The 230,686-nt window shown below is 55.4% G+C and carries 206 protein-coding genes, 1 pseudogene and 3 riboswitches (2 of these 210 running past the window's edge); of the genes and pseudogenes, 76 read left to right on the top strand and 131 right to left on the bottom strand.

Annotation, left to right across the window (positions count from 1 at the left end; genetic code table 11):
- The 8 genes from CJD38_RS10445 to bioB all read right to left on the bottom strand — a co-directional run.
- Window positions 1–258, bottom strand: partial view of a cytochrome c oxidase assembly protein gene (locus CJD38_RS10445; RefSeq protein ID WP_107940262.1) — the start only. The gene continues 312 nt to the left of window position 1, outside the view; the window shows 258 of its 570 coding nt (coding positions 1–258); it begins with the start codon at window positions 256–258; the stop codon falls past the left edge of the window.
- Entirely contained in the window at window positions 258–398 is a 141-nt protein-coding gene (locus CJD38_RS18440; RefSeq protein WP_161554212.1) for a hypothetical protein, read from the bottom strand. Before CJD38_RS18440 ends, CJD38_RS10445 begins: the two co-directional genes overlap by 1 nt.
- Before the next feature lie 64 nt (window positions 399–462).
- Window positions 463–2,103 (bottom strand): cytochrome c oxidase subunit I, encoded by a 1,641-nt coding sequence (locus CJD38_RS10440; RefSeq protein ID WP_107940261.1) that lies wholly within the window; start codon window positions 2,101–2,103, stop codon window positions 463–465.
- A gap of 27 nt (window positions 2,104–2,130) precedes the next feature.
- Complete coding sequence (coxB, locus tag CJD38_RS10435) at window positions 2,131–3,342, bottom strand: cytochrome c oxidase subunit II (protein ID WP_240783590.1); 1,212 nt, start codon at window positions 3,340–3,342, stop codon at window positions 2,131–2,133.
- A 351-nt stretch (window positions 3,343–3,693) separates the two neighbouring features.
- Complete coding sequence (gene bioD / locus CJD38_RS10430; RefSeq protein WP_107940260.1) at window positions 3,694–4,359, bottom strand: dethiobiotin synthase; 666 nt, start codon at window positions 4,357–4,359, stop codon at window positions 3,694–3,696.
- On the bottom strand, window positions 4,359–4,601 hold the full coding sequence (locus CJD38_RS10425) for a CBU_0592 family membrane protein (protein WP_107940259.1): 243 nt from the start codon (window positions 4,599–4,601) through the stop codon (window positions 4,359–4,361). Before CJD38_RS10425 ends, bioD begins: the two co-directional genes overlap by 1 nt.
- Entirely contained in the window at window positions 4,592–5,740 is a 1,149-nt protein-coding gene (locus CJD38_RS10420) for an aminotransferase class I/II-fold pyridoxal phosphate-dependent enzyme (RefSeq protein WP_240783589.1), read from the bottom strand. The genes CJD38_RS10425 and CJD38_RS10420 overlap by 10 nt, the downstream gene beginning before the upstream one ends.
- Window positions 5,741–5,760: 20 nt before the next feature.
- On the bottom strand, window positions 5,761–6,837 hold the full coding sequence (bioB, locus tag CJD38_RS10415) for a biotin synthase BioB (protein WP_107940372.1): 1,077 nt from the start codon (window positions 6,835–6,837) through the stop codon (window positions 5,761–5,763).
- Window positions 6,838–7,026: 189 nt separating this feature from the next.
- On the opposite strand from bioB, the gene CJD38_RS10410 reads away from it, so the two are divergent.
- Complete coding sequence (locus CJD38_RS10410; protein ID WP_107940257.1) at window positions 7,027–7,698, top strand: ComFC family protein; 672 nt, start codon at window positions 7,027–7,029, stop codon at window positions 7,696–7,698.
- On the opposite strand, the gene CJD38_RS10405 is transcribed toward CJD38_RS10410, so the two are convergent.
- Window positions 7,695–8,555: an alpha/beta hydrolase gene (locus CJD38_RS10405; protein ID WP_240783595.1), complete on the bottom strand. Its 861-nt coding sequence runs from the start codon at window positions 8,553–8,555 to the stop codon at window positions 7,695–7,697. The genes CJD38_RS10410 and CJD38_RS10405 overlap by 4 nt on opposite strands.
- Window positions 8,556–8,628: 73 nt before the next feature.
- Window positions 8,629–9,495 (bottom strand): 4-hydroxybenzoate octaprenyltransferase, encoded by an 867-nt coding sequence (ubiA, locus tag CJD38_RS10400; RefSeq protein ID WP_107940255.1) that lies wholly within the window; start codon window positions 9,493–9,495, stop codon window positions 8,629–8,631.
- Window positions 9,496–9,583: 88 nt separating this feature from the next.
- Here ubiA and CJD38_RS10395 point away from each other — a divergent pair, with 88 nt between their 5' ends.
- Together CJD38_RS10395 and CJD38_RS10390 are read left to right on the top strand one after the other, a co-directional pair.
- On the top strand, window positions 9,584–10,414 hold the full coding sequence (locus CJD38_RS10395; RefSeq protein WP_107940254.1) for a MerR family transcriptional regulator: 831 nt from the start codon (window positions 9,584–9,586) through the stop codon (window positions 10,412–10,414).
- A 125-nt stretch (window positions 10,415–10,539) separates the two neighbouring features.
- Window positions 10,540–11,319 (top strand): hypothetical protein, encoded by a 780-nt coding sequence (locus CJD38_RS10390; RefSeq protein ID WP_107940253.1) that lies wholly within the window; start codon window positions 10,540–10,542, stop codon window positions 11,317–11,319.
- A gap of 37 nt (window positions 11,320–11,356) precedes the next feature.
- On the opposite strand, the gene recG is transcribed toward CJD38_RS10390, so the two are convergent.
- From recG to prpR, 6 genes are all read right to left on the bottom strand, one after another.
- Complete coding sequence (recG, locus tag CJD38_RS10385; protein ID WP_107940371.1) at window positions 11,357–13,438, bottom strand: ATP-dependent DNA helicase RecG; 2,082 nt, start codon at window positions 13,436–13,438, stop codon at window positions 11,357–11,359.
- A 13-nt stretch (window positions 13,439–13,451) separates the two neighbouring features.
- Window positions 13,452–13,835 carry a RidA family protein gene (locus CJD38_RS10380; protein ID WP_107940252.1) on the bottom strand — a complete coding sequence of 128 codons (384 nt, stop codon included), beginning with the start codon at window positions 13,833–13,835 and terminating at the stop codon, window positions 13,452–13,454.
- A 74-nt stretch (window positions 13,836–13,909) separates the two neighbouring features.
- A complete protein-coding gene (locus tag CJD38_RS10375) occupies window positions 13,910–16,069 on the bottom strand; it encodes a RelA/SpoT family protein (protein ID WP_107940251.1) in 2,160 nt (719 codons plus the stop codon).
- A 230-nt stretch (window positions 16,070–16,299) separates the two neighbouring features.
- Window positions 16,300–16,563: a DNA-directed RNA polymerase subunit omega gene (gene rpoZ, locus CJD38_RS10370; protein WP_107940250.1), complete on the bottom strand. Its 264-nt coding sequence runs from the start codon at window positions 16,561–16,563 to the stop codon at window positions 16,300–16,302.
- A 38-nt stretch (window positions 16,564–16,601) separates the two neighbouring features.
- Window positions 16,602–17,249: a guanylate kinase gene (gene gmk / locus CJD38_RS10365; RefSeq protein WP_107940249.1), complete on the bottom strand. Its 648-nt coding sequence runs from the start codon at window positions 17,247–17,249 to the stop codon at window positions 16,602–16,604.
- Between the two features lie 55 nt (window positions 17,250–17,304).
- On the bottom strand, window positions 17,305–18,927 hold the full coding sequence (prpR, locus tag CJD38_RS10360) for a propionate catabolism operon regulatory protein PrpR (RefSeq protein WP_107940248.1): 1,623 nt from the start codon (window positions 18,925–18,927) through the stop codon (window positions 17,305–17,307).
- 233 nt (window positions 18,928–19,160) lie between these two features.
- Here prpR and prpB point away from each other — a divergent pair, with 233 nt between their 5' ends.
- From prpB to CJD38_RS18980, 7 genes and pseudogenes are all read left to right on the top strand, one after another.
- The gene (gene prpB / locus CJD38_RS10355) at window positions 19,161–20,051 is read left to right on the top strand and encodes a methylisocitrate lyase (protein WP_107940247.1); all 891 of its coding nucleotides are present in this window, start codon (window positions 19,161–19,163) and stop codon (window positions 20,049–20,051) included.
- A gap of 33 nt (window positions 20,052–20,084) precedes the next feature.
- Window positions 20,085–21,242, top strand: a complete 1,158-nt coding sequence (gene prpC, locus CJD38_RS10350) for a bifunctional 2-methylcitrate synthase/citrate synthase (RefSeq protein ID WP_107940246.1) — start codon at window positions 20,085–20,087, stop codon at window positions 21,240–21,242.
- 147 nt (window positions 21,243–21,389) lie between these two features.
- Window positions 21,390–23,999: a Fe/S-dependent 2-methylisocitrate dehydratase AcnD gene (acnD, locus tag CJD38_RS10345; RefSeq protein WP_107940370.1), complete on the top strand. Its 2,610-nt coding sequence runs from the start codon at window positions 21,390–21,392 to the stop codon at window positions 23,997–23,999.
- Between the two features lie 131 nt (window positions 24,000–24,130).
- Window positions 24,131–24,580 (top strand): SRPBCC family protein, encoded by a 450-nt coding sequence (locus CJD38_RS10340; RefSeq protein ID WP_107940245.1) that lies wholly within the window; start codon window positions 24,131–24,133, stop codon window positions 24,578–24,580.
- A gap of 20 nt (window positions 24,581–24,600) precedes the next feature.
- Window positions 24,601–25,794 (top strand): 2-methylaconitate cis-trans isomerase PrpF, encoded by a 1,194-nt coding sequence (gene prpF / locus CJD38_RS10335; protein WP_107940244.1) that lies wholly within the window; start codon window positions 24,601–24,603, stop codon window positions 25,792–25,794.
- 76 nt (window positions 25,795–25,870) lie between these two features.
- On the top strand, window positions 25,871–29,323 hold the full coding sequence (locus CJD38_RS10330; RefSeq protein ID WP_107940243.1) for a pyruvate carboxylase: 3,453 nt from the start codon (window positions 25,871–25,873) through the stop codon (window positions 29,321–29,323).
- Window positions 29,324–29,447: 124 nt separating this feature from the next.
- Window positions 29,448–29,534: pseudogene (locus tag CJD38_RS18980) on the top strand (histone H1); the annotation flags it as partial.
- Window positions 29,535–29,727: 193 nt separating this feature from the next.
- On the opposite strand, the gene CJD38_RS10325 reads toward CJD38_RS18980, so the two are convergent.
- Both CJD38_RS10325 and CJD38_RS10320 read right to left on the bottom strand, forming a co-directional pair.
- Window positions 29,728–30,594: a YicC/YloC family endoribonuclease gene (locus CJD38_RS10325; RefSeq protein WP_107940242.1), complete on the bottom strand. Its 867-nt coding sequence runs from the start codon at window positions 30,592–30,594 to the stop codon at window positions 29,728–29,730.
- Between the two features lie 225 nt (window positions 30,595–30,819).
- Window positions 30,820–31,002, bottom strand: a complete 183-nt coding sequence (locus CJD38_RS10320; protein WP_170107365.1) for a hypothetical protein — start codon at window positions 31,000–31,002, stop codon at window positions 30,820–30,822.
- A gap of 146 nt (window positions 31,003–31,148) precedes the next feature.
- On the opposite strand from CJD38_RS10320, the gene CJD38_RS10315 reads away from it, so the two are divergent.
- From CJD38_RS10315 to CJD38_RS10305, 3 genes are all read left to right on the top strand, one after another.
- Window positions 31,149–31,973, top strand: coding sequence for a glutaminyl-peptide cyclotransferase (locus CJD38_RS10315; protein ID WP_146165971.1), 825 nt, complete (start codon window positions 31,149–31,151; stop codon window positions 31,971–31,973).
- Between the two features lie 136 nt (window positions 31,974–32,109).
- A complete protein-coding gene (locus CJD38_RS10310; protein ID WP_107940240.1) occupies window positions 32,110–33,288 on the top strand; it encodes an acyl-CoA dehydrogenase family protein in 1,179 nt (392 codons plus the stop codon).
- A gap of 149 nt (window positions 33,289–33,437) precedes the next feature.
- Window positions 33,438–34,007, top strand: coding sequence for a hypothetical protein (locus CJD38_RS10305; protein WP_146165970.1), 570 nt, complete (start codon window positions 33,438–33,440; stop codon window positions 34,005–34,007).
- A gap of 15 nt (window positions 34,008–34,022) precedes the next feature.
- Here CJD38_RS10305 and CJD38_RS10300 read toward each other — a convergent pair whose 3' ends face one another.
- The 7 genes from CJD38_RS10300 to rpmB all read right to left on the bottom strand — a co-directional run bounded on the left by CJD38_RS10300 (window position 34,023) and on the right by rpmB (window position 39,357).
- The gene (locus CJD38_RS10300; RefSeq protein WP_107940238.1) at window positions 34,023–35,285 is read right to left on the bottom strand and encodes a serine hydrolase domain-containing protein; all 1,263 of its coding nucleotides are present in this window, start codon (window positions 35,283–35,285) and stop codon (window positions 34,023–34,025) included.
- Between the two features lie 82 nt (window positions 35,286–35,367).
- Window positions 35,368–36,048 carry an acireductone synthase gene (gene mtnC, locus CJD38_RS10295; RefSeq protein WP_107940237.1) on the bottom strand — a complete coding sequence of 227 codons (681 nt, stop codon included), beginning with the start codon at window positions 36,046–36,048 and terminating at the stop codon, window positions 35,368–35,370.
- The gene (locus tag CJD38_RS10290; protein ID WP_107940236.1) at window positions 36,045–36,596 is read right to left on the bottom strand and encodes a 1,2-dihydroxy-3-keto-5-methylthiopentene dioxygenase; all 552 of its coding nucleotides are present in this window, start codon (window positions 36,594–36,596) and stop codon (window positions 36,045–36,047) included. The genes mtnC and CJD38_RS10290 overlap by 4 nt, the downstream gene beginning before the upstream one ends.
- A complete protein-coding gene (locus CJD38_RS10285; RefSeq protein ID WP_107940235.1) occupies window positions 36,593–37,207 on the bottom strand; it encodes a methylthioribulose 1-phosphate dehydratase in 615 nt (204 codons plus the stop codon). Before CJD38_RS10285 ends, CJD38_RS10290 begins: the two co-directional genes overlap by 4 nt.
- A gap of 47 nt (window positions 37,208–37,254) precedes the next feature.
- Complete coding sequence (mgtE, locus tag CJD38_RS10280; RefSeq protein WP_107940234.1) at window positions 37,255–38,718, bottom strand: magnesium transporter; 1,464 nt, start codon at window positions 38,716–38,718, stop codon at window positions 37,255–37,257.
- Window positions 38,719–38,943: 225 nt separating this feature from the next.
- On the bottom strand, window positions 38,944–39,117 hold the full coding sequence (gene rpmG, locus CJD38_RS10275; protein WP_107940233.1) for a 50S ribosomal protein L33: 174 nt from the start codon (window positions 39,115–39,117) through the stop codon (window positions 38,944–38,946).
- Window positions 39,118–39,120: 3 nt separating this feature from the next.
- Window positions 39,121–39,357, bottom strand: a complete 237-nt coding sequence (rpmB, locus tag CJD38_RS10270; RefSeq protein ID WP_107940232.1) for a 50S ribosomal protein L28 — start codon at window positions 39,355–39,357, stop codon at window positions 39,121–39,123.
- 170 nt (window positions 39,358–39,527) lie between these two features.
- Here rpmB and CJD38_RS10265 point away from each other — a divergent pair, with 170 nt between their 5' ends.
- Both CJD38_RS10265 and CJD38_RS10260 read left to right on the top strand, forming a co-directional pair.
- Window positions 39,528–40,109: a hypothetical protein gene (locus CJD38_RS10265; RefSeq protein WP_107940231.1), complete on the top strand. Its 582-nt coding sequence runs from the start codon at window positions 39,528–39,530 to the stop codon at window positions 40,107–40,109.
- 8 nt (window positions 40,110–40,117) lie between these two features.
- Window positions 40,118–40,711 carry a TetR/AcrR family transcriptional regulator gene (locus CJD38_RS10260; RefSeq protein ID WP_107940230.1) on the top strand — a complete coding sequence of 198 codons (594 nt, stop codon included), beginning with the start codon at window positions 40,118–40,120 and terminating at the stop codon, window positions 40,709–40,711.
- Here CJD38_RS10260 and radC read toward each other — a convergent pair.
- Entirely contained in the window at window positions 40,708–41,382 is a 675-nt protein-coding gene (gene radC / locus CJD38_RS10255) for a RadC family protein (RefSeq protein ID WP_107940229.1), read from the bottom strand. The two genes, CJD38_RS10260 and radC, sit on opposite strands and share 4 nt — an antisense overlap.
- 57 nt (window positions 41,383–41,439) lie before the next feature.
- On the opposite strand from radC, the gene coaBC reads away from it, so the two are divergent.
- The 6 genes from coaBC to purD all read left to right on the top strand — a co-directional run bounded on the left by coaBC (window position 41,440) and on the right by purD (window position 46,940).
- Window positions 41,440–42,657 carry a bifunctional phosphopantothenoylcysteine decarboxylase/phosphopantothenate--cysteine ligase CoaBC gene (coaBC, locus tag CJD38_RS10250; protein ID WP_107940228.1) on the top strand — a complete coding sequence of 406 codons (1,218 nt, stop codon included), beginning with the start codon at window positions 41,440–41,442 and terminating at the stop codon, window positions 42,655–42,657.
- Between the two features lie 117 nt (window positions 42,658–42,774).
- Window positions 42,775–43,218, top strand: a complete 444-nt coding sequence (dut, locus tag CJD38_RS10245; protein WP_107940227.1) for a dUTP diphosphatase — start codon at window positions 42,775–42,777, stop codon at window positions 43,216–43,218.
- Between the two features lie 10 nt (window positions 43,219–43,228).
- The gene (gene argB, locus CJD38_RS10240; RefSeq protein ID WP_107940226.1) at window positions 43,229–44,092 is read left to right on the top strand and encodes an acetylglutamate kinase; all 864 of its coding nucleotides are present in this window, start codon (window positions 43,229–43,231) and stop codon (window positions 44,090–44,092) included.
- A gap of 3 nt (window positions 44,093–44,095) precedes the next feature.
- On the top strand, window positions 44,096–44,749 hold the full coding sequence (locus CJD38_RS10235; protein WP_107940225.1) for a DUF6989 domain-containing protein: 654 nt from the start codon (window positions 44,096–44,098) through the stop codon (window positions 44,747–44,749).
- A gap of 68 nt (window positions 44,750–44,817) precedes the next feature.
- Entirely contained in the window at window positions 44,818–45,444 is a 627-nt protein-coding gene (locus tag CJD38_RS10230; RefSeq protein WP_161554209.1) for an outer membrane lipoprotein, read from the top strand.
- 200 nt (window positions 45,445–45,644) lie between these two features.
- Window positions 45,645–46,940, top strand: a complete 1,296-nt coding sequence (gene purD / locus CJD38_RS10225; protein WP_107940369.1) for a phosphoribosylamine--glycine ligase — start codon at window positions 45,645–45,647, stop codon at window positions 46,938–46,940.
- Window positions 46,941–47,007: 67 nt separating this feature from the next.
- Here the strand turns inward: purD and CJD38_RS10220 are convergent, their stop codons facing one another.
- The 9 genes from CJD38_RS10220 to CJD38_RS10180 all read right to left on the bottom strand — a co-directional run bounded on the left by CJD38_RS10220 (window position 47,008) and on the right by CJD38_RS10180 (window position 55,643).
- Complete coding sequence (locus tag CJD38_RS10220) at window positions 47,008–47,421, bottom strand: hypothetical protein (protein WP_107940223.1); 414 nt, start codon at window positions 47,419–47,421, stop codon at window positions 47,008–47,010.
- A gap of 51 nt (window positions 47,422–47,472) precedes the next feature.
- Complete coding sequence (locus CJD38_RS10215) at window positions 47,473–48,312, bottom strand: AAA family ATPase (protein WP_206362943.1); 840 nt, start codon at window positions 48,310–48,312, stop codon at window positions 47,473–47,475.
- Window positions 48,313–48,507: 195 nt separating this feature from the next.
- Window positions 48,508–49,008 (bottom strand): TPM domain-containing protein, encoded by a 501-nt coding sequence (locus CJD38_RS10210; RefSeq protein ID WP_107940222.1) that lies wholly within the window; start codon window positions 49,006–49,008, stop codon window positions 48,508–48,510.
- A gap of 1 nt (window position 49,009) precedes the next feature.
- Window positions 49,010–49,870: a TPM domain-containing protein gene (locus CJD38_RS10205; protein WP_107940221.1), complete on the bottom strand. Its 861-nt coding sequence runs from the start codon at window positions 49,868–49,870 to the stop codon at window positions 49,010–49,012.
- Window positions 49,871–49,882: 12 nt separating this feature from the next.
- Complete coding sequence (locus CJD38_RS10200) at window positions 49,883–50,485, bottom strand: LemA family protein (protein WP_107940220.1); 603 nt, start codon at window positions 50,483–50,485, stop codon at window positions 49,883–49,885.
- A 93-nt stretch (window positions 50,486–50,578) separates the two neighbouring features.
- Window positions 50,579–51,757, bottom strand: coding sequence for a phosphoglycerate kinase (locus CJD38_RS10195; RefSeq protein WP_107940219.1), 1,179 nt, complete (start codon window positions 51,755–51,757; stop codon window positions 50,579–50,581).
- A gap of 73 nt (window positions 51,758–51,830) precedes the next feature.
- Entirely contained in the window at window positions 51,831–52,835 is a 1,005-nt protein-coding gene (gap, locus tag CJD38_RS10190; RefSeq protein ID WP_107940218.1) for a type I glyceraldehyde-3-phosphate dehydrogenase, read from the bottom strand.
- A 46-nt stretch (window positions 52,836–52,881) separates the two neighbouring features.
- A complete protein-coding gene (gene tkt, locus CJD38_RS10185) occupies window positions 52,882–54,876 on the bottom strand; it encodes a transketolase (RefSeq protein ID WP_107940217.1) in 1,995 nt (664 codons plus the stop codon).
- Between the two features lie 215 nt (window positions 54,877–55,091).
- Entirely contained in the window at window positions 55,092–55,643 is a 552-nt protein-coding gene (locus CJD38_RS10180; protein WP_107940216.1) for a thioredoxin family protein, read from the bottom strand.
- A 189-nt stretch (window positions 55,644–55,832) separates the two neighbouring features.
- On the opposite strand from CJD38_RS10180, the gene metK reads away from it, so the two are divergent.
- From metK to ftsX, 10 genes are all read left to right on the top strand, one after another.
- Window positions 55,833–57,050, top strand: a complete 1,218-nt coding sequence (gene metK, locus CJD38_RS10175) for a methionine adenosyltransferase (protein ID WP_107940215.1) — start codon at window positions 55,833–55,835, stop codon at window positions 57,048–57,050.
- 13 nt (window positions 57,051–57,063) lie between these two features.
- Window positions 57,064–57,148: riboswitch (S-adenosyl-L-homocysteine riboswitch) on the top strand.
- Window positions 57,149–57,167: 19 nt separating this feature from the next.
- Window positions 57,168–58,607 carry an adenosylhomocysteinase gene (ahcY, locus tag CJD38_RS10170; RefSeq protein WP_107940214.1) on the top strand — a complete coding sequence of 480 codons (1,440 nt, stop codon included), beginning with the start codon at window positions 57,168–57,170 and terminating at the stop codon, window positions 58,605–58,607.
- Window positions 58,608–58,752: 145 nt separating this feature from the next.
- Window positions 58,753–59,625 (top strand): methylenetetrahydrofolate reductase [NAD(P)H], encoded by an 873-nt coding sequence (gene metF / locus CJD38_RS10165; protein WP_107940213.1) that lies wholly within the window; start codon window positions 58,753–58,755, stop codon window positions 59,623–59,625.
- Window positions 59,622–60,830, top strand: coding sequence for an NAD(P)/FAD-dependent oxidoreductase (locus CJD38_RS10160; RefSeq protein WP_161554208.1), 1,209 nt, complete (start codon window positions 59,622–59,624; stop codon window positions 60,828–60,830). Before metF ends, CJD38_RS10160 begins: the two co-directional genes overlap by 4 nt.
- Before the next feature lie 372 nt (window positions 60,831–61,202).
- Complete coding sequence (thiD, locus tag CJD38_RS10155; protein WP_107940211.1) at window positions 61,203–61,982, top strand: bifunctional hydroxymethylpyrimidine kinase/phosphomethylpyrimidine kinase; 780 nt, start codon at window positions 61,203–61,205, stop codon at window positions 61,980–61,982.
- Window positions 61,979–62,632 carry a thiamine phosphate synthase gene (thiE, locus tag CJD38_RS10150; protein ID WP_107940210.1) on the top strand — a complete coding sequence of 218 codons (654 nt, stop codon included), beginning with the start codon at window positions 61,979–61,981 and terminating at the stop codon, window positions 62,630–62,632. Before thiD ends, thiE begins: the two co-directional genes overlap by 4 nt.
- Window positions 62,633–62,698: 66 nt before the next feature.
- A complete protein-coding gene (hemL, locus tag CJD38_RS10145) occupies window positions 62,699–63,991 on the top strand; it encodes a glutamate-1-semialdehyde 2,1-aminomutase (protein ID WP_107940209.1) in 1,293 nt (430 codons plus the stop codon).
- A gap of 3 nt (window positions 63,992–63,994) precedes the next feature.
- A complete protein-coding gene (ftsY, locus tag CJD38_RS10140) occupies window positions 63,995–64,921 on the top strand; it encodes a signal recognition particle-docking protein FtsY (protein WP_107940208.1) in 927 nt (308 codons plus the stop codon).
- Window positions 64,922–64,947: 26 nt separating this feature from the next.
- Window positions 64,948–65,646, top strand: coding sequence for a cell division ATP-binding protein FtsE (gene ftsE, locus CJD38_RS10135; RefSeq protein ID WP_107940367.1), 699 nt, complete (start codon window positions 64,948–64,950; stop codon window positions 65,644–65,646).
- On the top strand, window positions 65,639–66,592 hold the full coding sequence (ftsX, locus tag CJD38_RS10130; RefSeq protein WP_107940207.1) for a permease-like cell division protein FtsX: 954 nt from the start codon (window positions 65,639–65,641) through the stop codon (window positions 66,590–66,592). Before ftsE ends, ftsX begins: the two co-directional genes overlap by 8 nt.
- Before the next feature lie 44 nt (window positions 66,593–66,636).
- Here the strand turns inward: ftsX and CJD38_RS10125 are convergent, their stop codons facing one another.
- A complete protein-coding gene (locus CJD38_RS10125) occupies window positions 66,637–68,262 on the bottom strand; it encodes a sensor histidine kinase (RefSeq protein WP_107940206.1) in 1,626 nt (541 codons plus the stop codon).
- The gene (locus CJD38_RS10120) at window positions 68,259–68,945 is read right to left on the bottom strand and encodes a response regulator transcription factor (RefSeq protein ID WP_107940205.1); all 687 of its coding nucleotides are present in this window, start codon (window positions 68,943–68,945) and stop codon (window positions 68,259–68,261) included. The genes CJD38_RS10125 and CJD38_RS10120 overlap by 4 nt, the downstream gene beginning before the upstream one ends.
- A 144-nt stretch (window positions 68,946–69,089) precedes the next feature.
- Between CJD38_RS10120 and creD the strand changes: the two genes are divergently transcribed.
- From creD to CJD38_RS10105, 3 genes are read left to right on the top strand one after another with little or no spacing between them, the layout of a single operon-like run.
- The gene (gene creD, locus CJD38_RS10115) at window positions 69,090–70,496 is read left to right on the top strand and encodes a cell envelope integrity protein CreD (protein WP_107940204.1); all 1,407 of its coding nucleotides are present in this window, start codon (window positions 69,090–69,092) and stop codon (window positions 70,494–70,496) included.
- 28 nt (window positions 70,497–70,524) lie between these two features.
- Complete coding sequence (locus CJD38_RS10110) at window positions 70,525–71,058, top strand: M23 family metallopeptidase (protein ID WP_107940203.1); 534 nt, start codon at window positions 70,525–70,527, stop codon at window positions 71,056–71,058.
- Window positions 71,059–71,080: 22 nt separating this feature from the next.
- Entirely contained in the window at window positions 71,081–71,692 is a 612-nt protein-coding gene (locus CJD38_RS10105; protein ID WP_107940202.1) for a metal-dependent hydrolase, read from the top strand.
- 11 nt (window positions 71,693–71,703) lie between these two features.
- Here CJD38_RS10105 and CJD38_RS10100 read toward each other — a convergent pair whose 3' ends face one another.
- The gene (locus tag CJD38_RS10100; RefSeq protein WP_107940201.1) at window positions 71,704–72,126 is read right to left on the bottom strand and encodes a hypothetical protein; all 423 of its coding nucleotides are present in this window, start codon (window positions 72,124–72,126) and stop codon (window positions 71,704–71,706) included.
- A 137-nt stretch (window positions 72,127–72,263) separates the two neighbouring features.
- Here CJD38_RS10100 and rpoH point away from each other — a divergent pair, with 137 nt between their 5' ends.
- A complete protein-coding gene (rpoH, locus tag CJD38_RS10095; RefSeq protein WP_107940200.1) occupies window positions 72,264–73,121 on the top strand; it encodes an RNA polymerase sigma factor RpoH in 858 nt (285 codons plus the stop codon).
- 40 nt (window positions 73,122–73,161) lie between these two features.
- Here the strand turns inward: rpoH and CJD38_RS10090 are convergent, their stop codons facing one another.
- The 6 genes from CJD38_RS10090 to CJD38_RS10065 form a co-directional block, all read right to left on the bottom strand.
- The gene (locus CJD38_RS10090; RefSeq protein ID WP_107940199.1) at window positions 73,162–73,617 is read right to left on the bottom strand and encodes a hypothetical protein; all 456 of its coding nucleotides are present in this window, start codon (window positions 73,615–73,617) and stop codon (window positions 73,162–73,164) included.
- On the bottom strand, window positions 73,618–73,971 hold the full coding sequence (locus CJD38_RS10085; RefSeq protein WP_107940198.1) for a hypothetical protein: 354 nt from the start codon (window positions 73,969–73,971) through the stop codon (window positions 73,618–73,620).
- Between the two features lie 25 nt (window positions 73,972–73,996).
- Window positions 73,997–74,683, bottom strand: a complete 687-nt coding sequence (yrfG, locus tag CJD38_RS10080) for a GMP/IMP nucleotidase (RefSeq protein WP_107940197.1) — start codon at window positions 74,681–74,683, stop codon at window positions 73,997–73,999.
- Between the two features lie 39 nt (window positions 74,684–74,722).
- Entirely contained in the window at window positions 74,723–77,566 is a 2,844-nt protein-coding gene (locus tag CJD38_RS10075; RefSeq protein ID WP_161554207.1) for a diguanylate cyclase, read from the bottom strand.
- A 105-nt stretch (window positions 77,567–77,671) separates the two neighbouring features.
- On the bottom strand, window positions 77,672–80,221 hold the full coding sequence (locus CJD38_RS10070) for a diguanylate cyclase (protein WP_161554206.1): 2,550 nt from the start codon (window positions 80,219–80,221) through the stop codon (window positions 77,672–77,674).
- Window positions 80,222–80,387: 166 nt separating this feature from the next.
- A complete protein-coding gene (locus tag CJD38_RS10065) occupies window positions 80,388–82,238 on the bottom strand; it encodes a putative bifunctional diguanylate cyclase/phosphodiesterase (RefSeq protein ID WP_107940194.1) in 1,851 nt (616 codons plus the stop codon).
- Window positions 82,239–82,399: 161 nt separating this feature from the next.
- Between CJD38_RS10065 and CJD38_RS10060 the strand changes: the two genes are divergently transcribed.
- Window positions 82,400–83,734 carry a DNA recombination protein RmuC gene (locus CJD38_RS10060; protein ID WP_107940193.1) on the top strand — a complete coding sequence of 445 codons (1,335 nt, stop codon included), beginning with the start codon at window positions 82,400–82,402 and terminating at the stop codon, window positions 83,732–83,734.
- Between the two features lie 24 nt (window positions 83,735–83,758).
- Here the strand turns inward: CJD38_RS10060 and rluF are convergent, their stop codons facing one another.
- The gene (gene rluF, locus CJD38_RS10055) at window positions 83,759–84,466 is read right to left on the bottom strand and encodes a 23S rRNA pseudouridine(2604) synthase RluF (RefSeq protein WP_107940192.1); all 708 of its coding nucleotides are present in this window, start codon (window positions 84,464–84,466) and stop codon (window positions 83,759–83,761) included.
- Window positions 84,467–84,477: 11 nt separating this feature from the next.
- On the bottom strand, window positions 84,478–84,984 hold the full coding sequence (locus CJD38_RS10050; protein WP_107940191.1) for a DUF1993 domain-containing protein: 507 nt from the start codon (window positions 84,982–84,984) through the stop codon (window positions 84,478–84,480).
- 259 nt (window positions 84,985–85,243) lie between these two features.
- On the opposite strand from CJD38_RS10050, the gene rimO reads away from it, so the two are divergent.
- Window positions 85,244–86,596 carry a 30S ribosomal protein S12 methylthiotransferase RimO gene (gene rimO, locus CJD38_RS10045; RefSeq protein WP_107940190.1) on the top strand — a complete coding sequence of 451 codons (1,353 nt, stop codon included), beginning with the start codon at window positions 85,244–85,246 and terminating at the stop codon, window positions 86,594–86,596.
- Between the two features lie 14 nt (window positions 86,597–86,610).
- Here the strand turns inward: rimO and CJD38_RS10040 are convergent, their stop codons facing one another.
- The 19 genes from CJD38_RS10040 to rsmG all read right to left on the bottom strand — a co-directional run bounded on the left by CJD38_RS10040 (window position 86,611) and on the right by rsmG (window position 105,246).
- Window positions 86,611–87,864 (bottom strand): FAD-dependent oxidoreductase, encoded by a 1,254-nt coding sequence (locus CJD38_RS10040; RefSeq protein WP_206362941.1) that lies wholly within the window; start codon window positions 87,862–87,864, stop codon window positions 86,611–86,613.
- 55 nt (window positions 87,865–87,919) lie between these two features.
- Window positions 87,920–88,816 (bottom strand): AEC family transporter, encoded by an 897-nt coding sequence (locus tag CJD38_RS10035; RefSeq protein ID WP_206362940.1) that lies wholly within the window; start codon window positions 88,814–88,816, stop codon window positions 87,920–87,922.
- A 172-nt stretch (window positions 88,817–88,988) separates the two neighbouring features.
- Window positions 88,989–90,227 carry a hypothetical protein gene (locus tag CJD38_RS10030; protein WP_107940188.1) on the bottom strand — a complete coding sequence of 413 codons (1,239 nt, stop codon included), beginning with the start codon at window positions 90,225–90,227 and terminating at the stop codon, window positions 88,989–88,991.
- A 90-nt stretch (window positions 90,228–90,317) separates the two neighbouring features.
- Complete coding sequence (gene glmS, locus CJD38_RS10025; RefSeq protein WP_107940187.1) at window positions 90,318–92,156, bottom strand: glutamine--fructose-6-phosphate transaminase (isomerizing); 1,839 nt, start codon at window positions 92,154–92,156, stop codon at window positions 90,318–90,320.
- 169 nt (window positions 92,157–92,325) lie between these two features.
- Window positions 92,326–93,753 (bottom strand): bifunctional UDP-N-acetylglucosamine diphosphorylase/glucosamine-1-phosphate N-acetyltransferase GlmU, encoded by a 1,428-nt coding sequence (gene glmU / locus CJD38_RS10020; RefSeq protein ID WP_107940186.1) that lies wholly within the window; start codon window positions 93,751–93,753, stop codon window positions 92,326–92,328.
- A 184-nt stretch (window positions 93,754–93,937) separates the two neighbouring features.
- Window positions 93,938–94,360, bottom strand: coding sequence for a F0F1 ATP synthase subunit epsilon (locus tag CJD38_RS10015; protein ID WP_107940185.1), 423 nt, complete (start codon window positions 94,358–94,360; stop codon window positions 93,938–93,940).
- A 3-nt stretch (window positions 94,361–94,363) separates the two neighbouring features.
- Complete coding sequence (gene atpD, locus CJD38_RS10010; RefSeq protein WP_107940184.1) at window positions 94,364–95,761, bottom strand: F0F1 ATP synthase subunit beta; 1,398 nt, start codon at window positions 95,759–95,761, stop codon at window positions 94,364–94,366.
- Between the two features lie 56 nt (window positions 95,762–95,817).
- On the bottom strand, window positions 95,818–96,678 hold the full coding sequence (atpG, locus tag CJD38_RS10005; protein ID WP_107940183.1) for a F0F1 ATP synthase subunit gamma: 861 nt from the start codon (window positions 96,676–96,678) through the stop codon (window positions 95,818–95,820).
- A gap of 18 nt (window positions 96,679–96,696) precedes the next feature.
- Window positions 96,697–98,235 (bottom strand): F0F1 ATP synthase subunit alpha, encoded by a 1,539-nt coding sequence (gene atpA, locus CJD38_RS10000; protein WP_107940182.1) that lies wholly within the window; start codon window positions 98,233–98,235, stop codon window positions 96,697–96,699.
- Between the two features lie 30 nt (window positions 98,236–98,265).
- On the bottom strand, window positions 98,266–98,802 hold the full coding sequence (locus CJD38_RS09995; protein ID WP_107940181.1) for a F0F1 ATP synthase subunit delta: 537 nt from the start codon (window positions 98,800–98,802) through the stop codon (window positions 98,266–98,268).
- A 5-nt stretch (window positions 98,803–98,807) separates the two neighbouring features.
- A complete protein-coding gene (locus CJD38_RS09990; RefSeq protein WP_107940180.1) occupies window positions 98,808–99,278 on the bottom strand; it encodes a F0F1 ATP synthase subunit B in 471 nt (156 codons plus the stop codon).
- Window positions 99,279–99,317: 39 nt separating this feature from the next.
- Window positions 99,318–99,593 carry a F0F1 ATP synthase subunit C gene (atpE, locus tag CJD38_RS09985; RefSeq protein WP_107940179.1) on the bottom strand — a complete coding sequence of 92 codons (276 nt, stop codon included), beginning with the start codon at window positions 99,591–99,593 and terminating at the stop codon, window positions 99,318–99,320.
- 38 nt (window positions 99,594–99,631) lie between these two features.
- A complete protein-coding gene (atpB, locus tag CJD38_RS09980) occupies window positions 99,632–100,504 on the bottom strand; it encodes a F0F1 ATP synthase subunit A (RefSeq protein WP_107940178.1) in 873 nt (290 codons plus the stop codon).
- A gap of 34 nt (window positions 100,505–100,538) precedes the next feature.
- Window positions 100,539–100,919, bottom strand: a complete 381-nt coding sequence (locus CJD38_RS09975; protein ID WP_107940177.1) for an ATP synthase subunit I — start codon at window positions 100,917–100,919, stop codon at window positions 100,539–100,541.
- 274 nt (window positions 100,920–101,193) lie between these two features.
- A complete protein-coding gene (locus CJD38_RS09970) occupies window positions 101,194–101,982 on the bottom strand; it encodes an SDR family NAD(P)-dependent oxidoreductase (protein WP_107940176.1) in 789 nt (262 codons plus the stop codon).
- A 13-nt stretch (window positions 101,983–101,995) separates the two neighbouring features.
- On the bottom strand, window positions 101,996–102,853 hold the full coding sequence (locus tag CJD38_RS09965; RefSeq protein WP_107940175.1) for a ParB/RepB/Spo0J family partition protein: 858 nt from the start codon (window positions 102,851–102,853) through the stop codon (window positions 101,996–101,998).
- Between the two features lie 20 nt (window positions 102,854–102,873).
- A complete protein-coding gene (locus CJD38_RS09960) occupies window positions 102,874–103,734 on the bottom strand; it encodes a type 1 glutamine amidotransferase domain-containing protein (protein WP_107940174.1) in 861 nt (286 codons plus the stop codon).
- A 22-nt stretch (window positions 103,735–103,756) separates the two neighbouring features.
- On the bottom strand, window positions 103,757–104,545 hold the full coding sequence (locus CJD38_RS09955) for a ParA family protein (RefSeq protein ID WP_107940173.1): 789 nt from the start codon (window positions 104,543–104,545) through the stop codon (window positions 103,757–103,759).
- A complete protein-coding gene (gene rsmG, locus CJD38_RS09950; RefSeq protein WP_107940172.1) occupies window positions 104,542–105,246 on the bottom strand; it encodes a 16S rRNA (guanine(527)-N(7))-methyltransferase RsmG in 705 nt (234 codons plus the stop codon). Before rsmG ends, CJD38_RS09955 begins: the two co-directional genes overlap by 4 nt.
- 347 nt (window positions 105,247–105,593) lie before the next feature.
- Between rsmG and CJD38_RS09945 the strand changes: the two genes are divergently transcribed.
- The 3 genes from CJD38_RS09945 (at window position 105,594) to bfr (ending at window position 108,153) form a co-directional block, all read left to right on the top strand.
- Entirely contained in the window at window positions 105,594–107,042 is a 1,449-nt protein-coding gene (locus tag CJD38_RS09945; RefSeq protein ID WP_107940171.1) for an aldehyde dehydrogenase family protein, read from the top strand.
- Window positions 107,043–107,311: 269 nt separating this feature from the next.
- Window positions 107,312–107,545 (top strand): bacterioferritin-associated ferredoxin, encoded by a 234-nt coding sequence (locus tag CJD38_RS09940; protein ID WP_107940170.1) that lies wholly within the window; start codon window positions 107,312–107,314, stop codon window positions 107,543–107,545.
- Window positions 107,546–107,667: 122 nt separating this feature from the next.
- Window positions 107,668–108,153, top strand: coding sequence for a bacterioferritin (bfr, locus tag CJD38_RS09935; RefSeq protein ID WP_107940169.1), 486 nt, complete (start codon window positions 107,668–107,670; stop codon window positions 108,151–108,153).
- Between the two features lie 105 nt (window positions 108,154–108,258).
- Here bfr and CJD38_RS09930 read toward each other — a convergent pair whose 3' ends face one another.
- The 4 genes from CJD38_RS09930 to CJD38_RS09915 form a co-directional block, all read right to left on the bottom strand.
- Entirely contained in the window at window positions 108,259–109,503 is a 1,245-nt protein-coding gene (locus CJD38_RS09930) for a DUF445 domain-containing protein (RefSeq protein ID WP_107940168.1), read from the bottom strand.
- A gap of 54 nt (window positions 109,504–109,557) precedes the next feature.
- On the bottom strand, window positions 109,558–110,256 hold the full coding sequence (locus tag CJD38_RS09925) for an Abi-alpha family protein (RefSeq protein WP_161554205.1): 699 nt from the start codon (window positions 110,254–110,256) through the stop codon (window positions 109,558–109,560).
- An 87-nt stretch (window positions 110,257–110,343) separates the two neighbouring features.
- Window positions 110,344–111,318 carry a cation diffusion facilitator family transporter gene (locus tag CJD38_RS09920; RefSeq protein WP_107940166.1) on the bottom strand — a complete coding sequence of 325 codons (975 nt, stop codon included), beginning with the start codon at window positions 111,316–111,318 and terminating at the stop codon, window positions 110,344–110,346.
- 83 nt (window positions 111,319–111,401) lie between these two features.
- Window positions 111,402–112,178 (bottom strand): inositol monophosphatase family protein, encoded by a 777-nt coding sequence (locus CJD38_RS09915; protein ID WP_107940165.1) that lies wholly within the window; start codon window positions 112,176–112,178, stop codon window positions 111,402–111,404.
- Between the two features lie 98 nt (window positions 112,179–112,276).
- Window positions 112,277–112,459: riboswitch (cobalamin riboswitch) on the top strand.
- A gap of 35 nt (window positions 112,460–112,494) precedes the next feature.
- Here CJD38_RS09915 and CJD38_RS09910 point away from each other — a divergent pair.
- Together CJD38_RS09910 and CJD38_RS09905 are read left to right on the top strand one after the other, a co-directional pair.
- Window positions 112,495–114,309 carry a TonB-dependent receptor domain-containing protein gene (locus CJD38_RS09910; protein ID WP_107940164.1) on the top strand — a complete coding sequence of 605 codons (1,815 nt, stop codon included), beginning with the start codon at window positions 112,495–112,497 and terminating at the stop codon, window positions 114,307–114,309.
- 134 nt (window positions 114,310–114,443) lie between these two features.
- Window positions 114,444–114,983: a cob(I)yrinic acid a,c-diamide adenosyltransferase gene (locus tag CJD38_RS09905; protein WP_107940163.1), complete on the top strand. Its 540-nt coding sequence runs from the start codon at window positions 114,444–114,446 to the stop codon at window positions 114,981–114,983.
- 137 nt (window positions 114,984–115,120) lie between these two features.
- Here the strand turns inward: CJD38_RS09905 and CJD38_RS09900 are convergent, their stop codons facing one another.
- Entirely contained in the window at window positions 115,121–116,908 is a 1,788-nt protein-coding gene (locus tag CJD38_RS09900; RefSeq protein ID WP_107940162.1) for an acyl-CoA dehydrogenase C-terminal domain-containing protein, read from the bottom strand.
- A gap of 311 nt (window positions 116,909–117,219) precedes the next feature.
- On the opposite strand from CJD38_RS09900, the gene CJD38_RS09895 reads away from it, so the two are divergent.
- Window positions 117,220–119,274, top strand: coding sequence for an EAL domain-containing protein (locus CJD38_RS09895; RefSeq protein WP_107940161.1), 2,055 nt, complete (start codon window positions 117,220–117,222; stop codon window positions 119,272–119,274).
- A gap of 2 nt (window positions 119,275–119,276) precedes the next feature.
- Here CJD38_RS09895 and CJD38_RS09890 read toward each other — a convergent pair whose 3' ends face one another.
- Genes CJD38_RS09890 through ampD form a run of 4 tightly spaced genes read right to left on the bottom strand, consistent with a single transcriptional unit; the run spans window position 119,277 to window position 122,741 of the window.
- Window positions 119,277–120,410: a BaiN/RdsA family NAD(P)/FAD-dependent oxidoreductase gene (locus tag CJD38_RS09890; protein WP_107940365.1), complete on the bottom strand. Its 1,134-nt coding sequence runs from the start codon at window positions 120,408–120,410 to the stop codon at window positions 119,277–119,279.
- Window positions 120,411–120,457: 47 nt separating this feature from the next.
- Entirely contained in the window at window positions 120,458–121,279 is an 822-nt protein-coding gene (locus tag CJD38_RS09885; RefSeq protein ID WP_107940160.1) for a helical backbone metal receptor, read from the bottom strand.
- The gene (gene ampE, locus CJD38_RS09880; RefSeq protein WP_107940159.1) at window positions 121,276–122,148 is read right to left on the bottom strand and encodes a regulatory signaling modulator protein AmpE; all 873 of its coding nucleotides are present in this window, start codon (window positions 122,146–122,148) and stop codon (window positions 121,276–121,278) included. The genes CJD38_RS09885 and ampE overlap by 4 nt, the downstream gene beginning before the upstream one ends.
- A complete protein-coding gene (ampD, locus tag CJD38_RS09875; RefSeq protein ID WP_107940158.1) occupies window positions 122,145–122,741 on the bottom strand; it encodes a 1,6-anhydro-N-acetylmuramyl-L-alanine amidase AmpD in 597 nt (198 codons plus the stop codon). The genes ampE and ampD overlap by 4 nt, the downstream gene beginning before the upstream one ends.
- 38 nt (window positions 122,742–122,779) lie before the next feature.
- On the opposite strand from ampD, the gene CJD38_RS09870 reads away from it, so the two are divergent.
- Complete coding sequence (locus tag CJD38_RS09870) at window positions 122,780–125,536, top strand: M16 family metallopeptidase (RefSeq protein WP_107940157.1); 2,757 nt, start codon at window positions 122,780–122,782, stop codon at window positions 125,534–125,536.
- A gap of 161 nt (window positions 125,537–125,697) precedes the next feature.
- Here CJD38_RS09870 and CJD38_RS09865 read toward each other — a convergent pair whose 3' ends face one another.
- Window positions 125,698–125,988 carry a hypothetical protein gene (locus CJD38_RS09865; protein WP_107940156.1) on the bottom strand — a complete coding sequence of 97 codons (291 nt, stop codon included), beginning with the start codon at window positions 125,986–125,988 and terminating at the stop codon, window positions 125,698–125,700.
- 92 nt (window positions 125,989–126,080) lie between these two features.
- Here CJD38_RS09865 and trmL point away from each other — a divergent pair, with 92 nt between their 5' ends.
- Window positions 126,081–126,542 carry a tRNA (uridine(34)/cytosine(34)/5-carboxymethylaminomethyluridine(34)-2'-O)-methyltransferase TrmL gene (gene trmL, locus CJD38_RS09860; RefSeq protein WP_107940155.1) on the top strand — a complete coding sequence of 154 codons (462 nt, stop codon included), beginning with the start codon at window positions 126,081–126,083 and terminating at the stop codon, window positions 126,540–126,542.
- A 760-nt stretch (window positions 126,543–127,302) separates the two neighbouring features.
- Here trmL and CJD38_RS09855 read toward each other — a convergent pair.
- From CJD38_RS09855 to CJD38_RS09840, 4 genes are read right to left on the bottom strand one after another with little or no spacing between them, the layout of a single operon-like run.
- Window positions 127,303–128,331, bottom strand: a complete 1,029-nt coding sequence (locus CJD38_RS09855) for an NAD(P)H-dependent glycerol-3-phosphate dehydrogenase (RefSeq protein ID WP_206362937.1) — start codon at window positions 128,329–128,331, stop codon at window positions 127,303–127,305.
- Window positions 128,300–128,800, bottom strand: coding sequence for a protein-export chaperone SecB (secB, locus tag CJD38_RS09850; RefSeq protein ID WP_107940154.1), 501 nt, complete (start codon window positions 128,798–128,800; stop codon window positions 128,300–128,302). The genes CJD38_RS09855 and secB overlap by 32 nt, the downstream gene beginning before the upstream one ends.
- Window positions 128,801–128,820: 20 nt before the next feature.
- Window positions 128,821–129,075, bottom strand: coding sequence for a glutaredoxin 3 (gene grxC, locus CJD38_RS09845; RefSeq protein ID WP_107940153.1), 255 nt, complete (start codon window positions 129,073–129,075; stop codon window positions 128,821–128,823).
- Window positions 129,076–129,088: 13 nt separating this feature from the next.
- Window positions 129,089–129,514 (bottom strand): rhodanese-like domain-containing protein, encoded by a 426-nt coding sequence (locus CJD38_RS09840; RefSeq protein ID WP_107940152.1) that lies wholly within the window; start codon window positions 129,512–129,514, stop codon window positions 129,089–129,091.
- Window positions 129,515–129,552: 38 nt separating this feature from the next.
- On the opposite strand from CJD38_RS09840, the gene CJD38_RS09835 reads away from it, so the two are divergent.
- Window positions 129,553–130,725: a murein hydrolase activator EnvC family protein gene (locus CJD38_RS09835; RefSeq protein WP_107940151.1), complete on the top strand. Its 1,173-nt coding sequence runs from the start codon at window positions 129,553–129,555 to the stop codon at window positions 130,723–130,725.
- A gap of 178 nt (window positions 130,726–130,903) precedes the next feature.
- Entirely contained in the window at window positions 130,904–132,283 is a 1,380-nt protein-coding gene (locus CJD38_RS09830; RefSeq protein ID WP_107940150.1) for a S41 family peptidase, read from the top strand.
- Window positions 132,284–132,347: 64 nt separating this feature from the next.
- Here CJD38_RS09830 and CJD38_RS09825 read toward each other — a convergent pair whose 3' ends face one another.
- From CJD38_RS09825 to CJD38_RS09775, 12 genes are all read right to left on the bottom strand, one after another.
- The gene (locus CJD38_RS09825; protein WP_107940149.1) at window positions 132,348–133,745 is read right to left on the bottom strand and encodes an amidohydrolase family protein; all 1,398 of its coding nucleotides are present in this window, start codon (window positions 133,743–133,745) and stop codon (window positions 132,348–132,350) included.
- Window positions 133,739–135,085, bottom strand: coding sequence for a CoA transferase (locus CJD38_RS09820; RefSeq protein ID WP_107940148.1), 1,347 nt, complete (start codon window positions 135,083–135,085; stop codon window positions 133,739–133,741). Before CJD38_RS09820 ends, CJD38_RS09825 begins: the two co-directional genes overlap by 7 nt.
- 101 nt (window positions 135,086–135,186) lie before the next feature.
- Entirely contained in the window at window positions 135,187–135,639 is a 453-nt protein-coding gene (locus tag CJD38_RS09815; protein WP_240783586.1) for an SRPBCC domain-containing protein, read from the bottom strand.
- Between the two features lie 23 nt (window positions 135,640–135,662).
- Window positions 135,663–137,090, bottom strand: a complete 1,428-nt coding sequence (locus CJD38_RS09810) for an alpha/beta hydrolase domain-containing protein (RefSeq protein ID WP_107940147.1) — start codon at window positions 137,088–137,090, stop codon at window positions 135,663–135,665.
- Between the two features lie 73 nt (window positions 137,091–137,163).
- Complete coding sequence (locus CJD38_RS09805; protein ID WP_107940146.1) at window positions 137,164–138,654, bottom strand: class I adenylate-forming enzyme family protein; 1,491 nt, start codon at window positions 138,652–138,654, stop codon at window positions 137,164–137,166.
- Between the two features lie 13 nt (window positions 138,655–138,667).
- The gene (locus tag CJD38_RS09800) at window positions 138,668–138,985 is read right to left on the bottom strand and encodes a hypothetical protein (RefSeq protein WP_206362936.1); all 318 of its coding nucleotides are present in this window, start codon (window positions 138,983–138,985) and stop codon (window positions 138,668–138,670) included.
- Between the two features lie 39 nt (window positions 138,986–139,024).
- A complete protein-coding gene (locus CJD38_RS09795; RefSeq protein WP_107940145.1) occupies window positions 139,025–140,002 on the bottom strand; it encodes an alpha/beta hydrolase in 978 nt (325 codons plus the stop codon).
- A 19-nt stretch (window positions 140,003–140,021) separates the two neighbouring features.
- Complete coding sequence (locus CJD38_RS09790) at window positions 140,022–141,194, bottom strand: thiolase C-terminal domain-containing protein (RefSeq protein ID WP_107940144.1); 1,173 nt, start codon at window positions 141,192–141,194, stop codon at window positions 140,022–140,024.
- Between the two features lie 9 nt (window positions 141,195–141,203).
- Complete coding sequence (locus tag CJD38_RS09785) at window positions 141,204–141,650, bottom strand: Zn-ribbon domain-containing OB-fold protein (protein WP_107940143.1); 447 nt, start codon at window positions 141,648–141,650, stop codon at window positions 141,204–141,206.
- Window positions 141,651–141,830: 180 nt separating this feature from the next.
- Complete coding sequence (locus CJD38_RS09780) at window positions 141,831–143,792, bottom strand: alkyl/aryl-sulfatase (RefSeq protein WP_206362935.1); 1,962 nt, start codon at window positions 143,790–143,792, stop codon at window positions 141,831–141,833.
- 261 nt (window positions 143,793–144,053) lie between these two features.
- On the bottom strand, window positions 144,054–144,194 hold the full coding sequence (locus CJD38_RS18430) for a hypothetical protein (protein WP_161554204.1): 141 nt from the start codon (window positions 144,192–144,194) through the stop codon (window positions 144,054–144,056).
- 352 nt (window positions 144,195–144,546) lie between these two features.
- The gene (locus CJD38_RS09775) at window positions 144,547–145,734 is read right to left on the bottom strand and encodes an acyl-CoA desaturase (RefSeq protein WP_107940142.1); all 1,188 of its coding nucleotides are present in this window, start codon (window positions 145,732–145,734) and stop codon (window positions 144,547–144,549) included.
- 64 nt (window positions 145,735–145,798) lie between these two features.
- Here CJD38_RS09775 and fabR point away from each other — a divergent pair, with 64 nt between their 5' ends.
- A complete protein-coding gene (fabR, locus tag CJD38_RS09770) occupies window positions 145,799–146,455 on the top strand; it encodes an HTH-type transcriptional repressor FabR (protein WP_107940141.1) in 657 nt (218 codons plus the stop codon).
- Between the two features lie 246 nt (window positions 146,456–146,701).
- On the opposite strand, the gene CJD38_RS09765 is transcribed toward fabR, so the two are convergent.
- The gene (locus CJD38_RS09765) at window positions 146,702–149,251 is read right to left on the bottom strand and encodes a CaiB/BaiF CoA transferase family protein (protein ID WP_240783585.1); all 2,550 of its coding nucleotides are present in this window, start codon (window positions 149,249–149,251) and stop codon (window positions 146,702–146,704) included.
- Window positions 149,252–149,308: 57 nt separating this feature from the next.
- Window positions 149,309–150,412 carry an amidohydrolase family protein gene (locus CJD38_RS09760; protein WP_107940360.1) on the bottom strand — a complete coding sequence of 368 codons (1,104 nt, stop codon included), beginning with the start codon at window positions 150,410–150,412 and terminating at the stop codon, window positions 149,309–149,311.
- 443 nt (window positions 150,413–150,855) lie between these two features.
- Between CJD38_RS09760 and CJD38_RS09755 the strand changes: the two genes are divergently transcribed.
- Entirely contained in the window at window positions 150,856–151,128 is a 273-nt protein-coding gene (locus CJD38_RS09755; protein WP_206362934.1) for a CBU_0592 family membrane protein, read from the top strand.
- 257 nt (window positions 151,129–151,385) lie between these two features.
- Entirely contained in the window at window positions 151,386–151,817 is a 432-nt protein-coding gene (locus CJD38_RS09750; protein ID WP_107940139.1) for an Sbal_3080 family lipoprotein, read from the top strand.
- Window positions 151,818–152,080: 263 nt separating this feature from the next.
- Here CJD38_RS09750 and CJD38_RS09745 read toward each other — a convergent pair whose 3' ends face one another.
- The 7 genes from CJD38_RS09745 to CJD38_RS09715 form a co-directional block, all read right to left on the bottom strand.
- Entirely contained in the window at window positions 152,081–154,642 is a 2,562-nt protein-coding gene (locus tag CJD38_RS09745) for an efflux RND transporter permease subunit (protein WP_240783584.1), read from the bottom strand.
- Window positions 154,639–155,649, bottom strand: coding sequence for a WD40/YVTN/BNR-like repeat-containing protein (locus CJD38_RS09740; RefSeq protein ID WP_107940138.1), 1,011 nt, complete (start codon window positions 155,647–155,649; stop codon window positions 154,639–154,641). Before CJD38_RS09740 ends, CJD38_RS09745 begins: the two co-directional genes overlap by 4 nt.
- 156 nt (window positions 155,650–155,805) lie before the next feature.
- Window positions 155,806–157,011, bottom strand: coding sequence for an acetyl-CoA C-acyltransferase (locus tag CJD38_RS09735; protein ID WP_107940137.1), 1,206 nt, complete (start codon window positions 157,009–157,011; stop codon window positions 155,806–155,808).
- A 96-nt stretch (window positions 157,012–157,107) separates the two neighbouring features.
- Entirely contained in the window at window positions 157,108–157,569 is a 462-nt protein-coding gene (locus CJD38_RS09730) for a MaoC family dehydratase (protein WP_107940136.1), read from the bottom strand.
- A gap of 10 nt (window positions 157,570–157,579) precedes the next feature.
- A complete protein-coding gene (locus CJD38_RS09725) occupies window positions 157,580–158,368 on the bottom strand; it encodes an SDR family oxidoreductase (RefSeq protein WP_107940135.1) in 789 nt (262 codons plus the stop codon).
- A gap of 9 nt (window positions 158,369–158,377) precedes the next feature.
- Entirely contained in the window at window positions 158,378–159,562 is a 1,185-nt protein-coding gene (locus tag CJD38_RS09720; RefSeq protein ID WP_107940134.1) for an acyl-CoA dehydrogenase family protein, read from the bottom strand.
- Window positions 159,559–160,668: an acyl-CoA dehydrogenase family protein gene (locus CJD38_RS09715; protein WP_206362933.1), complete on the bottom strand. Its 1,110-nt coding sequence runs from the start codon at window positions 160,666–160,668 to the stop codon at window positions 159,559–159,561. The genes CJD38_RS09720 and CJD38_RS09715 overlap by 4 nt, the downstream gene beginning before the upstream one ends.
- A gap of 286 nt (window positions 160,669–160,954) precedes the next feature.
- Between CJD38_RS09715 and CJD38_RS18365 the strand changes: the two genes are divergently transcribed.
- Window positions 160,955–161,383 carry a hypothetical protein gene (locus tag CJD38_RS18365; RefSeq protein WP_146165969.1) on the top strand — a complete coding sequence of 143 codons (429 nt, stop codon included), beginning with the start codon at window positions 160,955–160,957 and terminating at the stop codon, window positions 161,381–161,383.
- A gap of 111 nt (window positions 161,384–161,494) precedes the next feature.
- Here the strand turns inward: CJD38_RS18365 and CJD38_RS09705 are convergent, their stop codons facing one another.
- From CJD38_RS09705 to CJD38_RS09635, 15 genes are all read right to left on the bottom strand, one after another.
- Window positions 161,495–163,039 (bottom strand): flavin-containing monooxygenase, encoded by a 1,545-nt coding sequence (locus CJD38_RS09705; RefSeq protein WP_107940132.1) that lies wholly within the window; start codon window positions 163,037–163,039, stop codon window positions 161,495–161,497.
- A 139-nt stretch (window positions 163,040–163,178) separates the two neighbouring features.
- Window positions 163,179–164,087 (bottom strand): metal-dependent hydrolase, encoded by a 909-nt coding sequence (locus CJD38_RS09700; protein WP_107940131.1) that lies wholly within the window; start codon window positions 164,085–164,087, stop codon window positions 163,179–163,181.
- A 35-nt stretch (window positions 164,088–164,122) separates the two neighbouring features.
- Window positions 164,123–165,166 carry an alpha/beta fold hydrolase gene (locus tag CJD38_RS09695; RefSeq protein WP_107940130.1) on the bottom strand — a complete coding sequence of 348 codons (1,044 nt, stop codon included), beginning with the start codon at window positions 165,164–165,166 and terminating at the stop codon, window positions 164,123–164,125.
- Window positions 165,167–165,531: 365 nt separating this feature from the next.
- Complete coding sequence (locus CJD38_RS09690; RefSeq protein ID WP_107940129.1) at window positions 165,532–165,972, bottom strand: acyl-CoA thioesterase; 441 nt, start codon at window positions 165,970–165,972, stop codon at window positions 165,532–165,534.
- A complete protein-coding gene (locus tag CJD38_RS09685) occupies window positions 165,969–166,847 on the bottom strand; it encodes an SDR family oxidoreductase (protein WP_107940128.1) in 879 nt (292 codons plus the stop codon). The genes CJD38_RS09690 and CJD38_RS09685 overlap by 4 nt, the downstream gene beginning before the upstream one ends.
- 59 nt (window positions 166,848–166,906) lie before the next feature.
- The gene (locus tag CJD38_RS09680) at window positions 166,907–168,055 is read right to left on the bottom strand and encodes an acetyl-CoA C-acetyltransferase (protein WP_107940127.1); all 1,149 of its coding nucleotides are present in this window, start codon (window positions 168,053–168,055) and stop codon (window positions 166,907–166,909) included.
- A gap of 24 nt (window positions 168,056–168,079) precedes the next feature.
- Window positions 168,080–169,135: an acyl-CoA dehydrogenase family protein gene (locus CJD38_RS09675; RefSeq protein WP_107940126.1), complete on the bottom strand. Its 1,056-nt coding sequence runs from the start codon at window positions 169,133–169,135 to the stop codon at window positions 168,080–168,082.
- 12 nt (window positions 169,136–169,147) lie between these two features.
- Complete coding sequence (locus CJD38_RS09670; protein WP_107940125.1) at window positions 169,148–170,308, bottom strand: acyl-CoA dehydrogenase family protein; 1,161 nt, start codon at window positions 170,306–170,308, stop codon at window positions 169,148–169,150.
- Between the two features lie 3 nt (window positions 170,309–170,311).
- Window positions 170,312–171,073: an enoyl-CoA hydratase family protein gene (locus CJD38_RS09665; RefSeq protein ID WP_107940124.1), complete on the bottom strand. Its 762-nt coding sequence runs from the start codon at window positions 171,071–171,073 to the stop codon at window positions 170,312–170,314.
- An 8-nt stretch (window positions 171,074–171,081) separates the two neighbouring features.
- The gene (locus CJD38_RS09660; RefSeq protein WP_107940123.1) at window positions 171,082–172,131 is read right to left on the bottom strand and encodes an NAD(P)H-dependent flavin oxidoreductase; all 1,050 of its coding nucleotides are present in this window, start codon (window positions 172,129–172,131) and stop codon (window positions 171,082–171,084) included.
- Window positions 172,131–173,318, bottom strand: coding sequence for a lipid-transfer protein (locus tag CJD38_RS09655; RefSeq protein WP_107940122.1), 1,188 nt, complete (start codon window positions 173,316–173,318; stop codon window positions 172,131–172,133). The genes CJD38_RS09660 and CJD38_RS09655 overlap by 1 nt, the downstream gene beginning before the upstream one ends.
- Window positions 173,315–173,740, bottom strand: a complete 426-nt coding sequence (locus CJD38_RS09650) for a Zn-ribbon domain-containing OB-fold protein (RefSeq protein WP_107940121.1) — start codon at window positions 173,738–173,740, stop codon at window positions 173,315–173,317. The genes CJD38_RS09655 and CJD38_RS09650 overlap by 4 nt, the downstream gene beginning before the upstream one ends.
- Window positions 173,741–173,742: 2 nt before the next feature.
- Entirely contained in the window at window positions 173,743–174,540 is a 798-nt protein-coding gene (locus tag CJD38_RS09645) for a CoA-transferase subunit beta (RefSeq protein ID WP_107940120.1), read from the bottom strand.
- Between the two features lies 1 nt (window position 174,541).
- Window positions 174,542–175,423, bottom strand: a complete 882-nt coding sequence (locus CJD38_RS09640) for a CoA transferase subunit A (RefSeq protein ID WP_107940119.1) — start codon at window positions 175,421–175,423, stop codon at window positions 174,542–174,544.
- 32 nt (window positions 175,424–175,455) lie between these two features.
- Window positions 175,456–176,346, bottom strand: coding sequence for a VOC family protein (locus tag CJD38_RS09635; protein WP_107940118.1), 891 nt, complete (start codon window positions 176,344–176,346; stop codon window positions 175,456–175,458).
- Window positions 176,347–176,546: 200 nt separating this feature from the next.
- On the opposite strand from CJD38_RS09635, the gene CJD38_RS09630 reads away from it, so the two are divergent.
- The 6 genes from CJD38_RS09630 (at window position 176,547) to CJD38_RS09605 (ending at window position 182,839) form a co-directional block, all read left to right on the top strand.
- Window positions 176,547–178,199 (top strand): FAD-binding protein, encoded by a 1,653-nt coding sequence (locus tag CJD38_RS09630; protein WP_107940117.1) that lies wholly within the window; start codon window positions 176,547–176,549, stop codon window positions 178,197–178,199.
- Window positions 178,200–178,226: 27 nt separating this feature from the next.
- Window positions 178,227–179,009, top strand: coding sequence for an SDR family oxidoreductase (locus tag CJD38_RS09625; protein ID WP_107940116.1), 783 nt, complete (start codon window positions 178,227–178,229; stop codon window positions 179,007–179,009).
- A 93-nt stretch (window positions 179,010–179,102) separates the two neighbouring features.
- Window positions 179,103–179,396 (top strand): 2Fe-2S iron-sulfur cluster-binding protein, encoded by a 294-nt coding sequence (locus tag CJD38_RS09620; RefSeq protein WP_107940115.1) that lies wholly within the window; start codon window positions 179,103–179,105, stop codon window positions 179,394–179,396.
- An 18-nt stretch (window positions 179,397–179,414) separates the two neighbouring features.
- A complete protein-coding gene (locus CJD38_RS09615) occupies window positions 179,415–180,983 on the top strand; it encodes a FadD3 family acyl-CoA ligase (RefSeq protein WP_107940114.1) in 1,569 nt (522 codons plus the stop codon).
- A gap of 113 nt (window positions 180,984–181,096) precedes the next feature.
- Window positions 181,097–181,963, top strand: a complete 867-nt coding sequence (locus CJD38_RS09610) for an SDR family NAD(P)-dependent oxidoreductase (RefSeq protein ID WP_107940113.1) — start codon at window positions 181,097–181,099, stop codon at window positions 181,961–181,963.
- Window positions 181,964–181,993: 30 nt separating this feature from the next.
- A complete protein-coding gene (locus CJD38_RS09605) occupies window positions 181,994–182,839 on the top strand; it encodes an SDR family NAD(P)-dependent oxidoreductase (RefSeq protein WP_107940112.1) in 846 nt (281 codons plus the stop codon).
- Here CJD38_RS09605 and CJD38_RS09600 read toward each other — a convergent pair.
- Both CJD38_RS09600 and CJD38_RS09595 read right to left on the bottom strand, forming a co-directional pair.
- The gene (locus CJD38_RS09600; RefSeq protein WP_107940111.1) at window positions 182,836–184,305 is read right to left on the bottom strand and encodes a pyridoxal-phosphate dependent enzyme; all 1,470 of its coding nucleotides are present in this window, start codon (window positions 184,303–184,305) and stop codon (window positions 182,836–182,838) included. The genes CJD38_RS09605 and CJD38_RS09600 overlap by 4 nt on opposite strands.
- Before the next feature lie 43 nt (window positions 184,306–184,348).
- Window positions 184,349–187,276 (bottom strand): sensor domain-containing protein, encoded by a 2,928-nt coding sequence (locus CJD38_RS09595; protein ID WP_161554203.1) that lies wholly within the window; start codon window positions 187,274–187,276, stop codon window positions 184,349–184,351.
- 297 nt (window positions 187,277–187,573) lie between these two features.
- Here CJD38_RS09595 and CJD38_RS09590 point away from each other — a divergent pair, with 297 nt between their 5' ends.
- Together CJD38_RS09590 and CJD38_RS09585 are read left to right on the top strand one after the other, a co-directional pair.
- On the top strand, window positions 187,574–188,416 hold the full coding sequence (locus tag CJD38_RS09590; RefSeq protein ID WP_107940109.1) for a hypothetical protein: 843 nt from the start codon (window positions 187,574–187,576) through the stop codon (window positions 188,414–188,416).
- 118 nt (window positions 188,417–188,534) lie between these two features.
- The gene (locus CJD38_RS09585; protein WP_107940108.1) at window positions 188,535–188,792 is read left to right on the top strand and encodes an SWIB/MDM2 domain-containing protein; all 258 of its coding nucleotides are present in this window, start codon (window positions 188,535–188,537) and stop codon (window positions 188,790–188,792) included.
- A 56-nt stretch (window positions 188,793–188,848) separates the two neighbouring features.
- Here the strand turns inward: CJD38_RS09585 and CJD38_RS09580 are convergent, their stop codons facing one another.
- On the bottom strand, window positions 188,849–190,192 hold the full coding sequence (locus CJD38_RS09580; protein ID WP_107940107.1) for a GDSL-type esterase/lipase family protein: 1,344 nt from the start codon (window positions 190,190–190,192) through the stop codon (window positions 188,849–188,851).
- Between the two features lie 231 nt (window positions 190,193–190,423).
- Here CJD38_RS09580 and CJD38_RS09575 point away from each other — a divergent pair, with 231 nt between their 5' ends.
- Genes CJD38_RS09575 through CJD38_RS09555 form a run of 5 tightly spaced genes read left to right on the top strand, consistent with a single transcriptional unit; the run spans window position 190,424 to window position 193,251 of the window.
- Window positions 190,424–191,203, top strand: a complete 780-nt coding sequence (locus CJD38_RS09575) for a glucose 1-dehydrogenase (protein ID WP_107940106.1) — start codon at window positions 190,424–190,426, stop codon at window positions 191,201–191,203.
- A 20-nt stretch (window positions 191,204–191,223) separates the two neighbouring features.
- Entirely contained in the window at window positions 191,224–192,066 is an 843-nt protein-coding gene (locus CJD38_RS09570; RefSeq protein ID WP_107940105.1) for a class I SAM-dependent methyltransferase, read from the top strand.
- A 32-nt stretch (window positions 192,067–192,098) separates the two neighbouring features.
- Window positions 192,099–192,596, top strand: coding sequence for a DUF421 domain-containing protein (locus CJD38_RS09565; RefSeq protein WP_107940104.1), 498 nt, complete (start codon window positions 192,099–192,101; stop codon window positions 192,594–192,596).
- 12 nt (window positions 192,597–192,608) lie between these two features.
- Window positions 192,609–192,743, top strand: coding sequence for a DUF3096 domain-containing protein (locus tag CJD38_RS09560; protein WP_107940103.1), 135 nt, complete (start codon window positions 192,609–192,611; stop codon window positions 192,741–192,743).
- 13 nt (window positions 192,744–192,756) lie between these two features.
- On the top strand, window positions 192,757–193,251 hold the full coding sequence (locus tag CJD38_RS09555) for a carboxymuconolactone decarboxylase family protein (RefSeq protein ID WP_107940102.1): 495 nt from the start codon (window positions 192,757–192,759) through the stop codon (window positions 193,249–193,251).
- Between the two features lie 2 nt (window positions 193,252–193,253).
- Here the strand turns inward: CJD38_RS09555 and CJD38_RS09550 are convergent, their stop codons facing one another.
- Window positions 193,254–194,201, bottom strand: coding sequence for an oxidoreductase (locus CJD38_RS09550; RefSeq protein WP_107940101.1), 948 nt, complete (start codon window positions 194,199–194,201; stop codon window positions 193,254–193,256).
- Window positions 194,202–194,216: 15 nt separating this feature from the next.
- On the bottom strand, window positions 194,217–195,452 hold the full coding sequence (locus CJD38_RS09545; protein ID WP_107940100.1) for an NADH:flavin oxidoreductase: 1,236 nt from the start codon (window positions 195,450–195,452) through the stop codon (window positions 194,217–194,219).
- Between the two features lie 37 nt (window positions 195,453–195,489).
- Between CJD38_RS09545 and CJD38_RS09540 the strand changes: the two genes are divergently transcribed.
- Window positions 195,490–196,845, top strand: a complete 1,356-nt coding sequence (locus CJD38_RS09540; protein ID WP_240783583.1) for a patatin-like phospholipase family protein — start codon at window positions 195,490–195,492, stop codon at window positions 196,843–196,845.
- 174 nt (window positions 196,846–197,019) lie between these two features.
- On the opposite strand, the gene CJD38_RS09535 is transcribed toward CJD38_RS09540, so the two are convergent.
- Entirely contained in the window at window positions 197,020–197,775 is a 756-nt protein-coding gene (locus CJD38_RS09535; protein WP_107940355.1) for an SDR family NAD(P)-dependent oxidoreductase, read from the bottom strand.
- A 334-nt stretch (window positions 197,776–198,109) separates the two neighbouring features.
- Here CJD38_RS09535 and CJD38_RS09530 point away from each other — a divergent pair, with 334 nt between their 5' ends.
- On the top strand, window positions 198,110–199,198 hold the full coding sequence (locus CJD38_RS09530) for a GGDEF domain-containing protein (protein WP_161554202.1): 1,089 nt from the start codon (window positions 198,110–198,112) through the stop codon (window positions 199,196–199,198).
- Between the two features lie 16 nt (window positions 199,199–199,214).
- On the opposite strand, the gene CJD38_RS09525 is transcribed toward CJD38_RS09530, so the two are convergent.
- The 4 genes from CJD38_RS09525 to CJD38_RS09505 all read right to left on the bottom strand — a co-directional run bounded on the left by CJD38_RS09525 (window position 199,215) and on the right by CJD38_RS09505 (window position 206,976).
- Window positions 199,215–200,123, bottom strand: coding sequence for a DUF1295 domain-containing protein (locus CJD38_RS09525; protein WP_161554201.1), 909 nt, complete (start codon window positions 200,121–200,123; stop codon window positions 199,215–199,217).
- Between the two features lie 58 nt (window positions 200,124–200,181).
- Window positions 200,182–201,918 carry an FAD-dependent oxidoreductase gene (locus CJD38_RS09520; protein WP_107940097.1) on the bottom strand — a complete coding sequence of 579 codons (1,737 nt, stop codon included), beginning with the start codon at window positions 201,916–201,918 and terminating at the stop codon, window positions 200,182–200,184.
- A 117-nt stretch (window positions 201,919–202,035) separates the two neighbouring features.
- Window positions 202,036–203,220 carry a flavin-dependent monooxygenase gene (locus CJD38_RS09515; RefSeq protein ID WP_107940096.1) on the bottom strand — a complete coding sequence of 395 codons (1,185 nt, stop codon included), beginning with the start codon at window positions 203,218–203,220 and terminating at the stop codon, window positions 202,036–202,038.
- Window positions 203,221–204,300: 1,080 nt separating this feature from the next.
- Window positions 204,301–206,976, bottom strand: coding sequence for an efflux RND transporter permease subunit (locus CJD38_RS09505; RefSeq protein WP_240783582.1), 2,676 nt, complete (start codon window positions 206,974–206,976; stop codon window positions 204,301–204,303).
- 224 nt (window positions 206,977–207,200) lie between these two features.
- Here CJD38_RS09505 and CJD38_RS09500 point away from each other — a divergent pair, with 224 nt between their 5' ends.
- From CJD38_RS09500 to CJD38_RS09475, 6 genes are all read left to right on the top strand, one after another.
- Window positions 207,201–207,851 (top strand): TetR/AcrR family transcriptional regulator, encoded by a 651-nt coding sequence (locus CJD38_RS09500; protein ID WP_107940093.1) that lies wholly within the window; start codon window positions 207,201–207,203, stop codon window positions 207,849–207,851.
- Complete coding sequence (locus CJD38_RS09495) at window positions 207,848–209,359, top strand: efflux transporter outer membrane subunit (RefSeq protein WP_107940092.1); 1,512 nt, start codon at window positions 207,848–207,850, stop codon at window positions 209,357–209,359. Before CJD38_RS09500 ends, CJD38_RS09495 begins: the two co-directional genes overlap by 4 nt.
- A gap of 8 nt (window positions 209,360–209,367) precedes the next feature.
- On the top strand, window positions 209,368–210,597 hold the full coding sequence (locus CJD38_RS09490; RefSeq protein WP_107940354.1) for an efflux RND transporter periplasmic adaptor subunit: 1,230 nt from the start codon (window positions 209,368–209,370) through the stop codon (window positions 210,595–210,597).
- Between the two features lie 8 nt (window positions 210,598–210,605).
- Window positions 210,606–213,680: an efflux RND transporter permease subunit gene (locus CJD38_RS09485; protein WP_107940091.1), complete on the top strand. Its 3,075-nt coding sequence runs from the start codon at window positions 210,606–210,608 to the stop codon at window positions 213,678–213,680.
- Between the two features lie 275 nt (window positions 213,681–213,955).
- Window positions 213,956–215,980, top strand: a complete 2,025-nt coding sequence (locus tag CJD38_RS09480) for an APC family permease (RefSeq protein WP_107940090.1) — start codon at window positions 213,956–213,958, stop codon at window positions 215,978–215,980.
- Window positions 215,981–216,015: 35 nt separating this feature from the next.
- Complete coding sequence (locus CJD38_RS09475; protein WP_107940089.1) at window positions 216,016–216,540, top strand: acyl-CoA thioesterase; 525 nt, start codon at window positions 216,016–216,018, stop codon at window positions 216,538–216,540.
- A gap of 9 nt (window positions 216,541–216,549) precedes the next feature.
- Here CJD38_RS09475 and CJD38_RS09470 read toward each other — a convergent pair whose 3' ends face one another.
- Window positions 216,550–217,557, bottom strand: coding sequence for a sodium:calcium antiporter (locus tag CJD38_RS09470; protein ID WP_107940088.1), 1,008 nt, complete (start codon window positions 217,555–217,557; stop codon window positions 216,550–216,552).
- A gap of 70 nt (window positions 217,558–217,627) precedes the next feature.
- Window positions 217,628–217,801, bottom strand: a riboswitch (yybP-ykoY riboswitch).
- Window positions 217,802–217,844: 43 nt separating this feature from the next.
- Window positions 217,845–218,789, bottom strand: a complete 945-nt coding sequence (pip, locus tag CJD38_RS09465; protein ID WP_107940087.1) for a prolyl aminopeptidase — start codon at window positions 218,787–218,789, stop codon at window positions 217,845–217,847.
- 168 nt (window positions 218,790–218,957) lie between these two features.
- Between pip and CJD38_RS09460 the strand changes: the two genes are divergently transcribed.
- Together CJD38_RS09460 and CJD38_RS09455 are read left to right on the top strand one after the other, a co-directional pair.
- A complete protein-coding gene (locus CJD38_RS09460) occupies window positions 218,958–221,015 on the top strand; it encodes a LysM peptidoglycan-binding domain-containing protein (protein WP_240783581.1) in 2,058 nt (685 codons plus the stop codon).
- 207 nt (window positions 221,016–221,222) lie between these two features.
- Entirely contained in the window at window positions 221,223–222,944 is a 1,722-nt protein-coding gene (locus CJD38_RS09455) for a phosphoethanolamine transferase (RefSeq protein ID WP_107940086.1), read from the top strand.
- Here the strand turns inward: CJD38_RS09455 and CJD38_RS09450 are convergent.
- Genes CJD38_RS09450 through mprF form a run of 3 tightly spaced genes read right to left on the bottom strand, consistent with a single transcriptional unit; the run spans window position 222,861 to window position 227,319 of the window.
- Entirely contained in the window at window positions 222,861–223,358 is a 498-nt protein-coding gene (locus tag CJD38_RS09450) for a DUF456 domain-containing protein (RefSeq protein ID WP_107940352.1), read from the bottom strand. The genes CJD38_RS09455 and CJD38_RS09450 overlap by 84 nt on opposite strands.
- 8 nt (window positions 223,359–223,366) lie before the next feature.
- Window positions 223,367–224,764, bottom strand: coding sequence for an AcvB/VirJ family lysyl-phosphatidylglycerol hydrolase (locus CJD38_RS09445; protein WP_107940085.1), 1,398 nt, complete (start codon window positions 224,762–224,764; stop codon window positions 223,367–223,369).
- Complete coding sequence (gene mprF / locus CJD38_RS09440) at window positions 224,761–227,319, bottom strand: bifunctional lysylphosphatidylglycerol flippase/synthetase MprF (protein ID WP_107940084.1); 2,559 nt, start codon at window positions 227,317–227,319, stop codon at window positions 224,761–224,763. The genes CJD38_RS09445 and mprF overlap by 4 nt, the downstream gene beginning before the upstream one ends.
- Window positions 227,320–227,555: 236 nt before the next feature.
- Here mprF and CJD38_RS09435 point away from each other — a divergent pair, with 236 nt between their 5' ends.
- Window positions 227,556–229,022 carry a DUF3336 domain-containing protein gene (locus CJD38_RS09435; protein ID WP_107940083.1) on the top strand — a complete coding sequence of 489 codons (1,467 nt, stop codon included), beginning with the start codon at window positions 227,556–227,558 and terminating at the stop codon, window positions 229,020–229,022.
- A 20-nt stretch (window positions 229,023–229,042) separates the two neighbouring features.
- Window positions 229,043–229,378, top strand: coding sequence for an MGMT family protein (locus CJD38_RS09430; protein WP_107940082.1), 336 nt, complete (start codon window positions 229,043–229,045; stop codon window positions 229,376–229,378).
- Between the two features lie 70 nt (window positions 229,379–229,448).
- Here CJD38_RS09430 and CJD38_RS09425 read toward each other — a convergent pair whose 3' ends face one another.
- Window positions 229,449–230,686, bottom strand: the end of a protein-coding gene (locus CJD38_RS09425) for an efflux RND transporter permease subunit (RefSeq protein WP_107940081.1). 1,894 nt of this gene lie beyond the right edge of the window; only the last 1,238 of its 3,132 coding nucleotides appear in the window; the start codon falls outside the window, past its right edge; the stop codon is at window positions 229,449–229,451.

The following is a 230,686-nucleotide window of genomic DNA, read 5'->3' as shown; positions in this document are numbered from 1 at the left end:
CTCAGCTGAAAACTTCCACAGCGGACTTCCATTCACCGTTGTTACAAATTCCACTGTCACCGTGCGGCTGGTATCAACAACACCGGCTTGCACCTGACTTGCTTCAACCTTCATACGACCGTTAACACCGGTCGCTTCACAAATTGCTGTGTACAACGGTCCGAGCAAAAAGCCGAACCCAAACATGCCAGCGACCAACAGAAGCAGTCGCGATAAATGCTGACGCTTCTCTTGCTGCTGGTTGCCCTCGTCAGTCATTAGCGGTGGCTAACGGACCAAAAAAAGGCACCGAGAATTCCCAGAACAATCGCGAGATGAACCAGCGCGACAATGACATTGCGCTTAGCCAATTCCGGAGTCATTACCGTCTTGGCGCCCTGCTTTACTGATGTCGTCATGTGTCTGTCTCTACTCAAATGCCCTGCGCCACGTTAGCAGCGCAGGGACATGATTGAAGTCGGATTAATGCTTGGCGTCGTGATGCACGCTGAGTTCAGCATCCGGCAGCGGATACTGATCTTCAAACGTGTGGTACGGCGCTGGTGAAGGCACGATCCACTCGAAGCCCTTGGCACCTTCCCAAACACGATCAGGCAGATTGCGCTGACGGCCAAACCAGCCGTAGCAGCTACCGAGCATGTTGAAGATGAAGATGAACTGAGCAAGGAAGAAACCGAATGCACCGACGGTCGACAGCACGTTCATGTCGGTGAACTGCACGGCGTAATCCGGAACGCGACGCTGCATGCCTGCCAGACCCGCGAAGTGCTGCGGGAAGAAGGTCAGGTTGATGAAGATTGCAGACAGCCAGAAGTGCCACTTGCCAGCGCTTTCGCTGTACATGCGGCCAGTCCATTTCGGGATCCAGTAGTACACAGCGGCGATGATCGAGAACACAGCGCCCGGCACCAGCACGTAGTGGAAGTGAGCGACAACAAAGTAGGTGTCCTGATACTGGAAGTCGACAGGTGTGAGCGCGAGCATCACGCCTGAGAAACCGCCGATGGTGAAGAGGAACACGAACGCGATGGCGAACAGCATCGGCGTTTCGAAAGTCATCGAACCGCGCCACATCGTGGCCATCCAGTTGCAGACCTTCACGCCCGTAGGCACGGCGATCAGCATGGTGGCGAACATGAAGAACAGTTCAGCAGCCAGCGGCATGCCGACGGTGAACATGTGGTGCGCCCAAACGATGAACGAGAGGAATGCGATCGACGCGGTGGCGTACACCATCGAGTCGTAACCGAACAAGGTCTTGCGAGCGAAGGTCGGGATGATCGTGCTGACAATACCGAACGCCGGCAGAATCATGATGTAAACCTCGGGGTGGCCGAAGAACCAGAAGATGTGCTGGAACATCACCGGGTCACCACCACCTGCAGCCGAGAAGAAGCTGGTGTGGAAGTACTTGTCGGTCAGCAACATCGTCACGGCGCCGGCGAGCACTGGCATCACTGCGATCAGCAGGTACGCGGTGATCAGCCAGGTCCAGACGAACAGCGGCATCTTCAGCAGCGACATGCCGGGCGCGCGCATGTTCAGAATCGTCACAACGACGTTAATCGCGCCGGTGATCGAGGAGATACCCATCAAGTGAACTGCGAAGATCAACAGCGGGAATGCATCGCCCGTTTGCAGAACCAAGGGCGGATACATCGTCCAGCCACCCGCAGGCGCGCCGCCTGGGAGAAACAGGGTCGAGATCAGCATGGTGAAGGCGAACGGCAGCAGCCAGAAGCCCCAGTTGTTAACGCGAGGCAGCGCCAGATCTGAACAGCCGATCATCATGGGCACCATCCAGTTCGCAAGGCCAACGAAGCCCGGCATAACGCCGCCGAAGATCATCACCAGCGCGTGCATGGTGGTCATCTGGTTGAACAGTTCTGGATCAACGAACTGCAGGCCCGGGTGGAACAGTTCAGCGCGGATCACCAGCGACATCAAGCCGCCGATGAAGAACATGGTGAACGAGAAGAACAGGTACAAGGTACCCAGATCTTTATGGTTGGTGGTCTTGATCCAACGCATGATGCCCTTATCGGGGCCGTGCGCGTGATCGTCGTGTCCGTGATCTGCGTGATCGTGGTGAGCGTGAGCCATGGCTACTCCTAAACCTTACTGTTCTTTTTACTTACGTGCGGCAGCGACGGCTTCAGCCGTAACAACGCTACCCTTATTGCCCCACGACGTGCGCACATAGCTGGCTACGGCGGCGATATCTTGATCGCTGAGCTGCTTGAACGGAGGCATCAAGTTTTTACCATTTAGCACCTGCTTGATGACGCCTTCAGCCGGGCCATTGGCAACCTTGTCGCCCTTGAGTGCTGGGAAGTTAGGTGGCAGACCTGCGCCAGTAGCCTGATGGCAGGCCGCGCAATTTGCGGTGTAAACCTTTTCGCCAGCTGCAACCAGTTCATCCTTGCTCAGCTCTTTAGCAGCAGCTGGAGCAGCGACTGGAAGAGCGGCTTCGGCTGCTGGAGCAGCGACCGGTGCAGCAGCGGCTGGAGCGACTTCAACGCCAGCGCCTTTCTTCTTACCTTCGAGCCAAGTTTTGTACTCGGCTTCTGAAACTGCGCGAACAACAATCGGCATGAAGCCGTGATCGCGACCGCAAAGTTCAGCGCAAACGCCACGGTAGGTACCGGGGACGTCAATCTTGGTCCAGACTTCGTTCACGTAGCCAGGGATGGCGTCTTTCTTAATCGCCAGTGCAGGTACCCACCACGCGTGAATCACGTCGTTGGCGGTGATGACGAAACGAATTTTCTTGCCAACCGGCAGAACCAGTTCGTTGTCGACGTCGACCAGATAGTTAGGAACGGTGTTGACGTCGATGCCGGAACCCAGCTGACGTGCAACGTTGGATTCCTGTGAGAGCGTGGAATAGAAGCTCACGCCTTCGCCGAGATATTCGTACTGCCATTTCCACTGGAAGCCAGTGACCTTGACGGTGAGCTCGGAGTTACGCGTGTCTTCCATCTTGATCAGCGTACCGGCGGCAGGAATCGCCAGACCGATCAGGATGACGAAAGGAATCGCCGTCCAGATGATTTCGACGAGCGTCGATTCATGGAAATCAGCCGGCTTCGGATGCTTCGAGCGACGGTGATTGATGATCGAGTAGATGATCGCGCCAAACACGATGAAGCCGATGACACAGCAGACGTAGAACGCTGCCATGTGCAATTTGTAGACCTCATGGCTGATCGCAGTTACGCCCTGCGTCATGTTCCACTTTTCGCCAGTAAAGGCTACTGCCTCACTCGCGAGGGACCACAACGTCATCAATGCGGCGCTACGCGCCAACCATCCCCGAAGTCCACTTTTGCTCAACATCATGCATCTCCCAATGGCACTCTGCGGCGGGCTTAACACCCGCAAAAACCCGCGCGCCACGCGGGCCTCGACAATAATTCTTTAATACGCGACAGCTGCGCCGCGTCTCTCCCCAGCCCATATTTGGTGCTGGCCAGATCCGTCGTTGATTACTTCACAACGCCAAACCCGCAGCAACACCCCACCCGTATAGTTCTAGCCGCGCCTCAAGAGTTGGGCACTGTTATTCATCAGAACGGGTAAGGGGGATGCCCTTGGCGGGCTTTCCAGCGGCGGAATTGTAGTGCAGCCCACCCTACAGGCGCAAAGCAATTCATTTGCATTAACGCCCAAATGAGAACTGTTTTCATTAAGTTACGGCTGTAGTCGCACCTTCAGCGCATCAATATTCAGCTGCACCGCACCACCATAAGCCACCACTCCTAACAAAGGCGCAGCGATTCTGGCTCGCAAGTCATCAATGTTCTGCTCAAGGTTAGGCATATCGGCTGACAAAACATTGGCCACCCACCCCACCAAATGCCCGCGCCGCGCAATCGCCTCTGCAGACAGCAAGGCGTGATTGATACAACCCAAGCGCATCCCGACAACCAGTACGACCGGCCATTGGCGCTGCCCCGCCCAATCACCAAATGTCAGCTCGTCATTGAGTGGCACCAAAAATCCACCCGCGCCCTCCACCACAATCCAGTCGTACTGCGCTGCAAGTTCATCGTGCGCTTGATTGAGCAGCGTGAGATTGAGATTAACGCCAACTTCCTTCGCGGCAAGATGCGGCGCAATCGCCGGCACAAACGCGTAAGGATTGATGCAGCCGTAAGCTTCGTTGGTTTGCGCTGCTGCTTGTAGCGCCAACGCATCTTCATTGCGCAAACCCTCAGGCGTTTTTTCGCAGCCTGAAGCCACCGGCTTGTAACCGCAGACGCTTGAGCCCTGCTCGCGCAATTGCTGCAACAGCCCGCAACTAATTCTGGTTTTACCGACGCCGGTATCCGTGCCAGTGACAAAAATCGTTGGCATCAGTGCGTCACCGCTTTGCGTTTAATCAAACCGTAGATGCTCACGAGCGTCCACACACTTTCCATCAACAGGAAGCCCCACTGTTGTTCGATATACGCCACGGCTGTCAGCGTCAAAGCGCCGATGACGTTACAGACGAGATAGCGCAAATCCTGCGCGCTCCACTTGCCCTGAAGCTGCAAAGTAAAAGCCACCAGAATCAACGCTGCGCCTGCAAGCGAAATAATTTGGATCAAGTGCATATAGCTTTCCATCCATCTGCCAAGTGAGACAACAAGGTGTCCACCTGTGCTTCTGTGTGTGCCGCACTAAACGTGATGCGCAAACGCGCGGTGCCCTGCGGGACTGTCGGCGGACGAATCGCTGCCACCCACAAACCGCGCTGCATTAAAAATTGCGACAGTTGCAGCGCACGCGCTTCACTGCCAACAACCAGCGGCTGAATCGCACTCTGCGAATTCGACAAGGGCAAACCCAACTGCTGCGCACCTGCGCGATAACGCTGCACCAGTCGCTGCAAATGTTGTTGCCGTTGCGGCTCAGCCACCACGATGCGCAAAGCCTCACGCGCAGCAGCGGCAATTGCAGGTGGCGTTGCGGTGGAGAAAACCCAACTACGCGCACGCTGAATCAGAAACTCGATCAACGTTTCACTGCCCGCGACAAATGCGCCAGAGCAGCCCAACGATTTACCCAAAGTCGCGACATACACCGGCACGTCATTAACCGATGGTTTCCAATCGGTGACGCCAAAGCCATGCGCGTCATCGACCATCAGTGTCGCGCCATGCTGCTGCGTCGTTGCGATGAGATCGGAGAGCGGCGCCAAATCACCATCCATGCTGAAGATACTGTCCGTCGCGACTAAAGATTGACCGGCATGTGGCTTTGCGAGTTCTTGCGCAAACGCTGGTGCATCCGCATGTGCAATACGCACATAGCGCGCGCCACTCAAACGTCCGCCATCAATCAACGAAGCGTGATTCAACTCATCTGCGAGCAAGCGATCTTCCTTGCCCAACAGCGCACGCAGCGCGCCGAGATTGGCGGCCCAGCCGGTTGAGAACAACAAAACACGTGGGCGATTCAAGTACGCCGCCAACGCTTCTTCCAATAACTTGTGTTCGCGGTTGTAGCCCGACACCAAGGAAGCGGCACCGCTACCAGTGCCTGTGAGCGCTAATGATTTGCGCGCAGCTTCTGCAACGCGCGAATCCGAGGCTAGCCCCAAATAATCATTACTACAAAAATTAATGCAGGGTTTGCCATCGACCGTGATCGCAACACCATGGGCGCCATCAACCGCGCGACGCACACGATAAAGCTGCGCCTCGCGGATACGCTCAAGCTCCGCGCCGAGTCGCTGATCGAGCGTCGACACGTGTGACGCGGGCGCAGACATTAATCGTTACAGCAGGCAGCCTGCTGATGAGGCGCTTCAGCCATCACAGGTGGCGGGCAGCAAGCATCAGCCTGTGAATGGTCATGCGTGTGCGTTGCGGGTCCGTGAACATTGCCGGGCTTACCGCCTTCAGTCTGAATACCGAGACGTGCGAGCAGCGCGCGATCTTTTTCGTTCTGCGGATTGTGCGTGGTGAGTAGTTTGTCGCCGTAGAAAATTGAGTTGGCGCCTGCAAAGAAACACAGCGCCTGCATCTCGTCCGTCATTTCTGTGCGGCCTGCGGACAAACGTACCTGCGTCTTCGGCATGATGATGCGAGCAACCGCAATCGTGCGAACGAATTCAATCGGGTTCAATTCTTCTGCGCCTTGCAGCGGCGTGCCCGAAACCTGCACGAGGTTGTTGATAGGCACGCTATCCGGATGCGCAGGCAACGTTGCGAGCTGACGCAGCAATTCAGCGCGATCAGTTTCCTGTTCGCCCATGCCGACAATGCCGCCGCAGCAGGTTTTCATGCCGGCCTTGCGCACGTTCTCAAGCGTGTTGAGACGATCTTCATACGTGCGCGTGGTGATGATCTTGCCGTAGAACTCTGGCGAGGTATCGAGGTTGTGGTTGTAGTAATCGAGGCCGGCATCAGCGAGACGCTGCGCCTGATTTTCTTTGAGCATGCCCAGTGTCATACAGCTTTCCATGCCGAGCGATTTCACTTCACGCACCATCGCTTCGATTTTGTCGAGATCGCGATCTTTCGGCGCGCGCCATGCAGCGCCCATGCAGAAGCGCGTCGCGCCATTAGCCTTGGCTTCGCGCGCCGCTTCAACGACGGCTTCGAGTTCCATCAGCGGCTCTTTCTTCAAGCCGGTTTCAAAGCGGACGGACTGCGGGCAGTACGAGCAATCTTCCGGACAAGCGCCAGTCTTGATCGACAGCAAGGTCGAGAGCTGCACCGTGTTTGGCTTGTGGTGTTCGCGGTGCAGGGTGTGCGCCTGGAACAGCAAGTCATTAAAAGGCAGATCAAACAGGGCCTGCACTTCATCGCGGGTCCAATCGTTACGGATGGAGCTGGTGGTCATCGAAATCATCTCTATATATAAGGTGCCGCTTCGTGAATATTTTGTGATTAATTGTTTATCTTTAATTAAATAGACAAATAATAAACACTGAAATAGCTCACAAAAAGACGGCAGCGGCTACGGCACTATCGGTTCATTAGCTCACAGTTTTGCCAGTCCACCGCTCTATGTCAACTCAAAAACAAATTCATGGTTGACAACTTTTGGCCCGCGCGCCGCTGCGTCTACTGTGGCGGCCTATCCTCAAAGATCGCGCTATGCGAGGGCTGTGCGGCCAGCCTTCCGTGGATTGACGAGGCTTGCCCCGGCTGCGCTCGGCCGCAAAACTTCAAAGCGCTGTGCTCAAGCTGCCTGAAAAAGCCGCGCCCGTTTGATGCGGCTTGGGCGGCATTCCGGCTTGATGCGCCAGTGCAGCAAGCGATCCATGATGTGAAATATCACGCCGGATTTCTGCAGGCACGCCTGCTTGGGGAATTGATGGCGCAAAAACTCGGGCGGCGCGCACTGCCGCTGCCGGAACTTGTGATTCCGGTACCACTGCATCGAAATCGCCTGATGCTGCGCGGCTACAACCAGTCACTGGAAATCGCACAGAGCTTCACGCGTACACTGGCACTCAAGATTGATGCAAACGCAGCCAAGCGCATACGCGCGACACCCGATCAAATTGGTTTGAGCGCCGCGCAACGCCGACGCAATCTGCATAACGCTTTTACAGTGGATGCGCGCGTCGCTGGAAAACACATTGCTCTGCTTGATGATGTGATGACGACGGGGACAACGCTGGCCGAATTGGCGCGCGCTGCACGCAAGGCTGGCGCAGTGCGGATTGAAGCGTGGGCGCTCGCGCGAGTGCCTTAGCGCAATCGCCGGATCAGAAAGTCCACGCCGGCATCAGTCGCGCCGCGATTGAAATACGCACCGATGTGTCCAACACCGTGGACGATATACAGCTCCACCGGCACGCCCACACGCTCCAATTCATCACGCATGCGCGTAGCGTTAATCTCAGCCACTATCCAATCAATACTGCCGTGATAGAGAAACGTCGGCGGGTCATCCGCTGATACGAAAGCGATGGGCGACGCCTTACGATAAGGCTCCGGCAATTCCGCGATGGGTTTGCCGATGTATTGGCGAATGAGTTTGCTGTCCGCACCTTTGCGCAGATCCACCGGCGTGCCGCCTGCCACCACCGCCTGCACGCGCGTGCCTTCTACAAAATTCGGATCGCCGGGGCTCAATGCGCCCAATAGCGCGGCCAACTGAGCGCCAGCAGAGTAGCCCCAAACCGCGAGACGCTGCGTATCAATCTTTTGATTTTTGGCCTGCGCATGCATCCACAACATGGCCTGCTGAACATCCTGCAATTGCGCAGGGAAAATGTGGGCTGGCGCGAGTCGGTAGTCGATATTCACCGCGACAAAACCCTGCTCGGCGAGTCGTTTGCAGATGTGCTCCATCTCATAACGCGAACCACGCGCCCAACCACCACCGTGTACCACCAGCACCGCAGGAAAAGGACCGGCACCGCGCGGCGTATATACATCGGCTTGCTGCGCGACGGCCCAATCCTTCGGCGTGTAGATAATATTTTTCTGCACATCGAAAGCTTTGGCTGGCGACAAGGGCTGAATATTTTCAGGCCCGCCGCTATGCGTCACTGCGCAGCCGCTGGAAGCCGCTGCCCACAATGCTGCCCAAGACCAGAAAAACATTTTGCGCACGCGCTTCTCGCTTCTGAATGCCTGGCCAGAATTACGTTTGGCAATGGGCATTGGATGCGTAGGCTTAGAAACTCAAATCAAGCAGCAGGCCGATAAAGATCGCCGCGCCAAAATAATTGTTGTTGAGGAAAGCGCGGAAGCAGGCCTGCGGGTCACGATCACGCGTGATCCATTGCTGATAGGCCGCCAACCAAGCTGCAACAGCTATGCCAGCAAAATAGATCGTGCCCAGCTCAGCATTCAGGCCAAGCTGAATCAGCAGCAACAACGAAGTCGCATGCAGCAACGCAACAATCAATCGGTCATGGCGACCAAACAAAATCGCCGAAGATTTCACGCCAATTTTCAGATCATCTTCACGATCGACCATTGCATAGAGCGTGTCGTAAGCGACCACCCAGCAAACATTGGCAATCACCAAGGGCAGCACGATGGCCCATGGCACTTGATGTTGGATCGCTGAAAACGCCATCGGGATGCCGGCAGAAAACGCCAGCCCCAGATACGCCTGCGGAATGCTGATCCAGCGTTTCATGAAGGGATAACTGCCGGCCAATATCGCAGCCGGAATGCCGAGCAAAATCGTTGGCACGTCTTTGAGCGAAGTCAGCAGCCCGAAAGCAATCAAAGACAGCACCACAAACAGGCGCACCGCCTCTTCTGGCGTTACGCGTCCAGACGCCACCGGGCGATCTTTGGTACGCGCCACATGCGGATCGAAATCACGATCTGCAAAATCGTTGATCGCACAGCCGGCCGAGCGCATCAGCACGGTGCCGAGCACAAACACCAGCAACACATGCGGCGACGGAAACCCACCTGCCGCAATCCATAGCGCCCAAAGCGTCGGCCACAGCAGCAGAAAAATGCCGATGGGACGATGCATGCGGGTCAGCTGCCAGTAGTCGTTCAGTTTTTCTCGGTACGTCATGTGCGTATTAGACGCGATTCTGATGACCGCCGGAATACCGCAACATTCGGGGGAAGAAGTCGGCACCTGACCGCGCTATTATCGAGACATGAAAAAGACCAGCCGCCCCTCGGCCGCCAAGCCGGCCAAGAAAACTGCACGCAGTAGCAAGGCCAATACAGACCGCAAGGAATACTCGATTGACGAGTTCGCGCGCGTTGGCGACAGCACGGTGCGCAATGTGCGCGCGTATCAGGATCGCGGACTTTTACCGCCGCCAGAACGCCGTGGTCGCTCGGGCATTTACACCGAAGCGCATCTGGCGCGTCTGCGCCTGATTGGTCAGTTGCTCAACCGCGGCTACACGCTTGGCAATATTGGCGAGCTGATTAATGCTTGGGAGAAGGGTCAGGATCTGCGTGATCTGCTCGGCCTTGAACGCGCGCTCACCACGCCATGGGCCGAAGAATTACCCGCCTACTTCTCGATGGCCGAACTGCTGAAGATGTTCGGAAAATCCGCCACGCCAGAAGCGATTCGCAAAGCACTAGAACTCGAAGTGTTGCAAATGGAAGGCCTGCGTTTACGCGCGCCGCGTCCGCAATTCATACATGCCGGCGTGCAGCTGGTGCAGATGGGCATTCCACTCACCGAGCTACTCGACATCGTTCGTATGCTGCGCGGCAATGTGGAACGTGTGGCGAATGAACTGGTGCAGCTGATCGTCAAACATGTTTTTGCGCCGTACAGCAAAGGCGACCTGCCGCCCGCAAAAGAAGTGCCCAAACTCGCTGACAGCGTTTGGAAACTGCGCCCGCTAGCTGACATGGCTGTAGAAACCGAAGTGGCGCGTGCGATGGATAAAGCCATCAACCAATACCTCGGTGATTTGCTCGGCCATATGTTTGAGCACCTGCATGAGAAGCCAAGCAAGAAGTAAGGCTCAGAATCACTGGGCCAGTCCGACCTGACTCCTTATTGGTATTTCCAGTTTCTAATACGCAGAAATTGTGTGTCGTTGATTATTAAATCCAAACTCGCGGTAAATCCTTGAGGAAGAGTGTGATGCTGAATTTTCGATTGCTTATTGCATCCGTTGTAATGGCCATCGCCTCGCCAGCCGTTGCCGATATCCCACTCAAGGACTACAAACTCATAAAGAGTGATCCAGCCAGCGCGCAGATAATCAGCAACTACTTCACCGGATTCGCTAGGGGCCTACAGTGGTCTAACGGATATCTGCAGTCTCAAGGCGGCAAGCTAATGTTCTGTATGCCGCCAACGATCAAACTGGATGCCGACATCATTCACGGCATTCTTGATCGTGAAATTGCGGCCCGGCAGTACGCGGAAACGATGCCCGTCGAAGCCATCGTGCTGAAGGGATTCGTGAATCAGTATCCCTGCACTTCGGCGAACTCTGGCAACGTGAATGCGGCGCCGGAAAAAGTCACTCGCCCTGCGAAGAAATCTCTTTGCAATATGGATGACTTCAATGCCCGAGTGAAGGCAGTCCAAGATCGGTCGACGACAGAGGAAGCCGCCAACCAGAAGGCCTACCAGGCGCATGTGGATTACCTTGCGGGGTCAAAACGCTGGACAGCAAAGCAGAAGGCCGACTACGAGGCGCAGATGCTAAGTCGATTTGATCTGAAGTGGGAGAGCGATGCCAAAGTTAAAGGTCTAAATGGCCTGATGGAATCGGCGATTCGCCTAGAGTCAGCTACAGCTGAACAATGCGGAACGATCATAAGCGAGACTATCGCCAAACTAGAATCACTCCAGGCCATTAATAACGAAGCGTGGAAACGTGCGATCGCCAAGGTTGATTCAGACCAGCCTTGATCGAAAACACGAAAAGACAGCCGCAAAAAAGCAGTGCTCAAACCTGCGCGTATTTCTCAACATCGCCAACCCAGCGCGTAATCAGCTGCTTCGCTTCACGCGGATATTGCGTGAGCCAGTCGTCAGCGAGCTGTTGTAACGCCGGGATCAGTGCAGCGTCTCTTACCGGATCTGCAACCTTGAGGCCGATCAATCCAGTTTGACGACGGCCCAGGATTTCGCCGGGGCCGCGCAACTCTAAATCTTGCTGTGCAATCTGGAAGCCATCGTTGGTTGCGCGCATTACCGCCAAACGCTGACGCGCGTTATTCGAAATTGGCGACTGATACATCAGCACGCACTGCGACTCGACAGCACCGCGGCCAACACGACCGCGCAACTGATGCAACTGCGAGAGGCCGAGACGCTCAGCGTTTTCAATAATCATAATGCTGGCATTGGGCACGTCGACACCAACTTCGATCACAGTCGTTGCCACCAGTAGCTGCGTCTCGCCAAGTTTAAAGGCGCGCATCGCCGTTTCTTTCTCGTCTGGCTTCATACGGCCATGCACAAGGCCAACTTTGAGTTGTGGCAATTCCTTGCGAAGCGTCTCGGCAGTTTCTTCAGCGGCCTGTGCTTCGAGATGTTCAGACTCTTCAACGAGTGTACAAACCCAATATGCCTGACGGCCCTGCGCACAAACTTCACCAATACGCGCGAGCACATCGGGGCGACGCTCATTGCTCATCGCGACCGTCACGACGGGCGTGCGGCCCGGCGGCAGCTCATCAATCACGGACACATCAAGATCAGCGTAAAGCGTCTGCGCCAAGGTGCGTGGGATCGGCGTGGCGGACATGATCAGCTGATGCGGCGTCAGCATCTTTGGCCCTTTATCGCGTAGCGCAAGACGCTGCTGAACGCCAAAGCGATGCTGCTCATCCACAACCACTAATGCGAGCTTTTGAAAACGCACCGTGTCCTGAAACACAGCGTGCGTACCAATCAGTAACGGCACTTCGCCAGCAGCAACACGTGCGAGCAATTTTTCTTTCTGCGATTTCTTTAACTTGCCAGCGAGAAACACCACTTCGAATCCGAGTGGTCCAAACCATTTCGTGAAGTTGATGTAATGCTGTTCAGCCAATAATTCCGTTGGTGCCATTAATGCGGCCTGCCAACCTGCGCGTGCGGCGGCCAGCATGGCCACAGCGGCTACAACGGTTTTGCCTGAACCAACATCACCTTGAATCAAACGCAGCATCGGACGCTTAGCGGCAATGTCCTTGGCGATATCGCCCATCACGCGCTCCTGCGCGCCCGTAAATTTAAACGGCAGTACATCCTGCAAATGTTTTTGCGCTACTGCCGCAGCACTCAGTGGCTGCGCGGGTCGCGACTTCACGGCGTTACGCAGCATGCGCATGCACAGCTGATGCGCGAGCAGTTCTTCATGGATTAAACGCTTTTGCGCGGGATGCTGCATTTGCAACAACAAAGCAGCATCGGCATCACTAGCGGGACGATGAATCGCGCGCAGTGCGGCGAGCGTATCGGGGCCGGTGAGACCCGGCAGTGCGAGATTGAATGCAAGATCACGCGTCGCCACATCCAAAGCTTGCGCGACCAGCGTGCCCAACTTGGCTTGCGTGATACCAGTCGTGAGCGGATAGATCGGCGTCAGTTTATCTTCTGACTTCAACGCTTCCGCACTCTCCGCAACGCGATACTGCGGATGCACGATCTCCCAGCCCTGCGAGCCAAAGCGCACAGTGCCGTAGGCCATCACCCATCGACCCGCTTCAAATGATTTTTTTTGCTGCTCGTTGAAATGAAAGAAACGCAGTAACAGCGTGCCCTTATCGTCATCCAACAGCACTCGCAGACTGCGGCGACCGGCATAACGTACGTCAGCCTGACTGACGCGACCGCGCACCAACATCTCTTCGCCATCTTTCAGTGCGTTGAGCGCGACTGCGTTGCGGCGATCTTCGTAGCGCGTCGGCAGATGAAATAACAAATCCTGCACACGCTCAATGTTGAGCGCACGCAAACGCATCGCCAGCGCAGGGCCAGCGCCTTTCAAATACGTAGCGGCGGATTGCAGCGTCAGCGCAACAGCCTGACGCGGCCGCATGGGCGGCGCTTTATCAGCCAAGCACGAGGACGGCGTCTGCTTCCACGCGCGCACCGCGCGGCAGAGAAGCAACACCTACGGCGGCGCGCGCCGGATAAGGCTGCTGGAAATACTGCGACATGATCTCGTTAACCTTGGCGAAGTGGCCAAGATCAGTGAGAAAAATATTGAGCTTGGCGATATCCGCCAGACTGCCGCCACTGGCTTTGGCCACGGCTGAAAGATTTTTGAAGACCTGATGAATTTCATCTTCGATGGTGGCGTTGAGCATCGTCATCGTCACCGGATCGAGCGGAATCTGACCTGAGAGATAAACAGTATTGCCGCACTTCACCGCCTGCGAATAAGTGCCGATGGCAGCGGGAGCGTCTGGAGTAGAGATGATCTGGCGCGACATGAAAAATCCTGATGATGCTGAAAGTGATGAACGCGGATTTCTTTATTTCAGAAACCCGCAACGACTTTTAATTTTTATCCGCCACGCGTGACGCGTTCGACACTACCAATGCGGCGAATGCGGCGCAGCACGCGTGCAAGATGAATACGGCTCTTTACCGAAAGCACAAAGCGCATTTCAATTGCTTCGCCACCTGCGCGGTCTGGCATCTGAACGTTCTCGATACTGGACTCAGCGCCAGCAATCTCGGCGGTGACTTCTGCGAGCAAGCCGCGACGGTTCTCGGCCTTGACGCGAATTTCGGTGAAGTAATCGCCGAGTACATTCTCAGACCAAGCCAAGGGCACCCAATCCTGCGGACGCGCTTTGGCCTGCCGGCAATCAACGCGATGCACGACGATGCCGCGACCCACGCTGACATTGCCGCGAATCTCATCACCCGGCAGCGGATAGCAGCAGCGTGCGTAATCCAGCACCAAACCTTCGGTGCCTTCAATCGCTAGTGGTCGACCATCTGCCGATGCCACTGAATTATCGCCTTCACCCAAGAAGTAACGTGCCACCAATGGGGCAAGGCGTTCGCCCGTACCAATTGCGACGTAGACCTCTTCCATATCCTTAAGCTGCAATGCATGAAGCACCGGCGCAGTGGATTCATCTTTAAGAACGTGCGGCGGAATTTTCAGATCACGCAATGCGATTTCGAGCATGCGACGACCCAAACGAATTGCTTCGTCTTCTTTCTGATCTTTGAGGAAGCTGCGAATCGATGTACGCGCCTTCGCCGTCTTCACAAAATTGAGCCACGCCGCATTCGGGCGTGCGTGACGCGAGGTAATGATTTCCACCGTCTGGCCATTGCGCAGCGGCGTGCTCAGCGATTCCAACACACCATCAACGCGTGCGGCGACGCAGCGTTCACCCAACTCCGAGTGCACGGCGTAGGCAAAATCAACTGGTGATGCGTTCTTTGGCAAGCGACGAATCTGGCCCTTGGGCGTGAACACATAAACTTCGTCCGGGAACAAATCAACTTTGACGTGCTCGATGAAATCCATCGAGGAACTGCCGCCAATCGAATCAAACAAATTATTCAGCCATTCACGCGCACGCGCCTGCGGTGCGGTGTTGGCGTTGCGATCACCGAGTTTGTATTGCCAGTGCGCGGCAATACCGTTCTCGGCGATGTGATGCATCTCGCGCGTGCGGATCTGCACTTCAATCTTGTGGCCGCCCGGTCCGATACACGCCGTGTGCAAGGACTGGTAACCGTTGGATTTTGAGTTAGCGATGTAATCGTCGAACTCACCCGGCACCGGCTTGTAGACGTGATGCACGATGCCGAGCGCGCGATAACAATCATCGAGCTTGCCGACGATGACGCGAAAGCCGAGCAAGTCCATCACTTTCAGCAATCGCAATTTCTTGCGGCGCATTTTTTGATAGACGCTGTAAATATTCTTTTCGCGACCCACAACTGATGCGCCAATGCCTTCAGCCTTGAGCGCAGCAGAAGCTTTCTGTTCGACTTCACGAATCAGCTTTTGCGTATCGCCCATCTGCTCTTTAACTGTGCGCTCCAACACCGAATAGCGCTTCGGGTAGAGATTTTCAAAAGCGAGATCTTCAAGCTCAATACGAATGGTGTGAATGCCGAGGCGCTGCGCAATCGGCGCGTAAATCTCCAGCGTCTCGCGCGAAATACGGCGACGCTTGGCGGATTCCATCGAGCCCAGCGTGCGCATGTTGTGCAAGCGATCGGCCAACTTGACCAAGATCACTCGTAAATCCTGCGCCATCGCCAACAATAATTTGCGGAAGCTTTCGGCTTGGCGCTCAGCGCGCGTCATGCCTTCGATCTTGCCGATCTTGCTGACGCCATCAACGATCTCGGCAACGTCTTTGCCGAATTCCAACGCAAGTGAATCGCGCGAGATGCCGGTGTCTTCAATGACGTCGTGCAGAATCGCCGCGATCAGCGTGACGTGATCGAGTCGCAGTCCCGCGAGAATTCGCGCAACAGCGAGCGGGTGATAAATGTAAGGCTCACCACTGGAGCGCGCTTGGCCAGCGTGCAGACGCGCGCCGAATTCATGCGCGCGACGCACTTCGGCGATCTGCTCCTCCGGCATGTACTCCTCGAGCACACGACTCAGCGCCTCAATGCCAAATTCGCGCGCGACCCGCTGCGTGCGCAGGGCAGTACTGATGCGGTGGATGACTGGGAGTTCCATGGTTTGAGTATATAAGCGCGAAGCGCTGTAGGGAGAGCCATGCGCAATTGTTATTTGAAGTTATCGAAACAATCGGTGCGCATGGCACCTACTCACCTGCCGTAACACTAATCACAATTGGCGAGAGTCCCGCTCCTGCGCATCCATGCGCCCGCGGGATACCGTACATCCTGTACATAAAAAAAGCCCGCACTAGGCGGGCTTTTTGTTTCACTGCCGAAGCAGTGGAATTACATATCGAAGCTAGGATCCAACGCTTCAAGTTCAACCTTCGGCTGCTGCACGGCCGGCAGGTCTTGCTCTTCGAGAACCGAACGGGTGGTGTGGCCTTCAGCGATTTCGCGGAGCGAGAGCACGGTCGACTTGTGGTTGCCCCAAGGCAACTTGGCTTCGGAACCGCGAGCCAGCTGGCGTGCACGCTTAGCGGCGACCAGGGTCAGTTCGAACTGGTTAGGAATCTTCAGGAGACAATCTTCAGCGGTTACACGAGCCATGGAAACACCCTGCGACAAACCCAAAAAGGGCGGCAAGTTTAGCCAATCGGACCTTTTTTAGCCAGAAGTTCCGTGGTCAGACCCGCTGGGACGGCGTTGCGAGGCGTCCGGTCACCCTGTCGGACCCGGCTAAAAATCGCCGCCAGTTCGGCCAGCGCCCGGTCAAAAACCTCATTAACAACAAGGTGCCCGTACTCGTCAAAGTGCGAAATCTCGTCCTGTGCCTCGCGCATACGACCGGCGATGACCTCGTCGCTATCCTGTCCGCGTCCGCGCAAACGGCGCTCCAACTCGGCCAGCGACGGCGGCAGAATGAAGATGCCCTGCGCATCCGGGGCCAGCGCGCGGACCTGTCGGCCACCCTGCCAGTCGATGTCCAGAATCACGTCGGCACCCTCGGCCAACAACTCTTCGGTCTTGGCCCGACCGGTGCCATAGCGGCGGCCGAATACATGGGCATGCTCGAAGAAATCGCCGTGCTCAATCATTTCGACAAAGCGCTGCTCAGTCACAAAATGATAATGAACGCCATCTTGTTCACCCGGACGCGGCGCGCGCGTCGTGTACGAAACCGAGATCACGGCGCGAATGCCCTGCTCCGCCAGCAAAGGCACAAGCGCACGCGTGAGGCTGGTTTTGCCGCCGCCGCTGGGTGCCGAGACTACATAGAGATTGCCGCGCGTCATGCTGGATTGCCGTTTCGATGAAGGTGCTGCGAAGCGCGAATTCTAACCCGCGCGCTCATGTGACACCTTGGGCTTGCAACCAACGCCACAGCGTCGTGCGCGAAACGCCGAGTAGCGCAGCAGCGCGGCCGCGATGTCCGCCAGCGCGCGCCATCACTTCGGCCAGTTGCTGGCGCGTTGGCGTTGCGACTGGAATTTCCATGCTCGTGTTTGGCGGCGCAGCAACCAGCACCGAACGCGTGAGCTCAGGTGCAGATGACTTCAGCAACTCAGCGCCGATGTTGCGGACACTCTTGGAGAGAATCGGCAAACGCTCAATCACATTACGCAGTTCGCGAACATTGCCCGGCCATGCGTAGGCGCGCAGCAATGTGAGCGCGTCAGCATCCAGCACAGCAGTTTTATCGCCGGAAGCGCGCCGCAGGAAGAATTGCGCCAACTCAGCAATGTCTTCGGCATGTTCATACAGCGCAGGAATTTCCAGACGCAGAACATTCAGGCGGTAATAGAGATCGCGACGGAAGCGCGACTCACGCGTCATCGAATCGAGATCCGTATGCGTGGCGGCAATCACGCGAACATCGACAGGAATTGGGGTGGATGAACCCACACGCGTGACTTCTCGCTCTTCCAGAACACGCAGCAACCGCGTCTGCAGTGGCAATGGCATTTCGCCAATTTCGTCTAGAAAAAGCGTGCCACCTTTGGCTGCTTCAATTAAACCAATACGGCCGCCACGTCGCGCGCCGGTGAATGCGCCTTCGTCGTGGCCGAACAGTTCCGACTCCAGTAATGACTCCGCAATCGCGCCACAGTTGATCGCCACAAACGGCCCTTTGCTACGCGCACTCAATCCATGCAGCGATTGCGCCGCGAGCTCTTTGCCGGTGCCGGTCGCGCCACTGATCAGCACGGTCGCGTCACTCGCTCCATACAGACCAATGCGCTCACGCAACTGGCGCATCTGCGCACTGTGTCCGATCAAATCAGTGACTGAATAACGATGTGCCGTTGGCGCGCGACGTTGCGTGGCACGTGCGGCAAAACCACTACCCAGACGATCCGTTTGATCTGCGTTATCGATGTGCCCTGCAAGATCAATTGCGTTCTCGAATGCGAGACGAATCGAATCCGCCGAGTACATCAACACGCCTTTCACGCCGGCTTCTTCCGCGAGGTCCGCAACCATGCCGGTGCCGACGATGACTTTCACGTCTTGTGTCACCAACTCTGCAATGCGATTGCGTGCGTCTTCCTCGGTGACAAAAGCGCGTTGTTCAATCTTGAGCTTGAACGAATTCTGAAATTCCGCGAACGCGGGCAACTCGGTCTGATGAGTGATCACGCCAATGCTCGGCGACACGCGTCGCGCGCTGCTCAGCGCCTGCATCAAATCGAATCCGCTCGGGCGAATCAGCACCAGCGGCTTATTAATGCGGCCCTTCAGATACGCGCCGTTGGAACCGGCGGCGACGAGCACATCGCAGTGCTCAGTCTGCAAGCGGCGCCGCAATTCTCGCGCCGCATCTTCAAAGCCCAGATGGATGGTTTCAATCCGCGCTCGCGCATCGAATTCCGGTGTCACGTCATGCACGAGTCGCGACAAGCGCGACACCGTCACCACCCAAATCACAGGCAGTCGGCCATCGCCACCAGAACCGGGACGGTTCAGCGGCATGTTTCACCTGATGTTTCACGTTGGAACATTGAAACATTATGAAACAAATTTGCAGCCTTCACCACCCACACTGTGGGAACACCCAAAGAAGCTGGCAAAAAGCTAAATCCTTATCGCTTCATTGGATTAGACTTCCCACCCCTGCGGGTATGTTGCTTATTCGGCGCGAGCCGTAGGGTTGGCACGCAACTTGGTCTTATCACTGCGAACGTTCCAACCAGAGCACTATATAAATGACTACTTCGACTTCTGCTGGCGCCCGTTTCCGCGCTGCCCTTGCCGCCGAAAAACCGCTCCAGATCATCGGCGCGATCAATGCCAACCATGCGCTGCTGGCCAAGCGCGCTGGTTATAAGGCGATTTATCTCTCCGGTGGCGGCGTTGCCGCTGGCTCATTGGGCCTGCCGGACCTCGGCATCAACACGATGGATGACGTGCTGATCGACACCCGTCGCATCACCGACGTTTGCGACCTGCCATTGCTCGTCGATATCGACACCGGTTTCGGTGCCAGCGCTTTCAACATCGAGCGCACGGTTAAAGCACTGATCAAGGCTGGCGCTGCTGCCTGCCATATCGAAGACCAAGTCGGCGCCAAGCGCTGCGGTCATCGTCCGGGCAAGGAAATTGTTACGCAGGGCGAAATGGTTGATCGCGTGAAGGCTGCTGCCGATGCCAAAACCGATCCTAACTTCTTCCTGATCGCCCGCACCGACGCCATTCAGGCTGAAGGCGTCGAAGCTGCCATCGAACGCTCCATCGCCTGCGTTGAAGCGGGCGCTGACGGCATCTTTGCTGAAGCCGCTTACGATCTGCCGACCTACAAGAAGTTTGTCGACGCCGTGAAAGTTCCAGTACTCGCCAACATCACCGAATTCGGCGCAACGCCTTTGTTCACGCGTGACGAACTCGCTTCAGTCGGCGTTGGCATCCAGCTATATCCGCTGTCGGCTTTCCGCGCAGCGAACAAAGCTGCAGAAGCCATCTACACGTCGATCCGCGAAAACGGCCATCAAAAAGAAGTACTCGAACTGATGCAGACCCGCGCTGAATTGTATGACCGCATTGGCTATCACGCGTTCGAGAACAAGCTTGACGCGCTCTTTGCCAAAGCTAAAAAGTAATCTTTAGAAAATACGCCACCTCGAGAGGAATATATGAGCGAAACAGCACCAGCCGCTACCGGCCCAAAGCCTAAAAAATCCGTCGCACTGTCAGGCGTCACCGCGGGCAATACCGCGCTGTGCACCGTCGGCCGTAGCGGTAACGACCTGCACTATCGTGGCTACGACATTCTCGATGTCGCCGACCAGTGCGAGTTCGAAGAAATTGCGCACTTGCTGATTCACGGCAAGCTGCCAACCAAGTCGGAACTCACCGCGTACAAAACCAAGCTCAAATCGCTGCGCGGCCTGCCCGCTTCAGTCAAGAGCGCGCTGGAATCACTGCCAGCTGCATCGCACCCGATGGACGTGATGCGCACCGGCGTTTCCGCACTCGGCTGCGCACTGCCAGAAAAGGATGACCACAATCACCCGGGCGCACGCGACATCGCTGACAAGCTCATCGCCAGCCTCGGCTCGATGCTGCTGTATTGGTATCACTACGCCGTCAACGGCAACATCATTGACGTGGAAACGGACGACGATTCAATCGGCGGCCACTTCCTGCATCTGCTGCACGGCAAAGCGCCGCGCAACTCGTGGGTCAAGGCGATGCACACCAGCCTGGTGCTGTACGCAGAACACGAGTTCAATGCTTCGACCTTCACCTGCCGCGTGATCGCAGGCACGGGCTCGGACATGCACTCGGCCATCACTGGCGGCATCGGCGCACTGCGCGGTCCTAAGCACGGCGGCGCTAACGAAGTCGCGTTTGAAATCCAGAAACGCTACGACTCACCTGACGAAGCAGAAGCAGACATCGTGCGTCGCGTTGCCAACAAGGAAGTCGTCATCGGCTTCGGCCACCCGGTTTACACGATCGCCGATCCACGCAATAAAGTGATCAAGGAAGTTGCTCGTCAGCTCTCGGAAGAGCAGAACAGCAGCAAGATGTTCGACATCGCCGAGCGTTTGGAAACGGTGATGTGGCGCGAAAAGAAAATGTTCCCCAACCTCGATTGGTTCAGCGCCGTCAGCTACAACATGCTGGGCGTGCCGACCGCAATGTTCACGCCGCTGTTCGTGATTGCACGTACCACCGGCTGGGCCGCACACGTGATTGAACAGCGCATCGACGGCAAGATCATCCGCCCGACCGCGAACTACACCGGTCCGGAAGATCTCAAGTTCGTGCCGATCGACCAGCGTTAAAGCCGCGCATTCTTCTGTCATCCCGAACGTAGTGAGGGATCTTGCTTCGAGTCCACCTAAAAGCGTGACTGCAAGATTCCTCTCTCCGCTCGGAATGACAGGAAAAGTTTTGATTCTTTGCTTCACTATTTCTAACGAGCCATGTTCATGAACACAGCCAACCGCAAACCACTGCCCGGCACCAAACTCGACTACTACGACACACGCGCTGCAGTTGATGCGATTGCACCCGGCGCTTACGACAAGCTGCCGTACACCTCACGCGTACATTGCGAAAACCTCGTGCGCCGTTGCGATCCAGCAACGCTGACCGAATCGCTCAAACAATTCATCGAGCGCAAACGCGAACTCGATTTCCCCTGGTTCCCGGCTCGTGTGGTTTGCCACGACATCCTCGGCCAGACCGCTCTCGTCGACCTTGCTGGTCTGCGTGATGCGATTGCCGATATGGGCGGCGATCCAGCAAAAGTAAATCCAGTCGTTCCAGTTCAGCTGATCGTTGACCACTCGCTCGCTGTTGAACATGGCGGCTTTGAGAAAGATGCGTTCGCGAAGAACCGTGCGATTGAAGATCGCCGTAACGACGACCGCTTCCACTTCATCAACTGGACGAAGAAAGCGTTCGAGAACATGGAAGTGATTCCGCCCGGCAATGGCATCATGCATCAGATCAATCTGGAGAGAATGTCTCCGGTGATCTACGTGCAAGACGGCGTTGCATTTCCTGACACTTGCGTCGGCACCGACAGCCACACGCCACATGTTGACGCACTAGGCGTTATCGCGATTGGCGTTGGCGGCCTGGAAGCTGAAAACGTCATGCTCGGCCGCGCTTCGTGGATGCGTCTGCCGGACATCACCGGCGTTGAACTCAGCGGCAAGCCGCGCGAAGGCATTACCGCCACCGACGTTGTACTCGCACTCACCGAATTCCTGCGCAAGGAAAAGGTCGTCGGCCATTACCTTGAATTCCGCGGCGAAGGCGCAGCAGCGCTCACCCTCGGCGACCGCGCCACCATCAGCAACATGGCACCGGAATACGGCGCCACCGCAGCGATGTTCTTCATCGACAAGAACACCATCGACTATCTCAAACTCACCGGCCGCGATGACGAGCAGGTGAAACTGGTTGAGCTGTACGCCAAGCACACCGGCCTGTGGGCTGACTCGCTGAAGAATGCTGAATACGAGCGCGTGCTGAAGTTCGATCTCGACACCGTCGTGCGCAACATGGCTGGCCCGAGCAACCCGCACAAGCGTTTGCCCACTTCGGCACTTGCAGAGCGCGGCATCTCCGGCAACCTCGACAGCGCCAAAGCTGAAGAAGCAAAAGGCTTGATGCCTGATGGCGCAGTGATCATCGCTGCCATCACGTCTTGCACCAACACGTCCAACCCTCGCAACGTGATCGCAGCTGGTCTGCTCGCGCGCAACGCCAACGCTCGCGGCCTCACGCGCAAGCCTTGGGTGAAGAGCTCGCTCGCACCTGGCTCGAAGACGGTTGAGTTGTATCTGAAAGAAGCTGGCTTGTTGTCAGAACTGGAATCACTCGGCTTCGGCATCGTCGCTTTCGCCTGCACAACCTGCAACGGCATGAGCGGCGCACTGGATCCAGTGATTCAGAAAGAAGTGATTGATCGCGATCTGTATGCTACCGCAGTGTTGTCGGGCAACCGTAACTTCGATGGCCGTATCCATCCGTACGCGAAGCAGGCTTTCCTCGCCTCGCCGCCGCTGGTTGTGGCTTACGCGATTGCCGGCACCGTGCGCTTCGATATCGAGAAAGATGTGCTCGGCACCGACAAGAACGGCAATGCAGTCACGTTGAAAGATATCTGGCCGACGGACGCTGAAATCGACGCCGTTGTCTCCAAGAGCGTCAACCCGACGCAGTTCCGCGCTGTGTACGAGCCGATGTTCCGCAAAATCGCCGACAACGGCGAGAAAATCAGCCCGCTGTATGACTGGCGCGAGATGAGCACCTACATTCGTCGTCCGCCGTACTGGGAAGGCGCGCTGGCTGGTGAGCGCACCATGAAAGGCATGCGCGCACTCGCCGTTCTGCCAGACAACATCACCACCGATCACCTGTCGCCATCCAACGCGATCATGATGGACAGCGCTGCCGGTGAATATCTGCACAAGATGGGTTTGCCGGAAGAAGACTTCAACTCTTACGCAACTCATCGCGGCGATCACCTCACCGCACAGCGCGCAACGTTCGCAAACCCACAGCTGATCAACGAAATGGTTGTCGTTGATGGCAAGGTCAAGAAAGGTTCACTCGCACGCGTCGAGCCAGAAGGCAAAGTCGTTCGCATGTGGGAAGCCATCGAAACCTATATGGATCGCAAGCAGCCGCTGATCATCGTTGCTGGCGCTGACTACGGTCAGGGCTCGTCGCGTGACTGGGCAGCCAAGGGCGTTCGCCTCGCAGGCGTGGAAGTGATTGCAGCTGAAGGCTTCGAGCGCATTCACCGCACCAACCTGATCGGCATGGGCGTGCTGCCACTTGAGTTCAAGGCAGGTGTTACACGCCTGACGCTGGGCCTCGACGGCACCGAAACCTATGACGTCGTCGGCGTGCGCAAGCCACGCAAAGATTTGACGCTGGTGATCACGCGCAAGAACGGCGAGAAGGTCGAAGTCCCAATGACTTGCCGTTTGGATTCCGACGAAGAAGTGTCGGTGTACGAAGCAGGCGGCGTGTTGCAGCGTTTTGCGATGGACTTCTTGGCTTCAACAAAGGCGGCATAAGTAAAAACGTAGGGCGGGTTAGCGGCTTCATCGCGTAACCCGCCTTTCGCAAACGGCGGGTTACGACGCATAAAGCGCGTCTAACCCACCCTACGGTTTTAGGTTTTAACGTAACTAGACGGAGATTGAATATGACCGGCACCGTTAAACTCCACCGCGTTTTAAACGCACCGCCCGCACGCGTTTACAAAGCCTTCCTTGATCCTGATGCGATGGTGAAGTGGCTGCCACCGCATGGCTTCACCGGCAAAGTGCATCACATGGATGCGCGCGTTGGTGGTGGCCACAAGATGTCGTTCACCAATTTCAGCACCGGCAACAGTCATTCCTTTGGCGGCACTTACCTTGAACTGATTCCGGGCGAACTGCTTCGTTACAACGATCAGTTCGACGACCCGAATCTGCCGGGTCAAATGCAAGTCACCGTCACGCTGAAGGCAGTCGCCTGCGGCACCGAACTGAACATCGTGCAAGAAGGAATTCCGGATGCGATTCCCGTCGAGTTTTGTTATCTCGGCTGGCAAGAATCGCTGACGCTATTGGCGCAACTGGTTAATCCAGAAATTCCTGACGGCGCTTAAAAAATATTACGAGAAATGCGATGAGTAACGTTCCACAAATCAAAGTCCCCGCTACCTACATCCGTGGCGGCACCAGCAAAGGCGTGTTCTTCAAGCTCAGCGATCTGCCTGAGCGTTGCCAGGTAGCTGGCGAAGCACGCGACAAGTTGCTGCTGCGCGTCATCGGATCGCCGGATCCTTACGGCGCGCAGATTGATGGCATGGGCGGCGCGACGTCGTCGACTTCCAAGACCGTCATCCTCACCAAGAGCAGCAAAGCTGACCACGACGTCGACTACATGTTTGGTCAGGTCTCGATCGACAAAGCCTTCGTGGATTGGTCCGGCAACTGCGGCAACCTCACTGCCGCTGTTGGTTCGTTCGCGATCAGCAATGGCTTGGTTGATGCTTCGCGCATTCCCCAGAACGGCATTTGCACCGTGCGTATCTGGCAGACGCAGATTTCCAAAACCATCATCGCGCATGTGCCGATCACCAATGGCGCCGTGCAGGAAACCGGCGACTTCGAACTCGATGGCGTGACCTTCCCTGCTGCTGAAGTGCAGATCGAATTCCTTGATCCAGCAGATGAAGGCGATGGTGACGGCGGTGGTTCGATGTTCCCTACTGGCAATCTCATAGACGATTTAGAAGTGCCGGGCATCGGCACCTTCAAGGCAACGATGATCAACGCGGGCATCCCGACCATCTTCGTTAACGCTGCCGAAATTGGTTACACCGGCACCGAACTGCGCGAAGCGATCAACACCAAACCTGAAGCACTGGCTCGCTTTGAAACGATCCGTGCGTATGGCGCGTTGAAGATGGGCTTGATCAAAGACGTGTCGGAGGCCGCCAAGCGCCAGCACACGCCGAAGGTTGCGTTTGTTGCGCCACCAACGGACTACACCTCGTCTAGCGGCAAGCAGATCAAAGCCAAGGAGATTGATCTCCACGTCCGCGCGTTGTCGATGGGCAAGCTGCATCACGCGATGATGGGCACCGCCGCGGTCGCCATCGGCACCGCTGCAGCGATTCCCGGCACGCTGGTGAACATCGCTGCTGGCGGTGGCGCTCGCGAAGCCGTTCGCTTCGGCCATCCGTCTGGCACGCTGCGCGTCGGCGCACAGGCGACGCAGGAGAACGGCCAGTGGGTCGTGAAGAAAGCCATCATGTCGCGTTCTGCACGCGTGTTGATGGAAGGCTTCGTCCGCGTTCCCGGCGATTCGTTTTAATTCAATAGGTGCCGACTCGCCTGAGTCGGCACCCTTCTTGCTGCAGCGGTAAAGCGTTCAACGGGTGGAGCTCGGCATGTCGTCAAAAAAAATAGAAAAAATTCTCGTAGCCAATCGTGGCGAAATCTCGATCCGCATCATGCGTGCCGCTGCCGAGATGGATATCCGCACGGTTTCGATCTACGCCTACGAAGATCGTTTTGCGCTGCACCGCTTTAAGGCTGACGAAAGCTACAAGGTCGGCAACGGTCAGAAGCCAATTGCGGCTTATTTGGATATCGCCGACATCATTCGCGTTGCCAAAGCAGCGAATGTCGATGCAATTCACCCGGGTTACGGTTTCCTCTCAGAAAACCCCAATCTCGCCGATGCCTGCGCTGAAGCTGGCATTCGCTTTATCGGCCCGAACTCCACAGTTTTGCGCACGCTCGGTGACAAGGTCGCAGCGCGGACCGCGGCCATCGCCGCGAAAGTGCCGGTGCTGCCGGCATCTGGCGCACTTCCTCAGGATGTAGAAGCCTGCAAACCCATCGTCGCCAAGGTCGGTTACCCGGTGATGATGAAAGCCAGCTGGGGCGGCGGCGGTCGTGGCATGCGCGTGATTGAGAATGAAGCTGAACTCGGTCCACAGATGGCATCGGCACGCAGCGAAGCCAAATCCGCTTTCGGCAACGACGAGGTCTATGTTGAAAAACTGGTTCGCCGCGCGCGCCATGTTGAAGTGCAGGTATTGGCTGATACGCACGGCAACTTGATGCACCTGTTCGAGCGCGATTGCTCGGTGCAGCGCCGCAACCAGAAAGTCGTTGAGCGCGCACCTGCGCCTTATCTCGACGAAGCACGTCGCCAGATGCTCTGCGATTCAGCGCTGCGTCTGTGCAAGCAGGTCGGCTACTCCCATGCAGGCACCGTCGAATTCCTGATGGACGCCGACACTGGCGAGTTCTACTTCATCGAAGTAAACCCACGCATTCAGGTGGAACACACGGTGACTGAAGAAGTCACCGGTGTGGATATCGTTAAAGCACAGATCCGCGTCACCGAAGGCTTGAAGCTCGGTGAAGGTGGCCTGCCAACCCAAGATCAAGTGCGACTCGACGGCCACGCGCTGCAATGTCGCGTGACGACGGAAGATCCAGAGAATGGATTTACGCCGGATCACGGTCGCCTCACCGCCTATCGCAGCCCAGCTGGCTTTGGCATTCGTCTTGATGGTGGCACCGCTTACGGCGGCGCTATCGTTACGCCGTTCTACGACTCGATGCTGGTCAAGCTCACCGCTTGGGCACCAACCGCAGACGAAGCCGTGAATCGCATGGATCGCGCACTGCGCGAATTCCGTATCCGTGGCGTTTCGACCAATCTGCAGTTCCTCGAAAACGTTATCGGTCACGAAGAATTCCGCGCTGGCACCTGCATCACCAAATTCATCGACAACACGCCGGAGCTGTTCCGCTTCACACCGCGTCGCGATCGCGCCACCAAGCTACTGCGCTTTATTGGCGAGGTCATCGTCAACGGCAATCCGGAGATGAAGGGCCGCAAGATTCCCGACACCGCCTTTGTTGCACCGCCTTTGCCACCGATCAGCCTTGCCCTGCCACCACCGCGCGGCATGCGTGATGAGCTGATTGAACGTGGCCCAGCAGGCTTTGCGCAATGGATGAAGGCTGAGAAGAAAGTACTGCTGACAGATACGACGATGCGCGACGCGCATCAGTCGCTGTTCGCCACCCGCATGCGCAGCGCCGATATGGCAGCGATTGCGCCTTATTACGCGCGTCTGGCCCCGCAGTTGTTCTCCGTTGAATGTTGGGGCGGCGCGACGTTTGACGTCGCCATGCGCTTCCTCAAGGAAGATCCATGGGAGCGTCTGAGCACGCTGCGTGCGGCCATTCCGAACATTCCGTTCCAGATGCTGCTGCGCTCGGCCAATGCTGTTGGTTACACCAACTATGCCGACAACGTCGTCCGCTACTTCGTGCAACAGGCGGCCAAGAACGGCATCGATATCTTCCGCGTGTTCGACTCGCTGAACAGCGTCGACAATATGCGCGTGGCGATGGATGCAGTGATTGAATCCGGCGCAGTCTGCGAAGCCGCGATCTGCTACACCGGCGATCTGTTCGACGGCGCACGCCCCAAATACAACCTGCAGTACTACGTGAAGATGGCCAAGGCACTGGAGAAATCCGGCGCGCACATCTTGGGCATCAAAGACATGGCCGGCATCTGCCGTCCACGCGCTGCGCGTGAGCTGGTACGTGTACTTAAAGAAGAAACCGGCCTGCCGATTCACTTCCACACGCATGACACCAGCGGCATCAGCGCCGCGAGCGTGTTGGCAGCGATTGAAGCGGGTTGCGATGCCGTAGATGGCGCACTCGACAGCATGTCGGGTCTCACTTCACAGCCGAATCTCGGCGCTATCGCAGCCAGCTTGTCGGGCAGCGATCGTGATCCACGCATCGACTTTGATGCACTGCAACAGTTGTCGAACTATTGGGAAGGCGTGCGTCGCTATTACGCACCGTTCGAAGCGGATATCCGCTCCGGCACCGCCGATGTCTATCGCCATGAAATGCCAGGCGGTCAGTACACCAACCTGCGTGAGCAGGCACGTTCACTCGGCTTAGAGCAGCGTTGGCCAGAAGTGTCTAAGGCCTATGCCGATGTCAATAAACTCTTCGGTGACATCGTCAAAGTAACGCCAACTTCGAAAGTGGTCGGCGACATGGCGCTGTTCATGGTTGGCAACAACCTCACACCTGAACAAGTGTTGAGCCCAGAGACTTCGGTCGATTTTCCAGAGTCCGTGGTCTCACTCATGCGCGGCGAACTCGGCTTTCCACCGGAAGGTTTTCCTGCTCAGTTGCAGCAGAAAATTCTGAAAGGAAAGCCACCACTGGTCGGCCGACCCGGCGCCAGCTTGCCGCCGGTTGATCTCGAAAAGACGCGCAATGATGCGCAAAAAGCGCTTGGCGAGAAACTTTCAGATACCGACCTCGCATCGCATTTGATGTATCCAAAAGTGTTCCGCGACTTCGTTGAACATCGCAAAACTTATGGCGAACTGAGCGCGCTGCCGACACCTGCATTCTTCTATGGCTTACGCGAGCGCGAAGAAATCAGTGTTGATATTGAGCGCGGAAAAACGCTCGTGATTCGACTGCAAGGCAGCAGCGATGTTGAAGAAGAAGGCATCGCAAAACTGTTCTATGAACTCAATGGACAGCCGCGCATGGTGCGCATTCCATTAGCAGGAGCAGCAGGCGCAAAAGCCGCTCGTGCGAAGGCAGATGAGGGAAATCCTGCACATATCGGCGCGCCGATGCCGGGCATGGTGGTTCGCATCGCCGCGCAAAAAGGAAGTCGCGTTGCAAAGGGTGAACCGCTCGTTGCAATCGAAGCAATGAAGATGGAAACAATTGTTGCGGCACCGCGCGAAGGCATCATCAAAGATATTCTTGTCGTCGCCGGCGTCACCATTGCTGCTAAAGATTTGCTCGTCATCATTGAACCGGTATGAACACTGAACAACACATCTGAACGGAATAATTTTTAGAAAATTTTGAAGCGCCAAATCTTGACGATTTGAATTCTTTGTTAAACATGGAGTAGATTCAAATCTCCATCACAATGGGAGTTCGAAAATGGTTGCTAAGAAGAAAGCTGCGAAGAAGGCCCCTGCAAAGAAGGCCGCTGCTAAGAAAAAAGCCGTGAAGAAAGTTGCGAAGAAGGCTCCAGCTAAGAAAGCTGCTGCTAAGAAAGTTGTAAAGAAGAAAGCTGCTAAGAAAGCTGCCAAGAAGAAATAAGTAGCGCTTCAAAATTAAAAGGCCTGAGGATTTCCTCAGGCCTTTTTTATGTACAGGATGTACGGTACCTCGCGGGCGCAGGATGCGCAGGAGCGAGGAATTTCCCTAGGGAAATAGCTTATTCGATGTTCTGAACCTGCTCTCTCATTTGCTCGATGATGACCTTCATTTCCACGCCACAACGGGTCATCTCAGCATCCTGAGATTTGGACGACATGGTGTTGGCTTCGCGATTGAGTTCCTGCATCAGGAAGTCCAAACGACGACCAACCGACTCGCCGCGAGCCAAAGTTTGGCGCACTTCAGCGATATGGCTGATCAAGCGCGACATCTCTTCTTCAATATCGAGACGCTGAGACGCCATGGCAACTTCTTGCGCCAAACGCTGCGGTTCAACATCAACACCGAGATCGGCACAGCGGGCTTTGAGCTTTTCGACCCACTGATCGCGGACCAGCGGATAACGCTCGCGCACTTTCTTGACCAAGCCTTCCAACGCAACGCAGCGTTCGATTAAGAATTGGCCCAAACGCTCGCCTTCGCGGCCGCGGGTTTGAGAGAAATCTTCCAGAGCAGCTTCAAATAGTTTTTTGGCCTCGGCCAACAGCGGCGTGAAGTCAGCCAGCTCTTGGCGCACGATTCCGGGAAACCCGAGAACACGCAAAGCATCCGGCGTGGTGGTCGCGCCCAATTCAAAAGTGACCTGATCCATGGCTTCTTTGAGGCCACGCAGACGATCAAGATTGAGTTCCAAGGCATCCGCATTGACGCCTTCGCGGGTGTAACGTAGTCCGGCTTCGACCTTGCCGCGCGACATTTTTGCGCCAGCCTGCACACGCAACTCGCTTTCGAGCGCGCGAAACTCTTCGGGCATCTTGAGCTGCAGATCAAGATAGCGATGATTGACTGAACGCAGCTCCCAGCTGATCCGGCCCCAGGGTGCTTGTGTCTCGGCGCGGGCATAGCCCGTCATGCTGCGAATCATGAATACTTCCCGTGTTGATAGGCGCGCATTGTAAGCCGCCAGCGAAAACCGCAGGAGTGCCATGCTCTCTATATGAGTGTTGAAACAGCCAAGGGCCGCTTAATGCAGAACGGCTACGCGGTCGTTAAACCGGTAGCCGTCTGGTATGCCGACGCTAAACTGCGTACGGCGAGATTCTTTGGAGTCAGGCGGCAGTGGCCGCCCGTTCCAGAATCAGTAATCCGCTTACTTCTTTTTGGCTGCGGATTTAGCTTTGCTGACCAGCTTTTTAACTGCTTTCTTAGCTTTGGCGACAACCTTCTTCACCGTGGCCTTCGCAGTAGGCTTCTTCTTGGCAACTGCCTTTTTGGCAACAGCCTTCTTAGCAGCGGGTTTCTTCTTTGCAGCGGCTTTCTTCTTAGCAACCATGTTGACAGCCCTCCAATGTTCAATCGAAGTGCGGAAAATATTTCCGCTCCGATGGAAACACGACGTCGCTGTATTTCCATGGGTGTGAATATTTGCTTATAAAAGTGAGAAAATCAACATCTTTGGCATTATTGGATATAAACACCGTGTTCAATCTAAAAAAACAAATGCTGCGAAATGCGCTTTTTGTAGCGCTGATTTCATTCGGAATTTCCGCTCAAGCGAAAACCGACGATGCACCTAAGCCCGCGCCGTTATTGGGTTTCAAGGTCATCCAGACCTTGCCACACGATTCTGCGCACTACACCGAAGGCTTGGTTTTTTACAAAGGGAAATTGCTGGAAAGTGCAGGCGAATACGGCGAATCGGCCCTTTATGAAAAAGATCTCAAAACTGGAAAAACACTCCGTTCGCGCACGATTGAACCGCAGTTTTTTGCCGAAGGCCTAGCGGTTGCCCACGACCGAATCGTGCAACTGACGTGGCGCGAAAACACTGCATTTGTTTATGACCTCGCCTTTAATCCACTCGGCACTTTGAACTACAACACCGAGGGCTGGGGCCTTGCGAGCTTCAATAACGATCAGGAATTAGTGATGAGCGATGGCTCGCCGATCCTGCGATTTATTGACGGAAGCGACTATCACTTCCTGAGACAAATCACGGTGCGTGATGGCGACAAAGAGATCATGCGACTCAATGAGCTCGAGGAAGCCAATGGATTTATTTACGCCAACGTCTGGCTCACCGACAAGATCGCGGTGATTGATCCCGCAGATGGTCGCGTTGTGAACTGGCTGGATCTATCGCGCCTGCAAACGCTATTCAAGAAACCAGCAAAGTGGAACGAGCTCGACAACGTTCTCAATGGCATCGCCTATGACACTCGGACAGGCCATTTTTATGTCACCGGCAAACGCTGGCCGGCACTTTTTGAAATCAAAATTGACCCGCCCCAGCGCCGTCATTAAGTGGCGCTACAGTCATAAATTATGGCCTCAAAGTAACAGTCATTACCTTTACGTCTGCGTGGTGTAGCCATCATTTGACCTAGATCATTACGCCCCGTATAAACAGTCCAAGCATTTTATTTCTTGGAGTTTAGTAATGATTCTTACCCATGAGCATAAGGAGCTGTACCGCACGGTTAAAAAGTTCGTTGAAGATGAGCTCAACCCTCACGTCGCCGAATGGGAAAAAGAAGGCATCTGGCCCGCACATGAAGTGCTGAAGAAAATGGGCAACCTCGGTTTGCTCGGCATCAGCAAACCAGAAGCTTATGGCGGCATGGGTCTCGACTACTCCTATGAAGTGGTCTTCGCACAAGCACTCGGCAACTGCACCTGCGGCGGCATTCCGATGGGCATCGGCGTGCAAACCGACATGGCAACGCCAGCACTTGCACGCTTTGGTTCTGACGAACTTAAAAAAGAATATCTCGCACCTGCCATCGCTGGTGACATGGTGGTGTCGATTGCTGTTTCAGAAGCCGGCGCAGGCTCCGATGTTGCGAGCCTCAAAACCACCGCACGCAAAGAAGGCGGCGACTACGTCATCAATGGCTCGAAGATGTGGATCACCAACGGCACGCAGTCTGATTGGGCTTGCATGCTGGTCAACACCAGCGAAGGCAAAGTCCACGCAAACAAATCACTGATCGTGGTGCCGATGGATGCCAAGGGCATTGATCGCAAAACCAAGCTCGACAAACTCGGCATGCGCGGCTCAGACACCGCAATGATTTTCCTCGATGAAGTGCGTGTGCCGCAGCGCAATTTGATTGGCACCGAAGGCATGGGCTTCATGTATCAGATGATGCAGTTCCAAGAAGAGCGCTTGTTCGGCGCCGCCAGCGGCATCGATGGCCTGACCAATCTGATCAATGAAACGATTGAGTACACGCGTCAGCGCCAGGCCTTTGGTCAGTCATTGCTCGACAATCAATACGTGCACTTCCGCCTTGCAGAACTCAAAACTGAAGTCGAAGCATTGAAGGCACTGGTCTATCAGACGACTGAAGAATATGTGGCCGGTCGCGATGCCAGCATGTTGGCTTCAATGTGCAAACTCAAAGCGGGCCGCGTGGGTCGTGAAGTCACCGATTCACTCCTGCAGTTCTGGGGCGGTCAGGGCTATATGTGGGATAACAACATCTCCCGCGCTTACCGCGACACGCGCTTGATCTCGATTGGCGGTGGCGCTGACGAAATCATGCTCGGCATCATCAGCAAGCTGATGGGCATCCTGCCTAGCAAGCGCAAGCACGAAGCCAAAAAAGCTTCTTAAAAGAACACTCTAGACCGCAGCGCCCCTGTGAAATCGGAAAAATTCCGGGCTCACAGGGGCGCTTTTATTTTGCGGCTCACGGCTCAGCACTGTTCTTCTGCCGCTTACATCATGTAAGCTAATTCCTACATGGAGGTCGCTGGTGCTAAGTGCAGGCCAGCAACATCGGGGGAATGATAATGATAAAAACTGACGATTCAGGGATGCAGTCAGACATCAGCGAAATCATGCTGATCACTCATGACGATGTACTCGATTCAGACGTGCTGACCGCCGCTAACATTCTTGCGGTCAATCTCCGCAACAGCATTCCGCATATTGATTCGGTCAAGCATGCAGGCAAGGTTCTGGATGCGCTGCTCCAAGAACAGCCGCGAATCATCAGCTGCATCTACCACTTCGATGATCTGCATTGCAGTGAAATGCGCTCCAGCGTATTGCGCGCTGGCATCGTGACGCTCGCGCTGCAAAATGGGCATCACGCGATCATTGCCCCGGTGAGCACGCGACTGCCGACAGCTCACTGGCGCTCAGAATTTATTTTCCGCGCCGCGCGCGGCATCCGCTTAATCAGACCGGATCTCTCAGAGCAGCAGGTCGTCTTTCTGCTGACACAAGGGATCCACTTCTACGCGCAGCACAGCGCTGAAGATCAGTTAGCTACCGGTGAGACTTGGCAGAAGGTCTCGCACCATCAAGCGCGCGAGCAAGCAGCGTAGCGATCAGGCCACGCTTTAACGGCAGCGCAAACCTAGCGTCGTCATCAATTTGACGAAGGGAATCAGGTGCGAGCCGAGCACCGCTTTGCCAGTGACCAGCAAGCCCACCGAAATATCACGCGTGGGATCGGCCCAGCCCAAGATATTCATAAAGCCGAGATGCCCATACGCACCGGCCGTCATCGGGCCATAAATGCCGACGGGCGTTGCGCCGAGCATCATGCCTTCGCTGTAAATCATTGGAATGTTCAGCGTGCGATCAAACGAAAGGCCGCTAGCAGGACGCACTGCGCGCTGCACAGTCTCTGGCTTCATCACCTGCTGCCCATTCCATGTGCCGCCATCCAGCAGCATTTGATAGAAGCGTGAGAGCTCTTCTGCTGTTGCATAGATATTGCCCGCAGGAATCACCGCGTCCATAAACACGTCAGAGTTAGAAACTTCGATCACCTTGTCGATCGGCGCCATCAGCGCGCGCTCAAGAATTTTCGAGATCGGATAACGCACCGGCGTTCCCGCCGCGTAGTTCAGCGCCGCGTGATCGCGATACTGCGGCTCAAGGCCGTATTGGAAATACTTCATGCCCAATGGCTTGCGCAGGCGCTCATCGAGGAATTTCTTCACCGACTCACCGGTTACGCGCTGAATAATCTCGGCCAAAATAAACCCGCCGGTGATCGCGTGATACGACATGCGATTGGCGCGACCAGGTGTGGGCGGCGCATCACAAATCATTTTGATCATGCGATCCCAATCGAGCAACAACGCGGGATCAAGATCGCCGACAGGCAGATCAAGCGTGGGGAATCCGCCGCGATGTGACAGCACTTGCGAAACCGTCGTGCTGCCTTTTCCTGCAACGCCAAACTCCGGCAGATAACGCGCCACCGGCGCATCCAAATCAATCTTGCCGTCTTCAGCCAGCATGTGCGTGAGAATCGCAGTGACCGCTTTCGATGCGGAGAACAAACAAATTGGCGTGTCGGTTTTCAGCAGATGCTTTTCTGCGCGGACCGATTCAAGCGGACCATTGCCGCTGGCATGTCCAAGGGAGCGATCCAGCAATACAACGCCGCGACGGCGCAGACAGAAACTTACGCCGGGATAAGCACCGCTACGATAAAGATCTTCGACTGCTTTCCAAATCTCATTGACGTCTTTCTGCGAAAGATCGCCATCTTCGGCCGGCCGCTCGGTGGCTTCATTGACGTCTATCACACCGCCCAGACGCGCAGGAACTTTTACCTTGAGAAACTGAAACCACTTGAGATTGATCATGGGAATACTGCGATAAATTTAGTGCACGCAGTCTGTGCGGCGGCACTACGCAGGTCAACCCGTGCATTTGCACGGATTGCAATTAAGCAGGCACTACGATCTTCGAGAAATCACTCGCCTGTGCGTGGGCTGGGAACGATACAGCCTTGGCGTCGCGAATCAGCTGCACAGTCGCCATGCCCGCTGCGCGTGCAGCGTCGAGCTCTTCACCAACGTCCGACAGAAACAGAACCTCTGACGCCGGAACGCCGATCTGTTTCACGATCGCCTGATACGACGCCACGTCACGCTTACCGCCAACGCGCGTATCAAAATAACCAGAGAACAATTTCGTCAGATCGCCGTAAGCGGTGTACCCAAAAATTAGCTTCTGCGCTTCGACTGAGCCAGACGAATAGACATAGAGCTTGAGTCCCTGCGCATGCCACTGGCGCAGATATTCCGGCGTGTCTGCGTAGACGTGGCCTTTGAGCTCGCCTGCTTCATAACCCTGACGCCAGATCATGCCCTGCAAAGCTTTGAGCGGCGTGACCTTGCGATCTTCTGCGATCCAGCGTTCCAGCACATCAGCGGCCGCGTCTAACGACAGCGCGTCTTGTTCGATGCGCTCAATCTCAAACAACTGCTGCTGCAATTCTTCGCTGTCAGCGTTCTCACGCAAAAAACTGCGCATATGCGCTTTTGCGTAAGGGAACAGCGTTTGATGCACGAAATCGATGGAGGAAGTCGTGCCCTCAATATCGGTGAGAATTACTTTGATCACGCTGCCGCCTCGAAGCGCGGAAAACTATCTGCAATGTCATTGCCGGTGAAATTTCCGACCCAGCCTTCTGGCGTGGTGAACAAACGAATCGCTTTGAAATTAGGCTGCGGCCCCATATCAAACCAATGCGTGAGATTGGCTGGCAGATTGATCAGATCGCCCTTGGTGCAGAGCGTGGCGTAAACCTTGCCGCCGCTGTGGATGTAGAACATGCCCGCACCATCAACGAAGAAGCGAATCTCGAAATCTGCGTGCGTGTGTTCCGCCAGAAACTTGCCGCGCGCGACTTCTCGCTGCGGATGATCCGGATACATGCTGACGACGTCGATCGACTGGAAGCCATACTTTTTATTGAGGCGATCAATCGGTTCGCGATACGCAGCGATGACTTCTTCCTGCTCTGCTTTTTCGCTCAAAGGTTGATTGGCTTCCCAACGCTCGAACTCAACGCCAATGCCAGCCAGCGCATCGCGGATATCGTCGAACGCAGTCAAAGTCTGAAGGGGCTGTTTGCCATTGTTGTTGGCATAAATCGTCAACGTCGTCATTTCTTTTCGCTCCATAACTCGCACTCGAACATGAATTCGAGCGCTTCTACTCGGTGTCGTGCCTGTGCCACATTTGCGCCCCATGCATAGAGGCCGTGTCCAGCAATCAGATACGCGGGCGTTTCGGGGTGCTGCTTCATGTGTTCATCAACATGTGCGGCGAGGCGTGCGATGTCTTGATCGTTTGCAAAAACTGGCACGCTGACTTCTGCATCATGCGTGTTAATGCCCGGCAACAGCTTCAACAATTCATAACCGGCCAAACGTATTTTTGAATGTCGACGTGACAACACAGTATTGGCAATTGAATGCGTATGTAGCGCAGCACCAATCTTTGAATCGTGTTGATAAAGCTGCATGTGCAACAAGGTTTCGTAAGACGCTTTGCGTGTAGCGTCCAACGGTTTGCCGTCGAGCCCTGCCACTAAAAAACCATCTGCCGCTAACTCGCCTTTGTGCCAGCCCGATGCCGTGATCAACACTTGATCCGACGAAAGCTTGACGGAAAAGTTTCCGCCCGTGGCAGGCACCCAGCCACGGCTGTGGAACATACGTCCGGCCTCAATCATGGCCTGCGTGTGGAGCGCAATTTGTTTAGCGTTATCGTTCATATCGGACGGCAATCTACGGCAAGCAACTGCGCTGAGCAACGCACTGCTTACAATAGGAATATGGCTGCAAGGCCCAGGAATATAAAGAAGCCCATTGCGTCGGTCGTCGCGGTCAGCAAAACGCTAGAGCCCATGACGGGATCTCTGCCGATGCGTCTGAGCACAACAGGGATGGCTACACCCACCATCGCTGCCAGCAACAACTGCAGAATCATCGCGCCGTAGATCACCAACGCGATCTCCCATTTGCCATACATCGCGTATGTCATCAGAGCGAGCGCAGCGCCCCACAAGCTGCCGTTGAGCAAGGCGACCAAAAATTCTTTGATAAACGTTTGTCGCAACTGCGAAGAGCGCAGCTGATCCAAAGCCATCGCGCGCGTCACCAGACTCATTGTCTGCGTGCCGGTGTTGCCGCCCAGCGAAGCAATGATTGGAATCAGCGTTGCCAGAACAGTGAACTGCACGATGACGTTATCGAATACACCGATTACACGCGATGCGCCAAACGAGGTCAGCAAGTTGAGCCCCAACCACGGCCAACGGTTGCGGCTGCTCTGCAAAACAGGGCCGTAGAGATCTTCTTCTTTCGACAAACCGGCCTGACGCAAACTCTCGCTTTGCGCACGCTCGTTGATTTCATCGAGCACCGCGTCAACAGTGATACGTCCGACCACCTGCTGGTGCAAATTCACTACGGGCGCAGACAACAGATCGTATTTCTCAAACGCAGCCACTGCGTCTTTGATCGGGTCATCGGTAAAGAAGAACGTCGGCGCGCGCGTCATTACTTCGTTAACGGATTGCTCCGGTTCGTTGAGCACCAACTGCTCCAACGACAACTTGCCGCGCAGCTCATTGCTACGATCGACAACAAAAATATCGGTATTTTCTTCAGGCAGATCGTGCTTGAGTCGACGCAGCAAACGCTGCACCGCTTCCAGCGTCGCGTCTTCGCGCACGCTGACGTAGTGCAGATCCATCATCGCGCCGACGCTGCCTTCGGGAAATGACAGTGCCGAGCGCACTTCAAATTGTTCGGCGCGATCAAGACCGGCGAGCACCGTTGGCGCAACGTCATCCGGCAGTTCGGCGACAAGATCGGCGATTTCGTCTGGGCCGAGATCACGAATCGCGGCGACGATTTCATCAGGGCGCATATCGCCGACCAGCGTCGGCAATACAGCATCAGAAATTTCCAACAACACCGCGCCGCGTTGTTCGGCCGAAACCAAATGCCAAGCCATTTCGCGCGCTTCAGGCGCGAGACTTTCTAGAACAAAGGCAATGTCAGCAGGATGGAAGCTGGCGAGACGTTGCGCCAACTGCGCATGGTGCTGACGATCCAGCAACTGCGAAGCGACATCCTGATTCTGGATATCGGTACGAGAAACCAACTCGCGCTCAAGCGCCTGCCGCGACAGCAGTTCAATGATCTGCTCACGCGACTGCTCGAGATGCCGGTGATGCACCCGGCCTTCGCTGTTCTGGTTAGCGCTGGTTTCCGTCATCTTCTCGGCCCTAAGATTGCGGTCATTCTAGGCTGCGGATGTGACATTGCATCGTTCCCGCGCTTCCATGCGCCCACGATGTACCACGCATCCTGCATATAAAAACAAAAAGCCCGCTGTGTGCGGGCTCTTTAGTGAAAGTCTCTAGGACCTTCCCTCTCAAAACAAAACCGCCGCGGCGAGCGGCGGGTTTGTCATAGCATTGAGTTGGCTTGCGCCAAAGCCTTACTTGATCTTGGCTTCCTTGAACGCAACATGCTTGCGTACAACCGGATCGAATTTGTTGAATTCGAATTTGTCCGGGGTGTTCTTACGATTTTTGGTCGTGGTGTAGAAGTAGCCCGTGCCTGCAGTCGACACCAGCTTGATCTTCTCGCGGTCTTTCTTTTTAGATGCCATGGCTTACACCTTCTCGCCGCGGGCGCGGATTTCAGCCACTACGGCTTCAACGCCCTTCTTGTCGATGATGCGCATGCCGTTGGCAGAAACGCGCAGGGATACAAAGCGCTTCTCTGGCTCGAGCCAGAAACGGTGCTTATGAAGATTCGGTTCAAAACGGCGACGGCGACGGTTATTCGCGTGCGAAACCGTATTGCCGACGATTGGACGTTTGCCGGTGACCTGACAGACTTTAGACATGATTGAAACCTCAAAAACAGGCAAACCAGCCCGATGGCTGGCGCTTAAGGGCGCGCTTTATACCAGTTTTGAAGCAACTGAAGCAAGCGCCGCGTAACTGGGCGGGAGGGGGAATACCGTGCAAAATGTAACTTAACCGCTCACCTATTATACGTGTCGTTCAAGGAAGAATGCCCGTTAAAAAAGCCCCCACGCGTAAAAGTCCTGCGAAAATCGCTACGTTAGAGCCTCGTGAGGCCTTAGTTGCAGCTGGTTTGCGCTTGTTGGCCGATGGCCTGCCCTCTATCCAGCTGAGCGCTCGCGTTGTCGCGGCAGAAGCGGGCCTCAAAACGCCGCAATTCAATAAGGTTTTTCCAGAGCTTCCGCTCTTTTTGGCCAGCATTTTGCGCAGACTCAGCGATCAGGTCCGCGCAGAGACTTTGCAGGCCATTGGCCGCAAGGCTCCAAGCCGCGATTTGGTCCGCAAAGCGATTACGGCCTATCTGGACGCCATCCTGCGCCGCCCGGCCCTGCCGGAAATCTCGCTGGCCATGCGCGCAGACCCCGCTTGCCAAGAAGTCACGCGCGAGCGCATTAACAGCATGGTGATGCTCGGCACCCTGCAACTCAAAATGGCGGGCGTTCCGAATTACGAAGGTCTGGGCCGTTTGGGCATGGCGATGTTGTTCGAGATTGCCAACGCAGAATTTGAGGCACGCCGCGCGCTGCCTGAATACCGATTAACCCTAGACGCTTATTTTGTAGGCCCGTGAGAACAGCCATGCCTACGAAACAGAAACAAATGACTGCCGTCACCAAGCAGAAGATCTTCAAAACCGTTATTCAGATCGCGGATGCCGTGCCCTATAACGACGCCACACTTGCGCGCGTCGCCAAGGCCGCCAAGGTGCCCGTCTCGCAACTACAAACGCAATTTGTCGATTTCACCCATCTGCTGATCGCCGTTCAGCAATTCATCCTTGATGAACTGCGCGACCACGTGATCGACGCCACCGCGCATTTGCCGCCGGGACTCGAGCGCGTGCGCACCGCGACCAAGGTTTATCTCGATCACTCCTTGCAGCGCCGCGGCCTGCGCGTCTGGCTGTTACAGGCGCGCCGCGAACAACCGCAATTGGCTGAAGGCCTGCGGCGCCAGAATCACTCTTTTGCCTTGGTGATCTCGACGGAATTCCATGCACTCGGCTGGCCTTATCCACTCGCTGCAGCACGGCTCTATCTGGCCTCCATCCAAGAAGCTGCGCGCCTTGAGCAACCCAAGGGCGAAGCGCTGGCTTATGTCCGCGAGGCAATCTGGGACATCGCACGCTTCTACACGCACCAAGTGAAAGCCGGCGTCGCTAAAAAGAGCTAAATCCAACCGCGCTCGGCAAATGAAGCCGACGCGCCTTCGCCGATCACCAGATGGTCGAGTACGCGGATGTCTACTGCCGACAGTGCGGCCTGCAACTTGGCCGTCAGTACACGATCTGCCGCGCTTGGCTCAACCACACCAGACGGATGGTTATGAGCAAGGATCACCGCCGCCGCGTTGTGCTTTAACGCGGCTTTCAATACTTCGCGTGGATAAACCGCCGCGCCATCAAGACTTCCACGCGCGAGCTCTTCGAAGGCAATCACACGATGTCGCGTATCCAGAAACAGAATCGCAAAGACCTCATGCGGAAGATCCCGCAAGCGTGATTTGAGATAGTCGCGCGCCGCACGCGGATCGCTCAAAGCATCGCGCTCGGGCAATTCTTCAGCCAAATGGCGACGCGCCATTTCCAGCACCGCTTGTAGCTGCGCGTATTTCGCCGGACCCAAACCCTTCTCCGCACAAAAGTCCGCTTTCGACGCCTTCAGTAGCGCGCGCAGGCTGCCAAAGTTACTCAACAAATCCCGCGCCATATCCACCGCGCTTTTGCCGGGCACGCCGGTTCGCAGAAAGATGGCGAGCAGTTCGGCATCAGACAAAGCGGCCGCACCACGCGCCAGTAATTTTTCTCGTGGACGTTCGTCTTCAGGCCAATCTGTAATCGCCATCTCTGCGTTCTCAATACTTTGCGTCTTGGCGGAGCTTAATCAGGCTAAAATGCCCAAATGCAGACTTCGCTCACAACTCTGGCCGGACGCCGCATTTTGCTCGGCGTCACCGGCGGCATCGCGGCCTATAAGGCTGCCGATCTCACGCGCCGCTTCAAAGAAGTCGGCGCCGACGTGCAGGTCGTCATGACTGCGGGCGCGACTGAATTCGTCGCGCCGCTCACCTTTCAGGCGCTCTCAGGCCGCGAAGTGCGCAGCGCATTGTTTGATGCTGCACACGAAGCCGCGATGGGCCACATCGAGCTCGCTCGCTGGGCCGACGTGATCGTGATTGCACCTGCCAGCGCCAACTTCATTGCGCAGATTGCGCAAGGCAGCGCGAGTGATTTACTGACCACGCTGTGCCTCGCGACGGATCGCCCGCTCGCGATTGCACCAGCGATGAATCGCCTGATGTGGAGCAACGCCGCCACGCAAGCCAATGTCGCAACGCTGCGTCAGCGCGGCGTGCATATCTTTGGTCCCGGTGCAGGCTCGCAAGCCTGCGGCGAAGTGGGCGATGGCCGCATGTTGGAACCCACCGAAATTCGCACCGCGGTTGCGCATATGTTTGAGCAAGGCCCGCTCGCAGGCGTGCGCGCCGTCGTCACCGCAGGCCCTACGCGCGAGCCGATTGATCCGGTGCGCGTGATCACCAATCGTTCGTCCGGCAAGCAAGGCTATGCGGTTGCGCAGGCGCTGAGCGCGCTGGGCGCGAGTGTCACGCTGGTCTCCGGCCCCACTGCGTTGGCAACGCCACCCGGCGTGCAGCGCGTGGACATCGAAACTGCGCAAGACATGTTGCAGGCCTCGCTCACCGCAGCCGCTCAATCAGATATTTTTGTCGGCACGGCTGCGGTTGCTGACTATCGCCCGGCGCAAGCCGAGATGCAGAAGATCAAGAAGAAAGACGCCGAGATGTCGCTGCCTTTGGAGCGCACTACCGACGTACTCAAAGCCGTTCGCGAAAAATATCCGGTGCTGTTTATGGTGGGTTTTGCGGCTGAAACCGAAAAGCTCGCCGAACATGCGCAAGGCAAATTGCAGAACAAGAAGCTAGATTTGATTGCAGCCAATCTGGTCGGCAACGGCCGCGCGTTTGATCGCGAAGACAATGCACTACATCTGTTCTGGCCCGGCGGCGATCAGGAACTCGCGCCTGCCAGCAAGACCGCACTGGCGCGTGAACTGGCGCAGGTGATTGCCTCGCGATATCGCAGCAAAGTCGGCATCTAACGCTCAGATGGCTGAAACACAGCCAACCTAGAATGTTAATAATTGATTAACAATTTTTTATTAGTTTAGCTTTAATAACAATTATCAGGGGATGCTCGCCAACGCGGGCCTATCAAAATGCACAAGATTCAACTCAAAGTTCTCGACCCCCGCGCGCAAGCGCCGGCCTACGCCACTGACGGCTCCGCAGGCCTTGATCTGCGTGTGATTGCCGATGCGCCGCAAGTGCTCGAACCCGGCCAGACCACGCTGCTCAAAACCGGCCTGTCGATTTACATCGGCAATCCACACATCGCTGCGGTGATCCTGCCGCGCTCAGGCCTCGGCCACAAAAACGGCATCGTGCTTGGCAATCTGGTTGGCTTGATCGACGCCGATTACCAAGGCGAGCTGATGGTGAGCTGCTGGAACCGCGGCCAAACCGCGTTCACCATTAACCCCGGCGAACGCATCGCGCAGTTGATGTTTATTCCAGTGATTCGCGCCGAGTTTGAAACCGTTAACGAATTTCATGCCACCGCTCGCGGCACGGGCGGCTTTGGCAGCACTGGTAAGAGCTGAAGGTATCGTCATGCCGATTGATCATTCCAACGCACAGAACATCGCCCAAGTTCTCACCGAGGCGCTGCCGTATATCCGCCGCTTCGCGGGCAAAACCATTGTCGTGAAGTACGGCGGCAACGCGATGAAAGACGACAGCATGATTGCGTCGTTTGCGCGCGATATCGCGCTGATGAAACTGGTCGGCATGAATCCAGTCGTCGTCCACGGCGGCGGCCCGCAGATTGGTGCGCATCTCGAAAAACTCGGCAAGAAAAGCGAGTTCATTGAAGGTATGCGCGTCACTGATGAAGAGACGATGGACGTCGTCGAGATGATGCTCGGCGGTCTCGTCAATAAAGCCGTGGTTGCTGCGCTGAATCAGCAAGGCGGTCGCGCTGTGGGTCTCACCGGCAAAGACGGCGGCTTGATTCGCGCCAAGAAAATGCTGGTCGGTGGCAAAGATATTGGTCAGGTCGGCGAGATCGAAAAAATTGATCCTCGCGTGATCACGCATCTAGAAGCTGGCGGATTTATTCCCGTCATCGCACCGGTTGGCGCTGGTGAAAACGGCGAAGCGTTCAACATCAATGCCGACGTTGCTGCAGGCAAAATCGCAGCCGTGCTACAAGCCGAGAAAGTGATTTTTCTCACCAACGCGCCAGGCGTGCTCGATAAGGACAACAAAATTCTGACCGGCCTTACCGTGCCACAAGTAGAAGGCTTGATCAGCGACGGCACCATTTACGGCGGCATGGTTCCCAAAGTGCGTTACGCGCTGGATGCCGTGAACAGCGGCGTGAAATCTGCGCACATCATTGATGGTCGCGTTGATCACTCCGTGTTGTTGGAGCTGTTCACCGATGCAGGTATCGGCACACTGATTCGGGGTTAAAGCATGAAAGTATCGATACGCGAAGCACTGTGGTTTCACGTTCTGTTCTTCGTCGTATCGACGCCGGTGCTGTACTTTGCACATGGCGAGATGCTGGGCAAAGGTCTGCTGGCGCTCACCATCGGCTACAACGTCGTGCTGCCGCTTTATGCGCTTGCCCGTGGCCATAACGAATGGCTCAAGCTCTGGATGTTTCTACTGCCGCTGTCTTGCGGACAAGTGCTGCCCGATTGGGCACTGGTGCAAATTGCTGGCGTGCTGCATTTCCCTGATCACGGCATTTGGCGCATTGGCGGCGCTGTGCCGGCCTATTTCATGGGCCTCTGGATCATGCTGTTATTCCCCGTCACCCTCATCAGCGACAGCACACGCTCGCGCTATATAACGATGGGGGTGTTGTCGCTCGTATTGTTCGCATTCTGGGAATGGGCTGCGCAACCCTTGCAGCTTTGGCAGCCACAGAACGTTCGCACGATCGCTGGCGTGGCCATCTATGTGTTGATTCCAGAAGTAATTCTGGGCTTGGCCACTCTGCATGCCTATCGCAACACTCGCGGCAGCGGCATCATTCAGCAGGTGTTCAGCGCCCTCAGTGTTAACTTGCTCTACACCGGTGCGTTATTCATTGGTCTTTTGCTTACCCGCTCGCTGCTATAACAATGGCAGCCCGGAGAGCAAGCGACATCCGGGGAAAACAGTTTCTTATACCTATTAGGAGTTTTGACATGAAGATTCGCAACCTCGCACTGGTTTTAATGCTTGGCGTCGCCCTCACCGCTTGCCAGAAGGGACAAGACACCGCCGCCGCTGACGCTGCTGCACAAGCCGCTGCTGTTGAAGCCGCTGCTGCCCAGCAGGCTGCCGACACCCAGCAGAAGCTGGCTGATGCACAGAAAGCTGCTGAAGATGCTCAGCAGGCCGCTGAACAAGCTCGCAAGGATGCTGCCGCCGCTGAAAAGCGCGCTGCACGTGCAGAACGCAACACCGTTGCTTCGTCTAAGCCTCAGGCAACCATTTGCGCAGCTTGCGGCACCGTGACCGCGATCACCGCTTCGAAAGTGAAGCCTGATGGCAGCGGCGCTGGCGCAGTGCTCGGCGCAGCTGCTGGTGGCGTTGCAGGTCACCAGGTTGGTGGCGGCCGCGGTAAGGACGTTGCCACCGTGCTCGGCGCGCTGGCTGGTGCTTATGCTGGTAACCAGGCTGAAAAAGCTGTCCGCGCTGAAACCGTCTACACGGTCGACATCAAGCTGGACAACGGCAGCAGCCGCAGCATCACCGTTAAGGATGTAGGCACTCTGACGGTCGGCAGCAAGGTTCGCGTTGACGGTGACACCATCTCGCCACGCGGCTAAGTTAGCCTCGCAGTATCTAAACCCCGCGACCGCAAGGCCGCGGGGTTTTTTATGTACAGGATGTACGGTACCTTCGCGGGCGCATGGATGCGCAGGAGCGGAGGTGTTTGTGCAGAGATGCCCCAATCAAGCAATCGATAGCCATTTTCCGCTACGCTAGCGCCCCCAAAAAGCGGCGCGCTTGAGTGATGGCTAAGAAAATCAAAGTATTGGTAGTCGGTAGCGGTGGGCGTGAACACGCTCTGGCTTGGAAATTAGCGCAATCGCCACGGGTTTCAGAGGTATTGGTGGCTCCCGGCAACGCCGGCACCGCTCGCGAAAAAGGCGTTCGCAACGTCAACGTCGCCGCAGAAAATATCCCCGGACTGATCTCCTTGGTCCAAAACGAGCAAGTCGGCTTCACCGTTGTCGGTCCAGAAGGCCCATTGGCCGCCGGCCTCGTCGATGCTTTTACCGCCGCCGGTCTGCGCGTGTTTGGCCCGACTCGCGCTGCTGCGCAGCTTGAAGCCAGCAAAGCCTTCACCAAAGATTTTCTCGCTCGTCACAACATTCCGACGGCGCAATATCGCGTGTTCACCGATATCGACCCAGCACTGGCCTATGTCCGCGAGCGCGGCGCGCCGATCGTCATCAAAGCTGATGGCCTCGCCGCAGGCAAAGGCGTTGTCGTCGCAATGCAGTTGGATGAAGCTGAAAACGCCATCCGCGACATGCTCTCGGGCGAGATGCTCGGCAAAGCGGGCGCGCGCGTGGTCATCGAAGATTTTCTCGATGGCGAAGAAGCCAGCTTTATCGTTGTCGCTGGCAGCAAAGCCGGCAAGCAACCGCAATATCAGCCGCTCGCTAGCGCGCAAGATCACAAACGCATCTTCGACGCCGACCAGGGCCCGAACACCGGCGGCATGGGCGCGTACTCACCTGCGCCTGTGGTCACAGCAGCAGTGCATGCACGCGCTTGCCGCGAAGTGATTGAACCAACGCTTGCAGGCATGGCCGCAGAAGGCACGCCGTTCACGGGTTTTCTCTACGCTGGCTTGATGATTCGCAAAGACGGCGCGCCGCTCGTCATCGAATTCAATGCGCGTATGGGCGATCCTGAAACGCAGCCGATCATGTTCCGCCTCGATTCCGATTTGCTGGATCTATTGGAAGCTGCGATTGATGGCACGCTCCCCTCGAACCCACCACGCTGGAACCCACAGCCTGCGCTCGGCGTCGTGATGGCAGCTGAAGGTTATCCCGGCACGATTCGCAAAGGCGACGCAATCAGCGGCCTCGATGGCGAATTCGGCAAGGCAAAAGTTTTTCACGCAGGCACCACAGATCAGGATGGCAACGTGGTCACCAGCGGCGGCCGCGTGCTCTGCGTTGTTGCCAGCGGCGACACGGTGCGCGCTGCGCAAGCGGGCGCTTATGCAGCGATGCAAGGCATTAGCTGGAAAGGCGAACAACATCGGACGGACATTGGTTATCGCGCCGTACAACGCGAGTCTTAATCGACACGCGTTCATAAAAAAACCGGCCTTGGCCGGTTTTTTTATTTCTGAAGATTCTTGAATCTACTCAAGCCAACTTCGGCGCAATCGCGCGAACCAATGTCGCCAGCGCATCAGAAGGCTCACGGAAGTTGCGGTCGTCCTCACCAAATTCACTGAGCCACACCACATCCAAGCCCGGGAATTTCTTCTCGGGATGATTGCGACTCAAAATAAAGTAGCTGTAGTTTCGACGCGCGTGGCTGTCGATGATCTTGATCGTGATTTCAGTGTCATCTTTACTGATGACGAAGTGCTGCACCTTCGGGTGCCGCTGCAATCGATTCTGCAAATTACGCACAGAATCGACGACCTTCTTCCATTCAACGTCCAGATAAACCGAACGATGACTGACTTCCTTTTCTAGTTCTGCGCGGGTCGAACGAATGCCTTGGAGTTGACGCTCCAGCAAGGCTTCAAATGGATCTTTTTCTGTGCTCATCTTGATTGGTTATTTACTCGATTCTGAGTGATCGATTCGTCTTTGTAGAAATTAGTTACGACGCGCCATAAAGGCAATGCGCTCGAACAAATGCACATCTTGCTCGTTCTTCAGCAAGGCACCATAAAGCGGTGGCAAGCTCTTCTTGGTGCTGGCTTCACGCAAGACCGCTGGATCAATATCTTCAGCCAGCAATAGCTTGAGCCAATCGAGCAGTTCCGACGTCGATGGTTTTTTCTTCAGGCCTGGCAATTCGCGCAGGCCAAAGAACACTTCCATCGCTTCCTTCAGCAGATTTTGCTTCAGCTTAGGGAAATGCACGTCGACGATTTTCTGCATCGTCGGCGCATCGGGGAAACGGATGTAGTGGAAGAAGCAACGGCGCAAAAATGCATCCGGCAATTCTTTTTCGTTGTTCGAGGTGATGATGATCACCGGACGATTCAAGGCCTTCACCGTCTGGCGCGTCTCGTAAACGTAGAACTCCATCTGATCGAGTTCGCGCAGCAAATCGTTGGGGAATTCGATGTCGGCCTTATCGATTTCGTCAATCAGCAGCAGCGGACGCTTGCCCGCTTCAAAGGCTTCCCACAATTTGCCTTTGACGATGTAGTTGCTGATGTCCTTGACCTTGCTTTCGCCCAGCTGCGAGTCACGCAGACGCGATACCGCGTCGTATTCGTAGAGACCCTGCTGCGCTTTGGTGGTCGATTTCACATGCCATTCGAAATACGGCATGTCGAGCGCACGCGCGACTTCTTGTGCGAGGCGCGTCTTACCGGTGCCCGGCTCGCCCTTCACCAGCAGCGGACGCTGCAAAGTCACAGCGGCATTAACCGCCATCGTTAAATCATCTGTTGCGACGTAATCTTCGGTGCCAGTAAAACGCACGGTGTCATCCTCGATAGCAATTCAATTTCGAAAAATCGATCACGCGCATGGTTGCTGCGGCGTAGACGACTTTGTTTTTAAATATTATTTAGTAAAACTTAATTAAATATTTAAAAACAACCCGTGCTTTTCGAAAACGAGTGCGGGAGACGCAATTTAACGGTTTCTACGCTTCTATGCGACGCGTAAGAGCGATTACAGCAACAGCGGCGCATCCGGCATCTCATTGCCGACATCGCGCGGGCCCGGCGGATGCTTGGCGAGAATCGCCGACACCGCCTGCACACAGGCAATCGCGCCCGCTTCATAGTTGCTCAGCTTGAAATGCTTTTGCAGTTCGCGACAGGCTGCATCCCACTCGGCCTGCGGCACGCGTCCGCGCGCCACATAACGATCGGCAACGATCTCAATCGCGTGATCGGCCAGCAGCAGATAAATCAGCACGCCGTTGTTGTGCTCGGTATCCCAAACACGTTGCTGCGCAAAAACCTCGACCGCGCGCTGACGTGGCGTGACGCCTGCGCCCGCTTCAGTAGGCGATAGCGCCGCTTCAATCACAAAGCGAATTTCGCCCGGATGCAGCTGCTCGCAGTCTTTCACCGCTTTCGCAATCGCTTGCAGCGAAGCTTGCGAGAAATATCGGCGAACCAGCCATTGGCCCGTGCTCGCGTGCTTGAAGAATCGACGGATATTCATCTCACCAATCTCCCGACGCGCCGCCACCACCAAAGCCGCCGCCACCGCCGCCAAAACCTCCACCACCGAAACCACCGCCTCCGCCACCACCGCCATAACCCATCGGCAGGCCGCCAATAGCGCCGCTATACATCACCAACGAAGCGAACATGGCGAGTACCGCAGCCAGTGCGGCAAAGCCTAGCGAACCAATCACCAGCATCGCGACGAGGCCTGTACCAACCCCCACCAAACCTGACGCGGGGAATGTGCCGAATGCGCGCTTGAGCATGTGGCCCAAGCCCCACAGGATGAAGAACGGCACCAGCAGCGCGCCGAGTTTGTTGTCGCCATTGCCGCCCTGACGGTTCGCACGCTGCGCGGGTGGCGGCAATGCTTCGCCACTCACCACGGCAATCATTTGATCAACACCCGCATTAATGCCGCCGGCAAAATCACCTTGGCGAAAATGTGGTGCGATGCTTTCAGCAATGATGCGTTTGGCGATGGCGTCAGGCATTGCGCCTTCCAGTCCACGCCCAACTTCGATGCGCATGCGACGATCATTCTTGGCCAGAATCAACAGCGCACCATCATCAATTTTTGCGCGGCCCAGCTTCCACGCATCAACGACGCGAATGCTGTACTGCTCAAGTTCTTCCGGCTGCGTCGTCGGCACAATCAGCACAGCAATCTGACTACCCTTCTGCGCTTCAAACGCTGCGAGTTTTTGTTCCAGTGCACTGGCTTGCGCGGCGCTCAGCGTTTGCGTGAGATCGGTGACACGTGCCTTCAACGCAGGCACGGGTACCAAGCCGCCGTCTGCGCCCCATGCGCTTGCGCACAGGGGCAACAGTACGATCGCCAGTAGGCGACGGAACATCAAAGCGTCCGATTACTTCGCTGGCGCGTTGCCGAAATCAACTTTCGGCGGAGCGGAAATCGCTTTCTCGTTTTCAACCGTAAAGTTCGGTTTCACCGCCATGCCAAACATCTTGGCAGTGAGATTGGTTGGGAACGAACGCACCGTTGTGTTGTAGACCTTGATCTCTTCGATATAACGATTGCGCGCAACGGTGATGCGATTTTCCGTGCCTTCCAACTGCGCCTGCAGATCACGGAACAGCGTGTCGGATTTGAGCTGCGGATAATTTTCGGTGACGACCAACAAGCGCGACAGCGCGCCGCTGAGTTCGCCTTGAGCCTGACTAAACTGCTTGAGCTTGGCTTCGTCATTCACCATATCTGGCGTGACGTTGATGCTGCCAACTTTGGCGCGCGCTTCGGTTACACCGAGCAGCACATCTTTTTCCTGCTGCGCGTAACCCTTCACGGTATTCACGAGGTTCGGCACCAGATCAGCGCGGCGCTGATATTGGTTGAGCACTTCGGCCCACGAAGCTTTAATACCTTCGTCTTGCTGTTGCAGGCTGTTGTAGCCGCAACCGCTGAGGAACAGAACGCTGGACATCACCATCAGGGTCAGTAAACGTTTCATCACATACTCCGTGCGCAATTAAAGTCAGCAAAAAATAAGGCCGTGCACACTATGTATGCACGGCCTCAGCGTTTTCAATGGCTAAAAGGCTAATTAACCTTTAGCGCGCTGCTCCAGAATCTCGACTGCAGGCAGCTTCTTACCTTCCAGGAACTCAAGGAAAGCGCCGCCGCCAGTGGAGATGTAATCGATACGATCGGCAACTTTGAACTTGTCGATCGCAGCGAGCGTGTCGCCACCGCCAGCCAGCGTGTAACCGTCAGCAGACGCAATCGCTTCGGCAATCGCCTTGGTGCCACCGGCAAAGCTGTCGTACTCAAACACACCGACCGGGCCGTTCCAGACGATGGTGCCGCAAGACTTCAGCAACGCTGCAAGTTTCTTGCGCGTCTTCGGGCCGATGTCGAGGATCATTTCATCGGATTCGACTTCATCAGCTGAACGCACTTCTGCATGCGCTTCTGCCGAGAACTCGGAAGCAACGACGACATCTTCCGGCAATGGAATATCACCGCCACGCGCCTGAATCTTGGCGAGAATGCTACGCGCCTTATCAAGCATGTCGGCTTCGTGCAGCGACTTGCCAACTGGCTTGCCCATTGCAGCAAGGAAGGTGTTGGCGATACCGCCGCCGATGATTAACTGATCGGCGATGTCGGCAAGATTTTCCAACAGATCGAGCTTGGTCGAAACCTTGCTGCCACCAACGATCACAGCCAATGGCTTCTTCGGATTAGCCAGCGCAGTGCTGAGCGCATCGAGTTCTGCAGCGAGCAGCGGGCCTGCGCACGCAACTGGTGCAAACTTGGCAACGCCATGCGTAGAAGCTTCTGCACGATGCGCAGTGCCGAAAGCATCCATCACATAGATATCGCAGAGCGAAGCCATTTTCTTCGACAGCGCTTCGTCGTTGTCTTTCTCGCCTTTGAGAAAGCGCGTGTTTTCACCAAGTGCAATCTGGCCCGGTTCCATCGCAATGCCGTCGATCCAGTTGGTGACGAGCGGAACCGTGCGCTCCAACTTTTCTGACAACCATGCAGCAACCAAAGTCAGCGATGCTTCCGGGTCGAACTTGCCAGCCTTAGGGCGGCCAAGGTGCGAGATCACCAACACCGAAGCGCCGCGCTCCAGCGCGAGCTGCAGCGTTGCCAACGATGCACGCAGACGCGCATCCGAAGTGATTTTGCCGTTGTTGATTGGCACGTTGAGGTCTTGGCGGATCAGCAGGCGTTTGCCAGTGAGATCCAAATCAGTCATGCGTAAAACAGTCATTGCATTTATCCGTTACGAATTACAGAAAGTGAAAAGCCCCGAATCAACGGGGCTTTCCAGATTTTTGCTGCGATTACTTCGCGGCAACCACGCGTACCATTTCGAGGCACTTGTTGGAGTAGCCCCACTCGTTGTCGTACCAGCTGATCAGCTTGACGAAGGTGCCGTCGAGCGCGATGCCTGCGTCTGCATCGAAGATCGAGGTGCGTGCATCGCCACGGAAATCGGTAGCGACCACTTTGTCTTCGGTGTAGCCGAGAATGCCCTTGAGTGCGCCTTCCGACTGCGCCTTCATTTCGGCCTTGATCTCTTCGTACGTTGCTGGCTTTTCGAGTTCAGCGGTGAGGTCCACAACCGAGACGTCGGAAGTCGGCACGCGGAAGGACATACCGGTGAGCTTCTTGTTGAGTGAAGGAATCACCACGCCCACAGCCTTGGCAGCGCCGGTGCTGGAAGGAATGATGTTTTCCAGAATGCCGCGGCCGCCGCGCCAGTCTTTTGCCGAAGGACCGTCAACCGTTTTCTGCGTTGCGGTGGTGGCGTGCACGGTGGTCATCAGGCCACGCTTGATGCCCCACTTGTCATGCAGAACTTTAGCGAGAGGCGCCAAGCAGTTGGTGGTGCAAGAAGCGTTCGAGATGATCGCTTCGCCGTTGTAGGTCTTGTCGTTAACGCCGTAGACGAACATCGGGGTGTCATCTTTCGAAGGAGCCGAGAGAATGACTTTCTTCGCGCCTGCATCGAGATGCTTCTGCGCGGTTGGCTTGTCGAGGAACAGGCCGGTCGATTCGATAACGATATCGGCGCCGACTTCGTTCCACTTCAGGTTTGCAGGATCGCGTTCCTGCGTCAGGCGGATCTTCTTTCCGTTGATGAACAGCGCGCCGTCTTTCACAGCGATGTCGCCTTTGAAGCGGCCATGTACGGAATCGTACTGCAGCATATAAGCGAGGTAGTCAGGGTCGAGCAGATCGTTGATCGCGACGATTTCGATGTCGTTAGCAAAGTTCTGAACTGCTGCGCGCAACACGTTGCGGCCGATGCGGCCGAAGCCGTTGATACCTACTTTCACTGCCATTGTCGTTTCCTCAAAAGAGCTAGATGCCTGGGTGTGATAAATCGAATTAGCCGATCAGCGCGTTTACTTTCGCGATCACGTTGTCGACGGTAAAACCAAAATGCTTGAACACTGCGCTGGCGGGTGCGGATTCGCCGTAGGTGTCTACGCCGAGCACGTCACCATTGTCGCCCACAAAGCCGCGCCAGTAGATGCTCACGCCTGCTTCAACAGCGAGACGCTTGCTGCCCTTCGGCAGAACGGAATCGCGATACGCCGCGTCTTGCTGCAAGAACAATTCAGCGCAAGGCATCGACACCACGCGAACTGCGGTGCCGGCTTCAATCAATTTCTTGGCGGCATCAACAGCGAGCTGAACTTCTGAGCCCGTTGCGATGATGATGGCCTTCGGCGCGGTTGCTGGTTCCAGCAACACGTAACCACCGCGACGTGCATTTTCAAAATGCGCCTGCGGATGGGGCTGCGGGTTGAGGTTCTGACGTGACAGCGCGAATGCGGTTGGTCCGTTGCGACGTTCAATTGCGCAAGCCCAGGCAATCGCCGATTCAAACTGATCGGCTGGACGCCAGGTTTGCAGATTCGGAATCAAGCGCAGGCTGGAAATGTGCTCAACCGATTGGTGCGTCGGGCCGTCTTCGCCCAAGCCAATCGAGTCATGCGTGTAAACGAAGATGCTGCCGATCTTCATCAACGCCGCCATGCGAAGTGCATTGCGGGCGTAGTCGGAGAAGGTCAGGAAGGTGCCGCCGAATGGCAGCAAGCCACCGTGCAACACGATGCCGTTGATCGCGGCCGACATGCCGAACTCGCGCACGCCGTAGCTGATGTAGTTGCCCGAGAAATCGCCCGGCTTGATGACTTTGTAACCTTTGAAATCCGTGCAGTTGGATTCGGTGAGATCTGCCGAACCGCCAAACAGTTCTGGCAACTTCGCGGCAATTGCATCGAGTGCGAACTTGGATGATTTACGCGTTGCGACTGGCTTATCAGCAGCAGCCGCTTCAGCGATCATCGCTTTGGCAGTGTCAGCCCAATCAGCCGGCAGCTCGCCCTTCATGCGGCGCGTGAATTCTGTGGCGTCTTCTGGATATTTGGCGGCGTAGGACTTGAACACATTGTTCCAAGCCTGTTGCGCAGCTTTGCCTTTCTCGCGTGCATCCCAACCCTTGCGAATATCAGCAGGAATTTCGAACGGCGCGTGCGGCCAGTTGAGCTGTGCGCGTGCGAGTGCAATTTCAGCGTCGCCCAGCGGAGCGCCGTGTGAGCTTTCTTTGCCCTGCTTGTTAGGCGAACCAAAACCGATCACGGTTTTGCAGCAGATCAGCGTTGGCTTGTCTTTCGAAACGCGTGCGGTTTCGATAGCGGCCTTAATGTCTTTGGCTTTGTGGCCATCAACATTACGCACAACCTGCCAGCCGTAGGATTCAAAACGATCTGGCGTGTTGTCACGGAACCAGCCGTGCACTTCGCCATCGATCGAGATGTTGTTGTCGTCATACAGCACGACGAGTTTGTTGAGGCCAAGCGTGCCTGCGAGCGAGCAAGCTTCGTGGCTGATGCCTTCCATCAAGCAACCATCGCCGGTGAAGACGTAGGTGTAATGGTCAACGATGTTCAAACCATCGCGATTAAATTTTGCTGCCAGCACGCGTTCAGCAATCGCCATGCCGACACCGTTCGCAATGCCTTGACCGAGTGGACCGGTGGTGGTCTCAACGCCCGGCGTGATGCCGTATTCCGGATGGCCTGCGGTTTTGCTGTGCAGCTGACGGAAGTTCTTCAGCTCTTCCATCGGCAAGTCATAACCAGACAGATTCAACAGCGAGTACACCAGCATCGAACCGTGACCATTGCTGACCACGAAGCGGTCGCGGTTAGCCCAGGTTGGGTCCGTTGGATTGTGCGAAAGGAAGTCGTTCCACAAAACCTCCGCGATATCAGCCATGCCCAGCGGCATACCGGGGTGGCCAGAATTGGCCTTTTGGACTGCGTCCATTGAAAGGGCGCGGATCGCGTTGGCGAGGTCAGTACGGGTATGCATCGGGCTATGGCTCGGTGCTGAGGCGGCAAATAAGGGCGCGTATTTTCCTTTTTAAGGCGCTCGGGAGCAAGGAACACGTGAATTAGTCCGCATTTTTACTAATCCAGAATAGTGATTAATTATTTAATTTATTTTTCTTAAGAATTATAAATAAAACATTGCGCATGCCCTGCGTGCCTTTGTGCACCTAGGTTCCGGGCCAACCGATCCGATTCTCAGCGGAATTTAATACTGCAGCCATAACTCGGAAATTGATCACCAGAGACAACACCGTCACCCAGTACCGCATCGAGCGCCGCGCGCAAATCTGCGCCACTTAAGGGCTTTTTATTGCCCGGCGTGGAATCATCAAGCCGACCGCGATAGACACAGCGCAGTTGCTCATCGAAAACATAAAAATCTGGGGTGCAGGCTGCGGAATACGCGCGCGCCACATCCTGCGACTCATCGTAGAGATACGGAAACGTATAGCCCTGCTGGCGAGCAACTTCGGCCATCTCTGCTGGGCCGTCTTCGGGATAACGGGTGACGTCATTGCTACTGATCGCGGCGAATCCCACTCCGCGCGGCTGATAGTCCGCAGCCAGCCGAACCATCTCGCTCTCAACATGTTTCACATAAGGGCAATGATTGCAGGTGAACATGACGACGGTGGCCTGCCTGCCGCGCACGTCCGCAAGGCTTAAGTTTTGGCCCGAAACCGTGTCTGGCAGCTGGAAATCAGGGGCCAAAGTGCCCAAAGGCAGCATCGCTGAAGGGGTTGGCATAGGGGGCCCTAAAGATTTGAGGCTCCAGCTTAAAGGCTGGAGATGGGCTAGGTTAAGCACCGTTAAAAAGTCTGGCCCCGGCCCGGGGATTCATCTAGAATATCCGTTCATCCGTATAGACAGATCATCAGCGCAAGGGAACATCCGTCCGGCGCGCTTTCTTCAATCCTTATTTTTGAGGTTCATGCCGTGAGCGAATATCTCTTTACCTCCGAGTCCGTTTCCGAAGGCCATCCGGACAAAATGGCGGATCAGATTTCTGACGCGATTCTTGACGCGATTCTTGCGCAGGACCCTCGTGCACGCGTTGCTTGCGAAACGTTGGTGAAGACCGGCGTTGCCGTGCTCGCTGGCGAAGTCACCACCACCGCCAACTTTGACGTTGACGCGATTGCGCGCGGCGTCATCAATGGCATCGGCTACAGCAACACCGAAGTCGGCTTCGACGGCCACACCTGCGGCGTGATCAACATCATCGGCAAGCAGTCGCCTGACATCGCCATGGGCGTTGACGGCACCAGCAAGAAAGCAAAAGCAGCTGAAGACATCGGCGCTGGCGACCAGGGCCTGATGTTCGGCTACGCCTGCAACGAAACCGCCACCTTGATGCCTGCGCCGATTTTCTACGCGCATCGCCTCGTTGAGCAGCAGGCCAAGATTCGCAAAGCGAAGAAGGGCGGCCTTTCATGGCTGCGCCCAGACGCAAAGAGCCAGATCACGCTGCGCTACAAAGATGACGCAGTCGTCGGCATCGACGCCGTTGTGTTGTCGACGCAGCACGATCCAGACATCAAGCTGAAAGATCTGCGCGAAGCCGTGTTGGAAGAAATCATCAAGCCTGTGTTGCCCGCAAAGTGGCTGACCAAGGCGACCAAGTTCCACATCAACCCGACCGGCAACTTCGTGATCGGCGGCCCAGTGGGCGATTGCGGTCTCACCGGCCGTAAGATCATCGTTGACTCGTACGGCGGTTGGGCACGTCACGGTGGCGGCGCATTCTCGGGCAAGGATCCTTCCAAGGTTGACCGTTCGGCTGCATACGCTGCGCGCTACGTTGCCAAGAACATCGTTGCTTCCGGCATCGCAGATCGTTGCGAAGTTCAGATCAGCTACGCCATCGGCGTTGCAGAACCCACTTCGATCATGGTCACCACCTTCGGCACCGGCAAGATCAGCGACACCGCGATTGAAAAACTCGTGCGTCGCAATTTCGACCTGCGTCCGGGCGGCATCATCAAGATGCTCGACCTGATCCACCCGATGTATCAGATGACGGCTTCCTACGGTCACTTCGGCCGCAAGCCGTTTGAGATCAAAGGCGCTGACGGCAAGACCTACACCGCATTCTCGTGGGAGAAGACGGACAAGGCCGAAGCGCTCGCAGCCGACGCAAAAAAGTTTAAGTAAGCAATGAAGTGACCCCGTCGAGGGGCGCTGCGACCCACGCAAGGTGGGCCAGGCTCGACGGGGTTTTCCCAAATCCGTTGTAACGGCGCCCGTTCCTGAAAACTCTGGAGCGATCGCATGAACGCAGTTCTTAAATCTAACTTCACCGACTACAAGGTCCGTGACATTTCTCTGGCCGAATTCGGCCGCAAGCGCATCGTCATGGCAGAAGAAGAAATGCCAGGCCTGATGTCGATCCGCGCCAAGTACGCACCGCTGAAGCCGCTGAAAGGCGTGCGTCTGACCGGCTCGCTGCACATGACCAAGGAAACCGCCGTGCTGCTGGAAACGCTCGGCCATCTCGGCGCATCCGTGCGTTGGGCTTCCTGCAACATTTTCTCGACCTCTGATGACGCTGCTGCTGCGGTTGCTGCCGCTGGCACGCCAGTGTTCGCATGGAAAGGCGAGTCACTGGAAGAGTATTGGGATCTGGCACTCGACAGCATCACGCACACGCTGCCTGATGGCACGCTCACCGGCCCTGAACTCGTTGTTGATGACGGCGGCGACGTGACCTTGCTGATTCACAAAGGCTACGAGTTGGAGCACGGCGACAAGTGGGTTGATACGCCTAGCGACAACCACGAAATCAAAGTCATCAAAGACCTGCTGAAGAAAGTCGCCAAGGAACGTCCTGGCTTCTGGACGCGCGTGGTTAAAGACTGGCGCGGTGTTTCGGAAGAAACCACCACGGGCGTGCATCGTCTGTATCAGATGATGGAAGCGGGCAAGCTGCTCGTTCCTGCCATCAACGTGAACGACTCGGTTACCAAGTCGAAGTTCGACAACCTTTACGGCTGCCGTGAATCACTGGCTGACGGCATCAAGCGCGCGACCGATCTGATGATCGCTGGCAAGGTTGCTGTCGTTTGCGGTTACGGCGACGTCGGTAAAGGTTCTGCGCACTCGCTGCGCGGCCTCGGCGCTCGCGTGATCGTCACGGAAATCGATCCTATCAATGCGCTGCAGGCTGCGATGGAAGGCTTCCAGGTCACCACCGTTGAAGACTCGCTCGGCTTGGCTGACATTTACGTCACCACCACCGGCAACAAAGACATCATCACCCTCGATCACATGAAGGCGATGAAGCACAACGCGCTGGTCTGCAACATTGGTCACTTCGACAACGAAATTCAGATGGATCGTCTGAACGCCGAAGCCGGCGTGGTCAAGATGAACATCAAGCCACAGGTCGACCACTACACCTTCCCCGGCGGCAAGAGCATCTACATTCTTGCTGAAGGTCGCTTGGTGAATCTCGGTTGCGCCAACGGTCACCCGGCGTTCGTGATGAGCAACTCCTTCTCCAACCAGACACTTGCACAGATCGACCTCTGGAAGAACAAGGACACGTACGAAAAGACCGTGTATCGCTTGCCGAAGAAGCTCGACGAAGAAGTCGCCGCGCTGCACCTTGAGCAGATCGGCGTGAAGCTGACCAAGCTCACTGCAGATCAGGCCGCTTACCTCGGCGTGCCAGTTGAAGGCCCGTACAAGCCTGAGCATTATCGTTACTAAGCAATAACGTCATCCCCGCGAAGGCGGGGATGACGAATAGGAAATGTAGGGCGGGTTAGCGGCTTCGTCGCGTAGCCCGCCTTTCGTGAAGATGGTGGGTTACGCCGCGATGCGGCTAACCCACCCTACGATTGAGTTTGTCGCGATGACACAAGAAGTTTCATTTTCATTCGAGTTGTTTCCACCGCGCACTCCAGAGGGCGCGGCGAAACTTCCTGCGGTTATCGAAAAACTCGCTGCACTCAAGCCGCAATATTTTTCGGTCACTTACGGCGCTGGCGGCTCTGAACAAGACGGCACCTACGAAACCGTAATGCGCGTCATCAAGCAGACCGGCATTGAAGGCGCACCGCATCTCACCTGCGTTGGATCCACACGCGAAAACATCAAATCACTGCTCGACAAGTATCGCGCTGCGGGCATTCGCCGCATCGTTGCGCTACGTGGTGATTTGCCTGCGACCGCGATGGACACCAGCGCACCGGGCGAATTGCGTTATGCCAATGAACTGGTCAGCTTCATTCGTGAATTGCATGGCGATTATTTTCATCTGGAAGTTGCTGCGTATCCGGAAACGCATCCGCAAGCACCGAGCCCAGAAGCCGACTTCGAAAACTTCCGCCGCAAGGTGGAAGCAGGCGCAAGCGTTGCTGTATCGCAGTACTTTTACAACGCCGACAGCTATTTCGATTTCGTCGAGCGCTGCCAGAAAGCCAACATCAAGATTCCAATCGTGGCCGGCATCATGCCGATCACCAACCATGCGCAGCTCACGCGTTTCTCTGCCGCTTGCGGCGCTGAGATTCCGCGCTGGGTACGTTTGCGTCTTGAGCAGTATCAGGACGACAAGCAGGCGCTGCAGGATTTTGGTTTGGATGTCGTCACCCGCTTGTCGCGCACGCTACTCGACAACGGCTGCCCCGGTATTCACTTCTATACGCTCAATCAATCTGAAGCCACGCTGCGTTTGTGGAAGAATCTGGGACTTCCCGTTCCAGTCACTTCCGCAAACACTTGAGCAACGCTGCAGTCACTTACGATCTAGCCGTCATCGGCGCCGGCCCAGCCGGCGCTGCTGCGGCATTTCACGCTGCGCGCGCAGGCTTGCGCGTTGTACTCCTCGATAAATCCGAATTTCCTCGCGACAAAATTTGTGGCGACGGCCTGACCGCGCGCGCAGTGCTTGAGTTGCAAAAGCTTGGGCTTGAAGAAGAAGTGCAAAAGCGCGGCGCGCGCATTCATCAATTCCAAATGACCGCGCCACTCGGTCGCGTTGTCGCACAACTCAAAGGCGCGCCCGGATTTCCGGATTACGCTTATGTGCTGCCACGTTTGCAGTTGGACATGCTGCTGGTTGAACGCGCGGTCGCGGCTGGTGCTGAGTTGCGCACACAGCAGGAAGTCACGCACTGGGATGCCGATGACAGTGGCATCACGCTGAAAATCAAAACATCGAGCGGTGAGCAATCACTGCGCGCGCGTCTCGCGATTCTCGCCACCGGCGCGCATCTCGCACTCGCACAACGCATGCGTCTGCTCGCACGCAAGCCGGAAATGATGGTGGCCTCGCGCCAGTATCTGGAAGGCCTTGATCAGCAAGACACCTGGCATCTGCATTTTGGCCGCAGCACGCTGCCGGGCTATGGCTGGATTTTCCCTGCGGGCAATGGTCTGGCCAATGTCGGCATCGGGCTAGAGCATCGCCGTCGTGATCAGTCGCTCAGTGAAGACCTAGCGCGCTATTTATCGAGCAAGCCCGCGCAAGTGATCCTCAAGGGTGCAAAACCCATCGCGCCACCCAAGAATTTTCCGCTCCGTTGGGATTTCTTGCAGTCGCCACTCAGCGCCCCGCGCATGCTGATTGCGGGAGAAGCCGCAGGCTTGGTGAACCCACTGACCGGCGAAGGCATCGATTACGCGCTGGAATCCGGCCATGTCGCCGCCACCCACGCGATCCGCGCCCTGCAAACGGGCGTGGAAGATTCGGCCGCCTATGCCGCCGCACTGCATGCCGAATACGACAAACTCTTTCTGTTCAGCCAACGCCTGCGCGATTGGTGTCGCACGCCTTGGGGCGTTTCGACCTTGGCGCTGGGCGCGATGGCGCGGCCTGATTTGAAAATGCGCCTGGTTGGGAGCTTGCTGGGTGGGCACACCGCGCCATCACTGCCGACCGCAAAACGTCTATTGAAAGTATTGCTGCGCCCACAACCCACAAACTAACTGCGCAAAATTACCCGATGCGGCTCCTCCAAAAAGCGTGCGTCAAAAGCTCTCGTTTACCTTAAGAATTAACGCTAAGTGCATGCCAGGTATAAGAAAGGTGCCAATATTCACAAAATCTGTGGATAACTGTGTGGACAATGATGAGCAGAATTCGCTAAGTAGCGGCTGCGTCGAACTTTTTTCCGCCGAGGCCAGTTTATAATCAGGCCGATTTCGTTAATGGAATCATTAACTTACTGAAATATTGCAGCATTCTTGCAGAAAAATGTCGGTTTTACTTGGTTTCTGAAGGCATCGCCCCACTACTGTGCATAAGCATAGAACCCCGCATATAAATTTTTGACGCTGTCAAGACCTTAAACTCACGCCATGTCATCAACTCACTCACAACGCCCCATCGTCCTTTGCTTCTCCGGTCACGACCCCGGTGGTGGCGCAGGAATCCACGCAGACATCGAAGCCATTGGTGCGCTCGGCGGCCACGCGCTGACCATCATCACGGCCCACACCGTGCAGGACACCCGCAATGTCGAGCGCGTGGTGCCCACGGATCTGACGCTGCTAGCCGAGCAGATCGTGGCCCTGTCGAGCGATAGCGTGATCAGCGCGATTAAAGTAGGCCTGTTGGGCGAAGCGGCGCAGATTTCAGTGATTGCCCGCACTGCGCAGGCGCTTGGCGTGCCGCTGGTGCTAGACCCGATCCTGCGCGCTGGCGGCGGCAGCAATCTGGCAAGCACAGCCACGATCATGGCGATGCAGACCCAGCTCTTTCCCCTGACTACGGTACTAACGCCGAATGCCGCAGAAGCGCGTCGCCTTGCGCCTGGCGATACCGCGGCTGAAAACGCAGACGCGCTCTTGGAGACCGGCTGCGCCAATGTGCTGATCACCGGCGGCGACGAACCCAGTGACGACGTCGTCAATAGCTGGCACCGCGTCGGGCACGAAGCGCAGACCTTCCGCTGGCCGCGCCTGCCTGAAACCTTTCACGGCGCAGGCTGCACGCTGGCCGCGTCTATTGCTGCGCTACTGGCACAGGGACGCGAAGTTGGCGACGCGCTGGCCGAAGCCCAGGCCTACACTCAACGCGCGCTACAGAACGCGCAGCGCACCGGCCAAGGTCGCAGCATTCCCGGAAGGCTCCTGTGAAATCATCGCACCCACATCCAACGCCGGCCGCATTGCGCGGTCTCTACGCGATTACTTCCGAAGCAATCTGCGCCAGCGGTGGAACGCTGCTCGCTGCTGCAGAAGAAGCCCTTGCTGGCGGCGCGCGGCTGCTGCAATACCGCGACAAGTGGAACAGCGCCGCAGTACGCGCCAACCACGCCCACACCCTGCTCGGACTCTGTCATGAACATGGCGCGCTGTTCATCATCAATGACGATGTCGAACTTGCGTTGAATTGCGGCGCTGATGGCGTGCATGTCGGTAATACCGACGCTTCACTCGCTACAGCGCGTGAACGGCTGGGCATCCACGCCGTGATTGGCGTCAGCTGCGCGGGCTCGATTGAGCGCGCACTCGCCGCTCAAGCCGGTGGTGCGAGCTATGTCGCCTTTGGGCGCTTCTTCGACTCACGCACCAAACCCAACGCGCCCGGCGCTGAGCCCAGCCTGCTCAATCTGGCGCGGCCGCAGTTGCAGATTCCGATCTGCGCCATTGGCGGCGTCACGCCGCACAACGCGGGCGATCTGATTGCACGCGGTGCCGACATGGTGGCGGCGGTTGAAGGTGTGTTTGGCGACAAGGACATCGAAGCCGCAGCGCGACATTACGCACAACTGTTTCAGCCTTAAGCCCCCGCTACCCCCGCGCGGCGCGTAAAATCGCGCCTCATTTCCGTTTGTCGCAAATCAGTCGCCATGACCACCACTCGCTCCGAAGCCCTGTTCGACTACGCCCAGCAATACATTCCGGGCGGCGTTAATTCGCCGGTTCGCGCGTTCAAGTCAGTTGGCGGCACGCCGCGCTTTATTGCAGGCGCACTCGGCGCACGCATCATCGACGTCGACGGCAAGTCCTACATCGACTACGTCGGCTCATGGGGCCCGATGATTCTCGGCCATCAGGACACTGATGTTTTCATCGCCATGCAAAAGCAGCTCGGCATTGGCCTGTCTTACGGCGCGCCGACTGAACTCGAAATCGAAATGGCGGAGCTGCTGTGCAATCGCGTGCCAGGCATGGAACAGGTGCGCATGTGCAATAGCGGCACCGAAGCGACGATGTCGGCGATTCGCCTCGCACGCGGCTTCACCGGCCGCGACAAGCTGATCAAATTTGAAGGCTGCTATCACGGCCACGCTGATGCGCTGCTGGTGAAAGCGGGCTCTGGCGCGCTGACGTTTGGCGTACCGACTTCACCCGGCGTGCCTGCGGATGTTGCGCGTCATACGCTGACCGCGACGTATAACGATCTCGCTAGCGTTGCTCAACTGTTCAACGCGAATCGCGATGGCGTTGCTTGTCTCATCGTTGAACCTGTCGCTGGCAATATGAACTGCGTTCCCCCTGCCCCCGGCTTCCTGCAAGGTCTGCGCGATCTCTGCACACAGCACGGCGCGGTTTTGATTTTTGATGAAGTGATGACCGGCTTCCGCGTGGGTATTCGCGGCGCATCAGGTCTCTACGACGTCACGCCTGATCTGACGACGCTCGGCAAAATCATCGGCGGCGGCATGCCGGTCGGTGCCTTCGGCGGTCGCAAAGACATCATGCAAAAACTCTCGCCTGCGGGTCCGGTGTATCAAGCAGGTACGCTGTCCGGCAATCCGCTGGCAATGGCAGCCGGCTTGGCGACACTACGCAAACTCGACAACGTCATGCTCTACGCACAACTCGAAGCGAGCACCACGCAATTGCTTGACGGCCTCAAAGCCGCTGCGAAAGATGCGGGCGTTGCTTTCACTACGACGCAAGTCGGCAGCATGTTCGGCCTCTACTTCGGCGAAGGCCCGATCCGCGGCTTAGCCGATGTGATGAAGTGCGATGCGAATCGTTTCAAAGTTTTCTTCCACGCGATGCTGGATCGCGGCGTGTATCTCGCACCTTCCGCTTTTGAGGCAGGTTTTGTCGGCGCCAAGCACGGCGAAGCGGAAATCACCGCCACGATCAATGCTGCACGCGAAGCCTTCGCGCTATGCAAGGCTGCATAAGCGATGTCTGAGAACAGCGGATTCCTGACCAAGCTGCGCGCGGGCCTTAACAAGGGCGACTCGTTTCTCACGCGCGATCTTGGCACTTTGTTCAGCGGCGACAAGCTGCGCGATGACGCCATCGAAGAACTCGAAAGCCGTTTGCTGATGGCTGATGCCGGCATCGAAGCCACCACTTGGTTGATCGAACGCCTGCAATCCGAAGTCAACGCAGGTCGCGTTAAAAACGAAAAGCAGTTGCGCGCAGTGCTGAAGAAATTTTTGGTTGAACTGCTCTCACCAGTCAGCAAGCCGCTGGTGATTCCGCCTTTCATCAAGCCTTATATTTTGTTTGTTGCGGGCGTGAATGGCGTTGGCAAAACCACCACCATCGGCAAACTCGCATCGCGCTTGAAGAAAGAAGGCAAAACCGTGCTGCTCGCAGCCGGCGACACTTTCCGCGCGGCCGCCGTGCAACAGCTGACGACTTGGGCTGAGCGCGCTGACGTACCGATCCTGTCGCAAGGTGAAGGCGCCGATTCCGCCAGCGTGATTTTCGACGCCGTGCAATCGGCCAAATCGCGCGGCATTGATGTCGTCATCGCCGACACCGCAGGCCGTCTACACACGCAAGCGCATCTGATGGAAGAACTGCGCAAGATCAAACGCGTGGTGCAGAAGCACGATCCGTACGCGCCACATGAAGTGCTGATGGTGGTTGACGCCACCACCGGCGGCAATGCCTTGACGCAAGCTTTACAGTTTCATGAAGCAATCGGCTTGACCGGCATCGCCATCACCAAGTTGGACGGCACGGCGAAGGGCGGTATCCTGCTGGCTATCGCGCGGCGCATGGCGTTACCGGTACGATTTGTTGGCCTGGGTGAAGGCGTCGAAGATCTTGAACCCTTCGATGCAGAAGCCTACGCCGAAGCACTGATCAACCCTTGAGCTAAACCTCACCACGCATGACGGACATCATTCAATTTCACGACGTCAGCCACCGCTATGAAGGCGGTCACGATGTGCTGTCGCATGTGAGCTTTAGCGTGAAGCAGGGCGAGATGGTGTTTCTCACCGGCGCCAGCGGTGCAGGCAAATCAACGATTCTGCGTTTGGTTGCACTGATCGCACGCGCCACGCGTGGACAGGTTCATGTGCACGGCCAGACATTGGCGAGCGTGAAGCCGCGACACATTCCGGCTTATCGCCAGCGCCTTGGTTTGGTGTTCCAAGATTTCAACCTGCTCAACGATCGTACGGTGTTCGACAACGTTGCATTGCCGCTGATCATTCGCGGCCACTCGCATCGTGATGTCGGCCGCCAAGTACGCGCCGCGCTCGATCAGGTCGATCTACTCAACAAAGAAAAGGTTTATCCGCTGACTCTGTCCGGCGGCGAACAACAGCGCGTCGGCATTGCACGCGCTGTGGTCACCAAGCCAGATTTGATTCTGGCTGACGAACCGACTGGCAATCTCGATCCGGAAATGGCGCATGAAGTGATGCGCATTTTTGAGCGCTTTAACCAAGTCGGCGTCAGCGTGTTGGTCGCAACGCACGCGATCGATCTGATTAAGGCAATGCCCCATCGCATGATTCACCTTGAGCATGGTCGCATCAGCATGAAGGTACCTCTCAGCGTTCGCCACGCGGGAGATTTTCCGTATGCCTAGAGCAGCCGCTAGCAGCGATCGTCGTCAAACATTTTTCTCGCGCCTGCTGGAAGAACACGCTCGCGTGTTCTTTTTCTCGCTCGGCAAACTTTGGCAAAACCCCGCAGGCACACTGCTGACCGCATTGGTCATCGGCATCACACTGGCCCTGCCCGCGGGCTTGCATGCGCTGATCAATAACGTCGACAAGCTCAGCTATTCATGGGAAGGCGCAGCGCAGTCCTCGCTATTTCTCAAAGACAGCGTCAGCGCCGAACGCGGCAAAGATCTGGCTCGTGAGCTGAATGCGCGACCAGGCGTCGCACGCACCACCTACATCTCGCGCGATCAAGCATTAGCAGAGTTCCGCAAACTCTCCGGCTTTGGCGAGGCGCTGGATATTCTCGATAACAATCCGCTGCCAGCTGTGATCACCGTAACGCCGATGCACAAACAGTCGCGCGACGAGATCAATGCGCTGGTGACTGATCTGTCGAATCTGCCCGAAGTGGATATGGCCAAGCTCGACCAGAAATGGTTGGAGCGGCTCTACGGCATCATCGATTTATTGCAGCGCGGCGTGATGGTGATTGCCGTGCTGCTGAGCCTTGCCGTGATTGTGACGGTGGCCAACACCATTCGCCTCGACATCCAAGCGCGCCGCGAAGAAATCATTGTGATGAAGTTGATCGGCGCACCCAACAGCTTTATTCGTCGCCCGTTTCTGTATACCGGACTCTGGTACGGTTTCACCGGCAGCGTGGTCGCGCTGATTTTCGTTGGTGTCGGCATGGCCGCACTGACTGGGCCTGTGCAGAATTTGGCAGGACTCTACGAAAGCAATTTCTCGCTCTCCGGTCTGTCCTTCTTCGCCGTGCTGCAAGTGTTTGGCGCTGGCATCGTGCTGGGCTGGCTTGGCGCTTTCCTGACGGTGAGCCGCCATCTCAGCAAGATTGAGCCGCACTAAAGTTAATTAGTGCGCGCTGTCATCTTCGCGAGAATCACGAAGCGCTAGATCACCCAACTCAGCTTGAACCTCGTGCCACCATCACCCGGCTGCAACGCGATGTTGCCGCCGTGCACGGCGAGTACCGCGCGAATAATCGCCAAACCCAAACCCGTATTGCCCTGAGCGCGCGCCGTCGTGAAGAAAGGCGTAAAGATTTGGTCAACATTGCCAGTCGAAATTCCGGGGCCGTTGTCGCTCACCAATAAATTAAGCTGCCCCTTGATTTGCTCACACGACAAAGTCACCACAGCACCCGGCGCATGCTGACGAGCATTGTCGAACAAGCCCGATAAAATTGAATCGAACAATTCTGCGCTCATCGGCAAGCTGGCTTGCTCTGGCAAGGGCTCAAGCAATTCAATCAACTGACCGCTCTCACGCGCGCGGTGCACAGCGGTGCGCAGCACAGGCGCGAGAAGACAACTCTCCTTGCTGGGCGTGGCCATGTCGGCACGAGCGAGTTCTAACAAGCGACGCGTGAGTTGATCGAGCCGCGCTGTATCTTTGGCAATAATATTCAGAAAGCCCGCACGCTCGGTCTCACTCATCGCACTGCCGTGCTCCTTCAACAACTCAGCTGCACCGCCAATCGCAGTGAGCGGCGTTTTGAATTCGTGAGAAACATGAGCTGCAAAATCTTTGATGTAAGCGGCGCGCGCTTGCAGCGCATCGGCCATGCCCGCAACAGTTTCGCTGAGCTCAGCCACTTCTTGCACCACGCGTCGCCGCGCAGGTTGCACAGCGTTGCGCTCACCTGCATGGGCGCGTTGCGCTTGCTGTGAAAGTCGCCGCAGCGGTTGAGTGATCGTGGTGGCTGTGAGCCACGCCAGCGCTAATGTGGCGAGCAATAGCAGCGCACCCACTTGCGCGATTTTCACACGTCGCGCCCATACCACCTTGGTGAGATTGGACGGCGTGCGAGTGAGCAGTACGGCGCCGATCACACGGTTGCGATGAGTAATCGGCATGGCCACGAAGACGCGCAGCGCGGTGTTGCGGCTGATTGAAGCAATCCCCGGCCGTGGCGTGCTGCTGGGTTTGCGCTCGCGCAGCAGCGTGAGAAATTCACCAGCGAGTGCGCGTTTTACTTCCTGCTGTTGCAGCAAGCTCAAGCCCAAGTCATCACCCGTACTCGCAACGATGACGCCATTGGGCGCAATGATGCGCAAGCCTGCAAGGGTGACTTGCTGTGCTTGATCGAGCACCGGCTCCAGCTCTTTGCCGGTGACACGCGCGAGTGCGTCAGCCGCAGTGAGTGCGGGTAGTGGATCGGGCGCAGGCGATAGTGCGCTGTCACGAGCCAGGTCTAACTTGGCAGGGTGCGGCACATACACACGAGTCGGCACAGCAAGATCAGGGTCCGTGCTGCTGTAATCGCTAGCCTTGGTCTTGCCTTGTACCGGCAGCGGCAATCCGTATTGAGTCCAATCAAAATTTTTAGTGGCGTGACGATCAAATAATGCGGCATAAGCAGCAGACAGAATGGCGCCTTGGCCAATCAACTCACTCTCGGTCTGTCGCACCAGCGCACTTTCATAAATACGCAGCGCGAGAAAACCTGTCAGCGGAAGCGCAAGGATGAGCAAGAACACACTCGCCAATACCGTGCGCAGTCGTAGACGCATCATGTGCAAGAACCCAAGCGATAACCGACGCCATGCAGCGTTTCGATCGGCTCCACACCCAAGGCAGCAAACTTTTGGCGCAGGCGTCGAACATGGCTGTCGATCGTGCGATCAGAGACGATCTTGTGCAGCTCATAAGATTCATTCATCAGATGATCACGCGAACACACTTTGCCGGGGCGTGCGAGCAAGGTGCGCAGCAGACCGAACTCAGTCAGCGTGAGCACCAGTTCTTGATTGTCCCAAAACGCTTGATAGTGTTCGCTGCTCAAACTCAAACGCCCGTGCACTTGCAGCGGCGCAGCCACACGCGGCGCGCTGCTGCGGCGCAAGATCGCCTTCACTCGCGCGACTAGCTCGCGTGGAGAAAAAGGCTTGGCGAGATAATCATCACCGCCCATCTCAAGACCAATGATTTTGTCGACCTCGTCATCACGCGAGCTGACGAACAAGATCGGCGTGGCGGCCGAGCGTGGCTCTGCGCGCAGTCGACGGCAAACTTCCAGCCCGTCCATTTCTGGCATCAGAATATCCAGCACCAGTAGCGCGGGTTGCTCGCGCGCGAACTGGCTCAGCGCTATAGCGCCGTTATCCGCCAACACCACGGCATAACCCGCCTTGCTCAAAGCAAAGCGAATGACCTCGCGCACATTAGGGTCGTCGTCGGCTACCAGAATTTTTTGCATGGACAGAGCTTAAGGCCAAAGCGCTGCAAGCCCAAAACCTTGCACAACATTTGCACAATCTTCCGCGGCCTTTGCACGGCGTGGCGACGGCCCCTGCACAGTGACTTTGCAAACTGGGCCCACTAACACCCAAGGAGCCCATCGATGCACAACGAATCTGGTAGTCATTCACTTCCTCCGCCGTTACCGCCTGCAGCACGCCCGGCCTTTCGGCTTTCGTTTCAGTCTCCGCTGTCGCGCTTGCTGTTGATTGCCTTGTTACTTGCGATCTTGATGATTCCCTCTTGCCAGATTAGCGGTGTGATTTCCGAGCGTAGTCAGCGCAGCGCTGAAGCAGTGGCAGAGGTGACGAGCAAATGGGGAGGCGCGCAAACGCTGGTGGCACCCGTACTGCGAGTGCCTTATCAATTGCGCCAAACCGACATCGACAGAAACGGCGTCAGAACTGAAGGATTAAGCGAAGTTGAATACGCCTATTTTCTGCCGCGCACACTCAACATCACGGCGCGCCAACAGGTGCAACAACGTTCACGCGGAATTTTTCAGGTACCCGTGTTTAGTACGCACATCAAAGCTAGCGGCAACTTTGCTGTGCCCTCACTCTCTGAACTTAAGTTGCTCGCTAGCGATGCGGTGCTTGATCTCGCGAATGCAGAATTGCTGATCGGCCTTAGCGACTCGCGCTCTTTGCAGGCTGGCGCAAGTCTAAGCATCGATGGCAAGCCTTTTATTCTGAGACCCGCAGGCACGTCCATCAACGGCTTGCGCGCAACCATCGGCGACGTCATCACTGCCGACAAGTTGTGGGAAGGCATGCGCTATGACATCAGCCTCAGCGTCAACGGCTCCGATAGCTTGTTCTTTGCGCCAATGGCGGAAGAAACGCATGTCACCCTCGAAGGCAACTGGCCGCATCCAAGCTTTAATGGCGATTGGCTCCCCGTAAAACGGGATATCAATGAGCAAGGCTTTAGCGCTGAATGGTCGGTGAGTTATCTGGGCCGCAACATCGCGCAGCAGTGGCGCGACATCAACCCCAGCATCAACAACAATGAGATACAGGGTAAGTCCACGCAAAGCTTTGGCGTGAGCCTGATATCGCCTGTCGACACTTACAGCATGGCCGAGCGCATCACCAAATACGGCTTGCTCACATTGGTCTTTACCTTTGGGGTGATCTGGCTCACCGAAGTTCTTACTGGCGTGCGCTTGCATCCGATTCAATATGGATTTATCGGTGCAGCGCTATGTTTGTTCGCACTGTTGCAACTCAGCTTTGCTGAACACTTTGGTTTTAATGCAGCGTTCGGCGTGAGTGCGGCAGCAGTCGTAAGCATGGTCACTTTCTACAGCCGCGCCGCGCTTAAACGTACAGGTCGCGCGTTGTTGGTCGGCGGTGTATTGAGCGGTTTGTATGGCTATCTCTACATGATCCTGCAGGCTGAAGACTACGCACTGATGGGTGGTTCACTCGCTTTGTTCGCAGCACTGGCTGCCGCGATGTGGTTAACGCGTCGCATCGATTGGACGCGTAGTAGCGACGCAAGCTGATCGCTGCTGCCGAACGAGATCCATCGCCATGAAAAGAAAAGTGATGAAGTGGCTGTTCGCGCTTTGCGTACCGGTTTTTATCATCGGCATGATCTTGCGGGACGACTGCGTGATTCCAGTTGACGGCGCGACGCCCAAAGACTGGAATCCGCAGTCCTTCTGGTACACGCCCTGGGGACGCTCAGGCGTGCACAAGGGCATCGATATTTTTGCCAAGAACGGCACGCCGGTTTTGTCTTCAACGAAGGGCCTCGTGCTCTACAGCGGACCCTACGGCATGGGCGGAAACGTGGTGTGGGTGTTAGGCCCGAAATGGCGTTTGCACTATTACGCACACCTGAGCGATTCGAGCGTTAGCGCCTTCAAGCTCGTGCACATTGGCGCGCCCATCGGTCGCGTTGGTAGCAGCGGCAACGCAGCAGGAAAACCACCACATCTGCACTACGCCATTCGCTCTCTCATTCCTTTGCCCTGGTTAGCGACCACGCAAGTGCAAGGCTGGTATCGAATGTTTTTCATTGATCCCAACACGCGCTTGCGTGTTGGGCTGTCGTCAACATAAATCTCTAGAAGGAAACATCACCATGTTCCTCGCTCATTTACCCGCAGGCTATTTGTGCAGCCACGCGATACTCGCGTCCTGCAAAAATCCGCCACGCAATTTGCGGCCTTATCTTGCGCTTGGAATGCTCGGCAGCATTGCGCCTGATCTGGATTTTATCTGGCACGCATTCCTCGATCCGCACCCTGTGTTCCATCATTTGTATTGGACGCACTATCCATTCGCTTGGGCGCTGCCCAGCAGCATCGCCTTGCTTGTGTGTCTGGTGTTGGGCCAACGCAATGCAGCACTGGGTGTATTGCTGTTTGCCGCTAACGGCTTGCTGCATTTATTGCTGGACACGCCGTGGGGCAGCATCGCCTGGGCTTGGCCATTTGATCCCACACTAATGAAGTGGGTTAGCGTTCCGCATAACCAACGTTTGTGGCTGCTGAATTTTGTTTTTCACTGGACGGCTTTGGTTGAGCTTTCGATCATCACTGCTGCGTGCGCGCTGTGGTTGTTCAGAAGACGCCGCGCAGCTCAGCAAGCAAAGCCTGTGGCGATCATCCGCCGTGAGCGAATGCTCTCTGCTGAGATTGGACGACGTATTGCCAAGCAAGTGGCGCGAAGCTGCCCGAGGCAGATCGATTGAGGCGAGCAGGCTCAGCCCTTGATATGCAGCAACGGATGCTTCCACATGCGCCAGATCGTGAAGGGGCCAAAGGTCCAGCAGTAAATATTGATTGCGATTTCTGCGGCCATCTCGGCGCTGCCGTGAGTGAACAGTCCCTGCTCAATGTTGAACAGGATGTCGATGGCACCCAGAAAGATCATTGCGCTGCCGGCGCAGATGCCCCACAGCACGGCGCGGCGGTCGCCCTTCAGCAAGAAGCTCGCCGCCAGCAGATAGCCCACGGCCATCCAAGCATCCGCCAGCGGAAAAGCATTTTCGAAGCTGGTGTAGACGTTGTCCGTGCGGACCATGGTGGCGCCGCTCATGAAATAGACCAGCCAATAGGCCAGGGTAGCCAGCGTTGTGAACACCATAAAGCCGGCGTGGACGCGGTCGCGGGTGGTAATTACCATGGGCCATTCCTTTAAAATTTATAATTTAATCAGTACTTTATATTTTATAAGGCAATTTCATCTATGGCGCAACTTTTTGGGTATTTAGCACTCCAATTCCACGACTGCTAATATTGAGTCCAATGGAGAGTAAACAGATGAGTAAGGCTATTGTCCTGAGGCAACCGGGCATGCTGGCACCGCTAAGCGGCAGCCTCGATGCCTATATCGCGTCCGTTGGCCAGATTCCGCTCCTAAGCGCGGAAGATGAAAAGCTGCTGGCCGAACGCCTACATATCGAAGGCGATGTCACCGCCGCACAGCAACTGGTTCTGTCGAACCTGCGCTTTGTCGTGCACATTGCACGCGGTTACATGGGCTATGGCCTGCCACTTGCGGACCTTATTCAGGAAGGCAACATCGGCTTGATGAAAGCCGTGAAGCGCTTCGACCCGGGTGTTGGCGTGCGACTGATCTCGTTCGCGGTGCATTGGGTTAAATCCGAAATTCATGAGTACGTGCTGAAGAACTGGCGCATCGTCAAAATCGCCACGACTAAAGCGCAGCGCAAACTGTTCTTCAATCTGCGCTCAAGCAAGACGCGCCTTGGCTGGATGAATCAGGCCGAAGTAGAACGCATTGCGGCTGAACTCAAAGTGAAGCCAGAAGAAGTGCTGCAGATGGAATCACGCTTGGGCGGCCAAGATGTTTCCTTTAGCGCGACGCCAGCGGATGGCGAAGAAAGCTACGTGCCAGAAGATTATTTGGCTGCGCAAAACGACAGCTTCGCTGCGATTGAAGAAGCCGAGTGGCAGGAAGAGCGTGAAGAGAAAATGCGCACTGGCCTTGCAGCCCTTAATGATCGCGAGCGCGACATTCTGAATCGTCGCTGGCTCAGTGAAGGCGAGAAGGCTGGCTTGCAGGAATTGGCTGATGAGTACGGTGTGTCTGCCGAACGCATTCGCCAAATCGAAGCGGCTGCGATGAAGAAACTACGCAAACAGATCGAAGCTTGAGTTCTGCTTGATGTGAAAAGCCCCGCAATGCGGGGCTTTTCTATTTGGACTTGTTCGTCGGATCTTTGGGCAATTCTTTGGGCCCACTTGCACCATCCGACTTCAATGCAGAACTCGCCGCATTGCGCGCAACTTGGTGCAAAACCTTGTTGGTCGCTGAGATACCGCCATAAACACCATCAGAAATGGCGTCGTGAATCAGTCGAACAACACGCGTGGTGTCGCGAGTGACCGGAATACTTTCAAGAATTCCAAAGGGAATACTTGCAATGCCCTTGTGCACCGCGCGAACAGTGTTGGTTCCACCGGCAACAACATTTTCTGCAACCGACTGCCCCGCACTAATCTGCCCGCGTATTTGCGTGACCAACTGCAACTCAGCCACAGCCGCTTCATTGCGTCGCTGCAGACGCTGCGCTGCGCGCATGCGACGTTGCAGACTCACGACGAGCGCCGCTGAAATCACCAGCGCCAACAATGTCAGAGCGATGATCATTTAGGCATCGCCAAACAATTGCACGTCCGCTTTCACATCAAACTGCAGCAACTGGTCCTGCATGATCGTCAGTGTTCGCGCGTAAACAATACGTCTGAGCAGCGTCGGCGTGAGACTGCCGAACGCACCAGCAAACCAAGATTCTTTGCGCGCCAACTCCACCGGATTGAGAATCTCAATGGTGAGCAGCATCGGCTTGCCCGCGGTATCACGCATCGCAACAGGCGTGGAGCCAAGCCGGCTCGCCAAAGCGCTCGATTGTTTTTCCAATATCGCCAAACGTGCACGCAGCTTTAGCACCCATGCGAGCAGCCCAACAGAAACCAGCAAGCTAATTACAGTCAGAAAAATCATTACGTTCTCCCGAATCAGACTTTGCTCAAATTTTGTTTGATAAGCGCGAAGCCAAAGCGCCCAAACGCGGCGTTGCAAGAAAACCTTCAATCGTCCGTGGCGGCTGCGAAGTGTCGGGATGACTAATCGCTACCACCTGCCCCACACCAAACTCGTGCGCAGCTTGTAACACCGGCAGGCTGTCATCGACAAATAAAGCGCGCTTGGGATCAAATGGATACTGGGCGACAAAGCGCTGCCAGAAGTTTTGATCCTCTTTCGGCGCACCGAATTGATGCGAGCTAACGATCAGATCAAACAGCGGCGTAAGACCGGTGTGTTCAAGCTTGAGTGACCAACTATCGCGATGTGCATTGGTGGCCAGCCATAGCTGACGACCACTGGCGCGCACCGCATGCAGAAAATCGACCGCGCCTTCAAGCGGGCCAATCATGTGTCGAATTTCGCGCTTGAGTTCAGCCATATTGATGCCGGTGATATCGCTCCAGTAATCGGTGCAATACCAAGGCAGCGTGTGCTGCACTTCGATAAATTTTGGCGTCAGTGTTGCGCGTGCTTGCTCCAAGCTGATGCCATTGATTTGGGCATAACGCTCTGGAACGAGTTGGCGCCAAAAATAATTGTCGTAGGACAGGTCAAGAATGGTGCCATCCATATCCAGAATGACCCACTCGACCTGATCCCAATTTACGATATCTGCAGTCTTATCCATGGCCGCATGATACTCGCCCGCAAGCACTCAAGGCAGCGCCTAAATCGGGCTATGTTCAACGCGATTACGGCCATTTTTCTTGGCCAGATAAAGTGCTTGATCCGCAGCGGAAATTAAAAGCTCGGGGGTCTGGCCATGTGCGGGATATGACGAGATGCCAAATGACATCGTGGCGGATAGTTTGAACCCACCAAAGCTGAGACGCTCTTCAGAGAATTTCTGACGCCAAGCATTGACTCGCTCAATTGCATGGCTAGGCGCCATGCCGGGCAACACCAGCAAAAATTCCTCGCCACCAAAGCGACATAAAATATCACTGGTGCGCGCTTGCTCGCGTAAAGAACGCGCGGCCATGCGAATGACTTCATCACCTGCTTGATGCCCATAGGTATCGTTCAATTTCTTAAAGTGATCGATATCACCCATCACAATGCTGACGGGATACCCTTCGCGCTGCGCTCGGGCCAGCTCGCGCTCCAAGGTCTCATCGAGATATCTACGGTTGTAGAGGCCACTCAGCGGATCCCGAATCGCCTGTTCTTGCAGCATCGTTTGCAGTGCACGAATTTCCTCAACGCGCCGCTCCAATTCCGCATTGGCACTACGCAGTCGCGATTGGGCGTTCTGAATTTCAGTGAGATCCATAATCGCCATCACGATACTGACGACCTTATCTCCTTCGAAAATCGGCACGCATTTGCCGTGCACAAACATGGTTGCTTGTCTGCGCACATTCCATTCGTCATCGAACTCCATTTGTTTTCCAGCAAAGCACTGGTCGAACAAAGACTCTAAACGGATGCTGGTTTCAGTCGGCAATACCGCCGAATAGTGTTTCCCCTCAATGAATGCAGGCTGCAGTCCAAAAGTTTCTGAGTAGCGACGATTGGCGATCACCATGCGACCTTCACGATCAATCATCGTGATCCACGCTGGCGCCGCGTCAATCAGCGTGCGTAAAACTTTGCGGCCGCGTTGCACTTCCTGCTCCATCTCGCGTCGTTCGGTCACATCAATGCCTGTACCTACAAGATAAGGCTTGCCTGCAATTTCGATGTATTGCCCGCTCACCAAATAGCGTCGCATTTCGCCATTGGCCACTCGCTGTCTTAATTCTGTTTCGGCGTATCCGCGTGTTACAAAAACACGCCGAATGGCATCGCTGGCCAAGCTGCGATCTTCTCGCATCGTGGTTTGCAGAATATCGCCGACCCTAATCTCTTCGTCGTTCTTCCCAAAAACTTTTTTGAAAGTTCGATTCCACTGAACCACCGCGCCAGTTTCATCGAGCATGTAAAACACGCCAGGAAGACTGTTGATCACCGTCTCGGAAAAGTATTTCTCATCACGAAGATCTGCGGTTCGCGCAATGACCAAAGCATCGGTGCGCGCCGCATTACCCGTACTCAACAGCAAAGCTGAAGCGAGCAACGCAATGAAGATTAATCCGAGAACCAGAACGCCCCAGCTTTGCCAAGCGCGGTGGGTCTGTAGATAGGCTGGCGTCGGGATGGTCTGAAACAGATAGTGTCGGCCGCCAAAATTTAATTCTGTTTCAAATACGGCTTCAGCATTTCCGATGCTGTCGTACAGAAACGATTTTGCGTCCGTGTCGATCAGGCGTAGCGATAGCTGATCTGCCGCCGCTGGCAATGCGCTCTCGATGAATTCATGTACGCGTAAAACACTCGCGACGAATCCGGGACCATTGGCGCCTCCGCGAACGGGGCTGATGATCAAAACGCCAGGACTAGCATTTGCACGGCCTTTGTCTTGTATCAGTTGCATTGGCGCAGTGATGAAGGCGCGCTGAGCTCTTGTTGCTGCGTTGAGCGCGGGCAGCCCAATGCGCGTTACCCAGTCAAACCCCAGCACGGTTTCGTTGCCAAACTGGGGCTCGATAAAAGTGATGGGGTAATGCACTGCGCGATCCAGTGCCCGTCTGGAGCGGAGGCTGTTATTCGGGAACTCGCGAATCTCCAAGCCATGATGAGATTCATAGTCACTGCGCTCTACCGCCGTCACACGCGGCACCCACTCCATCGCCTTGACCATCGGGTAACGCACCAAGGTTTTCTCAATGTAGCGCTTGAAACTCTCGCGCGTCACCGGCTCATCGCCACCGAGAAAACCCTCTGCTTGCTCCAGCAAAACTTCCTGCGCTTCAAGCCGCATCTGCACGCGATCTGAAACCTGCTGAGAAATCATGTTGAATTCAAGCAACGATTGGCCTCGCTCCCATGCGCTGAAACGCACAAAAATGACGACAAACAGAATCAGGCCAATCACGATTGGCAGACCCACTGGAGCAGCGCGACTGCGCCACAACGCACGCGGCTCGCCAGTCAAAATCAAACAGAGCGGCAGCATTACCAACACGCCAAGCGAATCGCCGATCCACCAGGTAATCCAGCTGGAGACGATTGAATCTTCCGAAATCAATCCGAGAGATTTAAGCCCAAAGATTGAGCCACTCGCACTGATCAGACAGATCAGCGGCGTGAGCAATACGAATTGGCCCAATGGCTTTTCATGGTCCATCGCCGCTGGCCAACCCAAGGCGCGACGCAGAACCGTGCCGCCGATTGCCGCCTGCAGCGTGGAAACCGCGGCGATCAACAGCGCCGCTTCGATGCCGATTACATTGGCTTGGTTGGCCGCGTCAAAGCCCACCCACAAATTCAGAATGAGAGAGCCCGCGAAAATCCAAGGAAGGGTCGAGGCCCCGGCCACCAAAACAGCTGATGCGGCGATACCGGCTGGAGGAAAAATCGCAGTGGCGTAGCCCGGTGGAATCGCCAACAACAATCCCAACTTTCCACTCAGAACATAAGCCAGCGTTAAAACAAAAAGCGCAGGCAGCCGCCACCGAGCCGGAGTCAAAGCTCCGGGCAAAGCGTGTGCCCCTGTTGTTGCCGCGCTAGTCATCCATGACCCGATTTCCCTGCGTTAAGGATAAACCGGATCGCCAATTTTGTGGGAATTTTCCTACAAATTAGGCGGCGGCCAGCCCTCTGATGGCGATGCGCACTCAACGCGGTTCCGGCTATTGGCCTTGGCTAGGTACAGGGCCTCATCCGCCACCGCGATTAGGCGCTCAGCAGTTTTACCATGGACTGGGTAGGCCGAAATGCCGAACGAAACCGTCGCCGACAATTCAAACACCCCAAAGCTCAGGCGCTGCTGTGCAAACAAAGCACGCCATTGATCAACACGAACATAAGCATCATCCATACCAATTCCGGGCATGACCAGCAGAAACTCCTCGCCGCCAAATCGACACAAAATATCGCTGGCGCGTGCATGGTCGCGCAGTAAGCCCGACAACAAACGGATGACCGCATCACCCGCTTGATGCCCATAAGTGTCATTCAAATTCTTGAAGTGATCGATATCGCCCATCACGATGCTGATCGGATAGCCCTCGCGCTGCGCCTTGGACAATTCACGATCCAAGGTCTCGTCGAGATAGCGCCGGTTGTATAGGCCACTTAAGGGATCTCGTATCGCTTGCTCTTGCAGCAACGCTTGCAGCGCATGAATTTCTTTAACGCGCCGCTCAAGCTCTACGTTGGCGCCATGCAAACGCGCCCGTGCATTTTGAATTTCGGTGAGATCCATACCCGTGCCAAACATGTAATGCCGTCCAGCAATTTTTGTGTACTGCCCATTCACCAAGTAATGGCGCAGCTTTCCATCACCCATATCTTGACGCACTTCGACCTCGGCATAACCCCGCGTCGCATACACACGGCGGATGGCCTCTTCGATCAAGGCATGATCTTCTTTGACGATGGTCTTGAGCACATCCTCAGTTTTTACATTGCTTTCGCCCAAGCTGAACACTCTGCCGAAGTTGCTATTCCACTGCGTCAGATCGCCTGCTCTGTCCAGCATGTAAAAAACACCGGGCAAACTATTGATCACGGTTTCTGAAAAATTCTTCTCATCATTCAAATCCGCAGTGCGTGAAATTACTAAGGCCTCGATGCGGGCAGCGTGTCCCGTACTCAGTAACAAAGCCATCGATAACAAAGCCGTAAATGACAAGCCAACAACCAAGATAGCCCAGCTTTGCCATGCACGATGCGAGCGAAAATATTCCGCTGAAGGTGCCGTCTGCAGATGATAGTCGCGTCCACCAAAATGCAAACTTGCTTCAAAGCTTGTCTTGGTCCCGGCCTGAAAATTGTCGAATAAAGTAACCGTCGCTTCGCGATCCACAATGCGCAAGTACAACTGACCCTTTAAAAACGGCAGCGCATTGTTCATGAATTGATTGACGCGAATCACTGAGGCCACAAAGCCAGGCCCCTCAGGACCGCTGCTCACCGGGTAAAGCACCAAAAGACCACGGTGGATACCTTCCTTTCCTCGATCTTGCAATAGAGTTATCGGTGGAGAAATTAGCGTGCGTTCAGCAGTTGCGGCCGCATTCAGAACAGCCAAAGGAATTCGCTGATCTGCCAAATTGAACCCGAGCATTTCTTCATTGCCGCTCCTCGGTTCAATAAAATTTATTGGGTAATAGACTTTGTGCTCAGGTGCGGTCACGAACGTCTTTCGATCTGCACTTTGCTCGCGGATACGCAGATTGTTTCGCGCTTCAAAATCCTGACGCTCGTTATCCATCACGCGCGGCGCCCACTCGACTGCCATCACCGATGGATAGCGCATGAAGATCCTGCCGACGCGATTTTTAAAGCTTTCCTCCGTCACCGCATCGCCACTACTCAAGAACGCTTCGGCCTGTTGCAGGAATATCTCCTGCCCTTCAAAACGCGTCTGGATACGGTCGGAGACTTGTTGCGAGAGACGATCAAATTCGAGCAATGCCTGCCGTTTCTCCCAGCTACCAAAACGCAGGAAAATCACCACAAACAACAGCAGGCCACCGACCATAGGAATGCCCACCGTGATTAAACGACGGCGCCAAAGCTGGCGAGGCTCTCCACACAGCATGAGGGTCAGCGGAACCACGAGCAGAACCGCTAGCGAATCGCCGATCCACCAAATGAACCAACTGGAAACCAAAATTTCACGCGAAATCGCGCCAAGCAGAAACAAGCTGGCCAAGGAAAGGCTGGCGCTGATTGTGCAAATCAGTGGGGTAAAAATTGCGAATCGGATCAACGGCCGGCCATGATCCATTGCGATTGATGGTCCTAGGGCTCTACGGAGAACAGCGCCACCTACTGCTGCCTGCGCAACGGCCGCCAACGACATCAACAGCACTGCATAAATTGCGTGTGCATCCAAATGGCCGTTGACGACAGCGCCATTCCAAAGACAAAACAGAATAGAGCCTGCAAAAATCCACGGCAGCGTCATGTAGCCGCCGATGAGAACGGCCCCGATTGCGATACCTGCTGGCGCAAAAATCGCTGCCGCAAAACCAGGCGCCACCACCAACGCCATGCTCAACTTGCCGCCTAATACATAAGCGACAATCAAAGACAGCAGCGCCGGAAAACCTAATCTATCGGGCGTGCCTATGCCCGCACGATGCCCTGAATTTCTATAAGTTGCTGACGCCATTAGACTTCCAAGCCCACCGTTAAGTGACGCACTCATAGGGTCGTACGTTGGCATCCTGCCTATGAAAGCTGTCGCTCCTGCGATAGCTTCGCAACCAGATTCATTCCGGCTGCGTTACAAATATTTTTTACGAGAAGATTTAATGCTGCTGCTCAATGTGCAGCTTTTATACCGTTGCAAAAGATTGGTGCAACATCACATTGGCAGCAGACTCCGCTCGATGAAAGCGGTGCCCTTGGAAGGCGTCTGCATGCATGCCCAGCAGTGCTTGATAGGTTTCTTCGTCTTCGACGCCTTCAGCAATAATCTCCAGATGCATGACCTTTCCGATGGAAACGAGTGCTTCTGTCAGAGCGCGATCAATCGGGCTAATCAATAAAGAGCGCGTGAAGGAGCGATCAATCTTGATGCCGTCGATACGTAGACGTTTGAGCAAATCAAAGGAATTATAGCCAGTGCCCATATCATCAAGCCAAACCATAAAACCACGACGATGAAGCTCACTAATCAAACGTGTTTCAGTAGCGTTGGCTTGCAGTTGATCGGTCTCAGTAATTTCAAAACGCAGAATACGTTTATGAACAGCGCTGGCATCCAACAAAGCCAACATGCCATCGCCAAAAGTCGCATCGCCAAAACTGCGAGCGCTCAGGTTCAATGAAATATAGGGTTGCTGCCCTTTGCCTTTAGGCCAATTACGCGTCAGCGCAATAACATTCTGCAGCATCCATTGATCGATACGCGTCATCCATCCCATGCGTTGCGCAGCGGGCATGAATTCAGCGGGCATCACTAGCGCGCCTGTCTCGCTACGCATGCGGATCAGGGATTCGTAGCCGAGCACTTTACGATCGCGCCCCACAATTTCTTGCAGGTAGACTTCAAAACGATTGTCATCGAATGCGCGCTGAATCATATTGGCGCAGTCGAGCGTGCTCTCTGCGAGCAAGATGTGCGGATCATCCGGCAGATACAACTGGCAGCGTCCACGTCCGCGATCTTTGGCCGCATAACAAGCCGTATCCGCACGCGCCATCAGCACTGAAGGATCGCAACGATCCTCAGCAATGCCGACGATGCCGATGCTTAACCCAACCTCGCCCTGCTGATCGCCCACATCCAGTCGGAACGCGCCTACTGCAGCAATCAAGCTATCCGCCACCTGCTGTGCCTTCTCTGCATCGGCAAGGCACAACGTGATGCCAAATTCATCACCGCCGAGTCGAGCCAAGCCATCTTCAGGGCGAAGAAGCGCACGCAGCAGCGCTGATATTTCACGCAAGAACCGATCGCCATTGGCATGACCATAGACATCGTTAATCATCTTGAAATGATCAAGATCCAGGTACATCAGGAATTTTTTCTGGTGGCCTTCTCGCGGTCCTTTAACAAAATCTTTTATTGATTCTTCAAAGGCCAAACGATTCGGCAAGCCGGTTAATGAATCGTGGCGCGCTTGATAAGTCAGCTGATCGCTCAAGTCGCGCGCATCGCTGACATCCTGAAACACGAATACCGCGCCAATAACTTTGCCACTCGCGTCGCGCACCAGCGATATCGTTTCTGAGATCGGTCGAATCTCGCCATTGGCTGTCCGCAACCCACTGTAAGGATCGAGATAAACACCCGCGCCTGTAGTCAGCATGAATGACGCCGGATTCTCGACTAAGGTCTGGGCCTCGCCCTTGTAAACCCGAACGCCTAATTTGAAGGGTTGGCCAACAAGCCGCGTCGCTGGCACGCCAATAATTTTGGCCGCAGCCGTATTGCAGAAGGTGATGATGCCATCGGCATCCGTATGGATAACGCCATCACTGACGTTAGAGAGCGTTAACTCAGTGAGCTCACCGACAGCTCGCAGCATGGCGAGCGATTGAGTCTTTCTCCGCTGAGACGACAACACCAGCACGCCAACAACCACCAGTAGGGCCCACATCAGCAATGGCGCCCAAAACAACCAATGATCAAGCGAGCCGTCTCCGGTGCTACTCAGCCAGCTGATGATGGACATATTCATGAATTGCCTGTGTGACTCAAACTACCGCGCTGCATCTCGGGGGGCTCTAAACGCCAAAACGGTATACGGGTCAAATAATTAACCGTCGCCGCCAAGGGGCATCCTTCCCCGATTGCACACAAGCTCGCCGAGTGAGCTAGCAGCTCGGCTAAACTGCAGCGATGAACTATAGCCCACTGATCCTCGCCGGAACGGCACTGGTACTTCTTCTCCAATTGACCTTGCTTTGGCGTGGTCGTCGCAAAGCGGACGATGGGGCGGCTGAGAAGATCGACGCGCTGCTGCGCGGTGAAACAACCCGCCTACGCAGCGAGATTGGCGAGATGAATCGCCAGCAGAGACAAGAGCTTGGCGCCAATCTGGAAGCCATTCGCCAACTTCTCGATGAGCGTTTCAAAGGGTTTTTAGAAGACGCCCGTGGCGGCCGCCGTGAGACTGCCGAAGGCCTGCAACGCTTTGCTGGCAGCCTCACTCAGCAGCTTTCAGCGCTCACCGAGTCCAATGCTCAACGCATGAATGAAATGCGCGTCACGCTCGAAGGCAAGCTCAAAGATATCCAAGCCGACAACGCCGCCAAGCTTGAAGAGATGCGTAAAACCGTCGACGAGAAACTCCACGCCACCTTGGAACAGCGCTTGGGCGAGAGTTTCAAATTGGTGAGCGATCGCCTGGAGCAGGTGCACAAAGGCCTCGGCGAGATGCAGACGCTGGCCGCCGGAGTTGGCGATCTCAAGCGCGTGCTGACGAATGTGAAAACGCGCGGCGGGTGGGGTGAAGTTCAGCTCGAAAGTATTCTTGAGCAGATTTTCACGGCTGAGCAATTCGCAAAACAAGTCGCTGTAAACCCAGATAGTCGCGACATGGTCGACTGCGCTGTTCGCATGCCCGGACGCAGCAATGATGAAACGCCGTGCTGGCTACCGATCGACGCTAAATTTCCGAGCGAAGACTATGAACGTTTGCTCGATGCGCAAGAGCGCGCCGATATAGAAGCGATAAAAACTGCCGGCTCACAATTGGAGCGCGCAGTTCGCATTCAAGCCAAATCAATCAGCGAGAAATATATCGCGCCACCCAATACTACGGACTTCGCCGTGATGTTCTTGCCGACTGAAGGCCTATACGCGGAAGTCATTCGCAGACCCAATATGGTTGATAGCCTGCAACGTGAATTCCGCGTGGTACTCGCTGGGCCAACCACACTCATCGCACTACTCAATAGTCTGCAAATGGGTTTTCGCACACTGGCGATCGCAAAGCGCAGCAGCGAAGTTTGGAAAGTGCTTGGTGCCGTCAAAACAGAGTTTGGAAAGTTTGGCGATGTTCTGGACAAGGTTCAGGACAAACTCAAGCAAGCAAGCAATACGATTGGCGACGCAGGCGTGCGCAGTAGGGCCATTGAGCGACAGTTGCGCAATGTGGAAGCTCTGTCCGCTGATACCACTGAACCTTTGCTGAAACTGCCGGTACCACCGAATTCGCAAGACGAGTCTTAACTCAGCCAACAAAGCTTGTAGCGCTCACCACTCTGTTCGTTTCGGCAACAGTCCGTTCAGTTCTTCTTGAGTTAAATCACGCCACTTGCCTACGGCAAGCGTGCCGAGTTTGACGTTGATGATGCGCACGCGGCGCAGCTGTCGCACATTGGCGCCAAACTCTGAGCACATGCGGCGAATCTGACGGTTGAGACCCTGCGTCAGAATGATGCGGAATGCATTGGTGCCAGTACGCGTCACTTTGCAAGGCTGTGTTTTTACTTCCAGCTCTGGCAGAAAAACACCCCGCGACATGCCTGCGATAAATTCATCGGTGACAGGCTTATCGATGGTCACCATATATTCTTTTTCGTGCTGATTTTCCGCACGCAGAATTTCGTTGACGATGTCACCGTTGCTGGTGAGCAGAATCAATCCATCAGATTCTTTGTCGAGTCGGCCAATTGGAAAGATGCGTTCACGATGGCCAACAAAATCGACGATGTTGCCTTGGATGTGTCGCTCCGTCGTGCAGGTAATGCCACGCGGTTTATTGAGTGCGATATAGACGCGAGCTTTTTTCTGCGCAGCGCTGACGAGCTTGCCGTTGAGCTTGACCTCGTCGCCATCATTCACCTGCGTGCCCAGCAGAGCACGTGCACCATTGACGGTGACACGGCCCTGCTCGATGAACGCATCCGCCTCACGGCGCGAACAAACGCCGGTTTCGCTGATGAACTTGTTGAGGCGCATTGCTTTGATCGTTATGGCTGGCCGATGAAATCCATCTTGCCAAGTTCAACGCCGTTGTGACGCAGGATGTTGTACGTCGTTGTCACGTGAAAATACACGTTCGGCAGTACGAAGCCTTGCAGATAAGCTTGGCCTTTGAAGTTCATATCACCACGAGGGCTCTTCAGTACGACGTCACGCGTTTCTGAGCCGTCGATCTGCGCCGGCTTATAGCCTTCAACGATGCCAATGACTTTACGTACACGCGCAATCAGATCAGCAAAAGTAGTTTCACCATCTTCCAGCTTCACCGGCTCATCACCAGCAAGACGTGCGACACAGCCCTTGGCCATATCGGTTGCGATCTGCACCTGACGCGTCAGCGCGAACATATCGGGGAACAGACGGCTGTTGAGCAGAACGGAAGCGTCGAGCTTCTTGGCTTCGACATGTGCCGCAGCTTTTTCGAGAATGTGGATGAGATTGTTGAGCGTGCGAGCCAGAACTGGAACCGAGGCTTGATGCATTGAAATAGACATTTGCTTCTCCAAAACCTAAATGACCGGCAGCGCCGGACCTTTTGAATTCTTTTACTTGCAGCCGACGTTGCGGCGACCGCTGCCGCACTGTTTGGGGCCGGTGGCGGGCTTTTCAACCGCAGGGAGCTCAATAGCCAAGACCGCGCGCAAGATGCCTGAAGCCGGCGCGTTCCTGCAACTCAGTCTCATCTAGGCCACCACGCAGGGGCCTCAGGCCATAGGCTGGTAAACTAGCGCACCGTTTCAGCCGTATTGCGTTATGTCCACTGTCCGCACCACCACCCGCCCCCGCAAGTCTGCCGCCCCCAAAGTCGGTTTTGTGTCCCTTGGCTGCCCCAAAGCGCTGGTGGACTCCGAACGTATCCTCACGCAGATGCGTGCGGAAGGCTATGAAACCGTGCCGACCTACAAAGCGGCCGATGTCGTAGTGGTCAATACCTGCGGCTTTATCGACAGCGCGGTCGCGGAGTCGCTCGATGCAATTGGCGAAGCCATGGCGGAAAACGGCAAGGTCATCGTCACCGGCTGCCTCGGCGCCAAAGGCGACATGATCCGCGAAAAGTATCCGGACGTACTCTCCATCAGCGGCCCGCAAGATTACGTGACCGTGATGAACGCGCTGCATAAAGCCGTTCCGCCCAAGCACGACCCCTTCATCGACTTGCTGCCGCCACAAGGCGTCAAGCTGACACCCAAGCATTACGCTTACTTAAAAATTTCTGAAGGCTGCAACCACAAGTGCAGCTTCTGCATCATCCCCTCGATGCGCGGCAAGTTGCGCAGCCGTCCGGTGGATGAAGTGTTGCGTGAAGCCGAGAAGTTGGTGAAAGCCGGCGTCAAAGAAATCCTGATCATCTCGCAAGACACCAGCGCTTATGGCGTTGACCTCAAGTACGCACCTGCGACTTGGAACGGTAAAGAATACCGCACCAATCTGTACGACCTCTGCAAAGGCATTGGCGAGCTTGGTGCTTGGGCACGTTTGCATTACGTGTATCCGTATCCGCACGTCGACGAAATTATTTCGCTGATGGCCGAAGGCAAAATCCTTCCCTATCTCGATGTGCCCTTCCAGCATGCCAGCACGCGCGTACTCAAAGCGATGAAGCGTCCTGCCGCTGCAGAGAACACGCTCAAGCGTCTCGCAGCTTGGCGCAAGATCTGCCCGGACATCACCATCCGCAGCACCTTCATCGTCGGCTTCCCTGGCGAAACCGAAGAAGATTTTGAAGAGCTGCTGAACTGGCTCGTAGAAGCACAGCTCGATCGCGTGGGCTGCTTCAAGTACTCACCGGTCGATGGCGCCACCGCGAACAAGCTCGACGGCGCCGTGCCTGATGACGTGATGGAAGACCGCTACAACCGCTTCATGGAATTGCAGGCCCGCATTAGTGCCGACAAGCTCGAAGACAAGATCGGCAAAGTCATTGAAGTGATGGTGGACGAAATCGGTGGCGAAGCTGTACTCGGCCGCTCATGGGCAGACGCACCGGAAATTGATGGCAAGGTTTACTTAAGCTGCGATCGTCCGCTCAAAGTCGGTCAGATCGTGCGCGGCCGAGTGATTCAGGCTGATGCTTACGATCTCAACGTGGAAGTGTTCGAAGACTAAACCGTGGCGGCGAATCAATCGCCGCCGCGTGCTTCTCTTAGCAACTTCGACACATGTTCTGGTCGAAATCCCATCCCAACAAAGCGCGCAGGCACGCGCCGTAGAAATGGCCATGCGCGTAGTAGTTTAAGTTGCCACGGCAATGTTGGGCGTTGTGCACTAGCCAGCACGCGGCTAATCACTCGATTCTGAATCTGCACCTGCATCCACTGTGTTGCGCGTGTGGGAAATGTGCGTCGCTCTTGCACAGCTGCCAAATCTTTTTGTGTCGGTGTGCCACGTAAAAAAGCAGGCGTCAGAACATTCGCCGTTGCGACTGCATCCTGAATCGCCAAATTAATGCCGACGCCACCAATCGGTGACATCGCATGCGCCGCATCACCGATGCACAACAGACCGGGACGATGCCATTGCTGCAAACGATCCACCGTAACGGTGAGCAGCTTGATGTCATCCCAAGTTTTGAGTTCAGAGATACGCTCACTCAGATAAGGCGCGAGGCCCGCAATCTCTTTGCGAAATGCATCGAGTCCACTCGCCTTAATCGCATCGATGCCACCCTTCTGAATCACGTAGGCGCACTGCCAGTAGTCGCCACGATTGAGCATGACCATGATGTGGCCATTGTCGATGCGTCCGAGTGTTTGCGGTGGATCACCTTCTTGTCGCGAGATACGCATCCACAGCACGTCAATCGGCGCACCGATATTCAACACTTGTAGTTGCGCCTGCTCGCGCACGATGGAGCTGCGGCCATCTGCGCCGATCACGAGATCGGCGTGAATCTCTAATTCACCTTGCGGCGTTTGCACGCGCACGCCGGTAATGCGTTCATTATTTTGCAGTAGCGCGGTGACTTCGCTCTGCATATGCAGATGAAACTTGGAATAGCTGCGTCCTTTACCAGCGAGGAAATCAAGGAAGTCCCACTGCGGCATGAATGCAATGAACTTGCAGCGCGTCGGCAGATGCGTGAAATCTGCCATCGTCAATCGTTCGTCGCCGACTTGTCCATCAACTTGTCGCATCTGATCGTGCGGGCGCTGCAAAAATTCTTCGAGCAGACCGAGCTCGTGCATCACTTCAAGTGTTGAGGGATGAATCGTATCGCCGCGAAAGTCGCGTAGGAAATCAGCATGCTTTTCCAGCACTACTGTTTCGATCCCTGCGCGAGCGAGTAAGTAGCCAAGCATCATTCCAGCAGGGCCGCCGCCAGCAATGCAGCAGCGCGCGTGGATCACTGAATTCGTCGATTGGTTCTGAGACATGCGGACACTCCTATCCAACATAACCCTCAGTGCAGAGGAACAGCTACACGAATAGTTACAGCAGCAGACTCGCCAGCGGCACCGTAATCAGTGACAACAGAATGCCGAAACCGAGCACTGTGTTGGCGAGTGGCGGCTCAAGGTGATACTGATCCGCGAGAATTGCAGCAGATATCATCGGCGCCATCGCGGACTGCAGCACCGCGATCGTCAGCACCAAACCACTCGCGCCGGTTGCCAAACCCAAGGCGTAAATCAGCAAGGGTGCGATCAGTAATTTCCACGACAAGCCAATCGCCGCAGGACCAATCTGATCGCGTGTGAGTTTCAAACGCAGACGTAAACCAACAGAGAACAGGGCTAGTGGAACGAGCGTCTGGCCAATGCGATGCAGAATGTCATTCGCAATCGGCGGCCAACCACCGAGGAAGCCAATGACCACGCCTGCAACCAGCGCGAGAAATGCGGGGAATAACAACACGCGTTTGGCAATTTCACGCGGATGCGCTTTTGCGCCGCCATAAACCACGGCAACCAACACGCCGCCGAGTGTGAGCATGATGAAGCATCCCAACTGATCCGCTACGACCGCAAGCGCGAGGCCTTCTTGCCCGCGTAATGCAGCAATCATTGGATAACCAAGGAATGAGGTGTTGCCAAGACCGCACACAAGCGTCAGCGCGCCAATGCGTCCATCAGTCCAGCCACGACTGCGACCGAGCACGCGGAACAGCACGAAGGCGCCACCGAAGACAATCCACTGCGACACCACCAACAACCACAGATGTGAGTTGAAAGTGAGCGTGGGAATCAGCTCAAGAATCATGGCGGGCAAAGCGAGGTTGATCACCCACCAGTTGAGTGCCTGCGCCAAACCAATCGGTGGTCGTGCAAAACGTGCGGCGCCAACACCCAACGCCAAGCAAGCAACCAGCAGAACCAAAGCGCTCATAGCCTCACTCCACGCCCACTAAGGCGCAGTACAAAGAGGATAGCTAAGGCCAAGGCGCGATTCATGCGTAGGGCGGTCTTCTAACAATGCGAGGAACAGATAATGAATTCTAAACGCTCGCCACAGTCCATGCAGGGGCCACTTAAGGCCCAGCATTAACTTTCTGAAAAGCTCAGCGCTTGATCTGATCAAGCTCCAGCTCGCGGATCCAGCCTTCGCCCTTTGCTGCGGCGCTGACATTCCACCAAACACCTGAGCCATTGCTGATCTTTTGTTTCAAGATCACCGGCGTGCCTGCGGCTAGGATTGCAACAATCTTTCCACCAGCACTGGCCAGTGCAGGCGTGGCGCGCAATGACGCACCGTCTTTCGCGTTCGCTTGAGTCGCTTGTGGTGCTACTGCCACAACAGGAGCGGCGGGCTTTACTGCAACTCGTGCTGGAGCCGGCGCTGGAGTGGGCGTTACAGCAGCCCGTACCGCAGGAACTGCAGCAGGAATTTCAGGCACTGCTTCCACAGTCTCCGGCGACGGCTCTACCGAAGCAGGAGCTGCTGCTGGTGCTGGCGGAGGTAACGCTTCTGCAGCAGGCGCTGCCGCTACGACAGGCAATGCCTGCACAGTCGCGATGATGGATTCTTTTTGCAGCGCGAACATGCCGCCAGCAACGCGAACCCATGTGACGTCAGCATCATCGGCAACGATCGTTCCGGTCAGCGCATAATCAAAGCGAGGGGTGAGGAATGGAGATTTGAAATTGATCGTTTTCTCAAGAGAGGCAGAGCCTTTGGCGTCAGCGGCAATTCTCTTCAGTATTTGAGAATATCCATCTTCAATTTGTTTGTTTAATTTCGCAGCCGCTGCATCATTCAATGAAGCTAAATCTGCGGGGCTGTACTGACCAGCAATTTGATACATGTACTTATTCTGCAGACCTTCACTCGGGCCTGAGCCCTCTACAATCAAAGCCGCCGCAAGCAGAAGAACTTCTGGCTCCGCTTTTGAAATGTACAAATATGGGGAAACCTTAACTGCTGAGCCAGCGGCCAATCGAATGGAAGATCCTGTCGCCGCCTTCGTAAAAGCCTTGGCGGGATCAACCGGAACTTTGTCCATCAATTGAGCCGCATCTGCCTGCGTCACTGCATCGATCGCGACCATATTTTCTGCGGCCACTATCGCGCCAAATGAAGCGAAGGCATCCGATCCGGTGCCATCGTCAGTCTGAAAATACAAAGCATCTTTGTTGGAGTTCACATACTGAAGAGTGCTGTTTGTCTCATCCAATAATTTGGATCGAGAGACCTCCAATTCAGAAACACCTTGGCGAACAACTACTGGTTGCGCAAACGTCGCACAAGCAGAAACAAGAAGTACCAGCAAAAAGCTTGCGCAGAGTTTCATGGCGTTCATTCGAATTCCTTTTCGACAAGCAATGTTTGTACAGGTACAACGATCTAGTGCCACAAGCTTCAATACTTTCGCATTTAGAAAGTAGTTGAGCTATTCCACAGTCACCGACTTGGCCAAATTACGTGGCTGGTCAACGTCGGTACCTTTGAGCACCGCGACGTGATACGCGAGAAGCTGAAGCGGAATGGTGTAGATCATCGGATCAATCAACTCGTCAGCGTGCGGCATACCGATTACCGTGACGCCGGGGCCGTTCTGGAAGCCAGCATCTTGATCTGCGAACACAATGAGTTCGCCACCACGTGCGCGGACTTCTTGCAGATTCGATTTCACTTTTTCGAGCAACTCATCGCGAGGAGCCACCGCAATGACCGGCATGTGTTCGTCAACCAATGCGAGCGGGCCGTGCTTGAGTTCGCCAGCAGCGTAGGCCTCGGCGTGGATGTATGAAATTTCTTTGAGCTTCAGCGCGCCTTCGAGTGCGACCGGGAACATCGTGCCGCGACCGAGGAACAGTGCGTGTTGCTTATGGATCAAGCGTTCAGCCAGCTTCTTGAGCACATCATCCTGCTTGAGCACCTGCTCTACCTTGGCCGAAGCCGAAAGCAACGATTTGACGTAGTGCTTTTCCTTCTCAGCCGTCAGACCACGACGGCGCGCGAGCAGCAGAGTTACCAGTGCAAGCGCCATCAGCTGCGTGGTGAAAGCCTTGGTCGATGCAACGCTGCGCTCGGGGCCAGCGTGCGTCATCAATGCGATATCGGACTCGCGCACCAATGAAGACTCCGGCGCATTGCAGATCACGATTGAGGCCGCAATTTTCTTGGTCTTGGCGTGACGCAGCGCTTCCAGCGTGTCGGCGGTTTCACCCGACTGCGAGATGGTGATGAATAGCGTACCGGCTTCAATCACCGGATCGCGATAGCGGAATTCGCTGGCAAGATCGACTGCGCAAGGCACGCGTGCAATCTCTTCAATCCAGTACCGCGCAACCATGCCCGCATGTGCGGAAGTGCCGCAAGCGGCAATCTGCACTCGCTCAACTTTGGCTAGCAGTTCGCCAGCCTTAGGGCCGAGGAATGATTCCAACACGTGGCCTTCGCTGATGCGGCCTTCAAGCGTGTTCGCCAAAGCCAGCGGCTGCTCAAAAATTTCCTTGAGCATGTAGTGACGGTAAGGGCCGCGATCTGCGGCGTCTGCGCTCTGCGAAGAGATGCGCACTTCGCGCTGAGCCGTTTTGCCATCGGCATCGAAAATTTCGTAGCCGTCGGTGCGAATCTCGGCGAGATCGCCTTCGTCCAAATACACAAAGCGATTGGTCACCGGCAGCAATGCGGTTGCGTCGCTGGCAGCAAAGGTTTCGCCAATGCCCAGACCAATGCACAAAGGACTGCCTTTGCGTGCAAGCAGCAAGTGATTCGGTTCAGTCGCTGAAATCACGGCAAGCGCATAAGCACCGTGAAAACGGCGGATCGCGTTCTGCACTGCAGTGCGCAGATCCTGACCTTGATCAATCAGATGTTGAATCAGATGCGCAGCAACTTCAGTGTCGGTTTCAGAATTGAACTTGAAACCTGCGGCGGTCAACTCAGCACGCAGCTCTTCGTGATTCTCGATGATGCCGTTGTGTACCACCGCGACATCACGTGACACATGCGGATGTGAATTGCGCTCAGCGGGAACACCATGCGTGGCCCAGCGTGTGTGTGCGATGCCAATACGGCCGCTGCCTGGTTGTGGCGGTTGTGCAGCAAGTGCTTCGGCGAGTTGTGAAACTTTGCCAACTGCGCGCGTGAGATGCAGTTTCTTCCCGGCATCCACGACAGCAACGCCTGCAGAGTCATAGCCGCGATATTCCAAACGTCGCAAACCCTCGACCAGAATCGGGGTGACATTGCGTTGCGCGACGGCGCCAACAATTCCGCACATGGTGCTGACCTCAAAATTATTACTTTTTTTGTAGGAGCGCCTCTTAGGCGCGATGGGCGCTTGAGCGATCGCGCCTAAGAGGCGCTCCTACGGAAATTATGCTTGTGGACTCCTGCGCATCCATGCGCCCGTCCACATACCGTACATCCTGTACATAATTTTATCCCGTTCAGGTCTTCTTCGTCGGGCGTTTCCAGCCCGGCAAGGTCACTTGCTTGGCTCGCGCGACAGTCAGCGCATCATCTGGCGCATCTTTGCCGATGACGGAGCCTGCGCCAATGGTGGCACCCTTGCCAATCACCACCGGTGCAACCAGAGAGCTGTTCGAGCCAATGAAGGCGTTATCGCCGATTGTGGTCTGGTGCTTATTCACGCCGTCGTAGTTGCAGGTGATGGTGCCTGCGCCAACATTGACGTCTTCGCCCAGCACGGCATCGCCGACATAGCTGAGATGGTTGATCTTGCTGCCCTTGCCAACCTTGCTCTTCTTGGTCTCAACAAAGTTGCCGACCTTCACGCCATCCGCCAATTCCGTGCCTGGACGCAGACGCGCAAAGGGACCAATGTGCAGATCACGTGCGCCTTTCACGCCATCAAGAAGGCTGTGCGCTTCAACCACGCTACCAGCACCGAGCTTGACGTTTTTCAGCACGCAGTAAGGGCCGATGCTGACGTTGTCACCAAGCTCGACAACGCCTTCAATAATCACGCCGACATCAATCTTCACGTCTTTGCCCGGCAGCAAGATGCCGCGCAGATCGAAGCGTGATGGATCGGCCATGTGCACGCCTTCGCGCATCAGCCGTTCGGCTTGCGTACGTTGGTAGACGCGCTCCATGCGTGCAAGTTGCACGCGATCGTTTACGCCTTCAACTTCATCCGGGCTTGCGGCAGAAACTGCTGTGACGCGAGTGCGATCTTTTACAGCGAGGCCGACGATATCGGTCAGGTAGTACTCGCCCTTAGCATTGTTGTTCTTCACTTTCGCGAGCCAGGCTTTCAGACGCTTGGCCGACACGGCGAGCAGGCCCGTGTTCACTTCTGTGATTTTCTTCTGCCGCGCATTGGCGTCGTTCTCTTCAACGATGCCGGTAACTGCACCTGCTTTGTTACGAACGATGCGGCCGTAGCCAGTTGGCTCATCGAGTTCGACTGTGAGAACTGCGAGGCCTTTGTCCGCGGCGGCAATCAGATTCTGCAGCGTCGATACAGAGATCAATGGCACATCACCGTAGAGCACCAGCACTAGTGCATCGTCAGGAATCTTTGGCATGGCTTGCAGCACAGCGTGGCCAGTGCCGAGTTGGTCTTTCTGCAAGACCCATTGCACGGATTTTTCTTTGGCGCGATCGCTCGCATGCCATTCACGCACTTGTTCCGCACCGTGTCCGTGCACGACGTGTGAGGCTTCTGCCCCGATGTTAGCAACGGCATCAAGCACGTGGCCGAGCATGGGCTTGCCGCCAATCGGGTGCAGTACTTTAGGCACAGCGCTTTTCATGCGCGTGCCTTTGCCGGCAGCGAGGATGACAGTATGAATCACTGCGGTGACAGTTTTAGCAGTCGTCACTTTTTTCGCTGTTGCTTTCTTGGCCATTGGGTTACCAAATTTCGCGTAAATTATTTAATGTCATCCCGAGCATCGCGAGGGATCTTGCTGTAAGACTCAAAGCGAGATTCCTCACTACATTCGGAATGACGTCCTAAACAAGAAATCCCGCTAATGCTGAGCATGAGCGGGATTCTAATACGCGTCTCACAACGCTGCGCTGATGCGCAGCTTAGCGAGTGATCTTGTTGATCTTCTGTACGAACTCGAGACGGGCAGCAGCTTCAACCAGCTCGTTCTGTGCCTTGGCCAGATCCAAAGGACCTGCCGCTTTGCCGAGTTTCTCTTCGGCAGTCTGCTTGGCTTTCAATGCTGCATTTTCGTCAGCATCTTTAGCGCGCAGCGCGGTGTCAGCCAGCACGGTCACGAGGTGCGGTTGCACTTCGAGAATGCCGCCGCCAACGAAGAATGCGAGCTCGGTGCCGTCGGCTTGCTGCACACGCAGCGTACCGGGCTTGAGGCTGGTCAGCAGCGGCGCGTGACGCGGCGCAATGCCCAGCTCACCCATTTTGGCGGGAGCGAAAATCATGGTCGCTTCGCCCGAATGGATGTGCCCTTCGGCGCTGACGATGTCGACGTGGATGGCAGACATGATCGATTAAAGCGTCTTCGCCTTCTCAACGGCTTCGTCAATTGAACCAACCATGTAGAACGCCTGCTCAGGCAGGTGATCGTACTGGCCGTCGACGATGCCGCGGAAGCCGCGGATGGTTTCCTTCAGTGACACGTACTTACCAGGCGAGCCGGTGAAGATCTGTGCAACGAAGAAGGGCTGCGACATGAAACGCTGAATCTTACGAGCGCGGGCAACGGCTTTCTTGTCGTCATCCGACAGTTCGTCCATACCCAGAATCGCGATGATGTCTTTCAGTTCTTTGTAGCGCTGCAGCACGCCCTGCACATCGCGGGCGGTGTTGTAGTGCTCATGGCCGATGACGTTCGGGTCGAGCTGACGTGAAGTCGAGTCGAGCGGGTCAATAGCTGGATAAATACCGAGCGATGCGATGTCACGCGACAACACAACGGTCGAATCCAAGTGAGCAAACGTGGTTGCAGGCGAAGGATCGGTCAAGTCATCGGCCGGAACGTAAACGGCTTGGATCGAGGTGATCGAGCCTTTCTTGGTCGAAGTAATACGTTCCTGCAGAACGCCCATTTCTTCGGCCAGCGTTGGCTGGTAACCCACAGCTGACGGCATACGACCGAGAAGTGCGGACACTTCGGTACCAGCCAGCGTGTAGCGGTAAATGTTGTCAACGAAGAACAGAACGTCACGGCCTTCGTCACGGAAGTACTCAGCCATGGTCAGACCGGTCAGCGCAACGCGCAGACGGTTGCCTGGGGGCTCGTTCATCTGACCGTACACCATGGCCACTTTCGAGTTGCCGAGGTTCTTCTCGTCGATAACGCCTGATTCCATCATTTCATGATAGAAGTCGTTGCCTTCGCGAGTACGCTCACCGACGCCTGCGAACACGGACAAACCCGAGTGCGCCTTCGCGATGTTGTTGATGAGTTCCATCATGTTAACGGTCTTGCCTACGCCGGCGCCGCCGAACAGGCCGACCTTACCGCCCTTAGCAAATGGGCAAAGCAAGTCGATAACCTTGATGCCGGTTTCGAGCAGTTCGGTTGAACCAGCCTGATCTTCATAGGTTGGTGCAGCGCGGTGGATCGCCCAATGTTCCTTGGCGGTGACCGGGCCGACTTCGTCGATTGGCTCGCCGAGCACGTTCATGATGCGGCCGAGCGTTGCAGGGCCAACTGGAACCGAGATCGGGCCGCCGGTGTTCTTGGCAACCAGACCGCGCTTCAAACCTTCTGAAGAGCCCAGAGCAATAGCGCGGACGGTGCCGTCGCCAAGCTGCTGCTGCACTTCAAGCGTCAGCTCAATGCCTTCGACCTTGAGTGCGTCATAAATCTTTGGGATCGCGTCACGCGGAAATTCAACGTCGACGACTGCGCCAATAACCTGAACAATTTTGCCGGAGCTCATAAGTTTCTCACTTACCTTTCAAACGAGACCTAACGGCCCCGTACATAAAAATTTATTTAAACAGCCGCGGCGCCGCCGACAATTTCGGACAGTTCCTTGGTGATGTTGGCCTGACGCGCCTTGTTATAGACGAGCTGCAGCCCATTAATAATTTTGCCTGCGTTGTCGGTAGCGGCTTTCATCGCGACCATACGTGCAGATTGTTCGCATGCCACGTTCTCGATCAGGCCTTGGTAGACCTGCGATTCGATATAGCGCTGCAACACGGTGTCCATCAGCTCAACGCTGTCTGGCTCATACAGGTAATCCCAGTGGCTCAGCAGACCATCGGTCTTGACTGGCTCAACAGGGAGCAACTGCTGAATCGTCGACTGCTGCGTCATCGTGTTCACGAACTTCGAGGACACGAGATACACGCGATCCACTTCGCCATTGCGATAAGCGTCCGACAACACCTTGATGGTGCCGAGCAGCTGTTCGATCGTTGGCTTGTCACCGAGGTTACCCACGGTGCCCAGAACCTTGCCGCCCATGCGCTTGAAGAATGCCTGAGCCTTGTTGCCGATCAGTGCGAATTCAGCTTCAACGCCCTTGGCCTTCCATTCGCGCACATCACGAGTGACGGCGCGGAAGGTGTTGACGTTGAGACCACCGCAAAGACCGCGATCTGACGAGACCACGAGATAAGCAACCTTCTTCACTTCACGACCAACCGTGAACGGGTGCTTGTACTCGAGGTTTGCCTGCGACAGATGTCCCAGCGTGCGACGAATTTTCTCGGCGTACGGGCGGGCAAGCGACATACGCTCTTGCGCACGACGCATCTTCGACATGGCGACTTTTTCCATCGCGCGCGTGATCTTCTGCGTATTTTTTACGCTCTTGATCTTGGTACGTATTTCTTTAGCGCCGGCCACTGTCTATCTCTTAAGAAATTAAACCGCAGCCTGCTTGCCGTAAGCGTCCATCGCTGCCTTGAGGTCGGCTTCGATAGCGTCGCTCCAGTCACCGGTGTTCAGCTTGTCGAGCACAGCCTTCTGGCTGGTAGCGAGGTACTGATGCAAACCTTCTTCCCAAGCCAGAACCTTGGTGACGTCAACTTTGTCGATGTAGCCTTTTTCAACGGCGTACAAGGTGCTGGCCATCTGGCCAACCGACATAGGAGCGTACTGCTTCTGCTTCATCAGCTCGGTGACGCGTTGACCGCGTTCCAGCTGCTTACGGGTTGCTTCGTCGAGGTCGGACGCAAACTGTGCGAAGGCCGCGAGTTCGCGGTACTGCGCCAAGTTGGTACGCACGCCACCGGCGAGCTTCTTGATAACTTTGGTCTGCGCTGCACCACCGACGCGTGACACCGAGATACCGGCGTTCATAGCAGGACGGATACCAGCGTTGAACATGTCGGTTTCGAGGAAGATCTGACCGTCGGTGATCGAAATCACGTTGGTCGGAACGAATGCCGAAACGTCGCCAGCCTGCGTTTCAATGATAGGCAGAGCGGTCAAAGAACCGGTCTTGCCCTTCACTGCGCCCTTCGTCATCTGCTCGACGTAGTCGGCATTAACGCGGGCTGCACGCTCAAGGAGACGCGAGTGTAAATAGAACACGTCGCCAGGATAGGCTTCGCGGCCCGGAGGACGCTTCAGCAACAGCGAAACCTGACGGTAAGCAACGGCCTGCTTGGAGAGGTCGTCATAAATGATCAGCGCGTCTTCACCCTTATCGCGGAAGTATTCGCCCATCGAGCAACCGGAGTACGGTGCGATGAACTGCAGCGCTGCAGATTCGGAAGCCGAAGCGGCGACGACGATGGTGTTAGCCATGGCGCCGTGCTCTTCGAGCTTACGTACGACGTTAGCGATAGAGCTGGCCTTCTGGCCAATCGCAACGTAAACGCACTTAATGCCCGAGTTCTTCTGGTTGATGATGGCGTCGATAGCCATCGCGGTTTTACCCGTCTGACGGTCACCGATGATCAGTTCGCGCTGACCGCGACCGATTGGAACCATCGAGTCGACCGACTTGTAACCGGTCTGAACTGGCTGGCTAACGCCCTGACGAGCGATAACGCCTGGTGCAACCTTTTCAACTGGCGAGGTGCCGGAAGCTGCGATCGGGCCTTTGCCATCGATCGGCTGACCGAGCGCGTCAACAACGCGGCCGAGCAGTGCTTCGCCAACTGGCACTTCGAGCAGACGGCCGGTGGTCTTCACCGTGTCGCCTTCTTTAAGGTGCTTGTAGTCGCCGAGAATAACGGCGCCGACAGAGTCACGCTCAAGGTTCAGAGCGAGGCCGAAGGTGTTGCCGGGGAATTCGAGCATTTCACCTTGCAGTGCATCGGACAAGCCGTGCACGCGGCAGATGCCGTCCTGCAAGCTAACGATGGTGCCGGTGTTGCGGGCCTCAGTCACTGCATCAAAATTCTTGATGCGGCTCTTGATGAGGTCGCTGATTTCCGAAGGATTCAATTGCATGGGAAGCTATTCCTGAATGTTCTTTTCTGCTTAGCGCGTGAGCGCGGTTTGCAGTCTTTCCAACTCGCCGCGAACGGAACCGTCGATGACCATGTCGCCAGCGCGGATCACCGCACCTGCTACTAAGGACTCATCGGTGTTCCAAGCAATGGCAACGTCACGATCAAGGCGTTTGCGAATCGCTGAAGCGAGTGCGTCTTGCTGAGCTTTTTCAACCTTGGTCGCAGTGGTCACTTCCACTTCGACGCGGGCTTCGGCTTCAGCGCGCAACGCTTCAAACTGTTCGGCAATCGCAGCAGCAGTCTTCAAACGGCCGTTATCGGTCAGCAGCTTGATCAGCGACTGGCCTTCAGCGTTGAGATCCTTGCTGAGCGCCTTGCCCAACACGTCGGCCAATTCTGCGCGCGACAATGCTGGGTGACCGATCAGCTGCGAGAGCTGCGGATTCGCAACCGCTTCGGAGATGGCTGCAAGTTGTGCAGACCACTCTTTCAGCGATTTGCCATCACGCGCCAGCTCAAAAACCGCTTTGGCGTAAGGACGTGCAAGAGTGCTGAGATCGGCCATGGCGCTTAGACGCGAGCTGCGAGGTCGTTGAGGACGTCGGCGTGAGCCTTCGCATCAATTTCGCGCTTAAGGATTTTGGACGCACCAGCAACAGCCAGTTCGCCAACCTGCTTGCGCAGCTGTTCCTTGACCGAGTTCACTTCACGCGTGGTTTCTTCGCGTGCAGCGGAGACGATGCGATCGCCCTCGCCTTTTGCCGTGGTCTTTGCCTGCTCAACAATCTGCGTGGCCTGCTTGTTAGCAGCAGCGAGAATGTCCTGAGCCTGAGCACGAGCAGCCTTCAGTGCTTCGTCGCTACGCGACGATGCATCTTCCAGCGACTTCATGCCGCGCTCAGCAGCAGCGAGGCCATCGGCAATCGTCTTCTGACGCTGTTCTACGAGCGTCATCAACGGCGGCCAAACAAACCTTGCGGTGAACCAGATGAACGCGGCGAAAACAACCGCCTGCGCTATCAAGGTCAGATTAATATCCATACCTACACCTGTTCCGTAATCGCGGTTCTGTCAAAAATCTTACTGAGGAATGACAGACAGCAGCGGGTTTGCGAACGCGAACATCATGGCCAGACCAACGCCGATGATGAAGGAAGCGTCGATCAGACCCAGGAGCAGGAACACTTTAGCCTGCAGCATAGGAGCCAATTCTGGCTGGCGAGCAGCGCCTTCCAGGAAGCGCGAGCACATGATGCCTACGCCGACGCAAGCGCCGAGAGCGCCGAGGCCGATGATCAGGCCGATGCCGATGCTGGTGCTAGCCTGAATCATGGCGAGAAGTTGGACGTGATCCATTTGCAATTCCTCTTTAAACGACTGGTTAAAAAATTAAGTTAGTGATGCTCGTGAGCCATCGCGATGTAGACAACCGTCAACATCATGAAGATGTAAGCCTGCAGGGCAACGATCAAAATATGGAAGATCGCCCAACCGGTGCCGAACAGAGCACCGAAGAAAGCGCCGAGGGGGCCGGTTGAAGCCAGCATCCACAGCAGCAGGAAGATGATTTCGCCGGCGTACATGTTGCCGAACAGTCGCAGGCTGTGCGAAAGCGGCTTCGAGATGTACTCGATCATCTGAAACAGGAAGTTTGCCGACATCGCCAGCGGCACCAGAATCCAGCTGATCGGGTTAACCGAAAGCTTAGGTGCGCCAAATGGGGCAAAGAACAATTCGTGAACAAAGCCACCAAAGCCCTTGGCTTTGATCGCGAAGAAAATCATCAGGAACCAAACCGACAGGGCCAGCGCGAAAGTAGCGTTGACGTCGGAGGTAGGCACCATACGGAATTCATTGACGCCGACCATGTGCAGGCCCTTGGCAATGATGTCGACCGGCAGGAAGTCCATCGCGTTCATCGCGAATACCCACACGAATACGGTGAGGGCCAGTGGTGCAACAAAGGAGAAACTCTTGTCGAAGATGCCTTTAACCTGGTCGTTAACAAAATCGACGCAGACTTCAACAAAGGCCTGACGCTTGCCCGGAACGCCGGCGGTAGCGCCGCGTACAACCCAAGCAAGAAAACCAAATACAACCGTACCGAGAATGATCGAGGTGATCAGCGTATCAAGGTGCAGAGTCCAGAAACCGCCACCCTGATTAACAGAGTGCTTTAAAAACGACAGGTGATGCCCGATATACGTCGCGGGCGTTAGCGCGTGTTCCGCGCCTGCTGCTGCATGATCTGCGTTTTCAACGGCCATATTAATTTCGTCTTAAACCTTAGTCTTAATCTATCTAGTAGCGACGAGTAACCCAGAGAGCCAGCCATTGCGCCTTCAGCGCAACTACAACTCCGATCAGCATCGCCAGCCACGACAGTTCGGGCTTGAGCTTTACTGCTACCAGCACAATGGCGGCGAGGGTGAAAGCCAGCTTGAGCAATTCGCCGGACATCATTCCGACCGCCCCAACTGCTCCCTTGCTACGCAACCTCAGCGTCAACCACAGTGCCAACACTGCATTTGGCAGTGCTACTGCCGCGCCTCCAAGAAACAGAGACAGCGCCCCAAATTTACCGATAAGCAACCACGCTGCGACGGCGAAGATCAGTACCAAAGCCCATTGCAGCGCAATGGCGGTACCGACTGTGTTCTTCCATCCGGTCATCTGGGTCATTGTTTTAAGAACTACCCGAGCGTTTTTTGAAACCGGACAAGACAGGCCTATCAGCGGGCGCGCAGTTTACTGATTGCCCCCCTTTAGGTCAACGCATTTTGCGGCGCTGCATTAACTGCGGTGGCAATTAGTGCGTAAACGGGCTAATCCCAATACCCGTCTGCGTTATTCGCGCGCAGGTGCTTGTTTTGAAAAATGTAAATTGTTTGATTAATCAATTTTTATACAACATTTACATGACACTCAGAAGGCAAGGAACCTCTTATTTAGAGGCTTAACGCTTCATCGTCTTAGCGACTGCCAGCGCAATCATTTTGCGCGGCATAAACCGCGGCATCAGGCTTACCAGCTTGATGCCTATGCCCGGCACGATAAAGCTCTTGCCCTGCCTAAGCGCCTTTAGGCTGACGGCAACGACATCTTCTGCCTTGAGCATCGTGCTCTTAGGAATTGCCTTGAGCAGCGCGTCATTGCCGGTTGCGGCAAAGAAACCGGTATCCACGGGGCCGGGGCAAACCGCAATCACTGCGATGCCCTGCTTACGATATTCAGCCCACAGTCCTTCGCTGAACGACAGGACAAAGGCTTTGGTCGCGCCGTAAATCGTCATATAGGGAGTCGGCTGGAACCCAGCGACTGAAGCGATGTTAATAATCGCGCCCGCTCCACGCTCCAGCATCGGCGGCAAAAATGTCTGCGCCAGATCAACCACGGCGCTCACGTTCAGCGCGATCATTTCGCGCTGACGCGCAGGATCATCTTCATGAAAGTTCGCGGCGAGGCCAAAGCCAGCGTTGTTCACGAGAACATCGATATCAATGCCCAAGGCTTTCACTTGCTTCAACAGCGCAGCGCCAGGCTGCGGCAGCGACAAATCAGCAACGATCACTTCAACGCGGCGGCCGCTATAAGTTTTTGCGAGCCGTGCAGCAATCGCATCCAATTTGTCTTTGGAGCGCGCAACCAGCACCAAATCCAAACCTTGCTTCGCATAGGCGTCAGCAAATGCTTCGCCGATACCTGATGACGCGCCCGTGATTAGTGCCGCTTTGTAATTTTGCATTTTGAGTTTCTGCTTACTTCAGCGCTTTAAGCAGCTTGTCGAGCTCTGCCTGATTTTTGAACGCAACCGTGAGCTTGCCGCGACCTTTGTCGTTTTGCTGCAGCGTGACCGGCAAGCCAATGCGCTGACGCAGATCGGACTCCAACGATGATGGCGCGGTTGCGGCTGGCTTTGCCGTTGGCGCAGCAGGTTTGGATTGCACCAGCGCTTCGGTTGCGCGCACTGACAGCTGGCCAGAGACCACCAGCTTGGCAAGTGATGACTGTCTTGCGCCTTCAACACCCAACAACACTTTGGCATGCCCAAGGCTGATCTGATTGGTGCGAACTAAATCCTGCACATCGGCATTGAGCTCCATCAAGCGCAGCAAGTTGCTGACAGTTGCGCGCGAGTGACCTACGGATTCTGCGCACTGCTGATGCGTGAGGCCATGCTCTTCGATGAGTTTGTGCAGCGCTTCGGATTCTTCCAGCGGGTTCAAATCGGCGCGCTGAATATTTTCGACCAACGCCACTGCTCGCGCAGTGCGGTCATCCATCTGTCGGACGACAGCAGGAATTGATTTGAGCCCGGCAATACCGGCTGCGCGCCAGCGACGCTCACCAGCAATAATTTCGTAGCGATCGCCGCCAACAGGGCGCACAAGAATCGGCTGTACAACGCCTTGAGCGCGAATAGAGTCGGCCAACGTCGCCAACGAGGTCTCGTCGAAATGACGGCGCGGCTGATGTTTGCCCGGCCCCATGCTGGCCAGACTCAACTCGCGTTGATCGTCGCCCGCTTCAACTTCGCTCACAGGCTCGGAGCTTACGCTGCTCAACAGCGCATCAAGACCACGACCCAATCCACGTTTCTTTACGCTCACGCTCATTCCCCTACGTATCTTTTGCCTTAACGGCTTTCGTTCAGCAGCGCGGCAAATGTCCGCGCAAAAGTATGCACATCGCCCGGCCAGCGCGCAGAGACATAACGTCCATCGCGCACAACCCAAGCAGCTCGCGAATCATTCAGCGTATCGCGCGCCATGCCGCCGGTTTTTAAAAACTGATTCGGCGCATCGGCTGGCACATCCAGAAAATCTGCGGGACTTGCGAGCGCACGCGTCACTTCTTGTTGCACGCCACGATAGCCGACCACTTCCCCCGGCGCTTCATCGTAGGTTCGGTAATAGCCCGGATCCCAGAAGCGCGCGAAATATTTGGTCAGCATCCAGCCAGATTTCTCCAGCTTCCACGTGAGCGCTGTCGTCTTGCGTCCGTGCAATACCGACTTGCCGGTTTTGCGCGAGATGCTACGTGCAGCGAGCACCACGCCATGACAAACCGCAGCCACCGGTTTATCTGCATCAAAAAAATCTGCAACGAAAGCCTGAAGCTCCGCATTTTCCAAATACTCGCGTATGCCTTTCGCATGGCCGCCGGGCAACAACATTGCGTCGAAGTTTTCTACGCGTAGCGCTGAATAGCTCAGCGGCCGTGTGTAATTCACATCAGCGCACATCTGCTGATACGCGTCACGAGCAGGCTTTTGCGCACGCAACATCAAACCGAACAAAGGTAATTTGCGTAGAACCGGAATGAAGCCCCAAACATCGAGCCCTTCGCCCGAGATCATCATCGGATCTGCCGCAGCGACGCTGCCATCTGCTGTCGCAAAAAATAATTCGTGTCCGGCGTCTTTCAGAATGCGCCAGCTCACCGCAGCTTCAGTCGGATCAAAATCCCGGCGCGGCAGCGGCACGATAATTTTCATGGTGTGCCGCGACGCCGTAGCGTCAGGCGCTTAAGCGCAGCTGGCCGCCGTCGTGACGACGCAGAACCTCGCCCGCTAGTGCGAGATAAGCTTTGGCGCCAGAAGACTGCGCGTCATAAGCCATCACCGACAGACCATGACTCGGCGCTTCGGCAAGACGCACATTGCGCGGAATGATCGTGCGGTAAACCTTTTCTTTGAAGTGCTCAAGCAATTGCGCCGACACGTCATTCGCGAGGTTGTTGCGCGGATCAAACATCGTGCGCAGCAAGCCTTCGACTTCCAGCTTGGGATTGATCACGCGTTTGATTTTGCCGATGGTGTCCATCAGCGCGGTGAGCCCTTCTAGTGCGTAGTACTCGCACTGCATTGGGATCAGCACGCCGTCCGCCGCAACCAGTGCGTTAACGGTGAGCTTGGACAACGCAGGCGGGCAGTCGAGCAAGATGTAATCGAACTGATCAGCAACTTCAGCGAGCGCTGCCTTGAGTGCGAAATCACCCACGGCCACATCACGCAATTTAATTTCGGCTTCCGTCATGTCGCCATTGGCGGGCATCAAGGAAATGCCGATCTCAGGCAGATGCAAAATCACATCGGCAGGTTTGGCTTTTTCCAGCAGCACATCACGCGCAGTGAGCTTGACCGCGCTCTTGTCGACACCGACGCCCATCGTCGCGTTGCCCTGAGCATCAAGGTCCACCAGCAGCACGCGCCGCTTGGTTGCCGCCAATGAGGCAGCAAGATTGATCGACGTGGTGGTTTTGCCCACACCACCTTTTTGATTCGCGACTGCGATGATGTAAGTCATTTTTTTAGCGTAGCAACCACGGCATGGCGATCTTCATTCAGACCGGGCACGCGCAGGCGGTGCGATCCCCTAATTTCAACGTCCACCGGAATATCGGCAGCTTCTTTGGCGTCTAGTTTGCCTTTCATTGCCACCCATACGCCACCAGTTGCGAGCAGATGTGTGGTTTTATCGAAGAAATCGTTCAACGATGAAAAGGCCCGGCTGACTACGCAATCAAAGCCTAGCTCGGGCTGAAAAGCCTCAACGCGATCTTCGATCACTTCAACATTGTCCAACTTAAAGGTGCGCACGATGTGGCGCATGAAACGGGCTTTTTTGCCGTTGCTATCCAGCGTGGTGACTCGCAACGAAGGCTTGGCTATCGACAACACCAAGCCCGGCAAACCCGCACCGGAACCGACATCCAACAGCCGCGGACCCGGAATGGCTAGCGCAGGATCGTTCAGCAGCGGCAGCACGCTCAAAGAATCGAGTAAATGGCGCGTCACGCTTTCTTGCGGATCACGGATGGCCGTGAGGTTGTAAGCGTTGTTCCACTTCAACAACTCGGCCTGATAGGCCAGCAAAAGCTTGAGCGTCGGCGCTGGCAAATCCAGGCCCAGCTCTTTCGCACCTGCACTCAAGCGCTTGGAGATCGAGCCGGCAAGCCAAGGGCTTTCCGCAGGCGCGGGCGCTTCATTGTCCGAATCCCAGTTCATGCCGCGGGCAAGGACATAACGTCCTGCAGAACTGTGAGGCGAATACCTTGGGCACTCATGGACTTGGAAGCTCTGCGCTGTGCGAGGGAAGGACACACATTATAAGCACTCAATGCCAGCAGACTCCGCTCTATACCATATGAATTACTGCATTGATCGCGGTCTCAAAACTTTCCAATGCTGTTTTAATTTATATTTTATTAATAAATTATTTTTACTTTTTATAAAAAGCACTACTCGTTTTAGCTACGTAACACTCGCCATTACCTAGGGCTTTAGGCCTAAAAAGGGGCTTATACTTGCCCTCTAAATTTTGATCTTGTTCCCCAGCTACTGGAGGAGTCTCCATGAACACCGCCGTTTCCTATTTGCCGAATGCCAACACCGCCTCATCGGATGCCGAAATTCGGCGCGTGTTTGATCGCCAGCGCGAAACCGCGCTGCGCCTGCGCGCCAGCTCCGCTGAAGAGCGCATTGCCAAAATCAAGCGCCTGCGCGACGCCGTTATCGCTCACACGCAAGCGTTCTATGACGCTGGCGACAAGGATTTCAAAAAACCGCCAGCAGAAGTCGATCTCACCGAAATTCTGCCGATCATCATGGAAGCCAACGACGCTGTGCGTCACATCCGTAAATGGATGAAGCCTAAAGGCGTCTGGCCGACCCCGTTGATGTTTGGCACCAAGGCTTACAAGCAGTACGAGCCTAAGGGCCGCAGCCTGATCATTTCGCCATGGAACTACCCGGTCAATCTCACGTTTGGTCCGCTAGTTTCGGCAATCGCTGCTGGTTGCACTTCCATTCTCAAGCCTTCGGAAATGACGCCGCACCTCACCGCTGTGATGGTGAAGATCATTAAGGAAATTTTCCCCGAAGATGAAATCGCTATTTTTGAAGGCGAAGCTTCAGTGTCGACGACGCTGTTGTCGCTGCCGTTCGATCACATCTTCTTCACCGGTAGCCCGGCTATTGGCAAGGTTGTTATGGCCGCTGCATCTAAGCACCTCACCAGTGTGACGTTGGAGCTGGGTGGCAAATCACCAACCATCGTTGATGCAAGCGCCGATCTGAAAATGGCTGCGCGCAACATCCTCTGGGGCAAGTTCACCAACAACGGTCAGACCTGCATCGCGCCTGACCATGTGTTTGTGCACGAGTCGGTGAAGGCCGAGTTCGTCAAGAACTGTCAGGAAATCCTGTCCAACACCTACGGCACCACCGGCGACGCACAGAAGAACAGCCCGTACCTCTCACGCGTTGTGAACCAGCGTCACACCGGCCGCATTAACGCACTGCTGCAAGACGCCAAACAGCGTGGCGCCAATGTGTTGTTCGGCGGCGACGTCAGCGAAACAGAATGCTTTGTTGCGCCGACGCTGATCGAGAACATTCCTGCTGACGCCAAGATTCAGACCGAAGAAATCTTTGGGCCAATCCTGCCGATCATCAGCTACAACAAGCTCGACGAAGTCATCAACGCGATCAACGATCAGCCCAAGCCGCTCGCGCTCTACATCTGGAGCAAGACCGAAGCGAACATTCAGACCGTGCTTCAGCGCACCAGCGCCGGCGGCACGTGCATCAACCACACGGTTGCGCACTTCCTGCATGGTCGCCTGCCGTTTGGTGGCGTCAACAACTCCGGTATCGGCAGCGCCCACGGCCACTTCGGCTTTATGGCGTTCACGCACGAGCGCGCTGTCCTGCGCACGCGCATCGCACTGGCGCCGATGTTCTTCCCTCCGTACACCAACACCACCAAGAAGATTGTGGCGATCCTTAAAAAGACCGTCTGACCTCGCTGGTCGCAGTTCAAAAAGCCCGCTGACAGTGATGTCAGCGGGCTTTTTTTATGGCCATGGATGGCCTGTACGTCGCGGGCGCAGGTGAGGGCATGGATGCCCGAAGTAGAGCAACGCAGGAGCAGTTGCCGAATGCGCAGGAGCGACGCGGTAGGCGCACTAGATGCGCTCAATTCCAAGCAACAAATCCGATTCCAAGCAGTAGATGAAAATTATTGCACTTCTTTATTGACAATCATTCGCATTCAATTTAACGTTGCCGCATGTACATCTGCGTATGCAAAGCGGTCACCGACCGACAGATCAAACAGGCCGCTAGCGAAGGCGCGTGCAGCTTGCGTGACCTCACGCGTGAGCTTGGCCTAGGCACCGGCTGCGGCAAATGCGTACCAGCTGCACGCGAAGTACTTGGTGCCTGCCTCATGAGCCAAGCCTCAGCGCAGCAGCAGCCAGACACAGCCCCAGCTACGCAAATTTGGGCAAGCGCTGCACGCTAAGCTGTAAAGGCGCTGCGAATCAGTCGCATAATCATTTAATTTTCCTTACGTAACAATAACTTACGCTGGTCTTCCGTGATTTCGGCAGGTACACTGCCGGCATAATTCAAACCGGAACACCCATGAAAGGCGATGCAAAAGTCCTTGAGTACCTCAACAAGGCTCTAAAGAACGAACTCGGCGCAATCAACCAGTACTTTCTACATGCGCGCATGTTCGATAACTGGGGCCTGAAGAAACTCGGCAAGCTCGAGTACGCGGAATCCATCGACGAGATGAAGCACGCGGACAAGCTGATCAAACGCATCCTATTCCTCGAAGGCCTGCCGAACCTGCAAGACCTCGGCAAGATTTACATCGGCGAAGACGTCAAAGAAGCACTTCAATGCGATCTGCGTCTTGAGCACGAAGCACACCCGCTCTACACCGAAGCGATTGCTCACGCCGAATCCGTGCGCGACTACGTGACGCGCGAATTGCTGCTGGAAATTCAGCACAGCGAAGAAGAGCACATCGATTGGATTGAAGAGCAGCTCGGTCTGATCGAGACGCTGGGCATTCAGAACTACTCGCAGTCTGCGATGGGCGAATTGCCGTCGCCGGGTTAAGCGTTACGCATTAACAAAAAAGCCGCCAGTTATTGGCGGCTTTTTTTATGTACAGGATGTACGGTATGCCGCAGGCGCATGGATGCGCAGGAGCGGCAGGCCTCTTTACCGCGCGAAATGCTCCATCACAAATACCTGCATTTCACCCACCATGAACCCGAGCACCGCACCGACCGTAATCAGAATCCACTCGTCTTGTTGAAACGCAGGACGTAGCAGCGCTTCAAATTCTTCTGGCGTCAGCTCCTGCATTTTTGTCGCCATCGTGTTTTCAAGATCCATCGCCTGCTCAGCGTAGGCTTCGATGTGCGCCATCGTTTCCGGCATGCGCTCCATCATTTGCTCGGCGATGACGGTCTTCATCTCCTGATATTTGTTGCTGCCGACTGCGAACACGACGAAGGGCTTGGCAATACCCGCCTGATCATCAATCACGCGCTGCACTTGTTTCTGAATCAAGTTGAACAAACGATCTGACAAAGGGCCACGCAGCACAGCAGCAATCACTTGCTTCGACGTGACGATTTCCTTGGCAATTAAACGGCCGTATTGCGCAGACACTTCCTTGCGGCGCTTCAAGAACAAACCCTGCCACTCGAAAATGCCCAGGTAACGCGTCGGCTGCTTAGGGTTGAACACCATCTTTAAAGCCAGCCAATCTGTGAACCAGCCAGTGAATCCTCCGAACAGTGGCATCACCCATGGCGAGTGCGTTCCCGCCCACGTCAGCGCTTGCACACAGCCAATGATGAAGCCGAAATACAAACCGGAATTGCGGATGAATCTGAATTCCTTGTCGCCTGCTTCCTGAAAAATACGATTCAGCAAAGGCTTGTTGCGGACAAGATTCGACACCACCATGTCTTTGAGATCGAACACCGAACGAATGTCCGATTTAATGTCGATCATGATCTGGCGAATCATATTGGGCGCATCTGCCTGAATACGGTTGATGATCAACTTCTTCACCGACTCTGGCGCGACTTCCCACAGCCCGGGCGAATAATGGCTCGCTACTTCGCGCGTGATGTCTTCAACTACGCGCAACATCGGCTGTTCAATCACTTCAGCAATACGATCCGGATCAAGTCGATCAAAAATGTCTTCTGGCTTGATCAGCTTGGAGGTCATCGTGTCGCAAGCGATGCTCGCCATCGTCGCCGCCTTGCGCGGCACAATGCCCTGCCAACCGAGATAAGGTTTGATGCCGATGAATTCGATCGGCTCAAACATCATCTTGATCGCAACGATCTTAGTGACAAAACCAATCGCCGCAGCCACGAATGGCATCGACAGATAGAGCAGCCAATTACGCTGCACATCGAGCAAAATTTCCTGCCAATCGAGCATGTGTGCTTTCCCTGATTTTTATCGTTGGTCTGCCGCACGCATGCAACAGATCCTTTATTCCTTCGCCACCTTAGACTCAAACCACAGCGTGCGGCCGATATCGGAGATCTTCAGAGCCCGGCGTGCAATACGCGCACGTTCGCCGCCTTCTTCGATTCGCGCAATGACTTTGCGGACAACGTCGTCTGCTTCCAGCATCTGGTACTCGGTTTCCTGATCGCTGTCTTCCGCCTCGATTTGCACCAACCCCCAGAATTTGAGGCGCTGAATATAGACAGGCACCAGCTCAGGACAACGCACGGAAGCGTATTTGCCAAGGCTGCTAATCCCCTCTTCCACCGTGCGGGGCGAAAAGCCCATCAGCGTGCCGGCTGAGATATTGATCAGCGGAAAACTGCGACCATCCGACAGCAGGGAAAGAATGCGCGCCTCATCCGGCAGCAGGCTGGCCAGAACGCGGGCATGGAAGCCGGTCAGCGCTTCGTCGCGGGACTGTGTATTGGAGGCGTCGAGCAAATCCCGCAGCAGGTCCGACGGCGCACGCGGTTTGCCGCGCCCCCTCTGCGTCACCGATAAATTCAGCACCGCGACCGACGGGCCACGATCAACCTGATCCAGACGCCCTTTGAGTTCCTGCAAAACGCGGTTCTCGATTTTCTCGAGCTGCTCTTGGGCAAACTCGCCGCCCGGCACACGCTGCAACAGCTTTCCGACCAGAGAATTGGTCAAGGATGGTTTGGGTAAGCTTTTCACGACAGACCTCGATAAACACCGGCGCACATGCCTGATGCGCCATGTTAACGCGATCAGCCCGCGGTTTTACCGCTGATTCTTGTAATTTTAGTGATGCGGTTCAGCGCAGGCATCGCGTTCGATTTGCACCGTCGCATGCGCAATGCCGTATTGCTGGCTTAAGAACTCGCCAATCTCGCGCGTGACCTGATCTGTATCGCACTCGCCAGTGATACGCGCGTGCAGAGTCAGCATCTTTTTCTCAGGGCTCAGCATCCAAGCGTGGACGTGGTGCACATCGGTGACGCCCGCAACGGCCTTAGGCAGTTCAGCCTGAAGCTGCACAATGTTCAGATCTTCTGGCGCGCCTTCGAGCAAAACGTGGCCAGACTGCTTGGTGATCTGCCAAGCACCGCGAAGAATCAGCGCCGCAACCAGCACTGACAGCAGCGGGTCAGCCTGCATCCAGCCCGTAAAGAGAATGATCAGCGCCGCAACGATGGCTGCGACTGAACCCAACATATCCGCCAGCACATGCAGCAACGCGCCACGCATATTCAGATTTTCTTTGGCGCCGCCGTGCAAAATCGCGAAGGCCGCGATGTTCACACCCAAGCCGAGCACCGCGACGACGAACATCGGCTGGCCTTGCACCGTCACTGGATTCATTAGGCGCAACGCCGCTTCAACAATGATCCAACCCGAGATCGCAAACAGCGTGACGCCATTCAAAAACGCGGCCAACACTTGCACGCGGTCATAGCCGTAAGAGCGCAGATGGTCGGCTGGGCGACGGCTGATGCGAATCGCCATCCAAGCCAAACCCAGCGACACCGTGTCGGTGAGCATGTGACCTGCATCCGCCAGCAGCGCCAACGATTGCGAGTAAAAACCGGCAATCACTTCCGCGACCATGAATAAACCGGTCAGCGCCAACGCGGCTAGGAGGCGTCGCTCACTCCCAGTGTGAACATGGGAATGCCCATGGCCATGGTCGTGATGATCGTGACCATGCGAATGATCGTGGCCATGATGGTCGTCATGGTCATAATCGTGGGATGAGTGATCGTGTTTGTCAGTCATACGAAAAGGGTAGCAGTCGAGACGGTGACGATATCACCAAAGCCTGTGACCACTGATCAGTCCTTACGTTGTGTAAATGACGGTTAAGCGAGCGCGAGCTGCGAGAAGCAGTGATGCAGCTTGCCGTTGGTCGCGAGCACCGTCGTCGTATCGAGGCCAATCGGGCCGCCGTTAAGATCGGTAAAGGTACCGCCCGCTTCGCGCACGATCACCACCAGCGCAGCGATGTCGAGAATGTTCACATCCGACTCCACCACGGCATCGAGCTTGCCGTTGGCGAGCATGTGGTAATGCAGAAAATCGCCGTAGCCGCGGATGCGGTGCAGCTGCGGAATCAGCTTGCCCAACTCAACCCACTGCGGCGTCTTGGCGAGCGTCGCCAGATTGCCAGTAGAAAGCGTGGCCTTGGCCACCGTGTTGACCGCGCTCACTTCCAACCGCTCTTCGCCCAACCAAGCGCCACGGCCTTTTTCTGCAAAAATAATTTCGCCACGACCACCGTTCCAGCACGGCGCATACGACACGCCCAGAATCAGTTCACCCTTATGCATCAGCGCAATCTGGACCGAGAACATCGGATAGCCACGCACGAAAGCCTTGGTGCCATCGATAGGATCGACCAGCCACAGATAATCAGCGTCCTGCTGGCTCTTACCGGTTTCTTCTCCGTAGAAACCATGCGCCGGGAAACGCGACTGCAACACCGCTTTGATCGCCTTCTCCGCGCCCACATCCACTTCCGTCACCGGGCTCGCGTCAGCCTTGTAGCTGACCTCGAAATTACCCCGATAGGCTTTGCGGATGACGTCTGCCGCAGCTTGGGCGGCGTCGAGGGCGGCGGTAAGGAATTCGCTGGACATGGCACGTACTCAAAAGGCAGGTGCGAATCATACCGGCCTTGAGGCGCAAAGCCGATATCTACCCCATATGTAGCGCTCAAATCCGGGGCCTAAACGCGTACAATCCGCGCGCCACAGGTGTCTCGTCGTAATGACGAGGTGAAACGGGAAGCGAGTTCAATGCTCGCGCTGCCCCCGCAACGGTAAATGGAAAGAACTGGCACAAAGCCACTGGAGAAATCCGGGAAGGCGCTAGGGAAATGTCCATGAGCCCGGAGACCGGCCTGTGTTCACCTACCGTTACATAGCGCCACGGGGACGTGGCGAGGGAGACACAATGAAAGCACCGCTACGCGCGGCCATTCTGGCTGCATTTTTTTCCGTACCTGCAATCTCGGCAAACGCCGATGACACCACTACGGCACCAACCCCACTTGATCCGGTCGTTGTCACCGCCACGCGCACGCCAACGACCGCCGCAGAAACACTAGCCGCCGTCACTGTCATTGATCGCGAAGAGATTAAGCGCGCACAAGCTACCGACGTTGCCGAGCTATTGCGCTATACCGCAGGCATTGATGTCGCTCGCAGCGGCGGCCCAGGCACGCAAACCTCTGTATTTATCCGTGGCGGCGAAAGCGATCACACCCTCGTATTGGTCGATGGCGTGCGCGTAAACCCGTCCACCGCAGGCGGCGCAGCAGTGCAGAACATTGCACCAGAAATGATTGAGCGCATTGAAATCGTCAAAGGCCCACGCTCTACGCTTTATGGATCGGACGCCATCGGCGGCGTAATCAACATCATCACGCGCGCTGGCGGTAATAGCGCAGATGTCAGCGTACGTGGTGGCAGCGAAAATACCCGAGAGGTCACGGGCAACGTCAGCTACAGCGATAAAGGTAATAGCGTGTCGCTGTATGCACAGCACACCAGCACCGACGGCATTCCAGCATTCAACACCGGCGGCCCGGATCGCGCCTACCGTCAGAGCACCATCAATCTCAAAGGCGGCACTCACGTTGGGGCAGTAGAACTGTCAGGCCGCGTTTGGAATACACAAGGCAACTCCCAATACATGGGCTATTGCGGTTTTGTTGTATGCCCAAAATCGCAGGATTTTCACAACCAAGTAATAGAGGGAAATGCCGCCTTCAAGCCCACCAGTAACTGGGATAGCACGCTGAGCCTCAGCCGCATGACTGACGATATCGAACAGACGGCATCTACCGCCTTTGTTCGCACCACGCGTCCACAAGCAGACTGGCACAACGTTCTTTCTTTGGGCCAAGCCAATCGCTTTAGCTTTGGCCTGACGGCAGCACATGAAAACGCTGAATCGCTGTCGTTCGATAGCAGCGAAAACCTTTACACCGCTTTTGTTCAAGATGAATTCAACGCGGGCGCACACCACGCGCTAATCGCAGGCAGCTTTGGTCACTACGGCAGCTTCGGCAATCGCGCTTCGTGGAACGCTGAATACGGTTACGACCTCTTCAAATCAACACGGTTAATTGCTGCAGCGGGCAGTGGCTTCCACGCACCAACGGCGGATGATCGCTTTGGCTTTGGCGGCAATACTGAACTCAAGCCAGAAGAAGCACTGAACTATGAATTGGGCCTTAAACAAAGCATCGGCAAATATCAAACGCTGGATCTGCGTGTATTCCGTACCGACGTCAAAAATCTGATCAGCGTCGAGTGTATTTCGGACTGCGCCGATTGGATGCTGGCCGTTTACCAAGCAGTGAACGTCAATCGCTATCGCAATGAAGGTGTAGAACTGAGCTACAACATTGCAGTTGCAGAATGGTCGGGCCGCATTACCGCTATCTCGCAAAATCCGATCGACCGGGTCACCGGCGCAACGCTATTACGCCGCGCCAAGCAGAGCATCACCGGCCAAATCACGCGTCACTTTGGCAAGCACTATCTCGCCATTGATGCCTCGGGCACCGGCGAGACCCGCGACTTTGGCGGGGTGAAAGTTGGCGGTTACGGATTGCTGGCAGTTTCTGGCGGCTACGATATTAATAACCATCTCAGCTTGCAGGCTCGCGTAAACAATGTGCTCGGCAAAGATTACGAAACCGTCTATGGCTATAACCAGCCGGGAACCAACGGTTACCTCACTCTGCGCTTCGCGTTCTAACTTTTAAAAAGCCGCCCGCATCAAGACGATGCGGGCGGCTTTTTTTATGCACACGATGTGCGGTATGCGGGCGGCGGCAGGATGCCGAAGAGCCCGCAGATGTAAACTGCACTAAACATCTAGGTAGAAACATCATGGGCCACCGCCTCAGCAAAATCGTTACCCGCACCGGCGACAAAGGCACGACCGGCCTTGCCACGGGTGATCGCATTAACAAATCTTCGGCACGCATCAATGCGATTGGCGAAGTGGATGAACTCAACTGTCATCTTGGCATCGTGCTCACGCATGAATTGTCTGACGACATTCGCGCGCCTTTGGCACGTATTCAGAACGAGTTGTTCAATCTGGGTGGCGAGTTGGCGATGCCGCCTGCAGAGCTGATCAAAGAAGTAGATGTTGAAAGGCTCGAAGCAGACGTCGAAGCGCTCAACGCTGATCTGCCACCGCTTAAAGAGTTTGTATTGCCGGGCGGAAATCCGCCTGCTGCGGCTGCGCACTTAGCGCGTGCGGTTGCGCGTCGCGTTGAGCGTTCGCTGTGGGCGTTGCACGCAGAAGAACCGCTGAATGAATTTGCGCCGCGTTATGCCAATCGGCTTTCGGATTTGTTGTTCGTGATCTCTCGCAAACTGGCGCGTGCGAATGGTGGCAAGGAAGTTAGCTGGTCGCATTGATGAACCTGTAGGAGCGCCTCTCAGGCGCGATTGGCGATTGAGCAATCGCGCCTAAGAGGCGCTCCTACAAAAAAACTTCACGCAACAAAAAGGCCGGATTTTCATCCGGCCTTTTTTGTACTCGTTACAGCAGATGTTTAGAACAACTCAACATCCATCGCCATCAATGAATCCGCACCAGCGCGAATCTGCTTGAGGTGCGTTGCGGTTTCTGGAACCAGCTTGGCGAAGTAGAAGCGTGCGGTGAGCAACTTGGCTTTGTAGAAATCGCCTTCAGCCTGTTTCTCCAACGCAATCTTGGCCATGCGAGCCCAGAAGTAGGCGTAAACAAAGTGGCCCATCAGGTTGAGGTAAGGCACCGATGCGGAGCCGATTTCATCTGGGTTCTTCATTGCCTTGGCGCCGATTTCCATCGTCACTTTCTGCACTTCCGTGCCGAGCTCTGCGAGAGGGCCGGTGAATTCTTTCATCGCTTCGTTGCCAGCTTCTGACTTCACGAAGTCGGTGACGATCTTGCCGAACTTCATCAGCTTGGCGCCGCCGTCGGACAACACTTTGCGGCCGAGCAAATCGAGTGCCTGGATGCCGTTGGTGCCTTCGTAAATCATGTTGATGCGGGCGTCACGAACGTACTGTTCCATGCCCCACTCGCGAATAAAGCCGTGGCCACCAAACACCTGCATGCCGAGCGTGGTGCTGACATAGCTCATTTCGGTGATGAAGCCTTTGACAATTGGCGTCAGCAGCGCCATCAGATCAGCGGCCTCCTTGCGGACCTTCTCATCTGGATGGTTGTGTTCTTTGTCGATCATCAAACCCGACCAGTAGGCGAACGCGCGGCCGCCTTCAACGTGGGCTTTCTGCGTGAGCAACATGCGGCGCACGTCAGGGTGAACGATGATCGGATCAGCTGGCTTGTCCTTGAACTTAGGACCGGTCAGCGAGCGCATCTGCAAACGGTCTTTCGCGTAAGCCAGCGAGTTTTGATAAGCGACTTCAGCCAAACCCAGTGACTGCATGCCGACGCCCAAACGCGCGCCGTTCATCATCACGAACATGGCGTTGAGGCCTTTGTTCGGTTCTCCGACGAGCCAGCCGCTGGCGCCGTCGAGGTTCATCACGCAGGTGGCGTTGCCGTGAATGCCCATCTTGTGTTCGATCGAGCCGCACTTGATGCCGTTGCGCGCGCCGAGCGTGCCGTCTGCGTTCGGGATGAACTTAGGCACGACGAACAGCGAGATGCCCTTGGTGCCGGCCGGTGCATCTGGCAGACGTGCGAGCACAAGGTGAATGATGTTTTCGGCGAGGTCGTGTTCACCGGCCGAGATAAAGATCTTGGTGCCGCTGATGGCGTAGCTGCCGTCGGCGTTCGGTTCAGCCTTGCTGCGCAGCAGGCCAAGGTCGGTACCGCAATGCGATTCGGTCAGGCACATCGTGCCGGTCCAATGGCCGGAAACAATCTTCGGCAAATAGGTTTTCTTCAACTCTGGCGTGCCGTGCACACGCAGCGCGGCGTAGGCGCCGTGGGTCAGGCCTGGGTACATGGTCCAAGACTGGTTGGCGGAATTGAGCATTTCGTACAGCACGTTATTGACCACTTCTGGCAGGCCTTGGCCGCCGAACTCAGGGTCGCAAGACAGTGCCGGCCAGCCCGCATCAACAAACTGCGTATAGGCTTCTTTAAAGCCCTTGGGCGCGGTAACGGCACCGGTGGCTTTGTCGTGATGGCAGCCTTCTTCATCGCCCGACTGGTTCAGCGGGAAGGTCACGCTCTGGCTGAACTTGGCAGCTTCTTCAGCAATCGAGTTGATCGTGTCGGCATCCAGCTCGGCATAAGACGGCAGGGTTTTGAACTCCTGCTCAATACCCAAAAGCTCGTGCAAAACGAACTGCATGTCACGCAGGGGGGCGGTGTACTGACCCATAAAAACTCTCCGTAAAGATCAAAAAAGAGGGATGCGCACGAGGCGCCCATAAAATTTGGCGAGCGAAGGCTACCCCAAACAGATTAGCGTGACCATTCCTGACCGTATGGTGGCTGGCCGCAAGAGGGGATTAGTACCTTTTGTTGATTGACGACCTGCCCAGCACGCTCGGATCATAAAAAATAAGAATTTCCACTTTTCATAGCTCCGCGCCTTCGTACGGCCACTCTGGCAGGACGAGGATGACCGAATCTTGCGCCCGAATTTCAGCGTTCCTGTCACTGGATTTTGGCCCTTGTCAGGGGGTTTAGATGAAGAACATCGCTTGGAAATTCCGGGAACACGTCATCGGGGTCTTATCGCTGTCTCACCACCCCACCATGATCGCGATACGCAATGGACAAATGGCCTTGCTGCCCTATGTCTTGGTCATGGGCTTTGCAGTCTTCATGCAAGCAACCGGCCAATTATTTAGGTTTGGCACCCATTTCGAGTTGATCTTCAAAAACCTGTCTTACGTGTTTCAGGTGATGTTTCCTCATGTCATGGTGTTATCACTCGCCTGGCATTTGAATCGGCGTGAGAAATCCGAGACCGCAGTGGTCGGCCTCGTCACCCTGATGGTTTTCTGGGTGCTTTCAGGTTGGGAAAAAATTCTTCTGGCACACAGCGACGTCTCGCTTGGATTGGAAGCAACGTGGGCCGTTTACCCATCGATTGCTTTCACACAATTCACTTTTGTTCGCTGGTGCCGACACTTCAAGGCCAAAGAAAGTCATATCGCCGTCTTGGGCGAAGTATTGACCGCGAATATTCGCTATTTGCTACCCGCGATCTGTACCGTCATAGCGGCCATTGGGCTGCGCATGCTTTTTCAGGAATTCGGCGTTCACATCAATGCCGCTAAGGTTTTTGGCCTGCTAGACGCGTTCCCTTATTGGCTGGACATCCTGATCTTTGTATTCGTACTGCATGTACTGTGGTTTTTCGCCATACACGGCTACTGGACGCTCGCATCACTCTATTTCTTGATCGGCGAGAAGGGCGACGCGCTGGGTTCATATTCTTTGGGCTTTTTGACCCTGTACACCGTGCCTGGCGGGTCCGGTGCAATGCTTTGCTTGCTCATCGTCATTCTCATTTCCAGGTCCACCGCTGTACACCGAAAGCTGGCACTGGTGTCGTCGCCGGTGACCTTGTTCAACATCAGCGAACCTCTGATCTTCGGCATCCCCATCGTTTTCAATCCAAGGATGGTCGCGGCCTACATCTCTGTGCCGATGGTGAACACCATCACCGCAATGATCTTTCTGGAAATGGGCTGGGTCCCTGAGCAGATCAACAAAGTGGACCTGTTTGTCCCGATTTTTCTCAACAGCTACTACGCCTTCGGCGGCATCAATGTCATGTCGATGACGTTGCAGCTCATTTGCTTGCTAACCGGCATTGCCATTTATGGTTATGCGTGGCGCCGATTTGGCGTGACGAGCACTACACGCACCCTTCCAGATATATCCACCAACAATAATGATCAGAGTTCTGAAGTCTCAGCGATTGTAGACGTCAATGCCTGGGATCTAGTCGCAGTGAGCGATACCGCAGATCGCTATATGCGACACGAAAAAGTCCATCGCACGCTGAGCATGGTGAAGAAGGGACAACTCTTCATGATGTATCAACCGTTTTATCAAGAACGCGAAGGCGCAATACATGCCGAAGCGCTGCTGCGCCTGAAAGACGTCGATGGCACGATTCAAGGCCCCGCCTTTCTCGAAGTGCTACGCCAATATCCGGCGGCCATGGCCGAGCTTGAGCGCTGGATCATCTGCAGCGCATGCTCGCAAGCATCCCGATGGCATCAGCTAGGCATTTCCGTCGAGATATTCATTAACGTAACGCCTCTGTTTTTCAGCGATAAAGAAACTTTTGACTACTTCTTGATGCAGATAAAACGCTGCCCAGCCGGTTCAATTGGCATCGAAGTCACCGAACAAACTGTGGTCGACAACATCGAGGATGCACGCCTGAGCATTCGCAAACTTAAAGCTATGGGCGTCAGAATTGCTCTGGATGATTTTGGCACTGGCTATTCTTCATTCACCTATCTGACCGATCTGAATCCGGATATCGTCAAAATTGATAGGTCTCTCGTGCAGAGTGAAGCGCATGACAACCAAATGGTCATGCGAGCGATCGTGGATCTCTGTAAAAACCTGAAACTTAAAGTCGTCGCCGAGGGCGTTGAGATCGAAACGCAAGCCCAGTTCATCAAGAGTTTGGGCGTGGACTACATGCAGGGGTACTTATTCAGTCGCCCTTTGACCGTCGAAAAATTCACGGAAAAATTCAAAGCCAAGCCACGCTGACATCAAACGACTTTTCCGGCCGCGTGGCCCGAGGCCCAAGCCCATTGGAAATTGAAGCCGCCGAGGTGGCCGGTCACATCCAGCACCTCGCCGACGAAATACAGGCCGGAGGCTTTGCGGGATTCCATCGTCGACGAGGAAACCTCGTCCGTACTAACGCCGCCCAAGGTCACTTCCGCAGTGCGGTAGCCCTCAGTGCCGCTGGCGATGATCGGCCAGGCATGGAGCTGGCTCGCAAAGTCCTGCAGTTCAGTGACCTTGTACTGACGCATCGGGCGGCTCTCAAACCAACGCTCACAAAGGCGATGCGCGAGTCGCTTGGGCAACACATCAGCGAGCACGGTTTTCAGCTCGGAAGCGGGACGCTCCTGCAACTGCGCGCGCAAATACTCTTCAAGGTCGCGGTCTGGCGATAGATCAATCCGAAGATCCGCGCCCGGTTGCCAGAATGATGAAATCTGCAGAATCGCCGGTCCGCTGATGCCGCGATGCGTGATTAAAAAACCCGCTTTGAATTTCTGCTTGCCGCAACTCGCTTCGACCAAAGGCAAAGCAACGCCGCTGAGGCCTTCATAGTCATCAAGATGCTTGCCGCTCAAAGTCAGCGGCACCAAACCCGCACGTGTCGGCAGAACAGTGTGGCCAAATTGTTTGGCGAGCTGATAGCCGTAACCGCTCGCGCCCAGACTCGGAATCGATAGGCCGCCGGTTGCAACAACCAGCGATGTCGAATGAATCGGGCCTTGCGACGTGCGTAGTGCAAAACCAGTCTCATCACGACGCACTTCGCTGACTTCGCGATCCACATCAATCTGCACGCCAGCCGCTTCGCATTCATCCAACAACATACGCACGATCAGCTTGGACGATTCATCGCAAAACAACTGCCCGAGTTCTTTCTCGTGATACTTGATGCCGTGGCGCTCCACCATCGCAATGAAATCCCAATGCGTGTAACGCGCGAGTGCGGATTTACAGAAGTGCGGATTTTCTGAGAGAAAGTTTGCAGGCGTGGCATGCAGGTTAGTGAAGTTGCAGCGACCACCACCCGACATCAGGATTTTTTTGCCGACACGATTGGCGTGTTCAATCACACGCACGCTGCGGCCACGTTTGCCCGCCTCAATCGCACACATCAAACCTGCAGCACCGCCGCCAAGAACGATCACATCAACTTGCGTGCTCACGGTTTGCTACGCGCGGTTTGCAGTGCGCTGCAGAGCTGTTCGACACCATCGAGCATGCGCTGCGAATAGCGGCCCAACAGGCTCGCGTCCATCGAGTAAATATTTTTGTTCTTCTGCGCTTTGGCTTGCGGGAATGCTGCCCAGTAGTGACGAATCTCAGCGCCCATATCCTGTTCACCGTAAATCACCACATCAGGATTCGCCGCGAGCACGGACTCTTTGGTCACCGGCGCCGCGAGCTGCGACAAACCCGCAAAAACATTCACGCCGCCGCACACCGCCATCGCTTCACTGATCGGACTCTGTCCATTAATCGTGAACGCAGGATTCGCTTCGATTTGATACATCACACGCAAAGGTTTGACGCCCCGATAGCGTTCATACAAACCCGCCAAACGTTTGCGATACGCCGCGGCGGCAGCACGCCCAGCATCAGCAGTGCCAAGCAATTGGCCAACACGCTCCAAGGCTGTTGCCACATCGGCGAGCTTGTTCACTTTGATCGGCACAACGCGCAAACCCAGCACTGCAAGACGCTCAGTGGTTTCAGGTGGCGTGCCGCCATCCCACACCAAAACCAGATCAGGTTTGAGTCCGATGAGCGCTTCGACATTTACCGAAAAGGCATCGCCGACATGCGGTAGCTTTTCTAAGTGCGCAGGAAAATCCGTGTAGTTGGCGACGCCAACCAATTTATTGCAGCCGCCAACTGCGCAGCTCAACTCAGCCAGATGCGGTGCCAGCGCAACAACGCGTTCAGCCGCGCCGCCTGCTGCCGCATAGAGGCTGGCTGCAATAATCAGCGCGACGCGAATCATTGCATCAACGCGCCGGTGGTGAAGATGCCGAAGAACGCCAACAGAATCAGCAAAGCGCGCGCCTGCATCTTCAGCACTTCATCGAGGCTGTCATCCAAAGTCGCAGGCATCGCTGGACTGCCATCGGCTTCTTCGATGTTCAGCGATGCAGCGGGAATCGTCGCCAACACGGCCCAAGTTCCAGCGCGCCATTCGCGGCCTGTGGTGAAGCCAAGATCACGCCAAGCGCTGAGCGCGTCGTCGAGGCTGCCGGCCAATCCGTAGAGCAATGCCGTAGCGCGGCCCGGCACCCAAGCAAGAACATCGTGAATGGTTTCTGCCAGTCGCGCGGCAACCGAGTCGGGTGAGATTTCGTTGAGCGCGCGTGGCAAGCGACTCGCCAAGCGATACAACACCGCGCCCGTCGGGCCAGCAGCAAAGAACCAGAACAACACGCCAAACAGTCGTTCATGCGATTGAATAAACAGCGCGCCAATCAAGGTGCGGCGCGTATCGCCTGAATGTGGTCCGCGCAAAAGTGCACGCGACAAATGATTGGCGGCGTGACTATCGCCACGTGCGCGCGCTTCCAAAAGACTGTGCACGTCTTCAGCCAAATCACGTGGGCCCAAGCACAGCAACAAAACGGCAGCCGACAACAGCACATCGAGAAATGGGCTGGAGACCATATCGTGAACGTAATAAACCGCGAGTACGGGTGGCAGCAACAACATCAGCGGCGCGAACCACGACGTCCACAAGACGCGCAGCGTGATCACACGTTTCAAGGTGTTGACGTAGCCGAGATACAACACCGGGCGACCCCAGCCGCGGTAGTGGCCGAGTGCGCGCTCTAAAGCCAACGCCAGCAGAATGCCTAGTAAAGTCATCGACCTAACTCGTCCTTGAAATACGTCCAATCGAAATGCGGGCCAGGATCGGTTTTACGTCCCGGCGCGATATCGGAGTGTCCCACGATTCTGCCAGCAGTTATCGCTGGATAAGCTACCTGCAGCGCACGCGTTACCCGTAACAGGCGCTGATACTGCGCCTTGGTGAAGGGTTTGGTATCGCAACCTTCCAGTTCAATGCCAATCGAAAAATCATTGCAGCGCTCGCGACCTTCAAACTGCGACTTGCCGGCATGCCAGGCGCGCTGATTGAAAGAAACGTACTGCGTCAGGCGGCCATCTCTAAAAATGCAGCAGTGAGGCGAGACTTTGAGCTCGCGCAGCCCATCAAAATAAGGATGGGCATCAAAATCGAGGCGATTGAGGAACAGATCATCAATCCATCCGCCGCCAAACTGATCTGGCGGCAGGCTGATGTTGTGAATCACCAGCAGGCTGATGCCACTACCGTCCGGACGCTCGTCAAAATTGGGTGACGGCAACCAACGCGCACGCTGCAAACGACCCGTGCGCGAATCAACACTGGCGGGCGTTGCGGAACCACGGGCGGCTTTTAGCGTCTGAGCAGTCATTGCCTATATATTCTGGGGCATTACCGTTCGAGTCACCAATGAAAAAAATATTCTTCGCTGTTCTGGCCACAGCCAGCCTTTTGAGCGCCCCTGCTTTTGCCAAATCCAGCACCAGCGAGACCTACCCCGATATTGATATCCCGTACGTCAAACACGTGCTGCCCAACGGGCTGACGCTGATCATTCACGAAGACCATAAAGCGCCCATCGTCGCGGTCAATATTTGGTATCACGTCGGCAGCAAAGATGAACGCCCGGGCCGTACGGGCTTTGCGCATCTGTTCGAGCATCTGATGTTCAACGGCTCTGAGCATTACAACGACGATTTCTTCCGCGCGATGGAACCGGTTGGCGCCACCAAGATGAACGGCACCACTTGGCTCGACCGCACCAACTATTACGAAAACGTGCCGACCTCAGCGCTGGATATGACGCTGTGGCTGGAATCCGATCGCATGGGCCATCTAGTCGGCGCCATCGATCAGAAAAAGCTCGATGAACAACGTGGCGTCGTTCAAAACGAAAAGCGTCAGGGCGAAAGTCAGCCTTACGGCAAGGTCGACGAAATCATTGCCACCAACACCTATCCCGTAGGCCACCCCTATTCGTGGACCACGATTGGCTCGATGGAAGATCTCAACGCCGCATCACTCGACGACGTTAAAGAATGGTTCAAGAGCCACTACGGCGCCGCGAACGCAACGCTGGTCGTTGCTGGCGATGTTGATCCTGCGGAAGTGCTGAAGAAGGTGACGTATTACTTCGGCGATATTGCGCCGGGCCCAGTGGTTAAACATCAAAAAGCCTGGATCGCCAAAATGAGCGGTGAGCACCGCGCCGTCATGCAAGATCGCGTGCCGCAGGCTCGCATCTACAAAACCTGGAATATTCCCGGCATCACCACGCGTGACTTCATCTTGTTGGATATCGCCTCCGATGTGCTGACTGGCGGCAAGAACAGCCGTCTCTACAAGCGTCTGGTTTACGACGATCAGATCGCGACCGATGTTTCGGCATCGATGGGCCCGTTTGAAATCGGTTCGCAGTTTGAAATCAGCGCCACTGCCAAACCGGGCGTTGCCTTGTCCCGCGTTGAAGCTGCAGTGAATGAAGAGCTGGCGAAGTTTCTGAAAGACGGCCCGACCGAAGAAGAACTGAATCGCATCAGAACCATGAACTACGCCAGCTGGGTGCGCAGTGTTGAGCGCATCGACGGCTCTGGCGGCAAGTCCTATGTGCTGGCACAAGGCGAGGTTTACGCCGACGATCCACAGCAGTACAAGCGCATGCAGAAATGGTCGCGCGAAGCCACCGCTGCAGATGTACGCAAATCTGCGCAGCAGTGGTTGTCTGACGGCGTGTTCGCACTCGAAGTGCATCCCTTCCCTGAATATACCGCTGCCACCAGCGGCGCAGATCGCAGCAAGATGCCTGTGCCCGGCACTGCGCCTGCATTGAAGCTGCCATCGTTAACGCGTGACACGCTCTCCAACGGACTCAAGATCGTGCTCGCTGAGCGACACGATGTGCCGGTGGTGCAGATGAATCTGATTGTTGATGCCGGTTATGCCGCAGATAGTCTGGCAAAACCCGGTACCGCCAAACTCACGCTCGGCATGATTGACGAAGGCACCAAGTCGCTCAACTCACTACAGATCGCCAAACGTTCGCAAGAGTTGGGCGCGAGCATCGGCAGCGGCTCAACGCTGGATACTTCGTACATCACGCTCAATTCGCTCAAATCGAAATTGCCTGAGTCGCTTGATCTGTTCACCGATCTGCTGCTCAACCCCACTTTCCCAGACAGCGAACTCGCACGAATCAAACCGCAAATGCAGGCTGCGATTCAGCAAGAACGTTCGCAGCCTTACGGCATCGCTTCGCGGATTTATCCCAAGCTGATTTATGGCGAAGGCCATGCGTACTCCAATCCGCTGTCGGGCAACGGCACGGAATCCAGCATTGCGTCGATGACGCGCGATGAGTTGCAGGCTTTCTACAAACGTTGGGTGCGCCCGGATAACGCCACGCTGCTGATTGTTGGCGACACCACGATGGCGCAGATCAAGCCCTTGTTGGAACAGCGCTGGTCTTCATGGAAAGCGCCAACAGAAGCCAAGCCGCAGAAGAATCTGGCGACCGCAACATTGCCCAGCAAGCCACGCGTGTTTTTGATCAATCGCACTGGCTCCGAGCAATCGCTAATTCTGGCTGCGGCCGTCGCCCCGCCACGCAACGATCCAGATCATCTCGCGATGCTGACGGTGAACACCGCACTCGGCGGCAACTTTGTCTCGCGCTTGAACATGAATCTGCGTGAAGACAAACACTGGGCTTATGGCGCGTTCACCTCGCTGACCAATGCCAAGGGACAGCGCCCGTTCTTTGCCTACGCACCGGTACAAACCGACAAGACTGCGGAGTCGATGCAGGAAACACTCAAAGAGTTGCGTAATCTTTTAAGCACAGGCCCGCTAAGCGATGACGAAATTAAATTCGCCAAAGACAGCATTGTGTTGAGCCTGCCCGGCGAAAACGAAACTGCTGGCGAAGTCGCAGGTTCTTACAACAACATTCTGGTTTACGGTCTGCCCGACAGTTACTACAACGATCTCGTCGGCAAGGTGAATGCCTTAACACCAGTAGAGTTGGCGGCGGCGGCTCATAAACTGATTCATCCGGATGCGCTGACTTGGATTGTGGTCGGTGATCTCAGCAAGATTGAAGCACCGGTGCGTCAGCTCAATCTGGGTGAAGTGACAGTGCTGGATACCGAAGGTCGCAAGCTACGTTAAGCGTCACCATTGCAGTGTTGCAGTGCTTGGCGTATCTCTCGCTGCACGAACGCCTCCGCTCCTGCGCATCCATGCGCTCGCGGAGGTACCGTGCATCCTGCACATAAAAAAAGCCGCCGGTTTCCCGGCGGCTTTTTTGTTACGCAATTAAATGCGCGGAATTAATCCATCTGACCCAGAGGGCGGCGGAACGTAAATGCCGCAGGCTCAACGACCAAGCGCTGTGCTGGACCGGTTGGCGCTTCACCAATAATCAGCGACAGCGGCAACTGCACAATAAACAGTGCCGTACCAACCACGGTTGCAACCAGACCTAACGGACGAACGAACAGCAGGTCTGCGCCCATGGCCATTGCCGATGGAGTTTCATCAACGCCGTCATATTCACTGGCCTGTGCCGTCATGGCAGTCAAGGCAAATGCAGCAGCGGCGATCAAGGTAGTAATTTTCATGTTGTCTCTTCCGACTTTCCCAAGCGTCTCAGGAGCTTAGGCAGCATCCTCAAAGCTGTCAATCAGATCATCTCCCGATTTATTATGTCGTTATGGTCAATGTCGCTCTCTATCAGCCTGAAATCCCGCCGAATACCGGCAATATCATTCGCCTTTGCGCCAATACGGGGGCGCAATTGCATTTGATCCACCCGCTGGGCTTCAGCATGGACGACCGCGCGCTCAAAAGAGCGGGGCTGGATTACCACGAGTTTGTTGATGTGAAGCAGCATGATTCGCTGCCGGATTTTCTCGCCACCCTGCCCTCATCTCGCTTGCTGGCATTCACCACCAAAGGCGGGACTGCGCATCATGAGTGGCAGTATCGCGATGACGATATTTTGTTATTCGGGCCTGAGACTCGGGGATTGCCGGATGATTTGTTGGCGACCGTACCGGAGGAGCAGCGGATTCGGATTCCGTTGCGGCCGGGGAATCGGAGTTTGAATCTGTCGAATGCGGTCGCGGTTGCCGTTTATGAAGCGTGGCGACAGGCGGGATTTAATCTCACGTAGGGTGCGCTGTGCGCTCGCGGCGCATTTCTTCTTGTCATTCCCGCGAAGGCGGGACAACGCGCATCGCGCGTTGCACGCTCACTTGTGAGCGCCCGAAGGGTGAGCGTAGCGAATCATCCAGTTTTAGCTTTTTACGCGCGGAGCGAGGCTACCGCCTGCGCTGATTGAGATGGCGTGTTCCGCGCTGTGGCGCGGGTTACTTTCTTTGGCGCAAAGAAAGTAACCAAAGAAACATCACAAGCCCACTTTTACGGAGCTTAGGAATGAGACTGATACGTTTGTTAGCTAATTTCTCAATGCGAGAAACAGGTAACCGCGTCACCATTTGGTCTTAACAATCGCGGCAGTTCGGCTCATTCGATTCGACACCGCAGACCTATGTCATCCCGAACGCAGTGAGGGATCTTGCTGTAGCTCTCAAAGCAAGATCCCTCACTGCGTTCGGGATGACAAACCTTAGTTGGTTGCCGCTTATAACGAATGTGCCGCGAGCATTCATCGCTCGTACAAACGCTGAAGCGGTTACCTGTTTCTCACATTGAGAAATTGAATGGCGAACGTATCAGGCCTGTTCTTAATAACAACAAAAGTGGATTGAGGTGCTTTCTTTGGTTACTTTCTTTGCACCAGCAAAGAAAGTAACCCGCACCACAGTGCGGAACACGCCACCTCAATCAGAACAGGCAGTAGCCCCGCGAAGCGCGTGTAAGCCTTCAAAGAATGGTGGGTTACGCCGCGTTGCAGCTAACCCACCCTACGATTATTCCGACTCAGCCTTCTTCGGTCGCATTGCGAGTACACGCACCGCTTCCACCGGCGTGATCTCCCCACTCAACACACGAGTAACAGCATCCGTGATCGGCATATCCACGCCAAGACGGCGTGCAAGTCGCAGAACTTCCGGCGCAGCTTTGACGCCCTCTACAACTTGTTTAATTTCCGCGATCGCTTCTGGCACAGTTTTGCCTTCGGCCAACAGCAAACCCATTCGACGATTGCGTGATTGGTTGTCGGTGCAGGTGAGCACCAAGTCACCCATGCCAGACAAACCCATCAAGGTTTCAGGTTTAGCACCAAGTGCTTCGCCAAGACGCATGATTTCGGCGAGGCCGCGCGTGATGATTGCTGCGCGCGTGTTGGCGCCGAGGCTCAAACCATCCGCGAGTCCAACGCAAATCGCCATCACGTTTTTAGCGGCACCACCAATCTCAACGCCCGGCAAATCGTCGGCGGTATAAGCGCGGAAACCATCGCCGTGTAAGCGATCCGCAATTTTTGCTGCGAAGGCTTCGTCGGTGGATGCGACGGTGACTGCCGTCGGCAAACCAATGCCCAGTTCTTTGGCAAACGTCGGGCCAGAAACCACTGCCAGCGGATGCGCCGTGCCGAGCACGTCTTCAATCACTTCGTGCACAAGCTTGCCGCTTTGCGGTTCAAGACCTTTACACGCACAAGCAACACCCTGACCCGGACGCAGCCAAGGTTTAAGCGTGGTTAGTGTTTCGCGCAGGGTGTGGCTGGGCGTGGAGATCAGCAAATCTTCTGCGCTGGTCACAGCCAACTGCAAATCTGAAATTGCTGTGAGCTTTACCGGAAAGGCACAGTCCGGCAGGTACTGCGCGTTGACGCGCGCGTCCTGCATCGCCTGCATCTTGGCGACGTCTCGACCCCACAGCAGCGTCGGCGATCCGCGACGTGCGAGATGTACCGCGAGTGCGGTGCCGAAAGAACCGGCACCGAGCACCGCGATAGCGGCCTCAGTTGAGGGTTGGGGGGAGGATGATTCCACTGCCTTCTGCCTGACCTGCTTGTTCGGCTTTAGCGCGCTGCTGATGATCAATGTAGAGCTGGTCAAAATTGATCGGCTGCAGCAACAACTGCGGGAATCCGGCGCGCTGCACGAGGTCAGCTACCGCTTCGCGTGCGAATGGGAACAGCAGGCCTGGGGCGTAACCGCCCAGCACTGCGCCCAATTCGACTTCATCGAAACCGGTGATGGTGAAGATGCCGGCCTGATGCACTTCAACCAAGAAGCCGACATCAGTACCTGCTTTCGCCGTCACGGTCACAGACAACATCACTTGATGGTTGTTGTCGCCGAGATTGGTGTACTGCGTGTTGACCTGCACATCGGTCTCAGGCTGCCATTGGCGCGTGAAAATCTGCGGCGCCTGTGGCACTTCCAAAGAAGCGTCTTTGACGTACATTTTTTGCAGCAGAACCTGACGGCCTGCCGGAGGAGTTTGTTGTTCAGCCATGGTCTTTCTTTAAATTGATTTTAGTCTTTGAGCAGCGGGTCTAACTTGCCAGCACTATTCATTGCAGAGAGATCGTCATAACCACCAACGTGAGTCTCACCAACAAAAATCTGCGGCACGGTGCGACGTCCAGTGATACGCATCATCTCTTCACGACGGGATTGATCTTCATCGACGCGAATTTCGTCGACCGCAACTCCTTTCTGCGATAACAGGCGCTTGGCCATGACGCAGAAGGGGCACATCCCAGTCGAATACATCTGCACACGTTTCATGTGCGCCTCTTTCCTACTTAACGGTGACCGGCAGGTTGCTGGCCTGCCAATTATTGATGCCGCCTTGGAGCGGATACGCTTCGGTGAAACCATTCTTGCGCAATTTATCCACCGCCGCCACGCTGCTGGAACCCAGCGCGCAATAAACCAGCACGGGTCGCGACTTGTCTTTGCCCAATACGCCGATCTGTTCTTCAATCTTGGCGATTGGCAGATTCAGCGCATTGAGAAGATGGCCACGCTTAAAGTCGGCGCTGGTGCGCACATCAACGATCAGCGGCTCGCGATCATTGATCAGGCGCACGGCTTCTGCCGTACCCAAACGTTTGCCACCGGTGAGGTTGCCGTGCACTTCATTGGCGATGAGTGCGATGAGCACTGCGCCGAACAGCACAAACAAAATAGGGTGATTTGCTACAAAGTGAAGAAGTTGTTCCATTGCCTTTTTTAGTCCAAAACATCCGCTACCATTATCGCATGATCCGCTTTTCCCTATTGCTTGCCGCACTGCTGGCCCTGCCCGTTCTGGCGCAGGACGCCACTGACGGCGATGCCGCCCCCAACGAAACCCGCATTCAAGAATCCAATACGGATCTCAAAAAGCTGCAAACGCGTATCGAAGCGCTGAATCAGCGGGTCGATAAAGAGCGCGACAAGCAGGACAGCCTGCGTGAAGAGCTCCAAGGCACCGAAAAGCAGATTGCCGACACCTCCGGCCGCCTTAAGGAAATCAGCGGCATGATCTCCTCACAGCAACGCAAAATCCGCGCCACGCAAGACGATCAAAACCGGGCGGAATCCCGGCTTGCCGAGCAGAAAAAGGCGCTGGCGCAGCAGATTCGCGCTGCCTACCTGATTGGCGAACGCGGCCAAATTCGCCTGCTGCTGAATCAGGACAACGCGCAAAAGATGGACCGCGTCACGGCTTATTACGACTACCTCAATCGCGCGCGCGCCAACTACGCTGAAAACATCCGCAATCAGCTAGAAAAGATCAACGCAATTCAGGACAAAGCGTCCCAGCAAAACAGCGAATTGCTCAAGCTTAAAGACAAGCAGCAGCGCGCTTTGTCTGCCCTCGAAACCAAGCGCTCATCACGCGGCGAAACCATCCGCAAAATCGACGAGCGCATCAGCGGCGATCTCGACGAAATCAAGCAGCTACGCGCTAACGAACGCTCGATTCAAACCTTGCTGAAATCGCTGCGTGACACGCTGTCGGACATCCCGCTGGATGTGATCCGCGACGCCAAGCCTTTCCCGCAAATGAAGGGCAAATTGCCATGGCCCATCCGCGGCAAATTGCTGGCGAGTTTTGGCACCTCCAAAGCCGGTGGCCACTTGAGCTGGAACGGCTATTGGATTGAAGCACCCAATGGTGCGCCGGTGCGCGCGGTCGCCAACGGTCGCGTCGCTTACGTGGGCTGGATGCAGCGTTATGGCCTGATCATCATTCTTGAGCACGAAGGCGGTTATTTTTCGCTCTACGGCCACAATGACAGCGTTGATCTTACCGGCGGCGAATCCGTACGTATTGGTGAAACCATCGCCAAAGCTGGTTCTACCGGCGGCTACGATCAAACCGGCGTTTATTTTGAAATCCGCAAAGGCACACAGCCGATTAACCCCAAGCTTTGGCTTTCAAAATAAGCTCGACCGCGCCGTTTTTAGATTGTTTTATTATGTTGATAGTTGATCTAAATATAAATTAAAAGAATCATTTTTATCGCCAGCGACAAAGCCCTCATTTTCCCCGCATTGAACGCGCACAGTTACGCATGGTCTATGTGATATCTTCAATTTCTCTACTAAAAAATCTATTTATTCCATGCCCCTTATCTCTCGCACTAGCGCTGCAGCGGTTGCCGTCGGCGCAATTATTGGCGTCTCCCTGACCTTGACCCACGGCGTTTTGGCTGACAAAGACCAATCTGCTGGCGGCGACATTCCGGTCAAAGATTTGCAGACCTTCGTCGAAATTCTCAACCGCGTGAAGAGCGATTACGTTGAGCCGGTAGACGATAAAAAGCTGCTCGAAAACGCGACGCGCGGCATGGTCGAAGGCCTCGATCCGCACTCGTCGTATCTGAACAAAGACGAATTCAAAGATCTCAACGTCGCAACCACCGGCAAGTTCGGCGGCCTCGGCATTGAAGTGCAGATGCAAGATGGCTACGTGCGCGTGGTCTCGCCGATTGATGACACGCCAGCCGCCAAAGCTGGCATCAAGCCGGGCGATTTGATCGTCAAGATTGATGACACGCCAGTTAAAGGCCTGACGCTGACCGACGCCGTTTCAAAAATGCGCGGCGACCCGGGTTCAAAAGTCACGCTGACGATTGCACGTGAAGGCGCTGACAAACCACTGATCGTTGAACTCAAGCGCGACATCATTGCAGTCGCCAGCGTGCGCAGCCGCATGCTCGATCCGGGCATGGGCTACATCCGCATCAGCAGCTTTAACGTCGACACCGGCGAGAATCTCAACAAAGAACTCAACAAGCTGAAGAAAGAAGCCGGTGGCGATCTGAAGGGTCTCGTACTGGATATGCGTAACAACCCAGGCGGCGTGTTGGATGCCGCAGTGAAAGTGTCAGACGCCTTCATTGAGAAGGGCACGATCGTCAGCATCAAGGGCCGCGATCCGAGCAACACGCGCGAGTTCGTCGCAACGCCGGGCGATTTGCTCAACGGTCATCCGCTGGTCGTGCTCGTCAACGGCGGTTCGGCATCCGCTTCTGAAATTGTTGCTGGCGCACTGCAAGACGACAAACGCGCTGTATTGATGGGCTCACGCACTTTCGGCAAAGGCTCGGTGCAAACCATCATGCCGTTGCAGAACGACACCGCAATCAAGATCACCACCGCGCGTTACTACACGCCATCCGGTCGCTCGATTCAGGCTGAAGGCATTGAGCCAGACATTGCGCTGCGCATTCTCAAAGTCAGCAAAGATGAGCAAGAAGGCTTCGAAATGGTCAAAGAATCTGACCTGAAGGGCAGCTTGCACAACGAGAAAGAAAAGCTGAAAGAGAAGAAGGACGCGGACAAACCTGCTGAAGCAAATGCAGTTGAAGCTGAAGCCAACGCAAAGAACAAAGACACCGATAAGAAAGGCAAAGAACAGCAGTCACTCGCTGAAAGCGATTACCAGCTCTATGAAGCACTCAACCTGCTCAAAGGCTTGGTCATCACCAGCGGCAAGTAAGACTTCACGCATTAAACAAAAAGCCCGGCACTGCCGGGCTTTTTGTTGCGCGCAATAAATTCGATTACATCTTCCAGATTGAACGGCCAGCGGCCCATGTGCGCTGTACACGAACCGTCGACAGATCAATCCGGGCGTCGCGCCATGGCGTCGTTAACAAACAAAGATCGGCGATTGCGCCCACGATAATTTTTCGTGGCGCTGCACCCGGCGCATCCAATGGCGACAAGAACAAAGCCAAGGCTTGCTCAGGCGTCAGCGATTCATTCTGCGCCATCACCACACCGCTTTCGCTACGCCGACTGACTGCCGCTTGCATCGACGCCCACGGATTCGCATCGCCATAAGGCACATCGCTACCTGCAGCGAGCGGAACTCCCGCATCAATAAAAGCGCGCAAGCGATACAACCATGGCTGATCTTCTGCGGCGACATCACGCAGATAAGCATCGCCACGTTCTGAAATGAAGTGTGGTTGCGTCGCCACCGTGAGTCCAAGCTCGCAGATATCGTTTAACAGCTCTGGCGGTACAACAGCGCCGTGTTCAATACGATCACCTTTGATGCTGCCGACTTCTCGCAAAGCGGCGAGTGCAAACACCAAATCCGTTCGCGTCACGCTGTGAAAAGCGACAGCACGGCTCGCTGAATGGCTGCGACGAATATCGGCACAGAGCGCATCGAACTCAGGCAGTTCGTGATCGTGCAAATGAAACTTGTGCTCGCCTCGTGTTACGCCAGCAACATCGGTCACAGCATCAAGCCGCGCGTCACCCATCACTCGCAGTGCTTGCAGTAATTCGCCGCGTGAGCGCGCCTCTGCGAAAGCAGAAAATTCGGCGGGGCCATTTTGATGGCTGGTGTCGGTTAGGCCTGTGATTCCATAGCTTGCGAATAAGCGACTGACTTGATGCAGCGCGGGCCGCGTTGCACTCGTTCGAGTGCGTAGCCATGCGTCGCTGTCGTAGAGACGTCCGGTCGCGCGCCCATCAACACGCTCTAACGGCGCCGACAAATCATATTCAGCGCCAATTGTTTTCAGTGCACTGGAATTAAGAATCCATAATCTTCCGCTGCGATGCTGAACTCGCACGGGATGATTCGGCACAGCTGCATCCAGCCAATCGCGATCAATCTCTCCAGCAACTGACTCGTGATACGCAATGCCGCGTAACCACGCGCCATCACTTAACGTCGCGGCCGCAGCACGCAAGCGTTCTCGCAAAGCTTCTGCATCACGCACCTGCGGCGGACCACACGACACAGAGGCCTGTGCAGCGGCGAAGGCGTAGAGATGAACATGATGATCATTGAGGCCGGGAAGCAGTGCGCCACCGTTGGCATCAATCACTTCTTCTTCGGGCAGAGGCAGCAACGAGGACTCAATAGCTGAAATGCGCTCGCCCGTTATCCGCACATCAACGCCCTGATCAAAATTGATCTCGGCGTTGCGTATCAACATGCGATGCCCCAACTCGCCAATACTGCCACGGTATCCGCACCCAATTCTCTAGCTTGCACAGGCGCCGCGCGCATCTGTGGCTCGCCAATATTTCCTTGCGCGAGCTCAGTCCATTCGCGCTGTCGTTGTTTGAGCGACTCAGCATTTGTTGGCCGATCAAACTGAACACAGTGTCGAACAACATCGGTCAGTGCCAGTGACAGCAAACGTCCACCACCTTGCCGATGACAAACAAAAGCTGCGAGTGCTGCATGCAAACCTGTGAGCGGATCGGCAATCGCGTCACCCACAATCACAGACTCGCCACTAGCCTCACGCATCAAATAAGACAAACCACCCGCAACACCGGCGTCATCGCCGTAAGCAATCCAGTTTTCTTCAGGATCTTTTCTGCCATAACCATTGAGACTCACCCAAGTCAGCCCAGGGTTTTCATCAATTAGTTTCTCGGCGTGGATATTCATCTGCCGCAGTGCGCGCGGACGCGAAGCTTCAATCACGATATCGGCTTGAGCGATCAGGGCACATAACTGTGCGCGGCCAGTTTCCTTAGAGAGATCCAAAGCCACACTGCGCTTGCGCGCATTGAGCAGATCAAAGAATTGCGGCGGACCACGACGCGCACCATCCGGCCGTTGCGTGCTTTCCACTTTGATGACGTCTGCGCCGCATCGTTGCAGCAGATGCGTGCAGAGTGGCCCCGCCCATAGTGATGACAAATCGAGAACACGCGGAGACGCACGACGCATAGCGCGCTCACCCACATGCGTCACCGTGTGCCAGGGCGTTATTGCAGATGGCGGCGGCACGACAGGCGCAACCGCAAGGCCCAGCAAACGTCCGCGCTCCACCAAATCGTGCATCGTCTGCTTTTGAATCGCGATGAGCATTGAGGCTTCATCCACTACAGACTCATCTTCCAACCACGCTGGCAGCAAAGCCTGATCATCATCACGCGCGAGATTCAGTGCGATCTGTCCATCACGCGTCTTCAGTAAACGACAACTGCCGCCGGGAGACGTTGTGCCTTTGCGCGTGTGTTCAGCAATAGCGCCGCGTTCTGCCAGCAAAGCTGCGCCATTCAAATCATTGAGTGCGCCTTCAGGCGCCAAACTCGCGAGCGCAGCAAGTGCGCCGTTGGCGCAGGCCGCAACCGGCAGCGGACACATCAGTGGCGCGCCGTCTGCAAAACCCGTCAGCGACATCAAACCACTGCGCGCCCAAATCAATGCAGGGTGACTATCGTCCACTCGCACATCACGCAGCGGCTGCGCGCCTAACTCATTGAGCAAGCGCTTCGCGAATGTCTCTGCGAGATTGGTTGTGAGGGCGGTGGCCATAGGTAGAGTTTAACGTGTCGCCCTGTAGATCAGCTTCCGGCTCGGCGCATAAACAAAAACGCCCCGGAATCGGGGCGTTTTTATCAGCGTGACGCGAAAGATCAGCCCTGAGCAGCCAGCTTTTCAGCGCGTTCTTGAATGCCCTTCGTCATACCGGCAAAGCCTTTCTCCAAGCGCGAGCCGAGCAATGTGCGGACAAGCGGCGACAGCCAGCCCTTGAGATAAAAGTACGAGCGATAGCGCGTGCGGCCATTCGGGAAGGCTTCGACTTCGTGTGAGCGGAAGCTCGACAACACCGTGCCGCCGCCTACTGGTTTCATCGTGTAGGAAAAGAGTTTTCCTTCGATGTATTCCTTGACGATTTCCTGCTGTGGCTGCGGCTTGGAAAACAGCGCCACTTTCATGTCGATAGGCGCGCCCGGCTTGAACGTGGTGCTGCACTCACGCATGAAGGGGTTCCATTCTGGATAGCTCTTGAGATCAGTGATGACTTTCCACACCTGCTCAGGCGATGCATTGATCTCGACAATCTTTTCAATTACGAACATGTTCATTTCTCTCTTCAGTAATTCTTGATTCAGCAATCCGGCGTGCCATCAATGAGCCAGCGGTTCTTTGCACCGTTGACGCGTGACATCAAGTCTTGCGCATCTTCCGGCAATAAGAAACCTTGGTCCACCGAGCGTTTGGTTGCGGCCTTCATCTTGCAATAGTAATCGGCGTGCGTAGGGTACATCTCCTGCAATTGCAGGTCTGTAAACGGCAGCGTTATACCGCCGAGGTTGCACAGGTCCGAAAGGTAGCTCGCTACCGGCACATCAATCGGCGGCAAACGAATGCCGCCTTTTGCGTTGGAATATTGATCGCGCGCCAACTTGCCGCTGCCATCGAATTGAAAGCGCTCGCCTTTGGGCGGCGCAGCACCGGTCTTGGCCCAGCGGTCTAAGTAGTGAATGGCCGCCATTACAGAGTAGCGCAAGGGAAACTGCGTGCCCTGAACAACGCAAGCTAACTGTGCCGGATCTATCTGCTCACCGTAATTGCCTGCAGCAACATGCAGCGCTTCATCTGCGCTACCTGCCTGTTGCGGCGTGTCGGCCACAGCGCGCAGGGCTGAGCCTTCAATCTGGTGATAGCCAATCCAGAAATCCTGATGCGCGGCACCAGCAATTTCCCACAAGCGATAGTTACGTGTGACGTTGGGTTCGTCGGGCGAAGCTTCGCGCTCACTGTATAACTGGATCGTCGGCACTAAAGGATCATGGGGAAATGTTTTATCTCCACTGCCATCGGCGTGCACCAGGAATGCATCCATGATTTTTGTTTCTGGCTGCGCCTTATTCAGATAGTCGCGCATGCGTGTGCCCGACTGCGACTGCCCTACCGCAATGATCTTGCGAACCTTCAGGCCTGCCATTGGATCGACTGCGGGCGGCGACTTCATTGCCTTCGCAATTTGAGAAAACATATCCAGCGAATAATCATCGCCGGGATGCGAGATCGCCATATAACGCACTGGGTCCCACAGCTTCGGCGTCAGCTCTGGCAGGCAGCACAAACCAGCAGCCTGCGCGCTGACATGCACGTAGGCAAAGCCTTCGCGATGGAATAGCTGATGCGCTTCCAGCGTATCCACCGCGTTTTCAAATTGCGCGGTGACGTTGACCCAATCCAACACGACCGTGCCATTGAATTTGGACGGATCAATTGGCCGGCGTACGATGATGCGGGTGGTGTACGGCGCGGTGGTCGAAGGCTCGGTGTAAGTCTTGGCAGTGCCGGAGACAAAATATTCCTGCTCGTCGTAGCCAAGGTCAGAAAGTTTGTATGAGCTGTCCCACAACGGATGACCGTGGATACCGGCAGTGCCGATAGGGCCCGTCACAGTGGGCACAGGCACCTGATACGAAGACGCCGTTGCATCGGTGCCGCCAACAGGTGAAGAGCTACCGCAGGCTGCGAGCAATGCGCTAGCGAGCAGTAACGCTGCTTGATTGAATTTCATCGATTGGCTCCCCGCTTACTGCATCGACCCGGCGCGGATACTTTGTCCGCGCCGTGGCCTTAATCCTTTTACGTCAGATGAAATCCTGACGAATCAAACGACGCAAAATCTTGCCCAGTTCGTTGTACGGCAATGCGTCCTTGAAAATAATTTTCTGCGGCACGCGCGAAGAACGCAGCTTGCCTTTGACCAGTTCCTGCAGCTCTGCGACATCAGCGCTAGCGCCCGGCTTGAGCACGATGGCAGCAGCAACGCCTTCGCCCCACTGCTCGTCTGGCATCGCAACGACTGCAGCATCCGCAACCGCTGGATGCGACAGCAACACATCTTCGATTTCGCCGGGCGAAATGTTTTCGCCACCGCGCACGATCACGTCATCGGAACGACCATCAAGGAACAGATAACCTTCTGCGTCGAGATAGCCGCGATCTTTGGTCGGGAACCAGCCATCAGCATCAAGCTGACTGCCTTGCTGCAAATATTCGCCAGAGACCTGTGGGCCGCGAACGAAGACGAGGCCGGCTTCTTCTGCGCCCAACACTTTGCCGTTGTCGTCACGAATTTCGAGTTCAACTGCGCCGGGTTTACCGACCGAGCCGAGACGACGACGAATAGCAGGGTCATTGCTCAATGCAGCAGCGCGATGATCATCCGGACCCAACACTGCAATGGTCGAGCTGGTTTCAGTCAAACCATAAGCGTTGGTAAAATCAACATGCGGCAACAGCGACATCGCTTTTTGAATGGTGCTCAGCGGCATCTTGCCGCCGCCGTAAGCGAGGGCGCGCAGTGCGGGAAGATTTGCGTCTTCGCTGATTTCAGTCAGATGCTCAACGATGCGTTGAATCATTGTCGGCACGAGGAAAGCGTTGCTGACCTTGTGCTCGCGGCAAGCAGCGAGCCAAGCTTTGGCTTCAAAGCCTTCGAGCTGCACCATGCGACGGCAGGCGTAGGTCGATGACAACACCGCTGAGATACCAGCGATGTGGTACGGAGGAACAGTCACGATGATGCCGTCGTCTTCTTCAGCGGAAGCAAACTCCACTGTGCCGACGATGTAGCTCATCAGGTTTTCGTGACGAAGAATTGCAGCCTTCGGTTTGCCGGTGGTGCCGCTGGTGAACAGCTGCACGGCAACAGCGCGAGGATCATCACCAATCTCTGGCAGCGGAGCATCGGTCGCAGGCAGCGACAGGAAAGCTTCACGATCGACAATCTGTACGCCTTCACGCGGCTCCAACAACTTGGCGTATTCAGGCGTCGTAATCAGATAAGCCGGTGCAACGCGCTCGATCAGCTCGTTGAGTTCTGGCTTGGTCAGACGATAGTTGAGTGGCACATAAGGCACGCCTGCGAACGCAGCAGCGAAGATCGCAATTGGCGCAGCAGGGCTGGTGACATCAAGCAGCGCAACGTACTGAGCGTTGCTGGCTTTGATCGCAGCGGCGGCGCGATATGCAGCTTCGCGCAGTTCAGCATAGGTGTAACGGCTGTCGCCGCACGCCACGGCAACGCGGTCGCCGAAGGCCTCGGCCGCCATGTCGAGGATGGTCGCGATATTCATGTGTGAAGCCTAATTAGTCGGAAGATGGCAGCTGTTTGGCTTGCTTGATTTCAAGCGCCACGCCATCGAGTGACAAGGTGCCCTTGCCGCCCTTGGTGCAGAGCATTTCCAAAGATTCATCAGCGTTCACATAACGCTTGCCGATCAGGACTTCGCCTGCATCGCCTGCAGCCAGTGCAACGCCTTCTGGTGCAGCAGCCGTGCCGCCAACCATCGCTATGCCACCGCAGCCGAGTTCGAATTCGCCAGCAGGTGCTTTCACGATCATGACCTGTGCGTCGCTTACAGCGCTCTTGAATCGTGAGCCTGCTTTCAGTGCTGTCTTTGCCATCTTAAATCTCTCCAAAAACTCTTTATGCAAATAGGTGAACTAGCGAGCAGCCGGAACCGTTCGCGCCCAAGCGGCGAGTCGATCGAACAACTCGATCCGCGAAGGAAACAGAAAATGACTGTGCCCCGTATCGGGGATCACATGAAGTGTGACATCTCGGCTGGCCGGAAAACTAGCGGGGATCTCGTGCGTAGGGCCCACCATGTCAAATTCGCCGATACCGAGGAAGACTGGCGAGGCAATTTGTCTTGCCTCTGGCAGAACATTGCCCGGAACCATCGACAAAAACGCGCACATCGGCAGCAGCGCATCCACAACTTGCTTGAGCGCCACAGCCCCGCGTGGGTCGGCGTTCTTGCCTGCAAAAATGCCGCCGGATTGGCCCGTTGGCTTAATCACTGGATACGGCAGAACAAACATACCGCGTGCATGCGTGGCCAAATCCGCGCGTATTGCTGCAGGGTCTGCCGCCAACTCACGCACCTTCGGCGATACATATTCCGGAAGGCCGCGCGTTGAAAATCCGAGTAATGCGATTGCAATGTGCTGACGATATTGCGCTTGCTGCAGCAACGTCATCATCGCACCCATCGAATGGCCAATACCGATCGTGCTGAGATTTTGCAGCGCAGGCAACGAAGGTGACAGCGAACCTGCACGCAGCTTCGCAACAATCTGCTCCGTGGCATGTGCATTCGCTTTGGCAACAACTTCTGCCGTCACTGCATAACCATCAACTGGACGACTGCTTTCACCAACCGCGAGATGATCAATCAAGATCACCACGAAACCACGCGCGACCATCTGCTTGGCGAAGCTAAACGTTTCGTCGTTCTCAACCGCGAGATCGAAATAACGACGCGTCATGCCACCACCAGGCAACGATACAAACGCTGTCACTGGCGCATCACGATCCAAATCATTTGGCGCCCAAACTTCAGCAGCGATATGCAGCGCGCCTTCGCCCGGGAGCTGAACGCCCGAGTCGACATGAAGCTTGATCGTGATTGACTCCATGCGACCCAGATTTCAGCGATTAAACTTTCGCGAGAATTGCGCCCGCCATGCCGGATGAGACCAGCACGTTGTTCACAGTGTTCTTCGTAACTTGGTTCACCGACGTACCACGAATCTGACGCACGCCTTCGGCCATGCTGTTCATACCGTGGATGTACGCTTCACCTGCGAGGCCGCCGTGCGTATTGGTTGGTGTCGCGCCATCAATCGCCATGCCGCCAGACTTCACAAAGCCTGCGCCTTCACCTGGCTTGCAGAAGCCAAAGGCTTCGAGCTGCAACAGAACGTGCGGGCTGAATGCGTCGTACAACATCGCAGCTTGCATGTCCTTAGGGCCGAGGCCGGTCATTTCATACAAACGCTTGGCCGTGCCCTGCGCTTCTGGCATCACGGTCATGTCTTCGTGATGGAAGTTGGCGATGACTTCAACGTTGAACGGAATCGATTGGCATGCGCCGAGAATCTGAACTGGCGGCTGCTTGAGATCGCGTGCGCGTTCGAGACTCGTGACGAGGAACGCAACGCCACCGTCGCTTTCCTGACAGCAGTCGAGCAAACGCAGAACAGGTTCCATGATCCACTTAGATGCCTGGTGATCTTCAACCGTAATAGGTTTTTGATAGAACCAAGCTTTCGGGTTGGTGGCGGCGTACTTACGCTGCTGCACACACACGTGCGCGAGGTCAGCGTTGGTCAGGCCGTACTTCCACATGTAGCGCTGTGCTTGCAACGCGCCCCAACTGGCTGGGGTCATCGCGCCGAATGGAATATTCCATAGCAGCGTGCCGGTGCCGTGGCCGCCGGAGTAGCCCGCCGTGTTGTTCGGATTTTGGCCGAAGCGATACTGCGAGCGCTCGTTCATCGCGCGCCAGATCAAAACATTTTTGCAAACGCCTGCGTTCACCAAGGCCATGGCCTGAAAGATGGTTGCAGCAGCGGCTGCACCACCGCCAGGAATACGTGCGGTGTAAGCGAGGTCCTTAACACCGAGGCAACGTGCGAGCGTGATTTCGTCGCTGTTGTCGATGGTGAAGGTGATCATGCCGTCGATGTCGCGCGGATCAACACCGGCGTCTTGGCAAGCGGCGAGTGAACACTCGGCGGCCAGCTGCAGTTCAGTGCGGCCTGATTCTTTTGAGAATTCGGTCGCGCCAATGCCAGCGATGGCGGCTTCTTTAAATGTACGGGCCATGTTGGTCTCTTATTTCGTGCGCGGTTTGAAAACCGGCACCTTGTGATTGCCCATCGTCGCTTCAAACAGCACTTCGACTTCCATGTTCTGTTTCACGTCTTCGATTTTTACGCCGACGACGTTGGACACAAAGCGCGTGCCTTCTTGCAACTCAATCACTGCAACGATTGGCGCTTCGCGGAAACCGAATGGAGGTGGATGACGCGGCACGGTCCATGAATGCACGGTGCCGTAGCCGGAGAGCTTTACGTACTCGCGCTTGAGGCTGTGGCAGAAAGGGCACATTGGACGTGGCGGAAAGCGAAACTTATCGCAGTCGCTGCACTTTTCACCGATGAACTCTTCACGATCCGCCGCTTCCCAAAAATCTTTGGCATCAGGCGTAACGATAGGCGCCAAGCGGATGGGCTTAGGCGCAGCAGGTGCAGCAGGTGCCGCTTCAGTCGGTGTAGTCATAGGTTCCAGAACCGCAGTCGGAATGGGATAAATGGATGTTATCTACTGCCCCCAACAACCACCTGATACATATGAGGTAGTGTTGTTTTGAGGCCTAAATGAGCTTCTGCTCGAAGCGCCTCCCGAACCGTCGGGGTTCAGGAGGGCATCGTTATTTTTATATGAAATAAAACAGTCGAATCAATCCACGATCACGTTGAACGTACCCTGCGCCTTATCAAACAGGCCGAAGAAGCGCACCAAGTCAATCCGACTGCCGCTGGTCTTCAGGTCATCGCTCAGCAAGGTGTCGCTGATGTTTGCCGTGTTCGCCATCATCTTGATGAAGATTGGGTGCGTGAGCTGGAGCGTTGCGTTGGCATCAGACGCGGCCGGCGCCTTGCGGTGATGCAGCACTGCATTCTCGATCCACAGCACATGCGTTTCCTTGAGATCGCTGAAGACCAGATTGATCTTGTAGTTTTTGTCTTCCGCAGCTTCGGCATTCAGCGCCGCCGCCATCGCATCAAGGAAGCGCTCCACCGGCGTCTGCATCAGCACATCGAGGAAGTTCGCACGGCTGACGCCCTTGGTCGGCGGGCCATTGCGTAGCTCGTCAGATGCGGTGAGATAGCTGTTACGCCAGGTCGAAGACTCCGACATATAGCCCATCTGATCGTAAGTGCGCGCGAGCAAGGTTTTGGCCTTGGCATTGCTTCCGTCGGCGAACACCACATGATTGAGCAACTCTGCGGCCCAACGGTAATCGCCTTCATCAAATGATTTCTGCGCTGCGGCAATCGTTTTGTTCGCACCACCCATCAAGGCCACATAACGCTTCGCAGCATCTGCAGGCGGCAGCGAATTCAAGTGCGCCGGATTGCCGTCGTAGTTGCCGAGGTAGAACTGATAAACCGCTTTGACGTTATGACGGATATCGCCGTAATAGCCGCGCACACCAAAGTACGAAGACAGCGACTTCGGCAGCTTCACCATATTCGCGATTTCATTCGGCGTGTAACCCGCGTTCATATAGCGCACGGTCTGATCGTGGATGTAACGATACATATCGCGCTGCTTGCTGATGAACTCGGTAACGTTTGCAGGGCCCCACACCGGCCAGTTGTGCGAAGCGAAATACACTTCCGTCGTCGCGTTCTCTTGCACTGCCTCATCCAGATAGCGACTCCAGCTCAAACTGTCGCGCACCTTCGCGCCGCGGATCGGCAAGAGGTTGTGCATCGTCTGCGCCAGAATTTCTGCGCCGCAATAGGCTTTCATATCCGGCAGATTGAAGCTCAACTCTGCAGGCGCTTCGGTGTTCGGCACGTTGTGGAAAACAAATCGCAGGCCATCCACCTCAAGTTCTTGCGTGGGCTGCGAGATGAGAACCGTAGGAGGAATAAGACCAAAGCTGCCATACGCGAGATTCTTGCCGAGGCCAGCATCAACAAAACCCTTGGCAGAGCGCTCAAGATTTTTGCCGAACTGATATCCCGAGCGTCGGCCCATGGCCACGCCCACCATCACGTTTTCGCTGGTGGCTTCTTCCATGAATCCTGAAGGCGCGATGATCGGAATCTTGCGTGCTGCTGCATCTTCTTTACTCAACACACCGAGCACGCCGCCAAAGTGATCGACATGACTATGCGTGTAGATCATCGCGGAGATCGGTTTGTTGCCGAGATGTTTGCGTGCGAACTCGATTGCAACAACCGACACTTCTCGCGCCGTCAGCGGATCAACCACAATCCAACCCGTCTTGCCTTCGATCAGCGTCATGTTGGAGATATCGAATCCCCGCAGCTGATAGATGCCGTCCATCACTTTGAACAAGCCTGCTTGTTTGTTCTGCAGTGCATGACGCCACAAGCTGGGGTTCACAGTGGCTGGCGCTGCGCCTTGAATAAAATCAAAGCCGGAAAAATCTACCAGTACTTTTCCATCGGCGTCGAGAATCTTGCCTGTGGGTTTGGCGATCAATCCACGCGCCGCATTTTCAAAATCGCGTTGATCCGCGAGATTGAGCGACTTCGCCATTTCCTCGTTTGCCTTCTGCGTTGCAGGCATCACATCGCTAGCACTGCCGCCAACGCCGCTCGATGTTTTGCTGCAGCCGGAAGCAACCGCCACCAACAGGCACAAGCCCAATAATTTTTTCATTCTTTTCCCCTCGCCTGCTCTCGTCTAAAAACTGCACTTCTGCACAACCACCTCCGCAAGATGCCCTGCAGGGGACTGTTGTGCAAACAGTAAATTGACCTATTCCCATACGAAATGGAAACATCTTCGAAAGCATCTTATGCCGGCCAACTGAGTGAAAACGTAACACCGCTCATATATGCAAAGCCCACAAAAACAAAAGCCCCTGAAATCAATTTTCAGAGGCTTTTCCGATTCGCCCAATAAATGGGCCCTGCCGGTTTATTTGGCGAGGCGAGCGGTGCGCGCAGCTTGAAGCTTGGAAGGATGCGCCTCTTTGCTCGTCACCAGCTCAGGGTGTTTGATGGCGTAACGCTTGGAGACGATACGGTCTTTCTTGGTCGATTTGTATACCAGCTTCATGGGATGACTCACTTTTAAAGGTCGCGCAGTCTACGCGGCATCAACGCAGGCCGTATGAAAATGAGCGGAATCGGCCTTTCTGACAGTGGGAAACCTGTTTACGTGGGTTTATTCGGGCCCTAAAGGGCTTTTGCCCAATGCCTCCGCTCCTGCGCATCCCTTTAAGGATGGCATCTCTGCATAAACGCCTCCGCTCCTGCGCATTCGGCAACTGCTCCTGCGTTGCTCTACTTCGGGTATCCATACCCTCACCATGCGACCTCGGAGGTACCGTACTTCCTGCACATAAAAAAGAAATCCCCCGCAAGACGCCTTGCGAGGGATTTTCTGTAAACAGCTTTTGCGGATCTATTTAAGCCGGCACAATCGCCTGAGCAAATTGGCGGCGCAGCAGGCCAACGCGGCGATGCTGCAGCTTCATCGACAGCTCCAGCGCTTTCATTTCTACGCGGTGCTTGAACTCACTGTGTTCCCAGCGGCTGCGAATCTCTTCTTTGGCAGCTGCAAGCTTTTCACTTTGCAGATGGCCCCAACGTGCAGCAGCTTCGGTGCAGTGATGCCACTCGTGATCCATCTGCGCTTTGAGTTCCAGATAGCGTGCATGTGCGCTGCCCTTCTCCAAACCTTTTTCCATCGCCGCACGTGCGCGTTCAAACTGGCACATCACGCGTGCATGCTGAATCTTGAACTCAGGCACGCGGCGCAAATCAGAAGCGAGACCCACGCTTGCCCACGTAGCAATCCACCACTTGGTCGGATCGAACTGCCACCAGCGAATACCGTTGCGATAGTCCCACTGAAACAGATGGTGATAGTTGTGATAACCCTCACCCCACGTCAGCACGGCGAGAAAATCATTGTCACGCGCAGTGTTGGTGGTGGTGTAAGGCTGACGGCCCCAGAAGTGAGCCAGCGAGTTGATGAAGAAGGTGAGGTGATGGCTGACGAACAAGCGCAGGAAACCTGCAACCAGAACGAAGCCTGCGATGTCGCCATACAGCGCGCCCAGCAACAACACCGGAACAAAGTTGCTCAGCATCGCAAACAACAAATAATACTTGTGCTGCGCCATCACGATCTTGTCTGCCAACAGATCAGGCGAGCGAGTGAAATCAGGTTTGGCCGCAGGATAATCACGCAGCATCCAACCCAAGTGCGAGAACCAGAAACCACGCTTGGCTGAATAAGGATCACGATCAACGTCATCCACATGCGCGTGATGCACGCGATGTGCAGTCGCCCAAATCAGAATGCTGTTCTGCACTGCCATCGCGCCGAAGACGGCGTAGAAAACTTTGAGTGCGGGATGCGCTTTGTAAGCGCGGTGCGCCCACAAGCGATGGTAGCCCGCAGTGATGGAGAGTTCGTTGAGGCACAGAAACACCAGCGCCCAAATCCAAACGGCGCCACCGACTTCGTTGCTCCAGAGATAAAACGGCAGTACCAAAATCACCGGCAATGTCGTCAGACTCAGCATCAGTGTCGCCGCCCAATTGATTGGCGCTCGCGTCACTTCCTTGATCGACTCGGGTTGCATCATTCCCCTCACAAATTTTAATAAGCCATTAATATACAACTGTATTTTATTTCGGTATCTTACCTTAATGACCTCGCCTCGAAAAGCCGCTGCCACTAGGAAATCCAGACCCCCAGGACAGGGGCGGAAACCTGCGATTTCCCGGCAGGACGTCGTCGACGCCGCCCTCAAACTGCTCGGCCCGCACCGCAGCGTGGCCACCCTGTCCCTGCGTGAAGTCGCCCGCGCGGCCAACATCGCCCCGAACAGTTTCTATAGACAATTCAAGAGCATCGACGACCTCGCCGTTGCCCTGATCGAACAGGCCGGCGAGTCGTTACGCGACATTATCTGGAAAGCCCGCAGCCGCATCACCGAAGGCGAAAGCGTCATCCGCACCTCGGTGGAAACCTTTCTGCAGCAGCTGCAATCCGATCAGCATTACCTACATTTGTTACTGCGTGAAGGCGCCGTCGGTTCGGCCGCGTTCAAACATGCAGTGGAGCGCCAGCTCGAGTTCTTCGAAAAGGAGTTGCAGATCGATCTGGTGCGTCTGGCCACCGCCAGCAAAACGCCAATCCATAGTGCTGAGCTGGTATCTCGAGCGATTACGCGCCTGGTCTTTTCGATGGCGACCAGTGCGGTCGAACTACCGGCAACGCTGCATCCCAAACTGATTGACGACACCACTGAGATGATCAACATGATCATGGTGGGTACACAGACGCTCGCTAAGAAGAAGTAATTCTTCTGTCTTTCTGAATAGCTCTTCTGTCATCCCGAGCATCGCGAGGGATCTTGCTTTCAAACTACGGCCGCTCCTGCGCATTCGGCAACTGCTCCTGCGTTGCTCTACTTCGGGCATCCATGCCCTCACCTGCGCCCGCGGCATACCGTACATCCTGTACATAAGATTCCTCACTGCGTTCGGAATGACAAGCAACAATAAAAATCCCCGCAAAGCGGGGATTTTTATTGTTGCATTCCTCTACTACTTGTCAGTCTGCGCCGCCGAAGGCGACATCGGCAACGGCGCGCCCGGCTTACGCGTCGGCATACGCGGCATGCCGACGAAACCGATCGCCATCTGCTCTTCCATTGTCTTCATGTCTTCTTCGGAATAACCCATGCCCGACATGATTTCCTTGGTGTGTTCGCCAACGAGCAACGGACGACCCTGAATCACGCCGGGGGTATCCGAGAGCGTCACTAGCAAACCAATCTGGTCGAGCTTGCCGACGACTGGATGCGGATACGAAGTGACCCACTTGTTCTTCTGGAAGTCGGCGTTGTCGTGCAGCTTGCGGGAGAATTCTTCGTCGACGATTTCCATCGGCACGCCAGCGGCGTCGAACTCTGCAAACCATTCTGCTGCGGTCTTCGTCTTCAAGCGCGTGCCAATAAACTTGGCCAGCTCGGCATCATTCTTCTGACGCGCTTCAAACGTAGCGAAGTGCTCGTCAATCGTGAGGCGCGGTGCGCGCAGCACGGTGAACAGTTCATCCCAATGCGATTGCTCAACCAACACGAAGCACATCCAGCCTTCTTTGGTTTCGTAAATGCGATGGCCAGCGGAGTAACCGACCTGATCACCTGCGATGCGCGGACGATCAAAGCCTTTGCCTTCTGGCGTTGCGATTGCGTAGCTGGTGTTGAGCAACGCAGCGTTGATGATTGACGTATCGACAAACTGACCTTCGCCCGTCTTGTCGCGGTGATACACCGCATTGATCATCGCCACAGCAGAGAGGAACCCATTACCCGTATCGCCGAAGCTGGTGAAGCTCCACAGCGGACGGCCTACTTCGCCATGCTCGCCAGCGCGGCCCATGCCGCCATCTTCATACTGAATGCCGGAGAGGCAAGCGCCCGTCTGGTCGTTGCCCGGCAAACCTTGACGCACGCCGCGCTCGAAGCCGCGCGTGTGGCAGTAGATCAGTTTCGGATTCAGCTGTTTCAGAGATTCATAGTCGATCTTCAAACGCTCAGCTGCGTCATAACGCATGTTGTGCTGAACGATGTCGGCCTTGGCGACGAGATCCAACAGGACCTTCATCGCACGTGGATCTTTCAGATTGAGCGTGATGCTCTTCTTGCCACGGTTCGCCATGTAAGCGATGTGCACGCGATGCCAGAACATGTCGAACAGGCCGTTGACCTTGATCACCGTCGCGCCCATGTCTGAGAGCAACTGCGTACCGAACGGACCAGCAATCGCCAGACCCAGATCGAGAACAGTGATGCCTTCGAGCGGAGCTTTAATGCTCTTGCCTGCTTTGGCGTTCTGCGCGGCGGTGCCGGCTTTTGCTTCAGCAATAATCTTCGCGGCTTCTGCCTTCACTTCTTCAGTGTTGGCACCAGCCTTCACAGGAGGAGCGCCAGGCTTACCTTGCGTCAGGCTCATGTTGTAAGCGTTGCCGACGGTGCGGATGGTGCCGAGTTCAGCGTCCTTGGTTTCCGTGACGCAACCATCTTCGATGAATGCGTTATCAGCCAGCGATTCTTCAATCGAGCGAATCGGCTGCATCGTCATTTCTGCAACCGCGGCAGCTTCGGTCCATTCTTTCGAAGTGAACTTGGCAATCGCTTCAGCAAGGATGGGTTGGTAATGCGACATCACCAGAATTTCTTCTGGGCCGGTGCCAAAGCGATCAGGATCGTTCTGCACGGTGAGGTTCGGCGTCGCGTTGAGCGTGTCGCCTTCTGATGCTTGCAGAATGAAGCGTGGGTTAGGAACCCAGTTGTGAATCCAGTTGCCGTCTTTGCACTGGAAGTGACCCTTCGGCGAACGGTTGCCGAGAATCCATGTATCGAAACCATCGGCGTCGATTTTTTCTGCGCGCTGCCAAACACCGGCGGCGCCAGCCATCGAACCTTGCAGCAATGACGTCTCAACCCACTGACCTTTGCCGGTGAGTTCGCGTGCACGCAATGCAGCGGAGATACCCAGCGATGCAGTGAAGAACGCGCCGAGGCTCGGCCAATGCGAAGCTACAAACAACGGACCTGGACGCGGTGCGCCCTGCACCCAGTCCTGCGGAATTTCGAGATCTGGAAACGGATCAGGCTGACCGTTCATGTGATTGAGCGCGCCTTCTGCCCAGCCGCGCTGTTCAAACATCAAACCAGTGCGTGCCTGCACAAGTGCGTCGTATGCAGGGCGATTGCTCAGTGCGTTGTCACGCCCGTAGCCGGTGATGGAGCAATAGATCAAACGGGGATTGAGCTTGGCGAGTGTCGCCTGATCAATGCCAAGTTTTGCGGTGGTGCCTGGCGTAAACGATTCAACCAGAATGTCGGCCTTGCTAGCGAGCGCAAGAAACACTTCTTTGTCCGCTGCATTCTTCAGATCAAGAATTGCGCTCTTTTTGCCGCGCTGCCAGACCTTATAGCCAAGCTGATTGCGGAAGGGATCGCCGCCGGGCGGTTCAATCTTGGTGACGTCAGCGCCGCTATCAGCGAGCACCATCGTCGTCATCGGGCCAGCAATGCCCCAGGTCAGATCGAGAACTTTAAGACCACTCAGTACACCAGCCATCATTTCACCTTCAAGTTGTTTCTGTCGTCCCTATGACAACGGGAATAACGTGTTTGTTGTTTAACCTAAACCAAAAGTTTTCAGCGCATTCAACGAAGTAATTTTCTTGCGATCCGCTTCCGGAATATTCGCTTCTGCAAACTGACTCACCACTTGCTTGCGCGAGTTAGGCCAGCAGGTTGCGGGATGTGGAAAATCTGTCGACCAGTACAAGCAGTCCGGACCAAAGTAGTCGTAGCACTGCTTGAGGCCTTGCGGCTCATACATAAACGTTGCACCACATTGCTGGCGGAACGTTTCGCTCGGCGGACGCTTAACGCCGGGGAATTCGTAATGCGCGTGCATGCGCGGATCGAGCAGTGACTGGAAGAACCAAGGCAACCAACCCAGGCCCGGCTCAACAAACAGCACTTTCATCTTTGGATATTTTTCCAGCGTGCCGGTAAGAATCCACATGCAGATTGTTTCTGCCAGCGGCGCCCAAGGCAACGCGGTGAAAATACCTTTCTGCGGCGTTGGATCACGACGGAACACATCCCACAGCGAAGCACGCAAATCGAGATGATTAAGAATCGTCAAATTCGCATCTTCAATCGTGTGCCACAGGCGCTCGTAACGCTTGTCGTAAAAATCCGGCAGGCCCATGTCTGATGGAAACGGCGTGAGTTGTACGCAGCGTGCTTTTTTGTCACGCGCGAGACGTTCAACTTCTTTCACTGCGAATTCGATGTCGTACAAGGGCAACTGATACGCCGTCATCAAACGCACCGGATCATGCGCAGCAAAATCGCCCATGGCGTTGTTGTAGCCCATGAACACTTCTTTCCAATCGCTGCCCATCATGTCCGGGCTGACGATCTTGGCGCCGGCGAGTTCAGGAAAAATCACTTCGGCATAAACGCCATCGCGATCCATCGCTTTGATCTTGCCTTCTGGATTGAAATGGCCGGGATCTTTCGCTGCTTCCGGATCAACGAAATCTTCCAAGTGAAGCTGCGGCTGACCACCACGCAAAACTTCAGCGCCATACTTTTCAGCCTTCGCGTTCGCTGCGTCCCATATCTGATGCAGCTCTTTGCGCAGACGCTCTTTCACCCATTCATCAGAGAAATGAACGTGCGAGTCCACCGACACCAGTCGTTCAGTCGCAAGCGTTTCGCTCATCTGAAATTTCTCCATGGGTAGTAACGAGGCTGCATCGGCCTATCGCGATCTCTAAATGGATCACCAACCGAAGACAAAACGGCATCCCGGCATCATGTTTTGACCTTATCGTGAGGCAGACTCACGGCGCCTGCTGCATTTGGGTGAGAGACCGCGCTTAGACGACGCTAACTGCGTCGTCTGCGGTCTCAAACGACCGGCCAGCGCTTGGCCCAAGCGAGGAATGACTCAATGTCATTCCGAGTTAAGCCAAGCGCGGCCGGGCCGGTGGTCATAAACAAGAACTGAAGTGCCGCCATGGACGGCAAACACTAGCTATCAAGCAAGACCACGACGCGTAATAATGCCTAGAGAAACTGTTTTATATTAGTGTATTGTTTTAGTAGTTAGCCTACTTTGTCACACACCCACTTCATCGCGCCACACGCGCCCGCAGATCAAAAATGACCATCAAGAAGCTCAACGGTTTTGTACTCGCCAACATGCAAACGCTAGAAATGATCGGCGTGCTCATGCGTATCTTCAGCTTCTCCCTCGTCAGCTGGATGGGCCCGCAAAGTCCGTTCATGTTCGTGTGGGTCTTCAACACGATCGACGCCATGTTGCTGTCGTGGTGCGCCACACTCCGCCGCGACCGCGCCTACATCACGCTCAACACCTTTTGGATTCTGGTTGGCATCGTCGGCATTGCGCGCGCCGGGGGCTGGCTCCAATAAGCAAGATTTCCAGCAGGCGTCCAGCGCATGTAGTTGCCTAGAAGCTTACGGCAGATTCAAAGAGTGTGATTGAGAGAACTAAACCTGCACTGCAGAGGCCATTCACGCTTAAAAATAGGGATAAGATGACTCCGTAGATTAAGCAAATTCGGGCGGTTTCTACGGTTAGTATTATTTGGCGGATTGATCACCCCGCACTGCGATTGCTACCACTCTCCCGAACCTCGTCGCATTCAAAAGGATTTGAAGGAGACTGCATGAAGCGCTTCGCTTTAGTTTTCTTTGCCGTTACAGCCGGCTGCACATCCGTAACTGTCAGACCCGTTGATCAATCGCTAGGAATTAAACATATCTGCATTAAAGAAAATCCCAAGGTCCAAGTGAATGACTTCATCGAAGTCATTCGGGACGGCTTTGATCGTCATGGCATTTCTAGCCAAGTATTTGACAGTGCTCAACCACAGAACTGCGAGTATCTACTCACGTATACAGCACTAAGATCTTGGGACTTCTCCCCTTATCTGTCCCACGCAGAATTACGACTCGAAAAGGATTACAAGCAAGTTGCCTACGCTGAATATCATCTCAAGGGCAAGGGCGGCCTCTCTCTGACGAAATGGGCTGGCACCAAAAGCAAAATGGATCCTGTAATCGACGAGTTGCTTGGCGCATACAAAAGCGATCGTTGAATCGATTTCCGTACTTAGGAATAGAAAAAGAATTCACGCAAAGTTTTGACCCCATGAAGAACTGCATTCCCTTTTACGCGGGAATGACAGAGAAAAGCGTGTGCACGGCGCACCCTACGTTTCTGTCGCGCCATAGAAAAAGGCGAGCCCATTGGCTCGCCTTATTCGTTCTCTCTCCCCGACTACTCCCCAACAACCACTTGCAGTAACCAAAACCCGCCATCGATATGCGGCGTTAAGTTTTGCTTACGCTTTCCCCCACTTTACTTGAGTTTCTTGTCACCGTAGAAGTACGCGCCCAATGCTGGCAGCAGGCAGATGGCGCCGAGCATGTTCACGAGGAACATGAAGCTCAGCAAGATGCCCATGTCTGCCTGGAACTTCAGGGCTGACAAGGTCCACGTACCGACGCCAATTGCCATCGTGATCGCGGTGAATACTGCTGCTGTACCACGTTGTTGCATGGCTTCTTCAAACGCATCGCGGAAGTTGAGGCCGTTGTCTTTCATCTCGTGCTGAATGCGCTCGAACAGGTAGATGCCGTAGTCGACACCGACGCCGACGCCGAGGGCAACCACTGGCAAGGTCGCGACCTTAAGACCGATGCCCATCACCGACATCAGTGCGTTGCAGAAGATCGACACGATGGTGAGCGGCACCAGCACGCAGAGCATTGCGGTGATGGAGCGGAAGGTCAGCAAGCACAACAGTGCCAATGCACCGAAGATGGCGAGCAGCATGCGCTCTTCAGCTTCGCTCACGGCTTCGTTGGTTGCAGCCATCACGCCAACGTTGCCGCTGGCCAGACGCAGGCTCACGCCCTTCACTGGATTCGCTGCGATGAACTTCTTCAGCTCAGCCACGACGTGCGCGATGTTGGCGCCATCGTGGTTCTTCATGAAGATCATCACCTTGATCGCGCGGCAGCCTTCGTTGTTGAGGCCCATGCCTGGATCAAATGCTTTTGAACCCGTCGACAAACCGGCTTCGCTACGTGGCAGTGCGCGCCAGCGTGGATTGCCTTCGTTGAATGCGGAGATCACCAGCTTGCCGATGCCAGCAACGCTGGTCACCGAACGCACACCTTCGATACCGCGCACATATAGTTCCAAACGATCAATCACATTGACCACTGGGTACTGCAAGCAGGAATCGCCTTGGAAATCCTTGGCTTCAACGATGACTGTCAGCACGTCGGTGCCGATGTCGTAAGTCTGGTTGATCAGACGATTGTCGTAGTTGTAACGCGCATCGTGATGCAGCTCAGGTGCGCCGGTGCCGGAGTCACCGATGACGAGACCGCGCGACAACCAGGTGCTGACGCCGAGCAATACAAGGCAAACGATAAATACTTTCTTCGCAACCTGAGGCTCGGCGCACTTGGCGACCAGCTTCCAGATTTTGGAGTTGTTCTTGCTACCGGCCTTGGTCGAATACGCGCGGCTGGATTCTTCCAGCGTAAGGTGCGTCAGGATGATCGGCAGAATCATCTTGTTGGTGACGATCATCAGCAACACGCCGATACAGGCCGTGATACCGAGTTCATGCACGATTGGAATATCAATCAGCATGATCACGGCGAAGCCCAGCGCATTGGTGAGCAGCGCCACAGCGCCCGGCACAAACAATTTGCGGAACGAGGTGCGTGCGCCTTCGATTGCGCTCGCGCCTGCAGCAACTTCCTGACGCCATGCGCTGGTCATCTGCACAGCGTGCGAAACGCCGATGGAGAAGATCAGGAACGGCACGAGGATCGACATTGGATCAACGCCGAAACCAATCAGCGGCAGAATGCCGATGAGCCACAGCACCGGCAGCAGCGCGACAACCATTGCCGCGATGGTGAGGCGTACCGAACGTGAGTAGAGATACAACAGCACCAGCGTGATGACGAAGGCGAGTGCAAAAAACACGAACACGCCGATGAGACCGCTGATCACGTCGGCGAGCAACTGTGCGAAGCCGATGATGTTCACTTCCAGATTCGCGTTGTAATCCGGGTTGGCGGCGGCTTCTACAGAAACTGCGTCGCCCTTCACAGCGATTGGATCACTGCCATCAGGTGGCTGCGCGTAGAACACTTGGAAACGCTTCATCCAACCGTAGTCGACATAACCTTCAGCGACCACATCACCAGCCTTGAATGGCTCTTGATCCGCGATCATCTTGTAGCTGTATTTGGTCTTGCTCTCAAAGCGGCCACGAATATCAGCCAGCTTGCCCATCACGCGGCGATAGAAGACTTCTGCTTTTTCAGGATTGCCGGTATCAACTTCTTGCAGGTCAGCGCGAATCAGCGCGGACTTGCCATCGTTGGAAACAATCAAACCCACCTGACCCGACAAACCAACGTTGTGACGGACGCGATCCAGTTCTTCTGGCTGCGCGGAGAAGCGTGACGGCACAACCGGCTCGCCTTTGAATCCGTCTTCGGTGATTTCGATGTAATAAGTATTCGGCGTGAAGATCGACGATACCTGCGTGCGGTCGATACCAGGGATGAAGAACACATCATCCGTCGCTTTCTGCATCGCATCCATGAAAGGCTTGTTGTAAATATCGCCTTCACCTTTCCAGCGCAGGTTCACCAACAAGGTGTTTGCGCCCGAGATGTCCAGATAATCCATCATCGTTTTCATGTACGGATGATTGATCGGGATCAGCTTCAGAAAGCCCGGATCCAGCTTTACATGCGTAGCGCTGTAACCAAAGAAAACAGTCATCGCGAGGAACACGACTGACAGCGGATGACGCAGCTTGATCAGGGTGTCGGAAATGCCTGCAACGAGGCGGTCAATAAAGCTCATGTTGTTTCCTGCGCTCATTTGCTGGCTCCGGCTGTAGGCTTCATCAGCGTGACGCCGGTTTCTCCGGCAGTGAGCCAACCACCTTCTTTAAGGGCTACAACCGATGCGAGGTTATGACGTTCGCCCTTCGATGCAATCTTGAACGTTGCACCGCGATCTTTTGAGACCAACACCATCTGCTGTTCGCCAACCAGCGTTACAGTGCCTTTTGCGTCGACCGTACCGCCAAATACTGAAATCGTTTCAGGCAATTCACTCTTGCGCCATGAGCCGCCGTTATCGCTGCTGACAAATACATTGCCGCGCATACCGTAAACCAGCAGTTCGCCTGTAGGCAGCGTCAACGCGCCATAGAACGAACCGGTGTAAACCTTCGGCAGTGCCTGCCAGCTCAAACCGTTGTCGCTTGAGCGCAGCATGAGGCCGCGTTCACCAACCAACAGCAGCGTGCCATCCGCAGCTTGCGTCATGCCATTTACATGGTGATCGCCAATCGCAGCATCGGTATGGCGCTGCCAGGTTTTGCCAAGATCATGAGAAATATAAAACTGACCGAAACCACCGAAGGCAAACACGCGGCCAGCGTAGGGGCCAGCAATGCCCAGCAGCGGATCGGTGTGTGCAGTATCAAACTGCACTTCATCCCAATTTTCGCCTTTGTCTTGGCTGCGAATGATCCAGCCATCGTGGCCAACGGCGAGCAATAAACCATTGCCAGCGAAAATAACTTGCGTAAGCGTAGAGCCGCGCTGTCCACGAACATTGCCTTCGTGCCAAGGGCCAGCCGCGTTGTCAGAAACTAGAACACGGCCCTGTTCCCCGACAACTACCAGTCGTTTGCCTTGCTGTGCGGCGCCATTGAGCAGCACGCGATCAGAGTGCAGCAGCGTCTGCGCAAACGGCGGCAGCGAACGTGGGGAGAAAGCGTAGACCGCAGAGACCAGCACGATCAATACGATGATGTATGCGGGCAAGCTGCTGACCGATGATTTACCGGCCGGCGCAGAAGTCACGTTGGTGACCATGTTTGTCTCTCCTCTCGTTCACGCCCGGTCTTGGCCGAGCAGTTCTGCATTACGTACCGGGTCTGTGCCCGTTCACGTGACGTTAGTTTTTGATCCCACGCCAGTCTGGCGTGGGATCGCGTTTCAATCAAATAGTAAAAGTAAGGTTTGAGGCCTTTACGCTGGAATTTCGAACAGACCCGCTGCGCCCATGCCGCCACCGATGCACATGGTGATGACGACATATTTGACGCCACGGCGACGGCCTTCGATCAGCGCGTGGGCAACCATGCGCGAACCGCTCATGCCGAAGGGATGGCCGATAGAAATAGCACCACCGTTTACATTGAGCTTGTCGTTAGGAATGCCCAGCTTGTCGCGGCAGTAGATCACCTGCACAGCGAACGCTTCGTTGAGTTCCCACAGACCGATGTCTTTTACGCTGAGGCCGTGCTGCGCCAGCAACTTAGGAATAGCGAACACGGGGCCAATGCCCATTTCATCTGGACCGCAGCCCGCAACAGCGAAACCACGGTAGATGCCCAGCGGAGCAAGGCCGCGAGCCTTGGCTTCGTCGCGGCTCATCAACAGCGCAGCGGCAGCGCCGTCTGACAACTGCGATGCGTTGCCGGCGGTGACGTTGCTGCCGAGCTTTACGAACTTGCCGTCTTTCCAGACTGGCTTGAGTGCCGCGAGGCTTTCTGCGCTGGTGTCAGCGCGGTTGCCTTCGTCTTTGGTCAGCGTAACCGACTGCTTTTCAGTTGGATTGCCTTCCTTGTCGAACAGCTGCTTCACCGAAGCAAGCGGAACGATTTCGTCATCGAACTTGCCTGCGGCCTGTGCAGCGGCGGTGCGCTGTTGGCTCTGCAAGGAGTATTCGTCCTGCGCCTGACGCGAGATGCCGTAACGCTCGGCAACAACTTCTGCCGTCTCGATCATCTGAATGTACGCAGCAGGCTGTGCTGCGAGTACGGCTTCGGAAACAAAGCGATATGAATTCTTGAACTTGTTCTGCACCAGCGAGATCGATTCAACGCCGCCAGCAATCACAATCTTCTGTTCGCCGACGATGATGTTCTTCGCAGCGATAGCGATAGTCTGCAGACCGGATGAACACTGACGGTCGAGCGTCATGCCCGACACGGTGTCTGGCAGGCCGCCGGTGTAAGCGCAGAGACGACCGAGGTTATAAGCCTGCGTGCCTTGCTGTGCGGCGGAGCCGATCAACACGTCGTCGATTTCATCAGCGCCAACCTTGGCGCGCTCGACAACCGCTTTAACAACGTGGCCGCCGAGTACTGGCGCTTCGGTATCGTTGAAAGCGCCACGGAAAGCTTTGCCGATTGGCGTGCGGGCTACGGAGACAATCACTGCTTCAGTCATAACGTTCTCTTACGTACGTGTATTTGTTTTTGTAGGAGCGCCTCTTAGGCGCGATTGGCGATAGTGCCATCGCGCCTAAGAGGCGCTCCTACAAGCTTAATTAAAGTAGTAGCGGCTAATGGTTTCAGCAACGCAGGCCGGACGTTCCGCGCCTTCGATTTCAACGGTGACGCGGATGATGGCTTGCACGCCGCCGTCCTTGGTTTTTTCAGCAGCGATCAACTCGCCTTTGCCACGCAGACGTGAGCCGACTTTCACAGCGGACGGGAAGCGCACTTTGTCAGTGCCGTAGTTCACACCCATCTTCAGATTATCCAGCGTCGCCATCTGCTCTTGAAAGCTAGCAACCAGCGACAACGACAAATAGCCGTGCGCGATGCAGGCGCCGAACGGGCCGTCTTTGGCTTTAACTGGATCAACGTGAATCCACTGATGATCGCCGGTGGCTTCAGCAAACTGATTGATGCGCTCCTGCGAAATGACCACCCACTCGCTATCTGCGAGCTGCTTGCCAACCAGACTGAGTACACCTTCAACTGAACCGAATGATGGTTTCATGGAAATTTCCTTAAGCGCGTTGCGACGAAGCAGAAATCACTTCGCCAACCAGATAAGAGGAATACTCGGAAGCGAGGAACACCATCACGTTAGCGATCTCGAACGCTTCTGCACCACGGCCAAAGGCTTCGCGGCTGGCGAGTTCATTGAGCAGCGATTCCGGCGCGGATTTGCGCAGGTGATCGTGAAAAACAATCGATGGCGACACAGCATTAATGCGAATGCCGTAGTCAGCGGCTTCAAGCGCGCTGCAGCGCGTCAGTGCCATTACGCCCGCTTTTGCTGCAGCGTAATGAGCCTGTTCTTTCTGCGCGCGCCAGCCCAACACCGAAGCGTTGTTGACGATTGCGCCTTTGCCGCGTGGCTGCATTTTCTTCAGCATCGCACGCGTCATACGGAACGTACCGGTGAGGGTCACGTCCAGCACTTTGTTCCATTCTTCATCAGCCATATCGACAACGCGCTTGCTGCCGCCAAGGCCTGCGTTGTTGATCAGCACATCAACGCCGCCGAGTTTTTCTTCAGCCGTATCGATCAGCGTCTGCACGTCGGCTTCAACAGCGACGTTACAAACCTGACCAAACACCTGTGCGTCTGGAAATTCTTTCTGCAGCGCCTGCGCGGCTTCTTCAGTGCGGCGCGGATGAACGTCCGACAGCATCAGCGCGCGTGCGCCTTCTTCAAGGCAACGCTTGGCTGCGGCGAAACCGATGCCACCGCCAGCAGCAGCGGTGATCAAAACGGTTTTGCCTTTGAGCAAACCGTGCGCGGGAACGTAAGGAGGAATTGGCTGTGCCATGTTTTTATCTCAGGCCGCGGGACGAGGTTCGCGTGGCATGCCCAGCCCACGTTCCGCGATCAGGTTAAGTTGAATTTCGTTCGTGCCGGCATAAATGGTGTCGGCACGTGAGAAGAAGAATAGCTGTTGCAGCGGACGAATAGCCGGATCATCCGACGGCACATCTGCGAGCGGGCCCAGCACGTCGACGGCAAGCTTGCCGAGATCGCGGTGCCAGTTGCTCCAGTAATACTTGCCGATGATGGCTTCGCGCTGCAGCGTGGTGCTGTCACCGCTGAGCATGCGCAGTGCGTTGTAGCGCATCACACGCAGACCGCACCATGCGTTCGCAATGCGCTGACGCACCTGCGGATTTTTGTCTTTGCCGGTAGCGCGTGCAGCGGCGATCACCAGATCCAGCTCATGCGTAAAGTGCATCTGCTGGCCCAGCGTGGAAACACCACGCTCAGCTTCCAACAGACCCATCGCAACTTTCCAACCATCGCCAGGTGCGCCGACGATGTGATTGGCTTGCGCGGTCGCGCTATCAAAGAACACTTCGTTGAATTCGCAGCCACCGCCGAGTTGGCGAATGCCACGGATTTCGATGCCCGGCTGATTCAGCGGCATCAACAAGAATGCGAGACCTTTGTTGCCCTTGCTGCCGGGTTCGCAGCGCGCGAGCACGAAGATCCATTCAGATTCGTGCGCGAGCGAGGTCCAGATTTTCTGGCCACTGACGCGCCATGAGCCATCGGCTTCCTGCCAGCATTTGGTTTGTACGTTGGCGAGGTCGGAACCTGCGCCCGGCTCCGAGTAACCCTGCGCCCAGAAAGTCGTGCCCGCAACAATGCCGGGCAGGAATTCTTTCTTCTGCGCTTCGCTACCGAACTTGATCAGCGCAGGGCCAAGCAAGCCTTCGCCGATGTGACCCATACGGCCGGGGCCGCCAGCACGTGCGTATTCTTCGTGGAAGATGACTTGCTGTTCGATCGAGAGTCCACGACCGCCAGCATCTGCAGGCCAACCCACGCAAGTCCATTGACCCGCAGCAAGTTCGCGCTCCCACTCTTTGCGCATCGCTGGATCCGCTTCTTCATCGCCAGGACCACCGCGATATTTGAGCGAGGTGTACTTGCCGACCAGATGCTTCTGCATCCAAGTCGCGACTTCCTTGCGGAAGGTTTCGTCAGCAGCGGTTGATTGCAAGTTCATGCGTGCACCGCGCTGCTGAAAAGTGTTTCAGCGATCTGCTCACGCAGCGCATCGCTATCGCCGAGCCAATGGCTACTAGCCTGTGCGCGCTTGAAGTAAAGCTGTGGGTCGTATTCCCAAGTAAAGCCAACGCCGCCGTGCAACTGAATCGCTTCACCCGCGCAGTAGAACAGCGCATCGCCAGCGAGGGCGCGGGCCATCATGCATTCAGTTGCGAGCACGTCGATGGACGCGTCACCTGCAGCTTGTGCGGCAGCGCCATAAACAGCGGAGCGCAGCGCTTCGATCTTCACCATCATTTCAGCGCAGCGATGCTTCACGGCCTGAAATGATCCAACCACGCGACCAAACTGTTTGCGCGTAGCGGTGTACGCAACGGTGAGATCAAGACACTGTTGTGCTGCACCGAGTTGTTCGGCGGCAACGTACAGACGCGCCAAAGCGAGGCTGCGTGCAAAGCCTGCGCTACGGATAGGCTCATCCACACGCGCATCAGCAGGCAACATCAAATCCATGATCACGCGCGAAAAACGGCGCGTGGTATCCCAAGGCTCAGCGGTGAGGATCTGCATGCCGTTGGAGTCTGCAGGCACGGCAAACAAGCCAAGACCTTCTGATGTATTCGCAAAAATCAGCAGCAGCTCAGCGTTGGCTGCATCCGGCACACGATCCACCACGCCTTGAATGCGCCAGTGGCCGCTCTCGCGAGTTGCGACAACATTGGCCGCAGCAGCAGACCAACCAGCCACATCGCTAGGCAGTGGCAGCGTTGCACGCAGACCGCCTTCAGCGAGCGAGGACAGATACTGTTTTTGAGCGGCATTGCTGCCGACTTCTTTCAAAATATTGGCGGCGAGGCAAACCGTGGAGAAGAACGGCGCGCACAAAAGGCGACGGCCAATCTGTTCCTGCACCAGCGCGATCTCAACCGCGCCGAGGCCCAAGCCACCATGTTCTTCCGGCACGGCAATGCCGCACCAACCGAGTTCACTGGCAATGCGCTGCCACACCGATTCGTCATAACCACGCTCGCTGGCCATGGCCTTGCGCACAGCCGCGCTATCGCTCACATCCGCGAGAAAATTCTCGGCGGCGTCGCGAATCATGATCTGGTCTTCGTTAAGCGAAAAATCCAAGCTAATCAACCCACGGGCTAGGCGCCGGACAGGGACTTCCGGCAGATAACTGATTATTCAACGCCAGCGGGCGGAAACTCTTCATCCATAAGGGTTATGCGGGCGGGCCAAACCCTGCAACTACGGGCTTTAGCGGTGTGTTGCCAGACTCCCCAATCCGGCGTTAAATCCATCCGAACGGACCCAATGCCCTTCTGCCACGCGGAAGGCGTCAATCACAGACGGAACTGCCCTGATCCCTTGGGAGAGTTAACCAGTGTCCTTGTCAGGCCTCACACCCTTCCGGCGGAGAGCCGCTCCGTTGCTGATCTGCCTGAGCTGGGCACTTACTGGCTGCGCGACCTATAAGCCCCCAGCACTTCCAGCCAGTCAAAAAGCGACGCTCTACGTCTCTCAGTTTCCTTACTCGATGAGCTTTCAGAAAATGGATGGGGTGGACGTTGCGCTGGGGTCGAGCTGGCGCACCGTGAAAATGAAATCACTGGAGCTTGCTCCGGGCAGACACACTGTTTCGATCGAAATCACGATGCGCTTCTTCGAACAGACATTCGATGGATCGACCAATGTTTCCTTCGTTGCCAAGCCCGGCAAGACTTACGTCATCAGGACTCAGATCAACAGCAGCGATCACCAGTCTCTGCGCGCGTGGGTTGAACAATCAAAGCGCGCAGTGCCTGACCCGTAGCCCGGGTGAAACCCGGGATTTTTCTTGATCGGTGGAAGTGGTTCCCGGGTTGCACCCGGGCTACAAGCTTATTTCCGTGACCGGCATTGCACCGGTCACGGAATAAAACAATTAACGACCGAGGGCCATTCGGAAAGGCTTAATCAAACGCGCAGTGGCGTTCTTCGCTTTGCTCGATGTCTTGCCATCAAACTCCAACACGCCGTCATTGATCGGACTGCGACGCATGGTCGGAATTTCTTGCAGATAGTTTTGCACCACACGCCATGGCGCACGCTTGCCCTGACGTGGCAGACGATCTGCAGCACGCTGGATGTAGCCAGAAGCCAGCGCACCCATCACGGTGTCTTCTGAAGCGCTGTCTTCGTCGTCACGCGGAATGACGGACTTGTAGCCCTTCTTATCCATGTAGTTGATGACGCGGCAAACGTATTCGCTGGCCAAGTCTGCGCGCAGCGTCCACGAAGCATTGGTGTAGCCAATCACGATCGCGGCATTCGGCACGTCTTGCAGCATGACGCCTTTGTAGGTGAGATGGTCTTTAGGAGCGACGAGTTCGCCATCGACATGCACCGCAACGCCGCCGAGCATCTGCACTTCCAATCCGGTTGCAGTGACAACGATATCTGCTTTGATGGTTTCACCGGAGCGCAGCTTGATGCCGTCTGCGGTGAAGGTATCGATGACATCCGTCTCGATCGACGCTTTGCCTTTGCGCAACGCCTTGAACAGATCGCCGCTCGGCACAACGCAGAGGCGCTGATCCCAAGGGTTGTAGCTCGGCGTGAAGTGACGCATGTCGACTTTGTCGCCGACCTGTTTTTTGATCAAGCCGAGAATCATGCGACGCACAAGCTTGGGATGACGACGCGATGCCTCATACAGGAAACGCTGAAGACCAATATTGCGCGTGCGGTTGAGGCGATACGCGATCTTGGCAGGCAAGTACTTTTGCAAACGCGCAGCAACCGGATCAATACCGGGCACTGACAAAATATAAGTTGGCGAACGCTGCAACATGGTGACGTGCTCAGCCTTGTCTGCCATAGACGGAACCAGCGTGATCGCTGTTGCGCCGCTACCGATGATCACTACGCGCTTGCCGGTGTAGTCAAGATTTTCTGGCCAGTGTTGCGGATGAATGAACTGACCTTTGAATTTGGATTCGCCTTCAAACTTCGGACGATAGCCTGCGTCGTAGTTGTAGTAGCCGGTCGCGCCAAGCAGGAACGAAGCCGTGTAGGTTTCTGTCTTGCCGCTGGCTTCGTCCAACACTTCAACAGACCAGTGCTTTTTCGCTGAAGACCAATTCGCACTCAAAACCTTGCGGCCGAATTGAATGTGTTGCTCGACATCGTACTCACGTGCAGTTTCGGTGACGTACTTCTTGATCGACGGACCATCCGCCAACACGCGTGGCTCAGTCCATGGCTTGAAGTTATAACCGAAGGTGTACATGTCCGAATCCGAGCGGATGCCGGGATAACGGAACAAATCCCAAGTGCCGCCGATGGCCTCACGACGTTCAATGATCGCGAAAGTTTTGTTCGGGCATTCGCGACGCAAGTGACATGCGGCGCCGATGCCGGAGAGGCCGGCGCCGATGATGAGTACGTCTACTGCTTTTGCTGAAGCTGACGCAGATTGCTTCTTCATTTTTTGATTCCAGTTATTTCATGTGTCATCCCGAGTGCAACGAGGGATCTTGCTTCATCTCTATGCGACTAGAGCGAATGCAAGATTCCTCACTACGTTCGGAATGACAAGTTTATCTATTGAACAGCGCGAGTATTACTTAGTGAACCGCGCCATTCACAGGCAGTTCAAATCCCATTTCCGTACGACGTCTCGCAAGCGCCTCGTCTGCCTCGTGATCGTTCGGGTGGAAACCCGGACGGAAGTAATCGAACAATTTCGGAATCGTCGGCGTGAAGAAACCTTTGCGGCCGAACATTTCTTTCATGCCGAAGCGCCAGCTCTTCCAGTTGGTGAGCTGTTTGTCGTGACGCATCATTTTCACTTCGATGTGCACCAGCGCGGCCGACAGGCCGAGCATTGCGATGACCATGCCAGCAGCGCGCGTGGGGTAATCGCCGCCAATCGCTTTGTAAGTATCGAAGGCCACAGCCTTGTGCTCGGACTCTTCAATCGCATGCCAGGTCCACATCTTGCGCATGGTCGGATCTGCCATCAGGTCGTGCGTTTTCTGATGTTCGAGAAACTGCTGTGCCCAAGTCGCGGTGAAATGTTCCAGCGCGCAAGTGATCGACAGATCCAGCTTCTTTGAGCCAGCGCGATGAATGAAGCCGAGCAGATTGAGTGCAATCTTTTCGATGTCCTTCAGCGGCAAGCCTTGAGCGACCAGATGATTGTCCAGCGCCAGATGCGCTTTGGAGTGCATCGCTTCCTGACCGATGAAGGCGCTGATTTCTTTCTGCAGTTGTTCGTCTTTGACCTGATCACGCACAGCGCGAACGGATTTAACGAAGAACATTTCGCCATCTGGAAACAGTGCGGCCATGCCCTGCATGAAGTGCGTCAGCGTTGGATTGTTCCCGAACCAATATTTGGGCGTTGCACTGAAATCGAATTCTGGACGACGTACGGGGAACGTGGCGCCTTCGTGGCGCGCACCGTTGTCCGCAGTGAAAGTACGTACAGGCTTGCTGCGAACTGTCGTAGAAGTAGAAGTTGAGAGTGACATGAGAATCTCCTATGGAGTTTTCTTATCGAACTGAATTAAGCAGCTTGGGCCAAAGGCACCGCAGCTGCATTGCGATGCCAGAATCCACGCAAACGACGCGCAGTGACACCAGGAACTTCAATCATTGGAAGATGCCCGACGCGATTCAGACGCTTCACTTCTGCATGCGGCAACACCGCTGCGATAGCGTCGGCACAAGACACATCGAGAATGCGATCTTGTTCGCCCCACAGCACCAGCGTGGGCGCTTTGATGGCATCAATGCCAGGCAATTTTTCGGACGGCGTTCTGCCCACCAGATGCGAGAACAGATGCAGATTTACTGCGCGACGATTAACGAAATCACCGTACATCGCAGGTGCGAGTGCCAGCGTGATCGCCATACGATTGCGCTCGACGACGCTTTCAAACAACTGCATCACATCTGCAAACGTACGAGCGATGAGGCCGTTTTTTCCTTCCAGCAAACCCTTTTCAAACGGGCTGGCGTTTGCACCGCGCACACCAGCGGAGTTCATCAGCGTGAGTGTTTCTACGAGTTGCGGATGACGCGCGGCAAGTAAGCCTGCGATAGCGCCGCCCATTGAACTGCCAACGACATGCGCTGGTGCTTTAACGTGTTTCTGCGCCCATTCAGCAACGCGCGCAACCTGTGCGTCCATTGAGTAATCAGCGTCATGAATAAATTGGCTTTCGCCCCAGCCCGGAAGATCAGGTGCGTAGACATGAAAGCGCGAAAGTAAAAACGGCGCCATCAACAGCCAGTTTTCTTTGCTCGATGTGAAGCCATGCAACAGAACAACCGCTTCGCCTTTAGTGTTGCCGCCTTCCATCCAAACGACTTTGTGGCCATCGACTTCAGTGACATGGCGACGCATGCCGGTGGCGCGGCGCTGAAGATCACGCATCAGCGGCCATGCAAGACCGGCGGGCTGCCAGTTGCGCAGTTCTTCTGCATCAACCGTTTCAGCTTTGGAGAGATAAACCGCGCCGACTTCATGCAAGAACGCATCTTGGGCGGCTTTAAACGTCGTCAGCTTTTTGAGTGCTGAAGAAGCTTTGGCGAGAACCTTGGGCATCGAACCTCCTAATCATCCACGAGCCGTTGGCGGCATCGCATGGCGCAAGAAATTAGGCCTCTGAACCTATTCGGTCATTGGCTTGAATGACATCGTACAATGTCACATTAACGATACGGAAGGTGTGGCCGGAGGAAATGCGGATTTTTACCTTTTAAAACAAGCATTAAAGCTTGCTTGAAAGGTGGCATTTTGGGCTTGGAACAAGCCTTGTTTGCTTTGAAATTTGGCTGAAATGGCCGTGTAGGCTGGGTTGGAGCGCAGATTCGTAGGGTGGGTAGAGCGCAGCGAAACCCACCGTGGGCTCACATTTACGAGATGGTGGGTTTCGCTGCGCTCTACCCACCCTACAAAAGCTTTGGTTTTTATACCGCTAAATAGGGCTGAATACCGGCCAGTTCTTCTTCATTAAGCGCCACCGGCTCACGTGTTGTCGTGTCGATGCGGACAACGACGGTCACATTGGTGGCGACACAATGCTCACCGTTAAACATGCCGAGTCCTAGCGAAAAAGACGTGCGCCCAATCTTGGTTACACGCATACCGATACGCAGACTCGCCGGATAATGCAGCTCGCGGTGATAGTCCATCTCAGCGCGAACAATCACGCCCTGCCGTTGCGCACCTGGTTTCCACAGACCCGTGGTCTGTAGAAATACAACGCGACCACTTTCGGCGAAGGTGAAAAAAGCCTTGTTGTTAACGTGACCCAGCACATCGAGATCGGCGAAGCGAACATGCTCATCAACCCAGAAGCTATACGCCGCTGGATCTTGCGCCGATCTCAATGTGCCGCTGTTACTCAAGTCCCGTAAACCTTCTGCGCTTTCGGCGACTCTGCAATCAAACCATCAACTACGTCGGTCAGCTCTGCTGGATTCCAGCGTGCTTTCTTGTCGCGGACGATGCCGGTCTTCCAGCCGGTTGCGATGGAGAGCTTGCCGCCTTCCACTTCAAAGATCTTGCCGCTGACGTGTGCGGACAGCGAGCTGCACAACCACACAACCAAAGGTGCAACGTTTTCTGGAGCGTAATGATCGAAGCTGCCGTCTTCTGGCTTCTTCATCATCGCGCCGAACGGGCCTTCGGTCATGCCGGTACGCGCGGCCGGAGCCAGTGCGTTCGCGGTGACGCCATAACGGCCGAGTTCTGCGGCCTGCACCAATGTCAGTGAAGCGATGCCGGCTTTAGCAGCCGAGTAGTTGCCTTGACCAATGTTGCCCTGCAAACCTGCGCCGGAGCTGGTGTTGATGATGCGACCTTCAACTTTCTGGCCCGCCTTGACCTGATCGCGCCAGCGCTTGACCAAGGTGTTGGCAATGCAGAAGTGACCTTTGAGGTGAACGCGAACCACCACGTCCCACTCGTCTTCGCTCATCGAAGCGAACATGCGATCACGCACGACGCCTGCGTTGTTGACCACACCGTGTGCATCGCCGAATGCATCGACGGCAGTCTTCACGATATTTTCAGCGCCAGCCATGCTGGTGATGTCATCGCTGTTGGCAACTGCTTTGCCGCCAGCTGCAACGATTTCAGCAACGACGGCATCTGCCGCTTCGCGCTTGATGTCGTTAACCACAACGTTGCCGCCTTCAGCAGCAATCGCCATCGCGTAACCACGGCCAAGGCCTGCGCCTGCGCCGGTGACGATGATCGTACGGTTGTTACAAATGCCCATTTCTAAATTCCCTTCGTATTTATTCCCCTCTCCCGCAGACGGGAGAGGGAACTTACTAATTACAGACGTTCGATGATCGTGACGTTAGCCAGACCGCCGCCTTCGCACATGGTCTGCAGGCCGAAGCGCTTATTGGTGCGTTCCAGTTCATGCAGCAGCGTGGTCATCAGCTTGGTGCCGGTGGCGCCGAGTGGATGAGCCAGTGCAATGCCGCCGCCGTTGACGTTGGTCTGTGCGTGCGGGTAACCAGTTTCCTTCAGCCAAGCGAGCACAACAGGTGCAAACGCTTCGTTGATTTCAACGAGGTCGATATCCGACAGCTTCATGCCTGCTTTCTTCAGCGCATAAGCAGTCGCTGGGATTGGCGCGGTGAGCATGAAAATCGGGTCATCGCCGTACACGCTGATGTGATGAATGCGTGCGCGTGCTTTGAGGTTGTACTTCTTCAGTGCTTTTTCAGAAACGATCAGCATTGCGGAAGAAGCGTCACCGGTCTGGCTTGAAACGCCAGCGGTGATGGTGCCGCCTGGAGCCAGTGGCTCAAGCGTTGCCATTTTTTCAATCGTGGTTTCGCGCGTGGTTTCGTCGTGCTCAAGGCCAGCGATTGGAACGATTTCTTTTGCGAAACGACCTTCAGCAATCGCGCGACGTGCACGCACGTGGCTTTCGAGTGAGAACTCTTCCATCTCGCGACGCGTGATGTTCCACTTGTCGGCAATCATCTGCGCGCCAACAAACTGCGAAACAGGCTGCGTGCCGAAACGCTTAACCCAGCCTTCGGAACCGGAGAACGGATCTTTGAAGCCGAGTGGTTGCGCTGCGATCATCGCGGACGAAATAGGAATCTGCGTCATCGTCTGCACGCCGCCAGCAATGACGACATCCTGCGTGCCGCTCATCACCGCCTGCGCTGCAAAGTGAACTGCCTGCTGCGACGAACCACATTGACGATCAATCGTCACGCCAGGAACGTGCATCGGCAAACCAGCAGCAAGCCAGCTGCTACGTGCAATGTTGCCAGCGAGAGGGCCGATTGCATCCAAGCAACCAAAGATCACATCGTCGTAATCTTCTGCGGGAATGTTGTTGCGCTCAACCAAGGTCTTGAGAGCGAACGCGCCGAGATCAGCGCCGTGAATGTGTGAGAGGGCGCCCTTGCGCTTGCCGGTTGGCGTGCGCAGTGCATCCACAATATAGGCTTCAGCCATCGTCTTGCTCCGCTATTTAAATAATTAGGTGAACGTTTCGCCAGGGCCCAGTGCTGCGCCGCTGGAATAAATAAAATCGGCAATGCGCTTCTTGTGGAAGCTCTGATCGCCCCACGCGGCATTGAGTGCCCAAGCGCGTTTCATGAACATCTGCAGATCAGCTTCCCAAGTGTAGCCCATGGCTCCGTGCACCTGGATGCTCTTGCGCGCAGAGAACCATGCAGCTTCGCCGCAGGCCAATTTTGCGTGAGAGACATTCACCGAACGACGCGACTTGTCGTGCATCACTGAATACGCAGCGCGATAAAGCACAGGCTTGGCGAATTCGATTTTCACGGCGACATCTGCGAGCTGATGCTTCACGGCCTGGAAAGAACCAATCGGTTTGCCGAACTGTTTGCGCTGCGCGCTGTAGTCGATGCCCAGATCAAGCATGCGCTGTGCAAGGCCAATCAAATGCGCAGCGGCTGCAAGTGCAGCGCGATCCAACAAGCCCTGCCACAAAGAAGCGCCATGGCTAGCAGGGCAAATGCGTGTGGCATCGCTCGGCTTCCACGTCACGTCAAACAAACGGCGTGAAGCGTCGATGCTGGTACGCAAAGTCATCTGCACTTGCTTACGCTGCACCGCGTGAATTTCGTCGTTGTGCCACATCAGCAACAGATCAGCGTTGCCTGCGTCAGCCACCATCGGATTCACCGGATGAGCAATCGCTATGCGTGCGGAACCGTTGGCAATCTTCGGCAGCCACTCTTTCTTCAGTGCAGCGTCGCCCGGCAAGTTGTTGAGCAACCATGCGGCGAGATATGCGGTGTCTGACAAGGAATCTGGAATGGCGTAATAGCCGAGTTCCTGATGAATCAGAATCCAGTCGAGATCGCCAAGGCCAATGCCGTTGAATTCTTCTGGCACTGAGAGCGCCGTCAACCCTTGTTCAGCCAGCTTCTCGCGCAATGCTTTTGAGCGACCGCTTTCGGTTTCCCAAATCTCGCGCAGCATTTCCGGCGCAGCTTCCACCATCAGGAACTTGCGAATGGAATCGCTGAAGTCGATGTGATCTTCTTTAAAGGTAAAGTCCATTTGTCGCGCTCCTTATGACCGCGGCAAGCCGAGCATGCGCTCAGCGATAATGTTGCGCTGGATTTCGTTTGAGCCTGCGTAAATCGGGCCCGCTTGCGAGAACAGAAAGCCGTCTAGCCAGCGCGAAATTTCACCCGCTTCGCCGTCTTGCGTCATCAGCTCAGCGCTTGGGCCGAGGATGTGCATCGCAGCTTCGTTCATCGCCAGGTCCATTTCGGACCAGAAGATTTTGTTGGTGCTCGCTTCGGCGCCGATATGGCCGCCTTTACGCAAACGGCTCGCCGTTGCGTAAGTGGAGAGTGCGTAGGCTTCTGAATCCATCCAGCTCTTGACGACGGCATCGCTGATTGAAGGATCCGCAGTTTCGCGGTTGTCCTTGTAAAGCTCGATGAGGTCTTTCGAAGTTTTCTGGAAACGGCCCGGCGAACGCAGCATCAAGCCGCGCTCAAATCCAGCGGTGGCCATCGCAACATTCCAACCCTGACCTTCTTCGCCCATGCGGTTTTCAACCGGCACGCGCACGTCGTCAAAAAAGATTTCAGCAAAACCCGGCAGGCCATTGAGCTGCTTGATCGGGCGAATGCTGATGCCCGGCAAATTCAGTGGCAGCAATACAAATGTGAGACCGTGGTGACGCGAGGATTCTGGATCACTGCGGAACAACCCGAACAACCAGTCTGCGAACACTGCACGCGTCGACCAGGTTTTCTGACCATTGATGACGTAGTGATCGCCATCACGCACAGCCTTGCAACGAATTGCCGCCATGTCCGAACCAGCACCTGGTTCCGACCAGCCCTGCGCCCAAAGATCATCGCCCGCTGCCATGCGTGGCAGGAAGCGCTTCTTCTGTTCTTCGGTGCCGTATTCCATCAAGGTCGGCGCCAACAGGAAGATACCGTTCTGATTCACGCGCAGCGGTGCGCCCGCGCGCCAGTATTCTTCTTCAAAAATCAGCCACTCAATCAGATCGCAACCGCGACCACCGAGTTCGGTTGGCCAGGTCACTGCGCTCCAACGACCCGAGTGCAGCTTGCGCTCCCACTCGCGGTGCTCTTCGAAACCTTCCTTGGTATCGAAGCTCTTTAATTCATGCGATGGCACATTGGCTGCCAGCCATTCGCGAATTTCAGCGCGGAACTTCGTTTGACGCTCGGTATATTCGAGTCTCACGGTTTATTTTCCTTCGAATTTTGCGTCACGCTTTTCTACGAAAGCTCGACGTGTTTCAGCGGAGTCCTTGCTGGCATAAGCCTGCAAGGTGAAGCCCTGCTCCCAGCGATATTTGGTTTCGAGATTGCCGTCTTCGATGCCGTTCAGTGATTCCTTCGCCAAGCGAATCATCACGGTGCTCTTGGCAGCGATCTTTGCAGCGATAGCGAGCGCGGCATCGCGCAGCTCAGCCTTCGTCACAACTTGTTCAATCGCGCCGAGGCGATAAGCTTCAGCCGCAGTGATCGAATCGCCGGTGAAATACATCATGCGAACTTTCTGCACGGGGAACAGGCGCTGCAAATGCGCGCCGCCGCCCATCGCACCGCGATCCACTTCTGGCACGCCGAAGGTGGCGCAATCCGAAGCGACAACAATGTCAGCCGCACCAGCGAGGCCAATGCCGCCGCCGAGTACGAAGCCATGAACAGCAACAATCACTGGCAATGGATTGCGATGTACGGCTTCGAAGCTGCGGTAGTTGCCGGCATTCACCGAAACAATGCGCTCTGGTTCTTTATCCAATTCTTTAATGTCGACGCCGGCGCAGAAGCCGCGGCCTTCCGAGCGCAACACAATCACGCGTGCTTCAGAAGAAGCGCCAACGCGATTGATCTCATCAGCCAACGCATGCCAGCCCGCGTCATTCAGCGCGTTAACCGGAGGACGGTTGATGACGATCTCAGCGATGCCGTCGTTGATCGTGGTCGTGAAGCCGTTGTTCATGTGAACCTCTATTTCGCCAGCGCAGCAAGCCGCTGTTCGGCTTCGCTGACGATGTTGTTGATCAGTTCAGCAACGCTGGGCAGCGCGCCAATGTTTGCAGCAACTTGTCCGCTCGGCAGTACGCCTTCATCCGGACGACCTTCAACCATTGCACGCTGAATCAGCACAGGTGCATTGGCAGCCATCATGGTTTGAATGGCGGAATCGCCTTCAGACAGTGCAGCGAAAAATGTTTTGGCCATGTGCGCAATCGACATGCCCGTGTGCTGGCGCCAAGCCCATGCGCTGGAGAGCGCAACGAACAAGCGACGCAGCAAACCACCGTTCTCAAGCTTGAGCAGGAAAGGATTGTCGATCATGCGCTGTGGCATGCCGTCGACTGCCGTCGATGCACGGATGTGCGATGGCTCTTTCACTGCAATATATTTTTCCAGCGTCGCGCGTGGCACAGGCGAATCGCTGGTCATCAGGAAGCGCGTGCCCATTGCGATGCCGGCAGCACCATAAGCGAGTGCGCCTGCGAGGCCGCGACCATTGTAGAAACCACCGGCAGCGACAACCGGAACTTTCACTGCATCCAAAACTTGCGGCAGCAACAACGTGGTTGGAACGGAACCCGTATGGCCACCACCTTCACCACCTTGAACGGTGATGATGTCTGCGCCGAGCTCAACTGCTTTCTGTGCGTGCTTGAGTGCGCCGACCGTTGGCATGCACAGCACGCCAGCATCCTTGAAGCGCTTGATGGTCTTGGCATCTGGACCACGGCCATACGAAACCGCACGAACGCGATCGCTGTTCTTGATGACCAGCTCAATCACTTCGGCAGCGTTGGGCTGGAACATGTGGAAGTTCACGCCAAACTTCGTGTCGGTTGCTGCGCGCACTGCTGCAATTTCTTTTGCGAGCAATTCAGTCGACATCGTTGCTGCAGCGAGAAAGCCAAAGCCACCGGCCTTACTCGTTGCAATCACGAGATTGCTATCAGCCACCCAACCCATCGCAGTCTGCACGATGGGGTATTTGCAGCCGAGTAATTCGGTTAGAGCAGTTTTCATTAGCGCTTCACGATCACGGAAGAACCGTGTCCGAACAACCCTTGGTTAGCGGTGATGCCGACCTTGGCATCCGCAACCTGACGATCACCGGCCTGGCCACGCAACTGCCAAGTGAGTTCGCAAACCTGTGCGAGTGCTTGCGCTGGAACCGCTTCGCCGAAGCATGCGAGACCACCAGAAGCATTCACTGGAATACGGCCGCCAACTTTGGTTGCGCCTTCGCGCACCAACTGTGCAGCTTCACCGCGTGCGCAGAGTTGCAGATCTTCAATCCAATCCAATTCCAACGCAGTCGAGAGGTCATAGACTTCTGCGAGGCTGATGTCGCTTGGGCTGATGCCTGCTTCTTCATAAGCCTTGCGTGGCAATGCAGCGCGGAACGATTGAGCCGGAACGGCAATCGCGGAATCGGTTGCGATGTCTGGCATCTCAACGAGTGCTGATGCAAACGTCGGCGTTACGGTCGAGATCGCAGCAATGCGAGGGGCATTGGCCTTGCCAATTTTCTTCGCATACTCAACGCTGGAAACGATGATCGCAGCGGCGCCGTCAGACACGGCACAGATATCCATCAAGCGCAGCGGATCAGCAACGATGCTCGATGCAGCAACTTCTTCTGCAGTGAATTTCTTGCGATAGCGCGCGTTGACGTTGTTGAAGCCGTGTTCAGCGTTCTTCACCTTCACCAGCGCGAAATCGGCTTGCGTGTCACCGTACATCTCCATGCGACGACGCGCATAGAGCGCGAAGTAAGTCGGATTGGTAATGCCGAGACGGAAGCGAACCCAATCTGGATCATCCGGACGATCGCCAGGTGCAGGCTTGAGGAATCCTTTCGGCGTGGTGTCGCTGCCGATGACGAGTGCGACTTCGCATTCGCCAGACAAAATCTTGGAGCGCGCAGCGGCGAGTGCTTGTGAACCCGATGCGCAGGCAGCGTACGAGGTGTTGACCTGCGCGCCCTGCCAGCCGAGTGCCTGCGCAAACGTCGCACCTGCAACCTGACCGGGATAACCGTTACGAATGGTGGCGGCGCCAGAAACAAACTGCACATCGCGCCAGTTCACACCGGAGTCGGCGAGCGCTGCGCGAGCAGCAACAACACCGTAGTCGATGAAGCTCTTGCCCCACTTGCCCCAAGGGTGCATGCCGACGCCAAGAATGGCGATGTCTTTATTCGTGCTCATTTGGCTGCACCAGTCGGCTTCCACTTCCAAGTCAGCTTGCCGTCAGAAAGTGGTTCCAACACCAGCTCCACTTCCAAACCAGCCTTGAGCGATTCAACGCCCACGCCAGCAACGACTTGTCCGAGCACAATCATTTTTTCTTTTTCGAGTTCAACCGCTGCAATCGCAAACGGAACGAACGCGTCTTTATCCACCTGCACATAAGGCTCAGGTGGCTGATACACCGCATTGGTGAACGACCAGACCTTGCCGGTGCGCGAGAGCGGCACTTCTTCAAACGCTTCGCCTGCGCAATCAGGATTGCGGCAGAACGTTTTCAGCTTGGGAAAGTAGTACGTGCCGCATGCAACGCAACGCGAGCCGAGCAATTGCGGCGCGCCTGCGTCTAGCGTGAACCAACCTTCGAGGACTGGAGCGCTCATGTTTAGGCAGCAGCCTTGATCGCAGGCGGATTGCCCTTCAACACCATGCCACGCATGTTGTGCGGATCGAGCTTGCGGATGATCGCAAACTGTTCTGCGGTCGGCAGTGCGGTTTCGCCAAGGTTGTCGATGGCGATCAGCGGAAAACCAGTCGCAGCTTGAACCTGTTCAAACGTCACGCCCGGATGCAGCGAGATCACGCGTGCTGCATGATCAGGGCCACCGAAATCCAGCACGCAAAGATCCGTCACAACAACGCGAATGTCTGCGTAGTCGCGCTTCATGCCAGCGCCCCAACGTTCGGCCTTGTAGCCAACGCCGGAAACCATATCGACTTCACCCGCAACGAACACGCGCGTGTTGTGCGCAGGGACGAAGAAGGAGTTGATGTGATTGATGCTGTTGCCAGGCAAACCACGAACGCCAAGAACGGCGGATTTTGGTTTTGCGTAGTCAGGGCCAACGCATGAGAGATTGGTCTGCCCCCAACGGTCGATCTGCGTCGGGCCGATCATGGCGTGGCGCTTGCCGCCCCACACGCATTCGAACACGCGATCGAAAGACATATAGCCTTCGAACTTCGGCACGTAATCAGCCGCACGAGGACCAAGTGGTGCGGGTTCGCTGACGAGATAGGCTTCGCTATCCGTCATCAGCAGTTCAGGGGAATGCGTCATCTTCGCCAAGCTCGCGCCGAGGCGCGGGATGGTGGTGATGCCGGAGGCGAGCAGTTCGCCATTGTTGCGCCAGGTTTCGCTGGCAGCAGTGATCATCAGTTCTGCGAGAGTTGCGTCGCTCATATCAATACACCGGCAGCTTGAGTTTGGATACGCGTTCAGCACCGCCAACTTTGGCGAGATAAGCCTCTTCGCCTACGTTGACGAACTCATCGGCGTATTTCTGCCAGCCACCTTCTTCGCTTGCAGAAGCGTTGTAAGCCTTGAGGTGATCCATATCGAGACCGTAGTTGGGGCCGAGATACGTTGGATGTGCGCCGCAAGGGGCGTGCACAACGGTTTGCACCAGATAACGCTCGAAAGCGTTTTGCTTGGCGGTTTCAGCATCAACCGTCAGACGATCGTGCAGCACTTCGGTGCTGACGATGGTGTGGCTGGATGCACGCGCAAACAGATTGTCGAAGAACACATCGTGACCGCGCAGCAATGTGTTGCCGATCTTGTCGCTCTCATTCACGTGAATCAGCGCAGCGTCGAGTTTGAGCGCAGGCATCGCGACATAAACTTCGCCGTCGTCATAAGGCGATGCGATCGTCTTGAGGCGCGGGTTCTTGGCGAGCACGTCAGTCGCGAGACCGCAGCGCGTCGGCAGGAATGACATGCGCATGCCAGCGGCGCGTAGGCCCCACTCGAACATGCCTTCGTCGTATTCCTCAATCTGGATCGTGCCGCTCTCACGAGCTTTGCGGTAGTAAGGCTCGAGCGGAATTGCGTCCATGGTGACGAAAGCGAAGATCAGCTTTTTCACTTTGCCAGCAGCGCAGAGCATGCCAACGTCAGGACCGCCGTAGGAAACGATGGTGAGGTCGCGTAGGGGCGAGCGCAGGATTTCGCGCACGAGTGCCATCGGCTTGCGACGAGGGCCCCAGCCGCCAATGCCAATGGTCATGCCATCGCGCAACTCGGCAATCGCCTCGGCTGCAGTTTTTTGTTTTGTGAAGGTCATTTTATTTGCAACTTAATGTGCGGTTGATTGAACTAGCGGAAGCCGACTGAGAAGTCGTGGCCCCATACAGAAACGCGTTCGCCATTGGTGGCCTGCCAGGTTGCAGGATCAACATCGATGCCGCCCCAGCCGTATTCCACGGCGAAGTTGGATGGCGTGTTCATGTAGAACGAAGTCATCTTGTCGTTTTCGTGCTGGCCGAGGGTGGCCATCAGCTTGATGCCGAGTTTTTCGCGGCGGTCATGAGCCAAGCCGACTTCGGTCATCGAGTTCACTTCCACCATGATGTGGATGCAGCCGCTCGGGCTCGGCATTTCAGCCAGCGCGAAGCTGTGGTGACGCCCGCTGGCGGCGTGCATGAAGAACATGCGCATTACCGGCGCATCTGGACCCGGCTGGAACTTGAAGCTATCGGACAGACCAAAACCGAGCACGTCGCGGAAAAAGGCGAACGTGGCATCGAAGTTGAGGCAAGGCAGAACCGTGTGGCCCATGCCCTGTTTGCCGGTCTTGAAGCCGGTGACGCCGATCGGTGAAACGAAGGCTGCATTGCCACCTGCGTAGCCCCAGACCAGTTCATGCGTGTTGCCGGAAGGGTCGACAAAAGTCGCCACGTCCTTGAAACCACGGGTTTTCTTCAATTCTGGGCTGCCAGGCGTGACGCTGACGCCAGCCTTTTCGATGGCCACAACTGTAGCTTTGAAATCGGCTTCGTTGGCGACTTCCCAGCCCGAAAAGAGGTAGCGATCTTCAGCGCCCGGAACCACGACGATGCGGTAGTCGCGCTCATCCAGTTTCACAAACAGACCACCGCCTGCTGAAGGGGCGGTTGCTGCGCCGAGCATCTGCTCGCCGTATTGCTGCCATTTGCTCACATCAGTGGATTGCGCCACGACATACGCCAGCGCCTGAATTTTGCCCATGGAAAGGTTCCGCCAAAGATAGGTTTGGATGCTCAGAATTATCAGTATCTATATGGTTTTGAGCTTCATCCGACCGGATGAGTTAAAACGGCCGAGTCTGGTCAAAGACTCATCACTATGGACGAAGATTCACGGGGGTATTTCTCAATAATTCAGGCTCCCTAATCTGTCGATGCGTGCGTGTATGCGCGCTACCTGCCATGTCCCAATCCAGCAACGCTCCTGCAACATCCGCCGACGGCACTTTGCACATCGAGCCCGCGCTCGTTGTTGATGGCGCCAATTCGCAATGGGATTTGTCCTGCGACGTACTCGTTATTGGCTTTGGTGCGGCCGGCGCATCGGCTGCACTGGCGGCCCAAAAAACCGGCGCGAAAGTGATCGTTGCTGACCGTTTTGATGGCGGCGGCGCCAGCGCCAAAAGTGGCGGCATTGTGTATGCAGGTGGTGGTACGCCGCATCAGAAAAAAGCCGGTTATGAAGACACGCCGGAAGAGATGTTTAAATATTTGCGCATGGAAACGGGCGACTCCGTCACCGAACCCACCTTGCGTCAATTTTGTGAAGACAGCCGCGGCCTGATTGAGTGGCTGGAATCGATGGGCGCGAATTTCGAATCCAGCGCGCCGCCGCCGAAAACGTCGTATCCGAAAGACGGCATCTATCTTTATTACTCCGGCAACGAAGCCGTTGCTGAGTACGCCGCTGTCGCCAAGCCTGCACCGCGCGGTCATCGCACCCGCGGCAGCTGGCTCTCCGGCAAAGCAATGTTTGAATTCCTGCGCGCCGAAGTGAGCCGCGTTGGCATCAACACGATGACACAGACCGCCGTGCGTCGTTTGATCACCGACAAAGACGGCAAGGTGCTGGGCGCTGAGTTGTGGCAACTCACACCGGGCTCGAAAGAAGCCATCCAACACGACAAGCTAATTCAGAAAGCCGAAAAGGTTTTCAACTTTGTGCCTGCATGGGCCGATAGCCTTCGCGCCAAAGCACGCGCGATTGAAATGGCACACGCCAAACCACTGCGCGCACGTGCCAACAAGGGCGTGATCCTCAGCGCAGGCGGCTTCATCTTCAATCGTGAGATGGTTGCTAAGTACGCACCCAAATACAAAATGACGATGCGCCTCGGCACCGCCGGTTGCGATGGCAGCGGCATTCGCCTGGGTCAATCGGTTGGTGCAGTCGCCGACAAACTCAATCACGTTTCAGCTTGGCGCTTTATCAATCCGCCAATCGCATGGCCGAAAGGCATTGCGATTAACACGAAGGGCGAGCGCTTCTGCAATGAGCAGGTCTACGGCGCCAAGCTCGGCGTTGAGATGTGCGAATTCCACGATGGCAAAGCTTGGCTGATTCTCGACAAGAAGCTACGCAAGATCGCGATCCGCGAAGCGCTGTTCGGCGGCCTCTGGTTCTTCCAGAGCGTGCCTGCACTGTTGCTGATGTTGCTCGCCAAGCGCGGCAAAACGGCACAAGAGCTCGGCAACAAATTGGGCATTGATGGCGCCGCATTCGGCCGTACGATTGATGCTTACAACAACGCAATCACCAACAACACAGCTGATCCGCTGCTCAAGTCCAACGACTATCGCGCGGCACTCGACACCAAGCTCTACGCACTCGATATCGGCGCACACATGAGCTGCCCGGCGATCACGCTCGGTGGTTTGCGTGTGGATGAGAAAACCGGCGGCGTGCTCAATGCCAACGGCACAACCATCCCCGGCCTCTACGCTGCTGGTCGTACCGCGATTGGCGTTGCATCGAATCGTTATGTCAGCGGCTTGTCACTCGCAGACTGCCTGTGGTCCGGCCGTCGCGCAGGCAACACCGCTGCTAATTCATAACCGCAATATAAAAACGAGGAGAATCCTATGGGACGCGTTCAAGACAAGGTTGCGATCATCACCGGTGCAGCAAGCGGCGTAGGTAAAGAAGACGCCATCATGCTCGCACGCGAAGGCGCCAAGGTTGTTCTCACCGATCTCAATGAAGCAGACGGCGTCAAAGTCGCTGAGCAGATCAACGCCACTTCACCCGGCAGCGCGCTGTTCATCAAGCATGACATCGCATCGGAAGCGGGCTGGAAAGAAGTCATCGAGAAAACTGAAGCCGCCTTTGGTGGCGTCGACATTCTCGTCAACAACGCCGCAATCCTGTTGTACGGCAATATCGAGAACACCACGCTCGAAACTTGGCAGAAAGTTCAGCGCATCAACTCCGATGGTTATTTCCTCGGCTGCCATTTCGGCGTTCTGGCGATGAAGAAGCGTGGCGGCGGTTCGATCGTCAACATGGCTTCGATCTCGGCGATTGGTGGTCAAGGTTCCTTCGTTGCTTATGCCGCATCCAAAGGCGCAGTCACCGCAATGACACGCAGCATCGCCGCGCATTGCCGCATGGAACTCAACAACATTCGCTGCAACACCATTCACCCAGACGGCATCATGACGCCGATGGTTGCCAACCTGCATGGCACCATCCCCAAGGGCGAGAAGACTGCTGTTCGCATGATGGATCAGAAACAAATGATGGCGCGTTTTGCCAAGCCGACGGACATCGCCAATCTGGTGCTGTTCTTGGCTTCGGATGAATCGAAGTTCATTACCGGGGCGGAAATGCGCATCGATAATGGTTATCTGATGTGGGCCGATTAATTCGCTAGCTTGTAGGAGCGCCTCTTAGGCGCGATATTGTCGCCCGTACAGAAGATATCGCGCCTAAGAGGCGCTCCTACAAACGAAGTAACCATGAGCAACGATCAACAATCCATCGAAATCTTCGTCACCCTCGACGGCGCTGAACACAAGTTTATAGGCAGCGAAGGACAGCGGCTGGTTGAAGTGATGGACGCGGCTGAATTTGTATCGCCGACCACTTGCCGCCAAGGCGACTGTGCGACCTGCATGTGCCAGTTGGAAGAAGGCAGCGTTGAAATGTTGCAGAACCAGACGCTCGACAAGCACGACATCGAGCGCGGCTGGATTCTGGCCTGCCAAGCCGTCCCCACCTCCAAACGTATTCGCGTTGTTTATCCCTCTTAATCTCAAGTGAAATCTTCAATGTCAGCAGCTACCGTCCCCGCCGCCTTCGCAGAATCGGTTCGCCGCAATGCGTCACGCACCGCGGTCATTGCAGAAGATGGCAGCGAGCTGAGCTACGCTGAATTGGATCAACTGCGCATCTACGCTGCACGCGCATTGCTTGCGCTCGGCGTGAACCACGGTGATCGCGTCGCGATCTGGGCGCAGAACTGCGTTGAGTGGATTGTTGCGGGCCTCGCTATTCACAGCGTTGGCGGCGTGCTGGTTCCAATCAACACTCGCATGAAAGGCGCTGAAGCTGCTTATGTTCTGGAGAAATCCGGCGCGCGCGTGTTGTTCTGCGCAGGTAATTTTCTTGGCACGCACTACCCGAGCCTGATTGCTGCTGAACATTGGCCGAAGACGCTCGAACATGTTGTCGTGCTGCGCGACGAACAAGCTGGCGACACCGGCTGGCGTACGTTCATGGCCAAAGCGGATCAATCGCACACTGAAGAAGTGATGAAGCGCGCCGCCGCTGTGACGCCTGATGACCGCATGGACATCATGTTCACGTCTGGCACCACCGGTCGACCTAAAGGCGTGGTCACGCATCACGGTCAAAACCTGCGCGTGATTGCCGATTGGTCAGCGCACATGGGTTTGGTTCCCGAAGATCGTTATCTCATCGCAAACCCTTTCTTCCACACCTTTGGTTACAAGGTGGGTTGGCTCGGCAGTTTGATGATTGGTCTCACCGTGTTGCCTCACGCGATCTTTGATGCAGGTGCGATTCTTCAGCGCATCGCCAAACAACGCATCTCGGTACTGCCTGGGCCACCTACACTTTTCATCTCACTGCTTAATGATCCTGCACGCGCCACATCTGATCTTTCATCGCTGCGCGCGACGATCACCGGCGCAGCAACGATTGCGCCGTCGTTAATTGAACGCATTCGCGCAGAGTTGGGTTTCAAGATTGTATTGACGGCTTACGGCCTCACTGAAACCTGCGGCGTAGCGTCGATGTGCAAGGTTGATGACGATGCTGAAACCATCGCACTCACCAGCGGCACCGCCATCGACAACACTGAGATGCGCATTGTTGATTCTGAGAACAAACCTGTCGCTGCGGGCGAATCTGGCGAGATCGTGATTCGCGGTTACAACGTCATGCAGTGTTATCTCGATGACGAGAAGGCCACGCACGAAACGATTGATGCGGATGGTTGGTTGCACACGGGCGACGTCGGCATTCTCGACGCACGCGGTTATCTCAAGATCACCGACCGCCTCAAAGACATGTACATCACCGGTGGCTTCAACTGCTATCCGGCTGAGATTGAACGCATCATTGCTGCACATCCTGCTGTCGCACAGGTTGCCATCGTTGGCATACCGGATGAGCGTCAGGGAGAAGTAGGCAAAGCGTTTGTGGTTGCACGCCCGGGCCAGCAGATCGACAGCAAAGAATTCATCGCCTGGTGCCGCGATCAAATGGCGAATTACAAAGTGCCGCGCAGCGTTGAAGTGCTCGCTGCGTTGCCGGTGAATGCGGGCGGCAAGGTTATGAAGTTTGAGTTGAGAAATTTGAGCAAAGCGGGATAGAAATATTCCGCTCGAACACGTAGGAGCGCCTCTTAGGCGCGATTTTGGCGCTGCACCATCGCGCCTAAGAGGCGCTCCTACAAAAGGTAAAACAAATTTTCTGGAGAGTGACGATGAGCGGAAAACTGAAAGGCGTAGTTGCTGTTGTCACCGGCGCATCACGCGGCGCAGGCAAAGGCATTGCAGAAGCACTCGGCGCTGAAGGCGCTACTGTTTATGTGACGGGTCGTTCGCAGAAAGAAGGCGACGCTGCACTGCCGGGCACCATTCACGCCACCGCAGAAGCCATCACCAAAGCTGGCGGCAAGGGCATTGCAGTCAGCGTTGATCACAGCAATGACGCGCAGGTCAAAGCATTGTTCGATCGCGTGAAGCAAGAACAGGGCAAGCTCGACATTCTCGTCAACAACGCCACCGTGATTCACGATGATCTCATCGTGCCCGGCCCGTTCTGGGAAAAGTCGCTGGATCTCGTCAACATTCTCGACGTCGGCCTGCGCTCCGGTTACATCGCCAGCTACTACGCTGCACCACTGCTCGTTGCCAGCAAGCGCGGCATCGTTGCATTCACTTCGTCGTTCGGCGCCAGCTGCTATATGCACGGCCCTGGCTATGGCGCGCAGAAAGTGGGCGTCGATAAATTCGCCAAGGACATGGCCGTCGATTTCAAACCATTCAACGTCGCTGCATTCTCGATCTGGATGGGCATGCTGAAGACCGATCGCACCAAGCGCGTGATGGATTCAGAGCCAGAAAAATACGCAGGCTTCTGGGATATCGCCGAGACGCCAGAGTTCACCGGCCATCTGATCAGCGAGCTGTATCGCGATCCGAAAGTCATGGAGAAATCAGGACAGGTGTTGATCGGCGCTGAAGCCGCGCTCGATTACGGCATGAAAGATATCGACGGCAAACAACCGCCGTCACATCGCCCAATGCTCGGCGCACCGACACAAGCGCATCCCGCAATCGTTCAGTAACAACAACGCCCCGCAAGGGGCGTTTTACATATGACTAACAATCTCAAAGATCACGTCGCACTCATCACTGGCGCCAGCCGCGGCATTGGCCGCGCGATTGCGCAGAGACTCGCTGCTCATGGCGCTGCCGTTGTTGTGAGTGCGTCGCCACGATCCCTTGATGGTCTACGAGAAACTGTCGCATTGATTGAACAAGCAGGCGGTCGCGCTGCGTTCCTTGCATCTGACTTATCGAACGACGTAGAACGCGCCACGTTGGTTGCTCGTGCAACAGAAAAATTTGGCGCCATCGACATCCTGATCAACAACGCCGCAGGCATCAGCGCGTATGCGCCGCCGAGCAAGATTGATCTGGCCGCACGTCGTTCAATGTTTGAACTGAATTTTCAGGCGCCTGTTGATCTGATCCAGCAAGCACTGCCTGCAATGAAGGAGAAAGGTTGGGGCCGCATCGTCAATATCAGCAGCGAGATGGCGGAACAACCGCAGCCGCCTTTTGAAGGTCCCGCAAAAATGATTCACGCGCTCGCGCTTTATGGTGCGAGCAAAGCCGCGTTGGAACGAACATCGCTAGGCCTTGCAGCCGAACTCGATGGAAGCCATATCGATGTCAGCGTTCTATCGCCTTACAAAATTGCTGTTACCGAAGGCGCCTTAGCAATTGCGAAACAAATGCAGACATCACATCCAGAATGGCTGGAACCTGTCGAGATGATGGCCGAGGCGGCCTATCAATTGGTGATCGGCTCGCACAATGGTTTGATCACGCATAGCCGCGCACTGCTGCTGTCACTGAATGCAACGCTACATGCACTCGACGGCAAAACCGCGCTCGGCGACGGATCAACACCGGCCTCCGCCGTCATTCAGCTTTAAAGCGGAACACCCATCGCCTTGCCGATATCCCAAATGTTCTTTTCGACGCTCTCGCCCATAAACACGACGATCGATTGATCACGCGTCATGGTCGCAGCGGTTTGGAAAGCCCAAGCGAGCGTATAAGCCGTTTCGATGGCTGGGATAATTCCTTCAAGGCGACTGAGATCGCTGATCGCTTTCTTCGCCGCTACTGATTGCGTTTTTACATACTCGATGCGGCCTGTTGCCTTCAGCCAAGCCTGCTCACGCGCCACGCTCGGATAATCCAAGCCTTCTAGAATCTTGGTCGCGCGCTGCTGCTCACTTGATGACAGCGGCTGCAGTCGCTGCTGAATGCTGAGATTCTTCGCGCTAGCGGCGTCATCTTCCTTTTCAAAAGTATCCGCGGCGCCCACGCAAACCAGACGTGTTGCGGGTGCTTTCAAGAATGAAGGGAATAAACCAATGGCATCGGCATTTTCACCCGCGCGCGCGACAATAATGTCCGGCGCCTTCTTGGTGTGCGCATACATCTGACGTCGGCATTCCCTGCCAACCAGTGATGTGAACTCAAGCATCATCATCGGATAAGGATGCGGGCCTGCATCCAGCCCCATCACGAGGAAAGTGTCGCTCGCAAATCTTGCCCAATGATCAAAGGCAGCTTTGCGAATATCGCCGCCGCTGCGGCCTTTCGGATCGACTTCTTGCACATCTGCACCGCAGAGCCACATCCGGAAGATGTTGGTTCTCTGAATCTGCATTTGCTCCATGCTCATGAAGACAACGACGTTCATGCCTAGCCGCGCTGCGACTGCAGCCAACAGCACGCCGCTGTGTCCGTTGCCAGATGCGGTCACTAAGGTTTTCTTGCCCATGCGCTTGGCCAGCAATGCTTGGCCAACGATGGCGCTGGCGATATGCGACTGGCGCACACCAATGTCATTGCGCTTCAAATAAATCTTCGCGCCGCCGATGTGTTCGGATAAACGACGCGCAGGCTCCAACGGTGAGGCGTAGCCCGCGGATTGCATCATCTCGCTATCGAGTTCCGCTAAAAAGCGCGCGTCCTTACGAATTTCTTCATAGGCTTCGGCCAGATCCTGCAAAGGCTTTTTGAAGCGCGCTTCATCGCCGATGCGGCTGTAAGTCGGGGCCTCATTGCTGGCCTGCGGTCCGTCAAATTTGATGACGTCGTCATGCGATTCAGTAAATAGAGGCTCGTCCGGCTTGAGCACGCGGCCCATCGTGACGATACGGCGCCATTCATCCGATTTCTTGGGCTCTTTGATGAAGGCCTGAGTCAGGCGTGCGTGCTGGATAAAATCACTGACGCGGCGTGTTTGCGAATACAGCTCTGCCAACTTGAGACGCACGTCCAGCTTCGCTGGTTGCTTGCGCATCTCCTCAATCAGCAGACTTTCAAGATCCTCGTAGAAAGCACTGGGCGCTTGCTTCGATATATTTTTAACATCATTCGGCACGGCACGTCCTCCATGACATACACCGCCACATTATGCCCAGTGATCAGGCGGCGCGTGCAATCACCTTATGCAAAGACGTCATCACCGAGTCCGTACTGCTCTTTTGGATCTGATCAAAAGCTTGGCCAAGTTCAGCCATGCTCATCGGCTTGGAGAACATGAAGCCCTGCGCTGCACTGCAAGTATGCTCCTGCAAGAATTCCAACTGCTCCACGGTTTCGACACCTTCAGCAATAACCTTGGTCTTCAGCGAATAAGCCATGGCGATGATGGCCTGCACAACAGCCGCATCGCGCTCGCCCTCGTTTATTTTGTCGACGAAAGATCGATCAATCTTCAAGGTCGTAATCGGGAACTGCGTGAGGTAGGACAAGCTGGAGTAGCCGGTGCCGAAGTCATCGACTGCCAAGGAAATGCCGAGATCACGCAAGCCTTGCATGCGTGAACGCGTTTTTTCATCGTTCTCCATCATCACGCCTTCGGTAATCTCCAGCTCAAGCATGGCCGGGTCCATGCGGGCTTCTGCGATGATAGAACTCACCGTATCAACCAGCGTTTCCTGTCTGAATTGCCGCGCTGAAAGATTGACCGCCATGATCATTGGATGACCAACACGCTCCTGCAATATGCGCGCATCACGGCATGCCGTGCGCAGAACAAAATTGCCGAGCTCGATGATCAGGCCTGATTCTTCTGCCACCGGAATAAATAGCTCGGGCGAGATCATGCCTTTCACTGGATCAATCCAGCGTGCGAGCGCTTCTACGCCAATGATCTTGCCGGTGCTCAGACAAACCTGAGGCTGGTAGTAAACCTGCAAATGATTCTTGGCGATGGCCAGACGCAAATCAGCTTCCATGGCGAGCTTGCGCTGAACAATCGCCTGCGCAGCAGCATTGAAGTGCTGATGGCCATGACGGCCCGAAGCCTTGGTTTGATACATCGCCGCATCGGCATACTTGATCAATGTGTTGGCTTCTTCGCCGTCATCCGGGAAGCAACTCACACCAATACTCGGCGTCACAATCAACTCATGCATACCAATTTTGATCGGTGCTGAAATTGCCTTGACCAAAGTGTTGGCAATGAAATCTGCATTCTTGTCGTCGCTCATATCGGGCGTTACCACGACAAATTCATCGCCACCCATGCGCGCAGCGGTATCGGATTTGCGTAAGGCTTTGACGAGACGATCTGCCACGACCTTAAGCAGCTCATCACCCACATGATGTCCAAGGGTGTCGTTGATTCTCTTGAAGTGATCAAGATCCAGCATCATCACACCGACTTTCTTGTGATTGCGCTTGGCGGACTCAATCGCAACGTTAATGCGATCTTTCAGCAGCGCACGGTTCGGCAAGCCGGTTAAATCATCATGCAGCGCGACATGCCGCGTGTACTCTTCGCGATATTTACGCTGCGTGATGTCGTACGCGATGCTCAAGAACCCAATAATTTTTTGATTGGAGTCGCGCAGCGCACTGACTGCCAGCTGCACCGAAAGACGCGAGCCATTCTTGCGGATGTAAGTCCACTCATGCTCTTCAACTACATCTTCACGGGCCTCGTAAACGAAGGCTTCAAAACCCGTCTCAATCTTCTTCTTGTATTTGGCTGACAGTTCCTTCGAGCGCGCAGCGACTTCATGTTCATCATGAATGATCATCGTCGTCTGCTTGCCAACCAAATCTTCACTCGCGTACCACAGCATGCGTTCTGCTGCGGGATTTATGCTGGTGATGACGCCGTCAGGATCGGTCGCAATGATGGAGCAAGGCGCTGCATGCATGATGGCTTCACGCAAGCCATTCGCCTGTGCAATCACTTCTTCGGCATGACGCCGCTCAGTCAGATCGCGCGTGATCTTGCTATAGCCCAGCAACGTTCCATCGGTGTCATGAATCGCCGTGATGAGTACGCTGGCCCAGAACACGGAGCCGTCCTTGCGGATGCGTAAACCTTCTTCCTGAAAATGGCCATTCTCTTCGGCCATTTTGAGCGCCGCGTTAGGACGATTGTTGGCAATATCTTCCACTTGATGGAAGCATGAGAAGTGTCTGCCAATGATTTCGTGCGCCTGATAACCCTTGATGTGGCGTGCGCCTTCATTCCATGAAGACACAAGGCCATTGATATCAAGGTTAATGATCGCGTAATCCTTCACGTCTTCGATCATTCTGCGGAATCGGCGCTCAGCATTTTCCGTTGCGATTGTTGCGTTGATGCGCTCAGAGATGTCCTGGATCTGCACGATGAAATGCAGGGGCGCACCCAAAGGTGAGCGCAGCAAGGCAACGTCTAATTGTGCGTGCAAAATTGCGCCAGATTTGCAGAAGTAGCGCTTCTCCATCCTGTAGCTGACCTGACGGCCAGCAAGCAGATTCTTGACATGCTCTAAATCACGCTCGATATCATCCGGGTGCGTGATCTCTTGAAAAGTTTTCTGTAATAACTCGGCTTCGCCGTAACCCAGCATTTTGCATAGGCTTTGATTGACGATCAGCCAGCGGCCATTGAGATCGACTGTGGCCTGGCCATTCGGCGCGTATTCCACGCTCATGCGAAATCTACGCTCGCTCTCATCAAGCTTGAGGTTGACCTGCTTGAGCTGCATCACGGTTTCAAACAGCTCGTCGGTGGTTATAGCTTGCTCGCGTCGCGCCTGAAAAACGTCATGCAGCGCTTGCGTTGCTTGTCTAGTAATCGGCCAGATCAAGACCGCCGTCACCACAGACACAAGCGCCGTGCCTGCTAAAACGAAAGTGTCCAGGCGGTAAAACGGAACCCAAATGTTGACGAGTTCAATCAGGTGCGTGGCGCCGCAACCCAAAATGAATAAGGTGAACAAGGTGAACAGCAGTTTTTGATTGAGCTCGGGATGTCGCCGCGCAAAGAAGAACAGCGCGACAGGAATCGAAAGATAAGAAAGCCCGATCAGCAGGTGAGATCCGGCCAATAATCCAACCAACATCGGCGACCACGATAGGCAGTAGCCGTGTGGAATAAAGCTTATGGGGCTGTCGAATAACATCCTTGCTATCGCGGGCGATCCCTCGCTCCGTCCCTCCTTTGAACAATGGCGTCACCGTACAGCGCCTATTTCCTGTGGAGCTGCTTATTTCTATCGGCGGTTCAAAGAGGCTGATTGACGGCAGCGGCGGGGCCGACGGCAGCCACCCAAATCTCTTGGGCGGACAGACACCAATACCCCGGTCAGCTTAGAATGACCGCGCAATTCGCCACGCATCTGGCGAGACCGGGGTGAGCCATGGGTCCCTTCAGCTTGAAAAATTTCGTCGTTGCCGCGATCGGCCTGAGCCTGATGGGCTGTTCGATTATTCCGAAGTTCGGGTCGAGCAAACCGCCCCCTCCGCCACCGCCAGTTGTGCACAAGCCGGTTCGATCGATTGCGATCGTCAGTGTTGCGGAACCACAGTCTGAACAAATATTGACCGTCGGTACGGCGCTCGGCTCCAGCGACAACACCACGCTGACACAACCTCGCATTGATAACAGCAATACCTATACGCAGTTGCTGGCCGCGCGTAACACCTTGTTCGGACCTGATGTGGTCAAAACCCTCACGACCGCGCTCACCGCGTCGGGCTATCGCGTGACCTATCTCGCCGACCAAAGATCATTTCCGACGCCTGATGGAAAGTCTGAAGATCTCTCGCAGATTCGCACTGACGCTGACGCCATTCTTGTGATCCGATTTACTGGCGCTGGTTATGTTTCGTCGCCGCGCGAGTTGAGTTATCAGCCGTGGATCACCGCCAGTGCACGCTTGGTTCGCACTGCAACTAAAGATGAGTTGTATTTCAAAACCTTTAGCGGCGGTTACCAAATGACGACTGATTCAGCGGTCGATCTGCCGTCCAGCTCCAAATATCGCTATCTCTATTTCAAGGATTTGACCGCTTCGGTGGACGAATCAATCCGCGGTCTGAAGGCTTCGGCGAACGATATTGCGGTCTATTTGGGCAATGATTTGTTCGGCGGCGAGCCGGCTGCGCCGCTTCCAGTGCCCGTTCTTCCCTCAAATGTCACAGCACCGAAAGAGGGCGCAGCAGCCCCTAGCGCGCCGCTAACGGACGCTAAATCGCCTTAAATCACCGTACAAGCTGGCGCCGAACCCGCAGCAATCGGGTCCGCGCACTTGCTTCGCTGCAAAAATTCGTTACCGTGTACGCCGACGCACAATAAAACTCATGTAATTGGAGATCAGAATGGCTGAAAAGAAATTAAACCCGGCGCTGTCGAAGCCACTGCAGCCGAGCCCAGAGCTGTCTGCCATCGTTGGCTCCGCTCCGTTGCCACGTTCAGAAATGACCAAGAAACTGTGGGACTACATCAAGGCTCACAATCTTCAGGACCCTAAAGACAAGCGCCAGATCATTGCTGACGCCGCGCTGAAGAAAGTGTTTGGCCAAGATTCAGCCAGCATGTTTGAAATGACCAAGCTGGTCAGCAAGCATATGAAGTAAGGCGAAAGCCTTTAAAAAATAGGCGCCTCTTGGCGCCTATTTTTTTGTCCATCGGATTATCGACTGCAATTGCCGGCAGGCGGCGGCACCAATGCTTCCAACGGCACTGAGTTCGCCATGATCAGCGTACCCACCGAATTGGGATGCAGCTGATCCGGAAAGTAATAAGGCACATTGGGTTGGCCCGGCAGCAGCGGGCTTTCCATCGCTTTATCAAAATCAGCCACGCCTTCGATATCGGTTTGCGCGCGAATCATCGCGTTGAGCTTTTGACGCTCCGGATCCATCATCGCTGCATCCCAAGGTGCAATCGGAGTGCCGATACGCGGCATGATGGTGCCGACCACAACGCACAAACCTGCCGCATGTGCGCGCTTGACCAGTGAGCGGATGCCCGCAAAAACATCTTCAGCTTTTGCGCCGTCGCTGAGATCGTTCGTACCTTCAAAAATCACAACCGATCGCACACCGGGGCGTTGCAACACATCTCGTTTAAAGCGCAGAACAGCAGGCGGCCCTTTGAATTCATCTCCGTCCGGGCTCGTGGCCGTAGTCACGGTGTTGCTGTTGATGCCCTCATTGAGCACGCCCATCGCAATGCCCGCGCTTTGCAAACGCTGAGCAAAAAAGTCCGGCCAACGCGTATTGGTTTCAGGGACGATGTAAGCGCCATCAGTAATTGAGTCACCAATAGCGACAATGGTGCCGGGGCTTTCTGGCGCGAGTACATCAAGGCCGGTGAGGAAGAACCAACCGACTGTCGGCTGGATAAAACTCAAACCTGTGACATCGCCAGTGACGTCGCCGCTGGAAGGCAGGCTGACGTAATTGAGAGCGAAGGAAACTGCGTGCCAGGTGATCGCTCCACTCTCGCCCTGCACATGAAATGAAATCGCCAGATCATCGCCGACGCCATACGAGAACGACGCCGGATCACTGATCGCTTCAGCGCCAGCAGCGACAGTGACGGAAGTGCGGCCATCAAACAAAACTGGCGTATCCGTATTAGGAACCAGCACAGGCCCAGTCACCAACAAACGTTTTGCGATGCGCACCGGGCTGAACGTGACGGGTTTATCGCCCATTAAATTGGAGAGACGAACACGAACCTGCTCGCCGCCAATTGTCGGATGCACAATCATGCGGAAGCTTTGATCCAAAGCGTGATTGTTAGGCAATGCAGTCGGAATCGGTGGCAGCGCAATTTCTGGCGGCAGCGGCAAAACTCCGCTGAGCGGCCCCAATGGATACGGCCCGTAAGGTGCAGCTCCCCACGCGCCAATCCAACCCGATTTGTTCTCGCTTGCGCCGTCTGGCGAAGACGATTGAGCGCAGCCTGACAAGCCAAGCACCACAACGCTTAGCAAGAGAAGCCCTTTTTTGATCGATGAAATTCGCACAGCATCTCCCCGATTTTTACGCAGGCTTTATAGAACGGCGTTTAGCCCATCAATGTTCAGTGTCCCAGCTTAAAACAGAACTCTGCCCGCGCTAAGGTCATTTACTGACGGCTGCGGGTGCCGCTGCGGCCAAAAGTCATCGAGGCGTACTCCCTACGGACGATGCTGGGGACCGGCCACAGTGGAAGCATGTGATCCGACTAAATTCATAAGAATCTGAGGAGTACGGACGTGGCTAGACTGAACAATAAAGTGGCGATCATCACCGGCGGTGCACGCGGCATGGGTGCGGCTACCGTGCGCCTGTTTGCTGCTGAGGGCGCAAAGGTTGTGATTGCCGACGTGCTCGATGCTGACGGCGAAAAGCTCGCCGCCGAACTCGCTGGCAAAGCGATCTTTGTGCATCACGATGTCACCAGCGAAGAAAGCTGGAGCAACGTCATCGCCAAAACCAAAGCGGCATTTGGCGACATTGATGTGCTGGTGAATAACGCGGGCGTGCTGTTGTTCAAGACGATTGCAACGACTGAGAAGTCTGACTTTGAGCGCGTGATCACCATCAATCTCACCGGCACTTTCCTCGGCACCAAAATCATCGGCGAACAGATGACAGCGCGCGGCAAAGGCAGCATCGTCAATATTTCTTCTGCCGACGGCATGAAGGGCGCCAATGGTCTTGGCGCTTACTGCGCCAGCAAATGGGGCATCCGCGGCCTGACGAAAGTGGCTGCGATGGAATATGGCCATAAAGGCGTGCGCGTGAACTCTGTACATCCGGGCGGCATCGACACCGCAATGGGCAACCCTTATGCCGAAGAGCGCGCAGAAGTGAACAAGCGTTACACCATGGTGCCCTTGCAGCGCGTTGGCGAACCAAACGAAGTGGCACAGACCAGTTTGTTCCTCGCCAGCGATGATTCTTCCTATCTCTGCGGCGCAGAAATCGCAGTAGATGGCGGTATGCTCGTAGGCCAGTACTATGTGGGCTTCCCCGGCGCGCCGGGAGTTTAAAAGTTCAAGGACGAACATCCATGTCGAGCGACACCTCTACCGAACGCGTCAGCCCCACTGCCTACGCAACGGGCTATATGTGGTATCGACTGGGGATGTCGCATCCGGCATTGGCGACGGCCGAAGGCAAGCGTTTGGATTTTGCCTTCGGCTTGCTGATGTATGGCGTCAAACGTGTGAGCGGCACTTCGTTCGACGCGATGATGATCGCAAGACACAAAGGCATCGACGCACGACTCGCACGGGCGATTGATCAGGGTCGTGTTGGACAAGTGATTGAGATTGCCGCCGGCTTATCACCACGCGGCATTAACTTTGCCAAACGCTACGGCAAAAAGATCACGTACATCGAAACCGATTTGGCGGCGATGGCCAATACCAAGCGCAAACTGCTCGATGATGCAGGTTTATTGTCTGACCATCATCGCGTTATCGAAATTGATGCGCTGAACGACAAAGGTCCGAAGTCACTCGCTGCCTTAGTCAAAACGTTGGATCCTAATGTCGGCACCGCCATCATTACCGAAGGATTGATGAGCTATCTCGACGGCGATACGGCGCGTGATGTGTGGCGTCGTTTTGCGCGCACGCTGAAGAAATTTCCGCACGGCTTGTATTTGTCCGACGTCTATATCCGCGGCGAACACGACGTAGGCTCGAAAGCCTTTGGTGCTGTGCTGGGAAGATTTGTGAAGGGAAAAATTCACGTTCACTTTGAAGCGGCATCACAAGCCATTCAAGCCTTACGCAGTTCTGGTTTCCGCACCACCGCCGTCCACGAGCCACGCGATATTCCTGAAACGCGTGAGATCGCTGCAACCAAGGGCGCGGATCGAGTTCGCGTTCTTGAGGCAACCACGTAAAGTAGCGGCATTGCCTCCCACAGGGACGTCGCATGGAACATATTTTTGGCATCGACTGGCACGCGCTGTTTGTGCCGAACACCACACTTGCCGAAGTCATCATTCGCGGCACGCTGATTTATCTGCTGCTGTTTTTCCTGATGCGCTTCATGCGCCGCGAAGCTGGGCAGATCGGCATTGCTGATGTGCTGGTTGTAGTGGTGATTGCTGACGCCGCGCAGAACGGCATGGCCGGGCCTTACAACTCGATCACTGAAGGTGTGGTTCTGATTCTCACGATCACCTTTTGGGATTACGCCTTGGATTGGCTGGGCTATCACGTGCCTGTATTCGGCAGATTGATTCACCCCAAACCACTCCCCTTGATCAAAGATGGCCGCATGCTGTTACGCAATATGCGACGCGAGCTCATCACTCAAGAAGAACTGCAAAGCCGCCTTCGTGAAGAAGGTGTTGAACATATGCATGAAGTGAAAAACTGTTATATGGAAGGCGACGGCAGAATCAGCGTCATCAGCAAAAACAAATAAGGAGTCTTAAACATGACTATTCATCTTGATGCTGTTCCGGTTGTTTCATTGATTGCTGGCGTACTGATCTTGGTACAGCCCAAGCTTCTGAACTACATCGTTGCGATTTATTTGATCATCGTTGGCGTCATCGGCCTTATTCACTAAAAGGAGCGCAGAGATGCCTCGCATCAATGTCACTGACGACCTTGGTAGTTGGATGTCTTTGCAGCCGGATATGGCGCCAGGCCTAGTCGCGCTTAGCGATGCGGTTTATGCAAAATCAAAACTTCCGCTGCGCGTACATGAAATTGCACGCATGCGGATTGCACTAGCAAACGGCTGCGAGGTTTGTCGCAATGCACGTTACGCTGAAGCCGCCGAAGAAAAGCTCGACGAAGCGTTTTATAGAAACGTACTCGACTGGCCTAACTGGTCGGGATACAACACGCGCGAACGCCTCGCTGCGGAATATGCAGAAGGCTATGCTCAAGATCATCTGGGACTGCGTGAAGACAACGAGTTCTGGTTACGCTTTCGCGAGAACTTCAGCGACGCAGAAATTGTTGATCTCGTGCTGTGCTGCACGCTGTGGCTCGGCGCAGGCCGCACCATGCGCGTGCTTGATGTTGGTCAAACCTGCTCGCTCACGATGAGTCGCAAGGCTGCTGCGTAGCGCTACAACTCGTAGCGCACGCCGGTGAGCTTCTCGCATTCTGCCCAGAGTCGCTGACGCAATACAGGATCAAGCGCGGACTTGGATGGCTTCACGATTTTTGGATCGCCTTTCATTTCGCCCACGCCATCTGGACCAAAGAAAGTTCCGCTGCGCACAGCATCTGCTGCTGCCGCATGCAGAATCGGCAATGCGCCACGACCTTGCGGCTGGCTCATCCATTTCATCGCCACCCAGAACGCTGCGGCTTCTGCGTAGTCGCGAATGCGGCGATGTTTTTCAGTCGCACGCGCATCACCTAAACCTGTACGCGCAACACCGGGATGCGCGGCCAATGCTGAGAGTGCGATGCCCGATTGCTTTGCGCGCTCGTGCAGTTCCATTGCCAATACCAGACAAGCGAGCTTGGCTTGGTTGTATGCACGCTGTGGTTCGTAGCTACGCTCGGCCTGCAGATCTCTGAAATCGATGCTGGCGTGTCGATGTACCAAACTCGAAACCCAAACGACGCGCGGCGCGCTGCTACGACGCAGGCTCTCTAACAGCTGGCCGTCCAGTGCGAAATGTCCGAGTACGTTGACGCCGAATTTCAATTCGAAACCATCTGCAGTGACGCGACGCTCTAGCGGCGGCAGAATGCCGGCGTTGTTCACCAGAATATCGAGCGGCTCACCATCTGCACGTAGCGTATCGGCAAAGCCACGAATCTCAGCAAGGTCGGCCAGATCAAGTGCGCGAAACTCAACGTGCACGCCGAACATACTTTCACGAATTTTCTTAACTGCAGCTTGTCCGCCTTCAACATTGCGATCAGCCAAAATAACGTGCGCGCCCATTGCAGCAAGACCTGCTGCAGTTTCATATCCGAGACCACTCGCAGCGCCGGTCACCAATGCGCGTTTGCCGTCCAGCTTGGGTAAGTTCTTACGGCACCAATCTAATGTTGTCATCGTGACCTTCTTTGCTCAGGGTGAAGCAGGCGCTTGAACCATCGCCACATCATTCGGAGGGTGTAATACGCAAGAAGTTCCGCCCGGGGTGTACATCATCACCACACATTGATTACAAGCCGTGCAGCCTGAGACTGTAGCTTCGCCACTTTTGAATTTATTAACGAGTTGCGGATCGTGTAGCAGCGCGCGACCCATCACCACCGTATCAAAACCATCGGACATGATCTGTTCGATACCCGACATAGTCTTGGCGCCGCCCAAGTAGGCCAGCGGCATTTTTACTGCGGCGCGTACTTTGCGTGAATGTTCCAAGAAATAGAGTTCGCGGAACGGCACTTTGGGCTCCCACAGTTTCATCATGCGGGTAGCGAATTTGATGATTTTGTTGTCGATCACATCGGTCGCAGCTTTCGGCATATTGCTGCCGAAGATGGTCCACGGCGATTCCACGTTCATGCCGCCACTGAGTACCAGCATGTGCGCGCCTGCGGCCTCCAGAACTTTAGCGACCTGCACGGCATCTTCGGCGGTAGCACCGCCTCGGGCCCCTTCGGTCACGCAGATCTTGCAGGTCACTGCCATCTCCTTGCCTACAGCGTCTAATACGCTACGCAAGATCAATGCCGGGTAACGCGCACGCTCAGCAGCAGTCTTGCCGCCGTACTGATCACGACGCTTGTTATAGATCGGTGAGATGAACTGGCTGAGCAAGTAACCGTGGCCCATGTGAATCTCGACTGCGTCGAAGCCTGCCACTTTGGCGCGACGCGCAGCAGCAACAAACTCGCCGCACACACGCTCCAAATCCGCGTTGCTCATTTCAGTTTTGAAAAAGCGGCCACTAATTGCGCCTGGCGGATTGAATCCACCGGACGAGCTGAGCGGATATTTGGTTGAGAGATTCGGCACAAACGTGAATGCGCCGCCGTGAGTGATCTGCGCACAGGCAAGGCCACCTTCGGCATGCACCGCATCCGTCAGCACTCGTAGATGCTTGATGCTGGGTTCGTCGAGCGTGACCTGATCTTCAAACGTGCGGCCATCAGCGCTCACCGAGCAGTACGCGACGGTGGTCATGGCAGCACCACCTGCCGCCATGCGGCGATGATGCTCAACCAGCATTTTTGAAGGGATGCCGCCTTTGGCCACGCCTTCATTAGTCGCAGATTTAATAAAGCGGTTGCGCAGTTTCAGTGGGCCAATCTGAATGGGTTCGAACGCGGCGCTGGTAGAAGCGGAGGACGTCATAAGTGCTCGGGCATCGGAGTACGCAAAGGATGATCTGATGCTGCGGGGTCTGCCTCTTTATGGCTTCGTCCGAATGGAGTGCAGCCGAAATCTGGCTGTCATCAAGGCATTGCACGATATGGCACCCTATTTGCTGGGTTGTTTTATCGCCCGCCGACAAGATCATCCCATGAGCCCACGCGCCACTACGAAACGCCGTCCACCGATGACGGGACTGGTGCTGACCGCTGGCGGTGCGCGCGGCGCGTATCAGGCCGGCGTGCTCAAACGCATCAGCGAGATCAAAGCGTTCAAGCGCGGGCCCTCGCCATTTCAAATCATCGCGGGCGCATCTGCGGGCGCGATCAATGGCGCGACGCTGGCCTGCCATCAATCCAATCTGCAACAAGGCGCAGAGACGCTGGCCAGGCTTTGGGGTGAACTCAACTTCGATAGCGTCGTGCGTTATGACTTACCCACAATGGCCAACACCGCACGCAAGATGGTGATGGATATGGCCTTGGGTGGAATCATCGGCGGCGGTCGTCTTGATGCCTTGATGAACACCGCACCGCTGCGCGCGTTTCTCGGCGCGCACATGGATTTCTCAAGCATCAATGATTCAATCAAGCGCGGTCACCTCTATGCGCTCGCGATCACCGCGACGGGATATCACTCCGGAAAGTCTTACACCTTTGTGCAGGGCGCCAACAAACATCCGCTCTGGAATAAAAGCCGTCGCGTCGCGTTGCAGACCGAGATGACGCTGGAGCATGTGTGCGCCTCCGCGGCGATCCCCGTGGTGTTTCCGCCCGTACCACTCTCGGTCAATGGCGGCACGGCTTACTTTGGCGACGGCGCACTGCGACTGACGACACCACTAAGCCCCGCGATACGTTTAGGCGCAACGCGCTTGCTAGCGATTGGTGTGCGTTGCGCCAACGCTGCCGACGATCTGTTGCGAACAGAACTTGCGCAGGGCGATGGTGTAGCGCCTGAGCACATGCAGCGGCCGCCGCTATCGCAAATTCTCGGCGTGTTCATGAATGCGATTTTTCTGGATCATCTCGACGCGGACCTTGATCATCTCAAGCGCATGAATGATCTGATCTCAGCTTATCCACCGCGTCTGCGTGGCAAGCCAACGCATGCAGTGAGCGAGCCCATGCGCATTGTGAAGCCGCTATCGATTTCGCCGTCAGAAGACATCGCAGTACTCGCCAAGACCTTGGCCCATCGCATGCCACGCACCTTGCGCTATGTGATGGATGGTCTTGGAACGCCAGATGCCAAGAGTGCAGATTTAACCAGCTTCCTGCTGTTTGATTCGGCGTTTACGCGTGAGCTCATTCAACTGGGCTATCGCGATACTGCGAAGCGTGCGGATGAGATTGAAGCGTTTTTGATGGAGTGAAGCACGCCCATGTTCATGGGTGAGCAGGCTCCGCGAGCACTACTCGCGGAGCCTGCGAACGCCCGCACATGAATGTGCGGGCGGGGTTTTCAAACAGAAATGAAGCTGCGCCATGGATGGCGAGATTGAATTAATAAGTAAGTGAAAACTCGCGAGCATTGCTCGCGAGTTTTCTCAGCCCAGAAACGCCTGTCCACCATCGAGCGCAATGCTCTGGCCATTCACGTAACGGCTATCTTCCGTGCACAGCGCAACAACGAAGCGGCCAATGTCTTGCTCGCAATCACCAACGCGCTTGGTCGGAACCGTGTCAATAAATGCAGCGGATTCTTCTGGACGTTCACGGGTCCACCAATCCATCGCAGGCGAATTCGCCAGCGGCAGAATGACGTTGGTGCGAATGCCGTCTTTGCCCCACTCACCAGCGGCGGCGCGGCTCAGCGAGCGGATTGCTTCTTTCACTGCGGAATAAGCGCCGTAGCCGCTCATGTCCCAGCGCTTGGCTGCGGGCGAGCCGAGATTGATGATGCAGCCATCACCTTTGAGATGCGGATAGCACAGCTTCATCAAGCGGAAAGTGGCGAGCGGGCCAGACTCCCAACCTGCAGCAAAAGCTTCCTCAGTCACTCCATTGAGTGCGCCCAGCGGAACTTCTTGTGCGTTGTTGACGAGGATGTTGAGGCCGCCGAATTCTTCGACCGTTCTTTTAACAGCATCGCTCAGAGATGCGGCGTCTTTCACTTCGCAAGCCAGTGCCAATGCTTTGCCACCGCGGCGAACAATTTCAGCAGCGGTCGCTTCGACCTTGGCCAAAGTACGACCGGTCACCACGACGGCTGCGCCCTCACCTGCGAGTGCGAAGGCAATGCCCTGACCAACGCCCTGACCTGCACCGGTTACGAATGCCACTTTTCCTTGCAGCTTTGCCATCGCCATCTCCCCTGTTGTTATGCGTGCGCGCAGCGAGTCGAATCGCCATCTATCAGGTACTAAGTGTGGAGGTCAGCCGCAGGTGATGTCCTAACCCGGCTGAGGTAGTTGCTGAACGGCTGAAATAGGCAGTTGTAGGGGCTTCACCCTCAGCGCTGGTTTGGCGTAATCTGAGCTCAAGATGGCGGGGGCACAGCACCCCACCCGAATAAGTGGATAACGTGAGCTGACCTAGCAATGAGCACGTGCCTTGATCTCAAGTCGCCAAGTTGAGCTCGTGGAAACAATATGAAAACGCCGGCCGTCAATGTCGGCAGCACGTAGGATCTTTGTGATGAAATTTTTTGGGCCCGAGGCAGAGGGCGAAGACACCGAAACGATCCGCACGACCTTCCGCTTGGTCGTGCAGCGCAGCACCTTTCTTATTGCTGCCGTGTGCCTGTTTGATTCTGCAATGTTCTACTCCATTGGCGACGAGCAATGGTGGTGGTGCCTCTCCGTCAGCCTGGCCTGCCTTCCCGCCTATTACTTTGTTGACCTGAAACGCTCGTTCCCAGTCTTTCTCGTCACCGTATTGCTGATCATTGCCGTCATTATCTGGTACGGCACACACGTCGCCTTACGCTTTGGCAGTGGCATCAACTTTCATTTCAAACTGATTGCCATCCTTCCCTTAATTGCGGTCAGCGGGCGCATGTCGGTGCGCGCCAAGTGGATCGCCATGGTGGCGTTTACCGCGTGGATGATCTATCTCGATTATCGCGTCACGCTGACGCCAAACTCGCCACTGTTGAATCCGCTGGTTTCCGAGTTCATGCGCGCCTTGAACTATGGCCTACCCCTCTTAGTTATCGCAGCTGTGGTTCTGCACTACTTTCAGCTCGTCACTGAACAGCAAGCACTGCTCAAAGAACACGCCACCACCGATCCACTCACTGGCCTGATGAATCGACGCCGACTCCGTGAAGTCTGGACGCTGGCTGAGGCGGATGGACGTCGCGGTAGCTTTCCACTGTCGATAGTTCTGTGCGATGTCGATCGCTTCAAATCGATCAATGACACTTACGGACACGATGTGGGCGACGGCGTGCTGCAACAGCTGGGTCAGGCGCTGCGCAACGAAGTCCGCATGACAGATAGCGTTTGTCGTTGGGGCGGAGAAGAATTTCTATTGTTGCTTCCACACTCCGATAGCGTGCAAGCCATGGTCACTGCCAATCGCATTCGCGAGAACATTGCGGCGATGCCACTGCAAATTGGTGGACATACATTGAATGTGACCATCACGATGGGCGTGGCCACGCTGCAACATGAAGAAAAGTTTGAAGACGCTGCACATCGTGCAGACGTGGCGCTCTATGCCGGTAAAGCTGCGGGCCGCAACCGCACGATGGCAGCTGCGACCCACTATCCGGCGCTGTGAAGCCGGACTTCTGCGTTTAGAAAATCTTCGGCAAGAAGCGCGGCACGCGTTTTTGATATTCCGGATAGCTCGGATATTTTCCGGCCTGAATGTTCTCACTCAGATTTGAACTGGCGCGGAACAGCATGATCAGCAGCAAGCTACCCGCGATGGTCCAGTTCAGCAGTCCCGTCGCGGAAACGCTGAACAGGAAGAATGTCACCCACAGCGATTGCTCAGCAAAATAATTGGGATGACGTGAGCGTGACCACAAGCCCGTGCTGATAAAGCCGTTGGCGTAATCACCGTCGAGATTCTGGCCCGCTTTGATGCGGCGCTTCTTCTCGTTCTGGAATTTCTGCTGCTGTTCATCAGCCAGCGATTCCATCAACACGAAGCCAATAAACAATGCGGCGATGGCGTAGTCCACCAACGTTGGTTCGCCCGTGCCATGCAACAACACAATCGGCAACGCGAGCCCCAGCAGCAGTGCGTTTTGGTAGAGGGAGATAAAGCCCAAATCAAACAGCGCCCACATCACAGGATTGCCAAGGCCCGGCATCTTGCGGACATGTTCCCAGCGATAGTCTTCATTGCCGGTCCAGAATTTCCAGCTGTAACCCCCGTGGCGTGCAAAGTTGAACGTCAGACGAATGCCCCACACCGTCGCAACGCTCGCCGCCAACACCATGCGCGGCTCCATGCCGCCTTGCACCGTCGCGACCCAAGCGTAGAGCACGGGCACTAGGCTCCAGAGCTTGTCGACCTGCGAGAAGTTGCGGGAGATTTCGCCGACGATAAAACACAGCGCTGCGATCACCAGCATCACTTTCGTCACGCTGCAGAACAGAATTTTCTGCGCGTCGGTGATGGGTAAATCGACTTTGAATGCGAGAACGCCAATCACGATGAGTGTGGCGATATATAACAGTGCAGACTTGAGCATCGTTCTCTCCATAAACAAACGCCGCCCGTAGGCGGCGTTTGTTGTTATACGACTTTGATCAGGCAGCAGCGCCTAATTGAGCAGGCTTCTGCTTCGCTTCTTCCGCAATCACCTTGGCAGCAACATAACCAAACGCCATCGCAGGACCCAGCGTTGAACCAGCGCCCGGATAGGTTGCGCCCATCACTGGTGCTGAGGTGTTACCCGTTGCAAAGAGGCCGGCAATCACGCTGCCATCTTCACGCAGCACGCGTGCCTGTGCGTCGGTGACCAAACCGCCCTTGGTGCCGATCTCGCCCGGATACATCTGCACAGCGTAGAACGGTGCTTTAACAATTGGGCCGAGGCATGAATTTGGTTTGACGCTTGGATCGCTGTAATAACGATCAATCGACGTCGTGCCTTTACCGAACTGAGGATCAACGCCTTTCTCTGCGAAGCCGTTCATGTCGGTGACAGTCTGCTTGAGGCCATTGACGTCAACTTTGATTTTGGCCGCGAGCTCTTCAATGCTGCCTGCCTTGAAGTAAACCTTGTCGAGCCAATTTTTCGGCAGGCTTGCATCCGGTTCGATCTGACCCGGCAAGAAAATACCCATCGGATATTTGTAGCGGAAGGTCGCATCAAAGATCAGCCAGCATGGCGCAGTGCCATTGCCTTTCGCATCGTCGGCGTACATCGCATCACGAAAATCTGGATACGGCGCAGCTTCGTTGGTGAAGCGCTTGCCCTTGCTGTTCACAGCCACGCAACCCGGCATGCCGCGCTCGATGAACAACGTGATCTGTTGCTCAGTGCCCGGCTTCCTCACCGTCGGTGAGCCCCAAACCTTATCCATGTGCTTGAGCGCAGCGCCGATGTTTTGGCCAGCGAGAATGCCATCGCCGTGATTGATGGGTGGCGCAGCGGTCCATTCGATGGTGGTCGGCTTGGCCAGATACTGGTCACGCATTTTCTGATTCGATTCAAAACCACCGCAGGCCAGCACCACACCGTGGCGCGCGCCGTAGCGCAGCTTGCGACCTTTCTGAATCACGTTCACGCCAACAACGCGGCCGTTTTCAGTGATCAAAGAATCCATGCCGGTTTCAAGAACCAGCGGCACATTCTTCTGCATCATTGCGTAACGCAGTGCAGAGACCATGCCCTGACCCAGCACCTGACGACGATCGCGATGCGTCTTGAAACGCCAACCGAGATCGAACCAATACTTGAGCAACATTTTGACCGTCAGCATCACCCAACCTGGTGAGCGTGAGAACAACACATGCGCTTCGCGCTGAGTCATTGCGATACGGCCCATCAACAGCGTGCCTTTGAAAGCTTCGCGCTGCTTATCGAATTCTGCGCCGAGCAACGACGCATCAAAATCCACCGGTTCCATCGAACGCTGACCGTCTTTACCGCCGGTCTTGTTCGGATAGTAGTCCGGGTACTTCGGCACGTTGGTGTACTTAACGCCGAAGGTGTTGCGCATGTAGCGCACCATTTCTGGCGCGTGCTTCAAATACGCTTCAATACGTTCCACCGGCACTTCTGGGCCGATGCAGGTTTTGAGATAGGTGAGCGCTTCATCGTACGAGTCACTGCCGCCATTCGGCGCAATGTCATCGTTACAAGGAATCCAGATACCACCGCCAGACACAGCCGACGTGCCGCCGTACTTGTCGGATTTTTCCAACACGACGGACGACAGGCCATGCGACTGCGCAACCAGCGCAGCGGTCATGCCACCGCCACCGGAACCGACGACGATGACGTCGAACTGTTGATCAAAATTATCTGAACTGCTCATGCTCTCTCGCCCCAATTTTTTGACTGCATATTCACAGCATGTTCTTTTGTAGGAGCGCCTCTTAGGCGCGATGGCTCAATCGCCAATCGCGCCTAAGAGGCGCTCCCACACACAAGATCAGATGAAATAATCTGTGTTGTCGCGACCCAGCAGGTAACCACCGAAGTTACGCCCGAACTGCTCAGGGTTGTTCGCGTAGTGACCACGCGCTGCCATGATGTCGGTCATGTAACGATGCAGTGGGAAGTCGAGGAAAATGCCGCGACCGCCGCAAGCCGAGAACAGCTGGTAAGCGTGCTTGGCGCTGCGCTCAACAACCTGCGAAGCCTGATGACGGAACAGCAAACGCTGCCTGATATCGTCGAGTGGCTGACCAGCACGAACCTTGCTCATCAGCACGTCGAAGTTGCGATGCAGGATCAACTTCATCTCATCAATCGCGAGTGCGGTTTCAGCTGCGGCCAACTGCGCCGGTGCCTGCTCCGAAGTCTTGTTGCCCATGTCGCCAACGCGAACCTGTGCGAATTCGAGGAAGGTGTCGAGTGCGCCTTGCAGACCACCAATCGCAGCCGATGAAACGGCGCGAACGAAGATCTGACCGAATGGCAGTTTGTAGATGTCTGACGTGAAGGTGTCGCGGCCTGGGTTGGTGCCCATGAAGCCGTCGCTCGCTTTGTGCGTGCGGTATTCCGGCACGAACACATCTTTAACGACGATGTCCTTGGAGCCGGTGCCCTTCAGACCCATTACGTGCCAGGTGTCGACGATTTCGTAGTCGGACTTCGGCAGCAAGAAGGTGCGGTATTCAGGTGGCTGGCCGGGGTTGAAGATCAAACCGCCGAGGAAAACCCAGTCGCAATGATCGATACCGCTGGAGAAACCCCAACGACCGCTAAATTTGAAACCGCCTTCAACCGGCGTGACCTGGCCTTTCGGCATGTAGGTCGAAGCGATCAGTGTCTTGTGGTCCTTGCCGAACACATCCTGCGCGGCCTTCGGATCGAACAGAGCGATCTGCCAGTTATGTACGCCGATAACGCCGTAGATCCACGCCGTCGACATACAGCCCTCAGCCAAGGTCATGCAGACGTCGTAAAACACCTGCGGGTCCATCTCGTAGCCGCCGTACTGCTTAGGCTTGAGCACATCAAACAGGCCAGCGGCCTGCATGTCAGCGACGGTCTCAACCGGCACTTTGCGATCACGCTCAGTCTGAGCGGCGCGCTCTTTCAATTTAGGCACCAAAGCGCGGGCGCTTTGCACCAACGATTCAGCGGTGACGGTGTTCGACTTGGCTTGCATGAAAATCTCCTGCGCGCCCGCAAAAACGCGGACTTTTTATGATGCAGAGAGGTTTTCACACGGGCCTTGCTGGGGCATCCCCCAAAATGATTAGTGCGGGGTGGGAGTTCTGGGGGTTTTGCCCTCGTTTGGGGCGAGTTTGGCTTCCCTCTCCCCATGCTTTTTATGGAGAGAGAGATTGATGAGGGCATGGATGCCCGAAGTAGAGCAACGCAGGAGCAGTTGCCGAGGGTGAGGGGCCAGTTCGTAGGGTGGGTAGAGCGAAGCGAAACCCACCGTTTGTTTGCGCTTCTTGGCCACTGCCTGTTGGTCTTTGAGGTGGCGTGTTTCGCACGCCGTGCGAGTCACTTTCTTTGCTTGTGCAAAGAAAGTAACCAAAGAAAACACACCCTGCGTACGCGCTCCCACAAAAAGACGTGGGAGTTCCCTGTGCTTCTCGTCTTGGACGGGGTGCGTGACAGGACATCCTTGTCCAGACACGCACGCTTCGGCATCCTGCCTTCGCCCGCGCTATTCGCGCGGCTATTACCGGCCAAGCCTGCGATGCTCGGCGCTGCCGAAGGGGCCCGACATCCAAAGCAAAGCGACTCTTGCTGTGAATGAGGAGAGAACCTCCTCAATGGCCTGAGCTGTTCTTGAGTAGAGTAAAAGTGTTGACGGCACTTTTGATCACATTAATCGCTGCATCACGGCTCATTCGCTCGCTAGCTAATGCGATGTACAAGTGGCTTTGCTTTACTGGGGTCCCTTCGACAACGCCGAGCATCACAGCACTGATCGGTTAATAGCCGCGCGAAGACGCGGGCGAGGCAGGAGCCGAGCGTGCGTGCCAGGCCGTGGATGGCCTGTCACGCACCCCGATCAATGCGAGAGTGAGCTAGGGATTTCAATGAGTGCCAGTGGCACTCATTGCCTAGCGAACGCCACGGAGTGGCCGCGGGGGAACGCTTTTTGTTCCGGCGTAGTCGCAGGGTGCCGTTTCTTTTGGTTACTTTTCTTTGGGCACGCAAAGAAAAGTCACTCGCGCCTCAGCGCGAAATACGCCATAGCAAAGAACAACAGGCCTACGCGCCTCGCGAATTAGCTTTTGCGTCGCAACAAAAACCGACAATAAGCCGGACTAAGCAACACCGCTCCCAGCATGTTGGCCGTAAACATAAACACCAACAGCAACCCCATATCCCTCTGGAATTGCAGCCCCGAGAACAACCACGCAAATACGCCGCCCGCAAGACAAATGCCGGTAAAGATCACCGCCTTCCCCGTTTGCCGCAGCGTTTCCGTGTAAGCCTCACGCAGAGGTTTCCCTTCACGCAGAACTTTGTCTTGCAGCAAGTCATAAATATAGATGCCGTAATCCACGCCAATGCCAACCGCCAAGGCGACTACAGGCAACGTTGCCACCTTGAGCCCAATACCAAGCACAGCCATCAACGCATTGGCGAAGATCGAAACCATGAACAGTGGAATGCAGATGACTAGCAGCGCAGCGAATGAGCGGTATGACGTGAGCACCAGCACGATGATGACGGCGTAGACCCAAAGGATTACGGGTAACTCTTTGCTCTCGACGACTTCATTCGTTGCAGCCATCACGCCGACGTTGCCAGTGCCGATAGCAAAGTTCACCGGACAAGCTTTTGTCTGGTCCGCTAATTTGGCTTTATCTGTTTCTATCGCAGCGAAGCCGTCGACGATGCGCTTATCTGCAGCGATCGCGTCTTCGCTCACACCATCAGCGCGTAGCTTTGCAGTGAGATGATCTTGCTGCACATGACGCTGACCTAACCCATCTCGCAAAGCCTTTTTCTCTGCGCAATAGGCCGGATTTGAATCTGGATAAGTCTTGTAGAAATCTTCTGCATTGCTTTGATTGAGGCGCTTGGCTGTGTCGATCACATGCTCAATCGTTCCCGCTTTGTGATTGGCGGTGAAGAAGAACAAGGGCATCGCGCTGCAATCAAAATTGAGTAGGCCGGTGTTGGTGGCGATGCCGCGATTCACCAAAACCAACACATTGCTATTGCGTGGCACGACGCCAAATTTGGGATTCATCTCCGACATGCCTTGGTAAGCCTGTCGCGTTGCAGATGTGAATCCGCGCGCTGAGGTCACGCCTTCGGTGTTGCGCATATGCCAGATGAATTGGTCGATCTGCTCTAGCGTTCGGTACTGCACGCAGTTGCCCGCGTCATCTTCCGCGATGATTTTCAGAATGTCGGCGCCGATGCTGTAGTTGCTGGCGATATCGGCGACGTCTTTGTTGTAAACCGAATCTGGACGCAGCTCAGGCACGCCAAGTTGTGCGTCGCCGATGATGCGGCGATCTTGCACAAACCAAGACACGGAAAGCACGATGAGCGACAAGGTGATCAATGTAATTGCTACGGGCTTTTCGGTGACGCCAGAGAGAAAGCGCCAATATTTATCGCCTGCATTAATACGTGCGATGCGCTTGCTGCGGAAGGCATCAACGTTGGTCACGCCGAGATATGACAGCCACACCGGCATCATGATTTTATTGGTGACGATGACGGCCAACATGCCGAGGCAGGCGTTAGCAGACATATCGCGAATACTGCCAATCGGCACTAATGAAATCGTCAGGAATCCTGCGACATTCGTCAGCAGTGCAATGCTGCCGGGAATGAATAATCTGCGAAAGGTTGCGAGTGAAGCATCGAAACCATTTTGGCCGCCGATAACTTGATCTGCCCAGGTATTCACATACTGCACACCGTGTGACGTCGATACTGCGAGCACAAGAAACGGCACCATGATCGCGAAGGGATCGATGCCATAACCGAACAGATGCAGCAGACCGAATTCCCAAATCACAGCAACGAGTGAACAACCGAGCGGCAACAGTGCAAGTCGCAAACTACCGAGATACCACCACAGCGCCAACATGGTGCCGATCACGGTGAGCGCGAAGAACATCATCACTTGCAGCGACGCATCGCTGACATCGCCAATAACTTTGGTGAAGCCAATGATGTGCACAGCAATCGCCGGGTTGTAGTCCGGATTCTTGACCTGTTCTACCTTCAGCTCGCGCCCACTGAAATCACGTTGAATCTGACTTTCATCCGGCAGCGTTTTGCTCGCTGCGTAATGTTTGAATGAATGCAGCCAACCCGGCGCGGAGAAACTCTCGGCCACCACTTCATTCGCTTCGAATGGCGGCGCAGCTGCTTTCAGTCGATAGAGATATTTGGTTTGGCTGGCGTAACGCCCGCGAACTCGATCTTCAAGATCGTGTGCGACTTGCACCAGATCGGTTTTCTTGCCGGTGAGCGGATCGTTCTCCACCACCTCGGTGGCGATCAGCGCGCCACTTTGATCGCGGCTGACCAGATTGCCGACCAGGCCCGCCTTGCCGACATTGCTGCGGACCAGCCCAAACATCTCCGGCGTCGGCGAGTAATTGGCGGGCACCACATCACCGGCCGCAAAGCCGCCGTCGACCACTTCGATGAAACGCACATTGCGGGTAAAGATGGACGAGGTATGCGCGCGGTCGATGCCGTGAACAAAGGTGACTTCCTCCGTCGCCTGCTTCAGGGCGGTGAGGAATTGCTCGTTATAGATGTCGCCCTTGTCCTGCTGCAACGAGATCAAAACCGTGTTGGCGCCGCCAAATTCGGCCTGATATTGGCGGAACACCTGCATATAGGGGTGGTCCAGCGGGATGGTCTTCTCGAAATCGGCATCCGGGCGGATCTGCACCGCCTGCCCGAGCAGCCCGGCCGTCACTATTAATAAGAGTGCAACACAGGCCCGGCGAGAATGGCGGCCATAGATCAGGGGCTCGATCCATCTCAGGACATCTTTTGCCGTAACCCGCATCTGTTTCCCCTTCTTTACACAAAATCGTCGGAAATCTTGTTTACACGCGCAATCGGACTTGTCTAGAATGCTAACCGACCAATCGGTCAGTCATTTCTATTTAAGCCCAATTCAACCCCCACCACCTACTCATGACCAAATCCAAACCCACAACGACTGGCGCGCTCTCGATCCTCGAGGCGGCTACGGAATTGTTCGCGCGCGATGGCTATGAGTGCGTATCAGTCGCCTCGATCGCCGATCTGGCCGGCGTCTGCAAGGCCAATATCTTCCATCACTATGCCTCGAAGGAAGTCCTCTATTTGGAGGTCATGCGGAAAGCCAGCGCCGAACACGCCGAATTGGCTGAGGCGCTACTGAAAGAAGACATCTCTTGTGTCGAAAAGCTGCACCGCCTGACCGAATACGACATCAAAACGATGATCGACAACGAATTACGCACCCGACTGATCTTGCGTGAGTTGGGCGAGCCTTGTGAAAACAGCGTCCGTCGCCTCGCGCATCAGGTTTTCCGTCGCAATTTCCAACTGGTCATCGAGCTGTTCGAGCAGGGTCAGCGCAACGGCGAGTTCCGCAATGATTTTGATCCCGCCGCCGCCGCCGTAGCTTGGTGTGGATCGAAGAACGCATTTTTCTTATGCCGCGAAGCCATGCAGGACCTCGATCTGTTCAAAGGCACCGACGCCGCGCGCGGATTCGCTGAAAAAGTTTGCAAGCTGCTGATCGACGGAATTCTGCCGGTCAACAACGTTATCTCAAGTACAGAGAAGAAAATCTCATGAAAGCCATTCAACACATCGGCCTCTCCGCACTCAGCTTAAGTTTGATCAGCTGCGCCGTCGGTCCAAATTTTAAAACACCAGAAAGCACGGCTGGCGACCGCTACACCGCGCAAGCTTTGCCTGAGAAAACGGCCTCAACCGATACCGTTGGCGGCGCAGCGCAAACATTTCAGAACGGCGCTGATATTCCTGCGCAGTGGTGGACGTTGTTTGGCTCAGACAAACTAAAAGCGCTGGTTGAACAAGCACTCAAAGCCAATCCGAATATCGAAGCCGCGCAAGCAACACTGCGCGTGGCACATGAAAACGCTTTGGCTTCAGCCAGTGGTTTGTTGCCTGCAGTTGATGGGCAGCTCGGCGCGTCTCGCCAGAAAGTCGCCAACGTACCGGGCCCCGGCACCTCGATTTACAACGTGCTCAACGCTGGCGTTAACGTCACCTACAACCTCGATGTATTCGGCGGTCAGCGCCGCGTGATTGAGTCGGCCAAAGCGCAAACCGAATACCAGCGCTTTCAGTTAGAGGCGAGCTATCTGTCGCTCTCTTCCAATGTCGTGACGACCGCGATTCGCGAAGCTTCATTGCGCGCGCAGATTGCAGCAACCGAGAAAATTGTTGAGTCGAGCAGCAAACAACTCGACGTGCTCAAGCGTCAGTTTGAACTCGGCGGCGCTGCTAAAACCGATGTGCTGACGCAACAGACGCAACTCGCACAGTTGCTCGCGACACTGCCATCGTTGCGCAAGCAGCTCGATCAAAACCGCAATCTGCTCGCAGTGTTGCTCGGACAATTGCCCAGCCAAACGATCGATGCGCAATTTGAGCTCACCGATCTGACGCTGCCAGAAACACTGCCGCTGAGTCTGCCGTCGAAACTCGTGCAGCAACGTCCTGATGTGCGCGCACAAGAAGCGTTGGTGCATCAGGCCAGCGCTGACGTCGGCATTGCAACCGCCAACATGCTGCCGCAGATCACGCTCAGCGGCAGCTACGGTCAGGCTGCACCGAACACCGGCAATCTGTTTACGGCAGGCAGCAATATTTGGAGTCTCGGCGCAGGTCTCACGCAACCGATTTTCCGTGCAGGTGAACTCACGCATCGTCGTCGCGCAGCAGTCGCCAGCTATGAGCAATCGGTAGCGCAATATCGCGCAACGGTAAACGTCGCGTTCCAGAATGTTGCTGACACGCTGACCGCATTGTCTGCCGATGCCGAAACACTCAAAGCGCAGCGCGATGCTTTCCAAGCCGCCGAAGCCAGCCATGCGATTGCGGGCAAGCAATACAGCGCCGGCTCAATCAGCTATCCAACACTGCTCACCGCTGAACGCAACTATCAGCAAGCCGTGATTGATCTAGCCCAAGCACAAGCTGCTCGCTACGCCGACACCGCTGCGCTGTTTCAAGCGCTCGGCGGCGGTTGGTGGAATCGCTCTGAAGACGACAACAGTAACAACGCAACACCTTCTGCCAGCAATGGCAGCACGACCACAGCAAAAGCCAATTGATGAATCGTATGACTACTTCCAATAACAAGCGTTCTTCCATGAAGCCTTGGGCAGTGATGTTGCTGCTTGTCCTTGCGCTCATTCTCATCATTGGCGGCATCTGGGGATTCAACACCTACAAGATGATTCAAGGCTTCAAAGCCATGGGCGTGCCCAAGCAAACCATCTCCACGACTCAGGCGGCTGAGCAGGAATGGCAGCCACAGGTGCACGCAGTCGGCACGCTGCGCGCTGTTCGCGGCGCAGACATCAGCGCTGAAGTTGCTGGCGTTGTCGAAAGCGTTCCGTTCACCTCTGGCAGCAGCATCAAGCAAGGTGAGCCTTTGCTGTCGCTGCGCTCCGGCGATGACCTCGCGCGTTTGAACTCGCTTAAAGCCAATGCGGATCTGGCAGAAGGCAACTACACGCGCGATCAGGCTTTGCTTGAAGCGCAGGCGATTAGTCAAGCGCAGCTCGACAACACCGCAGCCATTCTCAAGAGCGCCAAAGCTCAAGTGGCTGAACAGCAAGCACTGCTCAACAAGAAAAACATAACCGCTCCATTCGCCGGCACGCTCGGCGTACGCAATGTTGATGTGGGCCAGTATCTGCAGCCGGGCACCAAGATTGTGACGCTGCAAACGCTGGATCCGATCTTTGTGGACTTCTTTGTGCCTCAACAATCGCTGAGCCAGATTGCACCGGGTCAGAAAGTCGATGCCAGCAGCGACACCTTCCCTGGACTGAAATTTGAAGGCGAGATTTCTGCGATTGATGCCAAGGTTGATGCCGACACGCGCAACGTTCAGGTCCGCGCAACGATCAAGAACCCGCAGCACAAACTGCTCCCCGGCATGTATGCCAACGTCAACATTGATGCAGGCAATGGCGCGAAATATCTCACTGTGCCGCTGAACTCTGTGACGTTTAATCCTTACGGCGAAACCGTGTTTGTGCTCACCACCGCAGAGCAATACAAAGCTGAACACGACGCCAAGGCTAAAGCTGAAGGCACTGCGCCGACTCCTGATGCAGCGGGTGGTCCACCGCAGCCAGAAGGCAAGCAGTTGGTCTCCAAGCAGGTGTTCGTCTCTGTTGGCCCAACGCGTGGCGATCAGGTCGCAATTCTCAAAGGCCTCAAGGTCGGCGATGTCGTCGTGACCAGCGGTCAGCTCAAACTTCAAAACGGCACTGCTGTTGAGATCAACAACAAGGTACAGCCGCTCAATAACGCCAACCCCACAACGGTTGACGAATAAGAGACGCCATGAAATTCACTGACATATTTATTCGCAACCCGGTCCTTGCCACCGTAATCAGCTTGCTGATTCTGGTGCTGGGCCTGCGCGCGCTCGCACAGTTACCTGTGCGGCAATATCCGAAAACTGAAATCGCTACGGTTACGGTCAGCACCGCTTACTTTGGGGCGAACTCGGATGTACTCGCAGGCTTTATCACCACGCCGCTCGAAGCTGCAATCGCGCAGGCGCAGGGCATCGACTACATGACGTCGACCAGCGGCAGTGGCGTTAGCGCCATCACCGCCAATCTGCGTTTGAACTACGACTCGAACAAGGCGCTGACTGAAATCAGCACCAAGGTGAACTCCGTACTTGGGCAGTTGCCGCCACAGGCGCAGCAGCCGCAGCTCACGGTTTCCACCGGTGAAAGCACGGCGTCGATGTATCTCGGTTTTTATAGTGAGACCTTGCCGTCGAACAAAATCACCGACTACTTGATTCGTGTGGTTCAGCCAAAACTGCAAACCGTTCCCGGCGTGCAGCAAGCTGAAATTCTCGGTTCACGTCAATTCGCACTGCGTGCATGGATGGATCCGCAGAAACTTGCGGCCAACGGCCTCACTGCGCAAGACATCTACACGGCGATGGAAGCCAACAACTTCATCTCGGCCATTGGTTCGACCAAAGGCCAGATGGTGAAAGTGGATATGACCGCCGAAACCGACTTGCACACCGTTGACGAGTTCAAGAATCTGGTGGTTAAACAGAAAGGCGATTCAGTTGTACGTCTGCAAGATGTCGCTAACGTCGTGCTCGGCGCTGAAGATTATGACTTCAACGTTTCTTTCGACGGCAAACAGTCGGTCTTCATCGGCATTCGTGTTGCGCCAGATGCCAACCTGCTGACGGTGACCAAAGACGTACGCAAGATTTTCCCTGAGATCACCGAGCAGTTGCCGGCGGGTCTCACGGGCAAGATTGCCTACGACGCCACCGGTTACATCAACAGCGCTATTGATGAAGTGGTCAAGACGCTGATTGAAGCCTTGATCATCGTGACCGTTGTTATCTTCCTGTTCCTCGGCTCAATCCGTTCAGTACTGATTCCTGTCGTCGCAATTCCGTTGTCGCTGATTGGCGGATTCTTTGTGATGTTGGTGCTCGGCTATTCGGTCAATCTGCTCACGCTGCTGGCCTTGGTATTAGCCATCGGCTTGGTGGTGGATGACGCCATCATCATTGTTGAGAACGTCGATCGACACATGAAAGACGGCATGTCGCCGTTTCAAGCGTCGCTACAAGGCGCGCGAGAATTGGCGGGACCGATCATCGCGATTTCGGTGGTGTTGATTGCGGTCTATGTGCCGATCGGTTTCCAGGGCGGCCTCACGGGCGCGCTGTTCTCTGAGTTCGCATTCACACTCGCTGGCGCAGTCGCCGTATCGGCGGTAGTTGCCTTGACACTGTCGCCGATGATGGCTTCACGCTTTCTCAAGCATGAGAAAGAAGAAAGCCGCTTGGTTAAATCGATCGATCGCAATTTTGCGTGGGCACGCAATAAGTATGAGAACGGACTGCGTACCGTACTCAAAAGCTGGCCTGCTGCGGTCACCTTCGGCTTGATCGTCTTCGTCTCGGTGTTTGTGATGATCAAACACTCGAACAGCGAACTGGCACCGCAGGAAGATCAAGGCTTCTTGATCACTTACGGCTACGCCGCACCGAATGCAACCGTGCAGCAGATGGGTCTTTACGCCAAGCAAATTTATGATGTGGTTGATGGCTTGCCTGAGCGCGACAAGATCTTCCAGCTAACCGGTATTCAAGGACCGAACACCGCATTGACCGGCGTTATTCTCAAGCCTTGGGCCGAACGCTCGCGCGATGCCACGGCAATCCAGAATGATATTCAAGGCAGTGTGAATAAGATTTCTGGTGCGACGATTTACGCCTCGCAGCCATCGCCACTTCCAACAGGCACGGGCGGCACCAGCACGCCGCTTGCCTTTGTGATTGGCACCACCGATCCGTTTATCAATCTGGAAGAAGTCTCTTCACGCATGTTGGCTAAAGCACAGGCGAGCGGAAAGTTCTTCTTCATCGACACCGACCTCAAGCTGAACAAGCCGCAGGTCACGGTGAAAGTGGATCGCGACAAAGCAGCAACGATGGGCATGAGCATGCGCGATGTCGGCTCGGCGCTCGGTGCATTGCTGGGTGGCGGCTATGTGAACTACTTCAGTATCTCGGGCCGCTCATACAAAGTGATTCCGCAGATTCAGCAAGGCAGTCGTCTCAATGCCGAACAGCTCAACAACTATTACATTCGTGCTGGCAACGGCGCGATGGTTCCTGCCTCGACTGTTGCAACGCTGAAGACTGAAACGATTCCAACCCGTATCAGCCACTTCCAGCAGCTCAACTCTTCGACGTTTGCAGGCGTGCCGATGGGCACGATGGGCGATGCGCTGACGTATATGCGACAACTGGCCAAAGAGAATTTGCCGAGTGGGTACAGTGTCGATTACGCAGGTCAATCGCGTCAGTACATGCAGGAGTCGAGTGGTTTTGGTCTGACGTTCGCGTTCGCCGTGATCATTATCTTCCTGACCTTGGCGGCTCAGTTTGAGAGCTTCCGAGATCCGCTGATTGTGATGTCGTCCGTCGTCATGGCCATTTTCGGCGCGATGATCTTCATTTTCCTCGGTGTGAAAAACGCGACGCTCAACATCTATACGGAGGTTGGACTGGTCACGCTGATGGGCCTGATCGCCAAGCACGGCATCCTGATTGTGCAGTTTGCGAATGACGAGCAAAAAGCAGGTCACAGCAAATTTGAAGCAATTCTCAGCGCTGCCGGCACACGTTTACGCCCAATCTTGATGACGACGGCGTCGATGGTTCTCGGTGTTGTACCGCTCGTGATCGCGACCGGTGCAGGCGCTGCAGGCCGTAATCACATGGGTCTTGTGATTGCCACCGGTCTTTCCATCGGCACCCTGTTCACCCTGTTTGTGGTGCCAGCGATGTATCTGTTTATGGCAGCTGACCACAGCAAGAAATTGCCAGCGGATCAGCGCTTGGTGCAAGAACACACCTAAGCCAAGGTAAATAAGCTGTAAATCCAAGGCCTGTCTGCCAACGCAGACAGGCCTTTCTTTATGTACAGGATGTACGGTACCTCCGCGGCGGCAGGGTGAGGGCATGGATGCCCGAAGTAGAGCAACGCAGGAGCAGTTGCCGGATGCCGAGGAGCGGAGGCCTCGCCTTCGCAGCCCCAAACCCACAGACCCGAACTGATACAATCGCGGCTCACATAACCTGTCACCCACTCACCGAAGCGGTTGGTTTAAACGCTAGGCAGATGCATCCGCCCATGGGACAGAACCCCCTCATCAGCAAACTCCGTCAACTGATCTTCGGCAAAAAGCTGGATCCGTTAGACCCCAACACGCGCAAACACATTGTGTTGGTCGCGTTTCTGGCGTGGATTGGTTTGGGCGCAGACGGACTTTCCTCTGCTTGTTACGGCCCTGAAGAAGCGTTTCTTGCCCTCGGCGAACACACCCATTTGGGTTTGTATCTCGCACTGACGACGGCGATCACCGTGTTCATCATCTCGCTGGCTTACAACCAGGTGATTGAGCTGTTCCCGTCCGGTGGCGGTGGGTATAAAGCAGCGACCAAATTGATCGGTCCTTACGCGGGATTGGTTTCCGGCTCGGCGCTGATTGTCGATTACGTCTTAACCATCACAATCTCCATTGCGGCAGGCATGGATGCGCTGTTCAGCCTACTCGCCCACAGCGCGCAGACGTACAAGCTGTTCGCAGAATTTGGCGTGCTGGGTTTGTTGATCGTGCTCAATTTGCGCGGCATGAAAGAATCGATCGTTGTGCTGGTGCCGATCTTCCTCGGCTTTTTTGTCACACACGTCGGCCTGATTCTTTACGGCATTTACGCGCACGCTGATGCCTTGGCGACCTTGGTTCCAGAAACCATCGCCAAGACACAAGAGCTCACGCACAACACCAGTTGGATTTTTGTCACTGCACTTTTCTTGCGTGCTTACTCTCTCGGCGGTGGAACTTACACCGGCATTGAAGCAGTCTCCAACAACATCAACATGCTCAGCGAGCCGCGTGTGCGCACCGGCCACTGGACGATGTTCTATATGGCCACCTCACTGGCCTTCACCGCTGGCGGCATCATCCTGTTGTACATGCTGTGGGGCGCGGAACATGTGCCGGGACAAACGCTCAATGCAGTGACCTTCCGCGCCATCATTGAAGATCTCAATTGGGGCGGCGAGCACTTCAACACTACGGCGCTGGTCGTTGTGCTCGTACTCGAAGCAGGCCTACTTGTTGTCGCTGCCAACACCGGCTTTCTCGGCGGTCCCGTCGTGATGGCGAATATGGCGGCGGATCGTTGGATGCCGCGTCAGTTCCGTCAGCTTTCCAGTCGTTTGGTCACACAGAACGGCGTGTTGTTGATGGGCATTGCGGCATTGCTGACATTGGCGGGGACGCGCGGAAAAGTTTCGCTGCTGGTGGTGCTGTACAGCATCAACGTATTCCTGACGTTCTCGCTATCACTGTTCGGCCTGTGTCGACATTGGCTGGAGCAGCGTCTCTACACACGTAGCTGGCGTCGCAGTTTTGCGCTGTCAGCAACAGGCTTCGGTGTGACCTTCTGTATTTTGATTGTCACCCTCGTTGAAAAATTCATGGAAGGCGGCTGGCTCACGCTGTTGATCACCGGCGCCTTGGTCGGCCTGAGCTTGTTGATTCGTCGTCATTACGACGGCACGCAGAAACAGCTCAACATGGTCGATGAATTGTTCTCGATCAAACTGACGTGGGATGACACCGCCAAGCCGCTGCCGATGGACAAGAGCGAACGCACTGCGATTTTCTTGGTCGGCAATAACCGCGGCGCAGCAATGAACATGCTGCAATGGGTGCTCAAACAATTCCCAGATCAGTTCAAGAATTTTGTTTTTGTTTCGGTGGGCGAAGTCGATAAGCACAACTTCGACGGCAACCGAACGATTCAAGCGCTACAAACGCGCATCGAAAACTCACTGAACTACTTCACCACTTATTGCACCAGCCGCGGCATGCCCTCGGCTTATTACCAAGCCTATGGTGCCGATCCGCAAGCAGAGCTCTCTCAACTGCTTTCGAAAGTGGTTAAAGAGTTTCCGAACAATGTCAGCTTTGCTAACAAGCTGGTATTCGAGCACGAAAATATTTTCACGCGCTTCTTGCACAATCAGATGCCAATCGCGATGCAGCGCAAATTGCATCTGGCCGGACACGAGATGATCGTGATCCCGATTCAGTTGCCAGATAACATTGACACGCTGCCGCAAGGTCCGCGTTATCCCATCAAGTAAGCAACATCCCGTCCCGAATTCTGTTCGAGCCTTGTATGACTGACAACGTTCTCACTACGCCGCGCCCTGTTGCACTGTCTGCTGTTCGCGAACAGGTTTACATGGTGTTTCCGAATGATCTCAACGCCAACGACACGGTGTTCGGCGGCCTGATCATGGCGCATATGGATCGTTACGCTGCAGTAGTTGCTGATCGTCATTCAGGCGGCGTTACCGTTACGGCTAGCGTTGATGCGGTGCATTTTGTTGCGCCGGCTCGCCGCGGTGATGTGCTGATCTTTAACGCCTCAATCAATCGAGCCTGGAACAGTTCGATGGAAGTCGGCGTGAAAGTCGATGCACAGAGTTATGACGGCTGTAACCGTCGTCATATTCTCAGTGCTTATCTGACTTTTGTTGCGCTGGATGCTGCAGGAAAACCGCGCCCGGTTCCACCAATCAAGGCAGAAACCCCCGACGAATTGCGCCGCTATCAAGAAGCACAATTACGCCGGGAGCAGCGCTTACGTCACGCTGAAGAAATCAAACAACTCCGCAGCAACTTCAACACTGCAGTTTGAATTGATCGCTTACAACAAAACGTAAGCCAGATAGCAGAGATACAAACCGCCGTTCAGCAACAAGGCGGCAATGCGCGGTCCAGTCGCTGTTGCGTTTAGACGCAGCCATGCCGCAGCGACGAGCGTGATCACAATGCCGGAAAGCACTTCTGGTCGCGGCGTCCAAGGGGTCACTAAAATTCCCAACGCTGGCAACAAGGTGCCTTGGAAAACCATCGCGCCGGTAATGTTGCCAAAGGCCAATGTGTCTTTGCCGCGTCGCACCCAGAGGATGCTGTTCACCTTCTCTGGCAACTCGGTCGCGATGGGAATGATCAGCAAAGAAAGTACCAGCGCTGAAATTCCTAGCGCGGTCGAAACACCTTCAATGCCATTGATAAATCCTTTGGCACCGCCGACCAGCAGCAGTACGGCGAGTATCAATTGCAGAATAATCGTGCCGAGATTTTCTTTGAATCCAAACTTGGTCAGGAAGATCGGCTCTTCGGCTTCGGTACCGTGTCCTGCATCAACCAAACTGCTGGAAGCACGAACAGTGACGACGATATAAGCGAGATACAAACCGACTAAAGATGCACTCAACGCAATACGTGCTTCGCGCATCTCTGTCGGCACATACATCGCGGCGGCAGCAATCAAGAAAGCGAACAAGAAGAAATTTAAATCTCGCACAAAGCCGCTGCGTTCTGGCGCGATGCGCCCTTTAATGCCACGCAGACGCAGCACGGAAATCGCCATCAACGCAGTCGATAGCGTTGACAACATCAACGGCGCACCGAGAATGGCGCCAACGCCGATATCGTGATTGAGCTCCATGTTCTGCGTGCCTGCATAGATCGCAATGATCGGCACGAGTGTTTCGGGCAGTGCTGTGCCTACAGCAGCGAATAACGATCCAGTGACGCCTTCTGAAATACCAAGCCGCTCACCGAGATGCTCCAGCGCATTGGTGAAAATTTCTGCTGCGGCAAGAATCACCAGCAACATCACAACCAGTTCAACGCATAGCAAGATCATGGCGCGCTCCGGAAAAACGCGAAAGAAAAAATGCAAAAAGTGTGAGTCGACATATTGAGATACCGGGGCCGGACAGCGATTGAACCAAAGGCACGAAACCCCGCCCAGCCCGGGACAGGTCTCATGCCAATGGTCTCGCCAGACGCAATCGTAATGACTGCCGAACGCACCATGACCGAAGGTCAAGAATGTTGATGCGTTCCCTGCTCAAAACGGCAGGCGGCTACTCCCCAGTGACGCGTGCAGTTTAATCGCGCACCACAAGGAGGGCAACCGCGCTACGCAACTCAGAGATCAGCGAAACGATCCGTCGCTTCAATCAACTTCGTCATGATGCCGGCCTCGCTGGCGGCGTGCCCAGCATCAGCCACAACATGCAGCTGCGCCTCTGGCCATGCACGATGCAAATCCCAAGCAGATTTGATGGGGCACACCACGTCATAGCGTCCCTGAATAATCACAGCAGGAATGTGGCGAATTTTTTCGACGTCTTCCAGCAATTGATTCGGGCGGAAGAAGCCGTTGTTAACAAAGTAGTGGCACTCGATGCGAGCGAACGCGTCTGCAAACTCGCCTTCGCCATAACGCGCAACCATGTCTTCGTTCGGAAGCAATTTGCTCGTAGAGCCTTCCCAAATGCTCCAAGCCTTTGCCGCGGCTTTGCGTACAGCGATATCGCTACTCGTGAGTCGCTTGTAATAGGCCTGCACAAAATCACCGCGCTCTTCTTCCGGAATCGCGTTGACGTAATGCTCCCAAGCATCCGGATAAATCCAGCTGCAACCTTCTTGGTAGAACCACTTAATTTCTTCTGGGCGAATCAAAAAGATTCCGCGCAACACAAGCGCTTTGCAGCGTGTTGGATGCGTCTCTGCATACGCCAGCGCTAGCGTGGAGCCCCATGAACCGCCGAACACGATCCATTGATCAATGCCGAGCAGCTCGCGGATTTTTTCCATGTCCGCAACTAAATCCCACGTTGTGTTGTCTGTTAACTCAGCGTGTGGCGTTGATTTGCCGCAGCCACGTTGATCGAACAACACGATGCGGTACTTTTCAGGATTGAAGAAGCCGCGTTGCCAAGGTTCTGTACCGCCGCCAGGACCGCCGTGCACGAACACAATCGGCTTTCCTTGAGGATTGCCGCTCTCTTCAACATAGAGATCATGCAATTCGGAAACGCGGAGTCGATGAGTTTTGTAGGGTGCTTGCGAGGGATAGGCTTTAGCCATGTCAGCGATTTCACTGTCAGATTTTTTGGGGCGCCAAGTTTAGGCGATGATTTCTACGTCGGTCTCTACGTCTGCGTAGGCAATTGTGCCAATTGATATAAAATTGTTGCTGCGCTAGCATCTCTATTTAGAGCTGCAAAATGTTCGTGGCTCGAGGTTTGGAAGTAGATGATGTTAAAGAAATACAGTGGTTTGGGTCTTTCCGCCGTTTTAGGCCTAGGAGTTTGCACCGCCGGATTTGCGCAGCAGGATCGCGCTAACGCAAACGTAAACCCCAAGCCAGTCGCTGCGAATCCCACAGCAGACGCCAACGCAACGCCTGCTACTGCAGTAAAACCAACACCGATTTCCTCCACGCCTGCCATTGCACCGACACTCAAAACGTCGCCAGCAATCGTTCCGGCGAATTCGGCAGCGCCTAGTCCCGCCGCAAAAGCCATTGTCACCGCTCCCGATGCCGTCGCAGCGCCCGTGCCTGCCGCGCTGACGCCAACACCAGCGCTGACCTCGCCTGCAGCAGCCACAGTCAAAGCCGACATCAAAGCAGCTCCAGAAGCTGCGTTGAGCCTGCCCGAGGTAATGACGCCACCGCCCGAGACGGCGCGCCTGCCTTCAGCTTCCAAACTGGACTCGCTGGCTAAAGAATCTCAGTACTTCCCACGTTATACACAACTCAAGCCTGCGGTTGCGTTTTGGACCCAAGTTTTCGGTGATTACTCCGAAAACCAAAGCGTGATCCATTCGATGGCGTACCCACAGAAAGTTTTTGAAGTGCTGGATTTCCGCAGCGATGCTGCGCGCATGAACGCAGTAGCGCTGAACAATCTGCGCGATCTGCAAGTAAAACAAACCAAAGATCATTACGACAGCGTGCTGAAGCAAGTGCACGAGCTGCGCCACACGCCAGATCAGATGAACAGCGAGCAACGCCGCATCTTTGATTTGTACGCGGACATTCCTGATGACAACCGTTATCTCGCTGCCGTCGGCACGCTGCGCTCACAGCGCGGCCTGAAAGAACGCACGATTCAAGCGCTGGATCTCTCCAACAAATATTTGCCGGTGATGGAAGCAACCTTCCGCAGCCATGATCTGCCGATCGGCCTGACTCGTATTCCCTTGGTGGAATCGAGCTTCAACGTTGAGGCTTACTCCAAAGCTGGCGCTGCTGGACTGTGGCAATTCATTCCATCGTCAGCGCGTATTTACATGCGCCTCAACAATATCGTCGACGATCGTCGCGATCCGTGGACGTCTACTGACGCCGCTGCACGCCATCTCAAAGACGATTACAGAGTGCTAGGCGATTGGCCGCTGGCCGTCACCGCTTACAACCACGGCCGCGGCGGCATCTCGCGCGCACGCACCGCGGTCAACGGCACCACGATTGTTGATCTCATTCAACGTTACGATGGTCCGCGCTTTGGTTTTGCTTCTAAAAACTACTACGCAGAATTTCTCGCTGCGCTGGATGTCGAACGCAAATATGTACGCAGTCAGGATCGTTCACGTCAGAACGAGATGATGCGTTTTGATGTGGTGGAAACGCAGCACTACGTTCCTTACGAAACACTGCGTCGCCTCTGTGGCGCTGACGACGAAGTGTTCCGCAAACTCAATCCCGCTTATCGTCCGGAAGTGATCGAAGGCAAGATGTATGTGCCGCCCGGCCATTTGATCCGCGTGCCTTCAGGTAGCGCCAAGAATTTTGAAGTCGGCTACTCGAAGCTTTCATCGAATGAACGCTTTGACTCGCAGCGCTCGATTTATCAGTTGGTCAAAGTGAAGAACGGCGACAACATCGCCAAGATTGCCAAGCGCTATGGCGTCACCCAATCAGCGATTGCTTCGGTCAACGGTCTTGGCAAAAAACGCCATGTGCGCGTCGGCCAGATTCTGAAAGTGCCCGCCCATACCGAATCGCGTCCGGGCCCAATCACGGTCGCCGTTGGCGAATCAAAGCCACAGCAAACCCGCGCGCAGAAGCGTGCAGAGGTGGCTGAAGCCACCAAGGCGGCAAAATCGACCAAATCGGTCGCCAAAGGCAAGGCAAAAACTAAAACCGCGTCGGCAAAACTGCAGATACATAAAGTGAAATCAGGCCAGACCCTGAGCAGTATCGCCAAGCGCTACAACACCAGCGTGGCGTCCCTGCGCAAAGTGAATGATCTCGACCAAACGAGTCACATCAAGCCGGGCATGAAGCTGAAGATTCCACCGACTTGAAAACCCTCAGCCCAAAGTCACGAATTGCCCCACGCTAGCCCTTGCAAGCGCTGGCATTCCATTGACTGCGCGTGGCTTCACGGGTATGAATAAGTCTGTAAATACAAAAATGCAGCAACTCCTCGCCCCCGCGTCTTGCGTATCGAGCCACGGGAGAGTCGGTGGAGTTAGCCGCGTAAGCAGAATGTTTGGGGAGGGACCTGGGAGATGAATACGTCGGCCGTTGCGACAATCTCGTCGCGTGCCCAGTCGTGGGCGGCTCAACGCTATGGCATCGTGGTCAGCACCTGCATCCTGCTGATCGCCTATGCAGCGCTTGATGTCAGCTGGCGCGAAACGCTCAAGGCCGGTCTGGTTTTTGCCTTGGGCAGTTATCCCTTATGCCGACTGCTGCAGGGTCGAACCCAACGCATCGCCTATTTCGCATGGATCACCCTGTTCGCTGTTCACACCGGCGTCAAAGCGTTCCTCTCAAACTTCTACGGCACTGATCCCGATACGCTGATCGTCGTCGACGCGATCAGCAACACCAACAGTGAAGAGACTTTCGAATTCATACAGCAGTATGGATCGATGCTCTTGGGTCATCTGCTCGCAACGACCTTGTTGCTGGGACTGCTGGTATGGCTGCGTCCCAACACTGAAGTGCTTCAGCGACATAAGGCTGGCTGGGCGATTGGATTGCTCGTCATCTTTGTCGGCCTGCATGCCAATCCAACATTCCGCGGGGCCAATCCGATCTTCTTTTGGCCGACGCAAGCGGTGAGCTATCAGCGCTTCCACAATCAGCTTGGCCAACTACATATCAAGCGTCGGCTCGCTGAGCAAAAGCTCCCCATGTGGGCGCCGGTTTATGACGGCCCAAAACAACACACGATCGCTGTAGTGATTGGTGAAAGTACCAACCGTTGGAACTGGCAGCTATACGGCTATCCGCGCGCCACAACACCGGAGCTGATGCACGAAACGAAGGACGCGCTGGTATTCCGCGACGTGATCTCCGGCGCCGCTGGCACTGTCGGTTCGTTCCGACTGATGCTGACGCCGGCTGTGATTGGCAGCAAAGTTGATGACGAGGCCGAGCCCAGCGTTGTCATGCTCGCCAAAGCGGCTGGCTACAAAACTTTCTGGATCTCCAACCAGCACGATCGTTTCATTAATTCGCGTTATGCCGAAGAAGCCGACTCGGTGAATATCACCAACACCGGCGGCGGTCGCAGCGACCGCAAACTCGACGAAGACGTTTTGCCTTACTGGGACGCAGCATTAAAAGATCCCGCTCCTCGCAAGATGATCTTCGTCCACCTGCTCGGCGCGCACGCGCACTACGACCTGCGCTCGCCTCCAGCGTTCCATCGCTTCTCCGACGTCGACGATGCAACGATGGAAAAAATGCGCAAGGACGGCCGCTCTCTGTGGGTGCGCATGATGCGCAATAGCTACGACAACGCCATCCTTTATCAGGACACCATCATCGCGCGCCTTCTGGATAGCTTTAAAGCCGATGTTGGCAATGCTTCTGGTGCTTTCCTATACACGCCCGATCATGCAGAGGAAGTGGGCCACACGCGTGACTTTGCTGGACATTCGCTCAGCGAAGCTGGCGTCACCGTGCCGTTGATTGTTTGGAAGTCGCAGCCAATGGATCCAGCCATGAAGTTCAAACTTGAGCAGCGCCCATTCCAAACCGATGTGCTCGATTGGACGCTACTGGATCTCGCACACATCGAGACGAGCAAGGATCAGCCTCAGCTTGATTTACTCGGTCCTGACTTCGTTGCACGGACACGCTACATCGGCCACAAGCCCTACGAGCCCTCGGCCTTTGCGCGCAATTTAGTGCTCTCAAGCAATGCTGAGAATCCAGGCCAAAGCAAACACGCCGATCATCATGAACGACAGCACCAGCTTCGCAATAGTGCCCAATAGCAAACCCAGCCACGTGCCAAGCCCAGAAGCAGCAGCTTGATTGATTGAGCGTTGCGCATACAACTCGCCGAGCACAGCGCCGACGAAGGGCCCGAAGATCAGCCCGGGAATTCCAAAGAACAGTCCGACTAGCGTGCCGAGAAATGCACCGGTTATCGCTTGCGGACTAGCGCCTACACGCTTGGCGCCGAAACTCGCTGCAACAAAATCCAGCAGCATGCCGATTCCACCGAGCACGGCGATCACCACCAGCGTTTTAAATCCTGCGTGCTGATATTGATCGGCATATGCGCCGAGCCAAAGACCTGCAAACACCAACGGCGGTCCAGGCAATAGCGGATAAATCGCGCCGAGCAAACCACCCAACACCAAGCCGACGGCGAGGATGACGTAGAGGATGGTTAACAACTCCACGTGCAAACTCAGCGTGGCATTGCTTTCAAAATTTCTTCAGCAAGCAATTTGTAATTGCCGTCGAAGTGATGCCCGCCCGGCAACTTCACTACACGCGCGCTTGGCGTGCTTAGTAGCTTGGGACAAATCGTGTCGTCTTCACCCGTACCGTAAATGCACAGGAACGGAATGCCGCGCATTCTGGCCACTTCAGGCAAGGTAGGTAAGCCTTCTTTGCCGTTTGAAACCCAGTTGCTCAGATGGAATTCAAACGTTGCGAATTCACTCAAGCCCATGCCAACAGCCAAGCTGACGTATTCAAGCGATGGTTTGGACAAACGCGTGACGATGAAAGGCATCACGTTCGCACCTTGCGAATAGCCAATCAGAATGACGCGCTTCTTTTTCCATTTCGATGCGTAGTAATGAATGATGCGATCCGTATCTGCGGCCGTACTTGCTGGCGTGCGCGCGGCCCAGAAGTAACGCAGTGAATCTACGCCAACTACTCTGACGCCTTTGGCTGTCAGCGCTGCAGCAACTTCTTTATCTAAGCCTGCCCAGCCACCGTCGCCAGAAATGAGAATCGCGAAGGTGTCGGTTTCCTTGCCCTGCGATGGCACTTCAACCACCGGCAAATTGCCGAGTGATGTTGGCGGTGGCGGCGGTGATGAAGCCTTATTGCTCGCAACAATGGTTTGATAATTTTCGAGGAACTTCGGCTTCCAATCTTTCTCGTGTCCGTAGTAGCGACCGACGTTAGGCAACATCACCACGCGGCCATTGGTCACCGTGCTCGTGAAAATCTGAACGGCCGATGATGGATATTTAGGATCGACCTCGCCCTGCAATACAACGAATGGCGCTTTGATTCGCTGCGTTGGATAAAGCACCGAACTCTTGACCTTGCCCTGTGCATTCTTCTGCAGTTCAAATTTAAAGCCATCGCCTTTGCACAGTGACTTCTTGAATGCCAACTCTGGGTTGAAGCTCAGCGCCATGACACCGCCAAACAGTTTGTCAGGTGCTAATCCCGCAGTACCGTAAGCGAGTGTTGCACCAACGTCATAGCCGACAATAATCGGGCGGTAGTAATCGCCGAGTTTGTAATAGGCCTGCAAGAAATGGCTGAGGTTTTCCAAATCACCAACAGGTGAAAAACAATCGCCGCCATCTTTCTTGAAATTGCGTAACAGCGCGGGTGTATCAACGGCTGCAACCAAGGCACCTTTCTCTGTCAGCGCCTTGGCCATGTTGATCACGTTGCCATTCCAGCCTGCATCTCCGGACAGAAAGATAACGAAGCTCGTCGGCGTGCCCTTGGGCTGATACATGGTGATCTTGTCGAAGCGGCCATGCGAGAGCACGTCGCGTGCTTGAGCAGAGCCGGCCACCAATACCAACAGCAATGCGATGAGTTGTTTCATTTGAAAACCACCTCTTTCATACCGCCCGCAATCAGCGAGGCCGTATCCAATAATATTCTTGGCAGCGCCAAGCCACCTGGCGATGCCAGATAACGCGGACGCCAAACCGGATCAAATTTTTCTTTGTAACGACGAAGACCATCAAAGTTGTAGAACGGTTCGCCGTAACGATGCACCAACAAGCCCAGCTTGTGCCACAGCGGTGCCAATGGATGTTTTTCCAAACCAGAGAGTGGCGCCATGCCCAGATTGAACCACTGAAAATTATTGGCGCGGCCCCACAGCATCATTTCCACAAACAGATAATCCATCACGCCGCGCGGGGCAGTGCTGCCATAACGCATCAGATCAACTGAGACTTCATTCGCGGTACGCCAGAGATTCGCAAACGCGACGATAGCGCCGTCTTTTTCTGCGACCGCAATCGGGAAGCGGCACAAATACTCAGGCTCAAAGTTGCCGACAGAAAAACCCTTCTCTGCGACAGACTTGGCGATGAGCCAATCGTCTGAAATCAAGCGCAATTGCTCGATGTGCGTTGGAACTTCTGCTGGCTGCAGAATGCGGAAGCTCAAACCATCGCGTTGCTCCGCTTTGCGTTTGGCTTGGCGCAATTCGGCGCGCTTGGAACCTTCGAGGCCAAAGTTTGCGAGTGGCACGCGGGCTTCTTCGCCGAGTTTAACGAGCGACAACCCTAAATCGAGATACAAAGGCAGTTGCGCGGCGCTGACTTCGTAGAACACCGGACGACCGCCATGCTTGTCGCACATTTCTCTAAAGCGCCAAGCCAAATTTTCGAACCGATCAGGATTGCCGACCGGATCACCGAGCGCGATCCAAGATCGATTGCCGCGCTGATACATGATGAAAGCGTCGCCCTCATCGCAGAACAAGAATTGCTTATCGCCGAGCAAAGCAAGGTTCGCCATCGTCTCGCTGCTTTTTGCCAGACAGGCACTCGCCTTTTCCAAATCTTCAGCAGAAGGCAAATCTGCGCGCGGGCGTGAAGCGCCGAGCAACTGCATCATCGCGAAAATTGATGCGATAAAGACTGCGAGCAAGGTGGCGCGCAGCATGCGTGGCGCGTCGGCTTCGAATGCGAAGTCCCACCATAGATGGTTGGCGTAGCTAACGTTCTTGTAAGCCACCACGCCTAACCAGATCGCCGCGCCCAGGACTAAGGCGACGTTGATAAACCACCACGGGGAAAACCGTTGCGCCAGCAAAGGTGCGCGTCGATAAAAGCGTGCACGTGAGGCCCACAACATTAATCCGATCACAAACAGCAGCAGCGCTTCTTCGTAATCCACACCTTTAAGAAGCTGCGCGAAAATACCGGCGACGATCAGAACTTGCGTCAACCACCACGCACCATCCAAACGGCGATAAAGACCGCGCGCGAGAATCATCAGGCCGACACCGACTGCGCTACCGGCAAGATGTGAGAGTTCAACGACGCCCAGCGGCAGCAGGTCGGCGAGCCAGTCCATGCGCTTTCCAATCGCGGGCAAGCTGCCTGAGAGCAACAACACTGCGCCTGCCAAGAACACCAACACGGACAACACTTCTGGCAGCAAAAATTCGATCCAGCGTTTGGCCACGCGGAATGGCTCTTCCAAACGCTTGCTCTGTACTTCCCACTCTCCCCACAACAACAAAGCCATGCCGAGCATGAAAGGCACGATGTAATAGATCAGGCGATAGAGCAGCACTGCGCCAAGCAATTTGTCGTTGGGCACATCAGGCAACATCAGCAACAGCACGCCTTCGAAAACACCGAGGCCGCCCGGCACATTGCTGGCCACACCTGCTGCAAGCGCCAATACATAAATGCCGACGAATGCCGGGAAGCTCAGACCAAGTTGATCCGGCAATAAAAAGTAGAGCGCGGCGGCGGCGAAACTCAAATCAATACAACTGGTGATGAGCTGCGCTGCGCTGAAATGAAACGAAGGCAATTTGAATGCTTGGCCACTGATCGTCAGCGGACGTTGCCGCACTGCAGTGATCAATAAATAAATCGCCACAACACACAACACCAAGCCGCCGAGCCAATGTGCGACGGGCAATTGGATATGCAGAACGGTCTGAGCCTGTTCGCCTTCAAGCAGCAGCGACAAACCTAATAAGGTCGACACGCCCAGCGTGAAGGTCAACGAACACAGCGCAATGACCGCAGCGATTTCCATCGCCTTGAGTCCATCAGCTGAATATTGACGCAGACGCACTGAACCGCCGGAGATCGACGACAGTCCCACGCTATGCCCAACGGCGTACGCAGTAAATGAAGTTTCGATTACCCGCCATAGCGGTAATTTTTTGCCGATGATGCGTAGCGACAGCAGGTCGTACATCGTCAACATCGCGTAACTGCCCACCGCGCATAGCGAGGCCAGCCAGATATTTTGTAATGGAGTGCGCGCTAGTTCTTCCACAACATCTGCCCACCGCAGATGCGACAAGCTGCGCTGCAGCACAAGCGCAGCCACGCTGAAAATCAGCAGCGTCACGGCCGGCATCAGCCAGGCTTTATAGCGTTGAATCAGAGCGATCATGCAGAAATGACAGGGCTACCTAAAGGTTGTCGCGAGAACGGAGCATCACGATGCAGCAAGGTTCGTATTATTTGTTTTAATTTAATATATATAATATAACTGGTAAATAATAACAAACAGCCACAAGCGGCAAGTGTTCCCATGCGGGTAATTCATTTTCGCATCTTTCTACTAAGGTATTCGGAGAAGCGACAAATCCCCTACACTCCAGCCGTACCTTAATCGTGCCCTTATTGATGTCCAACAAGCTTATTGTCACCCGTCAACGCGACCTCGAGCAGGCCGCCGACTATAAGGAATGGCGCGAAATTGCCGTCGAACTGGACACCCTTGAGGGTGCCGCCGCCTGGAAACAGGACGACACCAGCGACGACTACGACTACCTTCTGATCAAAGAACGCCTCGCCGAAATGCGCGCCCTGCGCAAAGGTGGCGATGTTCGTCAGTTGGTGTTCAATCTGTATGAAGGCCTGCACGGCAACATCGGCAACATCACCAATCCGGCCCTCTACGGTGTGGCCCGCGTTGGCACCAAACTCCTGATCGAACAATACGTTGAAGAAGTCGCGCGCTGCCTCGACTACCTCTGCATCGGCGATTTTCCGGACTTTCCGGAAGACGAAAAGATCATCTTCTTTAAGCGTACCGGCACCGTTTTTGGTCGCTCGGCGCTGATGCTGTCCGGCGGCGCAACGCTGGGCATGTTTCACCTCGGCGTGATCAAAGCGCTGCACGAGCGCAATCTGCTGCCCAAAGTCATCTCGGGTTCCAGCGCCGGTTCCATCATTGCTGGCGTGGTGGGCTCGCGCACCGATGCTGAACTGGGCCGCGTGTTTGAACCGGGCGGGCTGAATCTGCGCGCCTTCCAGAGCGTCAGCCTGCGCAATATTTTCAAAGGCGGTGCGGTGATGGACGGCGGTCAGCTTGAGCGTTGCCTTGCTGAAAACGTCGGCGAGATCAGCTTCACGCAGGCCTTTGAGCGCACGCGTCGCATCATCGGCATCACCGTTTCACCAGCTGACCCACATCAGCAAGGTCGTCTGCTCAATTACTTGGCTGCGCCGCATGTGTTGCTGCGTCGCGCGATTCTGGCGTCTTGCGCCGTTCCCGGCGTGTTCCCACCGGTGATGTTGGAAGCGCACGATTATCTCGGCCGCGTTGTTCCGTATATGCCAAGCAAACGTTGGGTTGATGGCAGCCTTGCCAACGATCTGCCGATGCTTCGCCTCGCGCGCCTGCACAACTGCAATCACTACATCGTCAGCCAAACCAATCCACACATTGTGCCGTTCATGTCAGACGTTGCGCCTAAGCGCGGCCTGATTCCGCTGGCACGCGAACTCGCTAGCTCCGGCAGCCGCGGCGCGCTCACGCTCGCACGCACGCATATGGATCCTTACGGCGCCGGTCGCATCATCAACAAGCTCGACAATGTGACGCGCCAGAAATACAGCGGCGACGTCAATATTTTTCCGCGTCACACGCCCAAGCAGTTGCTCAATATGTTCTCCAACCTCACGGATGATGAGATTCAGCGCTTCATCCGCGACGGCGACCGCGCGACGTGGTCGAAGATTGATCGCATCCGCAATCAAACGCGCATCTCACGTACGTTTGATGAATGCATTGGCATACTGAAGCAACGCGCTATTGAAAAAGCCGCCGCACCCCGTAAGAAAGCCTCACTCCGCGCGGTTAAATAAAATCGCAGCAGCTTAGCTCGATGAAAATTCACGACAGCTGCGTTGCAATCTGGGAAGCCACCAAGAAAATCCCGCGCGGTCGCGTTTCAACTTACGGTCAGATCGCGCGCGAAGCGGGATTTCCCAATCACCCGCGCCTTGCGGGTTATGCGCTGAAACATATCCCAGACAATATGAAAGTGCCCTGGCATCGTGTGATGAATGCACAGGGCAAAATTTCGCTTCCGGCTGACAGCGAAAGTCATGCGCTACAGAAAAACCTTCTTGAAGCGGAAGGCGTTCTGTTTCTTAAAGGCAAAGTTGATCTGGTGCGTTATGGATGGCGCAGAAAATCCGACGCGCCGATTCTCGACTAACCGTAGGGCGGGAGCATCCCGCCTTTCGCGGTAGTGCTCTTCGCGGAAGGCGGGATGCTCCCGCCCTACGTCAGCTTTTTAGTTTCCTCCCACGCATCAACAGATACGCCGCGGGAATCACAATCATCGACAACAACGGCGCCGTGATCATGCCGCCGATCATTGGCGCAGCGATGCGCTGCATCACTTCGCTGCCGGTGCCCGCACCCCAGAACAATGGCAGCAAGCCCGCGATGATGACGGCAACCGTCATCGCTTTTGGACGAACGCGCATCACAGCACCTTCAACAATCGCGGCCTTCAAAGCGTCTCGCGTACTGAGCTGGCCTTCGCGCTCCAAGCGCTTCACGGCCTGATCAAGATAGATCAGCATCACCACGCCAAACTCCGCAGCCACACCGGCAAGCGCGATGAAGCCGACGCCTGATGCAATCGACAAGTGATGACCCAATAAATAGATCAGCCAGAATCCACCGATGAGTGCGAACGGCAGAGTCAACATAATCAGTGCCGCCTCGCCGACATTGCGGAAGATCAGAAACAGCAACACAAAAATAATCGCGAGCGTGAAGGGCACCACGAGTTGCAGACGCTTGCTGGCGCGCTCCAGATATTCGAACTGTCCGGACCATGCAACGGAGTAACCGGCTGGCAAGCTGACCTGCTCGGCGACGGCCTTCTGGGCATCGTGCACATACGAGCCAAGATCACGATCATTGATATCGACGTAGATCCAGCCATTGGGGCGCGCGTTCTCGCTCTTGATCATCGGCGGGCCATCGGTGACGACAACTTCGGAAATACTGCCGAGCGTCACCACCGCGCCGCTGCTCGTAACAATCGGCAACTCACGCAGTGACGTAATCGAATCACGCATCTCGCGTGGATATCGAACGTTGATTGGAAAGCGCTGTAGACCTTCAATCGTCTCGCCAACGTTCTGACCACCAATGGCGAGCGAGACGATGCGCTGGATGTCATCGATACTCAGGCCATAACGCGCAGCAGCAATGCGATCAGGCCGCACTTCGATGTAACGCCCGCCTGAGACACGCTCAGAAAATGCCGATGAAGTTCCCGGCACTTTTTTGACGACAGCTTCAATCTCTTCACCAATCTTCTCGATCACTTTCAAATCAGGCCCAGCGATCTTGATGCCGACCGGCGACTTGATACCTGTGGCGAGCATGTCGATACGATTACGGATCGGCTGCACCCAGACATTGCCCATGCCGGGAATTTTCAGTGCCGCGTCCATTTCTGCGATGAGCTTCTTCTGCGTCATGCCTGCACGCCACTGATCGTGTG

Origin of the sequence: Stenotrophobium rhamnosiphilum (genome assembly GCF_003052265.1) — a bacterium.
GTDB lineage: Bacteria > Pseudomonadota > Gammaproteobacteria > Nevskiales > Nevskiaceae > Stenotrophobium > Stenotrophobium rhamnosiphilum.
Note: the sequence above shows the minus strand (reverse complement) of the source record. Positions and strands in the feature narration are given on the sequence as shown.

Coding starts and splice junctions, on each gene's coding strand:
- CJD38_RS09720 (WP_107940134.1), bottom strand. CDS start 159,562: ATGAACTTGCAATCAACCGCTGCTGACGAAACCTTCCGCAAGGAAGTC.
- CJD38_RS09445 (WP_107940085.1), bottom strand. CDS start 224,764: ATGAAACAACTCATCGCATTGCTGTTGGTATTGGTGGCCGGCTCTGCT.
- CJD38_RS09995 (WP_107940181.1), bottom strand. CDS start 98,802: ATGGCCGATCTCAGCACTCTTGCACGTCCTTACGCCAAAGCGGTTTTT.
- CJD38_RS09975 (WP_107940177.1), bottom strand. CDS start 100,919: ATGACCCAGATGACCGGATGGAAGAACACAGTCGGTACCGCCATTGCG.
- CJD38_RS09715 (WP_206362933.1), bottom strand. CDS start 160,668: ATGATTCGCGACGCCGCCGAGAATTTTCTCGCGGATGTGAGCGATAGC.
- ubiA (WP_107940255.1), bottom strand. CDS start 9,495: ATGACGTACCGAGAAAAACTGAACGACTACTGGCAGCTGACCCGCATG.
- ampD (WP_107940158.1), bottom strand. CDS start 122,741: ATGACTGCTCAGACGCTAAAAGCCGCCCGTGGTTCCGCAACGCCCGCC.
- CJD38_RS09865 (WP_107940156.1), bottom strand. CDS start 125,988: ATGAAAATTACTACCTTGATCGCCGCTGCTGCATTTGCCTTGACTGCC.
- CJD38_RS09695 (WP_107940130.1), bottom strand. CDS start 165,166: ATGCCCAAGGTTCTCGCCAAAGCTTCTTCAGCACTCAAAAAGCTGACG.
- fabR (WP_107940141.1), top strand. CDS start 145,799: ATGACCTCGCCTCGAAAAGCCGCTGCCACTAGGAAATCCAGACCCCCA.
- CJD38_RS10195 (WP_107940219.1), bottom strand. CDS start 51,757: ATGACTGTTTTACGCATGACTGATTTGGATCTCACTGGCAAACGCCTG.
- CJD38_RS10390 (WP_107940253.1), top strand. CDS start 10,540: ATGCTGAATTTTCGATTGCTTATTGCATCCGTTGTAATGGCCATCGCC.
- CJD38_RS09730 (WP_107940136.1), bottom strand. CDS start 157,569: ATGAAACCATCATTCGGTTCAGTTGAAGGTGTACTCAGTCTGGTTGGC.
- ftsY (WP_107940208.1), top strand. CDS start 63,995: ATGTCTGAGAACAGCGGATTCCTGACCAAGCTGCGCGCGGGCCTTAAC.
- rpmG (WP_107940233.1), bottom strand. CDS start 39,117: ATGGCATCTAAAAAGAAAGACCGCGAGAAGATCAAGCTGGTGTCGACT.
- atpD (WP_107940184.1), bottom strand. CDS start 95,761: ATGAGCTCCGGCAAAATTGTTCAGGTTATTGGCGCAGTCGTCGACGTT.
- CJD38_RS09990 (WP_107940180.1), bottom strand. CDS start 99,278: ATGGATATTAATCTGACCTTGATAGCGCAGGCGGTTGTTTTCGCCGCG.
- prpF (WP_107940244.1), top strand. CDS start 24,601: ATGAGTAACGTTCCACAAATCAAAGTCCCCGCTACCTACATCCGTGGC.
- CJD38_RS10290 (WP_107940236.1), bottom strand. CDS start 36,596: ATGACGACGTTGACGATTTATGCCAACAACAATGGCAAACAGCCCCTT.
- CJD38_RS09870 (WP_107940157.1), top strand. CDS start 122,780: ATGAAAAAAATATTCTTCGCTGTTCTGGCCACAGCCAGCCTTTTGAGC.
- glmU (WP_107940186.1), bottom strand. CDS start 93,753: ATGGCCAAGAAAGCAACAGCGAAAAAAGTGACGACTGCTAAAACTGTC.
- bioB (WP_107940372.1), bottom strand. CDS start 6,837: ATGACCACCAGCTCCATCCGTAACGATTGGACCCGCGATGAAGTGCAG.
- CJD38_RS09475 (WP_107940089.1), top strand. CDS start 216,016: ATGACTGACAACGTTCTCACTACGCCGCGCCCTGTTGCACTGTCTGCT.
- ftsX (WP_107940207.1), top strand. CDS start 65,639: ATGCCTAGAGCAGCCGCTAGCAGCGATCGTCGTCAAACATTTTTCTCG.
- CJD38_RS09625 (WP_107940116.1), top strand. CDS start 178,227: ATGGGACGCGTTCAAGACAAGGTTGCGATCATCACCGGTGCAGCAAGC.
- CJD38_RS10100 (WP_107940201.1), bottom strand. CDS start 72,126: ATGGTAATTACCACCCGCGACCGCGTCCACGCCGGCTTTATGGTGTTC.
- CJD38_RS09755 (WP_206362934.1), top strand. CDS start 150,856: ATGACCATCAAGAAGCTCAACGGTTTTGTACTCGCCAACATGCAAACG.
- CJD38_RS10380 (WP_107940252.1), bottom strand. CDS start 13,835: ATGTCGCGCCAGATCATCTCTACTCCAGACGCTCCCGCTGCCATCGGC.
- CJD38_RS09640 (WP_107940119.1), bottom strand. CDS start 175,423: ATGACCTTCACAAAACAAAAAACTGCAGCCGAGGCGATTGCCGAGTTG.
- bioD (WP_107940260.1), bottom strand. CDS start 4,359: ATGCCAACGATTTTTGTCACTGGCACGGATACCGGCGTCGGTAAAACC.
- CJD38_RS09815 (WP_240783586.1), bottom strand. CDS start 135,639: ATGAACATGTTCGTAATTGAAAAGATTGTCGAGATCAATGCATCGCCT.
- CJD38_RS09800 (WP_206362936.1), bottom strand. CDS start 138,985: ATGGCAAAGACAGCACTGAAAGCAGGCTCACGATTCAAGAGCGCTGTA.
- CJD38_RS10440 (WP_107940261.1), bottom strand. CDS start 2,103: ATGGCTCACGCTCACCACGATCACGCAGATCACGGACACGACGATCAC.
- CJD38_RS09480 (WP_107940090.1), top strand. CDS start 213,956: ATGGGACAGAACCCCCTCATCAGCAAACTCCGTCAACTGATCTTCGGC.
- acnD (WP_107940370.1), top strand. CDS start 21,390: ATGAACACAGCCAACCGCAAACCACTGCCCGGCACCAAACTCGACTAC.
- CJD38_RS10205 (WP_107940221.1), bottom strand. CDS start 49,870: ATGTTCCGTCGCCTACTGGCGATCGTACTGTTGCCCCTGTGCGCAAGC.
- rluF (WP_107940192.1), bottom strand. CDS start 84,466: ATGCGCCTCAACAAGTTCATCAGCGAAACCGGCGTTTGTTCGCGCCGT.
- coaBC (WP_107940228.1), top strand. CDS start 41,440: ATGCAGACTTCGCTCACAACTCTGGCCGGACGCCGCATTTTGCTCGGC.
- dut (WP_107940227.1), top strand. CDS start 42,775: ATGCACAAGATTCAACTCAAAGTTCTCGACCCCCGCGCGCAAGCGCCG.
- CJD38_RS09515 (WP_107940096.1), bottom strand. CDS start 203,220: ATGCAAGCCAAGTCGAACACCGTCACCGCTGAATCGTTGGTGCAAAGC.
- CJD38_RS09740 (WP_107940138.1), bottom strand. CDS start 155,649: ATGGTCACCAACGTGACTTCTGCGCCGGCCGGTAAATCATCGGTCAGC.
- CJD38_RS09805 (WP_107940146.1), bottom strand. CDS start 138,654: ATGAATATCGCGACCATCCTCGACATGGCGGCCGAGGCCTTCGGCGAC.
- CJD38_RS09620 (WP_107940115.1), top strand. CDS start 179,103: ATGAGCAACGATCAACAATCCATCGAAATCTTCGTCACCCTCGACGGC.
- CJD38_RS10070 (WP_161554206.1), bottom strand. CDS start 80,221: ATGGCGTCAGCAACTTATAGAAATTCAGGGCATCGTGCGGGCATAGGC.
- prpR (WP_107940248.1), bottom strand. CDS start 18,927: ATGCCGCTGAACCGTCCCGGTTCTGGTGGCGATGGCCGACTGCCTGTG.
- CJD38_RS09550 (WP_107940101.1), bottom strand. CDS start 194,201: ATGACAACATTAGATTGGTGCCGTAAGAACTTACCCAAGCTGGACGGC.
- CJD38_RS09555 (WP_107940102.1), top strand. CDS start 192,757: ATGCCTCGCATCAATGTCACTGACGACCTTGGTAGTTGGATGTCTTTG.
- CJD38_RS10310 (WP_107940240.1), top strand. CDS start 32,110: ATGATTCTTACCCATGAGCATAAGGAGCTGTACCGCACGGTTAAAAAG.
- CJD38_RS09785 (WP_107940143.1), bottom strand. CDS start 141,650: ATGACTACACCGACTGAAGCGGCACCTGCTGCACCTGCTGCGCCTAAG.
- CJD38_RS09430 (WP_107940082.1), top strand. CDS start 229,043: ATGAAAATTCACGACAGCTGCGTTGCAATCTGGGAAGCCACCAAGAAA.
- CJD38_RS09840 (WP_107940152.1), bottom strand. CDS start 129,514: ATGGAACAACTTCTTCACTTTGTAGCAAATCACCCTATTTTGTTTGTG.
- CJD38_RS09750 (WP_107940139.1), top strand. CDS start 151,386: ATGAAGCGCTTCGCTTTAGTTTTCTTTGCCGTTACAGCCGGCTGCACA.
- gap (WP_107940218.1), bottom strand. CDS start 52,835: ATGGCAGTGAAAGTAGGTATCAACGGCTTCGGCCGCATCGGCCGCAAC.
- atpA (WP_107940182.1), bottom strand. CDS start 98,235: ATGCAATTGAATCCTTCGGAAATCAGCGACCTCATCAAGAGCCGCATC.
- CJD38_RS09630 (WP_107940117.1), top strand. CDS start 176,547: ATGTCCCAATCCAGCAACGCTCCTGCAACATCCGCCGACGGCACTTTG.
- CJD38_RS09965 (WP_107940175.1), bottom strand. CDS start 102,853: ATGAGCGTGAGCGTAAAGAAACGTGGATTGGGTCGTGGTCTTGATGCG.
- CJD38_RS09645 (WP_107940120.1), bottom strand. CDS start 174,540: ATGAGCGACGCAACTCTCGCAGAACTGATGATCACTGCTGCCAGCGAA.
- CJD38_RS09660 (WP_107940123.1), bottom strand. CDS start 172,131: ATGAAAACTGCTCTAACCGAATTACTCGGCTGCAAATACCCCATCGTG.
- CJD38_RS09685 (WP_107940128.1), bottom strand. CDS start 166,847: ATGGGCATTTGTAACAACCGTACGATCATCGTCACCGGCGCAGGCGCA.
- CJD38_RS09560 (WP_107940103.1), top strand. CDS start 192,609: ATGACTATTCATCTTGATGCTGTTCCGGTTGTTTCATTGATTGCTGGC.
- rpoZ (WP_107940250.1), bottom strand. CDS start 16,563: ATGGCTCGTGTAACCGCTGAAGATTGTCTCCTGAAGATTCCTAACCAG.
- CJD38_RS09665 (WP_107940124.1), bottom strand. CDS start 171,073: ATGAACAACGGCTTCACGACCACGATCAACGACGGCATCGCTGAGATC.
- glmS (WP_107940187.1), bottom strand. CDS start 92,156: ATGTGCGGAATTGTTGGCGCCGTCGCGCAACGCAATGTCACCCCGATT.
- CJD38_RS09940 (WP_107940170.1), top strand. CDS start 107,312: ATGTACATCTGCGTATGCAAAGCGGTCACCGACCGACAGATCAAACAG.
- CJD38_RS09530 (WP_161554202.1), top strand. CDS start 198,110: ATGAAATTTTTTGGGCCCGAGGCAGAGGGCGAAGACACCGAAACGATC.
- CJD38_RS10065 (WP_107940194.1), bottom strand. CDS start 82,238: ATGAATATGTCCATCATCAGCTGGCTGAGTAGCACCGGAGACGGCTCG.
- CJD38_RS09825 (WP_107940149.1), bottom strand. CDS start 133,745: ATGTTGATACGCAACGCCGAGATCAATTTTGATCAGGGCGTTGATGTG.
- CJD38_RS09735 (WP_107940137.1), bottom strand. CDS start 157,011: ATGACTGAAGCAGTGATTGTCTCCGTAGCCCGCACGCCAATCGGCAAA.
- ahcY (WP_107940214.1), top strand. CDS start 57,168: ATGAACGCAGTTCTTAAATCTAACTTCACCGACTACAAGGTCCGTGAC.
- CJD38_RS10105 (WP_107940202.1), top strand. CDS start 71,081: ATGTTCCTCGCTCATTTACCCGCAGGCTATTTGTGCAGCCACGCGATA.
- CJD38_RS09915 (WP_107940165.1), bottom strand. CDS start 112,178: ATGTCCAGCGAATTCCTTACCGCCGCCCTCGACGCCGCCCAAGCTGCG.
- CJD38_RS09455 (WP_107940086.1), top strand. CDS start 221,223: ATGAATACGTCGGCCGTTGCGACAATCTCGTCGCGTGCCCAGTCGTGG.
- trmL (WP_107940155.1), top strand. CDS start 126,081: ATGGTCAATGTCGCTCTCTATCAGCCTGAAATCCCGCCGAATACCGGC.
- CJD38_RS10340 (WP_107940245.1), top strand. CDS start 24,131: ATGACCGGCACCGTTAAACTCCACCGCGTTTTAAACGCACCGCCCGCA.
- CJD38_RS10200 (WP_107940220.1), bottom strand. CDS start 50,485: ATGAAACGTTTACTGACCCTGATGGTGATGTCCAGCGTTCTGTTCCTC.
- CJD38_RS09605 (WP_107940112.1), top strand. CDS start 181,994: ATGACTAACAATCTCAAAGATCACGTCGCACTCATCACTGGCGCCAGC.
- CJD38_RS09485 (WP_107940091.1), top strand. CDS start 210,606: ATGAAATTCACTGACATATTTATTCGCAACCCGGTCCTTGCCACCGTA.
- CJD38_RS09470 (WP_107940088.1), bottom strand. CDS start 217,557: ATGATCTTGCTATGCGTTGAACTGGTTGTGATGTTGCTGGTGATTCTT.
- CJD38_RS09765 (WP_240783585.1), bottom strand. CDS start 149,251: ATGATGGCTGGTGTACTGAGTGGTCTTAAAGTTCTCGATCTGACCTGG.
- recG (WP_107940371.1), bottom strand. CDS start 13,438: ATGCGGCCGCGTCAGGCTGTTGCGCTGACGCTGCAATCCGCCGCTACG.
- metF (WP_107940213.1), top strand. CDS start 58,753: ATGACACAAGAAGTTTCATTTTCATTCGAGTTGTTTCCACCGCGCACT.
- CJD38_RS10050 (WP_107940191.1), bottom strand. CDS start 84,984: ATGTCTATTTCAATGCATCAAGCCTCGGTTCCAGTTCTGGCTCGCACG.
- CJD38_RS10260 (WP_107940230.1), top strand. CDS start 40,118: ATGCCTACGAAACAGAAACAAATGACTGCCGTCACCAAGCAGAAGATC.
- prpB (WP_107940247.1), top strand. CDS start 19,161: ATGACTACTTCGACTTCTGCTGGCGCCCGTTTCCGCGCTGCCCTTGCC.
- CJD38_RS10035 (WP_206362940.1), bottom strand. CDS start 88,816: ATGAGCGCTTTGGTTCTGCTGGTTGCTTGCTTGGCGTTGGGTGTTGGC.
- CJD38_RS09435 (WP_107940083.1), top strand. CDS start 227,556: ATGTCCAACAAGCTTATTGTCACCCGTCAACGCGACCTCGAGCAGGCC.
- CJD38_RS10285 (WP_107940235.1), bottom strand. CDS start 37,207: ATGAACGATAACGCTAAACAAATTGCGCTCCACACGCAGGCCATGATT.
- mprF (WP_107940084.1), bottom strand. CDS start 227,319: ATGATCGCTCTGATTCAACGCTATAAAGCCTGGCTGATGCCGGCCGTG.
- CJD38_RS09900 (WP_107940162.1), bottom strand. CDS start 116,908: ATGGGTCAGTACACCGCCCCCCTGCGTGACATGCAGTTCGTTTTGCAC.
- CJD38_RS10405 (WP_240783595.1), bottom strand. CDS start 8,555: ATGTTTTTCTGGTCTTGGGCAGCATTGTGGGCAGCGGCTTCCAGCGGC.
- tkt (WP_107940217.1), bottom strand. CDS start 54,876: ATGCATACCCGTACTGACCTCGCCAACGCGATCCGCGCCCTTTCAATG.
- CJD38_RS09490 (WP_107940354.1), top strand. CDS start 209,368: ATGACTACTTCCAATAACAAGCGTTCTTCCATGAAGCCTTGGGCAGTG.
- CJD38_RS09835 (WP_107940151.1), top strand. CDS start 129,553: ATGATCCGCTTTTCCCTATTGCTTGCCGCACTGCTGGCCCTGCCCGTT.
- CJD38_RS09895 (WP_107940161.1), top strand. CDS start 117,220: ATGAAGAACATCGCTTGGAAATTCCGGGAACACGTCATCGGGGTCTTA.
- CJD38_RS09910 (WP_107940164.1), top strand. CDS start 112,495: ATGAAAGCACCGCTACGCGCGGCCATTCTGGCTGCATTTTTTTCCGTA.
- CJD38_RS10235 (WP_107940225.1), top strand. CDS start 44,096: ATGAAAGTATCGATACGCGAAGCACTGTGGTTTCACGTTCTGTTCTTC.
- CJD38_RS09525 (WP_161554201.1), bottom strand. CDS start 200,123: ATGCTCAAGTCTGCACTGTTATATATCGCCACACTCATCGTGATTGGC.
- CJD38_RS09920 (WP_107940166.1), bottom strand. CDS start 111,318: ATGACTGACAAACACGATCACTCATCCCACGATTATGACCATGACGAC.
- CJD38_RS10060 (WP_107940193.1), top strand. CDS start 82,400: ATGAACTATAGCCCACTGATCCTCGCCGGAACGGCACTGGTACTTCTT.
- CJD38_RS09745 (WP_240783584.1), bottom strand. CDS start 154,642: ATGAGCGCAGGAAACAACATGAGCTTTATTGACCGCCTCGTTGCAGGC.
- creD (WP_107940204.1), top strand. CDS start 69,090: ATGCACAACGAATCTGGTAGTCATTCACTTCCTCCGCCGTTACCGCCT.
- CJD38_RS10265 (WP_107940231.1), top strand. CDS start 39,528: ATGCCCGTTAAAAAAGCCCCCACGCGTAAAAGTCCTGCGAAAATCGCT.
- bfr (WP_107940169.1), top strand. CDS start 107,668: ATGAAAGGCGATGCAAAAGTCCTTGAGTACCTCAACAAGGCTCTAAAG.
- CJD38_RS09585 (WP_107940108.1), top strand. CDS start 188,535: ATGGCTGAAAAGAAATTAAACCCGGCGCTGTCGAAGCCACTGCAGCCG.
- CJD38_RS09830 (WP_107940150.1), top strand. CDS start 130,904: ATGCCCCTTATCTCTCGCACTAGCGCTGCAGCGGTTGCCGTCGGCGCA.
- CJD38_RS09610 (WP_107940113.1), top strand. CDS start 181,097: ATGAGCGGAAAACTGAAAGGCGTAGTTGCTGTTGTCACCGGCGCATCA.
- CJD38_RS09780 (WP_206362935.1), bottom strand. CDS start 143,792: ATGAAAAAATTATTGGGCTTGTGCCTGTTGGTGGCGGTTGCTTCCGGC.
- hemL (WP_107940209.1), top strand. CDS start 62,699: ATGACCACCACTCGCTCCGAAGCCCTGTTCGACTACGCCCAGCAATAC.
- CJD38_RS09790 (WP_107940144.1), bottom strand. CDS start 141,194: ATGGCCCGTACATTTAAAGAAGCCGCCATCGCTGGCATTGGCGCGACC.
- CJD38_RS09775 (WP_107940142.1), bottom strand. CDS start 145,734: ATGATGCAACCCGAGTCGATCAAGGAAGTGACGCGAGCGCCAATCAAT.
- CJD38_RS10230 (WP_161554209.1), top strand. CDS start 44,818: ATGAAGATTCGCAACCTCGCACTGGTTTTAATGCTTGGCGTCGCCCTC.
- CJD38_RS10210 (WP_107940222.1), bottom strand. CDS start 49,008: ATGAATATCCGTCGATTCTTCAAGCACGCGAGCACGGGCCAATGGCTG.
- prpC (WP_107940246.1), top strand. CDS start 20,085: ATGAGCGAAACAGCACCAGCCGCTACCGGCCCAAAGCCTAAAAAATCC.
- CJD38_RS09545 (WP_107940100.1), bottom strand. CDS start 195,452: ATGACGTCCTCCGCTTCTACCAGCGCCGCGTTCGAACCCATTCAGATT.
- CJD38_RS10110 (WP_107940203.1), top strand. CDS start 70,525: ATGAAAAGAAAAGTGATGAAGTGGCTGTTCGCGCTTTGCGTACCGGTT.
- mgtE (WP_107940234.1), bottom strand. CDS start 38,718: ATGACGGAAACCAGCGCTAACCAGAACAGCGAAGGCCGGGTGCATCAC.
- thiD (WP_107940211.1), top strand. CDS start 61,203: ATGTCATCAACTCACTCACAACGCCCCATCGTCCTTTGCTTCTCCGGT.
- CJD38_RS10180 (WP_107940216.1), bottom strand. CDS start 55,643: ATGCCAACCCCTTCAGCGATGCTGCCTTTGGGCACTTTGGCCCCTGAT.
- CJD38_RS09495 (WP_107940092.1), top strand. CDS start 207,848: ATGAAAGCCATTCAACACATCGGCCTCTCCGCACTCAGCTTAAGTTTG.
- CJD38_RS09675 (WP_107940126.1), bottom strand. CDS start 169,135: ATGGACTTTACCTTTAAAGAAGATCACATCGACTTCAGCGATTCCATT.
- CJD38_RS09500 (WP_107940093.1), top strand. CDS start 207,201: ATGACCAAATCCAAACCCACAACGACTGGCGCGCTCTCGATCCTCGAG.
- CJD38_RS09535 (WP_107940355.1), bottom strand. CDS start 197,775: ATGGCAAAGCTGCAAGGAAAAGTGGCATTCGTAACCGGTGCAGGTCAG.
- rsmG (WP_107940172.1), bottom strand. CDS start 105,246: ATGAACTGGGATTCGGACAATGAAGCGCCCGCGCCTGCGGAAAGCCCT.
- CJD38_RS09945 (WP_107940171.1), top strand. CDS start 105,594: ATGAACACCGCCGTTTCCTATTTGCCGAATGCCAACACCGCCTCATCG.
- pip (WP_107940087.1), bottom strand. CDS start 218,789: ATGGCTAAAGCCTATCCCTCGCAAGCACCCTACAAAACTCATCGACTC.
- CJD38_RS09885 (WP_107940160.1), bottom strand. CDS start 121,279: ATGATTCGCGTCGCGCTGATTATTGCAGCCAGCCTCTATGCGGCAGCA.
- CJD38_RS09905 (WP_107940163.1), top strand. CDS start 114,444: ATGGGCCACCGCCTCAGCAAAATCGTTACCCGCACCGGCGACAAAGGC.
- CJD38_RS09520 (WP_107940097.1), bottom strand. CDS start 201,918: ATGAGCAGTTCAGATAATTTTGATCAACAGTTCGACGTCATCGTCGTC.
- CJD38_RS09725 (WP_107940135.1), bottom strand. CDS start 158,368: ATGGCACAGCCAATTCCTCCTTACGTTCCCGCGCACGGTTTGCTCAAA.
- gmk (WP_107940249.1), bottom strand. CDS start 17,249: ATGACGCGCGGCAATCTCTATGTAGTCTCGGCACCCAGCGGCGGCGGC.
- CJD38_RS10330 (WP_107940243.1), top strand. CDS start 25,871: ATGTCGTCAAAAAAAATAGAAAAAATTCTCGTAGCCAATCGTGGCGAA.
- CJD38_RS09890 (WP_107940365.1), bottom strand. CDS start 120,410: ATGTGTGCGATTGAGGCGGGCAAACGTGGCCGCAGCGTGCGTGTGATT.
- CJD38_RS10395 (WP_107940254.1), top strand. CDS start 9,584: ATGAAAAAGACCAGCCGCCCCTCGGCCGCCAAGCCGGCCAAGAAAACT.
- yrfG (WP_107940197.1), bottom strand. CDS start 74,683: ATGGATAAGACTGCAGATATCGTAAATTGGGATCAGGTCGAGTGGGTC.
- secB (WP_107940154.1), bottom strand. CDS start 128,800: ATGGCTGAACAACAAACTCCTCCGGCAGGCCGTCAGGTTCTGCTGCAA.
- CJD38_RS10300 (WP_107940238.1), bottom strand. CDS start 35,285: ATGATCAATCTCAAGTGGTTTCAGTTTCTCAAGGTAAAAGTTCCTGCG.
- CJD38_RS09930 (WP_107940168.1), bottom strand. CDS start 109,503: ATGCTCGATTGGCAGGAAATTTTGCTCGATGTGCAGCGTAATTGGCTG.
- CJD38_RS10085 (WP_107940198.1), bottom strand. CDS start 73,971: ATGATTTTTCTGACTGTAATTAGCTTGCTGGTTTCTGTTGGGCTGCTC.
- rpmB (WP_107940232.1), bottom strand. CDS start 39,357: ATGTCTAAAGTCTGTCAGGTCACCGGCAAACGTCCAATCGTCGGCAAT.
- CJD38_RS10320 (WP_170107365.1), bottom strand. CDS start 31,002: ATGGTTGCTAAGAAGAAAGCCGCTGCAAAGAAGAAACCCGCTGCTAAG.
- CJD38_RS09760 (WP_107940360.1), bottom strand. CDS start 150,412: ATGAGCGAAACGCTTGCGACTGAACGACTGGTGTCGGTGGACTCGCAC.
- CJD38_RS09590 (WP_107940109.1), top strand. CDS start 187,574: ATGGGTCCCTTCAGCTTGAAAAATTTCGTCGTTGCCGCGATCGGCCTG.
- CJD38_RS09570 (WP_107940105.1), top strand. CDS start 191,224: ATGTCGAGCGACACCTCTACCGAACGCGTCAGCCCCACTGCCTACGCA.
- CJD38_RS09955 (WP_107940173.1), bottom strand. CDS start 104,545: ATGACTTACATCATCGCAGTCGCGAATCAAAAAGGTGGTGTGGGCAAA.
- CJD38_RS10325 (WP_107940242.1), bottom strand. CDS start 30,594: ATGATTCGCAGCATGACGGGCTATGCCCGCGCCGAGACACAAGCACCC.
- argB (WP_107940226.1), top strand. CDS start 43,229: ATGCCGATTGATCATTCCAACGCACAGAACATCGCCCAAGTTCTCACC.
- CJD38_RS09655 (WP_107940122.1), bottom strand. CDS start 173,318: ATGAGCACGAATAAAGACATCGCCATTCTTGGCGTCGGCATGCACCCT.
- rimO (WP_107940190.1), top strand. CDS start 85,244: ATGTCCACTGTCCGCACCACCACCCGCCCCCGCAAGTCTGCCGCCCCC.
- CJD38_RS18430 (WP_161554204.1), bottom strand. CDS start 144,194: ATGAAGCTGGTATACAAATCGACCAAGAAAGACCGTATCGTCTCCAAG.
- CJD38_RS09970 (WP_107940176.1), bottom strand. CDS start 101,982: ATGCAAAATTACAAAGCGGCACTAATCACGGGCGCGTCATCAGGTATC.
- CJD38_RS09460 (WP_240783581.1), top strand. CDS start 218,958: ATGATGTTAAAGAAATACAGTGGTTTGGGTCTTTCCGCCGTTTTAGGC.
- CJD38_RS10425 (WP_107940259.1), bottom strand. CDS start 4,601: ATGCACTTGATCCAAATTATTTCGCTTGCAGGCGCAGCGTTGATTCTG.
- ampE (WP_107940159.1), bottom strand. CDS start 122,148: ATGACTTTACTAGGCATTCTGCTGGCGTTGGCTTTAGAGCGCGCACTC.
- CJD38_RS09960 (WP_107940174.1), bottom strand. CDS start 103,734: ATGAAAATTATCGTGCCGCTGCCGCGCCGGGATTTTGATCCGACTGAA.
- CJD38_RS09705 (WP_107940132.1), bottom strand. CDS start 163,039: ATGAAGAAGCAATCTGCGTCAGCTTCAGCAAAAGCAGTAGACGTACTC.
- CJD38_RS09700 (WP_107940131.1), bottom strand. CDS start 164,087: ATGTCACTCTCAACTTCTACTTCTACGACAGTTCGCAGCAAGCCTGTA.
- CJD38_RS09820 (WP_107940148.1), bottom strand. CDS start 135,085: ATGGCCACCGCCCTCACAACCAATCTCGCAGAGACATTCGCGAAGCGC.
- CJD38_RS18440 (WP_161554212.1), bottom strand. CDS start 398: ATGACGACATCAGTAAAGCAGGGCGCCAAGACGGTAATGACTCCGGAA.
- CJD38_RS10120 (WP_107940205.1), bottom strand. CDS start 68,945: ATGCAAAAAATTCTGGTAGCCGACGACGACCCTAATGTGCGCGAGGTC.
- coxB (WP_240783590.1), bottom strand. CDS start 3,342: ATGATGTTGAGCAAAAGTGGACTTCGGGGATGGTTGGCGCGTAGCGCC.
- grxC (WP_107940153.1), bottom strand. CDS start 129,075: ATGAAACGTGTGCAGATGTATTCGACTGGGATGTGCCCCTTCTGCGTC.
- CJD38_RS09635 (WP_107940118.1), bottom strand. CDS start 176,346: ATGGGCAAAATTCAGGCGCTGGCGTATGTCGTGGCGCAATCCACTGAT.
- CJD38_RS09615 (WP_107940114.1), top strand. CDS start 179,415: ATGTCAGCAGCTACCGTCCCCGCCGCCTTCGCAGAATCGGTTCGCCGC.
- CJD38_RS09540 (WP_240783583.1), top strand. CDS start 195,490: ATGCTGCGGGGTCTGCCTCTTTATGGCTTCGTCCGAATGGAGTGCAGC.
- CJD38_RS09650 (WP_107940121.1), bottom strand. CDS start 173,740: ATGAGCGCTCCAGTCCTCGAAGGTTGGTTCACGCTAGACGCAGGCGCG.
- rpoH (WP_107940200.1), top strand. CDS start 72,264: ATGAGTAAGGCTATTGTCCTGAGGCAACCGGGCATGCTGGCACCGCTA.
- CJD38_RS09795 (WP_107940145.1), bottom strand. CDS start 140,002: ATGGAGTCAATCACGATCAAGCTTCATGTCGACTCGGGCGTTCAGCTC.
- CJD38_RS09810 (WP_107940147.1), bottom strand. CDS start 137,090: ATGAAATTCAATCAAGCAGCGTTACTGCTCGCTAGCGCATTGCTCGCA.
- CJD38_RS10090 (WP_107940199.1), bottom strand. CDS start 73,617: ATGATCATCGCTCTGACATTGTTGGCGCTGGTGATTTCAGCGGCGCTC.
- CJD38_RS10040 (WP_206362941.1), bottom strand. CDS start 87,864: ATGTCTCAGAACCAATCGACGAATTCAGTGATCCACGCGCGCTGCTGC.
- CJD38_RS10220 (WP_107940223.1), bottom strand. CDS start 47,421: ATGAGCACAGAAAAAGATCCATTTGAAGCCTTGCTGGAGCGTCAACTC.
- CJD38_RS09680 (WP_107940127.1), bottom strand. CDS start 168,055: ATGGCTGAAGCCTATATTGTGGATGCACTGCGCACGCCAACCGGCAAG.
- CJD38_RS10410 (WP_107940257.1), top strand. CDS start 7,027: ATGGTTGACAACTTTTGGCCCGCGCGCCGCTGCGTCTACTGTGGCGGC.
- radC (WP_107940229.1), bottom strand. CDS start 41,382: ATGGCGATTACAGATTGGCCTGAAGACGAACGTCCACGAGAAAAATTA.
- CJD38_RS10125 (WP_107940206.1), bottom strand. CDS start 68,262: ATGATGCGTCTACGACTGCGCACGGTATTGGCGAGTGTGTTCTTGCTC.
- atpE (WP_107940179.1), bottom strand. CDS start 99,593: ATGGATCACGTCCAACTTCTCGCCATGATTCAGGCTAGCACCAGCATC.
- atpB (WP_107940178.1), bottom strand. CDS start 100,504: ATGGCCGTTGAAAACGCAGATCATGCAGCAGCAGGCGCGGAACACGCG.
- CJD38_RS10030 (WP_107940188.1), bottom strand. CDS start 90,227: ATGAACGCCATGAAACTCTGCGCAAGCTTTTTGCTGGTACTTCTTGTT.
- CJD38_RS09565 (WP_107940104.1), top strand. CDS start 192,099: ATGGAACATATTTTTGGCATCGACTGGCACGCGCTGTTTGTGCCGAAC.
- CJD38_RS09595 (WP_161554203.1), bottom strand. CDS start 187,276: ATGTTGGTTGGATTATTGGCCGGATCTCACCTGCTGATCGGGCTTTCT.
- CJD38_RS10375 (WP_107940251.1), bottom strand. CDS start 16,069: ATGGAACTCCCAGTCATCCACCGCATCAGTACTGCCCTGCGCACGCAG.